Annotated in this window: 162 protein-coding genes, 2 pseudogenes and 1 riboswitch; of the genes and pseudogenes, 70 read left to right on the forward strand and 94 right to left on the reverse strand. The window is 72.0% G+C overall.

The features are described 5' to 3' along the window. The 4 genes from DIZ27_RS20685 to DIZ27_RS20700 all read right to left on the reverse strand — a co-directional run. The coding region (locus DIZ27_RS20685; RefSeq protein WP_181383628.1) for an IS3 family transposase at positions 1–659 on the reverse strand (659 nt) is incomplete at its 3' end. A 23-nt stretch (positions 660–682) separates the two neighbouring features. Further along, positions 683–988, reverse strand: a complete 306-nt coding sequence (locus DIZ27_RS20690) for a transposase (protein WP_109377500.1) — start codon at positions 986–988, stop codon at positions 683–685. An 86-nt stretch (positions 989–1,074) separates the two neighbouring features. After that, complete coding sequence (locus DIZ27_RS20695; protein WP_109379921.1) at positions 1,075–2,703, reverse strand: cation acetate symporter; 1,629 nt, start codon at positions 2,701–2,703, stop codon at positions 1,075–1,077. Then, a complete protein-coding gene (locus DIZ27_RS20700; protein ID WP_109379922.1) occupies positions 2,700–3,056 on the reverse strand; it encodes a DUF485 domain-containing protein in 357 nt (118 codons plus the stop codon). The genes DIZ27_RS20695 and DIZ27_RS20700 overlap by 4 nt, the downstream gene beginning before the upstream one ends. Before the next feature lie 284 nt (positions 3,057–3,340). Between DIZ27_RS20700 and DIZ27_RS20705 the strand changes: the two genes are divergently transcribed. From DIZ27_RS20705 to DIZ27_RS20740, 8 genes are all read left to right on the forward strand, one after another. After that, a complete protein-coding gene (locus DIZ27_RS20705) occupies positions 3,341–4,876 on the forward strand; it encodes a S8 family serine peptidase (protein ID WP_109379923.1) in 1,536 nt (511 codons plus the stop codon). Positions 4,877–5,079: 203 nt separating this feature from the next. Next, a complete protein-coding gene (locus tag DIZ27_RS20710) occupies positions 5,080–6,543 on the forward strand; it encodes a CoA transferase (RefSeq protein WP_109380061.1) in 1,464 nt (487 codons plus the stop codon). 160 nt (positions 6,544–6,703) lie between these two features. Then, a complete protein-coding gene (locus tag DIZ27_RS20715) occupies positions 6,704–7,711 on the forward strand; it encodes a CopD family protein (RefSeq protein ID WP_109379924.1) in 1,008 nt (335 codons plus the stop codon). A 71-nt stretch (positions 7,712–7,782) separates the two neighbouring features. After that, positions 7,783–8,769, forward strand: coding sequence for a DEDDh family exonuclease (locus tag DIZ27_RS20720; RefSeq protein WP_109379925.1), 987 nt, complete (start codon positions 7,783–7,785; stop codon positions 8,767–8,769). Between the two features lie 137 nt (positions 8,770–8,906). After that, positions 8,907–9,140, forward strand: a complete 234-nt coding sequence (locus tag DIZ27_RS20725) for a hypothetical protein (protein WP_109379926.1) — start codon at positions 8,907–8,909, stop codon at positions 9,138–9,140. A 50-nt stretch (positions 9,141–9,190) separates the two neighbouring features. Beyond that, positions 9,191–9,991 carry an SURF1 family protein gene (locus DIZ27_RS20730; protein ID WP_109379927.1) on the forward strand — a complete coding sequence of 267 codons (801 nt, stop codon included), beginning with the start codon at positions 9,191–9,193 and terminating at the stop codon, positions 9,989–9,991. A gap of 168 nt (positions 9,992–10,159) precedes the next feature. Continuing rightward, the gene (locus DIZ27_RS20735) at positions 10,160–11,941 is read left to right on the forward strand and encodes a glycoside hydrolase family 15 protein (protein WP_109379928.1); all 1,782 of its coding nucleotides are present in this window, start codon (positions 10,160–10,162) and stop codon (positions 11,939–11,941) included. Between the two features lie 4 nt (positions 11,942–11,945). Further along, entirely contained in the window at positions 11,946–12,701 is a 756-nt protein-coding gene (locus tag DIZ27_RS20740) for an SDR family oxidoreductase (protein WP_109379929.1), read from the forward strand. 48 nt (positions 12,702–12,749) lie between these two features. Here DIZ27_RS20740 and amaP read toward each other — a convergent pair whose 3' ends face one another. The 5 genes from amaP to DIZ27_RS20765 all read right to left on the reverse strand — a co-directional run bounded on the left by amaP (position 12,750) and on the right by DIZ27_RS20765 (position 15,084). After that, positions 12,750–13,328 carry an alkaline shock response membrane anchor protein AmaP gene (gene amaP, locus DIZ27_RS20745; RefSeq protein ID WP_375231989.1) on the reverse strand — a complete coding sequence of 193 codons (579 nt, stop codon included), beginning with the start codon at positions 13,326–13,328 and terminating at the stop codon, positions 12,750–12,752. A 5-nt stretch (positions 13,329–13,333) separates the two neighbouring features. Beyond that, a complete protein-coding gene (locus DIZ27_RS20750; RefSeq protein ID WP_109379931.1) occupies positions 13,334–13,963 on the reverse strand; it encodes a DUF6286 domain-containing protein in 630 nt (209 codons plus the stop codon). Beyond that, complete coding sequence (locus tag DIZ27_RS20755) at positions 13,960–14,337, reverse strand: hypothetical protein (RefSeq protein ID WP_375231990.1); 378 nt, start codon at positions 14,335–14,337, stop codon at positions 13,960–13,962. Before DIZ27_RS20755 ends, DIZ27_RS20750 begins: the two co-directional genes overlap by 4 nt. Then, a complete protein-coding gene (locus DIZ27_RS20760) occupies positions 14,334–14,519 on the reverse strand; it encodes a hypothetical protein (RefSeq protein ID WP_109379933.1) in 186 nt (61 codons plus the stop codon). The genes DIZ27_RS20755 and DIZ27_RS20760 overlap by 4 nt, the downstream gene beginning before the upstream one ends. Before the next feature lie 70 nt (positions 14,520–14,589). Beyond that, the gene (locus DIZ27_RS20765) at positions 14,590–15,084 is read right to left on the reverse strand and encodes an Asp23/Gls24 family envelope stress response protein (RefSeq protein WP_109380062.1); all 495 of its coding nucleotides are present in this window, start codon (positions 15,082–15,084) and stop codon (positions 14,590–14,592) included. Between the two features lie 88 nt (positions 15,085–15,172). Between DIZ27_RS20765 and DIZ27_RS20770 the strand changes: the two genes are divergently transcribed. Continuing rightward, on the forward strand, positions 15,173–15,937 hold the full coding sequence (locus tag DIZ27_RS20770; RefSeq protein WP_109379934.1) for a nucleopolyhedrovirus P10 family protein: 765 nt from the start codon (positions 15,173–15,175) through the stop codon (positions 15,935–15,937). 69 nt (positions 15,938–16,006) lie between these two features. Here the strand turns inward: DIZ27_RS20770 and DIZ27_RS20775 are convergent, their stop codons facing one another. The 3 genes from DIZ27_RS20775 to DIZ27_RS20785 form a co-directional block, all read right to left on the reverse strand. Beyond that, positions 16,007–16,810, reverse strand: a complete 804-nt coding sequence (locus DIZ27_RS20775; protein ID WP_109379935.1) for an enoyl-CoA hydratase/isomerase family protein — start codon at positions 16,808–16,810, stop codon at positions 16,007–16,009. A 150-nt stretch (positions 16,811–16,960) separates the two neighbouring features. Then, positions 16,961–17,182: a helix-turn-helix domain-containing protein gene (locus DIZ27_RS20780; protein ID WP_029385158.1), complete on the reverse strand. Its 222-nt coding sequence runs from the start codon at positions 17,180–17,182 to the stop codon at positions 16,961–16,963. A gap of 397 nt (positions 17,183–17,579) precedes the next feature. Further along, positions 17,580–19,178 (reverse strand): ABC-F family ATP-binding cassette domain-containing protein, encoded by a 1,599-nt coding sequence (locus DIZ27_RS20785; RefSeq protein WP_109379936.1) that lies wholly within the window; start codon positions 19,176–19,178, stop codon positions 17,580–17,582. Positions 19,179–19,463: 285 nt separating this feature from the next. Here DIZ27_RS20785 and DIZ27_RS20790 point away from each other — a divergent pair, with 285 nt between their 5' ends. Beyond that, a complete protein-coding gene (locus DIZ27_RS20790; protein WP_109379937.1) occupies positions 19,464–19,877 on the forward strand; it encodes a VOC family protein in 414 nt (137 codons plus the stop codon). Positions 19,878–19,962: 85 nt separating this feature from the next. Here the strand turns inward: DIZ27_RS20790 and DIZ27_RS20795 are convergent, their stop codons facing one another. From DIZ27_RS20795 to DIZ27_RS20810, 3 genes are all read right to left on the reverse strand, one after another. Further along, entirely contained in the window at positions 19,963–21,387 is a 1,425-nt protein-coding gene (locus DIZ27_RS20795; protein WP_181383624.1) for a hypothetical protein, read from the reverse strand. Positions 21,388–21,670: 283 nt separating this feature from the next. Then, positions 21,671–22,798 (reverse strand): alpha/beta hydrolase, encoded by a 1,128-nt coding sequence (locus tag DIZ27_RS20805; protein ID WP_109379939.1) that lies wholly within the window; start codon positions 22,796–22,798, stop codon positions 21,671–21,673. A gap of 61 nt (positions 22,799–22,859) precedes the next feature. Further along, positions 22,860–23,528 carry a class II aldolase/adducin family protein gene (locus DIZ27_RS20810; protein ID WP_109380063.1) on the reverse strand — a complete coding sequence of 223 codons (669 nt, stop codon included), beginning with the start codon at positions 23,526–23,528 and terminating at the stop codon, positions 22,860–22,862. Positions 23,529–23,769: 241 nt separating this feature from the next. On the opposite strand from DIZ27_RS20810, the gene DIZ27_RS20815 reads away from it, so the two are divergent. The 15 genes from DIZ27_RS20815 to cobC all read left to right on the forward strand — a co-directional run bounded on the left by DIZ27_RS20815 (position 23,770) and on the right by cobC (position 43,042). Beyond that, the gene (locus DIZ27_RS20815) at positions 23,770–25,032 is read left to right on the forward strand and encodes an inorganic phosphate transporter (protein WP_109379940.1); all 1,263 of its coding nucleotides are present in this window, start codon (positions 23,770–23,772) and stop codon (positions 25,030–25,032) included. A gap of 31 nt (positions 25,033–25,063) precedes the next feature. Further along, complete coding sequence (locus tag DIZ27_RS20820; protein ID WP_109379941.1) at positions 25,064–25,285, forward strand: hypothetical protein; 222 nt, start codon at positions 25,064–25,066, stop codon at positions 25,283–25,285. A 161-nt stretch (positions 25,286–25,446) separates the two neighbouring features. After that, a riboswitch (cobalamin riboswitch) is annotated at positions 25,447–25,587 on the forward strand. Between the two features lie 122 nt (positions 25,588–25,709). Then, positions 25,710–26,690: a cobalamin biosynthesis protein gene (locus DIZ27_RS20825; protein ID WP_109379942.1), complete on the forward strand. Its 981-nt coding sequence runs from the start codon at positions 25,710–25,712 to the stop codon at positions 26,688–26,690. Next, on the forward strand, positions 26,687–28,222 hold the full coding sequence (locus DIZ27_RS20830) for a cobyric acid synthase (RefSeq protein WP_109379943.1): 1,536 nt from the start codon (positions 26,687–26,689) through the stop codon (positions 28,220–28,222). The genes DIZ27_RS20825 and DIZ27_RS20830 overlap by 4 nt, the downstream gene beginning before the upstream one ends. Beyond that, on the forward strand, positions 28,219–31,890 hold the full coding sequence (gene cobN / locus DIZ27_RS20835) for a cobaltochelatase subunit CobN (protein ID WP_109379944.1): 3,672 nt from the start codon (positions 28,219–28,221) through the stop codon (positions 31,888–31,890). Before DIZ27_RS20830 ends, cobN begins: the two co-directional genes overlap by 4 nt. After that, positions 31,887–33,896, forward strand: coding sequence for a putative cobaltochelatase (locus tag DIZ27_RS20840; RefSeq protein WP_109379945.1), 2,010 nt, complete (start codon positions 31,887–31,889; stop codon positions 33,894–33,896). Before cobN ends, DIZ27_RS20840 begins: the two co-directional genes overlap by 4 nt. Further along, on the forward strand, positions 33,896–34,495 hold the full coding sequence (cobO, locus tag DIZ27_RS20845; RefSeq protein ID WP_109379946.1) for a cob(I)yrinic acid a,c-diamide adenosyltransferase: 600 nt from the start codon (positions 33,896–33,898) through the stop codon (positions 34,493–34,495). The genes DIZ27_RS20840 and cobO overlap by 1 nt, the downstream gene beginning before the upstream one ends. After that, entirely contained in the window at positions 34,489–35,865 is a 1,377-nt protein-coding gene (locus DIZ27_RS20850; protein ID WP_109379947.1) for a cobyrinate a,c-diamide synthase, read from the forward strand. The genes cobO and DIZ27_RS20850 overlap by 7 nt, the downstream gene beginning before the upstream one ends. Continuing rightward, positions 35,862–36,611, forward strand: coding sequence for a precorrin-2 C(20)-methyltransferase (gene cobI / locus DIZ27_RS20855; protein ID WP_109380064.1), 750 nt, complete (start codon positions 35,862–35,864; stop codon positions 36,609–36,611). The genes DIZ27_RS20850 and cobI overlap by 4 nt, the downstream gene beginning before the upstream one ends. 116 nt (positions 36,612–36,727) lie before the next feature. Next, positions 36,728–37,546 carry a precorrin-4 C(11)-methyltransferase gene (gene cobM, locus DIZ27_RS20860; protein ID WP_109379948.1) on the forward strand — a complete coding sequence of 273 codons (819 nt, stop codon included), beginning with the start codon at positions 36,728–36,730 and terminating at the stop codon, positions 37,544–37,546. After that, complete coding sequence (cbiE, locus tag DIZ27_RS20865) at positions 37,543–38,790, forward strand: precorrin-6y C5,15-methyltransferase (decarboxylating) subunit CbiE (RefSeq protein ID WP_109379949.1); 1,248 nt, start codon at positions 37,543–37,545, stop codon at positions 38,788–38,790. The genes cobM and cbiE overlap by 4 nt, the downstream gene beginning before the upstream one ends. Then, positions 38,787–40,478: a precorrin-3B C(17)-methyltransferase gene (cobJ, locus tag DIZ27_RS20870; RefSeq protein ID WP_109379950.1), complete on the forward strand. Its 1,692-nt coding sequence runs from the start codon at positions 38,787–38,789 to the stop codon at positions 40,476–40,478. Before cbiE ends, cobJ begins: the two co-directional genes overlap by 4 nt. Then, the gene (locus DIZ27_RS20875) at positions 40,475–41,062 is read left to right on the forward strand and encodes a precorrin-8X methylmutase (protein ID WP_109379951.1); all 588 of its coding nucleotides are present in this window, start codon (positions 40,475–40,477) and stop codon (positions 41,060–41,062) included. The genes cobJ and DIZ27_RS20875 overlap by 4 nt, the downstream gene beginning before the upstream one ends. Continuing rightward, positions 41,059–41,973, forward strand: a complete 915-nt coding sequence (locus DIZ27_RS20880; protein ID WP_109379952.1) for a sirohydrochlorin chelatase — start codon at positions 41,059–41,061, stop codon at positions 41,971–41,973. Before DIZ27_RS20875 ends, DIZ27_RS20880 begins: the two co-directional genes overlap by 4 nt. Then, positions 41,963–43,042 (forward strand): Rv2231c family pyridoxal phosphate-dependent protein CobC, encoded by a 1,080-nt coding sequence (gene cobC / locus DIZ27_RS20885; RefSeq protein WP_109379953.1) that lies wholly within the window; start codon positions 41,963–41,965, stop codon positions 43,040–43,042. The genes DIZ27_RS20880 and cobC overlap by 11 nt, the downstream gene beginning before the upstream one ends. 126 nt (positions 43,043–43,168) lie before the next feature. On the opposite strand, the gene DIZ27_RS20890 is transcribed toward cobC, so the two are convergent. Beyond that, on the reverse strand, positions 43,169–44,104 hold the full coding sequence (locus DIZ27_RS20890) for an SCO1860 family LAETG-anchored protein (protein ID WP_109379954.1): 936 nt from the start codon (positions 44,102–44,104) through the stop codon (positions 43,169–43,171). A gap of 196 nt (positions 44,105–44,300) precedes the next feature. Further along, positions 44,301–45,398, reverse strand: coding sequence for an amidohydrolase family protein (locus DIZ27_RS20895; RefSeq protein ID WP_109379955.1), 1,098 nt, complete (start codon positions 45,396–45,398; stop codon positions 44,301–44,303). Between the two features lie 174 nt (positions 45,399–45,572). Here DIZ27_RS20895 and DIZ27_RS20900 point away from each other — a divergent pair, with 174 nt between their 5' ends. The 5 genes from DIZ27_RS20900 (at position 45,573) to thpD (ending at position 50,420) form a co-directional block, all read left to right on the forward strand. Beyond that, entirely contained in the window at positions 45,573–46,676 is a 1,104-nt protein-coding gene (locus tag DIZ27_RS20900; protein WP_109379956.1) for an alanine--glyoxylate aminotransferase family protein, read from the forward strand. Positions 46,677–47,124: 448 nt separating this feature from the next. Next, positions 47,125–47,631 carry a diaminobutyrate acetyltransferase gene (gene ectA / locus DIZ27_RS20905; RefSeq protein ID WP_109379957.1) on the forward strand — a complete coding sequence of 169 codons (507 nt, stop codon included), beginning with the start codon at positions 47,125–47,127 and terminating at the stop codon, positions 47,629–47,631. Positions 47,632–47,720: 89 nt separating this feature from the next. Then, positions 47,721–48,992 (forward strand): diaminobutyrate--2-oxoglutarate transaminase, encoded by a 1,272-nt coding sequence (ectB, locus tag DIZ27_RS20910; RefSeq protein ID WP_109379958.1) that lies wholly within the window; start codon positions 47,721–47,723, stop codon positions 48,990–48,992. Positions 48,993–49,103: 111 nt separating this feature from the next. After that, the gene (locus DIZ27_RS20915) at positions 49,104–49,502 is read left to right on the forward strand and encodes an ectoine synthase (protein ID WP_055591917.1); all 399 of its coding nucleotides are present in this window, start codon (positions 49,104–49,106) and stop codon (positions 49,500–49,502) included. A 6-nt stretch (positions 49,503–49,508) separates the two neighbouring features. After that, positions 49,509–50,420 carry an ectoine hydroxylase gene (gene thpD / locus DIZ27_RS20920; RefSeq protein WP_109379959.1) on the forward strand — a complete coding sequence of 304 codons (912 nt, stop codon included), beginning with the start codon at positions 49,509–49,511 and terminating at the stop codon, positions 50,418–50,420. 137 nt (positions 50,421–50,557) lie between these two features. Here the strand turns inward: thpD and DIZ27_RS20925 are convergent, their stop codons facing one another. The 4 genes from DIZ27_RS20925 to DIZ27_RS20940 all read right to left on the reverse strand — a co-directional run bounded on the left by DIZ27_RS20925 (position 50,558) and on the right by DIZ27_RS20940 (position 54,622). Next, a complete protein-coding gene (locus DIZ27_RS20925) occupies positions 50,558–51,610 on the reverse strand; it encodes an aminotransferase class V-fold PLP-dependent enzyme (protein WP_109380065.1) in 1,053 nt (350 codons plus the stop codon). A gap of 61 nt (positions 51,611–51,671) precedes the next feature. Then, positions 51,672–52,382 (reverse strand): DsbA family oxidoreductase, encoded by a 711-nt coding sequence (locus tag DIZ27_RS20930; protein ID WP_109379960.1) that lies wholly within the window; start codon positions 52,380–52,382, stop codon positions 51,672–51,674. Between the two features lie 75 nt (positions 52,383–52,457). Then, entirely contained in the window at positions 52,458–52,964 is a 507-nt protein-coding gene (locus DIZ27_RS20935; protein ID WP_181383626.1) for a GNAT family N-acetyltransferase, read from the reverse strand. A gap of 128 nt (positions 52,965–53,092) precedes the next feature. Next, a complete protein-coding gene (locus DIZ27_RS20940; protein ID WP_109380066.1) occupies positions 53,093–54,622 on the reverse strand; it encodes an aldehyde dehydrogenase (NADP(+)) in 1,530 nt (509 codons plus the stop codon). 150 nt (positions 54,623–54,772) lie between these two features. Here DIZ27_RS20940 and DIZ27_RS20945 point away from each other — a divergent pair, with 150 nt between their 5' ends. Next, positions 54,773–55,546, forward strand: coding sequence for an IclR family transcriptional regulator (locus DIZ27_RS20945; RefSeq protein ID WP_109379962.1), 774 nt, complete (start codon positions 54,773–54,775; stop codon positions 55,544–55,546). Here the strand turns inward: DIZ27_RS20945 and DIZ27_RS20950 are convergent. From DIZ27_RS20950 to DIZ27_RS21010, 13 genes are all read right to left on the reverse strand, one after another. After that, positions 55,488–56,756 (reverse strand): pectinesterase family protein, encoded by a 1,269-nt coding sequence (locus DIZ27_RS20950; RefSeq protein ID WP_109379963.1) that lies wholly within the window; start codon positions 56,754–56,756, stop codon positions 55,488–55,490. The two genes, DIZ27_RS20945 and DIZ27_RS20950, sit on opposite strands and share 59 nt — an antisense overlap. 103 nt (positions 56,757–56,859) lie before the next feature. After that, positions 56,860–58,200, reverse strand: a complete 1,341-nt coding sequence (locus DIZ27_RS20955; protein WP_109379964.1) for a polysaccharide lyase family 1 protein — start codon at positions 58,198–58,200, stop codon at positions 56,860–56,862. A gap of 69 nt (positions 58,201–58,269) precedes the next feature. Beyond that, positions 58,270–59,076, reverse strand: a complete 807-nt coding sequence (locus DIZ27_RS20960) for a rhamnogalacturonan acetylesterase (RefSeq protein WP_109379965.1) — start codon at positions 59,074–59,076, stop codon at positions 58,270–58,272. 163 nt (positions 59,077–59,239) lie between these two features. Next, on the reverse strand, positions 59,240–60,601 hold the full coding sequence (locus DIZ27_RS20965) for a sugar ABC transporter substrate-binding protein (RefSeq protein WP_109379966.1): 1,362 nt from the start codon (positions 60,599–60,601) through the stop codon (positions 59,240–59,242). 157 nt (positions 60,602–60,758) lie between these two features. Next, positions 60,759–62,321 carry a glycoside hydrolase 43 family protein gene (locus DIZ27_RS20970; protein WP_109379967.1) on the reverse strand — a complete coding sequence of 521 codons (1,563 nt, stop codon included), beginning with the start codon at positions 62,319–62,321 and terminating at the stop codon, positions 60,759–60,761. Further along, positions 62,318–63,163 carry a PmoA family protein gene (locus DIZ27_RS20975; protein ID WP_109379968.1) on the reverse strand — a complete coding sequence of 282 codons (846 nt, stop codon included), beginning with the start codon at positions 63,161–63,163 and terminating at the stop codon, positions 62,318–62,320. Before DIZ27_RS20975 ends, DIZ27_RS20970 begins: the two co-directional genes overlap by 4 nt. Continuing rightward, positions 63,160–64,386: a Gfo/Idh/MocA family protein gene (locus DIZ27_RS20980; protein WP_181383627.1), complete on the reverse strand. Its 1,227-nt coding sequence runs from the start codon at positions 64,384–64,386 to the stop codon at positions 63,160–63,162. The genes DIZ27_RS20975 and DIZ27_RS20980 overlap by 4 nt, the downstream gene beginning before the upstream one ends. Further along, positions 64,383–65,285, reverse strand: coding sequence for a carbohydrate ABC transporter permease (locus tag DIZ27_RS20985; protein WP_109379969.1), 903 nt, complete (start codon positions 65,283–65,285; stop codon positions 64,383–64,385). The genes DIZ27_RS20980 and DIZ27_RS20985 overlap by 4 nt, the downstream gene beginning before the upstream one ends. Further along, positions 65,282–66,217 (reverse strand): carbohydrate ABC transporter permease, encoded by a 936-nt coding sequence (locus DIZ27_RS20990; protein WP_109379970.1) that lies wholly within the window; start codon positions 66,215–66,217, stop codon positions 65,282–65,284. The genes DIZ27_RS20985 and DIZ27_RS20990 overlap by 4 nt, the downstream gene beginning before the upstream one ends. A gap of 135 nt (positions 66,218–66,352) precedes the next feature. Continuing rightward, positions 66,353–68,110, reverse strand: a complete 1,758-nt coding sequence (gene araD, locus DIZ27_RS20995; protein ID WP_258308488.1) for an L-arabinonate dehydratase — start codon at positions 68,108–68,110, stop codon at positions 66,353–66,355. Continuing rightward, the gene (locus tag DIZ27_RS21000; protein WP_109379971.1) at positions 68,107–69,015 is read right to left on the reverse strand and encodes a dihydrodipicolinate synthase family protein; all 909 of its coding nucleotides are present in this window, start codon (positions 69,013–69,015) and stop codon (positions 68,107–68,109) included. Before DIZ27_RS21000 ends, araD begins: the two co-directional genes overlap by 4 nt. After that, on the reverse strand, positions 69,012–69,746 hold the full coding sequence (locus DIZ27_RS21005) for a GntR family transcriptional regulator (protein ID WP_109379972.1): 735 nt from the start codon (positions 69,744–69,746) through the stop codon (positions 69,012–69,014). Before DIZ27_RS21005 ends, DIZ27_RS21000 begins: the two co-directional genes overlap by 4 nt. Positions 69,747–70,035: 289 nt before the next feature. Then, on the reverse strand, positions 70,036–70,635 hold the full coding sequence (locus DIZ27_RS21010) for a TIGR03086 family metal-binding protein (protein ID WP_109379973.1): 600 nt from the start codon (positions 70,633–70,635) through the stop codon (positions 70,036–70,038). Between the two features lie 142 nt (positions 70,636–70,777). On the opposite strand from DIZ27_RS21010, the gene DIZ27_RS21015 reads away from it, so the two are divergent. After that, positions 70,778–72,043, forward strand: a complete 1,266-nt coding sequence (locus DIZ27_RS21015; protein ID WP_109379974.1) for an MFS transporter — start codon at positions 70,778–70,780, stop codon at positions 72,041–72,043. On the opposite strand, the gene DIZ27_RS21020 is transcribed toward DIZ27_RS21015, so the two are convergent. Further along, the gene (locus DIZ27_RS21020; protein WP_109379975.1) at positions 71,980–73,146 is read right to left on the reverse strand and encodes a hypothetical protein; all 1,167 of its coding nucleotides are present in this window, start codon (positions 73,144–73,146) and stop codon (positions 71,980–71,982) included. The genes DIZ27_RS21015 and DIZ27_RS21020 overlap by 64 nt on opposite strands. After that, positions 73,143–74,084: a 5-dehydro-4-deoxyglucarate dehydratase gene (locus tag DIZ27_RS21025; RefSeq protein WP_109380069.1), complete on the reverse strand. Its 942-nt coding sequence runs from the start codon at positions 74,082–74,084 to the stop codon at positions 73,143–73,145. Before DIZ27_RS21025 ends, DIZ27_RS21020 begins: the two co-directional genes overlap by 4 nt. Positions 74,085–74,316: 232 nt before the next feature. Here DIZ27_RS21025 and DIZ27_RS21030 point away from each other — a divergent pair, with 232 nt between their 5' ends. From DIZ27_RS21030 to DIZ27_RS21065, 8 genes and pseudogenes are all read left to right on the forward strand, one after another. After that, positions 74,317–75,126 carry an NAD(P)-dependent oxidoreductase gene (locus DIZ27_RS21030; protein ID WP_109379976.1) on the forward strand — a complete coding sequence of 270 codons (810 nt, stop codon included), beginning with the start codon at positions 74,317–74,319 and terminating at the stop codon, positions 75,124–75,126. A gap of 358 nt (positions 75,127–75,484) precedes the next feature. Next, a complete protein-coding gene (locus tag DIZ27_RS21035) occupies positions 75,485–76,255 on the forward strand; it encodes a DeoR/GlpR family DNA-binding transcription regulator (RefSeq protein ID WP_109379977.1) in 771 nt (256 codons plus the stop codon). A 172-nt stretch (positions 76,256–76,427) separates the two neighbouring features. After that, entirely contained in the window at positions 76,428–77,801 is a 1,374-nt protein-coding gene (locus DIZ27_RS21040; RefSeq protein WP_109379978.1) for a sugar ABC transporter substrate-binding protein, read from the forward strand. Next, complete coding sequence (locus DIZ27_RS21045; RefSeq protein WP_109379979.1) at positions 77,798–78,739, forward strand: carbohydrate ABC transporter permease; 942 nt, start codon at positions 77,798–77,800, stop codon at positions 78,737–78,739. Before DIZ27_RS21040 ends, DIZ27_RS21045 begins: the two co-directional genes overlap by 4 nt. Continuing rightward, complete coding sequence (locus DIZ27_RS21050) at positions 78,736–79,587, forward strand: carbohydrate ABC transporter permease (protein ID WP_109379980.1); 852 nt, start codon at positions 78,736–78,738, stop codon at positions 79,585–79,587. Before DIZ27_RS21045 ends, DIZ27_RS21050 begins: the two co-directional genes overlap by 4 nt. Next, positions 79,584–79,864, forward strand: a pseudogene (locus DIZ27_RS21055) (alcohol dehydrogenase catalytic domain-containing protein); the annotation flags it as partial. The gene DIZ27_RS21050 and the pseudogene DIZ27_RS21055, both read left to right, overlap by 4 nt. Positions 79,865–79,986: 122 nt before the next feature. After that, on the forward strand, positions 79,987–80,208 hold the full coding sequence (locus DIZ27_RS21060) for a hypothetical protein (protein WP_109379981.1): 222 nt from the start codon (positions 79,987–79,989) through the stop codon (positions 80,206–80,208). 74 nt (positions 80,209–80,282) lie between these two features. Next, a complete protein-coding gene (locus tag DIZ27_RS21065; protein WP_181383629.1) occupies positions 80,283–81,482 on the forward strand; it encodes a TerD family protein in 1,200 nt (399 codons plus the stop codon). Between the two features lie 69 nt (positions 81,483–81,551). On the opposite strand, the gene DIZ27_RS21070 is transcribed toward DIZ27_RS21065, so the two are convergent. From DIZ27_RS21070 to DIZ27_RS21085, 4 genes are all read right to left on the reverse strand, one after another. Next, on the reverse strand, positions 81,552–82,568 hold the full coding sequence (locus tag DIZ27_RS21070) for a 1-aminocyclopropane-1-carboxylate deaminase (protein ID WP_109379983.1): 1,017 nt from the start codon (positions 82,566–82,568) through the stop codon (positions 81,552–81,554). 14 nt (positions 82,569–82,582) lie between these two features. Beyond that, entirely contained in the window at positions 82,583–83,248 is a 666-nt protein-coding gene (locus DIZ27_RS21075; protein ID WP_109379984.1) for a GntR family transcriptional regulator, read from the reverse strand. A gap of 85 nt (positions 83,249–83,333) precedes the next feature. Next, positions 83,334–84,791 (reverse strand): alkaline phosphatase PhoX, encoded by a 1,458-nt coding sequence (locus tag DIZ27_RS21080; protein WP_109379985.1) that lies wholly within the window; start codon positions 84,789–84,791, stop codon positions 83,334–83,336. Between the two features lie 180 nt (positions 84,792–84,971). Further along, positions 84,972–86,420 carry a hypothetical protein gene (locus DIZ27_RS21085; protein ID WP_109379986.1) on the reverse strand — a complete coding sequence of 483 codons (1,449 nt, stop codon included), beginning with the start codon at positions 86,418–86,420 and terminating at the stop codon, positions 84,972–84,974. Between the two features lie 278 nt (positions 86,421–86,698). On the opposite strand from DIZ27_RS21085, the gene DIZ27_RS21090 reads away from it, so the two are divergent. After that, complete coding sequence (locus DIZ27_RS21090; protein WP_109379987.1) at positions 86,699–88,522, forward strand: endonuclease/exonuclease/phosphatase; 1,824 nt, start codon at positions 86,699–86,701, stop codon at positions 88,520–88,522. Positions 88,523–88,607: 85 nt separating this feature from the next. On the opposite strand, the gene DIZ27_RS48790 is transcribed toward DIZ27_RS21090, so the two are convergent. Both DIZ27_RS48790 and DIZ27_RS21100 read right to left on the reverse strand, forming a co-directional pair. After that, positions 88,608–89,009 (reverse strand): DUF3618 domain-containing protein, encoded by a 402-nt coding sequence (locus DIZ27_RS48790; protein ID WP_109379988.1) that lies wholly within the window; start codon positions 89,007–89,009, stop codon positions 88,608–88,610. After that, positions 89,006–89,437 carry a phage holin family protein gene (locus DIZ27_RS21100; RefSeq protein WP_109379989.1) on the reverse strand — a complete coding sequence of 144 codons (432 nt, stop codon included), beginning with the start codon at positions 89,435–89,437 and terminating at the stop codon, positions 89,006–89,008. The genes DIZ27_RS48790 and DIZ27_RS21100 overlap by 4 nt, the downstream gene beginning before the upstream one ends. Before the next feature lie 147 nt (positions 89,438–89,584). Between DIZ27_RS21100 and dapA the strand changes: the two genes are divergently transcribed. Then, positions 89,585–90,484 (forward strand): 4-hydroxy-tetrahydrodipicolinate synthase, encoded by a 900-nt coding sequence (gene dapA, locus DIZ27_RS21105; protein ID WP_109379990.1) that lies wholly within the window; start codon positions 89,585–89,587, stop codon positions 90,482–90,484. Between the two features lie 32 nt (positions 90,485–90,516). On the opposite strand, the gene DIZ27_RS21110 is transcribed toward dapA, so the two are convergent. Continuing rightward, on the reverse strand, positions 90,517–91,254 hold the full coding sequence (locus DIZ27_RS21110; RefSeq protein ID WP_109379991.1) for a cyclopropane-fatty-acyl-phospholipid synthase family protein: 738 nt from the start codon (positions 91,252–91,254) through the stop codon (positions 90,517–90,519). Between the two features lie 108 nt (positions 91,255–91,362). Beyond that, on the reverse strand, positions 91,363–92,079 hold the full coding sequence (locus DIZ27_RS21115) for a TetR/AcrR family transcriptional regulator C-terminal domain-containing protein (protein ID WP_109379992.1): 717 nt from the start codon (positions 92,077–92,079) through the stop codon (positions 91,363–91,365). A 176-nt stretch (positions 92,080–92,255) separates the two neighbouring features. Between DIZ27_RS21115 and DIZ27_RS21120 the strand changes: the two genes are divergently transcribed. Both DIZ27_RS21120 and DIZ27_RS21125 read left to right on the forward strand, forming a co-directional pair. Next, positions 92,256–93,866 (forward strand): CocE/NonD family hydrolase, encoded by a 1,611-nt coding sequence (locus tag DIZ27_RS21120; RefSeq protein WP_258308492.1) that lies wholly within the window; start codon positions 92,256–92,258, stop codon positions 93,864–93,866. A gap of 242 nt (positions 93,867–94,108) precedes the next feature. After that, positions 94,109–94,447: a YciI family protein gene (locus DIZ27_RS21125; RefSeq protein ID WP_109379994.1), complete on the forward strand. Its 339-nt coding sequence runs from the start codon at positions 94,109–94,111 to the stop codon at positions 94,445–94,447. Positions 94,448–94,507: 60 nt separating this feature from the next. On the opposite strand, the gene DIZ27_RS21130 is transcribed toward DIZ27_RS21125, so the two are convergent. Next, a complete protein-coding gene (locus DIZ27_RS21130) occupies positions 94,508–94,984 on the reverse strand; it encodes a hypothetical protein (protein WP_375231991.1) in 477 nt (158 codons plus the stop codon). 168 nt (positions 94,985–95,152) lie between these two features. Beyond that, positions 95,153–96,037 (reverse strand): septum formation family protein, encoded by an 885-nt coding sequence (locus DIZ27_RS21135; protein WP_109379996.1) that lies wholly within the window; start codon positions 96,035–96,037, stop codon positions 95,153–95,155. Positions 96,038–96,238: 201 nt separating this feature from the next. Here DIZ27_RS21135 and DIZ27_RS21140 point away from each other — a divergent pair, with 201 nt between their 5' ends. Continuing rightward, positions 96,239–96,661 (forward strand): hypothetical protein, encoded by a 423-nt coding sequence (locus DIZ27_RS21140; protein ID WP_146228976.1) that lies wholly within the window; start codon positions 96,239–96,241, stop codon positions 96,659–96,661. A gap of 167 nt (positions 96,662–96,828) precedes the next feature. Here DIZ27_RS21140 and dapD read toward each other — a convergent pair whose 3' ends face one another. The 11 genes from dapD to DIZ27_RS21195 form a co-directional block, all read right to left on the reverse strand. Beyond that, entirely contained in the window at positions 96,829–97,818 is a 990-nt protein-coding gene (dapD, locus tag DIZ27_RS21145) for a 2,3,4,5-tetrahydropyridine-2,6-dicarboxylate N-succinyltransferase (RefSeq protein WP_109379998.1), read from the reverse strand. A gap of 53 nt (positions 97,819–97,871) precedes the next feature. Beyond that, a complete protein-coding gene (locus tag DIZ27_RS21150; protein WP_109379999.1) occupies positions 97,872–98,414 on the reverse strand; it encodes a TetR/AcrR family transcriptional regulator in 543 nt (180 codons plus the stop codon). Further along, entirely contained in the window at positions 98,414–98,734 is a 321-nt protein-coding gene (locus tag DIZ27_RS21155; RefSeq protein ID WP_109380000.1) for a multidrug efflux SMR transporter, read from the reverse strand. The genes DIZ27_RS21150 and DIZ27_RS21155 overlap by 1 nt, the downstream gene beginning before the upstream one ends. A 129-nt stretch (positions 98,735–98,863) precedes the next feature. Then, positions 98,864–99,196 (reverse strand): metal-sulfur cluster assembly factor, encoded by a 333-nt coding sequence (locus tag DIZ27_RS21160; protein WP_109380001.1) that lies wholly within the window; start codon positions 99,194–99,196, stop codon positions 98,864–98,866. After that, positions 99,193–99,657: a Fe-S cluster assembly sulfur transfer protein SufU gene (gene sufU, locus DIZ27_RS21165; protein WP_109380002.1), complete on the reverse strand. Its 465-nt coding sequence runs from the start codon at positions 99,655–99,657 to the stop codon at positions 99,193–99,195. The genes DIZ27_RS21160 and sufU overlap by 4 nt, the downstream gene beginning before the upstream one ends. A 19-nt stretch (positions 99,658–99,676) precedes the next feature. Next, positions 99,677–100,933 (reverse strand): cysteine desulfurase, encoded by a 1,257-nt coding sequence (locus DIZ27_RS21170; RefSeq protein ID WP_109380003.1) that lies wholly within the window; start codon positions 100,931–100,933, stop codon positions 99,677–99,679. Continuing rightward, complete coding sequence (gene sufC, locus DIZ27_RS21175; RefSeq protein WP_109380004.1) at positions 100,930–101,694, reverse strand: Fe-S cluster assembly ATPase SufC; 765 nt, start codon at positions 101,692–101,694, stop codon at positions 100,930–100,932. Before sufC ends, DIZ27_RS21170 begins: the two co-directional genes overlap by 4 nt. 7 nt (positions 101,695–101,701) lie before the next feature. Next, positions 101,702–102,031, reverse strand: a complete 330-nt coding sequence (locus tag DIZ27_RS21180) for a non-heme iron oxygenase ferredoxin subunit (protein WP_109380005.1) — start codon at positions 102,029–102,031, stop codon at positions 101,702–101,704. After that, positions 102,028–103,212, reverse strand: coding sequence for a Fe-S cluster assembly protein SufD (sufD, locus tag DIZ27_RS21185; RefSeq protein ID WP_109380006.1), 1,185 nt, complete (start codon positions 103,210–103,212; stop codon positions 102,028–102,030). The genes DIZ27_RS21180 and sufD overlap by 4 nt, the downstream gene beginning before the upstream one ends. A 58-nt stretch (positions 103,213–103,270) precedes the next feature. Continuing rightward, a complete protein-coding gene (sufB, locus tag DIZ27_RS21190) occupies positions 103,271–104,692 on the reverse strand; it encodes a Fe-S cluster assembly protein SufB (protein ID WP_109380007.1) in 1,422 nt (473 codons plus the stop codon). Then, the gene (locus DIZ27_RS21195) at positions 104,689–105,501 is read right to left on the reverse strand and encodes a metalloregulator ArsR/SmtB family transcription factor (protein WP_109380008.1); all 813 of its coding nucleotides are present in this window, start codon (positions 105,499–105,501) and stop codon (positions 104,689–104,691) included. The genes sufB and DIZ27_RS21195 overlap by 4 nt, the downstream gene beginning before the upstream one ends. Before the next feature lie 217 nt (positions 105,502–105,718). On the opposite strand from DIZ27_RS21195, the gene DIZ27_RS21200 reads away from it, so the two are divergent. The 3 genes from DIZ27_RS21200 to DIZ27_RS21210 all read left to right on the forward strand — a co-directional run bounded on the left by DIZ27_RS21200 (position 105,719) and on the right by DIZ27_RS21210 (position 108,624). After that, the gene (locus tag DIZ27_RS21200; protein WP_109380009.1) at positions 105,719–106,642 is read left to right on the forward strand and encodes an ABC transporter ATP-binding protein; all 924 of its coding nucleotides are present in this window, start codon (positions 105,719–105,721) and stop codon (positions 106,640–106,642) included. A gap of 181 nt (positions 106,643–106,823) precedes the next feature. Further along, positions 106,824–107,540, forward strand: a complete 717-nt coding sequence (locus DIZ27_RS21205) for an ABC transporter permease (RefSeq protein WP_258308493.1) — start codon at positions 106,824–106,826, stop codon at positions 107,538–107,540. Positions 107,541–107,610: 70 nt separating this feature from the next. After that, a complete protein-coding gene (locus DIZ27_RS21210; RefSeq protein ID WP_109380010.1) occupies positions 107,611–108,624 on the forward strand; it encodes a heme A synthase in 1,014 nt (337 codons plus the stop codon). Positions 108,625–108,742: 118 nt separating this feature from the next. Here DIZ27_RS21210 and DIZ27_RS21215 read toward each other — a convergent pair whose 3' ends face one another. The 3 genes from DIZ27_RS21215 to DIZ27_RS21225 all read right to left on the reverse strand — a co-directional run bounded on the left by DIZ27_RS21215 (position 108,743) and on the right by DIZ27_RS21225 (position 111,424). After that, positions 108,743–109,855 carry an amidohydrolase family protein gene (locus tag DIZ27_RS21215; RefSeq protein ID WP_109380011.1) on the reverse strand — a complete coding sequence of 371 codons (1,113 nt, stop codon included), beginning with the start codon at positions 109,853–109,855 and terminating at the stop codon, positions 108,743–108,745. A 139-nt stretch (positions 109,856–109,994) separates the two neighbouring features. Beyond that, positions 109,995–110,375, reverse strand: coding sequence for a hypothetical protein (locus tag DIZ27_RS21220; RefSeq protein ID WP_258308489.1), 381 nt, complete (start codon positions 110,373–110,375; stop codon positions 109,995–109,997). A gap of 95 nt (positions 110,376–110,470) precedes the next feature. Beyond that, positions 110,471–111,424, reverse strand: coding sequence for a heme o synthase (locus tag DIZ27_RS21225; protein WP_109380012.1), 954 nt, complete (start codon positions 111,422–111,424; stop codon positions 110,471–110,473). 342 nt (positions 111,425–111,766) lie between these two features. Between DIZ27_RS21225 and tkt the strand changes: the two genes are divergently transcribed. Genes tkt through pgl form a run of 5 tightly spaced genes read left to right on the forward strand, consistent with a single transcriptional unit; the run spans position 111,767 to position 118,510 of the window. Beyond that, positions 111,767–113,869, forward strand: coding sequence for a transketolase (tkt, locus tag DIZ27_RS21230; RefSeq protein ID WP_109380013.1), 2,103 nt, complete (start codon positions 111,767–111,769; stop codon positions 113,867–113,869). 37 nt (positions 113,870–113,906) lie between these two features. Further along, complete coding sequence (gene tal, locus DIZ27_RS21235; protein ID WP_109380014.1) at positions 113,907–115,025, forward strand: transaldolase; 1,119 nt, start codon at positions 113,907–113,909, stop codon at positions 115,023–115,025. A gap of 4 nt (positions 115,026–115,029) precedes the next feature. Then, complete coding sequence (gene zwf, locus DIZ27_RS21240) at positions 115,030–116,553, forward strand: glucose-6-phosphate dehydrogenase (RefSeq protein WP_109380015.1); 1,524 nt, start codon at positions 115,030–115,032, stop codon at positions 116,551–116,553. Beyond that, the gene (gene opcA, locus DIZ27_RS21245; protein WP_109380016.1) at positions 116,550–117,728 is read left to right on the forward strand and encodes a glucose-6-phosphate dehydrogenase assembly protein OpcA; all 1,179 of its coding nucleotides are present in this window, start codon (positions 116,550–116,552) and stop codon (positions 117,726–117,728) included. The genes zwf and opcA overlap by 4 nt, the downstream gene beginning before the upstream one ends. Then, entirely contained in the window at positions 117,725–118,510 is a 786-nt protein-coding gene (pgl, locus tag DIZ27_RS21250) for a 6-phosphogluconolactonase (protein WP_109380017.1), read from the forward strand. Before opcA ends, pgl begins: the two co-directional genes overlap by 4 nt. A 74-nt stretch (positions 118,511–118,584) precedes the next feature. Here the strand turns inward: pgl and DIZ27_RS21255 are convergent, their stop codons facing one another. The 5 genes from DIZ27_RS21255 to DIZ27_RS21275 form a co-directional block, all read right to left on the reverse strand. Continuing rightward, positions 118,585–119,424 carry a carbohydrate ABC transporter permease gene (locus DIZ27_RS21255; RefSeq protein ID WP_065003010.1) on the reverse strand — a complete coding sequence of 280 codons (840 nt, stop codon included), beginning with the start codon at positions 119,422–119,424 and terminating at the stop codon, positions 118,585–118,587. Beyond that, the gene (locus DIZ27_RS21260) at positions 119,421–120,791 is read right to left on the reverse strand and encodes an ABC transporter permease subunit (RefSeq protein WP_109380018.1); all 1,371 of its coding nucleotides are present in this window, start codon (positions 120,789–120,791) and stop codon (positions 119,421–119,423) included. The genes DIZ27_RS21255 and DIZ27_RS21260 overlap by 4 nt, the downstream gene beginning before the upstream one ends. 5 nt (positions 120,792–120,796) lie before the next feature. Continuing rightward, positions 120,797–122,131: an ABC transporter substrate-binding protein gene (locus tag DIZ27_RS21265; protein WP_109380019.1), complete on the reverse strand. Its 1,335-nt coding sequence runs from the start codon at positions 122,129–122,131 to the stop codon at positions 120,797–120,799. An 86-nt stretch (positions 122,132–122,217) separates the two neighbouring features. Then, positions 122,218–123,840, reverse strand: coding sequence for a glycoside hydrolase family 13 protein (locus DIZ27_RS21270; protein ID WP_109380072.1), 1,623 nt, complete (start codon positions 123,838–123,840; stop codon positions 122,218–122,220). Between the two features lie 373 nt (positions 123,841–124,213). Beyond that, a complete protein-coding gene (locus tag DIZ27_RS21275) occupies positions 124,214–125,488 on the reverse strand; it encodes an ABC transporter substrate-binding protein (RefSeq protein ID WP_109380020.1) in 1,275 nt (424 codons plus the stop codon). A gap of 184 nt (positions 125,489–125,672) precedes the next feature. Here DIZ27_RS21275 and DIZ27_RS21280 point away from each other — a divergent pair, with 184 nt between their 5' ends. Genes DIZ27_RS21280 through DIZ27_RS21290 form a run of 3 tightly spaced genes read left to right on the forward strand, consistent with a single transcriptional unit; the run spans position 125,673 to position 129,271 of the window. Continuing rightward, positions 125,673–126,188, forward strand: a complete 516-nt coding sequence (locus tag DIZ27_RS21280) for a PadR family transcriptional regulator (protein ID WP_109380021.1) — start codon at positions 125,673–125,675, stop codon at positions 126,186–126,188. Beyond that, the gene (locus tag DIZ27_RS21285) at positions 126,185–126,934 is read left to right on the forward strand and encodes an ABC transporter ATP-binding protein (protein WP_109380022.1); all 750 of its coding nucleotides are present in this window, start codon (positions 126,185–126,187) and stop codon (positions 126,932–126,934) included. The genes DIZ27_RS21280 and DIZ27_RS21285 overlap by 4 nt, the downstream gene beginning before the upstream one ends. Before the next feature lie 54 nt (positions 126,935–126,988). Beyond that, entirely contained in the window at positions 126,989–129,271 is a 2,283-nt protein-coding gene (locus DIZ27_RS21290; RefSeq protein WP_109380023.1) for an ABC transporter permease, read from the forward strand. A gap of 26 nt (positions 129,272–129,297) precedes the next feature. Here the strand turns inward: DIZ27_RS21290 and DIZ27_RS21295 are convergent, their stop codons facing one another. From DIZ27_RS21295 to uvrC, 11 genes are all read right to left on the reverse strand, one after another. After that, positions 129,298–130,230, reverse strand: a complete 933-nt coding sequence (locus tag DIZ27_RS21295; protein WP_109380024.1) for a DUF3824 domain-containing protein — start codon at positions 130,228–130,230, stop codon at positions 129,298–129,300. A 91-nt stretch (positions 130,231–130,321) separates the two neighbouring features. Further along, entirely contained in the window at positions 130,322–131,977 is a 1,656-nt protein-coding gene (gene pgi / locus DIZ27_RS21300) for a glucose-6-phosphate isomerase (protein WP_109380025.1), read from the reverse strand. Positions 131,978–132,230: 253 nt separating this feature from the next. Further along, positions 132,231–132,566 (reverse strand): RNA polymerase-binding protein RbpA, encoded by a 336-nt coding sequence (locus DIZ27_RS21305; RefSeq protein WP_078649359.1) that lies wholly within the window; start codon positions 132,564–132,566, stop codon positions 132,231–132,233. 221 nt (positions 132,567–132,787) lie between these two features. Beyond that, positions 132,788–133,018, reverse strand: coding sequence for a preprotein translocase subunit SecG (gene secG, locus DIZ27_RS21310; RefSeq protein WP_181383631.1), 231 nt, complete (start codon positions 133,016–133,018; stop codon positions 132,788–132,790). Positions 133,019–133,131: 113 nt separating this feature from the next. Beyond that, positions 133,132–133,887, reverse strand: coding sequence for a triose-phosphate isomerase (gene tpiA / locus DIZ27_RS21315; RefSeq protein WP_219933638.1), 756 nt, complete (start codon positions 133,885–133,887; stop codon positions 133,132–133,134). A gap of 39 nt (positions 133,888–133,926) precedes the next feature. Beyond that, on the reverse strand, positions 133,927–135,138 hold the full coding sequence (locus DIZ27_RS21320; RefSeq protein ID WP_109380028.1) for a phosphoglycerate kinase: 1,212 nt from the start codon (positions 135,136–135,138) through the stop codon (positions 133,927–133,929). Between the two features lie 148 nt (positions 135,139–135,286). Continuing rightward, positions 135,287–136,294: a type I glyceraldehyde-3-phosphate dehydrogenase gene (gene gap, locus DIZ27_RS21325; RefSeq protein ID WP_109380029.1), complete on the reverse strand. Its 1,008-nt coding sequence runs from the start codon at positions 136,292–136,294 to the stop codon at positions 135,287–135,289. A gap of 307 nt (positions 136,295–136,601) precedes the next feature. After that, positions 136,602–137,591, reverse strand: a complete 990-nt coding sequence (gene whiA / locus DIZ27_RS21330; protein ID WP_109380030.1) for a DNA-binding protein WhiA — start codon at positions 137,589–137,591, stop codon at positions 136,602–136,604. Continuing rightward, positions 137,582–138,652 (reverse strand): uridine diphosphate-N-acetylglucosamine-binding protein YvcK, encoded by a 1,071-nt coding sequence (gene yvcK, locus DIZ27_RS21335; RefSeq protein ID WP_109380031.1) that lies wholly within the window; start codon positions 138,650–138,652, stop codon positions 137,582–137,584. The genes whiA and yvcK overlap by 10 nt, the downstream gene beginning before the upstream one ends. Next, positions 138,649–139,659 (reverse strand): RNase adapter RapZ, encoded by a 1,011-nt coding sequence (gene rapZ / locus DIZ27_RS21340; RefSeq protein ID WP_109380032.1) that lies wholly within the window; start codon positions 139,657–139,659, stop codon positions 138,649–138,651. Before rapZ ends, yvcK begins: the two co-directional genes overlap by 4 nt. Next, positions 139,656–141,812 (reverse strand): excinuclease ABC subunit UvrC, encoded by a 2,157-nt coding sequence (gene uvrC / locus DIZ27_RS21345; protein ID WP_109380033.1) that lies wholly within the window; start codon positions 141,810–141,812, stop codon positions 139,656–139,658. The genes rapZ and uvrC overlap by 4 nt, the downstream gene beginning before the upstream one ends. Positions 141,813–141,976: 164 nt before the next feature. Between uvrC and DIZ27_RS21350 the strand changes: the two genes are divergently transcribed. Then, positions 141,977–142,183 carry a hypothetical protein gene (locus tag DIZ27_RS21350; protein ID WP_109380034.1) on the forward strand — a complete coding sequence of 69 codons (207 nt, stop codon included), beginning with the start codon at positions 141,977–141,979 and terminating at the stop codon, positions 142,181–142,183. 285 nt (positions 142,184–142,468) lie between these two features. Further along, the gene (locus DIZ27_RS21355) at positions 142,469–143,416 is read left to right on the forward strand and encodes a hypothetical protein (protein WP_109380035.1); all 948 of its coding nucleotides are present in this window, start codon (positions 142,469–142,471) and stop codon (positions 143,414–143,416) included. Between the two features lie 37 nt (positions 143,417–143,453). Here the strand turns inward: DIZ27_RS21355 and DIZ27_RS21360 are convergent, their stop codons facing one another. Further along, the gene (locus DIZ27_RS21360; RefSeq protein WP_109380036.1) at positions 143,454–143,873 is read right to left on the reverse strand and encodes a Rieske (2Fe-2S) protein; all 420 of its coding nucleotides are present in this window, start codon (positions 143,871–143,873) and stop codon (positions 143,454–143,456) included. A gap of 222 nt (positions 143,874–144,095) precedes the next feature. On the opposite strand from DIZ27_RS21360, the gene DIZ27_RS21365 reads away from it, so the two are divergent. Together DIZ27_RS21365 and DIZ27_RS21370 are read left to right on the forward strand one after the other, a co-directional pair. Next, entirely contained in the window at positions 144,096–145,235 is a 1,140-nt protein-coding gene (locus tag DIZ27_RS21365) for a LacI family DNA-binding transcriptional regulator (protein ID WP_109380037.1), read from the forward strand. Continuing rightward, the gene (locus DIZ27_RS21370; protein ID WP_109380038.1) at positions 145,216–146,124 is read left to right on the forward strand and encodes a carbohydrate kinase; all 909 of its coding nucleotides are present in this window, start codon (positions 145,216–145,218) and stop codon (positions 146,122–146,124) included. Before DIZ27_RS21365 ends, DIZ27_RS21370 begins: the two co-directional genes overlap by 20 nt. 84 nt (positions 146,125–146,208) lie before the next feature. Here the strand turns inward: DIZ27_RS21370 and uvrA are convergent, their stop codons facing one another. After that, complete coding sequence (gene uvrA, locus DIZ27_RS21375) at positions 146,209–149,202, reverse strand: excinuclease ABC subunit UvrA (protein WP_109380073.1); 2,994 nt, start codon at positions 149,200–149,202, stop codon at positions 146,209–146,211. 223 nt (positions 149,203–149,425) lie between these two features. Between uvrA and DIZ27_RS21380 the strand changes: the two genes are divergently transcribed. Further along, positions 149,426–150,115, forward strand: a complete 690-nt coding sequence (locus tag DIZ27_RS21380; RefSeq protein ID WP_109380039.1) for a maleylpyruvate isomerase family mycothiol-dependent enzyme — start codon at positions 149,426–149,428, stop codon at positions 150,113–150,115. Between the two features lie 10 nt (positions 150,116–150,125). Next, on the forward strand, positions 150,126–150,782 hold the full coding sequence (locus DIZ27_RS21385) for an MBL fold metallo-hydrolase (protein WP_109380040.1): 657 nt from the start codon (positions 150,126–150,128) through the stop codon (positions 150,780–150,782). A gap of 82 nt (positions 150,783–150,864) precedes the next feature. Here DIZ27_RS21385 and aroQ read toward each other — a convergent pair whose 3' ends face one another. The 7 genes from aroQ to DIZ27_RS21420 all read right to left on the reverse strand — a co-directional run bounded on the left by aroQ (position 150,865) and on the right by DIZ27_RS21420 (position 160,311). Next, positions 150,865–151,338, reverse strand: a complete 474-nt coding sequence (gene aroQ / locus DIZ27_RS21390; RefSeq protein WP_109380041.1) for a type II 3-dehydroquinate dehydratase — start codon at positions 151,336–151,338, stop codon at positions 150,865–150,867. Between the two features lie 270 nt (positions 151,339–151,608). Continuing rightward, positions 151,609–152,730, reverse strand: coding sequence for a calcium:proton antiporter (locus DIZ27_RS21395; RefSeq protein WP_109380042.1), 1,122 nt, complete (start codon positions 152,728–152,730; stop codon positions 151,609–151,611). A 370-nt stretch (positions 152,731–153,100) separates the two neighbouring features. Then, positions 153,101–154,084: a TerC/Alx family metal homeostasis membrane protein gene (locus DIZ27_RS21400; RefSeq protein WP_109380043.1), complete on the reverse strand. Its 984-nt coding sequence runs from the start codon at positions 154,082–154,084 to the stop codon at positions 153,101–153,103. A 321-nt stretch (positions 154,085–154,405) separates the two neighbouring features. Beyond that, on the reverse strand, positions 154,406–156,424 hold the full coding sequence (locus tag DIZ27_RS21405; RefSeq protein WP_109380044.1) for a TerD family protein: 2,019 nt from the start codon (positions 156,422–156,424) through the stop codon (positions 154,406–154,408). Positions 156,425–156,476: 52 nt separating this feature from the next. Next, positions 156,477–157,055 (reverse strand): TerD family protein, encoded by a 579-nt coding sequence (locus tag DIZ27_RS21410; RefSeq protein ID WP_109380045.1) that lies wholly within the window; start codon positions 157,053–157,055, stop codon positions 156,477–156,479. A gap of 158 nt (positions 157,056–157,213) precedes the next feature. After that, the gene (uvrB, locus tag DIZ27_RS21415) at positions 157,214–159,358 is read right to left on the reverse strand and encodes an excinuclease ABC subunit UvrB (protein ID WP_109380046.1); all 2,145 of its coding nucleotides are present in this window, start codon (positions 159,356–159,358) and stop codon (positions 157,214–157,216) included. Between the two features lie 62 nt (positions 159,359–159,420). After that, a complete protein-coding gene (locus DIZ27_RS21420) occupies positions 159,421–160,311 on the reverse strand; it encodes an MHYT domain-containing protein (RefSeq protein WP_109380047.1) in 891 nt (296 codons plus the stop codon). 326 nt (positions 160,312–160,637) lie between these two features. Here DIZ27_RS21420 and DIZ27_RS21425 point away from each other — a divergent pair, with 326 nt between their 5' ends. Both DIZ27_RS21425 and DIZ27_RS21430 read left to right on the forward strand, forming a co-directional pair. Then, positions 160,638–161,510, forward strand: a complete 873-nt coding sequence (locus tag DIZ27_RS21425) for a glycerophosphodiester phosphodiesterase family protein (protein ID WP_109380048.1) — start codon at positions 160,638–160,640, stop codon at positions 161,508–161,510. Positions 161,511–161,607: 97 nt separating this feature from the next. After that, a complete protein-coding gene (locus tag DIZ27_RS21430) occupies positions 161,608–162,171 on the forward strand; it encodes a methylated-DNA--[protein]-cysteine S-methyltransferase (protein WP_109380049.1) in 564 nt (187 codons plus the stop codon). 28 nt (positions 162,172–162,199) lie between these two features. On the opposite strand, the gene DIZ27_RS21435 is transcribed toward DIZ27_RS21430, so the two are convergent. Next, positions 162,200–162,628 carry a VOC family protein gene (locus tag DIZ27_RS21435; RefSeq protein ID WP_109380050.1) on the reverse strand — a complete coding sequence of 143 codons (429 nt, stop codon included), beginning with the start codon at positions 162,626–162,628 and terminating at the stop codon, positions 162,200–162,202. Positions 162,629–162,728: 100 nt separating this feature from the next. Here DIZ27_RS21435 and DIZ27_RS21440 point away from each other — a divergent pair, with 100 nt between their 5' ends. Further along, positions 162,729–163,637 (forward strand): pseudouridine-5'-phosphate glycosidase, encoded by a 909-nt coding sequence (locus DIZ27_RS21440; protein WP_109380051.1) that lies wholly within the window; start codon positions 162,729–162,731, stop codon positions 163,635–163,637. 212 nt (positions 163,638–163,849) lie between these two features. On the opposite strand, the gene DIZ27_RS21445 is transcribed toward DIZ27_RS21440, so the two are convergent. The 3 genes from DIZ27_RS21445 to DIZ27_RS21455 form a co-directional block, all read right to left on the reverse strand. Continuing rightward, a complete protein-coding gene (locus DIZ27_RS21445; protein WP_109380074.1) occupies positions 163,850–164,644 on the reverse strand; it encodes a class I SAM-dependent methyltransferase in 795 nt (264 codons plus the stop codon). Positions 164,645–164,782: 138 nt separating this feature from the next. After that, on the reverse strand, positions 164,783–165,211 hold the full coding sequence (locus DIZ27_RS21450) for a CBS domain-containing protein (protein ID WP_109380052.1): 429 nt from the start codon (positions 165,209–165,211) through the stop codon (positions 164,783–164,785). 160 nt (positions 165,212–165,371) lie between these two features. Beyond that, positions 165,372–166,004 (reverse strand): uridine kinase, encoded by a 633-nt coding sequence (locus DIZ27_RS21455; protein ID WP_109380053.1) that lies wholly within the window; start codon positions 166,002–166,004, stop codon positions 165,372–165,374. Positions 166,005–166,195: 191 nt separating this feature from the next. On the opposite strand from DIZ27_RS21455, the gene DIZ27_RS21460 reads away from it, so the two are divergent. Further along, positions 166,196–166,693, forward strand: a complete 498-nt coding sequence (locus tag DIZ27_RS21460) for a DUF1772 domain-containing protein (RefSeq protein WP_258308490.1) — start codon at positions 166,196–166,198, stop codon at positions 166,691–166,693. A gap of 167 nt (positions 166,694–166,860) precedes the next feature. Continuing rightward, positions 166,861–168,357, forward strand: a complete 1,497-nt coding sequence (locus tag DIZ27_RS21465; RefSeq protein ID WP_109380055.1) for a glutamate synthase subunit beta — start codon at positions 166,861–166,863, stop codon at positions 168,355–168,357. 99 nt (positions 168,358–168,456) lie between these two features. Here the strand turns inward: DIZ27_RS21465 and DIZ27_RS21470 are convergent, their stop codons facing one another. From DIZ27_RS21470 to DIZ27_RS21480, 3 genes are all read right to left on the reverse strand, one after another. Then, positions 168,457–169,263 carry an SAM-dependent methyltransferase gene (locus tag DIZ27_RS21470; protein ID WP_109380056.1) on the reverse strand — a complete coding sequence of 269 codons (807 nt, stop codon included), beginning with the start codon at positions 169,261–169,263 and terminating at the stop codon, positions 168,457–168,459. A gap of 119 nt (positions 169,264–169,382) precedes the next feature. Further along, entirely contained in the window at positions 169,383–169,664 is a 282-nt protein-coding gene (locus tag DIZ27_RS21475; RefSeq protein ID WP_109380075.1) for a DUF397 domain-containing protein, read from the reverse strand. A 30-nt stretch (positions 169,665–169,694) separates the two neighbouring features. Next, positions 169,695–170,555: a helix-turn-helix transcriptional regulator gene (locus tag DIZ27_RS21480; RefSeq protein ID WP_109380057.1), complete on the reverse strand. Its 861-nt coding sequence runs from the start codon at positions 170,553–170,555 to the stop codon at positions 169,695–169,697. Positions 170,556–170,779: 224 nt separating this feature from the next. On the opposite strand from DIZ27_RS21480, the gene DIZ27_RS21485 reads away from it, so the two are divergent. Together DIZ27_RS21485 and DIZ27_RS21490 are read left to right on the forward strand one after the other, a co-directional pair. Continuing rightward, on the forward strand, positions 170,780–171,520 hold the full coding sequence (locus DIZ27_RS21485) for an ATP-binding protein (RefSeq protein ID WP_258308491.1): 741 nt from the start codon (positions 170,780–170,782) through the stop codon (positions 171,518–171,520). A 14-nt stretch (positions 171,521–171,534) separates the two neighbouring features. Then, a complete protein-coding gene (locus DIZ27_RS21490) occupies positions 171,535–171,945 on the forward strand; it encodes a hypothetical protein (protein WP_109380059.1) in 411 nt (136 codons plus the stop codon). Here DIZ27_RS21490 and DIZ27_RS21495 read toward each other — a convergent pair. Beyond that, the gene (locus DIZ27_RS21495; RefSeq protein ID WP_109380076.1) at positions 171,935–172,141 is read right to left on the reverse strand and encodes a hypothetical protein; all 207 of its coding nucleotides are present in this window, start codon (positions 172,139–172,141) and stop codon (positions 171,935–171,937) included. The two genes, DIZ27_RS21490 and DIZ27_RS21495, sit on opposite strands and share 11 nt — an antisense overlap. Before the next feature lie 129 nt (positions 172,142–172,270). Beyond that, complete coding sequence (locus DIZ27_RS21500) at positions 172,271–174,277, reverse strand: FUSC family protein (protein ID WP_109380060.1); 2,007 nt, start codon at positions 174,275–174,277, stop codon at positions 172,271–172,273. Between the two features lie 278 nt (positions 174,278–174,555). On the opposite strand from DIZ27_RS21500, the pseudogene DIZ27_RS21505 reads away from it, so the two are divergent. Continuing rightward, positions 174,556–174,824, forward strand: a pseudogene (locus DIZ27_RS21505) (serine/threonine protein kinase); the annotation flags it as partial.

Below are 174,824 nucleotides of genomic sequence, written 5' to 3' on the forward strand. Positions count from 1 at the left end.
GCGTTATCGTAACAGGAGCCCGTTCTTCCCATGCTCTGTCTCAGCTTCAACTCCCTTATGAGCTTGCGGTATTCACCGGACGTATATTCACTGCCGCGATCGGAGTGCGCGATGCAGCCCTCTTTCAGCGCGTCGACCACGAGCTCGGCCCGGTGGTGGGCGGCCATCGCGTACCCGACCACCTCGCGCGTGGCCAGGTCGATGACCGTGGCCAGGTACCACCAGCCGGCGAGCGTGGGCAGGTAGGTGATGTCGGAGACCAGCTTCGTGCCGGTCTCGGCGGCGGTGAAGTCCCGCCCGACGAGGTCCGGTGACGGTGCGGCCTTGGTGTCCGCTTTCGTCAGGCTGCGACGCTTGCGGCGGGTAATCCCGCGGATGTCGCGCTCCCGCATGATCCGCTCGACCTTCTTTCGGTTGATCCGTCGCCCCTTGCGCCGCAGTGTGGCCGTCACACGCGGGGCGCCGTAGGCACCCCGGGAACACGTGTGGATCTTCCGGATCTCGTCGGCCAGCTCGTCCTCCTCCGCCTGCCTCGCCTCGGCCGCAGGCTTCGCCGCGAGATAGGCGTAGTACGCCGAGCGCGTGACCTTCAGCACCCGGCACAAGAACGCGACCGGCCAGCCGCCGGGGTTGGCCTCGGACGCCTTCTCCGCATCGATGAACGCGYAGCGCGCGGCTACGTCTACTTCGTCTTGTGGTTCGCGAAGAAGGCGGTCGCTTTTCCCAGCACCTCGATCGTCTGCTCCTGCTCGCGCACCTTTCGGCGCAGCCGGACCAGCTCCTCGCGCTCGGCCGTGGTCAGCGCGCCGGCCGGGCCCTCACCCCGGTCGATCGCGGCCTGCTTCACCCAGCCCCGCAGGCCCTCGGCGCTGACCCCGAGCTCCCGGGCCACCTCCGTCACCGTCCGCCCGGAGGAACGGACCAACTCGACGGCATCCTTCTTGAACTCGGCCGTGTACCGCTTGCGCGTGTTGCTCTTCTTACTCACTACCTGGACTGCTTCCTCCGGGACCCATACGTCCCAGTATCAAGCTGTCCCGACCGCGGGGGGAACTTCACGGCCGCCGGTGCGGGTCAGTGGGCGCCGGTGCCGGTCAGCGACCGGACCTCCAGCTCCGCGTACTTCTTGGCGTCCGGTTCCTCCTTGGACAGGACGGTGCCCAGCCAGCCCATCAGGAAACCGAACGGGATGGAGATGAGTCCCGGGTTCTTCAGCGGGAACCAGGAGAAGTCGACGTCGGGGAACATCGCGGTCGGGTCGCCGGAGACGACGGGCGAGAACAGCACCAGGCCGACGGCGACGATGAGACCGCCGTAGATCGACCACAGGGCGCCCTGGGTGGTGAACCGCTTCCAGAACAGGCTGTAGAGGATCGTCGGCAGGTTGGCGGACGCGGCGACCGCGAAGGCCAGCGCGACCAGACCGGCCACGTTCAGGTCGCGGGCGAGGGCGCCGAGCGCGATGGAGACGACGCCGATGAGGACGGTCGCCCAGCGGGCCGCCCTCATCTCCTCCTTCTCCGTGGCCTTCCCCTTGCGGATGACGTTGGCGTAGATGTCGTGCGCGAAGGAGGAGGACGAGGCGAGGGTGAGACCGGCGACCACGGCGAGGATCGTGGCGAAGGCGACCGCCGAGATGGTGGCGAGCAGGATCGCGCCCCAGGTCGAGTCGGTGCCGCCCAGGTGCAGGGCGAGCAGCGGCGCGGCCGTGTTGCCGGACGGGTTGGAGGCGATGATCTCGTCCCGCGAGATCAGCGCGGCGGCGCCGAAGCCGAGGGCGATGGTCATCAGGTAGAAGCCGCCGATGATGCCGATGGCCCAGTTCACGGACTTACGGGCGGCCTTGGCGTTGGGCACCGTGTAGAAGCGGATCAGGATGTGCGGCAGGCCGGCGGTGCCGAGCACCAGGGCGATGCCGAGGGAGATGAAGTCCAGCTTGGTGGTGCCGCTGGCGCCGTACTGCAGGCCGGGCTCCAGGAAGGCCGCGCCCGCGCCGCTGTTGTCGGCGGCCTTGCCCAGCAGGTCGGAGATGTTGAAGTTGAACTTCAGCAGCACCAGGAAGGTGATCAGGATGGTGCCGCCGATGAGCAGCACGGCCTTGATCATCTGCACCCAGGTGGTGCCCTTCATGCCGCCGATGGAGACGTAGACGATCATCAGGACGCCGACCAGGGCGACGATGAGGACCTTGCCGGCGTCGGAGGTGATGCCGAGCAGCAGCGAGACGAGGACGCCGGCGCCCGCCATCTGGGCCAGCAGGTAGAAGATCGACACCACGATGGTGGAGGTACCGGCCGCGGTGCGCACGGGCCGCTGGCGCATGCGGTAGGCGAGGACGTCGCCCATCGTGTAGCGGCCGGAGTTCCGCAGTGGCTCGGCGACCAGCAGGAGGGCGACCAGCCAGGCGACCAGGAAGCCGATGGAGTAGAGGAAGCCGTCGTAGCCGAAGAGGGCGATGGCGCCCGCGATGCCGAGGAAGGACGCGGCCGACATGTAGTCACCGGAGACCGCGAGTCCGTTCTGGAAGGCGCTGAACTGCCGTCCGCCCGCGTAGAAGTCGGCGGCGTCCTTGGTCTGCCGGCCCGCCCAGACGGTGATGCCGAGCGTCGCGACGACGAACAGCGCGAACAGCGTGATGATCAGCGCGCGGTGCTCGCTCGCCTCGTTCGCGGCGAGGGTGACGTGGGTGATCGCGGGGCTCATGCGCCGCCCTCCATACGGGTCTTGATGGCCTCGGCCTTGGGGTCGAGGTTGGTGGCGGCGTGCCGGGAGTACCACCACGCGATGAGGAACGTGGTGACGAACTGCAGGACACCGAAGACGAGGGCGACGTTGATGTTGCCGAACAGCTCCGTGCCCATGAAGCCGCCCGCGTAGTTCGAGAGCAGCACGTACAGCAGGTACCAGAGGATGAAGCCGACGGTCAGGGGGAAGGCGAAGGAGCGGTGGGAGCGGCGCAGTTCACCGAACTCAGCGCTCTCCTGCACCGCGGTGAACTCCTCGGGTGTGGGGAGTTTGTGTTCCTCTGCTGAGGGGGATGGCGCTTCGGCGGCCACGGAGACTCCTCGCGTTGCGGGTGCGGTTACTACGGAACGACGGAACTACTGCGGGAACGGGGGCGAGTGTCCTCGCGCTCCCTGCACAACGTCACGGCGCCACGCGAGCACCGGTTCAACGGTCCGCGCTTTCTTTTCGGGGGACGTTTTCCGAAGTCGTTACGGCAAAACGTTGTTGCCCGGAGAGGGCACGGGATAACTTCACCCTGCACACCCCGTCATGTACCTGCCCGAACGTCACTTGTGCCTCGGGCAGGTTTGTTTCCGGATGATGTGGAGATCCCATGGCTCATCTGCGTTCCAGACGCCGCCTCGCCCTCGCCGTGCCTGTCGCGCTGTCCCTGACCGCCTCGCTCGGCTTCCTGCCGGCGGCGGCGTCGGCGGCTCCGCAGGCGGCGCCGACGGCGAAGCAGGCGACGGACGCGCCCGCCTTGGCGTATGTCGTCAACACCAAGGCGGACCACCGCACCATCGCGTCGGTGAAGAAGGCGATCGCCGCGGCCGACGGGACCGTCGTGGTCACGTACGACAAGATCGGTGTGATCGTCGTCCACTCGGCGAACCCGGACTTCGGCAAGGAGATCCGCGTCGCGCGGGATGTGCAGTCCGCCGGAGCCACCCGTACCGCGCCGCTGGCCCCGGCCGGGACGACCGACGTGGGCGCCGCCGACTACGTGACGGCCGCCGAGGCCGCGAAGACGAAGGCCGCCTCGGACAAGGTCCCCGGCAGCGAGCCCCTCGAGGCCGACCAGTGGGACCTGCGGGCGATCGGCGCCGACAAGGCCGCGCGGATCAACCCCGGCAGCCAGAAGGTGACCGTCGCCGTGATCGACACCGGCGTCGACGACACCCACGACGACCTCAGGGCGAACTTCTCCGCCGCCCAGTCGGCCAACTGCGTCGGCGGCAAGGCGGACACCAGCGAGGGCGCCTGGCGTCCGTACACGGCCGACGACTACCACGGCACCCACGTGGCCGGTGAGATCGCCGCGGCCCGCAACGGCATCGGCGTCGCCGGTGTGGCGCCCGGCGTGAAGGTGTCCAGCATCAAGGTGAGCGACCCGGACAACGGTCTCTTCTACCCGGAGAACGTCGTCTGCGCCTTCGTGTTCGCCGCCGACCACGGCGTCGAGATCACGAACAACAGCTACTACGTGGACCCGTGGCTGTACAACTGCAAGGACGACCCCGACCAGAAGGCGATCGTCGACGCGGTCAACCGGGCCCAGCTGTACGCCCAGAAGAAGGGCACCCTGCACGTCGCGGCGGCCGGCAACTCCAACCACGACCTGGCCTCGGACGCCATCGACGACGCCTCCAGCCCGAACGACACCACGCCGGTCGAGCGCACCATCGACCCGTCCGAGTGCCTGGACCTGCCGACCCAGCTGCCGGGTGTGGTCACGGTCAGCGCTACCGGTGTGCAGAACGTCAAGTCGTACTTCTCCACGTACGGCAATCACGTCGTCGATGTCGCGGCACCGGGCGGCGACCGCCGCTATCAGCTGCCGGACACGCCGTCGAAGGACGGCCGCATCCTGTCCACCATGCCGAACAACCAGTACGCCTTCCTCCAGGGCACCTCGATGGCCTCACCGCACGCCGCCGGTGTGGCCGCGTTGCTGAAGTCCAAGCACCCGCAGGCGACCCCGGCGATGCTGCAGGCGCTGCTGAAGGCGCAGGCGGACAACCCGGGCTGCCCGGCCTCCTACGACCAGGACGGCGACGGAGTGCAGGACGCGACCTGCGAGGGCGGCAAGCGGGTCAACGGCTTCTACGGCTTCGGCATCGTCGACGCGCTGGACGCGGTGAAGCGGTAAGCGAAGCAGTAGCAGTGCAGTAGCAGTGGCAGTACCGCGCGGCCGTACCGCGTGACTTGTGAGAGTGGAAGGGCCGGGCGATCGCCCGGCCCTTCCGGTGTCCCGGGGTCCCCACGGGTGGATCGTGGGCGGGGCGTCAACGGGTGCCTGAGTGTGATGATCGGCTCATGCCGCATGGGCGGCCGGTGCGGCACAGTGCCCCCATGACCGACACCGAATCCCGCGTCGGCCTCGCGGCCGCGTGGTCCTCGCTGGGCGGCGATCCCGCCCTCCTCACCCGCGTGTCGACCGTCGAGCGACCCGAAGTTCTTCCCGCGCGGCTGCCGGTACGGGAGCTGGCACGCGCCTGTGTGGGAGCGTGCGCGCTGGCCGCGGCCGAACTGGGCGCGCGGCGGGCGGCGCGTACGGCTTCGGGGCGCTCTCGCACGGGGCGTGTTCCCGCGGGGCGTCCCGAGGTCTCCGGGACGCCCGCGGTGCGGGTGGACGACGGAGCGGTGGCCGCGGCGTTCGTCAGCGAACGGCATCTGCTGGTCGACGGGCGGGCCCCGGTGGCCTTCGCGCCGCTGTCGCGTTTCTGGCGCACGGCCGACGGATGGGTGCGCACCCACGCCAACTACCCCCACCACCGGGCCCGGCTGCTCGCCGCGCTGGGGACGCCCGAGGACACGCGGGCGGTGGCGGCGGCGCTCGCCGAGCGGTCGGCCGTCGAGGTGGAGGAGGCCGTGTACGCCTCCGGCGGGCTCGCCGTCGCGCTGCGGACGCCCGCGCAGTGGGCGGCGCACGAGCAGGCCGCGGCGGTGGCGGAGCGTCCGCTGGTGGAGCGCGGGCGGCTGGACGTCGCACCCGTGCGCGTGCTCACCCCCGTGGACCGCGATCCGCTGCTGCCCGCGGCGGGGCTGCGGGTGCTGGACCTGACACGGGTCATCGCGGGGCCGGTCGCCACCCGCACGTTGGCCCTGCTCGGCGCGGACGTGCTGCGCCTGGACTCCCCGCGGCTGCCCGAACTCCCCGACCAGCACACCGACACGGGGTTCGGGAAGCGCTCGGCCCTGCTGGATCTGACGGCCGACCGGGATGCCTTCGAGGAACTGCTCGCGGCCGCGGACGTGGTGGTCACCGGGTACCGGCCGGGGTCCTTGGACCGACTCGGGCTGAGCCCCGGGGCACTGGCCGAGCGCCGGCCCGGGGTGGTCGTGGCGCAGTTGTCGGCGTGGGGTGCGTACGGGCCGTGGGGCGACCGGCGCGGCTTCGACAGCCTGGTGCAGGTGGCCACGGGGATCGCGGCGAGCGAGGGTTCACCGGAGCGGCCGGGGGCGCTCCCGGCGCAGGCCCTCGACCACGGCACGGGGTATCTGCTGGCGGCGGCGGTGCTGCGGGCGCTGACCGAGCAGGCGGACGAGGGGGGCAGCCGGTTCGTGCGGCTGGCGCTGGCGCGGACGGCGGGCTGGCTGCTGGAAGGAGCCGCGCACACGCGTGCGCCAGCCGAAGGGGAGGCGGCCGCTTCCGTCCCGGCCGCGGGCGGGTCCGCCGACGCCTGGCTCACGGAGGCGGACGGTGCGCAGGGGAGGCTGCGGTACGTCCGGCCCCCGGTGTCGTTCGCCGGAGGGCCCCGTGACTGGGCCCGCCCGCCCGGACCGTGGGGGGCGGACACCGCGCGGTGGGGGTGAGGGGGGACGGCGGGGACGGCGCCGGGAAGGACGGACCGCGGCCGGTGCCGGCAGGCCGCACGAGCACGGCCGGGGCGTCAAATCCGACCTTGGCGCGAACTGTCCCCTGCCTCCCCACCCCACGCTTGCCCGTTCTGTGAGCGCTTGTGAAGATCCTGGGGTGACTCTGACAAATCCCAGGCCCGGGGCGGCCGGTGCGCACAGGGGCGCACCGCGTTCCGGCACCGGCCCGGCCGTCGCCGTACTCGTGCTGGTGGCGCTGGCGGCACTGATACCCCTCCTCGGCCCGCCCCCCGCCCTGCGCGGCACCGGTGAGGCCCCGGCGCCCGGCACCGGCGGCATAGCCCTGCTGCGGACGGTGCTGTTCGCGGCTCTGGCGATACCCGTCGGCGAGCTTTTCGTGAAACGGCTCCTGCGTTCCGTGCCCGACGCGCCCCCGGCCGTGCCCCGCGGCTGGTCCACCGCCGCGAACGCCGTCGGCTTCGCGGCCGCCATCGGACTCGCCTCCGTCGTGGCCACCGGCAACCTGGTTCCCGAAAGCCTCGCCGCCATCGACGTGGGCGGCCTGTACGACTCCCGGGACGGCAAGCTGGCCCTCCTGGAGGTCAACGCGTTCCTCCTCGCGGCCCTGTGTGCCGCCTCCGGCCGTCCGGGCACCCAGGCCTGGCCGCTGGCCGCGATCATCGTCGCCGAAGCCCTGCGCGCGCACCCGAAGACCGAGTACACCCCGCTGCTCGGCTCCGGCCTGACGCTGATTCACCTGACCTGCGCCTCGCTCTGGGTGGGCGGCCTGCTGTACGCGCTGCGCACCATGCGTGCGTGGCGGGACTCGGAAGCGGGGGGCGTGCTGCTGGGGCTGTACGCGCGCGTGGCGGCCGTTCTGCTGGCCGCCATCACCGCGACCGGGGTGTGCAGTTCACTGCGCCGGATGCCGCCGGGGACGATCCTGGAGCAGTTGACGGACACCGCGTACGGGCGCGTCCTGCTCGCGAAGGTGATCCTGATGGCCGGTGTCGCGGCCCTCGCCCTGTGGGCCCGGGTCCGGCTGGCCCGCGCGGCCGATCCGCTGAGCGCCCGCGGCCCCGCGTGGGCGGAGGCGTACCTGCTGGCCCTGGTGGTGGCGGTGTCGGGCCTCCTGACGGCGCTTCCGGTACCGATCCGCTGGTGAGGCCGGGCGGCGGGGCCCGTACGGCACCTGACGGGCAGGGCTGTCAGTCGTGGCCCGTATCCTCATGAACCATGCTCGAAGACCTCACGACCGCAGCGTCCTCCGCCACCGCCTGGCCGGCCTCGTATCCGCGGGGGTACGCGGTCGTCGACGTGGAGACCACGGGGCTCGCCCGGGACGACCGCATCGTCTCCGCGGGCGTCTACCAGCTGGACGCGCGCGGCGAGGTCGAGGACCACTGGTACACGGTGGTCAATCCGGAGCGGGACCCCGGTCCGGTGTGGATCCACGGCCTGACGAGCGAGGTGCTCGAAGGGGCGCCCCTCTTCGGTGACATCGCCGGAGAGTTCGCCACCCGGCTGGAGGGGCGGGTGCTCGTCGCGCACAACGCCGTCTTCGACTGGCAGATGATCGCCCGCGAGTACGCCCGCGCCGGCGCGCAGGCTCCGGTGAGGCAGCGGTTGTGCACGATCGTCCTCTCCAAGGAGCTCCGGCTGCCGCTGCCCAACCACAAGCTGGAGTCGCTCGCCGCGCATTTCGGTGTGGTGCAGCGGCGCGCGCACCACGCGCTGGACGACGCGCGGGTGCTGGCGGAGGTGTTCCGGCCCAGCCTGCGGGCCGCGGCGGTGGGCGGGATGCGGCTGCCGCTGCACGAGTGCCTGCCACTGACGGAGTGGACCGACCGGCCCAGGGTCGCCCAGCAGGCCGGGTACGGCGGCGGCCACCGGTCCGCCGGTTGGCGCCCCTCCCGCAAGCGCCCCGCGTGCCCCTACCCCAACCCGGGACGGTACGAACCGGGCAAGCCGCTCAAGCAGGGCATGCGGGTCGCGTTCTCCGGTGACACCTCCGTGGAGCGGGACCTGCTGGAGGACCGGGCGACCGAGGCCGGGCTGCACGTCGCCACCAGCCTGTCCCGGCTGACCAGCCTCCTCGTCACCAATGATCCGGACTCGGGCACGTCCAAGGTGGTCAAGGCCCGGCAGTACGGCACCCCGGTCGTGGACGAGGCGGCCTTCGGCCAGCTGCTCGGTGACGTCGCACCCGCGTCGGAGGGCTGACCGCGCCGACGGCGAGCGGGGCGCCGACGGCACGGTCAGCCCGTCGGGGGTCCGAGGACCGTGCGGACGGGTGATTGCCGGGCGACTCGCCCGCCGCCCGCTCGCCCGCACCGGACCTACGGCCCACCCTGTGGCCCATGGCGACATGTGAAGTGTGCGGCAACAGTTACGGAATGACCTTCGAGGTGCACGCGCAGGGCGCGGTGCACGTCTTCGACTGCTTCTCCTGCGCGATCCACCGGATGGCCCCGATCTGCGAGCACTGCCGGGTGCAGATCATCGGCCAGGGCGTGGAGGCCGAGGGCCACTGGTACTGCGGCGCCCACTGCGCCCGCGCGGAGGGAAGGACGGGGATCGTCGACCGGGTGTGAGGACGCACCCGCCTGAACGCACCCCACGGTCCTGGTTGTACGGTCGTGGGGTGTACCGCTTCCTGTTGTCCCGCCAGTGGGTGATCCTCACCCTCCTGGCACTCGTGCTCATCCCGACGATGATCGAGCTGGGCTTCTGGCAGTTGCACCGTCATGAGCGCCGGGTCGCCCTGAACCAGGTGATCGCCAACTCCCTGGCGGCCGAGCCGGTGCCCGTCGAGTCCCTGACCTCGCCCGGAGCGAAGGTCGAGCACGAGCACCTGTACCGCAGGGTGACGGCGAAGGGGAGCTTCGACACCGCCGACGAGGTCGTCGTGCGCCGCCGTACCAACGCGGACGACGAGGTCGGCTACCACGTGCTGACCCCGTTCGTCCTCGAGGACGGCAGGATCCTGCTGGTCAACCGGGGCTGGGTTCCCGCGGACGGTCCGAGCCAGAGCGCGTTCCCCGAGATCCCGGCGCCGCCCGGGGGCGAGATCACCGTCACCGGGCGGCTGATGCAGGACCAGACGACCGAGGACAGCGGCATCAAGAACCTCGAGGGCCTGCCCGACCGGCAGATCATGCTGATCAACAGCGAGCTGGAGGCCGAGCGGCTCGGCAGGGAGGTCCTCGGCGGCTACGTCGATCTGACGGAGCCCGAGCCGAGCGGTGGCGCCCCGGAGCTGATCTCCGAGCCCGTGCACGACGAGATCGGCCCGCACATGGCGTACGCCGTCCAGTGGTGGCTGTTCGCCGCAGGCGTCCCCGTCGGCTGGGTGATCCTGGTCCGCCGCGAGGCACGGGAGCGGGCGGAGCAGGCGGCTGCCGGGACGGCGGACGCGGAGGAGACCGAACCCGCGGCGGTCTAGGGCCTGCCCGGCGGATCGTGCCGCAGACGCGGAGTCCGGCACGCCCGGTGACGGTACGGCCGTCCGCGCCGTCGCCGCCACCGCGACGGCCGTCGCTCCTTGTCGTTCCCCTCTCACTCCCCGGCGCCGCCCCTGATTGCCGCCCCGGCGGCCGGGCATCCGCACCTCGTGCACCGTATCGAGGACTACGCGCTCATCGGCGACGAACAGACCGCTGCCCTGGTGGGCGCGGACGGGTCCGTCGACTGGCTCTGCCTGCCCCGCTTCGACTCCGGCGCCTGCTTCGCCCGGCTGCTCGGCGATGAGGACAACGGTCACTGGCGCATCGCGCCGCTGGGCGCCGAGCGGTACACGCGCCGCTCCTACCGCCGGGACACCCTCGTCCTGGACACCGAGTGGGAGACCGACGAGGGCGCGGTGCGCGTCACCGACCTGATGCCGCAGCGCGACCGCGCCCCCGACCTGGTGCGCGTCGTCGAGGGCGTACGCGGCGAGGTGACCGTCCGCAGCACGCTGCGGCTGCGTTTCGACTACGGCTCGGTGGTGCCCTGGGTGCGCAAGACCGACGGCCACCGGGTGGCGGTCGCGGGGCCGGACTCGGCGTGGCTGCGCAGTGTGCCGGAGGTGCCCACCTGGGGCGAGGACCGCGGCACGCACTCCGAGTTCACGGTCGGGCCGGGCGAGCGGGTCGCGTTCGTCCTCACCTGGCACCCCTCCCACGAGCCGCGCCCGCCGCTGGTCGACCCGTACTCCTCGCTGCGGCAGAGCGTCGCCGACTGGCGCGCGTGGACGTCCCGGTGCCGTTACACCGGCCCGCACCGGGACGCGGTGGTGCGGTCCCTGATCACGCTCAAGGCGCTCACCTACTCCCCCACCGGTGGCATCGTCGCCGCGCCCACCACCTCGCTGCCGGAGGAGCCGGGCGGGGTGCGCAACTGGGACTACCGCTTCTGCTGGCTGCGCGACTCCACGCTGACCCTGAACGCGCTGCTGGCGGCCGGGTACCAGGAGGAGGCGGAGGCCTGGCGCAACTGGCTGCTGCGCGCGGTCGCGGGCGACCCGGCGGATCTGCAGATCATGTACGGGCTGGCGGGCGAGCGGCGGCTGCCCGAGTCCGAGCTGCCGTGGCTGTCCGGCTTCGGCGGCGCCACCCCGGTACGGGTCGGCAACGACGCCGTCAACCAGCTCCAGCTCGACGTGTACGGCGAGGTCGTGGACTCGCTGGCGCTGGCCCGGCGCTCGGGTCTGTCCCCGCACCCGGACGTGTGGGCCCTGCAGACCGTCCTGCTGGAATTCCTGCGCACGGCCTGGCGGCAGCCGGACGAGGGGCTGTGGGAGGTGCGTGGCGGACGCCGCCACTTCGTGCATTCCAAGGTGATGGTGTGGGTGGCCGCGGACCGTGCGGTGCGCCTCCTGGAGGAGAGCCCGGACCTCGAGGGCGACGTCGACGGCTGGCGCGCGTTGCGCGACGAGGTGCACCGTGACGTGTGCGAGAAGGGGTACGACCCCGAACGGAACACGTTCACGCAGTCCTACGGTTCGCGCGAACTGGACGCCGCGCTGCTGCTGATCCCCCGGGTGGGTTTCCTGCCGCCCGACGATCCCCGGGTGCTCGGCACGATCGACGCGATCCGCGCGGAGCTGGGCCAGGACGGGTTCGTACGCCGCTACACCCCGGACGCCGCACCCGTCGACGGCCTGCCCGGTGAGGAGGGCACGTTCCTGGTGTGCTCGTTCTGGCTCGCGGACGCCCTGCACATGGCGGGCCGGACGGATCAGGCACGCGAGCTGTTCGAGCGGCTGCTGGAGCTGGCCAACGACGTGGGTCTGCTGGCGGAGGAGTACGACGCGGTGGGCGGGCGGCTGCTGGGCAACTTCCCGCAGGCGTTCAGTCATATCGGCCTGGTGAACACCGCCCTCGCCCTGTTCGGGGGCGAGGAGGCAGGATAGGGCCATGGATCTTGGACTGAAGGACCGGGTGTACGTCGTCACCGGGGCGACCCGCGGGCTGGGCAACGCCACCGCGCGCGAGCTGGTCGCGGACGGTGCGAAGGTGGTCGTCACGGGCCGGGAGGAGCAGAGCGTCGCCGAGGCGGTCGCCGGTCTCGGGCCGAACGCGGTCGGCGTGGCGGTCGACAACGCCGACCCCCAGGCGCCGGCGCGGCTGATCGCGACCGCGCGGGAGCGGTTCCACCGTTTTGACGGCATCCTCGTCAGCGTGGGCGGACCGCCGCCCGGGTTCGTCGCCGACGCCACCGACGAACAGTGGCAGTCGGCGTTCGAGTCGGTGTTCCTGGGCGCGGTACGACTGGCCCGTGCCGCCGCCGCGGAGCTGGGTGAGGGCGGGGTCATCGGCTTCGTACTGTCCGGCTCGGTGTACGAGCCGCTCCCCGGCCTGACCATCTCCAACGGCCTGCGCCCCGGACTCGCCGGCTTCGCCAAGTCCCTCGCGGACGAGCTGGGCCCGCGCGGCATCCGCGTCGTGGGTGTGCTCCCCGGGCGGATCGACACGGACCGGGTCCGTGAACTCGACGCCCTCTCCGCCGACCCGGAGGCCACCCGCCAGGCGGCCCGATCCCGCATCCCCCTGCGCCGCTACGGCACCCCGGCCGAGTTCGGCCGCACCGCCGCCTTCCTCCTCTCCCCGGCCGCCTCCTACGTCACCGGCGTCATGGTCCCGGTGGACGGCGGGGTACGGCACGGGTTCTAGGGCCGCGTCCGGCACTGGGACCCGTCCGGTTCCGGGCCGGGGCCGGGGTCAGCTGACGCGTTCCGCGCGGTGTTTGACCGCTCGCAGGCGGACCTCGGCCGGGAGGGTGGCCAGGCCCGCCGCCTCGCGGGCATGGGTGAGGGCTCCGGTGGTGAGGGTGTCCAGCGCGGTGCCGGGGTCCACATGGGGCTCCAGGAGGAGGCGGACGCGGGTCCGCGGGGCACCGCGGCGGCCGGTCAGCCGGACGTGGGCCTGGTCGACGCCGTCCAGCCGGCCCGCCTCCTCGGTGAGTGCGGCCTCCAGGGCTCGGCCGCGCAGGATCGCTCCGTCGCCGTCGCCGGTGTCGACGAACACCTCGGCCGTCCGGTGCCGGCGCACGATCGCGACCAGCCACCAGAGCAGGAGCAGGACGAGGACCGCGAGTGCGGCGATCACGACGGGCCACCACCAGCCCTGGTCCCGCCACCGGGTCCGCTCGGCGTCGCTCAGCAGTACGTCGTGCCGTCCCCGGTGCAGCCACCAGGAGGGCATCGGCGCCCCCAGCCCGATGGCCAGCACGGACCCGCCGAGGGCCACCAGGAGCAGGCCCGTGAGCCCGAGCAGTACACGGTTGACACCCCTGATCACCGGCCTCACCCCTTCCGTCCGGGACGCCGCACCCGTACCGACAGGGCGGGCGGCCGGGACAGTCCCAGGCCCTCGACGGCGTCGGCCAGTACCGCGTCCAGGTCGGCCCGTACGTCGTCCAGTTCACGGAAGTGCGACACCGCGCGGACGTCGGCCCGCTTGCGGGCCACCCGTACCCGGACCGTCTGCACCCCGGCGATCTCCATGGCCCGGTCCCGCAGCACCATCGCCGCCGCGTTCCGGTCGAGTCCGGCGCGTACCTCGGGGTGGGTGCGGCGCATCGGGAGCAGGGCCCGCAGCCCGGGGGTGAGGGCCAGCAGGAGCAGCCAGAGTCCGAGGGCGGCGGCGATCCCGGCACCCAGCAGCACCCAGACGTCGTCCAGGGGCCGTTCGGCCAGTTGGCGGGCCAGCTCCCGGCGCCAGCTCATCGCGGGCCGGCCGGCGCGCACCGCGGCGATGTCGTACAGGAACGCCACCGCGACCACCAGGAGCAGCAGTGCGAGCAGGCCCGCGGGGACCTTGCGCGCCGACCAGAAGCGCCGGGGGCCCGGGGCCGCGGCGCCGTCCGGCGCGGGCGGCGGTGTCTTCTCCAGGACGGTGCCCGCGGGCTGCTCGACGGCTCCGGGTTCGCTCATCGGACCCTCCCCCGTGCCGCTGCCGCCAGGTGCAGCCGTTCCACCTGGACGACGACCTCCGGCACCTGCATGCCCGCCAGCACGGACACCCGTTCGACCACCTGGCGGCGTACCTGCCCGCACCGGCCGCCGATGTCGCCGGGGTAGCCGAGTTCGACGTGGACGCGGACCCGTGCGGTGTCGTCGCGGTGGACGACGACCGTGGCGTGCGGCGGCTCGGCGTCCGGGGGCAGCGGTCCGAGCGCCTCACGGGCCGCCTGGGAGGCGATCTTCGCGACCACCCGGTCGGCGATCCTGGTCGCACCGCGCTCGCTCGGCGGCACGACGACGCGGACTCCCTCGGACACGCTTTCCCCCGTGCTCACCGGTGTCACCTCCGACGATCGCTACGGGGGCGGAAGAAGTCACCGAGCTCCAGGTCCCCCTGGAGGAACCGCCCGGCGACGAAACCGATGGCCCCCAACGCGGCCACCAGCACGAAAGCCCCGAATCCGCCGAAGTATCCGGCGAAGCCCAGCGCCATGCCGGCGATCATGCCGGCCACGGCCATGTTCATGGTGCGCTCCTCAGCTGCTCAGCTCCGCGACTCCACGACTCCCCGACTCCTTGTTTCCTCAAGGGTTGCCTCACTGGAGACGGGTCTCCGACTCCTCTTCCTCCTCCTCCGGCAGCTTCACGTCGCTCACCGCGATGTTGACCTCTACCACCTCGAGGCCGGTCATCCGCTCGACCGCCGCGACGACGTTCTCCCGCACGTCCCTGGCGACATCGCTGATGGACACGCCGTATTCGACGACGATCTCCAGATCCAGCGCGGTCTGTACCTCGCCGACCTCGGCCTTCACTCCACGCGTCACCGATTTCGACCCGCCCGGTACCCGGTCGCGCACGGCCCCGAAGGTCCGGGACAGGCCGCTGCCCATGGTGTGCACGCCGAGCACGTCCCGCGCGGCGAGACCGGCGATCTTCTCCACGACGCCGTCGGCGATCGTGGTGCGGCCACGGGTGGCGGGTTCGCCTCCGCCGCGCCGGGTGCCCGGCCCCTTGCGCGTAGAGGTGTCCGGCACGGTCTTCTCGATGTCGGTGGCCCTCGTCGAGCCGCCCTCCGTCATGTCGGTCATCGGCGCACGCCCCTTCCGGTCGTCGTCCACGTGCCCACCGTATGCGCGGTTGCGTGATAGCGCGCCGTGGATGCGGCAGGCTGGAGGAATGACGGCGGACCGGTGGGCTCGGACAGTGCGACAGCAGTTGGGGCTGGGCAGACTTCTGCCCCTGGGCGGAGCGCGGGACGGCGCGTGGATTTCCGAAGCGGCCGCCGGGGACGCCCTGCGGCGCGCGGTGGAGCGGGACGAACCGGGCGTTCGTGTGGACGGACTGCGGATCGCGCTCGCCGACCCTCAGGAGACCGGTGAACCGGTGGTGCCGCCCCCGCCGAGCGCCCTGCCACCGGGCGCGCTGCGGGTGACGGCCCGGTTCGCGGCCACGGCGGCAGAGCCGCTGCCGGTGACGGCGGACCGTCTGCGGGCGGTGCTGTCGCGGGCCGCGGCGGAGCGGATCGGGCTGGTGGTGGCGGAGGTGGACCTGCGGGTGACCGAACTGCTGGACCCGCAGGCCGGGCCGCCTCCGGGTCCGGTGTCAGGTGCGGGGTCGGCGGGCGGGTCCGCGGACGGGTCGGCCGACGCCTCGCCGTTCGGCGCGCCGGAGCCCGATGACTCCGACGGGAGCCGGGTGGCCGCCGCGGCGCTCGCCGTCCCGGGGGTGTCCCGGCTGACGGGCACCCTGGGCCGCCCGGTGCACCTGACGGCTCACCAGCAACCCGGTGAAGCCTCCCTGGCCCGCCGCCACGCGCGCGTGGACCTCGCCGCCCTGGCGGACCACCGGACGGTGGACGTGGCCCGAGCGGTCCGCTCGGCGGTGTCGGCCGCCCTGCCGGATCATCCGACGGTGGCGGTACTGGTCACGGCGCTCGACTGACACTCCCCCGCGGCTCCCCCGCGCCCCACCGGCGCCTCACCGGTTCTTCATCGGTGAGGCGCCGGTTCCTCACTCGCCGAGACCGGCCAGATCCCGCAGCCTGCGGCCCTGGGCCGCGCGCTCGGCGATCCGCTGCTCCTCGTACGTACGCTCCTGAGCGCCGCTCAGGAGCGCCTTCGTCTCGATCACGGCGTCGCGGGGCGCGGCCAGCAGCGCCGCCGCGAGGTCGCGCACCGCCGAGTCCAGTTCGTCGCCCGGCACGGCGAGGTTGGCCAGTCCGGTGCTCACGGCCTCCTCGGCCGTGACGAACCGCCCGGTCACGCAGATCTCCAGTGCGCGGGCGTACCCGACGAGCCCGACCAGCGGATGCGTGCCGGTCAGGTCCGGTACCAGCCCCAGGCTGGTCTCGCGCATGGCGAACTGGACGTCGTCCGCGACGATCCGCAGGTCGCAGGCGAGGGCCAGCTGGAAACCGGCCCCGATGGCGTGCCCCTGCACGGCTGCGACGGACACGAGGTCGCTGCGCCGCCACCAGGTGAACGCCTCCTGGTACCCGGCGATGGTCGCGTCGAGCTCGGCCTCCCCGCCGCGCGCGAGGTCGACGAAGGAGGGCTCGCCCTCGATCCCCTCGGGCGTGAGCATCCGCCGGTCGAGCCCGGCGGAGAAGGACTTGCCCTCACCCCGGAGCACCACGACCCGGACGGAGCCCGGCAGCAGCCGGCCCGCCTCGGTCAGCGCGCGCCACAGAGCGGGGCTCTGCGCGTTGCGCTTGGCCGGGTTGGTCAGCGTCACCGTGGCGATCGCGCCGTCGACGGTGAGCCGTACGCCGTCCTTGTCGAGTACCGGACCTAGGTCCTGGGCGGACGAAGCCATGGGGCGCCTCCGATGGGTGCGGTCGTCTTCCGCGCCGCACGACGGCGTCGAGCCGTCCTGCGGCACAGCCAAGTGACTGCACAGTAACCACCCGGCCGGCCAGTCGGCCGACCGGGTGGCCACCATCGGGTCGAGGGGCGGCGCCCGGAATCAGGCCGAAGGGGCCTTCTTGCCTCGCGTCGCCCCGCCACGCCCTCGGAGCGTGACGCCCGACTCGCTGAGCATGCGGTGCACAAAGCCATACGAGCGGCCGGTTTCCTCGGCCAACGCCCGGATGCTCGCACCGGCGTCGTACTTCTTCTTCAGGTCTGCCGCGAGCTTGTCGCGCGCGGCGCCGGTCACCCGGCTGCCCTTCTTCAGAGTCTCGGCCACCCGTGCCTCCTCATGGGAAGTGCGCTCTGGTCTCCTCATGATCACCCCTCCCGGGCCCGATGGCCACCCATTCGGCAAGGTCCGTGCGACAAGGTTGTGACGACAGGAGCGCATCCCCACAAACGGAGTAGAAGATTCCATCGGATGCCGACGGCACCACCGAACGGGTTGCCCCGCGAATTCCCAGGTCAGAAAGGCGTCGCGGCCGAGCCCCGGTGGATCAGGGGCTCGGCCGCGAAACGCGTGGAGGACACACTTCGGTACGAGGAGATCTCACACGAATGATGGATCACCGATGGGCCGAATGATCCATGCGCGGTGGATCACGCCGCCGATCACGTCAGGAGTCACTCCCGCGGTCGCACCTGCCGTCACGCGCGCGGCGGCCCGAGGCCGCTCAGGCGAGGGCGACGAGGTCCGCGTAGTCGGCGCCCCACAGGTCCTCGACGCCGTCCGGCAGCAGGATGATCCGCTCCGGCTGGAGCGCCTCGACGGCACCCTCGTCGTGGGTGACCAGGACGACCGCGCCCTTGTAGGTGCGCAGCGCGCCGAGGATCTCCTCGCGGCTGGCCGGGTCGAGGTTGTTGGTGGGTTCGTCGAGGAGGAGCACGTTCGCCGAGGAGACCACGAGGGTCGCGAGCGCGAGCCGGGTCTTCTCGCCGCCGGAGAGGACGCCGGCGGGCTTGTCGACGTCGTCGCCGGAGAACAGGAACGAGCCGAGCACCTTGCGGACCTCGACGAGGTCCATGTCGGGCGCGGCGGAGCGCATGTTCTCCAGCACCGTGCGGTCCTGGTCGAGGGTCTCGTGCTCCTGGGCGTAGTAGCCGACCTTGAGCCCGTGGCCGGGCACGACCATGCCGGTGTCGGGCTGTTCCACTCCGGCGAGGAGGCGCAGCAGGGTGGTCTTGCCCGCACCGTTGAGGCCGAGGATGACGACCCGGGAGCCCTTGTCGATGGCCAGGCCGACGTCGGTGAAGATCTCCAGGGAGCCGTACGACTTCGACAGGCCCTCGGCGGTCAGCGGGGTCTTGCCGCAGGGCGCCGGGTCGGGGAAGCGCAGCTTGGCGACCTTGTCCGACTGGCGGACGTCCTCGAGGCCGGACAGCAGGCGCTCCGCGCGGCGGGCCATGTTCTGCGCGGCGACCGTCTTGGTGGCCTTGGCGCGCATCTTGTCGGCCTGGGCGTTGAGGGCCGCGGCCTTCTTCTCGGCGTTCTGCCGCTCGCGCCTGCGGCGCTTCTCGTCGGCCTCGCGCTGCTGCTGGTAGAGCTTCCAGCCCATGTTGTAGATGTCGATGGTGGAGCGGTTGGCGTCCAGGTAGAACACCTTGTTGACGACCGTCTCGACCAGGTCGACGTCGTGGGAGATGACGATGAAGCCGCCGCGGTAGGTCTTGAGGTAGTCGCGCAGCCAGACGATCGAGTCGGCGTCGAGGTGGTTGGTCGGCTCGTCGAGCAGCAGGGTGTCCGCGTCGGAGAACAGGATGCGGGCCAGTTCGACACGGCGGCGCTGACCGCCGGAGAGCGTGTGCAGCGGCTGGCCCAGGACCCGGTCGGGCAGGTTCAGCGCGGCGGCGATGGTGGCGGCCTCGGCCTCGGCGGCGTATCCGCCCTTGGTGAGGAACTCCGTCTCCTGGCGCTCGTACTGCCTGAGTGCCTTCTCGCGGGTGGCGCCCTGGCCGTTCGCGATGCGCTGCTCGTTCTCGCGCATCTTGCGGATCAGGACGTCCAGGCCGCGGGCGGAGAGGATGCGGTCGCGGGCGAACACGTCGAGGTCGCCGGTGCGGGGGTCCTGGGGGAGGTAGCCGACCTCGCCGGAGCGGGTGACGTTGCCGGCGGCGGGGATGCCCTGGCCGGCGAGGACCTTGGTGAGCGTGGTCTTGCCGGCGCCGTTGCGGCCGACCAGGCCGATGCGGTCGCCCTTGGTGACGCGGAAGGTGGCGCTTTCGATGAGGACACGGGCACCGGCGCGCAGCTCGATGCCGGAGGCGGAGATCACGGGTCAGACTCCAGGCGTTGGGATCCCCTGCTCGAACGGAGCCCGGGGAAGTCGGCGGTGGTCGGCTGAGGGCGTTCCCGCCGTCTAATGCACAAGGAGAATGGCCATGCGAGCCATTCTAACGGGGTCGCGCAACCACTTTTCCGGTGTGCGGGTGTGCGATGCCCCGCGCCCGGCCGGGTCACGGGGCGTTGTCAGTGGTCGGTGCCAGACTGGCGGCAGGTCGGGTTTCCGGTGATTTTCCCGTCGCGGGGCATCCGGCGCGGGAGGTGAGGAGTGGGGGCCATGGCGGGTGCGGGTGGCGGGCGTCCGAGCATCTTCCCGACGCTGCTGTACGCGGACGCGAAGGCGGCGATCCGGCAGCTCACGGAAGCCTTCGGCTTCACGGAGCTGTCGGTGTACGAGGGTGAGGACGGCTCGGTGACGCACGCCGAGCTGGTGCAGGGCAACGGCGCGGTGATGCTGGGGTCCCAGGGCCGCGGCGGCGTGTTCGACACGGCGATGAAGGGTGCGGGGCCGTCCGGGGTGTACGTCCTCGTGGACGACGTCGACGCACACCACCGGCGGGCGGTGGAACAGGGCGCGGAGATCCTGATGCCCCCGACGGACCAGGACCACGGCTCGCGGGACTACCTGGCCCGGGACCTCGAGGGCAACATCTGGAGCTTCGGTACGTACGCGCCCGAGACCGGGGCCTGAGCCCGGTCCCGGGCCGCGGAGCCGGGATGCCGCCCCCGCGGGCCGGTGGGATCTCGCGGGACCCTGCGGGACGGCGGCGGTGGTGTCAGCCTCCGGTGTGCACCTGGAAGGCCGCCCGCCGGACGGCCTTGGCCAGGGCCGGGTCGGGGTGCGCGGCGGCGAGCGCGACCAGTACCTGCACGGTGCGCGGGTGTCCGACCGCGCGCACCTCGTTCAGCAGCGCGGGGACGGTCGGCTGGACCGCGGACTCCAGGTGCCGCACCAGCAACGGGGCCTCACCGTGGTCGGCGACCGCGGCGGCGGTGTCCACCCACAGCCAGGTGGCCTCGTCCCGGGTGAGGACCTGGTGGGCGTCCTCGGGGTCGGCGCCGTCGTGCTCGGCGAGCCACAGCAGGGCGTAGGGCCGCAGCGTCGGCTCGTCGTGCACGGCGCGGACCTCGGGTTCGGCGGGGGCGCCGACCACGCGCAGCGCCTCGAAGGCGAGGCCGCGCAGCAGGGCGTCCTCGCCCCGGGCGGCGTCGAGCAGTTCGGTGACGGCGCCGGCGACCGGCCGGGCGGCGAGCCAGGCGCGGTACTCGGCGCGGGCCGCGTTGGGGCGCAGCTGGGCGCAGCCGCGGAGCATGTCCTCGGCACTCTGCTCGATGTTCCCGGCGGGGCTCTGCGCGGCGACGCAGATCTGCTCCAGCTTGACCCAGACCGCCCAGCTGCCGAGCGGGGTGAGCGTGGCCTGTCCCTCGCCGTAGGTGAGGGCGCCCACCGCGGCGAGGGCGCGCAGGGCCCATTCGAGGAGCGGGGCGAGCGGGGCGTCGGCGGCGCCCGGCTCGACGGGCGCGGGCGCGGGGCTGGGGCGGGCGGTGTCGGCGGAGTGGGGCGTGTACTCGACCTCGCAGCGCTCCGTGCGCAGTTCGGTGACCCGTTGCTGCAGGAGGTCGAGGAGCTGGGGCACGGGGACGGGCCCGGCCGAGAGCTGGAGGAAGGAGAGCACCTGCGGCATGGCCGAGACGACCTCGCCGACGGTGGCGGGTTCGTTGCCCTCGGGTTCCGGGTGGGCCAGCGACCAGGCGTCGAAGAGGGCGACCCAGCCCCGCAGCACGGCACTGTCGTCGCGGTCCCAGGCGCGCAGCCGCCAGCCGGGACGGGCCGTGTCGCCGTGCACCTCGACCAGACCGGCGAGCCGGGCCGTGTCCCAGTCGGCCCGGACCTGAGCCGGGGTCAGGCCCAGGTCCTCGGCCGCCCATTCGGCGGTCGCGGCGGAGAGGATCGCCTTGCCGGCAGCGGTGGCGCTGCCCCGGCCGGGGCCGAGGGCGGCATCGGCCCAGCGGGCGACGCGGGCCGCGCCGGCCAGACCGGAGCGTGCCATCCTGGCCAGCTCCGCGGGGGCCGGTGTGCCTTCCGGAGGGCGCGGCGCAGGGCGGCGCGAGCGCTGCTGGTTCATCGCCCTGGGGGCGGCGGCCAGGGGTCGCGGGCGGACAAGTCGAAGCCTGGAGTCGCGCGGGATACGGGACGTCACGGGTGCAGTCTTGCGGTTGACGGTCCGAAAACCCAAACGGAATGTCACGGGCGGCGACGGAGAGGGCCAACGCACCGGGTCGCGCGGGCGGTCACGGGGCGGGAACAAGCCGGTGCCACGCCCCCCGAGCGGAATCCCCGACGAGGCCCCGCGCCACCGGCCGCCCGGCCGCCCGGCGGGGCGTCCGGCGGGACGTCCGCCGGGACGTCCGCCGGGACGTCCGCCGGGACGTCCGCCGGGGCAGAGAAGGCGGGCGCAGCGGCCATACGGAGGGGTGCGGCGGTCACACGAGAGGGGTGAGGAAGCGGCGCAGGGCCTCTTCGTAGGCGTCCGGGTCGGCGTTCCACATGGCGCCGTGCGGAGCGTCCTCGACCGTGAGCAGGGTGATCATGTTGGGCTGGGCCGCGGCCAGGCGGCGGGAGAGCCCCCAGGGGGCCACCACGTCGCCGGGGCCGTGGATGATCAGGGTGGGGACGTCGACGCGTTCCGCCCCCGCGGTGCCGGGGCGGCGGTCACCGCGGCGGCCGGTGCGGCCCTGGGCGGCGCGGACCGCCAGCGGCAGCAGCGCGCCCGGGGTGTGGCGGGCGGCGGCGAGGGCGCGCAGGGTCGATTCCCAGCTGAGCACCGGGGAGTCGAGGACGAGCCCGGCGATGCGGTCGCGCAGGGTGGAACGGGCTGCGGCACGCAGCGCCATGGTCGCGCCGGTGGACCAGCCGAGCAGGACGACCTGCCGGGCGCCGGCGTCCAGCGCGTGGCGGATCGCCGCGTCGAGGTCGCGCCACTCGGTCTCGCCGAAGTGGTTGAGGCCGTCGAGCGAGCGCGGCGCGCCCGGATCGCCCCGATATGAGGGGGCGAGTACCGGGAAGTAGCGGCGGTGCAGGAACTCCATGACGTTCATGGGGTGTTCCCGGGTGGCGCCGAGGCCGTGCACCGCGAGTACCCAGGTGTCCCGGGCCCCCGGCAGGAACCAGGCGGGAAGGGGGCCGAGTTCGCCGGGGACGTCGACGTCGGTGTGGTCCAGGCCCAGTGCGGTGCCCGGGTCTCCCACGTACAGGTTCGGGGTGAGCCACGCCCGGTCGCCGGGCTTCAGGCTGCCCCGCACGACGCGTTCGAGACGGCGTACGACGGTGTCGGCGGAGTCCGACAGGCCTTCCAGCACGGGGCCGACGATCGCGTGGGAATCGTCACCGGTGAGGCCGTAGCGGCCGGGGCGCAGCGCGGCGAGGTCCCGGGTGAGGCTGACCTGGCCGGCGGCGGTGGCGTGCACGGTGAGCCGGGGCTCGGTGGGCAGCGGTCTGCCCGGCGGCGCCTTGAGGGCCGCGTCGCTGGCGAGCCGGCCGGCCGCCACCGCGGCGGCTCCGGCACCTATCACGGCGGTGACGGCAGCGGCCGTCGCTCTGACAGTGCGCACGGAACCCAGTGTCCCGGCGGAGCGGTCACCCGGCCAGTGGACGTCCCGCCCGAAGTGGGACTCAGTCGCGCTGCCCGTAGCCCCGCAGGCGGTCCGAGACCTCCGCCAGCTGGTCGGGCGACAGGAGGGCCGGGGAGCGGCCCGGGACGGACGAGGCGGTCAGCCAGAGCCTGCACATCCACTCCAGCTGGGCGGTGCGGTCGTAGGCCTGGTCGAGGGTGGTGCCGTGGGTGAGGGTGCCGTGGTTCCGAAGGAGGCAGCCGGTGCGGCCGTCGAGGGCGCGCAGCACGTGTTCGGCCAACTCCTCGGTGCCGTACGTCGCGTACGGGGCGACCCGGACGGGCCCGCCGAGCGCGGCGGCCATGTAGTGGACGAGCGGGAGTTCGTCGACGAGCGTGGAGACCGCCGTCGCGTGCACGGCGTGCGTGTGCACCACGGCGCGGGCGCCGGTCGCGCGGTACACCGCGAGGTGCATGGGCAGCTCGCTGGTCGGGACCAGGGTGCCGAGGACCTGCCGGCCGGTGAGGTCGACACCGGTCACGTCGTGCGGGGTCAGCCGGTCGTAGGGCACTCCCGACGGTGTGACCAGCACGGTCGAACCGACCCGCACCGAGACGTTTCCGGAGGTGCCGACGACGAGCCCCTCGGAGACGGTCCGGCGGGCGGCCTCGACGAGGCCGGTCCAGGCGCGCGTCTCCTCGTCACTCACGTCTCGTCGCTGCTCGGCCATGCCGTGATCCTGCCGGGTGACGAAGGTCTCTTCAACGGCTCCGCGGTCGGCCGCGAACGCCCGTCGACGGAGCACGGCCCTTCATCCGCACCGCCACGGGCGGGCCGTGGTGGACGTACGGCCGTCCGACGGAGCGGCCGCACCCATCACGGTCATCCTGACGCCCATCCCAGTTCATCTTCTGTTCACTCAGGTTACCTACGTTCAACGCGCCAATGACTTCGAACGATTGCCTGGGTAAATGGAAAGCTTCTCGCTGATCCTCGCGATTGTGGTGGTAACCGCACTCGCGTTCGATTTCACGAACGGTTTCCACGACACCGCGAACGCGATGGCGACAACCATTTCGACCGGTGCTCTCAAGCCCAAGGTCGCGGTGGCCATGTCCGCCGTGCTGAACCTGGTGGGCGCCTTCCTCTCCGTGGAGGTCGCCAACACGATCTCCAAAGGCCTCGTCGACGAGGCCGGCATCCGTCCCGAGGTCATCTTCGCCGCACTGGTCGGCGCGATCCTCTGGAACCTCCTGACCTGGCTGGTCGGTCTGCCGTCCAGCTCCTCGCACGCCCTGATGGGCGGCCTGATCGGCGCCACCGTCGCCTCGGCGGGCTTCGGCGCGGTGCACGGTGACGTCCTGGTCACCAAGGTGCTGATCCCCGCGATCGCCGCGCCGCTGGTCGCCGGCCTCGCCGCGATGTTCGCGACGCGGCTGACCTACCGTCTGGGCAAGAAGGCCGACGGCAAGGCGTCCGAGAAAGGCTACCGGGCGGGTCAGATCGCCTCCGCCGGCCTCGTCTCCGTGGCCCACGGCACCAACGACGCGCAGAAGACGATGGGCATCATCACCCTGGCCCTGGTCGCCGGCGGCGCCCTCGCCCCGGACTCCGACCCGCCCCTGTGGGTCATCGTCTCCGCGGGCGTCGCCATCGCGCTCGGCACCTACCTCGGCGGCTGGCGCATCATCCGCACGATGGGCAAGGGCCTGACGGACCTCCAGCCGCAGCAGGGCTTCGCCGCCCAGACCAGCGCCGCGACGGTCATCCTGGCCTCCTCCCACCTCGGTTTCTCCCTCTCCACCACGCACTCGGTCTCCGGTGCCGTGATGGGTGCGGGCCTGGGCCGCAAGGGCGGTGTCGTCCGCTGGTCGACGGCCACCCGGATGTTCGTCGCCTGGGGCCTGACGCTGCCGGCGGCGGCCCTGGTCGGGGCCATCGCCGAGCTGGTCTGCCGGGCCGGCAGCTGGGGCACCGCCGTCGTCGCCGTCTTCCTGGTCGCCTCCAGCGCGGCGATCTGGAAGATCTCCCGGCGTGAGGTCGTCGACCACACCAACGTCAACGACACCGACGGCACCGACGGCACCGACACCACCGCCGAGGAGCCCGCCGGTGTGGTGACTGCCGCCATGGCCGCGGTGACCCCGCCCCCGGCCGGCAGCCCGGTCGAGGAGCTCTCGGCCACCATCCCGGCTCCGGCCCCCACCGATCCGGCCGCCAAGACCACCGTCTGACCGCGCCCCGGTACGAAGGAAGAAGAGCACCATGCAGATCGACTGGGCGGCCCTCGGTTCCGTCTTCGGCGTCAGCCTCGTGGTCACCGTGGCCCTGGTGGCCCTGTTCACCCTCGGCATCGTCGGCCTGTCCCGCCATGAGCGGGCCGCTGCCCAGGGCGGGTCCGCGGCCCTGGCGGTCGCCGGCGCCTACGCCTGCTTCGCGGCCTGCACGGCGGCGGTGGCGTACGGGATCTATCTGATCATGGCCTGATCTGACCCGAGCTGACCTGATCACGGCCTGATCAGAGTCGTCTCCGTCCGACGGGCGGTGCGGGGCTTCGCGCCCCGCACCGCCCGTTCGCGTTCCCCCACCGGAACCCCTCTGTGGGCCTCAGCACACTTCAGCCTCGCAGGTCAAAGGCAGGTTGACGGTTCTTCCGGACCGTGGTGGACTGCCGGATGCCAATGCGGCGGCAGGAGAGGAAGCCGGTGGAAGTCCGGCGCGGTCCCGCCACTGTCACCGGGGTGAACACCCCGGGAGCCAGGAACTCTCACCGCCGGTCTCGTCGAACCAGGGCGTGGACACCCTGAGTGAGGACATATCGCCATGCCCGGCTGCCCGTCGAGGTCGACCAGCGACACCCCACCCCGGATCGGGGCGGTCCCTTCCACCGGATCCCCCACCGGCTGAACCCGTGGGTGCCGATCGCGAGTTCGCGTACGGCGCCGCCGCCGGCCTCCTCGGCGACCTGCTCCTCGGCGATCCCCGCCGGGGACATCCGGTCGCCGCTTTCGGGCGGGCCGCGGCTGCCGTGGAACGGATGCTGTGGCGGGACGACCGCGGCCGGGGCGCGTTGCACACCGCCGTCTGCGTCGGCGGGGCCGTCGCCCTGGGGAGCCTTGCCGCCCGGTGCGTACGGTCCTCCCCCGCCGCCTCGATCGCCCTGACCGGCGCCGCCACCTGGGCCGTCGTCGGCGGGACGTCGCTGGCCCGGGAGGCCCGTGCCATCGGACGGTCCCTGGAGACCGGGACCGCCGAGGGCATCGAGGCCGCGCGGGCACGGCTGCCGCACCTGTGCGGGCGGGACCCGCAGGCGCTGGACGCCGACGGGATCGCCCGCGCGGTGGTGGAGTCCGTCGCCGAGAACACCTCCGACGCCGTGGTGGGCGCCCTGGTGTGGGGTGCCGTCGCCGGAGTGCCGGGACTGCTCGGGTTCCGGGCCGTCAACACCCTGGACGCCATGGTCGGCCACAAGTCCCCCCGGTACCGGCGCTACGGCTGGGCCTCCGCCCGCCTCGACGACGTCGCCGGGTGGCCCGGGGCGCGGCTGACCGCCGTACTCGCCGCGGTCGCCGGGCCGGACCCGCGGGGCGCCGTCCGGGCGTGGCGCGCGGATGCCGCGAAGCACCCCAGTCCCAACGCCGGCCCCGTGGAGGCGTCCTTCGCGGGCGCGCTCGGCGTACGGCTCGGCGGAACGCTGTCCTACGCCGGGCGGGTCGAACACCGGCCCGTCCTCAACGGCACCGGCCGTTCCGTGGCCGTGGCGGACATCGACCGGGCGGTACGGCTCTCGCGGCGCGTCGGCTGGCTGGCGCTCGGCGCCGGTGCCGCCGCGCGGATCGTCGCCGCGCGGATCGTCGCCGCGCGGATCGTCGGGAAGGGACGTAGGTCATGAGCGGTGGGGGTCTGCTGGTCGCCGGTACCACCTCGGACGCCGGCAAGAGCGTCGTGACCGCCGGGATCTGCCGGTGGCTGGCACGGCAGGGCGTCAAGGTCGCGCCGTTCAAGGCGCAGAACATGTCGCTGAACTCGTTCGTGACGCGCGAGGGCGCCGAGATCGGGCGGGCGCAGGCCATGCAGGCCCAGGCCTGCCGGGTCGAGCCGACCGCACTGATGAACCCCGTGCTGCTCAAGCCGGGCGGCGAGCGGAGCAGCCAGGTGGTGCTGCTGGGCAAGCCGGTCGGCGAGCTGAGCGCGCGCGGCTACCACGGCGGACGGCAACAGCAGTTGCTGGGCACGGTGCTGGACTGCCTCGCACAGTTGCGGGACACGTATGACGCGGTGATCTGTGAGGGGGCCGGCAGCCCGGCCGAGATCAACCTGCGGCGCACCGACATCGTGAACATGGGGATCGCCAGGAACGCCGGGCTCCCCGTCCTCGTCGTCGGCGACATCGACCGCGGCGGGGTCTTCGCCTCCTTCTTCGGCACCGTCGCCCTGCTCTCCCCCGAGGACCAGGCGCTGGTCGCCGGGTTCCTGGTGAACAAGTTCCGGGGCGACGTGACGCTGCTGGAGCCGGGCCTCGACATGCTGCACGGCCTGACCGGGCGGCACACGTACGGCGTACTGCCCTTCCGGCACGGGCTCGGCATCGACGAGGAGGACGGGCTGGCCGTGTCCCTGCGCGGTGCCGTGCGGGAGTCGGCCGTCGCCCCGCCGGTCGGCGAGGACGTGCTGCGGGTCGCCGTGTGCGCGGTGCCGCTGATGTCCAACTTCACGGACGTGGACGCGCTGGCCGCCGAACCGGGCGTCGTCGTGCGGTTCGTGGACCGGCCCGAGGAACTGGCCGACGCCGACCTCGTCGTCCTGCCGGGGACCCGCGGGACCGTGCGGGCCCTTCAGTGGCTGCGCGAGCGGGGGCTGGCGGACGCCCTGAAGCGACGGGCCGCCGAGGGGCGGCCCGTGCTGGGGATCTGCGGGGGCTACCAGATCCTCGGCGAGCACATCGAGGACGAGGTCGAAAGCCGCGCCGGGCACGTCGACGGGCTCGGACTGCTGCCCGTGCGGGTGCGGTTCGCGCGGGAGAAGACGCTGACCCGTCCCGCCGGGGAAGCCCTCGGGGAGCCCGTCGAGGGGTACGAGATCCATCACGGGGTCGCCGACGTACGGGGAGGCGTGGCGTTCATCTTTGATGACAGTGGACACAGCCTGGACGGCTGCCGGGTCGGCCAGACCTGGGGCACGCACTGGCACGGCTCGCTGGAGTCCGACGGCTTCCGCCGGGCCTTCCTGCGGGAGGTGGCCGCCGCCGCGGGGCGCCGTTTCGTGCCGGCCCCCGACACCTCGTTCGCCGCGCTGCGCGAGGAGCAGCTCGACCGGCTCGGCGACCTGATCGAACAGCACGCGGACACGGACGCGCTCTGGCGGCTCATCGAGTCGGGCGCGCCGCAAGGACTGCCTTTCATTCCACCGGGAGCGCCCGCATGAGCACAGTGTTGTTGTTGTCGACCGCCGACACGGACCTGCTGGCGGCCCGTGCCGCCACCGGCGTCTCCTACCGGATCGGCAACCCGACCCGCGTGGACGTGGCGGCCGAACTGCCCGCGCTGCTCGACGGCGCGGACCTCGTCGTCGTACGGCTGCTGGGCGGCAAGCGTGCCTGGGAGGACGGGCTCGCGGCGCTCCGGGCGTCCGGCGTCCCGACGGTGCTGCTCGGCGGCGAGGCGGTGCCGGACGCGGAGCTGATGGCCGAGTCGTCGGTGCCCGCGGGTGTCGTGGCGGAGGCACTGAAGTACCTGGTGGAGGGCGGCCCGGACAACCTGGCCGAGCTGGCCCGGTTCCTGTCCGACACCGTGCTGCTCACCGGCGAGGGCTTCGAGGAGCCGCGCAGGATGCCGGAGTACGGGGTGCACGGCTCCCGTACCGTGTCGCCGGACCGTCCGACCGTCGGCGTGCTCTTCTACCGCGCCCACGAACTGAGCGGCAACACCGCCTTCGTGGACACGCTCTGCGAGGCGATCGAGGCACACGGCGCCAACGCCCTGCCGGTGTACTGCGGTTCGCTGCGCGGCGCCGACCCCGGACTGTACGAGATCCTCGGGCGGGCGGACACCCTGGTCGCCACCGTGCTCGCGGCCGGCGGCACGCACGCCTCCCCGGCGTCGGCGGGCGGGGAGGACGAGGCCTGGGACATCGGGGCGCTCGCCGACCTGGACGTCCCGGTGCTGCAGGGGCTGTGCCTGACCTCGTCACGCGCCACCTGGGAGGAGTCGGACGCCGCCCTCTCCCCCATGGACGCGGCGATGCAGGTCGCCATCCCGGAGTTCGACGGACGGCTGATCACGGTCCCGTTCTCCTTCAAGGAGCAGGGTCCCGACGACGTCCCGGTCTACGTCGCCGACCCGGGGCGGGCCGCGCGCGTCGCCGGGATCGCCGTACGGCACGCCCGGCTGAAGCACCTGGACAACGCGGAGAAGAAGCTCGCACTGGTCTTCACCGCCTACCCGACCAAGCACTCCCGCGTCGGCAACGCGGTGGGGCTCGACACCCCCGCCTCGGCGGTACGGGTACTGGACGCGCTGCGGGACGCGGGGTACGGGGTGCACGGGTACCCCGACAACGGCGACGAGTTGATCCACCGGCTCATCGAGGCGGGCGGCCACGACGTGGAGTGGCTGACGGAGGACCAGCTGGCCGCCGCGCCCGCACGGGTGCCGCTCGCGGACTACCGGGCCTGGTTCGAGAAGCTGGACCCGGCGCTGCGGGACGCGATGACCGAGGCGTGGGGCGAGCCGCCGGGCTCGCTGTACGTCGACGGCGACGACATCGTGCTGGCCTCCCTCCAGTTCGGGAACGTCGTGGTCATGATCCAGCCGCCGCGCGGCTTCGGCGAGAACCCCATCGCCATCTACCACGACCCCGACATGCCGCCGTCGCACCACTACATGGCCGCCTACCGGTGGCTGGAGGCTGCGACATCGGAGGGGGGTTTCGGCGCCGACGCGATCGTGCACATGGGCAAGCACGGCACCATGGAGTGGCTGCCGGGCAAGGGCCTCGGGCTGAGCGCGGGCTGCGCGCCGGACGCCGTCCTGGGCGACCTCCCGCTGATCTACCCGTTCATCGTCAACGACCCCGGTGAGGGCACCCAGGCCAAGCGGCGCGGGCACGCGACGGTGGTCGATCACCTCGTCCCGCCGATGGCCCGCGCCGACACGTACGGCGACCTGGCGAAGCTGGAGCAACTCCTCGACGAGTACGCGCTCGTCTCCGACCTGGACCCGGACAAGGCCCCGGCGGTACGGGCGCAGATCTGGACCCTCGTCAAGGCCGCCGAGCTCCACCACGACCTGCACGTGGACGACCAGCCGGACGACGACGACTTCGACTCGTTCGTCATGCACATCGACGGCTATCTGTGCGAGATCAAGGACGTGCAGATCCGCGACGGGCTGCACATCCTGGGCGGTGGCCCGGTCGGTGAGCCGCGCGTCAACCTGGTGCTCGCGGTGCTGCGCGCCTCGCAGGTGTGGGGCGGACAGGCGAACGCGCTGCCGGGCCTGCGGGCCTCGCTGGCCGAGCACTTCGGGCTGGTGGAGAAGGAACTGCTGGCCGAGCCCGGTGCCCCGCTGAAGGTGCCGGCGGAGCTGACGGACCTGGTGGACGGTCCGGCGCGGTCGGCCTCCGACGCGATCGACCTGCTGGAGCAGCTGTGCCGGCGGATCGCGGAAGGCATGGAGGAGCGCGGCTGGGCGGTCGAGCAGAGCGCGCCGCTGGTGCGCGAGGTGCTCGGCGCCGAACTCCCGGACGCGGTGGCCGTGGTGGAGTTCGCCTGCACCGAGGTCGTGCCCCGGCTGGCCCGGACCACGGACGAGATCGGGCACATCCTGCGGGCGCTGAACGGCGGTTACGTCCCGGCGGGGCCTTCGGGTTCACCGACACGCGGGCTGGTCAACGTGCTCCCGACCGGCCGGAACTTCTACTCCGTCGACCCCAAGGCGATCCCGTCCCGGCTGAGTTGGGAGGTCGGGCAGTCGCTGGCGGACTCGCTGGTGCAGCGGTACCTGCAGGACACGGGGGAGTACCCGAAGTCCGTCGGCCTGACGGTGTGGGGCACGTCCGCGATGCGTACCCAGGGCGACGACATCGCCGAGATCCTGGCGCTGCTGGGCTGCCGCCCGGTGTGGGACGACGCCTCGCGCCGGGTGACCGGCTTCGAGGTGGTCGGGCTGGAGGAGCTGGGCCGACCGCGCATCGACGTCACGGTGCGCATCTCCGGCTTCTTCCGGGACGCGTTCCCGCACGTGGTGGGGCTGATCGACGACGCGGTACGGGCGGTGGCGGAACTGGACGAGCCCGCCGAGCAGAACTACGTCCGTGCCCACGCCGACGAGGACACCGCCGAGCACGGCGACCGGCGCCGGGCCACGGCCCGCATCTTCGGCTCCAAGCCCGGCGCGTACGGCGCCGGTCTGCTGCCGCTGATCGACGCCCGCAACTGGCGCTCCGACGCCGACCTCGCCGAGGTGTACGCGGTCTGGGGCGGCTACGCCTACGGGCGCGGGCTCGACGGTCGGGCGGCGCGCGGCGACATGGAGACGGCGTTCCGGCGGATCGCGGTGGCGGCGAAAAATGTCGACACACGCGAGCACGACCTCGTCGACGCGGACGATTACTTCCAGTACCACGGCGGCATGGTCGCCATGGTGCGGCACCTGACGGGGGCCAGCCCGGAGGCATACGTCGGGGACTCGGCGACACCGGACCAGGTGAAGACGCGCACGCTGGGCGAGGAGACGCACCGCGTTTTCCGAGCGCGAGTGGTCAACCCCCGCTGGATGGCCGCGATGCGCAGGCACGGCTACAAGGGTGCCTTCGAGATGGCGGCCACCGTCGACTACCTGTTCGGCTACGACGCCACGGCCGGGGTCGTGGACGACTGGATGTACGAGAAGCTCAGCACCGAGTACGTCTTCGACGCCGAGAACCGGGACTTCATGCGGAAGTCGAATCCCTGGGCTTTGAGAGGCATCACCGAACGCTTGCTGGAGGCGGCGGACCGCGGTCTGTGGGCGGAGCCGGACGCAGAGACACTCGAGCGGCTGCGTGCCACCTATCTGGAGCTCGAAGGCGACCTGGAGGGCGACGACAAGTGACCACCCCGTTCCCGTTCACGGCCGTTGTCGGTCAGGACGACCTGCGGCTCGCGCTGCTGCTCAACGCGGTGTCACCGCAGGTCGGTGGCGTACTGGTCCGCGGGGAGAAAGGCACCGCCAAGTCCACGGCCGTGCGCGCCCTTTCGGCGCTCCTGCCGACGGTGGACGTCGTCTCCGGGTGCCGTTTCTCCTGCGACCCCGGCTCCCCCGACCCCGCATGCCCGGACAGGCCGCACGAACCAGGGGCGTTCGAGGCGCGGTCGGCGCGGATGGTCGAGCTGCCCGTCGGTGCCTCCGAGGACCGGCTGGTGGGTGCGCTCGACATCGAGCGGGCGCTCTCCGAGGGCGTCAAGGCTTTCGAACCGGGCCTGCTGGCCGACGCGCACCGCGGGATCCTGTACGTCGACGAGGTCAACCTGCTCCATGACCATCTGGTCGACCTGTTGTTGGACGCGGCTGCAATGGGTGCCTCGTACGTCGAGCGTGAGGGTGTCTCCGTGCGGCACGCGGCGCGCTTCCTGCTCGTCGGGACCATGAATCCCGAGGAGGGCGAGCTGAGGCCCCAGCTCCTCGACCGGTTCGGACTGACCGTCGAGGTCGCCGCCTCGCGGGAGCCGGACCAGCGGGTCGAGGTTGTCCGGCGGCGGCTGGCGTACGACGACGATCCGGCCGCCTTCGCCGCGCGCTGGGCCGACGAGGAGGCCGCCGTACGGGCGCGGATCGTGGCGGCGCGGGAGCTGTTGCCGTCGGTGCGCCTCGGTGACGGGGCGTTGCGGCAGATCGCGGCGACCTGCGCGGCTTTCGAGGTCGACGGCATGCGCGCCGACATCGTGATGGCGCGCACCGCGACCGCGCTGGCGGCCTGGGCCGGGCGCACCGACGTGCTCGCCGAGGACGTGCGGCAGGCCGCGCTGCTGGCACTGCCGCACCGCAGGCGTCGTTCGCCGTTCGACGCGCCCGGACTCGACGAGGACAAGCTCGACGAGACGCTGGAGGAGTTCGGCGGCCCTGGTGAGGACGGGGGCGAGGACGACCCCGACCCGGGACCCGGCGGTGGCCCGGGCGGGCAGCCGGCGCCCGATGAGGGTCCTCAGGGCGACGGTGACACCGCTGCCCGGCCCGAGGCCGGTGAGGGCGGGGAACCGCAGGCAGGCCCCGGTGCCGGGGAGCAGTCCGCCGTACGGGCCGGGGAGCCGTTCCGGACGAAGGTGCTGAACGTGCCGGGCATCGGCCAGGGAGCCGCCGGACGGCGTTCCCGCGCCCGGACCGAGCAGGGGCGGACCACCGGGGCCCGGCGGCCGCAGGGAGCGCTGACCAAGTTGCACCTCTCGGCGACCGTGCAGGCGGCGGCCCCGCATCAGCGGGCGCGGGGGCGCAGTGGCCCGGGGCTCGTGGTGCGGCGGGACGATCTGCGGCAGGCGACGCGGGAGGGGCGCGAGTCCAATCTCGTCCTTTTCGTCGTCGACGCCTCCGGGTCGATGGCAGCGCGGCAGCGGATGAGCGCCGTGAAGGGCGCCGTGCTGTCGCTGCTCCTGGACGCCTATCAGCGGCGGGACAAGGTGGGGCTGGTCACCTTCCGGGGGTCGGCCGCCGAGGTGGCGCTGCCTCCGACCTCGTCGGTGGACGCGGCGGCGGCCCGGCTGGAGTCGCTGCCGACGGGTGGGCGTACGCCGCTGGCGGCCGGGCTGCTCAAGGCGCACGACGTGCTGCGGGTGGAGCGGTTGCGGGACCCGGCGCGGCGGGCGCTGGTGGTCGTGGTGACGGACGGGCGGGCCACCGGCGGCCTCGAGCCGGTGGCCCTCGCCGGGCGGGCGGCGCGGCTGTTCGCCGCCGACGGGACCGCGTCCGTGGTCGTGGACTGCGAGTCGGGGCCGGTGCGGCTGGGGCTCGCCGGACAGCTCGCGGGTGAGCTGGGCGGTACGGCGGTGACGCTGGACGAACTGCGGGCGGACTCCATCGCCGGGCTGGTCAGGAACGTACAGGGGACTTCGAGGAGGGCCGCGTAATGCCGAAGGGGCAGCCGAGTGTCGTACCGGACGACGGACTGACGACGCGTCAGCGGCGCAACCGGCCGCTGGTCGTGGTGCACACGGGCATCGGCAAGGGCAAGTCGACCGCCGCGTTCGGGCTGGCGCTGCGGGCCTGGAACCAGGGGTGGCCGATCGGGGTGTTCCAGTTCGTCAAGTCGGCGAAGTGGAAGGTCGGCGAGGAGAACGCGCTGCGGGTGCTCGGCGCCTCCGGTGAGGGCGGCAGCGTCGACTGGCACAAGATGGGCGAGGGCTGGTCCTGGGTCCAGCGGGACGCGCAGATGGACAACGAGGAGAAGGCCCGCGAGGGCTGGGAACAGGTCAAGCGCGACCTGGCCGCCGAGACGTACAAGCTGTACGTGCTGGACGAGTTCGCGTACCCGATGCACTGGGGATGGATCGACACCGACGAGGTCGTGTCGGTGCTGCGGGACCGGCCGGGGACGCAGCACGTGGTGATCACCGGGCGGAACGCGCCCGACGAGCTCGTGGAGTTCGCCGACCTGGTGACCGACATGTCCAAGGTCAAGCACCCCATGGACGCCGGGCAGAAGGGGCAGAGGGGCATCGAGTGGTGACCTCCGTACCCCGGTTGGTGATTGCCGCGCCCGCTTCGGGCAGCGGCAAGACCACCGTCGCCACGGGGGTGATGGCCGCGCTCACCGCGCGGGGGCTCGCGGTGTCCCCGCACAAGGTCGGGCCGGACTACATCGACCCCGGGTACCACGCGCTGGCCACGGGACGGGTGGGGCGCAACCTCGACGCGTACCTGTGCGGTCCGGAGCTGGTCGGTTCCCTGTTCGCGCACGGTGCGCGCGGGTGTGACATCGCGGTCGCCGAGGGCGTGATGGGGCTGTACGACGGGGCTGCGGGGGAAGGAGAGTCGGCGTCCACGGCCCATGTGGCGAAGCTGCTGCGGGCGCCGGTGGTCCTGGTCGTCGACGCCTCGTCGCAGTCGCGGTCGGTGGCGGCGCTGGTGCACGGCTTCGTGACGTGGGATCCGGAGGTGCGGGTCGGGGGCGTGATCCTGAACAAGGTCGCGTCGGACCGGCACGAGGCGCTGCTGCGGGAGGCACTGGACTCCGTCGGCGTGCCCGTGCTGGGTGTGCTGCGGCGGGCCGCTCAGGCCGAGACGCCGTCGCGGCATCTGGGGCTGGTGCCGGTCGCCGAGCGGGGGGCCGCGGCGGTCGGGGCGGTTGCGGCCATGGCCGCGCAGGTGGAGGCGGGGTGCGATCTGGAGGGGCTGGTCGCGCTGGCGCGGGGTGCGGGTGCCTTGCCGTGTGCTGCGTGGGATGCGGCTGAGGTCTTGGGTTCCTCGCCCCAGGGGGCCGCCCCTGCGGACCCGCTGGTTCGGGTCGCCGTCGCCGGTGGGGCCGCGTTCACGTTTTCCTATGCCGAGCACTCCGAGTTGCTCGCCGCCGCCGGAGCCGAGGTCGTGGTCTTCGATCCCCTGCGGGACGAAAAACTGCCCGACGGGACCCGTGGGTTGGTGATCGGTGGCGGGTTTCCCGAGGTGTACGCCTCCGAGCTGTCCGCCAACGAGCCGCTGCGCGAGGCCGTTGCCGAACTGGCGTCGAGCGGTGCGCCGGTCGCCGCCGAGTGTGCGGGGCTGCTGTATCTGTGCCGGGAGTTGGACGGGCTGCCCATGTGCGGGGTGCTGGGCGCCTCCGCACGGATGGGCGAGCGGCTGACCCTGGGCTACCGGGACGCCGTGGCCGTGACCGACAGTGCGCTGGCCGCCGCCGGGACGCGGATGCGGGGGCACGAGTTCCACCGGACGCTCGTGGAACCGGGGGCGGGGGCCGCCCCCGCGTGGGGGATGCGTGCGCCCGAGCGGCGCGTCGAGGGTTTTGTACAGCGAGGTGTGCACGCGAGCTTCCTGCACACGCACTGGGCGTCCGAGCCCGGTGTCGCCCGTCGGTTCGTGGAGAGGTGCCGGACGTCATGAGCAGCAGGCTGATCGGAGTCGGGGTGGGTCCCGGGGACCCCGAGCTGGTGACCGTCAAGGGGGTCAACGCCCTGCGCGCCGCGGACGTCGTCGTCGTACCGGTGATGGCCGCACCCGATGGGAAGGACGGCGGGGAGCCGGGGCGGGCCGAGGCGACCGTGCTGCACTACGTGCCCGAGGAGAAGGTCGTCCGGGTGGTGTTCGCGCTGAACGAGCGCACCGACCGGGCGCGGCGCGAGGCGGCCTGGGACGCTGCCGGGGAGCGGGTGGCCGGGTTGCTGCGGGAGCGGGGCCATGTCGCGTTCGCGACCATCGGCGACCCCAACGTGTACTCGACGTTCACGTATCTCGCCCAGACCGTCGCGGAGTCGGTGCCGGGGACGGTGGTCGAGACCGTGCCGGGGATCACCGCGATGCAGGATCTGGCGGCGCGTTCCGGGGCCGTGCTCACCGAGGGGACCGAACCGCTCACCCTGGTGCCGGTGACCGCCGGGGCCGCCGTGCTCAAGGAGGCGCTGGCCGGGCCCGGAACGGTCGTCGCCTACAAGTTCGGGCGGCGGGCGGGCGAGGTGGCCGAGGCGCTGCGGGAGAGCGGGCGGCTCGGTGACGCCGTGTGGGGGTCGGCGCTCGGGCTGCCGGAGGAGTTCGTCCGGCCGGCCGCCGAGCTGGACGGGTCGCCCCTGCCCTATCTGTCGACGCTCATCGCGCCGCCCCGGCGTGACGGCGGGCGGGGCGGCAAGCTGTGAGCGGACAGCCGGGCGAGGGCGTCCGGCCACCCGGCCCCTCCGCAGACATCACACGAACCGCAGGAACCACAAGAACCGCAGGAACCGCAGGAACCGCAGGAGAGGATCGTTTCCCCATGGCCGATGCCCCCACCGGCAAGGTGACCTTCGTCGGTGCCGGCCCCGGCGCCGCCGATCTGCTGACGTTGCGCGCCGCACGCGCGATCGCCGAGGCCGACATCGTGATCTGGGCCGCCAGCCTGGTCCAGGCGGAGGTCCTCGAGCACGCGCGGGAGGGCGCCGAGGTCCTCGACTCGGCGACGATGTCGCTGGAGGACGTCGTGGCCGTGTACGAGCGGGCCCGCGCTCAGGGGCTGAGGGTGGCCAGGATCCATTCCGGGGACCCGGCGCTCTGGGGCGGCACGCAGGAGCAGCTCGACCGGTGCGTGGAGCTCGGCATCGCGACCGAGATCGTGCCGGGTGTGTCGTCCTTCTCCGCCGTCGCGGCGCTGGCACAGCGGGAGTTGACCATTCCCGAGGTGGCGCAGTCCGTGGTGCTGACCCGGCTCGGCGGCGGCAAGACGCCGATGCCGCCCGGGGAGGAGGTCCGCGAGTTCGCGCGGCACGGCACCACCATGGCGATCTTCCTGTCGGCCGCGCGCAGCGGGCAGCTGGTGCGGGAGCTGCTGGAGGGCGGCTATCCGACGGGCACGCCGGTGGTGGTCGCGTACCAGGCGACCTGGCCGGAGGAGCTGGTCGTGAAGTGCACGATCGGCACGCTGGAGGAGACGGTCAAGGAGCACAAGCTCTGGAAGCACACGCTGTTCCTGGTCGGCCCCGCCCTCGACGCGCGCGGCACCCGTTCGCACCTGTACCACCCGGGTCACTTCCACGGCTACCGCAAGGCCGACCCTGAGGCCCGCAGGGCGCTGCGCACCCGGGGTGCGAGCACGTGATCACGGTCGTCGGCACGGGGACCGGGGCGCCGGTCGAGGAGGCCGTGCTCGCCGGGGCGGAGCTCGTCGTGGGCGGGCGGCGGCACCTGGACGCCGTTCGGCTGCCCGAGGGAGCCGAGCGGGTCGTCCTCGGGGCGCTGGCTCCCGCGCTGGACACCGTCGGGAAGTACGTCGCCGAGGAGCGTCCGGTCGTCGTGCTGGCCTCCGGTGACCCGGGGTTCTTCGGGATCGTGCGGGCGCTGGCCGAGCGGTTCGGGTCCGAGCGGCTGGACGTGCGGCCGGGCGTCTCCTCCGTCGCCACCGCCTTCGCCCGGGTCGGGTTGCCCTGGGACGACGCCGTGGTGGTCAGCGCGCACGGCCGGGATCCGCGGACGGCCGTCAACCTGTGCCGGGCTCACCCGAAGGTCGCCGTGCTGACGGGACCGGGGGCCGGTCCGGCGGAGCTGGGGGCGGCGCTGGCCCGGCACTCCCCCGGCCGGGTCCTGGTCGTCGCCTCCGCGCTGGGCGATCCCGGGCGGGAGCGGGTGGAGCGGGTCACGCCCGCCGTCGCGGCGGCACGGGACTGGGGCCCGGCGGTCAGCGTCGTGCTGTGCCTGGACGAGTCGCGGGGTCTCGGCCCCGTACGGACCGTCGCGGGCTCCTGCGCGCCGCCCGCCGGTTGGGCGCTGGACGAGGCCGGGTTCGCCCACCGGGACTCGATGATCACCAAGTTCGAGGTGCGGGCGCTGGCCCTGGCCCGGCTCGGGCCGCGCCCCGGCGAACTGGTGTGGGACATCGGCGCGGGTTCGGGGTCCGTGGCCGTGGAGTGCGCCCGGCTGGGCGCCGCCGTCACCGCGGTGGAGAAGACCGCGGACGGGGTGGGGCGGATCCGCGCCAACGCCCTCGCGCACGGGGTGGACGTACGCGTGGTGCACGGGGCGGCGCCGACCGTGCTGTCCGATCTCGACGACCCCGACGCCGTGTTCGTCGGCGGGGGCGGGCGGGAGCTGCCCGCCATCGTCACCGCGTGCGCGCGGCGGGCGCGGCGCACGGTCGTCGTCGCCCTGGCCGCCCTGGACCGGGTGCCGGCCGTGCGCGAGGCGCTGGCCGGTGCAGGCTTCACCTGCGACGGGGTGCTGTTGCAGTCGTCGCGGCTGGCGCCGCTGCCCGGGGACGTGACCCGGCTGGCGGCGGCCAATCCCGTTTTCCTGCTGTGGGGTTCCAGACCCCCGGCACGTACCGACATCGAAGGAGCCGCCCTGTGATCGGCCTCATCTCCGCCACCGCGGCGGGAGCCGCCGCGCGGGACCGACTGGCCGCCGCGTGGCCGGACCGTACGCGGGTGTACGAGGGTCCCGTCGGGGACGCCGTGCGGACCGCGTTCGCGCAGTGCGAGCAGCTCGTGTGCTTTCTGGCCACGGGTGCCGTGGTGCGGCTGGTGGCACCGCTGCTGGACGACAAGGCGAGCGACCCGGGCGTGGTCTGCGTCGACGAGGGTGGCCGGTTCGCGGTCTCCCTGGCGGGCGGACACGGCGGCGGGGCGAACGATCTCGCACATGAGGTCGCCGAGGTGCTGGGCGCCGAACCGGTGGTGACCACGGCGACCGATGCGGCGGGGCTGCCCGGTCTGGACACGCTGGGCCTCCCGGTGGAGGGCGACGTGGCCGCCGTGTCGCGCGCCCTGCTGGACGGTGAGCCGGTGGCGCTGCGCACCGATGTGGCCTGGCCGTTGCCCCCGCTGCCGGTCGCGGACGAGGGCGCGTACACGATCCGTCTCACGGACCGGCTGGTCGAGGCGGGGCGGCGGGAGGCCGTCCTCCGGCCGCCCACCCTCGTGGTCGGGGTGGGTGCCTCGAAGGGCGCCCCCGTCGACGAGGTCCTCGCGCTGGTCGAGGGCACCCTGCGGGAGGCCGGGCTGTCGGCCGCGTCGCTCGCCGAACTGGCCACCGTGGACGCGAAGTCCGACGAGCCCGGCATCGTGGAGGCGGCCCGGCGCCTGGACGTGCCACTGGTGGCGTACACCGCCGGGGAGCTGGCGCGCATCGAGGTGCCGAACCCCTCCGAGGCGCCGCTCGCCGCCGTGGGCACCCCGTCGGTCGCGGAGGCCGCGGCGCTGGTGCGCGGGGGCGAACTCCTCGTGCCCAAGCGGAAGTCGGAACGTGCGGACGGGCAGCCGGCGATGGCGACCTGTGCCGTCGTGCGGCGGCCGGGGCGCGGACGGCTCGCGGTGGTCGGACTCGGGCCGGGTGCCCGGGACCTGCTCACCCCGCGGGCGAAGGCGGAACTGCGGCGCGCCTCCGTGCTGGTGGGGCTCGACCAGTACGTCGACCAGATCCGCGATCTGCTGCGGCCCGGTACCCGGATCCTGGAGTCCGGGCTCGGTGCGGAGGAGGAGCGGGCGCGCACGGCCGTCGAGGAGGCCCGCCGGGGGCAGGCGGTCGCGCTGATCGGAAGTGGGGACGCGGGCGTGTACGCCATGGCCTCCCCGGCGCTCGCCGAGGCGTCCGACGACATCGACGTGGTCGGGGTGCCCGGGGTGACGGCGGCGCTGGCGGCCGGGGCGATCCTGGGCGCGCCGCTGGGCCACGACCACGTGTCGATCAGTCTGTCCGACCTGCACACGCCGTGGGAGGTCATCGAGCGGCGGGTGCGGGCGGCGGCCGAGGCGGACATCGTGGTGACGTTCTACAACCCGCGCAGCCGGGGCCGTGACTGGCAGCTGCCGAAGGCGCTGGCGATCCTCGCCGAGCACCGGGAGCCGACGACGCCGGTGGGTGTCGTACGGAACGCGTCCCGCGCCGACGAGTCCAGTCGCCTGAGCACGCTCGCCGCGCTCGACCCGGCGACGGTCGACATGATGACGGTCGTGACCGTGGGCAACACGGCGACCCGTGAGATCGCGGGGCGCATGGTCACCCCGCGCGGCTACCGCTGGCAGGAGGAGTCCCGGTGAAGCGTGTGGTCCATCCCATCGAGCAGGAGTCCTTCCGCCGGTTGCGCGCCCGTCTGGACACCGGGCACTTCCCGCCGCTGACCCGGGCGGTCGTGGAGCGGGTCATCCACTCCTCGGCCGATCTGGCGTACGCGGACGATCTCGTCATGGACGAGGACGAGCTGGCGAAGGCGCACGCGGTGCTGCACGCCGGGGCGCCCGTGGTGGTGGACGTGGAGATGGTCGCGGCCGGGATCACCCGGCGCGGGACCGTCTGCCGTCTCAAGGACGCCGAGGCCGGGCCCGAACTCACGCGTTCGGCGCACGCGATGCGCCTGGCGTACGAGGAGGTCGGCCCCGGTGCCCTCTGGGTGATCGGCTGCGCGCCGACCGCCCTGGAGGAGCTGCTGACCCTGGACGCCTCCCCCGCGCTCGTCATCGGGCTGCCCGTCGGTTTCGTCGGAGCGGCCGAGTCCAAGGCCGCGTTGCGCGAGAGCGGGTTGCCCGCGGTGAGCAACGTGTCCGAGAAGGGCGGTTCGGCGGTCGCCGCGGCCGCGCTCAACGCCCTGCTGTACCACCCCACTTCGCTTGAGGAGACCTTGTGACCACCCCGCCCGCCCTGCTCATCGCCGGACACGGCACCCGGGACGACGCCGGAGCGCAGGCGTTCCGCGACTTCGTAGGGGAGTTGGGGCGCCGTCACCCCGAACTGCCCGTCGCGGGCGGTTTCATCGAGCTGTCCCCGCCGCCGCTGGGCGAGGCCGTCGCCGAGCTGGTCGGCCGGGGGGTGCGGCGGTTCGCCGCCGTGCCGCTGATGCTGGTGTCCGCCGGGCACGCCAAGGGCGACATCCCGGCGGCGCTGGCCCGTGAGAAGGAGCGCCACCCCGGGATCTCGTACACCTACGGCCGTCCGCTGGGCCCGCACCCCGCCCTGCTGAGCGTGCTGGAGCGGCGGCTTCGGCAGGCGGTGGACCCGTCCTGGGACCCCGCCGAGGTGACGGTGCTGCTGGTGGGGCGCGGTTCGACGGACCCGGACGCCAACGCCGAGGTGTGCAAGGCGGCGCGGCTGCTGTGGGAGGGGCGCGGCTACGGGGCCGTGGAGACGGCGTTCGTGTCGCTGGCGGCGCCGGACGTGCCGAGCGGGCTCGACCGGTGCGCGCGGCTCGGCGCCCGGCGGATCGTCGTCCTGCCGTACTTCCTGTTCACCGGCATCCTGCCGGACCGGGTGCGGCACCAGACCGAGCAGTGGGCGGCGGCGCACCCGGAGACGGAGGTGCGGTCGGCGGACGTCATCGGGCCGGAGCCGGAGCTGCTGGACCTGGTGATGGAGCGGTACGCGGAGGCCGTGCAGGGCGATCTGCGGATGAACTGCGACAGCTGCGTGTACCGGATCGCGCTGCCGGGCTTCGAGGACAAGGTCGGGGCGCCGCAGCAGCCGCACTTCCACCCGGACGACGACGGCCACCACCATCACGGCCACCACGGGCACGGTCACGCGCACTCCCATGCGCACTGAGCCGGAAGCCGCCGCAGCAATGGCGGTGCACGACCTGCGGCACCACGGGGACGCCGAGGTCCGTGACGACGGCGCCGCTCTGGTCGACCTCGCCGTGAACGTCCGCGCGGACACGCCCCCGGCGTGGCTGCGGGAGCACATCGCCGCGTCCCTCACCGGCCTCGCCGCCTACCCGGACGGGCGGGCGGCGCGGGCGGCGGTGGCGGCGCGGCACGGGCTGCCGGTGGAGCGGGTGCTGCTGACGGCGGGGGCGGCGGAGGCGTTCGTGCTGCTGGCGCGGGCGCTGACGGTGCGCCGGCCGGTGGTGGTGCATCCGCAGTTCACGGAGCCGGAGGCGGCGCTGCGGGACGCGGGGCACACCGTCGAACGGGTGCTGCTCCGCGCGGAGGACGGTTTCCGGCTGGACCCCGCGGCGGTCCCCGAGGACGCGGACCTGGTGGTGATCGGCAACCCGACGAATCCGACGTCGGTGCTGCACCCGGCCGCGGCGATCGCCCGACTGGCCCGTCCCGGGCGGACGTTGGTCGTGGACGAGGCGTTCCTGGACGCGGTGCCGGACGAGCGGGAGGCGCTGGCCGGCCGGACGGACGTACCGGGCCTGGTGGTCCTGCGCAGCCTCACCAAGACGTGGGGGCTGGCGGGGCTGCGCATCGGTTACGTCCTGGCCGCGCCGGAGACCGTCACGGTGCTGGAGCGGGCACAGCCCCTGTGGCCGGTGTCCACCCCCGCGCTGGCGGCGGCCGAGGCGTGCGTGGGGGGCAGGGCGCTGGCGGAGGCGGCCGGGGCGGCCCACCGCATCGCCGCGGACCGGGACCATCTGCTCGCGGGACTGGAGAAGTTCGCCGCGCGCGGTCTGAGCGTCGTGCGTCCCGCCGAGGCCCCGTTCGTCCTGCTCCGGCTGGAGCACGCGACCGCCGTACGCCGCCGGCTCCGCGACCTCGGCTTCGCGGTGCGCCGCGGAGACACCTTCCCGGGGCTGGACGAGCGGTGGCTGCGCCTCGCGGTACGCGACCGGCAGACGACGGACGCGTTCCTGGGGGCCCTGGAGTGGGCGCTGGACGCAGGCTGACCTGCCCTGCCTGCCCTGCACGCCTGCGGGGAGGGGCCGGCCGTCGGTGTCCCGGCGAGTACGGCGGGGACCGGCGGTGGGAGCGCCGGTCCCCGTCGATGTGGTCGATGTACCCGGTGTACGGCGTCAGTTGCGGCGGCCCCGGCGGGAGAGGGCGACTCCCGCGCCGCCCGCCGCGAGGAGCGCGACGGCGGCGCCCGCGATGTACGGGGTCCTCGAGTCGCCGCCCGTCTCGGCCAGGTCCGCCCCGGTCGGCTGCTCGGCCCGCGCGCCCTGGGGTTGCACGTCGGCGGTCCTGGACTCCTCGGACTCCGCCGGGGCCGCCTGCTCCTCGGCCGGGGCGACGGGGGCCTCGCACTTCGCTTCGGCCAGGGTGACGGTGCCGTTGACCTCGGCGACGTTCAGCTTCGACGGGTTGACGGCGACCTTGAGATGGAGCGCGGTGGCGGCGGCGGTGCGGGACGTGGTCTCCGTCCTGGACAGGTCCAGGCGGACCTCGCCGACGCCCGGCACCGTGACCTCGGTGGTGCCGTCGGAGGTCAGCGTGACGCGTTTGCCGAGCACGGTCACCGAGCCGGGCAGGGTGGCCGAGGCGAGCGGGGTCCGGCCGGTCTCGCAGACGGCCTTGGAGGTGACCTTCTCGAGCTCGATCAGCGACAGCAGCGGCAGTCCGGGCACATGGACCCGGGCCTTGGCGAGGGTGGTGGAGGACTCGGCCCGCTCCCCCTCCACCGTCGCCTTCGCGTCGGCCACCTCCGCGCGCAGCACGCTGAAGGGCCGGCCCTCGTCGACGCCCTCCAGGTCCGCGGTGAGGAGGGTCTTCTGCGCGCTCTGCGGCGCGTGGACCTCGTTGAGGGAGACGGTGAGCGGGGCGTTCACGCTCTTGTCGAGCAGGGCCACGTCGAGCCCGGTGCGCAGGACGGCCGCGCTCGCGCTGCCGTGCTCCCCGGTGGCCTGCGCGGAGCCCGCTCCGGCCAGCGCCGCGGGACCCGCGGCGAGGGCGGTGGCCGCGGCGACGACAGCCAGACGGCGTGCGGGCATGCGGAAGTTGGTGCTGTTCAAGGTGGTGGGACCCCCATGAGACTTGAGTGGGACCCGGAAAGAATGACCGCCCCGGGAGACGACCGTCAGCGATCCGAGGACACTTCACTCCTTCGTGGAAGGCCCGCCGACACATTCGAATCCCGGGGCACGACTGTTCCCCGCCGCCGCCCGCGCGTCACCCGGTGGGCGGGTTTCGCCCGCCGGGCAGCGGTTCCTAGCCGACCACGCGCCCGTTCAGTACCACCCGGCGCGGGTCGGTGAGCACCCGTACGTCCGCGCGCGGGTCGGACGCGTAGACCACGAGGTCGGCCGGGGCGCCCTCCTCCAGGCCGGGGCGGCCGAGCCAGGCCCGGGCGGCCCAGGTGCCGGCCGCGAGGGCGTCGACGGGCGGGATGCCGGCGGTGACCAGTTCGGCGACCTCGGCCGCCGCCAGGCCGTGCGGGAGGGTGCCGCCCGCGTCCGTACCGACGAAGACGGGGATGCCGGCGTCGTAGGCGGAGCGCACGGTGTCGTAGCGGCGCTCGTGGAGCCGGCGCATATGGGCCGACCAGCGCGGGAACCTGGACTCGCCGCCATCGGCCAGTTCGGGGAAGGTGGCGATGTTGACGAGGGTCGGGACGATCGCCACGCCCCGTTCGGCGAACAGCGGGATGGTGTCGTCGGTCAGGCCCGTCGCGTGCTCGACGCAGTCGATGCCGGCCTCGACCAGGTCCCGCAGGGAGTCCTCGGCGAAGCAGTGCGCGGTGACGCGGGCGCCCAGCCGGTGCGCCTCGGCGATCGCCGCCTCGACGGCGCCGCGCGGCCAGCAGGCCGACAGGTCGCCCAGGTCGCGGTCGATCCAGTCGCCGACGAGTTTGACCCAGCCGTCGCCGCGCCGGGCCTCCCGGGCGACAAGGGCGACGAGGTCGTCGGGTTCGACCTCCCAGGCGTAGTTGCGGATGTAGCGGCGGGTGCGGGCGATGTGCCGGCCGGCCCGGATGATCTTCGGGAGGTCGTCGCGGTCGTCGATCCAGCGGGTGTCGGAGGGTGAGCCCGCGTCCCGCAGCAGCAGGGCGCCGGCGTCGCGGTCGGTGAGCGCCTGCTTCTCCGCGACCTCGGCGGGGACCGCGCCGTGCCGGTCGAGGCCCACGTGGCAGTGGGCGTCGACCAGGCCGGGCAGCACCCAGCCCTCGACGGTCCGGACGTCACGGGCGGTGCCGGGGCGGTCGTAGGAGATCCGCCCGTCGACCACCCACAGCTCGTCGCGGACCTGGTCCTCGTCCGGTCCGACGAGGATCCGGCCCTTCACGTGCAGCACCGCGCGTTCGCTCATACACCGCACCCTAGTGAGCCGCCACCCGGGCGGGGCCACCCGGTCCGGGGTCTCCGCCTCCCCGTCCGGCCGGGGAATCCGGCGTCGGACAGGCTCCCGTACGCTCGCACCTGTACCCCCACGACCTCGTGCGGGCACGCCCTCGTGAAGCCGCGATCTGGAGAGAGCACCGCCGTGAGCACCCACCCCTTCCTCGGTCTGGCCCCGCTGAGCGCCACGCACTTCGCCTCGATCGAGGACCGCGTGGCACGGCTGCTGCGCACCACGCAGGACGTCGTGATCATGCAGGGTGAGGCGCTGCTGCCACTGGAGGGCGCGATCCGCGCGGTCGCGGATCCCGGCACGACCGCCCTGAACGTCGTCACGGGCCCCTACGGGCAGACCTTCGGGGACTGGCTGCGGGACTGCGGCGCCACAGTGATCGACCTGGCGGTGCCGTTCCACACGGCGGTGACGGCCGGGCAGATCCGCGAGGCCTTCGCCGGGCATCCGGAGATCGACTTCGTCTCCCTGGTGCACGCGGAGGCGGCCACCGGGAACACCAACCCGGTCGCGGAGATCGGCGAGGCGGTGCGGGAGCACGGGGCGCTGTTCTATCTGGACGCGGTGGCGTCGATCGGGGCGGAACCGGTGCTGCCGGACGCGTGGGGCGTGGACCTGTGCGTGATCGGGGCGCAGAAGGCGATGGGCGGTCCGGCGGGTGTGTCGGCGGTGTCGGTGAGCGAGCGGGCGTGGGCCCGGATGGCGGCGAACCCGCGGGCGCCGCGCCGCTCGTACCTGTCGCTGCTGGACTGGAAGGAGCGCTGGATCGACGGGGGCCGTACGGCGCTGCCGCACGCGCCGGCACAGCTGGAGATGCTGGCGCTTCAGGCGTGTGTGGAGCACATCGAGGCGGTGGGCCTGGACACGGTGACAGCGCGGCACGCGACGGCCGCCGCGGCGACGCGGGCTGGGGCGCTCGCGCTGGGCGGCGGCTTGGCGCCGTACGTCCACGAGGCGTCCGAGGCGGCTCCGGTCGCCACGACCCTGCGGGCCCCGTCGGGCACGGTGGCCGCGGAGCTGGTGGCCCACGCCCTGGCCGTGGACCCGGCGCTCCCGCTGGCCGCGGGGGGCGGGGCACTGGCCAAGGAGATGATCCGCGTCAACCACTACGGCTCCGACGCGACCCGGGGCGCGGTACGGGCGAGCCTGGCGGCCCTGGGCACCGCGCTGGCGGAGCAGGGCCTGACGGTGGACGTGCGGGGCGCCCTGAGCGCGGCCGACGACGCCTGGCGGTAAGCCCGCGCAAGACGGCTCCGAAGCCGGGCGGGAGTGTGTCGGCGGCACGGCGGGGGCATGAGGGGCCGACCGGCCACGGGCGACCGAAATCATGAATTCCATAGGATTACCAGAAGCAATCAGGGGCATTCTTACCCAGCATTCTCCCGCTTATTTCAATACAACCTTCTAGGGCAGCTTCCCACTTCCTTCTGCCCGCTTTCTTCGGACCTAAACGCAACGATTCAGCGGGGCGGGAAGCGACGCATCCGGGGCTCTCTCGCGGGAGTTATGCACTTGTGACCGGTCCCACAGCGCGACCGATTTGCGCCTTGTATTCACTGCAAAACTGGGCATCTCGCCTGCCTTCCGCTTGCGGCTTCACGCCCGCGCGATAACATAGTTCAAGCCACCAGGTAACCCCGGCAGCCGATGCAATTTTGCATTTACCTGGGTAAGTTCAATTCACATGAGTGCCGCTCAAGCAGACCCGCACATGGATCGCCCCGCCCCGGCGGACGGAGCCGCGCTGTGGCGGATAGCGAGGGACTCGAAAACCCTCGACCTGAACTCGTCGTACAGCTATCTCCTGTGGTGCCGGGACTTCGCCGCCACATCGGCCGTCGCACGCGACGCCGACGGGGAGCCGATCGGCTTCGTCACCGGCTACGTACGGCCGGACAGCCTGCACACCCTGCTCGTCTGGCAGGTCGCGGTGGACGAGGCGCACCGCGGCCGCGGTCTGGCCGCCGCTCTGCTCGACGGTCTGGTCGCACGGACCGCCGCGGAACACGGAGTGAACACCGTGGAGACCACCATCACCCCGGGGAACACCGCCTCCGAGCGCCTGTTCACCGCGTTCGCCGAGCGCCACGGCGCCCGGCTGGAGCGCGAGGTGCTGTTCGAGGCCGACCAGTTCCCCGACGGACCGCACGACCCCGAGGTCCTGTACCGCATCGGTCCCCTCGCCCCCTGACCTTCGGTCCCCCCCCGCACGAAGAAGTGCGTCACTCCGCCGATCCCCGACTCCCTCCGACCTCCCACGCCAACGAGGAGCGATTCGTCGTGACCATCACCCAGCCCGATCTGAGCGTCTTCGAGACCCTTGAGTCCGAGGTGCGCAGCTACTGCCGTGGCTGGCCCACCATCTTCGACCGCGCGCACGGCAGCCGCATGTACGACGAGGACGGCCACGAGTACCTCGACTTCTTCGCCGGAGCCGGTTCACTCAACTACGGCCACAACAACCCCGTACTGAAACGGGCGCTGATCGACTATCTGGAGCGGGACGGCGTCACCCACGGGCTCGACATGTCGACGACGGCCAAACGCGCGTTCCTGGAGTCCTTCCAGAACTGGATCCTGCGCCCGCGCGACCTGCCGTACAAGGTCATGTTCCCGGGCCCGACGGGCACCAACGCCGTCGAGTCGGCGCTGAAGCTGGCGCGGAAGGTGAAGGGGCGCGAGTCGATCGTGTCGTTCACCAACGCCTTCCACGGCATGTCGCTGGGCTCGCTCGCCGTGACCGGCAACGCCTTCAAGCGGGCCGGGGCCGGCATCCCGCTGGTGCACGGCACGCCCATGCCGTTCGACAACTACTTCGACGGCACGGTCGAGGACTTCCTGTGGTTCGAGCGGCTGCTGGAGGACCAGGGCTCCGGCCTCAACAAGCCGGCCGCCGTGATCGTCGAGACCGTGCAGGGCGAGGGCGGCATCAACGTCGCCCGGCCCCAGTGGCTGCGCGCCCTGTCCGAGCTGTGCGCACGCCAGGACATGCTGCTCATCGTCGACGACATCCAGATGGGCTGCGGCCGTACCGGCGCCTTCTTCTCCTTCGAGGAGGCGGGCATCACGCCGGACATCGTCACCGTGTCCAAGTCGATCAGCGGCTACGGCCTGCCCATGGCGCTGACCCTGTTCAAGCCCGAACTGGACGTCTGGGAGCCGGGGGAGCACAACGGCACCTTCCGCGGCAACAACCCGGCCTTCGTCACGGCGACCGCCACCCTGGAGGCCTACTGGGCCGACGGGTCGGCGATGGAGAAGCAGACCCGTTCGCGCGGCGAGCAGGTCGAGCAGTCGCTGATCGCCATCGCCGAGGAGAACCTCACCGACGTGAAGGAGTACCGCGGCCGCGGGCTGGTGTGGGGCCTGGAGTTCCACGACAAGGAGCGCGCGGGGCGGATCGCCGAACGCGCCTTCCAGCTCGGGCTGCTGATCGAGACCTCCGGCCCCGAGAGCGAGGTCGTCAAACTCCTCCCGGCCCTGACCATCACCCCGGACGAGCTGGACGAGGGGCTGCGGACGCTGGCCCGCGCCGTCCGCGAGACCGCCTGAACCACCTGAACCACCTGCTGAACCGTCCGGGCCCGGGGCCCGGACGGCCCGCAGGCACCATCACCACCATCACCACCATCACCACCATCACCAAGGAGGCGTCGCAGCACCGTGATTGTCCGTTCCTTCAAGGAGCTCGAGGGCACCGACCGGCATGTGAAGTCCGCGTCGGGCACCTGGGAGAGCAAGCGCATCGTCCTCGCCAAGGAGAACGTCGGGTTCTCCTTGCACGAGACCATCCTGTACACCGGTACGGAGACGTCGATGTGGTACGCCAACCACATCGAGGCCGTCGTCTGTGTGGAGGGAGAGGCAGAGCTCACCGACCACGATTCCGGGCTGACGCACACGATCACACCCGGGACCATGTACCTCCTCGACGGGCACGAGAAGCACACACTGCGGGTGAAGAAGGACTTCCGCTGCATCTGCGTCTTCAACCCGCCCGTGACCGGACGGGAGGACCACGACGAGAACGGCGTATACCCGCTGCTCACCGAGGAGGTGTGAGGTTCCATGACCACCGTGACCCCCAGCACCGAGACGCACGTCCCCGACCTCTATCCCACCCGCGGCTCCGCCGAGGTCATCACCCCGCGGCAGGACCCGGTCGTCTGGGGCGCCCCGGACGCGCCCGGCCCGATCTCTCCGGCCGACCTCGGGGCGTTCGAGCGTGACGGCTTCCTCGCCGTCGATCAGCTGATCACCGAGGACGAGGTCGCCGTCTACCGGGACGAACTGAACCGGCTGGTCGCCGACCCGGCGATCCGGGCCGACGAGCGGTCGATCGTCGAACCGCGGTCCAAGGAGATCCGCTCGGTCTTCGAGGTCCACCGGATCAGTGAGGTGTTCGCGCGGCTGGTGCGCGACGAGCGGGTGGTCGGCCGGGCCCGGCAGATCCTCGGCTCGGACGTGTACGTCCACCAGTCCCGGATCAACGTCAAGCCGGGCTTCGGGGCCAGTGGCTTCTACTGGCACTCGGACTTCGAGACCTGGCACGCCGAGGACGGTCTGCCGCGGATGCGGACGGTGTCCGTGTCGATCGCGCTGACCGAGAACTTCGACACCAACGGCGGACTCATGATCATGCCGGGGTCGCACAAGACGTTCCTCGGGTGTGCGGGGGCCACACCGAAGGACAACTACAAGAAGTCGCTGCAGATGCAGGACGCGGGCACGCCCTCCGACGAGGGGCTGACCGCGCTGGCGTCCGAGTACGGCATCAAGCTGTTCACCGGCGCGGCCGGCTCGGCGACGTGGTTCGACTGCAACGCCATGCACGGCTCCGGGGACAACATCACGCCGTTCCCGCGCAGCAACGTGTTCATCGTGTTCAACAGCGTCGACAACACGGCCGTCGAGCCGTTCGCGGCGCCGGTCCGGCGTCCCGAGTACATCGGGGCACGGGACTTCACACCGGTGACGTGAGCGCGGTACCCGGAACGGGTGTCGCGAACGCGTGACGTGCGCGCGACGGTGACTGCGGGCCGGGCCTCCTCGTGTGGGACGGGAGGCACCGGCCCGCTGCCGTGCGCGTGACCGGGCCGGCGTGGGCCCCGGCCTCCTCAGCCGGACAGGGCGTCCAGCAGCCGGTCCACGTCGGACGGTGTGTTGTAGAGGTGGAAGGACGCCCGCAGATGGCCGGCCCGGTTGGACAGAGCGAGGCCGGCCCGGTCCAACTCGGGCTGGAGACGGCCCAGTTCCGGCACGGAGACGATGGCCGAGCCGGGTGCGGGCACGGGCTCGTGGCCCAGCGTGGCGAGCCCCGCCCGGAAGCGGTCGGCGAGGGCGAGATCATGGGCGTGGATCGTCTCCACACCGATCTCCTCGACGAGTTCGAGGGAGGCGCGCAGTCCCGCGTAGGTGAACAGGGCAGGGCTCACATCGAACCGGCGCGCCGAGTGGGCGAGTTCGGTGACGGGTCCGTAGCAGCTGTCCCAGGGCCTCTCCCCCGCGACCCACCCCGCCTGCACCGGGGTCAGCCCACCGAAGTCCTCCGGCACCACGAGGAAGGCCGCCCCGTGCGGGCCGAGCAGCCACTTGTAGGTGATGGCGACGTAGTAGTCGTGGGCGTCGGCGTCGACCGGCAGCCAGCCGGCCGCCTGGGAGAAGTCGACGTAGGTGCGCGCGCCGTGCTCCCCGGCCGCTTCCCGCAGCGCGGGCAGATCGGCGATCCGGCCGTCGGCGGACTGCACGGCGCTCACGGCGACCAGGGCGGTGTCCGGACGGACGGACTCGGGGAGCCGCTCCAGGGGCACGGCCCGCACCTTGAGGTCACCGCGTACGTGGAACGGGTTGAGCACCGAGGTGAAGTCGCCCTCGACGGTGAGGACTTCGGCACCCGGCGGCAGTGCGGCCGCGATCAGGGCGGTGCAGAGAGCGGCGGTGGCGCCGGCCGCCACGCGCTCGACGGGGACGCCGGCCAGCCGGGCGTAGGCGGCCCGGCACGCCTCGACATCGTCGAACAGCGGATCCAGCGGGCCGCCCTCGGCCCTCAGCCGCACGGCCTCTTCGAGGGCGGTCACCGTACGCGCGGGCAGCAGGCCACTGCTCGCGGTGTTGAGGAAGGTGTTCTTCGGGGTGAACTCGGCACGGACGAGGTTCGCGAAGGTCTCCATGAGACCACTCTGCGGTCCCGGGATCTCCCCGTCCATCGGCTTTCAGGCCCGTACGGCGGAGTCAGCCCTGCGGGACCGCGCAGCCGTCGGGGCCGCAGGCCTCCGCGTCGCCGTCGACGATCTTCAGCGGCGACCGCTCGCCCCACGCCTGGGTCAGCGCCCGGGTGAACACCTCGGCGGGCTGGGCGCCGGAGACGCCGTACTTGCGGTCGAGGACGAAGAAGGGCACGCCCCGCGCGCCGAGTTCCGCGGCTTCCCGCTGGTCCTCGCGCACCTCGGCGGCGTACGCGTCCGGGTCGGCCAGGACCGCGTGGGCGGCGTCGGTGTCGAGGCCGGCGGCGGTGGCGAGTTCGAGGAGGCGTTCGTCGTCGCCGAAGACGGACCGCTCCTCGGCGAAGTTCGCCCGGTAGAGGAGGTCGAGCAGCTCCACCTGGCGGCCCTGGGTGCGGGCGAAGTGCAACAGGCGGTGCATGTCGAAGGTGGCGCCGTGGTCACGGCCCCGGGTGCGGTACGGCAGTCCCTCGGCCGCGGCCTGGGCGCCGAGGTTGTCCTCACCGGCCTCGGCCTGTGCCTGGCTCATGCCGTACTTCTTGGTCAGCATCGTGAGCACGGGCTGGATGTCGTCCTTGGCCCGGCCGGGGTCCAGCTCGAAGGAGCGGTGCACCACCTCGACGTCGTCACGGTGCGGGAACTCGCCGAGCGCCTTCTCGAACCGCGCCTTGCCGACATAGCACCAGGGGCACGCGATGTCCGACCAGATTTCGACACGCATCGTTGAGGCACTCTCCCAGGGGTGAGGACACGGAGACTCCCTCCGCTGCCTGCGTGAACGTTCAACCAGTGGGGTTCATTCCCCCGGCACGGCGAAGCACAGATGGAGGTGGTGGTCGTCCTCGGCGGGCGGATGTCCCGGGTCCGGGATCCAGCCGTGGCGGGCGTAGAAGGCCTGGGCCCGCCGGTTGCCGCTGTGCACCTCGAGCACGGCGGTCCGTCGGCCGTTCGCCCGCCACTCCTCGACGCAGGCGGTGTGCAGGGCCGTGCCGACGCCTGCGCGCCAGTGCCCCGGGTCGACGTGGAACTGGAACAGCTTGACCGTGTCGGCGAGGGCGCCCGGCGGGGTGCGGAACGAGGCGATGCCGACCAGGCGGCCGTCCCGCACCGCGCACAGCACCTGCACGTCGGGGTGCTCGACGGCCTCCTGCCAGCGCGCCCGCCAGTCGGTGCCGTCGTCGGGGAGGCCCTCCGGGTAGTACGTGGAGCGGGCGCGCAGGTGCAGCGCGGCGATGTCCGCGGCCTCGGCCGCCAGGGCGGTCCTGATCACTAAGGAGTCCATGGTCCGGTGCGATTCGATCATGCACTGCAGGACGTTCCCCGGCGGGCGGTGGTTCCCGGTGTGCCGGCCTCCGTCGCGTTCCGCCGCGCGGGGCCCGTCCGGCGGATCCTGCCGGACGGGCCCCGCGTGCCGTGCGGTGCCGGGCGCGCTCAGCGCTCCAGGCCGCCGTTGAAGCGGCGCGGCAGTTTCTGCGGATTGTCGTCGCGCAGTTCCGGCGGCAGGAGGGCGGCCGGGCTGTTCTGGTAGGCGACGGGACGCAGCCAGCGCTCGATGGCGGTGCCGCCGACCGAGGTGGAGGTGGAGGTCGTCGCCGGGTACGGGCCGCCGTGGTGCTGGGCCGGGGCGACCGCGACACCGGTCGGCCAGGCGTTGACGAGGACCCGGCCGGCGAGCGGGGTCAGTTCGGCGAGGATCTCCGCGCCCCGGCCCCGGCCGGCGCCCTCCTCCTCGGACAGGTGGACGGTGGCGGTGAGGTTGCCGGGCAGGCGGGAGAGGACGGAGCGGACCTCGGCGTCGTCCTCGTAGCGGGCCACGACGGTGACCGGGCCGAAGCACTCCTCCAGCAGCAGGTCGTGCTCGCCGTCCGTGGTGAGCCTGCTCGCCGGGACGGTGAGGAAGCCGGCGCTGACCGTGTGCTCGCCGCCCGGGCCCGGGGCCACCGGGGATTCCACATCGGGCAGTTGGGCGCGCTCGGCGACCCCGGCGACGAAGTTGTCGCGCATGCGGTGGTCGAGCAGGACACCGGCGTCGGTGTCGCTGACGGCGTCGGTCAGGGACTTGACGAGGCGGTCGCCGGCCGCGCCCGCCGGGGCGAGGACGAGGCCCGGCTTCACACAGAACTGGCCGACGCCCAGCGTCATCGAACCGGCGAGACCGGCACCGATCGCCTCGGCGCGCTCGGCGGCGGCGGCCTCGGTGACGAGGACCGGGTTCAGCGAGCCCAGCTCGCCGTGGAACGGGATCGGGACCGGGCGGGCGGCCGCCGCGTCGAAGAGGGCGCGTCCGCCGCGCACCGAGCCGGTGAAGCCGGCCGCCGCGACCAGCGGGTGCCGGACCAGTTCGACGCCGGCCTCGAAGCCGTGCACCAGGCCGAGCACGCCCTCGGGGATGTCGTGCCGGGCCGCCGCGCGGCGCAGCACCCTGGCGACCAGCTCGGACAGGCCCGGGTGGTCGGGGTGGGCCTTGACGACCACCGGGCAGCCGGCCGCCAGCGCGCTCGCGGTGTCGCCGCCGGGGACGGAGAAGGCGAAGGGGAAGTTGGAGGCCGAGTAGACGGCGACGACGCCCAGCGGGACCTTGTAGCGGCGCAGGTCCGGGACGGGCGGGGTGGCGGTGTCGTCGGGGTGGTTGATGACGACGTCGAGGAAGGCGCCCTCGTCGACGATGTCGGCGAAGGCCCGCAGCTGGTAGCAGGTGCGGGCGAGTTCGCCGGTCAGCCGGACCGGGCCGAGGGCGGTCTCGGCGTCGGCGGCCTCGACGAGCCGGTCCCGGGCCGCCTCGAGCTCGTCGGCGGCCGAACGCAGGAAGGCCGCACGGACGGTGCGGTCGGCCAGGGCGCCCCGCGCGTCGTGCGCGGCCCGGACGGCGGCGTCCACCTCCTGGGCCGTGGCCTCCACCGCGACCTGTTCCCGCTGCCTCCCGGTTCGGGGGTCGACGCTCCAGACTGGTGCTGCTGCCACCGCGAGTCCCTCCACTTGACTGCCGCCCTCAATGCCGCAGTATGTACGTCATCCATCGGCGGCGTTCGATATACTGAACGCTGTCTCTGATGATGAATGTGCTGCTGGAGACTATAACTTCAGCTTCTCGTCGAACGAAGGGTCAAGGGGATGTCAGCTGGCGAGACGGGCGGCGGCGCGCAGGTCAAGTCCGCGGTGCGGACCGTTGAACTGCTCGAGTACTTCGCCGGGCGCCCCGGTATGCACTCCCTGGCGGCGGTCCAGGAGGCCGTCGGCTACCCCAAGTCCAGTCTCTACATGCTGCTGCGCACCCTCGTCGACCTCGGCTGGGTGGAGACGGACGCGACGGGCACGCGGTACGGCATCGGCGTGCGGGCGCTGCTCGTGGGCACGTCCTACATCGACGGCGACGAGGTGGTGGCGGCGGCCCGTCCCACCCTGGACCGGCTCTCGGACGACACCACGGAGACCATCCACCTGGCCCGGCTCGACGGCACCAACGTCGTCTATCTGGCCACCCGGCAGTCGCAGCACTACCTGCGCCCCTTCACCCGGGTCGGCCGCCGGCTGCCCGCGCACTCGACGTCGCTCGGCAAGGCGCTGCTGAGCACGTACACGGACGAGCAGGTGCGCAAGATGCTCCCGCAGACCCTGCCCGCCCTCACCGAGCACACCATCACGGACCGGGAGAAGCTCATCGAGGAGCTGCACCAGGTGCGCGAGCAGGGCTTCGCCGTGGACCGCGAGGAGAACACGCTCGGGCTGCGCTGCTTCGGGGTGGCGATCCCCTACCGCACGCCCGCGCGGGACGCGATCAGCTGCTCGGTGCCGGTCGCCCGGCTCACCCCCGCGCACGAACAGATGGTCAAGGACGCCTTGTTCGACGCGCGCGACCGGCTGACCCTGGCCACCCGGAGGCTCTGACCGCGCGGACCGCCCGCGCGCGGTGCACCACGGCGACGCGGCGGTGCACGGGGACCGGGCGGACCGGGGACGGGGGCCACGTGCCGGTCCGGGGGTGCCAGTCGCCGAGGTGGCTCTCGCGGGTGTGGGCGGCGGCCTGGGCCCGGGTGAGCCGGGGCCGGTTCTCGGGGACGGTGACCACGGCGCCGGGACCGGAGTTGCGGTACTCGGCGAAGCGCTGGTCCTGCCAGGGGTGGCCGCTCGCCATGTCGGTGTACGGCGCGACGGCGTCGATGCCGGGGCCGAGGTGGGTGTCGCGGACGGTGAGCATCGGGCGGGCGGTGGGGTCGGAGCTGGGCACCCAGGGGCGGGCCAGTTTGTAGGAGCCGTCGGGTGCCTCGCTGCTGATCCTGCTCCTCGTGACGAGGTACCCGCGCGGGTTGGCGCCGGCCGTGGAGGGCGCGAAGACGAAGCCGTACGGGGCGCCGGTCAGATCCGGGCGGATCAGGGTGCGGAAGTGGCAGTGCTCGAAGACGGCGGTCGCCCGGCCGAACACGAAGTCGACGTCGCCCTCGGCGTAGCAGTGGGAGAAGTACTGGCGGGCGAAGGTGCCGAGCGCCGCGGAGTCGGCGTACAGGGTGTCCTGGTGGCCGAGGAACCGGCAGTGCGTGAAGGCGCTGCGGTCGCCCTGCACCTTGAGGGCGACGGCCTGGGTGCCGCTGGTGCCGGGGAGGTCGGTGCGCAGCCAGTCGTTGGCGAAGGTGATCCAGCGGGCGGTGAAGCCGTCGGGGCGCACGGTGGTGGTGGCGGAGCCGGAGGTGCCGTGGTTTCCGGAGCCGTCCGGCTTCGGGGTGCCCGCCGCGTTGTCGTACACGATCACGACGTCACGGGGGTTGCGCGAGGCGCCGATCCAGGTCATGTCGGTGCGGTCGGCGGCCACGGACACCGTCTCCCGGTAGGTGCCCGGGGCCGGGCCGCCGTGACCGACGCGTCCGGTGCCGGTCGCGGCGGTCACGGCCGCCTGGACGGAGGTGAAGTCACCGGCGCCGCCGGGGTGGACGTACAGGGTCCCGGGGGTCAGGCGGTCGGCCGGCGAACCGTACCGGCCGAACGGGCGGCGCGGGTGGTGGGCCGCCCGGGCGGGTGCCTCGGCCGCCCGGGCGAGCGCGGTGGCGGCCGAGGCGCCCGCCAGCAGCAGACTCCTTCCGGACACGGGCAGCGAGGAGGGCATGCGGGGCTCCTTCGGTACGGGGAGGACCGGGGCGGGCGCGCGCCACAGTGGGGGTGGAGCGCGCCCGCCCCGGCGAACGGGGGTGCGGGGGTGTCAGGGGGTGTCAGCGGACGCGGCCCGCTCCCGCGCCGTGCTCGACCAGTGCCGGGACCGCCTGCGCCGGGTGGACGGCGGTGCGCAGGGCGGGGGTCCAGCCGGCGCCGGAGCGGAGGGTCCCCTCGGGGTTCTCCGCGTTGTGCACGGCGATCAGGTCGACCCGCTTGCCGTTGACGCGGTTGTCCCGGGCGGTGAGCGGCGAGTCGTTCCACCGCTTGAGGATCTTCGCCGGGCTGACGCCCTTGGCCAGCGTGAACGCGTTGTGCTCGGCGACGAGCTGGGACTCCTTGCCGACGCCGAAGCTGTAGCCGTAGCCCTGGCCGGCCACGAAGTGGTTGTTGTAGACGTCGACCTGCCCGAAGCGGACGCGCGGCGCGCGCTCGACCAGCTTCGAGAACAGGTTGTGGTGGAAGGTCACCTTCAGTCTGCCCCGGTCGCCGACGGCCGTGGACTCGCCGTCGCTGTTGCCGATCAGGATCGTCTTGTCGTGCTCGGTGAAGACGTTCCAGGAGGCGGTGACGTAGTCGGCGCCCCGGACGATGTCCAGCTCGCCGTCGTGCTGCTGGTACAGCATCCCGAAGTGGGTGGGGGCCTCGCTGTCGGGGTGGTCGCCGTCGGTGAAGGTGTTGTGGTCCAGCCAGACATGGGTGGAGCCGTACACGACGGCGGTGTCGTACTCGGAGTTCCAGTTGCCCCGGTCGCCGTCGGTCGGGTCCCACTGCGGGAAGCAGTCCACCGGGCTCTCGAGGGTGAGGTTGCGGACGATGATGTTGTCCACACCCTTGATCTGCAGGCTGGCGCCCTTGAACCCGGCGTCGCGGCCGACGCCGATGATCGTGGTGTTGGCGGGGATGTTCACCTTGATGGCGGTGTCCTGGTTGGCGGCCGAGGCCCTGCGCAGGCCCTCGGGGCTGTCGTCGGGCTCGTCGGTCAGGTCCTGTTCCAGGCCCCAGGTCTCGGGCGCGTACGTCGCGAGGTAGTCGTCGAAGTCGTAGCCGGGGGCGGCGAGCGCGTCGCAGCCGTCGGAGACCGCGTCGATCGTCCCCCGCACCTTGATGATCTTCGGGGCGCTGCCGCCGTCCGCCAGGGCCGCCTTGAACCCGGCCCAGTCGCTGACGGTGCGGACGTGCTCGGCGGTGGCGTCGGCGCCTCCGGTGGTGCCGGTTCCGTGGGACGCCCAGCCGTCGTTCGCGCCGAGCGTCTGCCGGGCGACGTCGCGGGGGTGGCCGGGGTGAGGGCCGGAGTGGGCCTGGACGCCGGTGCCGGTCAGGACCAGCACGAGGGCGGTGCAGCCGGCCAGCGAGGCGGCTCTCGTTATGGCATGCCCCTGCCATGTCGGTCTGTTCATGATGCTGCTCTCCCTTGTTTCTTGCGCTTCTCGTGTTTCTCGCTCTTCTCGTTCTTCTCGTTCGACCGGTCAGCCGACCGTGACGGCGTCCGGCCAGGTGATCCAGGACTCGGGAATCGTCTCGTCCAGCCGGCGCACGTCCCGCGGCGCGAGCACCCGGGTGCGCAGCAGCTCCCGGGCGACCAGCCGGGCCACGGCGATCGCGCCGGGCAGGTTGAAGTGCGTGTTGTCCTGCTCGGTCGCCGTCCAGTTGAAGTACTTCTTGGTCTCCTCGACGCCCAGCTCCTGCCACAGCGCCAGCGACAGGGCCTGGATGTCGAGCAGCGCGACCCGCTCCTCGTCGGCCAGCGCCCGCATCGCCGCCGGGTACGCGCCGTGGCTCGGCACGGCGTCGCCGGCCGTGTCGAACCTCCGGCGCTCCACGGCGGTGGCCAGCACGGGCCGCGCCCCGCGGGCCCTGGCCCCGGCGACGTACAGCCGCAGGTACTCCCGGTACGTCGTCCAGGGCTCGGTGTAGCGGCTCGGGTCGGTGGCCTTCTCGTCGTTGTGCGCGAACTGGATCAGCAGGAGGTCATCGGGCCGGATGGCGTCGAGGACGGCGTCGAGCCGCCCCTCGTCGACGAAGCTCTTCGAACTCCGTCCGTTCACGGCGCGGTTGGCGACCACGAGGTCATGGCGGAGCAGGAAGGGAAGCGCCGTGCCCCACCCGGTCTCCGGGGCCGCGTCGGCGTACTTCTGGGCCGCGGTGGAGTCCCCGGCGATGTGGAGGGTGCGGGGCCGGGGCCGCCGGGGCGCGGCCCGGGCGGTGCCGGTCACCGTGAGGGCGAGGGGGAGGCCGAGACCGGCGGCGGAAACCTGTCTGCGCGTGAGCGACACAAGCCTGTGCCTTTCAGCAAGGGTCCGGGAAAGCGCCTCTCGGGGGCGCGGGACTGTACCTGTGTGCGGGCGGCCGCGGCGCGGGGGCGCGGCCGGGCGCGGGGACGGCCGCGGCCCGGAGCGAACGGGCCGGCGGCCACCCCGCGGTGACAGCGGGAACCGCTCAGGCCATCTGCTCCTGCCACTCGGCCTGGGCCTCGTTCAGCTGCTCGGCCAGGTTGTCGAGGAAGTCCTTCGCGCTCATGTCCCCGAGCAGCACCTTCTGGAAGTTCGGCTCGTTGTCGGCCTTGGAGACGGTGTTCCAGTCCGGCAGGTAGTACGGCAGCTGGACGATGGTCGTCGACCCGTCGCTCAGCGCGTCCGCGGCCAGCTTGGTCGGCTCCGCCTCGGCGATCCAGTCGTCCTTGGCGGCGTCCAGGTTCGAGGGCACCTGGCCGGCGGACTCGTTGAACTTCGAGTTCGCCTCGGCCGAGACGGCGTACTCGATGAACTTCCAGGCGGCGTCCTTGTTCTTGGAGCTCTGGAACACGCCGAGGCCGTCGACCGGGTTGGAGACCTGGACCCGGTTGCCGTCGGGGCCGGTGGGCTGCGGGATGCCCCGGAACTTGTCGGCGCCGAGCGCCTTCACGTGGTCCTGGTACGACCCGAGGTTGTGGTTGAGCATGCCGATCGTGCCGGAGTCCCACTGCGCGACCATCTTGGTGAAGTCGTTGTTCAGGTCGGCGGCGGGGGTGACCTTCTTGAACAGGCCCGCGTACTTCTCGAGGGCGTCGACGTTCTTCGGGTCGTTGACCGTGGTCTTCTCACCGGTGGAGTCCCAGAACGTGGTGATGCCGGACTGGCCGTACATCGCGTCCAGGGCCTGGGCGATGGAGCCGGCGCCACCGCGGATGGTGTAGCCGAACTCGTTCTTGCCCTTGTCGCTGAGCTTCTCCGCGGCCTTGAAGAAGCGCTCCCAGCTGGTCGGTTCCTCGAGACCCGCCTTCTCGAACAGGTCGGTGCGGTAGTAGAGGACGCCGTTGTTCGCGGAGGTCGGGACCGAGTACAGCCGGTCGTCACCGCCGCCGGCGGCGCGCAGCGACTCGATCATGTCCTTGTTGAGCTTGCCGTCGAGGGACGACTTGCCCAGCCGGTCGTCCAGCGGGGCGAGCGCCTTCTGGGCGGAGAAGCCCGCGAGCATCGAGGCGCTGATCCCGCCGACGTCCGGCAGGCCGCCGCCCTGGATGGCGGTGTCGACCTTGGACTGGTACTCGGTGGCGGCGATCCCGACGTACTCGACCTCGATCTCCGGGTTGGCCTTCTCGAAGTCGGCGATGATCTCCTTCCAGATCGCGGTGCGGACACCGCCGTTGTTGTCCCAGAAGGTGATCTTGCCCGTACCGCTGCCCTCGGCACCCTTGTCGCCGCCGGCTCCGCTGCCGTCGTCGCCGCAGGCGGTGACGGTCAGCGCGAGCACGGCGCCCAGGGCGACGGCGGCCGACGTCCGGCGCCTGCCTGTGCTGCTTCTGCGATTGCTGATCTTCATTGGTCGGCTCTCTTCTTCTGGTTCCGACGGGATGTGCGGGTGTGGGGGCGTCTCGCGGTCGTCCGGTGACGCTCAGCCACGTGGGGGCGGTGTCGGCAAGCGCTTGCCGTGGAGGTGCGTCATTGCGGCTCCCGACAGGCTTGACGGAGGAGGGGGGTTACGCGGCGCTGATCCTGAACTGCGTGAAGGTCGCCGCCCCGGCGTGCCCCCGGCCCGTCGGGGCGAGGGCGACCAGGCCGAGCAGGGCGCCGACCCAGCGCCACGGAGTGGCGGCGAAGACCTGCCCGGAGGAGCGGAAGCCGTCCCCGGTGTCGTACGAGAAGCGGCAGCGGGCTCCGGCACCGGCCTCGATCCGCAGCCTCGCCCGGCCCCCGGGGGCGAGCCGCGGGTGGTCGGCGTCCCGTTCCCTCTCGGCTGTCGTCTCGGCGAACCGGTGCACCAGATGCGCGGTGCCGTCCGGTCCCCGCTGGAGTCCGATCCAGCGGTAGGCGTCGCCGAGGACCGCGAGGCCGGCCCGTGCCCCGGGCTCCTGGCTGTCGAGCCGCAGTTCCACGTCGACGGTGCACGGGGTGCCGGGCAGCCGCTGGGTGAGCACGTTCGCCAGTCTGCGCAGGTCGTGCGCGTCGGCGGTGCGCACGCAGGTCAGCCGGAGCCCGTCGGTGGAGTGCTGGGTGGCCCAGCCCTCGTGGGGGTCCCCCCTGCTCGAGCAGAGCCGAGAGCTTGGGGGAGGGTTGGCGGTCCACTGCCACTGGCGGCCGTAGCGGCCTCCGGGGAAGTCGTCGTCGGTGGCGGGCGCGCCGGCCGGCTGCGCGGGCAGGTCCGGCCGGCGGTGCCCGGCGACCGGCGCGCCGGCGTCACCCAGCACCGGCCAGCCGCCCGCGGCCTCCCAGCGCATCGGCTGGAGATGCACGACCCTGCCGTACGCCCCGCGCTGCTGGAAGTGCAGGAACCAGTCCTCGCCGCTCGGGGTGCGCACCCAGCCGCCCTGGTGGGGGCCGTTGACGTCGGTGTCCCGCTGTTCCAGGACGACCTTCTCCTCGTACGGTCCGAAGAACTCACGCGACCGGAAGGCGCCCTGCCAGCCGGTCTCCACTCCCCCGGCGGGCGCCAGGATCCAGAACCAGCCGTCGTGCCGGTGGAGCTTGGGGCCCTCCAGGGTGAACCAGCCGGGTATGCGGTCGGCGTCGACGATCACCTTGCCCTCGTCGAGGAGTCCGGTGCCGTGGGGGTGCATGCGGTGACCGGTGAGCCGGTTGTTGACGCCGCTGCGGGACCTGGCCCAGGCGTGCACGAGATACGCCTCGCCGCTCTCCTCGTCCCACAGCGGGCACGGGTCGATCAGGCCCCTGCCGGCCTTCACCAGGTGGGGGCGGGTCCAGGGCCCCCGGATCTGCGGGGCGTTGACCTGGAAGATGCCCTGGTCGGGGTCGCCCCAGAAGATCCAGAACCGGTCGTCGTGGTGGCGCAGGGACGGCGCCCAGACCCCGCGGTCGTGCCGGGGGGCCGCGAACTCGCTCTCGGGTTCCAGTCGTTCGAGGGCATGGCCGACGAGCGTCCAGTTGACCAGGTCGCGGGAGTGCAGCAGCGGCAGTCCGGGGACGCGGCCGAAACTGGAGGCGGTCAGGTAGAAGTCGTCGCCGACGCGGATCACGTCGGGGTCGGACCAGTCGGCGTTCAGGACCGGGTTCCGGTAGGTGGTGTCCGTCGGCGCGGCGCTCATGGGCTCACCGCCTTGCGGACCAGGGCGGCGGCGTCGTCCCGGCCGAGCCGGCCGTCGGCGACGACGGTGACGACACGGCGGACCACCGTCTCCCCGGGCGGGATCGGCAGCCGTTCGTCGTGGGCGAGGGAGGAGCCGACGCCGGGGTACTCGGCGGTGCGCACGAACCAGGGGTCGCGGCGGGTCGGTCCGGTGGCCCCGGCGAAGACCAGCGTCCAGCGGGCGCCGGCCAGGGCGAGCCAGTCGGCCCGTCGGCCGTGCGCCGCGGCCTCGCCCTCGGTGGAGGCGGTGAAGACGTCCGGTGCCGTCGCCTCCTTGCGGGCCCGCCAGAAGAAGCCGCCGTAGGCCGCGCCGGGGCGGCCGTTGGTGGCCGGACTGCCGATGGAGAGCGGCAGCCCGGTGGCGTTGGTGAGGGAGAAGGTGAAGTCCAGCGCCCAGGCGGTGTCGGTGAGTTCGGTGGCGGTGACCGTACGGCGCTCCCGCAGCAGCTCGCCCGGAGCGGCGATCCAGCGCAGTTCCTCCACGAAGCCGTCGGGGTCCCGCAGCTGGAAGGAGGTGTGCCGCTGGGAGCCGTGGTTGTCCAGTTCGGTCGGGCCCCGGTCGCGGACGTAGGTGCGTCCGCCCCAGAAGTTGTGCCCCTCGACGTCGGGAACGGCGACACCGACGCCGAGGTGGTGGGTGTGGTCCGCGGGGGACAGTTCGGTGACCGCCGTGCCGGCCAGGGTGGTGACGGGGTGCAGATAGGGGCGCGGGGAGAGCCTGCGGGGCAGCTCGGGCCGGGAGACGTACCGGCCGACCGGCCGCCCGGCGACGCGCAGGACCGTGGAGTCGTCGCTGGTCATCGGGTGTTCACCTCTTTCGGCGGGTGCTGCGCGGAGCGCTGGGCGGGCGGCGCCCAGGGGGCGCCGAGTTCGGAGTAGAGGGACAGGGTGTCGGCGGCGGCCTCGACGAGCCGGTCGATGCCGGGTACGACACGGCGGTTCTCGCCGGGAACGCGGTGCCAGGCGCCGTCGGGCAGCGGGGCGGGGTCGGGCGCCTGCCGGATCGCCTCGACGACCTTCATGAAGGCGCCGGTCGCCTCCGGGGGGACCAGCAGGGGGGTGCGGGTGGTGAGGTGCGCGACGAGGTTCTCCAGCAGGTCGGTGCGGCCGAAGTGGAGTTCCTCGGGACCGTGGCCCGCGCGCTGGACCAGGACGCGGTCCTGCTTGTACCAGAAGGTGATCCGGCCGCTGGTGCCGTGCACCATGACGTACGGCTCGTCGGCCCGCTCCGCGCACAGGGTCGCGGCGACGGTGACCGGCCGGCCCTGTGCGGTGGTGACCCGGACGCAGGAGGTGTCGTCGGACTCGATGTCGTTGGCGCGCAGCAGTTCGGTCTCGATGCCGGTGACGTCCTCGGCGCGGGTGCTGCCGCCCAGCGCCAGCGCGGTGGCGACGGCGTGGGCGAGCGGGTTGGTCAGCGCCCCGTCGACCACGTCGACGCCGTTCAGCCGGCGCCGGCCCGCCCAGGGCGCCCGCCGGAAGTAGTCCTCGGCGCGCACCCAGGCCCCGGCGCCGCCGATCCCGGTGACCCGGCCGATCGCACCCTCGGCGACCAGTTCGCGGATCGCGGGCACGGCGTGCGAGCCCAGCGACTGGAAACCGATCTGGCAGGTGACACCGGCCGCGGCGACCCCGTCGGCCATCCGGCGGAACTCGGCGTAGGACGGCGCGGGCGGCTTCTCCAGCAGGAGGTGCGCGCCCCGTTCGGCGGCGGCGAGGGCGAGGTCGGTGTGGGTGGGGATCGGGGTGCAGACGACGGCGATCCGGGCTCCGGTGGACTCCAGCAGGGCACCGAAGTCGGCGGACTGCTCGGGCGGTTCGCCCCCGGACTCGCCCTCGAACTCGTCCTCGGTGAGCGGGGTGAGCTCGCAGACGCCGGCCAGCCGGACGAGTCCCGCCTCCTGGAGCCGGCGGATGTTCGCCAGGTGCCAGCGGCCGTGGCCGCGGGCACCGGCGAGCACGACGGGGATCGGCCGGGACACGGACCGGGGCGCGGACCGGGGCGCGGACTGGGGCGCGGTCATCCCTTCACCGCCCCCGCGCTGAAGCCGGTGATCAGCCACTTCTGGATGAAGGCGAACACGATCACGACGGGCACGGCCGCGATGATGCCGCCCGCGGCGAGGGCGCCGAGGTCGACGCTGTCCGCACTCATCAGGGTGTTGAGGCCGACCGGGATGGTCTGCTTCTCCTGGTTGTTGAGGAACATCAGGGCGAACAGGAAGTGGTTCCAGGAGTGGACGAAGGCGAACGAGCCGACGGCGATCAGACCGGGCCGCAGCAGCGGCAGGACGACCACCCGGAACGCCCGCATCCTGCTGCACCCGTCGACCCAGGCGGCCTCCTCCAGGGAGTACGGCACGTTCTTGATGAAGTTGCTGATGAGGATGATCGACAGCGGCAGCTGGAAGACCGTCTCGGCGATGATGACGCTGCCCAGCGAGTTGATCATCTGCAGCCCGGCGAAGATCTCGAACAGCGGGACCAGGAGCAGCGCGCCGGGCACGAACTGGGAGCACAGCAGGGCGAGCATGAAGACCCGCTTGACGCGGAAGTCGAACCGGGCGAGCGCGTAGCCGCCGGCCAGCGCGACGAGCGTCGTCGCGAGCAGGGTGGCGACTCCCACGAGCACGCTGTTCTGGAAGAAGGTGCCGAAGGCGCGGTCCGTCCAGACCTTCTCGAAGTGGACCGTGGTCATCGGCCAGGGCACCAGCGAGGTCGAGCCGGCCGGGCGCAGGGCGAAGAGCAGGATCCAGTAGAAGGGGATGAGCGTGAACAGCAGGTAGATGCCCAGCGGGAGGTAGATGTGCCAGCGGGGCACCTCGTCCCAGGCGCGGTGCTTCTTCCTCGCGGGGCGGCTCGGCGGCTCGGCGGCGGAGCGCGCGGGGGCGGGGGCGGCCGGGGCCGCCTCTTTGGTGATCACTTGCTTTCGCCTCCGAACTTGCTCAGCCGCAGGTAGACGATCGAGCAGAAGAGCAGAATCACGAACGCGACCGTGGTGAGCGCCGAGGCGTAACCGAAGTCGTGGGCGTCGACGCTGGTGTTGGCGATGTAGAGCGGGAGCGTCGTGGTCACGCCGGCCGGCCCGCCGCCGGTCAGGGTGTAGAGCAGGTCGACGTTGTTGAACTCCCACACCGCGCGCAGCAGCGTGGACAGGATGATGGCGTCCTTGAGGTGGGGCAGGGTGATGTGCGTGAACTGCTGGAAGCGGCTGGCCCCGTCGACCTCGGCGGCCTCGTACAGGTCCTTGGAGACGGACTGGAGGTCGGCCAGGATGAGGATGGCGAAGAAGGGGACCCCGCGCCACAGGTCGGCGACGACCACCGCCGAGAAGACGGTGGAGGTGTCCGACAGCCAGCTGGTGCCGTAGTCGCCGATGCCCATGTCGGCGAGGTAACGGGTGATGCCGGTCTGGGAGTTGTAGAGGAGCACCCAGATCGCCGAGGTCAGTACGCCGGAGACGGCCCACGGGGAGAAGACCAGGGCGCGGCCGATGCCCCGGCCGACGAAGGTCTGGTTGACGATGAGCGCCAGGGCGAGCCCGAACATCAGCTGCAGGCCGACCTCGACGAAGACCCACTTGGCGCTGAAGACCAGGGTGTCCCAGAACAGCGGGTCCTCGGTGAAGAGGTGGACGAAGTTGTCGAAGCCCGCGAAGCCGTTCCGCCACGGTTTGGTCGGGTTGTAGTGCTGCAGGCTGTAGTAGAAGACGCTGATGACGGGGTAGGCGATGAAGCCCAGCATGAGCAGCCCTGCCGGGGCGATCAGCAGGTACGGCAGTCTGCGCGGCGTGGCAGAGGCACGGCGCCGCCTCGGTGGCGTGGGCGGTTTCGCCACGGCTGCGGCTTGGGCCATGACTGTTCTCCGTTTCTCGGTACGTCGTGCTGTGCGGTGCGTTCCCGGTGCGGTGCGTTCTCGCTGCGGTGCGTTCCCGCTGCGGGGTGAAGCGCTTTCTACATGGGTGTGCGGACAGGCCCGCGTCCCGGCGGATCAGCCCGCGTAAGGGTCCTGCACCTCGCCCGGCCGGGCGAGGAACTCGAAGTCGCAGCCGGTGTCGGCCTGGGTGATCTGCTCGTTGTAGAGCGCGCCGTAACCGCGCTCGTAGCGCACGGGCGGCGGCGTCCACTCGGCCCTGCGCCGCTCCAACTCTTCTTCGTCCACGTTGAGTTGCAGCTTCCGCTGCTCGACGTCGAGGGTGATCGAGTCACCGGTGCGTACCAGCGCCAGCGGCCCGCCGACGTACGACTCGGGGGCGACGTGCAGCACGCAGGTGCCGTAACTCGTGCCGCTCATCCGGGCGTCGGAGATCCGCACCATGTCCCGCACCCCCTGCTCGAGCAGGTGGTCGGGGAGGGGCAGCATGCCGTACTCGGGCATCCCGGGCCCGCCCTTGGGGCCGGAGTTGCGCAGCACCAGCACATGGTCGGCGGTGATGTTCAGCGCCGGGTCGTTGATGGTGCGCTGCATGGTCCGGTAGTCGTCGAAGACGACCGCGGGTCCGGTGTGCCGCAGCAGGTGCGGCTCGGCGGCGATGTGCTTGATGACGGCGCCGTCCGGGCAGAGGTTGCCGCGCAGCACGGCGAGCCCGCCCTCCTCGGCGACCGGCTTGTCCCGGGGCCGGATGACGTCGTCGTGGTGCACCTGCGCGCCGGCGATCTGTTCGCGCAGGGTGTCGTGACAGACGGTGGGCCGGTCCAGGTGGAGCAGGTCCGGTATCCGGGAGAGGAAGCCGGGCAGGCCGCCCGCGAAGTGGAAGTCCTCCATCAGGTACGTCTGGCCGCCGGGCCGTACGTTGGCCAGCACCGGGACGGTGCGGGCGATGCGGTCGAAGTCGTCGAGGGTGAGCCCGACGCCCGCGCGGCCGGCCATCGCGATCAGATGGATCACGGCGTTGGTGGAGCCGCCCAGGCCCAGGACGGTCGTCACCGCGTCCTCGAAGGCCTCCGTGGTGAGGATGTCGCTCAGCTTCCGGTCCCGGTGGACCAGTTCGACGACGCGCAGGCCGGCCGCGGCGGCCATCCTGTCGTGCCCGGAGTCGACGGCGGGGATGCTGGAGGCGCCCGGGACCGTGACGCCGAGGGCCTCGGCGGCGGCGGTCAGCGTGGAGGCCGTCCCCATGGTCATGCAGTGACCGGGCGAGCGGGCCAGGCCGCTCTCGATCTCCTGCATCTCGCAGTCGCCGATGACGCCGGCCCGCTTGTCGTCCCAGTACTTCCACATGTCGGTGCCGGAACCGAGCGTCTTGCCGCGCCAGTGGCCCGGCAGCATGGGCCCGGCCGGGACGAAGACCGTCGGCAGGTCGGCGCTGGCCGCGCCCATGAGCAGGGCGGGCGTGGACTTGTCGCAGCCGCCCATCAGCACGGCGCCGTCGACCGGGTAGGACCGCAGCAGTTCCTCGGTCTCCAGGGCGAGGAGGTTGCGGTAGAGCATCGGGGTCGGCTTCTGGAAGGTCTCGCTGAGCGTGGAGACCGGGAACTCGAGCGGGAAGCCGCCGGCCTGCCAGACACCCCTTTTGACCGCCTGCGCGCGGTCGCGCAGGTGGCTGTGGCAGGGGTTGATGTCGGACCAGGTGTTGAGCACGGCGATGACGGGCTTGCCCAGGTGCTCCTCGGGCAGGTAGCCGAGCTGGCGGGTGCGGGCGCGGTGGCTGAAGGAGCGCAGCCCGTCCGTGCCGTACCACTGGTGGCTGCGCAGTTCCTCGGGCCGCTTCCTCGGGGCGTTCCTCGAGGTGTTCACCGGTGTGCTCACACGGACCACCCCGCGGCTATCGCGGCGACCTCGGCCCGCTCGTGCTCGGCCAGCTGCCTGCTCGGCGGGCGGACCTCGCGGCGGCACAGACCGAGGGAGGCGAGGGCCTCCTTGACGACGGTGACGTTGTCGGCGGAGCCGTTGGCGCCGCGCAGTTCCTCGAAACGGCGGATCTGCTCCCAGACCTTCATGGCGGTCGCGTAGTCACCCGACCGGAGCGCCCCGATCATGTTCAGCGACACCGACGGGGCGACGTTGACCAGGCCGGAGGTGAAGCCGGTGGCGCCCGCCGAGAAGTAGGAGGGGGCGTACGGCTCGGCCAGCCCGGCGACCCACACGAACCGCTCGATGCCCGCGTCCCGCGCGAAGGCGGCGAACTTCGCCGCGTCCGGCACGGAGTACTTCACGCCGATGACGTTGGGGCAGGTGTCGGCGAGTTCGGCGAGGCGGGCGCCGGTGAGCCGGGCGTTGCGGATGTAGGGGACGACGCCCAGTTCCGGCACGGCCTCGGCGACGGCACGGTGGTAGTCGACCCAGCCGCTCTGGGAGACGTAGGGGTGGACGGGTTGGTGCACCATCACCATCCGCGCACCGAGGTCACGGGCGTGCCGTGCGGAGGCGACCGCGGTCGGTACGTCGTGGCCCACGCCGACCAGGACGGACGAGCCGTCACCGGTCTCCTGCAGGGTCAGCTCGGCGACGGTGCGCCGCTCCTCGGGCGTCAGGGCGTAGAACTCGCCGGTGTTGCCGTTGGGGGTCAGGGTGGTGATGCCGGCGTCGAGGAGGCGGCGCAGCAGGGCCCGGTAGCCGGCCGGGTCGACGGAGCCGTCCTCGGCGAACGGGGTCACCGGGATCGCCACCACGTCGGCCAGGGCCGCCCGTTGGGTCTCGAACGTCGTCGTCATGCCTGGCCGTCCTCGCTTTTCTGGTTCTGGGCTTCCGGTACTTCCCGGGGTTCCTGGGCTGCCCGGGGCGCCCGGGTCTCGAGGTCCGCGTCGAGGCCCGCGTCGGGAAAGGCCCGGCGCACGAAGGACGCGATGTGCGCGTGCAGGGCGCGTGCCGCGCCGTCCGCGTCCTCGGCGAGGGCGAGCCGCAGGATCTCGCGGTGCTCGCTCGCCTCCCGCTCCCAGGAGGGGTCGGCGGCCCAGGCCACGGCGGAGACGAGTGCCGCCTGGTCGCGGACCTCGTCGAGCATCCGGCCGAGCAGCGGGTTGCCGCACGGCATGTACAGCGCGCGGTGGAACTCGCGGTTGCTCAGGGAGCGCTCGGCGGTGTCGGTGGCCTCGTCGGCCCGGGCCAGCGCGTCGCGCGCGGCGTCCAGGGAGGCACCGCGCCGGACGGTGCGCCGGAGCGCCTCGGGTTCGAGGAGGAGGCGCACGTCCTGGACCTCGCGCGCCATGTCCGCGTCGACCATGCGCACCGTGACGCCCTTGTACTGGCTCATCACGACCAGCCCGGTACCGGCCAGGGTCTTGAGGGCCTCGCGCACCGGGGTCTTGGACACCCCGAACTGCGCGGCGAGGTCGGTCTCGACCAGGGCCTGGCCCGGTGTCAGCCGACCGGTGAGGATGCGTCGTTTGATCTCCTCCAGCACGTACTGCGTGCGGGAGGGGATCGGCGTGGGCACAGAGGTCATGCGCGCCTCTCGGATCTCACATATCGCGTCTCATATATGACGTACGAAGTACGACGCGATGAAACTAGAAGCGGCCCGGGGTTTCGTCAATGCTTCTGACAAAGGAAGTTCTGGTGGCCGTTCCGCACTCCGGGATGGGCTGTCCACGCCACTCCCGGCCTCCCCCGTGGCCGGATTCGCGGCCGAACCAGTGTGCTTCCGCAACCTCGCGAACGCGGCGCGGCCGGGTGCCCGTCACTCGGAGGTGACGGGCACCCGGCCGCTCGGAGGGTCCCTGGGGCTTCCCTGATCAGGCCTTTCGCGTCCACCCCGGATCGCGGCCGCTCAGTCCCACGGTCCGGTCCAGCAGCGGGGCGTCGGACGGCACCGGCACCACGGGGCCGAAGACGCCCCCGCCGCCGTCCCGGCCGGGTTCCGCCGCGGCGGCGAGGAGGAAGGCGTGCGCGGCATCGAGGGCGGCGGGGTCGGGGGCGTAGTCCTGGCCGGTGGCGCGGGCCAGGTCCCAGCCGTGGATCACCAGTTCGTCGGCTGCCACCGCTCCAGCCACCTCGCCCGGCAGGTTCACTCCCCCGGCCCTGGTCAGGCCGGTCCAGGCCCCGGGGTCCCGCCAGGCGTCGGCGAGTTCGCCGAGCACCCGGGGCAGTTCCTCACGCCAGTCGGGCCCTAGGTGCGGCACGGCGGCGTCCGGGCTGGTGTCGGTGGTGGCGCCGAGGTCCTTGCGCCCGGCGTCGCGGAAGGCGACGGCCAGTCCCACGAGGTGGCCCAGGATGTCGCGCACCGCGTACCGCGGACAGGGCGTTCCGTCCGCGAGCTGCGCCTCGGCGACCCCCTCGGCGAGTCGCGCCACGACCCGCGCCTGCGGTCCGAGGTCGAGGATCGGGTCGGTCATGGGCTGCTCCTCCGTGGCCGTGGTGGATGTGCCTCCTGGGAAGGAGACCTATGCCGCACCCGGAACTCATCGCTCCTCCCTCCCCGTTCTACGGCACCTGCCCGATCCCCACGGCCGGTCCTCAGCCCCACGATGACCGGGTATGACGACGAACAGGACGACGGGCGGGCCGCCGAACGACACGACGTGGGCGCTGGTGCGCGTGCTCCGGGACCCCAATGCCGGGCTCCTTCTCGCCGGGGTCGTGGTCTCCGGCTTCGGCACCTCCGCGCTGTGGCTCGCCTCCGGGATCTGGGCCAAGGACCTCACCGGCTCGGACGGCCTCGCCGCCCTGTGCCTGCTGGCCATGTGGGCGCCCACCCTGGCCGGCCCGCTGCTGGGCACGCTCGCCGACCGGGTCCCCCGCAAGCCCCTGCTGATCGGCACGAGTCTGCTGATGGCCGCGCTCCTGCTCACCCTCGTCACCGTCGACTCGCCGCAGGCCCTGTGGCTCCTCTTCGCCGTCCTGTTCGTGTACGGCGCGGCAGGCGTCGTGAACGACGCGGCCGAGTCGGCGCTGGCCGCCACCGCCGTGGACCGGTCGCTCCTCGGTGACCTGGGCGGACTGCGCATGACCGCCACCGAGGGCATGAAACTGCTGGCCCCCCTGGCGGGCGCGGGCCTCTACACGGCCCACGGCGGACCGGCGGTCGCCTTTCTGGACGCGGTCACGTTCGCCCTCGCGGCGGTGCTGTACCTGTTTCTGCACGTCCGCGAGAGGCGTCCCGCGCCGCCGGCCGACGGCCGACGTGGCCGGACCGCCGAGGGCGTCCGCTTCCTCCGCGCGCACCCTGTCCTGTGGCCCCTGGTCCTGGCGGGTGGCGCCACGATGCTGTGCGCGGGGCTGAACGGTGCGCTGGTCTACGCCGTCGTCGACGGCCTCGGCCACTCCCCCGCGTACTCCGGTGTGCTGTACGCCGTCCAGGGCGCCGGGTCGGTGGCCCTCGGCCTGTGCGCGGGGCCCGCGCTGCGCCGTCTGGGCGAGCGGCGGTTCGCGGCGTACGGCATCGTCCTGCTGGCCGGTGGGGTGGCGCTGCGGGCGGTGCCGTCCGATCCGGTGGCGTGGGCGTGCAGCGCGGCGATCGGTGCGGGGCTGCCCGCCCTGCTGATCGCCGCGCTGACCGCCGTGCAGCGCGAGACCCCGGGCCCGCTGGTGGGCCGGGTCACCGCCACCGCCAACACCCTGGTGTTCACCCCGAACGTGATCGGGCTGGCGGCCGGCGCGGCGCTGGTGGAACTGTTCGACCACCGGCCCGTGCTGGCCGTCCTCGGACTCGTCCTGCTGGTGCCGGCGGCGGGGCTGTTTCAGAGCACGGCGAGCGCCGAGCGTACCGCCTCCAGGTCGCCGTCCGATGCCAACCCGGCGTGATAGAGCCGTAGTTCCGTCGCGCCGAGTCGGCGGGCCTCGGTCGCGTCCGCGGTGAGGGTGCCGGGGCTGCCGCCCATGCCGGAGACCACGGTGAAGTTGGCGGCGAGGACGCCGTCCGGGTGGTTCTCCTGTGCGAACGGCGTCAGCAGGCCGGGGCCCCCGGTGCAGGGGACGACCACGCCGTCGGCGACGGAGAGGATGTGCGCGGGGTCGACGCCGGCGTTGGCGCCGCAGTGGTACGACACCGGGTCCGCGTGCAGCAGGACCTGGAAGCCCTCGGGCGCCGCGTCACGTACCGCCCGGACCGCCGCCTCCTGGAGCGTGCGGGCCGTTTCCTCGCGCCACGCGCGCGTGGCGGCCGCCGTCTTCGCGCCGAGGAGCTTCTCGACGCCCGTCCAGCCTCCCCCGCCGGAGGCCGCCCCCCGCCACACCGGCTCCAGCGCGGTCCGCACGGACGCGGCCAGTTCACCGGCGTCCAGGCCCTGGGCCCCGTAGCCCTCGCGGCAGGACGGGCAGAAGCACAGGGACATCAGGTACTGCCCCGCGTCCCCGAGGCCGACCCCGGCGGTCTTGTCGTGGGCGTGCAGATGGGCCAGCCCGTACCAGCCGAGGGACTCCAGTTCGGTGCCGCACGCTCCGGGCCGCACCGCCGCCTCGGCGGCCAGGTCGGTCAGGTAAGCGCGCGTGGCGGGCTGCGCGATGCACGGTGCCCAGGGATAGCGGTCGCCGTAGGCGTTGACGACCGAGGTGTCGGGGTGTTCGGCGCCGAGCCGCGAGTTGTGCGCGAGCACGACCCAGGTGTGCACCTCCAGGCCCGCCTCCGCGAGCGCCGTCGCGGCCTCGCCGAAGGCGTCGCCGGGGGCCCAGTCCCCGGCCGGATGGGGACGCGGGACGCGGCCCGACCAGTGGGCGCCGGCCGGGTAGAGCACGGCCGCGTGCTCGGCGGTGACGACGCGGTGGCGCGGGTGGCGGGGGGTCAGCGCGCGGGTGGAGTGGTAGGCGGAGGCGAGCGTCACCTGCGCCACGCCGAGCGCGGCGATCCGCGCGGGGGCCTCCGGGTCCCCGTTGACGTCCCAGGGGTAGACGAACGCCGATGCCTTCATCGGGCCTCCTCGAGCAGCGCGAGCCCTCGCTCGATCAGCCGAGCGAGTTGTTCGACATGATCCCCGGACGGCTCGTGCAGCGGCGGCCGCACCTCGCCCACGTCGAGCCCGCGCAGCCGCACCCCGGCCTTGACCAGGGAGACGGCGTACCCGGGGCCCTGGTCGCGCAGTTCGACGAAGGGCCGGTAGAAGCCGTCCAGCAGGCGGTCCACGGTGGCCCGGTCGCCGGTGCGCAGGGCCTGGTGGCAGGCGAGGGCGACCTCGGGCAGGAAACAGAACACCGCGGACGAGTAGAGGGTGACGCCGATGCCCCGGTAGGCGAGCTGGGTCAGTTCGGCGGTGGGCAGCCCGTTGAAGTAGAGGAGGTCGCCGGGAGCCTCGGTGCGTACGGCGCTGACGGTCCGCTGCAGGAGGTCGAGGTCGCCGTGGCCGTCCTTGAGGCCGATGATCCCGTCGGTGCGGGCCAGTTCGACCACGCTCGCGGGGGTGAACACGGCGTTGTCGCGCTGGTAGACGATCACCGGCAGGGCGGTCGCCGCGGCGAGCTCCCGGTAGTGCCGCAGCAGCCCCTCCTGGCCGGCCCGGACCAGGTAGGGCGGCATGGCGAGCAGCCCGTCCGCCCCGGCGCGTCGGGCGAGTTCGGCCCAGTGCACCGCGAGCTTGGTGCCGTAGCCGGCGCCCGCGACGACCGGGACGCGTCCCTCGGCCGCTTCGACGGCGGCCCGCACACAGGCCTCGAACTCCTCGGGCGTCAGAGCGTGGAACTCCCCGGTCCCACAGCAGGCGAAGACGGCCGCGGCCCCGGCCTCGACCCCGCGCCGTACATGGAGCCGGTAGGTGTCGAGGTCGATGGTGCCGTCGGTTCCGTAGGCGGTGACCGGGAAGAACAGCGGTCCGCTGGGGTTGCCGAGTCGGGTGGCGAGAGGGGCTGGCGTCACAAACTCTCCCATGTCCATATCCATGATTGACGTCTACATCCCTGAATCGTGTCACGCTAAGGCGCCCCGGGGACGCCGGTCAAGCACGCCGCCCCGGCAGGCACCAGCCGATTCCCCGACCCACGGGAAGACGCGGGATACTTGACGGGTCACGGCCCATCTCCTTAGCGTGTCCACGAATATGAATACCGTGCGCACACATGCACGGCCGGTGATGCAAGGAGATCCCTGGATGCCCGCTCCCCGCACCGTTCTGCTCACCGGCGCCGCCGGCGGCCTCGGCACCCTGATGCGGGGCCTGCTCCCGGACTACGGCTACCGGTTGCGCCTGCTCGACCTGCACCCGGTCGAGGGCGAGCCGGACGCGATCGTCGCGGACCTGGCCGACAAGGAGGCCGTGCGCGAGGCGGTCCGCGGTGTCGACGCGATCATCCACCTCGCGGGCATCTCCCTCGAGGCCTCCTTCGAGAAGATCCTCGCGGCGAACATCGAGGGCACCTACCACCTGTACGAGGCCGCACGCGAGGAGGGCGTCGGGCGCATCGTCTTCGCCTCCTCCAACCACGCCGTCGGCTACACCCCCCGCCCTCCGGCCGGCGACCCGCTCGTCCCCGTCGACACCCCGCACCGCCCGGACACCTTCTACGGCCTGTCCAAGTGCTTCGGCGAGGACCTCGCCCAGCTCTACTGGGACAAGCACGGCCTGGAGACCGTCTCCGTACGCATCGGATCCTGTTTTCCCGAACCGACCAGTGTGCGGATGCTCTCGATCTGGATGAGCCCCGCCGACGGCGCCCGCCTCCTGCACGCGGCCCTGACCGCCGAGCACGTCGGGCACACGGTCGTCCACGGCTCGTCCGCCAACACACGCCTGTGGTGGGACCTCACCTCCGCGCGTGCGCTCGGTTACGACCCGCAGGACGACTCCGAGCCGTTCGCCGCGAAGCTCGTCGCCGAGCAGGGCGAGCTGGACCCGGACAACGAGGCGCACGCGCGCATCGGCGGCCACTTCGTGACCGACCCGCCGATCTGGCCGTACTGAGGCCACGGGCCCGACGCGCCGCCGAAGCCGCGGGCCCGGCGCCGGCACCGGCACCGGCACCGGCGCATCGACGGCACGCGCGGGCGTGGCCGCGGCGGAACTCCGACGCCCCCACCGGCGGGCGGGCACCGAACGGGCCCGCCCGCCGCCGCATTCGGGCACGCGCGACGCCCGTTTCCGCACCCCGGCCCGCCCCCATGCAGGTCCGAGCCGGGCACAGCCGGAGGTGAACGGGCGGAAGCGGGCAATACCGGTTCCACAACAGACCTGGTCAGCCGCGCGGACCACCTGTACAACTGCCTGCAAGGACCCCACCGGGCCCGAACGGGCAGCGAGATCAGGAAGCAGGTGTTCGGCCATGCGCGACAGGACGGCCGAAGAGCGCCAGCGGGAGATCGTGCGGGTGGCGCGCGCCACCGGCTCGGTCGACGTCACGGCGCTCGCCACCGATCTGGGCGTGGCCAAGGAGACCGTGCGACGGGACCTGCGCGCCCTGGAGGACCACGGCCTGGTGCGCCGCACCCACGGCGGCGCCTATCCCGTGGAGAGCGCCGCCTTCGAGACCACGCTCGCCTTCCGTGCCACCAGCCATGTGGCCGAGAAGCGCAGGGTCGCGAACGCCGCGGCCGAGTTGCTCGGCGACGCGGAGACGGTCTTCGTCGACGAGGGCTTCACCCCGCAGCTCATCGCCGAGGCACTGCCCCGGGACCGGCCGCTCACCGTGGTCACCGCCTCCCTCCCGGTCGCGGGCGCGCTCGCCGAGACCGGCACCGTGTCCGTGCTGCTGCTCGGCGGCCGGGTCCGCCCCGGCACCCTCGCCACCGTCGACCACTGGACGACGAAGATGCTCTCCGGCTTCGTCGTCGACCTGGCGTTCATCGGCGCCAATGGCATCTCCCGCGAGCACGGTCTGACCACGCCCGACCCGGCGGTCAGCGAGGTCAAGACGCAGGCGGTCCGGGCCGCGCGCCGGGTGGTGTTCGCGGGCGTCCACACCAAGTTCGGAGCGGTCAGCTTCTGCCGGTTCGCCGAGGTCGGCGCGTTGGAGGCGATCGTCACCAGCACGCTGCTCCCGGCGGCCGAGGCCCATCGCTACTCCCTGCTGGGGCCCCAGGTCATCCGGGTCTGACCCGGCAGAACCGCACCACGGCACACCCCGCGCGCCCCGCACCACGGCGCACCACGACGCGCGACGCACCGCGCGCCGTTTCCACCACACGCAGTTCCACTCCCCCGCGGGCCGAGCCGTCCAGGCGACGTCTATACCTCCCTGAACCTCCCTATACGTGCAGGAGCGATCCATGCGAACCCAGAGCCGACGGAGGCCGCCGCGAGCCGCACTCGCCGCGGCCGCCGCAGGGACGCTGCTCGCCCCGCTGCTCTCCGGCTGCTGGGTCGGGGCGGGCGGGGCCGGATCCGGCGGTGACGCCGTCAACGTCCTGATGGTCAACAACCCGCAGATGGTGGCGTTGCAGAAGCTGACCGCCGCGCACTTCACCAAGGACACCGGCATCAAGGTGAACTTCACCGTGCTGCCGGAGAACGACGTCCGCGACAAGATCAGCCAGGACTTCGCCAACCAGGCCGGCCAGTACGACGTCGCCACCCTGTCCAACTACGAGATCCCGATCTACGCCCGCAACGGCTGGCTCCGGGAGATGGACTCCTACGTCGACGAGGACACCGCCTACGACGAGCAGGACATCCTGGGGCCGATGCGCCAGTCCCTCAGCGGGGACGACGGCAAGCTCTACGGCCAGCCCTTCTACGGCGAGTCCTCGTTCTTGATGTACCGCAAGGACATCCTCGAGCGGGAGGGCCTGACGATGCCGGCCGCCCCCACCTGGGAGCAGGTGGCCGACATCGCCGCGGAACTCGACGGGGCCGAGCCCGGCATGAAGGGCATCTGCCTGCGCGGTCTGCCCGGCTGGGGCGAGGTCATGGCCCCGCTGACGACCGTGGTGAACACCTTCGGCGGCACCTGGTTCGACGAGGACTGGAACGCCCGCCTCGACTCCCCCGAGTGGCAGCGGGCGACGAAGTTCTACGTCGACCTGGTTCGCGAGCACGGCCAGGCCGGCGCCGCCCAGTCCGGCTTCGCCGAGTGCCTGAACAACACCACCCAGGGCAAGACCGCCATGTGGTACGACGCCACCTCCGCGGCCGGCTCCCTGGAGTCCGCCGACTCTCCCGTCAAGGGCAAGATGGGCTACGCCCCCGCCCCCGTCGAGAAGACGGAGTCGGCCGGCTGGCTCTACACCTGGGCCTGGGGCATCCAGGACGCCTCCCGGAACCCGGACAACGCCTGGAAGTTCGTCTCGTGGGCCTCCGGCAAGGAGTACGAGCAGCTGGTCGGCGACGAGATCGGCTGGTCCGACGTCCCGGCCGGCAAGCGCGCCTCCACTTATGCCGACCCGGACTACCGCGCACAGGCCGCGGCCTTCCAGGAGATGACCAGGAAGGCCATCGAGCAGGCCCGCCCGGACGACCCGGGTGTGCAGCCGCGGCCCGCGCCCGGCATCCAGTTCGTCGGCATCCCCGAGTTCACGGACCTCGGCACCCGGGTCTCCCAGGAGATCAGCGCGGCCATCGCCGGACGCCAGTCCGTCGAGTCGGCCCTGAAGAAGTCCCAGCAGCTCGCCGAAGAGATCTCCGAGGAGTACGAGGGACGATGACCGCCACGACGACGGCCCCCGCGGCCGCCCCGGACATCCGCCCGAGCGGTGGCCGGCGCTCCGACCGGCTGCGCGGCTGGGCCACCAGGGCCCCGCTGCTGCCCGCCCTGATCTTCATGATCGCGGTCACCCAGCTGCCCTTCGTGGCCACGCTGGTGATCTCCTTCTTCGACTGGAACTCCCTCTACCCCGACGCCCGGAAGTTCGCCGGCTTCGAGAACTACGGAGAGGTCCTCGGCGACCCCGACCTTCGCCGGTCGGTCTGGACGACGATCCTGCTGACGGTGGCGGTCGTCCTCACCAGCCTGGTCCTCGGGCTGCTGCTCGCCCTGCTGCTCGACCGGAGGTTCCGCGGCCGGGGCATCGTCCGCACCCTGCTCATCGCCCCGTTCCTGGTGGTTCCGGTGGCGGCGGCCCTGCTGTGGAAGCACGTCCTCTACAACCCCGAGTACGGCCTGCTCAACGGCCTGCTGCACTACGTCGGCGGGCCGCAGCCGGACTGGGTCTCGGGCGCCCCGCTCCTGGCGGTTCAGGCCGCGCTGGTGTGGCAGTGGACACCGTTCATGATGCTGATCCTGCTCGCCGGGCTGCAGAGCCGGGACCAGGAGCAGATCGAGGCGGCCCGGGTCGACGGCGCGAGCGACTGGCAGATCTTCCGCCACCTCACGCTGCCCCACCTGCGCCGCTACCTCGAACTGGGCGCCCTGCTCGGCTCGATCTACATCGTGCAGAACTTCGACGCGGTCTTCACGATCACGTCCGGCGGTCTGGGCACCGCCAACCTCCCCTACACCGTCTACCAGACCTTCTACCAGGCCCATGAGAACGGCCTGGCCTCGGCCGCCGGCGTCCTGGTCGTCATCGGCTCGATCATCATCGCGACCTTCGCCCTGCGCGTCGTGTCGTCCCTGTTCCGCGAGGAGGTGTCCCACGCATGAGCACCGTCGCCGTACGCACCCGCGGCCGGATCCGCAGGGGAGCGGGTCTTGGCCTGGTGGCCTGGCTGGCCGGGATCGTCTTCTTCCTGCCCATCGCCTGGATGGCGCTGACGTCCTTCCACTCCGAGCAGGACGCGGCCACCAACCCGCCGTCCTTCACCGCCGCCCTCACTCTGGACGGCTACCGCGAGTTCTTCGGCGTGGGCGGCGGCGCGAGCCCCTGGCCGTCCCTGATCAACTCGACGGTGGCGTCCGTGGCCTCGGTGGTCCTGGTCCTGCTGCTCGCACTCCCGGCGGCGTACGCCCTGTCCGTCCGTCCGGTGAAGCGGTGGACGGACGTCCTGTTCTTCTTCCTCTCCACCAAGATGCTGCCGGTCGTGGCCGGCCTGCTGCCGGTCTACCTGCTCGCCAAGAACGCCGGGATGCTCGACAACGTCTGGCTGCTGGTCCTGCTCTACACCTCCATGAACCTGCCGATCGCCGTGTGGATGATGCACTCCTTCCTCTCGGAGATCCCCGTCGCGGTGATCGAGGCCGCCCAGATCGACGGAGCCCGGCTGCCGACGGTGCTGGCGCGCGTGGTCGCCCCGATGGCGCTGCCCGGCATCGCGGCGACGGCCCTGATCTGCTTCATCTTCAGCTGGAACGAACTGCTGTTCGCCCGGGTGCTGACGGGCGTGGTCGCCGAGACCGCCCCCGTCTTCCTGACCGGCTTCATCACCAGCCAGGGCCTCTTCCTGGCCAAGGTGTGCGCCGCGTCGCTCGTCATCTCCCTGCCGGTGCTCGCCGCGGGGTTCGCCGCTCAGGACAAACTCGTCCAGGGCCTGTCGTTGGGAGCCGTGAAATGAAGGCCGCCGTCATCGAGTCCGTGGGCCGCGCAGTCGTCACCGAGGTCCCGGACCCGACGCCAGGGCCCCGCGAGGTCGTCGTCGAGGTCGCGCGGCCTGCGGGCTGTGCGGCACGGACCTGCACATCCTCCAGGGCGAGTTCGCGCCCACCCTGCCGATCGTGCCTGGGCACGATTTCGCGGGCGAGGTCGTCGGCGTCGGCTCCCAGGTCACCAAGGTGTCGCTCGGCGACCAGGTCGCCGTGGGCCCCTCCCTGTATTGCTACGAGCGCCGCCACCTGGAGGCGCTGGAGCGGTTCGCGCGGGGTGTGGGGAGGAAGACCGTGGTGGTGCCGTAGGCGCAGGGCGGCGGGGGCGAAATCCACTGGGCGAGCCGCCCCCGCCGTCGTAGCATCCGCGCATGCCCCGACCCCACGGCTTCGCCTACGAGGCCCACCCCAACGGCACCGTGCACATCACCCACCACAACCGCCCCGCGACCACCCTGAACGGTGACCCTGCGGCCCGTTTCCTCACCGAGGTCACCAGCAGCGACCCCCAGCTCGTCATGGCCCGCTGGACCGGCAACTACAAGCGCGGCAACGAGCGCACCGCTCGCAACCACCCCCGCAACCGGCGCTGAGAACCTCTGCCCCATTCGGGCCACAAGTAAGGGAACGGTAAATCGCCTCCGCTCGTTCACCCGGCATGACAGCTATGACCCCCGGCTCGAACATCCCCCTCCCCACCGCCCGTGTGACGGTGGACGTCGCCGCCCCGGTGCGGCTCGACGTATCGGGCCTGCTGCTCACCGCCGACGGCAAGGTGCGCTCCGACGACGACTTCATCTTCTACAACCAGCCCGCGGGTCCCGGTGTGACCTACCGTTCCGGCGGCGGCACGGCCCCCGACGCCATCACCGTCGACACCGCGGCGGTCCCGCCCGGCATCGAGAAGATCGTCGTCACCGCGAGCCCCGACGCCCAGGGCCAGACGTTCCAGGGCATCGAACCGACGGCCACCATCCGGAGCGCCGACGACAACGCGGTCCTGGCCACCTTCACGCCCCCGCGCCTCGGCACCGAGACCGCCCTGGTGGTCGTCGAGATCTACCTGCGCAACGGCGCCTGGAAGGCCCGCGCGGTCGGCCAGGGCTACGCCAACGGCCTGGCCGGCATCGCCACCGACTTCGGAGTCACGGTCGAGGAACCGGCCGCTCCCGCCCAGCCGGTCGCCCCCGCCCAGCCCGCCACTCCGCCCCCGCCCGCCATGCAGCCGCCGGTGAGCCCGCCGACGCCCGCCGCTCCCCCGGCGCCGCCCGCCGCCGCGCCCGGCACCGGGAAGATCAACCTGGACAAGGGCCGGGTCAGCCTCCAGAAGAACCAGACCGTCTCCCTGATGAAGGGCGGCCGCCCGCTGCTCTCGCGGGTTCGGATGGGCCTCGGCTGGGAGCCCGCGTACCGGGGCAAGGACATCGACCTCGACGCCTCGGTCATCGCCTACGGCCCGCAGCGCAACCACGTCGACAGCTGCTACTTCGGCAAGCTCCAGATCGTGGGAGGCGCGATCCAGCACTCCGGCGACAACCTCACGGGCGAGGGCGCCGGGGACGACGAGACGATCACGGTGGACCTCGGCCGCCTCCCCCAGGACGTCACCGGTCTGGTCTTCACGGTCAACTCGTTCTCCGGCCAGAAGTTCACCCAGGTGGCCAAGGCGTACTGCCGTCTCCTGGACGCCACCACCGGTGAGGAACTGGTCCGCTTCGACCTCACCTCCGCCGAGCCGCAGACGGGCGTGATGATGGCGAAGCTGATCCGCCAGTTCTCCGGCGAGTGGGAGATGACCGCGATGGGCGAGTTCGTGAAGTCCCGCACGGTGAGGGGCATGGTCAAGCCCGCCGCCCAGTCGCTGTAGCCACGCCCACGAGCCCGCGGGCGCCCCGGCCACGGGGCGCCCGCTCAGAACCGGCTGCTCACCGGCCGCTCAGAACAGCGCGCTGTATGCGTTCAGCGCGGGCTGCCCGCCCAGGTGGGCGTAGAGCACGGTGGACTCGCGGCCGATCTCGCCGCGGGACACCAGGTCGATCAGTCCGGCCATCGACTTGCCCTCGTACACAGGGTCGGTGACCATCCCCTCGGTGCGGGCCGCGAGCCGCATCGCGTCCAGCGTGGTGTCGTCGGGGATCCCGTAGGTGCCCGCGTGGTACCGCTCGTCCAGTTCGACGTCGTCCTCGGTCAACTCGGCCTTGACCCCGACGAGCCGGCCGGTGTTCCGCGCGATCCGCGTGATCTGCTCGCGGGTGCGGACGGGCGCCGCCGACGCGTCGATCCCGATCACCCGCCGGGTCCGCCCGCCCGCCTCCTCCAGGGCGCGGAACCCGGCGACCATCCCGGCCTGGGTGGACCCGGTGACCGAGCACACGATCACGGTGTCGAAGAAGACGCCCAGCTCCCGCTCCTGCTCGGCGACCTCCTGCGCCCAGTTGGCGAAGCCGAGCCCGCCGAGCGGATGGTCGGAGGCGCCGGCCGGGACGGCGTAGGGCTTGCCGCCCGCCTCCTCGACCTCCCTGAGCGCCTGCTCCCAGCTCTCCTTGAAGCCGATCCCGAAGCCGGCCCGCACCAGGCGCACATCGGCGCCGGCGAGCCGGCTGATCAGGATGTTGCCGACCTTGTCGTACACGGCGTCCGGCCACTCCACCCAGCTCTCCTGCACCAGTACGCACCCCAGCCCGGCGCGGGCGGCGACGGCGGCGACCTGGCGGGTGTGGTTGGACTGCACCCCGCCGATGGAGACCAGGGTGTCGCAGCCCTGCGCGAGCGCGTCGGCGACCAGGTACTCGAGCTTGCGGGTCTTGTTCCCGCCGTAGGCCACACCGGAGTTGCAGTCCTCGCGCTTGGCCCACAGGGCGGCACCCCCGAGGTGCGCGGTCAGCCGCTCCAGCGGATGCACGGGCGAGGGTCCGAAGAGCAGCGGGTAACGCTCGAAGTCAGAGAGGGACATGGGCGATCCTTCCGTCAGGGAACGTCGGAAACCTCGGGAACGTCGGCGAGCTCTTCCAGGCCCCGCCAGATCTCCGCCGTGACCCGGACCGCTTCGTCCGGGTCTCCGGCCGCGCAGGCCTCGATCAGCCGTTCGTGCAGCCCGGCGGAACGGCAGGTGCCGCCCTCGCCGAAGCGCTGCCGTTCCAGCCGGCGGATGAGGGGTGTGTAGCGGGCGGCGGTCGCGGCGGCGGCGCGGTTGCCGCTCACCCGTACGAGGACGTCGTGCAGCTCGTCGTCGGCGCGCAGCGCGCCGTCCACGTCACCGGCCCGTACGGCGGCGGCGAACCGCTCGTTGGCGGCGCGCATGAGGTCCACGTCGGCCTCGCGCAGCCGCGGTACGGCGACGCGGGTGACCAGTTCGTGCATGGCGCCGACGACGGCCGCCGCGTCCCGGACGTCACCGGCCACCAGGGGGGTCACCCGGGTGTAGCTCTGCGGCTTGCTCTCCAGCAGCCCCTCGTCGACCAGCCGCGAGAACGCCTCGCGCACCGGCGCGCGGGACAGCCCGAGCCGCTCGGCGAGCTCGGCGTCCCGCACCACCGCCCCGGGTTCGATCTCCCCGGCCACGATGGCATCCCTGATCGCTTCGTAGGCACGCTCCCTGAGCAGGGTGCGCCGTACGGGTCGTATGGCCTCCACGACTGAAATGTTAGATGTCAGTGACGGACGGAACAAGGCCGCGGTCATCCGCCACCGCGGTGGCGGATGACCGCGGGCGACGGGTTCAGCCGCGCTTCTGGCGCTTCCAGGGGCCGGTGACGGCGAGCATGATGCCCGGTTCCTGGATGTTGGCGTACAGGGTCTTTCCGTCGGGCGAGAAGGTGACGCCGGTGAACTCGCTGAACTCCGGCTCCTGTTCGGTGCCGATGTTCAGCTCGTTGCGGGCGATGGGGTAGGTGCGTCCGCTGTCGGTGGCGCCGAACAGGTGCTGCACGCCGTCGCCGTCCTCGGCGATGACCAGCCCGCCGTACGGGGAGACGGTGATGTTGTCGGGGCCGTCGAAGGCGCCGTCCCTGCCGGGGCGGGGGTTCACGCCGAGCAGGACCTTGAGGGTCATGGTGCGGCGCCTGGGGTCGTAGAACCAGACCTGGCCGTCGTGCTGAACGGGGCTCTCCTCACGGGCGTACGAGGAGACGAAGTACGCCCCGCCGTCGCCCCACCACATGCCCTCCAGCTTGCGGCCCCGGGTGATCTCGCCGGGCCCGAACTGCTCGCGCACGGAGACGGTCCGCGCGTCGCGGTCCGGTACGTCGACCCAGTCGACGCCGTACACCGTGCCGGTCCTCGTGGCGCGGGAGAGGTCGTCGACGAACCGGCCGCCGGAGTCGTAGCACTTGGGCGCCTGGAGGACGCCCGCGTCGTCGGCGAGGGCGCGGAACCTGCCGGGGCCGTGGCGGAAGTCCTCGGGCGGGGTCCAGCGGAAGAACAGGCCGTTGGGCTCGTCGGCGTCCTCGGTGAGGTAGGCGTGGCCGCGCTTGGGGTCGATGACGACGGCCTCGTGGTCGTAACGGCCGAAGAACTTCAGCGGCTTGGGGTCGCGGTTGGCGCGCCGGTCGGCCGGGTCGACCTCGAAGACGTAGCCGTGGTCCTTGGTCATGCCGTTCTCGCCGGCCCGGTCGGAGTTCTCCTCGCAGGTGAGCCAGGTGCCCCAGGGGGTGCTGCCGCCCGCGCAGTTGTCGGCGGTGCCGGCGATGCCGACCCACTCGGCGACGCTGCCGTCGGGGCGCACCTCGACGACCGTGCAGCCGCCGGGGGCGGCCGGGTCGTAGACGAGGCCCTCGGCGAGCGGGACCGGGTGCTCCACCTCGTCGCGCGGGCCGTCGATCTCGTGGTTGTTGACCAGGAGGGTGGTGCCGCGGGGGCCGTCGAAGGCGGCGGTGCCGTCGTGGTCGGACGGGGTGAACTCGCCGGACTCGAGCCTGGTCCTGCCCGTGTACGTGAGGATGCGGTACGAGAAGCCGGCGGGCAGGGCGAGGATGCCGTCGGGGTCGGGGACCAGGGGGCCGTAGCCGACCGCGGGGTGGCGGTGCCGGTCCTGTTCCCGCTCCTCCTCCGCGCTCTCGGCGTCGTGGGACGCGAGGGCGTTGGGTGCGGAGGCGAGGGCGCCGACACTGCCCACCAGTGCGACACCGGCACCGGCGACCGCGGATGTTCTGGCGAAGTCCCTGCGGGTGAGCGACATGGAGTCTCCTGTGGCGGTGAGTTGCCGTGGGGGCCGACCTCGTACGCCGCCACGCTTCCGCCCATGCCTGAACACCGGTTGAACGCCGCGGGGCACCCCGGCGGCCGCTTCGGTGAACCGCACGGGGTCACCCGGCCCCGTGCGTGGGGTTCAGGGCTTGCCCCGAGCGGAGAGGGCCCCTCAACCCCCGTGCTGCGACCGGGCCTTGAAGGCCGCCTTGCGGGCCTCCTTGGCGATCTTCTTGTCCGGGTGCAGCCGGCCCATCGCCTCCAGCACGTCCGCCGTGGCCGGGTGCTCCACCCGCCAGGCCGTGGCGAAGAAGCCGCTGTGCTGACGGGCCAGTCCCTCCACCAGGGCCCGCAGTTCCTCGGAGTTGCCCTCGGCGGCGAGCTGCGCGGCGACCGTGTCGACGGTCAGCCAGAAGATCATCGCCTCGGAGGGCGGCGGGACGTCGGTGGCCCCGTGCTCGGTCAGCCACACCCGGGCCAGCCCGCCGAGTTCCGCGTCGTCGAGCACCTCCCGCAGGGCGGGCTCGGCCGAGAGGCCGACCAGCGACAGCGCCTGCTGGCACTGCAGCCGCCGCAGCGGGGCGCTCTTGTCGCTCCCGCGCGCCGCGGCCAGCAACTCGCGTGCCGCAGCGAGGGGTTCACGCCGGGCGAGCCACTGTTCGGTCTCCGCGTGGGCCGCCGCCGGCGGGAACACGGCCGTGCCGTCGAGCAGCGCGTCGGCGCCCTTGTCCGTGAGGTCCCCGACCGCCGGCGCCTCGAACCCGGCCGCCAGCAGCCGGGCGCGCAGCCCGTACAGCCCGAGCGGGGTCAGCCGCACCACGCCGTAGCGGGAGACATCGGTCTCGTCCTGCGGCTCCGCGGGCTCCTCGTCGCTTTCGACGTCCCCTTCGACCAGCAGCGCCTCGTCGACCGGCTGGTACTCCACCAGTCCGACCGGCTCCAGCATGCGGAACTGGTCGTCCAGCCGCATCATCGCCTCGGACACCTGGTGCAGGACGTCGTCGGTGGGCTCCGGCATGTCGTCGGGGACGAGCACGGACGCGGCCAGCGCGGGCAGCGGTACCGGTGCCCCGGCGGGGCCTTCCTCGCCGGCGGTCAGCAGGTAGAGGTTGCGGAGCACGCCGTCCAGGAACTCCGCCTCGGCCTCGGGGTCCCAGTCGAGCGAGGAGAGGTCGAGTTCGCCGGATCCGTCCCCGGCGGCGATGGCGTCGACGAGCCCGTCCAGGTCGGGCACGCTCGCGTCGGCGAGCACCGTCTCCAGGGCGGCGAGCCAGATCGTGAGGACGTCCTGCGGCGAGCCTCCGGTGAGCAGCGCGAGGTCGGCACCAGCGGTGACGGTGCCCTCCTCCTCGTCGACCACGTCGACGAGTCCGGCGTCCACCGCGACGCGCCATGCCTCACCGGCGTCGGCGGCGGCCTCCTCCCCGCCCAGGCCGAGCGCCTCGGCCGCCGCGGGCAGCTGCTCGTCGACGAGCCCGCCCCCGGCGTCGACCCGGGTCGCGGGTCCGGCCCAGCGGGCGAGCCGGACGGCCCGGGACAGCAACGGCGTGGACAGTGCTTCACGCGCCAGCTCCGCGTCGGGGTGCAGCCGCGCCGGCGGCAGGGGGGAGCTGTCTGACATCGGCTGTTTCTCCTAGGTGCTGTCCTCGGCGCCTCTTGTGACTCAACCGCTCAGCCTAGACGGATTTCCACCCAAGCCGCCCGCTTCACCTCTCCTTCAGCCGCCGTACATGGCTGGAACCTTGACAAGTGGCCTGGCCAGGCTGGAGATTGACGCGCGTAGAAAACGGCGGACGGTTGTTCACCGGACCCGTACGGGCCCATCCCGTCCCGCACGCCCCGCACGTCGCACCTGCCACCCTCGCCCCGGCACTCATCACGTTTCCCGGAGGGAATCCGTTGCCGAGCAAGTCGTCCACGCGCCTCGCCGCGCTCACCGTCGCCGCCGTGTGCGCGGCGTCCACCGTCACCCTCGCTTCGCCCGCGCACGCGGAGTCCGTGCGCATCCATGACATCCAGGGCGACACCCGGATATCGCCGTACGCCGGACAGCAGGTCACCGACGTGACCGGAATCGTCACCGGCATCCGCACCTACGGCTCGTCCCGCGGCTTCTGGATCCAGGACCCCAACCCGGACGCCGACCCGGCCACCAGCGAAGGCGTCTTCGTCTTCACCGGTTCGACCCCCCAGGGGGTCGCCGTCGGCGACGCCGTCACGGTCTCCGGCACGGTCACGGAGTACGTCCCCGGCGGCACGTCCTCCGGCAACCAGTCACTGACGCAGATCACCCGCCCCGCGGTCACCGTCGTCTCCCGCGGCAATCCGGTCCCGGCCGCGACCAGGATCGACGCGCGGTCCGTCCCCGCCGCCTACGCCCCGGCCGGCGACCCCGCCGCGAACGGCTCGGTCAACGCGCTCCCGCTGCGCCCCGAGCGGTACGCCCTGGACCGCTACGAGTCCTTGGAGGGCATGAACGTCCAGGTCTCAAACGCCCGTGTGGTCGGCGCCACCGACCCGTACACCGAGCTCTGGGTCACCGTGAAGCCGTGGGAGAACCGCAACCTCCGCGGCGGCACGGTCTACGGCTCCTACGACGACCGGAACACCGGCCGGCTGCAGATCCAGTCCCTGGGCCGGGCCGCGGACTTCCCCGACGCGAACGTCGGCGACACCCTCACCGGCACCACCGCGGGCCCGCTGGACTTCAACCAGTTCGGCGGCTACACGCTCGTGGCGAGCGAACTCGGCACGCTGAAGGGCAAGGACCAGCAGCGCGAGTCCACCCGCCGGCAGCACACCGGTGAACTGGCGGTCGCCACCTACAACGTGGAGAACCTCGACCCGTCCGACGACACCTTCGCCGCGCACGCCGACGCGATCGTGCACAATCTGAAGTCGCCCGACATCGTGTCCCTGGAGGAGATCCAGGACAACAACGGCTCCACCGACGACGGCACGGTCGCCGCCGACGAGACGATGGCCGAGCTGATCGACGCGATCGAGGCGGCCGGCGGCCCGCGCTACGACTGGCGTTCCGTCGACCCGGTGGACAAGGCCGACGGCGGCGAACCGGGCGGCAACATCCGTCAGGTGTTCCTCTTCGACCCGCAGCGGGTCTCCTTCACCGACCGCGCGGGCGGCGACGCCACGACACCCGTCGACGTCGCCAAGGTGCGCGGCAAGGCGGCCCTGACACACTCCCCCGGCCGGATCGACCCCACGTCCAAGGCCTTCGAGAACAGCCGCAAGCCGCTGGCCGGCGAGTTCGTCTTCCGTGGCCGCACGGTCATCGTGATCGCCAACCACTTCGCCTCCAAGGGCGGCGACCAGAGCCTGACCTCGCAGTACCAGCCGCCGTCGCGCAGCTCCGAGACCCAGCGCCACCTCCAGGCGAAGGCGGTCCACGACTTCACCGCGAAGATCCTCAAGACGCAGAAGAACGCGGCCGTCGTCGCCCTGGGCGACATCAACGACTTCGAGTTCTCCCGGACGACGAAGATCCTCGAGGGCGACGGCACCCTCTGGTCGGCCGTCAAGTCCCTGCCGAGGAGCGAGCGTTACTCCTACGTCTACCAGGGCAACAGCCAGGTCCTCGACCAGATCCTGATCAGCCCGTCGATCCGCCGCGGCGCTTTCTCGTACGACAGCGTGCACATCAACGCCGAGTTCCACGACCAGATCAGCGACCACGACCCGCAGATCCTGCGCTTCCGCCCGTAGGGCGTACACCGCCGCACCGGGGGCCGGCCGGACATCCCGTCCGGCCGGCCCCCGGCCGCACCCACCCGGCCCGGTCGGTCGGCTCTCAGTGCGTCCCGCGCCGCCGCAGCACCTCCATCCCGGCTGTCGCCGCCAGCCCGGCCACCGCCCCGCCGGCGATCATCACCGGCCACGGCTTCCGCGTCCCCGCCCGTCGGGCCTGCGTGGCGCTGCTCCGCAGCTGTACGGTCATCGCCCCGGCCCGGTCGCGCAGGTCCTCCACGCGGGCCCTCGCCTGCCCCTTGACGTCCATCTTCCCGGCCAACTGCTCCACCGTGTCCCCGAGTTCGTGACGGGTCCGTTCGATCTCCTGCCGCAGCTCGTCCGGCCCCTTGACCCCGCGGGCGGCATCCTGACGGCCCCCGGGCTCGATGTGCGACCCGGAACCGATTGCTCCGGAACCCTCCACCTGCGCAGGCGCGTTCACGCCCTCCACGTCCCGCGTCATCGGTGTGCCCTTCCCTTGATCTCCTCCACGTCGGCCTTCACGCTGTCCAGCGTCCGCTCCGGCGTCGCGGGTACGGCCTTCCGCAGCTGTCCCCGGCCGAGCACGGCCAGCACGCCGGCGATCACGAACAGCACGGCCGTGATGATCAGCGCCGCCGCCCACACCGGCAGGACCAGCGCGAGCGCTGCCGCACCGGTGGCGGCCGCCCCGAGCAGTCCCGCGTACGCGAAGGCGCCCGCGGCGCCCAGCATGCCGCCGCCGCGCCCGGCACGGCGGCCCTTCTCGGCCAGCTCCACCTTGGCCAGGGCCACTTCCTGCCGTACCAGCCGGGAGACCTGCTCGGTGGCCTGCCCGACGAGCTCGCCCACGCTGTGCTCGTCACGGCTTTCCGTGGCGCGGACCGGCCGTCGCTCGATGGTTGCGGTCACGGTGCTCCGCCTCCTCTCGGTCGGGACCACCCAAGTACCCACCCCGCACGACAGCTATCAAGCCCGCCCATTCATCACCAATGCTTAACAGTGCTCTGTAGCAATTTTAAGTAGTGCTACACGATCGCTCGGGCGGACACTACCGCCATGACCCCACCGACACCCCCGCAGCCCTTCGGCCGCACCCTCTGCGCCATGATCACCCCCTTCACCCCCACGGGCGCCCTTGACCTGGGGGGCGCCGGACGGCTGGCCGACCACCTGGTGGCCCACGGCTGCGACGGCCTGGTGCTCTCCGGCACGACGGGCGAGTCCCCGACCACCACGGACGCGGAGAAGTCGGCCCTCATCGCGGCGGTACGGGAGGCCGTGGGCAACCGCGCCTCGATCGTCGCCGGCGTCGGCACCGCCGACACCGCGCACACCACCGAACTCGCCCGCGGGGCCGAGAAGGCCGGCGCGGACGGCCTCCTGGTCGCCGCCCCGTACTACAGCAGGCCCCCGCAGGATGCGATCGAGGAGCACTTCCGCATGATCGCGGACGCCACGGCCCTCCCCGTCGCCCTGTACGACATCCCGGTCCGGACCGGCACCCGCATCGAACCCGACACCATGCTCCGGCTCGCCGAGCACCCCGGGATCGTGGCGGTCAAGGACTGCTCGTACGACTTCCTGGCCGCCCAGAAGATCCTCGCCCGCACCGACCTCGCCTACTACGCGGGCTGCGACGAACACGTCCTGGCTCTCTACGCGGTCGGCGGCTCCGGCTACGTCAGTACGGTCGCGAACGTGGTCCCGGACCACCTGCGCGCCGTCCTGGACGCGTTCGACGCGGGCGACACGGCCCGCGCGGCCGACCTCCAGCAGCGGGCCACCGCCCTCATCGAGGCGATGACGGCGAACGGCCTCCCCGGCACGGTCACCGCCAAGGCCCTCCTCACCACCCTGAACCTCCCCGCAGGCCCGGTCCGCCCACCCCTGCGCCCCGCGCCCCCCGAGACGACCGCCACCCTCAGGTCCCTTTACGAGACCCTGACCACAGCCTGACCGCCACCACCGGCGCAGCTCCCGCCCAGAGTTCAGTCCCGCGTCGGACGCAGGATGAGGCAGACGAAGCCCAGCACGTCCCGGTAGACACGCAACCATTGGTCGCGGTGGGTGGTGGCCGCCTCGAGCGCCTGGGCGCTGTCCGGATCGTCGGGATGGTCCAGGGCCCATGAGGCCAGCGACCCCGTCCAGGCCCACTCGTAGTCGTCGAGCTCCTGGCGGGTGCTGATATGCCCCTGGACAGGCGTCCACCCGTCCGCGACGACCCGATCCAGCGTGGTCGGCAGGTCGGCGAGGTCCCCGAGCAGCTCGACAGCCTCGGGAGAGGGCCCCCGGTCCCAGAATCCGTCACCGACCAGAACGCACCCCCCAGGGGCCAGGTGCTCACGCGCCGCCGCAAGAGTGGGGAGCAGGCCGCCGAAAGCGTGCGTGGCCCCCACACAGAGCACCAGGTCGAAGGCGTGAGTGGCGGTGAAATGCGCAGCGTCCTGATGGTGGAGGACCAGGCGGTCCTCCACGCCGAGCCGACGCGCGGCCTGACGCGCGTGTGCCAACGAGCTCTTGGAGATATCGACGCCCTCGGCCCGCAGCTGCGACCGCGTGGTCAGGGCACGCAGGAGCCACTCCCCGCCGCCGCAGCCGAGGTCGAGTACGCGCTCGCCACCGCGCGAGAGACCGCGTTCCAGCAGTCGGCGCACCGAGCCGTCGTCGAGCGGGGCTGCGATCGGATGGTCCGCATGAGCACGCCTGGAGATCTGTTCCCGGTCCACGGGCGGAGCCTGACATGCCCGGCGATTCACACGCACCTGATTTCCGGTCGGCCACCCGGGCCGGAAACCGGATTCGACCCTTCTCACAGGCGAGGCGGGCGGCCGAGGTCAGTCGGTGGTGAGGCCGTCGATCAGGCGGTTGAGGAATCGGGTGAAGGTGGCTTCGGGGGCGAGTGGGCGGCCGGGGGAGGAGAGGGCTTCGGCGAGTTCCGGGTGGCGGCCGTCCGCGGCGACGGCGGCGAGGTAGCGGGCTTCGGCTGCCGCTCGGTCGGGCGACCGCGAGGCCGTGGCCTGCGCGATCTCGTGAGCGGTGTGCCCGGCCACGAATGCCGTGAGCTGGGCGAAGACCTCCAGCTTCGCCGCACCGTCCAGTCCGGTGGGCCGCAGGGCGGTGAGCGCCCGCTCCAGGAAGGCCAGGGTGTGGGGGCCGGGGGTGCGGTGGGTGGACAGGGCGGCGGGCAGCCAGGGGTGTCGCAGCATCAGGGCGCGCTGGAGGTGGGCGACGGCCTTCAGGTCGGCGCGCCAGTCGCCGGTGAGCGTGTCCGTGGTCGGCAGTTCGCCGCTGACGTGGTCGACCATCAGGTTCAGCAACGTCTCCTTGTCGGGGGCGTAGCTGTAAAGCGACATGACACCGGCTCCGACCTGCGCGGCGACCTTCCGCATGGTGACCGCTTCGAGCCCCTCCGCGTCCGCCAGGGCGACGGCCGCCGCGGTGATCGCCTCCCGGCTGTAGGCCGGCTTGCGGCCCCTGCGGGGCCGGTCAGAGCCGAGCCAGAACTGCTGGGGGTCGACGCCCGGAGCGTCGGCCTCTCCGTCACGGGGCATGACCCACGCTCCTTTCCCTGATCGCGGTTGCCCTTGCGGGCCTCAGTCAAGCATCCTCTATTCTCGTACAGCGTACGTAAATCGAGGAGGGGACGATGACAGCACGCACACACGGTCCTGTGCCGAGGCCCACCTGGGCTCCGCCTTCCGGGGAACCCCCGCTGGCCTCACGGATGATGAGGGCGACGTGGCGCCGGCTCCCGGCGAAACGGCACGATGCCGGGTGGGAGCCGGGGCTGGCGGTTCCGGCCGCCGACGGCAGCCCGCTGCTCACCGACCACTACTTCCCGCGCGCCGAGGGCGACTTCCCCACCCTCCTGGTCCGCTCGCCGTACGGCAGGGGCCTGCCGTGGTCCCCCATGTACGGCCTGCTCTTCGCCGAACAGGGCTTTCACGTGGTCCTGCAGAGCTGCCGCGGCACCGGCGGTTCGGGGGGCGCGTTCGACCTGTGGCGCAACGAGGCCGCCGACGGGCAGGCCACGGTGTCCTGGCTGCGCGAGCAGCCCTGGTTCAACGGCACACTCGGGACCGTCGGCCCCAGTTACCTGGGCTACGTGCAATGGGCCCTCGCCCTGGACCCGCCGCCGGAACTGAAGGCGATGGTGGTGCAGGTGGGCCTGCACGATCCCCACGCCCTGTTCCACACGCACGGCGCGCTGCGCCTGGAGAACGCCCTCGCCGTCGGGGTGGGCATGACCTACCAGCACCAGGGCATGGCACCGTTCCTGAGGGCGACCCTGCGCCTGCAGCGCCGTCTGCGCGACGTCACCACCGCGCAGCCCCTGCGCGGGGCGTACGCAACGGCCCTCGGGGGCGAGCTGCCCTGGCTGGACGACGTCATGACGCACCCGGACCCCGAGGACCCGTACTGGTGCGGCGCGTCGCTGACGCAGGCGGCGGAGCGGCTCGGCGTGCCCACGAGTCTGATCACCGGATGGCACGACGCGCTGGCCGACCAGACCTTCGAGCAGTACGACCGGCTGCGGCGGGCCGGCTGCGAGACTGCCCTGCTCGTCGGCCCCTGGACCCACACCTCCGCCCTGCAGCAGGGCTGGCCCGAGGTGTTCGCCGAGAGCCTCGCCTGGCTGCGCGCCCACCTGTACGCCGACCCCTCCGGCCTGCGCCCCACCGCCGTGCGCGTGCACATCGGCGGTGAAAACGCCTGGCGGGACCTCGACGACTGGCCGCCGGCCACGGCCGTCACCCCGTGGTTTCCCACTGCGCAGGGGCACCTCACCCGGCAGCCCCCCACGGACTCCGCACCACTGACGTCGTTCCGCTACGACCCGGCCGACCCCACCCCGTCCCTGGGCGGCCCTCTGCTCTCCCGTACCGCCGGCCCACGCGACAACCGCACCCTGGAAGCCCGGGACGACGTACTGACGTTCACCGGCCCCCCGCTGACCGAGCCCGTGGACCTCCTCGGTCCGGTCTCCGCCCGGTTGCGCCTCTCCACGAACACCGGCCACGCCGACGTCTTCACCCGCCTGTGCGACGTGGATCCACAAGGCCGCTCCGTCAACATCTGCGACGGACTGGGCCGGATCCGAACGACCGGGCATGTGCCCGCGCAGATCACCGTGGCGATGAGCTCCACCGCCCACCGCTTCGCCGTCGGCCACCGCATCCGCTGGCAGATCAGCGGCGGCGCCCACCCCCGCTATGCCCGCAACCCCGGCACCGGGCAATCACCGCTGGACGCCACCACCTTCACCCCGGTGCACATCACACTCCACACGGACTCGGCGCTCATGCTTGCGATGCAGGCCGATGGCCAGAAGGGCTGAACCGGTGCTCACCCGACCACGCACTCGCCGCCGAGCGGGGTGCCCCCGCCCGTCTCGGCGCCTACCAGGCAGCCATCTGCTCAACGAACGACGACGCCCCACCACCCGGTGAACGGTGGGCTGTTCATGCACCCGTGGAACGGGCCTGTTTCGGAAGCCGTGGAGAATGTCGGCTCTGAAGGGAGGCGTTCGTCGTAGGGTGAGAGGCGGCCGAAGGAGGCCACCGGCCGAGGGAGCCATGGATGACGCGGTACCTGATCTCGTTCGATGACGGCGCGATGACCTTCCCCGAGGAGGAGTTGCCCGAGGTGGCCGAGGCCTCGCACGAGGTGGTGCGTCAGGCTCGGGACGCCGGTGTGTGGGTCTTCGGCGGTGGACTGGAGAGGCAGCAGGCGAGCGTCGTGGCCACCGACGGGACCGTCACCGACGGCCCGTACCCGGAGACCAAGGCGGTCCTTGGGGGGTTCTCGATCATCGATGTGCCCTCACGCGAGGGCGCGCTGGAGTGGGCTGCCAAGATCGCCGCGGCGTGCCGCTGCGCGCAAGAGGTCCGGGAGATCATGCCCGACCCGACCGTCTGATCGAATACGAAGCCACCGCCCTCACCGCAGCCGTCAACGAGTGGCTGTGGCCCACGGCCGTCATGCGGCGGGATCCACGTTCCACACCTCAGGCAGCTCGCTGCCGCAGAAGACGCAGACGAAGTCCTCCTCGCGCACGATGTTGTGCTCCTGGCAGTCAGGGCACCGCCGGAACACCACCCCATGGGTGAAACCGGACGGACGCCCGAGCTCTACGTCGTCCAGAGCACGGGCGACCGCCGACCAGGAGCTGACGTCCGGGCAGTACCCGGTGGAGTGGTTGCTGACGTCGCCCACGGCCCACCGGCCTGCCTCGCGCAAGAAGCCGATCTCGCCGGCGCTCAGAACCATTGCTCCGCCGGCACAGGCCACGTGCTCGCTTCGCCGCGGCGCCAGCCGAAGCACACCGTCCGTTCCGACCACGAAGGTGAACGGTTCGGCCAGTTCCGCGGCCGATCGCTCAGCGACCCAGCTTCCGAAGTCAGCCGCCGAACTGATCCGGCATCCGCCGCTGCCAGGCAGAACCGCAGCCTTCAGCTCGACCGGTCCGACATACCGGTAACTCCGCCCCCACGCACTCACATGAGCCAACCTAGCGACCTGAGTCGGAGATTCGTCGCCCACTGTCGGCGAATCTCCGGCTCAGGTCACCAGGAAGCGGGGCCGGGTCCCCGACGGACACGGCCCCGCTGACCCGACGGAGCGTCAGCCCGCCCAGACCTCGGCCTCGTCGGCCGGGACGGTGGTGGCCAGGCCCAGCTCCTTGCGGGCGGTGACCGACTCGTTCGGGTCGATGTCGGTGAACGCCGGGTCGTAGGCGGTGTAGAACGCGTCGACGTCGGCGGCGTTCGCGGCCTTCTTCCAGTTCCCGGCCGCCTTCGTCAGCGTCGCGCGGAGCTTGCCGACCTCGGCGCCCTCGATGCCGCCCAGGCCCTCGACGTGTGCGTCGAGGGCGGCCGCGACGGCCTTGGCCTGCGCCTTGTAGCCGGCCAGGTCCTCCTCGACGTCCTCCTCGGGCTGGTTCGCCCACAGGGCCTCGTAGACCGCGTTCGACCCCTTCAGGTACGTGGTCTGCTCGGGCTTGAGGGACTTCGCGGTGTCCAGCGAGCCCTCGAACGTGCCCTTCTCCGCGGTGTAGGTGCAGCTCACCGCGCGGTCACCCGTCGCCCAGCTCTCCTTGGTCGGGGTGTAGTAGTAGAGGTCGACGCCCTTGGGGAGCGCCCAGCTGTCCGGGGCGTACTTCTGCGCCTCGACCGGGCAGCGGTCGTCCGCGATCGTGGCGACCTCGTCGTCGCCGGGGTACTCCTTGCCCTCGTCGATCGCGAACTCGCCGACGACCTGGCCCTCGTGCGCCTCGTCGCAGGGCACGATCTCGACGGCGTACGCCTCCCCCTCGGCCTTGCCGTTCGGGTTGTAGCAGTCGCCGAGGTCCAGCGAGAACACCGAGCGCTGGCGAGCCACCTTCTTCGCGCCGTCCTTGGCGCTGTCGACGGCGTCGGAGACGTCCGAGCATCCCACCGCGCCGATCGCGAGCAGGGCGACAACGGCGGATATGCCGCGAAGGGAACGATACGGAGCACGGATTGTCATGACGTGTACATCCTCTTATGTGATCTTCATGAGGGGAACGGGCATCGTATGCCATTCCTGTGGCCCGGCTACACGAAGGCCCTCACCTCATCGCAACGTCTCTGACTCGCGACGGGCCGCGAGGGTTGTATCCGGGCTGCTCACAGGCGGGAGTCGGGAGGACCCTGTGACACACTTCTGCGGAGCCGGACGCTGCTGGACGTGGAGCCGGTCGAGCCGGCGACGACCGGACTGAGGCGCCCGGGGGTGGGCATGGGGGACAGCGTGGCAATGGAAGTGCGCCGGGAGCGTGCGTGTGCCGAGCGGCTGACCGAAGGACTGGCCGTCGCCGTGGCGTCGGTCCTCTCGTTCGGTCTGCTGGCCTACCCGGCGGCCGTTCTCGGCGCAGCCGTCCGGCATCTGGTCACCGACACCGGCACCACCGTGTTCAGCCGGCTCTCGGCGCTGCTGGTCTTCCTCGCCCTCGTGGCGCTGCCGCTCGTCCTGGCCCGCGTGGCGTTCCGTTCGGGCCGGCGCAAGGGCTACGAGCGGCTGACGGCGGCGGTGCCGGCAGCGCTGACGCTGCTCGGCTCGTCCGTCGTGTCGCTCGCGGCTCTGCCCCTGATCATCGTGTACGCGGGCTGACCTCCGGCTCCCGCACCGGCGGGACGACGAGTGCCGGCACGGGCAGCGACGTCGGGAGAACCCCGTTCACGCACGAGCGCCCTCCCGGACCGTTCTGGGGCCGTGGAAGGGCGCTCGGTGCTGACCGGTGCCGACAGTCGCCGTCGGGTCAGGTGGCTTGCCGGTGATCAGTTGTGGCTGTGCAGGACGTCGTTGAGGCCGCCCCAGACCGCGTTGTTCGGGCGGGCCTCGACCGTGCCGGTGAGCGAGTTGCGGCGGAAGAGGATGTTGGAGGCGCCGGACAGCGCGCGGGCCTTGACGACCTCACCGTCGGGCATGGTCACGCGGGTGCCCGCGGTGACGTACAGGCCGGCCTCGACCACGCACTCGTCGCCGAGCGGGATGCCCACGCCCGCCTCGGCGCCGATCAGGCAGCGCTCTCCGATGGAGATGATCACGTTGCCGCCGCCGGACAGCGTGCCCATGGTGGAGGCGCCGCCGCCGATGTCCGAGCCGTCGCCGATGACGACGCCCGCGGAGATGCGGCCCTCGATCATCGAGGTGCCGAGGGTGCCCGCGTTGAAGTTGACGAAGCCCTCGTGCATGACCGTGGTGCCCTCGGCGAGGTGGGCGCCCAAGCGGACCCGGTCCGCGTCGGCGATGCGGACGCCCTTGGGAGTGACGTAGTCCGTCATCCGGGGGAACTTGTCGATGGACGTCACGGTCAGGTGCAGACCCTCGGCGCGGGCGTTCAGCCGCACCTTCTCGACGTCGTCGACGGCGACCGGGCCGAGCGAGGTCCAGGCGACGTTGGCGAGGAAGCCGAAGATGCCCTCCAGGTTCTGGCCGTGCGGCTTCACCAGGCGGTGCGAGAGCAGGTGGAGGCGCAGGTAGGCGTCGTGGGCGTCGACCGGCTTCTCGTCGAGCGAGGAGATGACCGTGCGGACCGCGACCACCTCGACGCCCCGGCGGGCGTCCGGCCCGATCGCCGCGGTCGCGCCGCCGCCGAGCAGCTCGGCGGCGCGCTCGGCGGACAGCCGCTCGGTGCCGGACGGGCCGGGCGCGTCGGAGAGTTCGGGGGCGGGGAACCAGGTGTCGAGGACGGTGCCGTCGGCGGCGAGGGTGGCGAGGCCGGCGGCCACCGCGCCGGTGGTGCTCTGAGCAGTCGTGTCGGTCATGAGGGCAACCTAACCAGGGGGGGCCCGGCGATGCGAACCGGCGTCGTGCCGTCTCAGGTACCGGAAATGACCCGGTCCAGCATCCCCCGCGCATACGCCTCGTCGTACGGCGTGTCGGTCAGCAGTACCTGGAGGCAGATGCCGTCCATCAGGGCGACCAGGGCGCGGGCCGTGACCGGGTCCGTGCGGCGCGACAGCAGTGCGGTGACGTCCTCGCACCATTCGGCCGCCACGGGGCGCAGCGCGGGTCGGCGCAGGGCGGCCAGATACAGCTCGTACTCCAGCTCGACGCCGGTGCGCTCGCCGGCGAGCCATTCGCCGAGCAGCCCGGCGAGCTCGGTCGCCAGGTCGGTGCGCGTGTCCTCCAGGCCGCCGCGTGAGGCGACGGCCTTGGCGAAGCCCTCGTTCGCCTGGCGCAGCGCGGCGACCATCAGCTCGTCGAGGGTCTTGAAGTGGTACGTCGTGGAGCCGAGCGGCACGTCGGCCTCGGCGGCGACGCTGCGGTGGCTGAGCCCAGCGATGCCGCTCCTGCCGATCACCCGGATCGCCGCGTCGATGATCCGCCGGCGCCGCTCGGGGTCGTACCGCCGGGCCATCAGTGCGCGCCGCCGAGGTTGAGCACGACCACGCCCACGATGATCAGCGCGATGCCGAGGGCCTTGACCGCGGTGAGCCCCTCCCCCATGAACATGACGCCGATCGCGGCGATGGCGGCGGTGCCCACCCCGGCCCAGATGGCGTACGCGGTGCCGATGGACAGGGTCCGCAGCGTCTGCGCGAGCAGGGTGAAGGAGATCACGTACCCGATCAACGTCAGCAGCGAGGGCCAGAGTCTGCTGAAGCCGTCGCTGTACTTCATTGCGGTGGTGGCGCCCACCTCTGCGGCGATCGCCCCGGCGAGCAGCAGGTATCCCATGTGTACGAGCGTACACAACGGACGGCCGCACAAGCACGGAGGAAGGAAAAGAGGAACGGCGGGTGATCCCCTGTGGGGATCACCCGCCGTTTCTCCGACGTGCGTGCGACCGACCGCCCGTGCCTCGTCTCAGACGTTGAAGCCGAGCGCCCTCAGCTGCTCGCGGCCGTCGTCCGTGATCTTGTCGGGGCCCCACGGGGGCATCCAGACCCAGTTGATGCGCAGCTCGTTGACCAGTCCGTCCGTCGCGGACTTGGCCTGGTCCTCGATGACGTCCGTCAGCGGGCAGGCCGCGGACGTGAGGGTCATGTCGACGGTCGCCACATTGCCGTCGTCGACGTGGACGCCGTAGATCAGGCCGAGATTGACGACGTCGATGCCCAGTTCGGGGTCGACGACGTCCATCAGTGCCTCGCGGACCTCCTCCTCGGAGGCCGGTTTCATCTCCACGGTCTCGCTCATGCCGTTGTCCTTTCGGCGTCGGTGCCCAGCGCCTGGGCCGTCGCGTCCTTCCACGCCATCCAGCTGAGGAGGGCGCACTTGACCCGGGCCGGGTACTTGGAGACCCCGGCGAACGCGACCGCGTCCTCCAGGATCTCCTCCATCGCGTCGTCGGGCTCGATCTTCCCCTTGGACTGCATCAGTTCCAGGAAGGTCTCCTGGATCGTCTGCGCCCTGGCGAGCTCTTCTCCGACCAGCAGCTCGTTCAGCACGGAGGCGGAGGCCTGGCTGATGGAGCAGCCCTGCCCCTCGTAGGAGACGTCTCTGATCGTCGTGCCGTCGTACTTCACGCGCAGCGTGATCTCGTCGCCGCACGTCGGGTTGACGTGGTGCACCTCGGCGTCGCCATCCCGCAAGCCCCGCCCGTGCGGGTTCTTGTAGTGGTCCAGGATGACTTCCTGGTACATCGAATCCAGCTTCATGCGATCGCTCGCCAGCCCCTCAGCCGAAGAAGTTCCGTACGTGCTCCAGTCCGTCGACCAGAGCGTCGATCTCGGCCGGCGTGGAGTACAGATAGAACGACGCTCGCGTGGTTGCTGGAATTCCGTACCGGAGGCAGACCGGCCGCGCGCAGTGGTGGCCGACCCGGACCGCGATGCCCTGCTCGTCGAGGACCTGGCCCACGTCGTGCGGGTGGATGTCCCCCAGCACGAAGGAGATCGCGGCGCCGCGCTCCTCGGCCGTGGCGGGGCCGATGATGCGCAGGTCCGGGACCTCGGACAGGCGCTTGACGGCGTACTCGGTGATGGCGTGCTCGTGGGCGAGGATCTTGTCCATGCCGATGGCGCTCAGGTAGTCGATCGCCGCGCCCATGCCGACCGCCTGCGCGACCGGCGGGGTGCCCGCCTCGAACTTGTGCGGGGCCGGGGCGTACGTCGAGGAGCTCATCGACACGGTCTCGATCATCTCGCCGCCGCCGAGGAACGGCGGCAGGTCCTCGAGCAGCTCCTGACGGCCCCACAGGACGCCGATGCCGGTCGGAGCGCACATCTTGTGGCCGGTGAAGGCCACGAAGTCGGCCTGGAGGGCCTGGACGTCCAGCGGCATGTGCGGCGCGGCCTGGGAGGCGTCGATGCACACCAGGGCGCCGACCTCCTGGGCGCGGCGCACGATCGCCTCGACCGGGTTGACCGTGCCCAGGATGTTGGACACCAGCACGAAGGAGACGACCTTCGTCCTCTCGGTGATGACCTCGTCGATGTTGGACAGGTCGAGCCGGCCGTCGTCGGTGAGGCCGAACCACTTCAGCTTGGCGCCGGTACGCTGCGCGAGCAGCTGCCACGGCACGATGTTGGAGTGGTGCTCCATCTCCGTGATGACGATCTCGGTCTCGTGGTCCACCCGGTAGGGCTCGTCGGCCCAGCCGAGCATGTTCGCCACGAGGTTGAGCGACTCGGAGGCGTTCTTGGTGAAGATCACCTCGTCGCGGCTGGGCGCGTTGATGAACGCGGCGACCTTGTCGCGCGCGCCCTCGTACAGCGCCGTGGCCTCCTCGGCGAGGACGTGCACGCCACGATGGACGTTGGCGTTGTGGCGCTCGTAGTACTCGCTGAGCGCGTCCAGTACCTGACGGGGTTTCTGGCTGGTCGCCGCGTTGTCCAGGTAGACCAGTTTCCGCCCGTCGTGGAGCTGGCGGTCCAGGATCGGGAAGTCCTTGCGGATCGCCTCGGTGTCGAGGAGGCCCGGCAGCTGTGTCACTCGGATGCGCCACCCTTCACGTAAGCCTCGTAGCCCTCGTTCTCCAGCTTGTCCGCGAGCTCGGCGCCGCCGGACTCGGCGATCCGGCCGTCGGCGAACACGTGGACGTAGTCGGGCTTGATGTAGCGCAGGATGCGCGTGTAGTGCGTGATCAGCAGGGTGCCGACCTCGCCGGACTCGCGGATCCGGTTGACGCCCTCGGAGACGATGCGCAGCGCGTCGACGTCCAGGCCGGAGTCGGTCTCGTCGAGGATCGCGACCTTGGGCTTGAGCAGCTCCAGCTGGAGGATCTCGTGGCGCTTCTTCTCACCGCCGGAGAAGCCCTCGTTGACGTTGCGCTCGGCGAAGGCGGGGTCCATGTGGAGGCGCTCCATGGTCTCCTTGACCTCCTTCACCCAGTGGCGCAGCTTGGGCGCCTCACCGCGGATGGCGGTGGCGGAGGTGCGCAGGAAGTTGGAGACGGAGACACCGGGGACCTCGACCGGGTACTGCATGGCGAGGAACAGTCCGGCGCGGGCGCGCTCGTCGACGGACATCTCCAGGACGTCCTCGCCGTCGAGGGTGACGCTGCCGCCGGAGACGGTGTACTTGGGGTGACCGGCCAGGGCGTAGGCGAGGGTCGACTTGCCGGAGCCGTTGGGGCCCATGATGGCGTGCGTCTCGCCCTGCTTCACGGTGAGGTCGACGCCCTTGAGGATCTCCTTCGTGGCGTTGTCGGCCTCGACGGTGACGTGCAGGTCTCGGATTTCAAGCGTTGCCATGGGTGCCTCAGGACTCCTGGGTGAGGGAGGCGCGTACGTCAACAAGGACGCTGCCCCCTTCGATCTTTACGGGGTATACGGGGACGGGGCGCGTGGCCGGAAGACTGTCGGGCTTGCCCGAGCGGAGGTCGAAGCGCGAGCCGTGCAGCCAGCACTCGATGTGGCAGTCGTCGACCTCGCCCTCCGAGAGGGAGACGTTGGCGTGCGAGCAGATGTCGTTGATCGCGAACACCTCGCCCTCGGTGTGCACGATGGAGACCGGCGTGCCGTCGAGCTCCACCCTTTTCGGGGTGTCCTCCTCCAGCTCGCTCAGCCCGCAGGCGCGTTGGAAGGTCATGCGACCGCCGCCTCCAGCTCCTCCTCGATCTTGGCGATCAGGCGCTCCTCGATGTCCGGGACGCCGATCTGCTGGACGAGCTCGGCGAAGAAGCCGCGGACCACCAAGCGGCGGGCGTCCTTCTCGTGGATGCCGCGGGCCATCAGGTAGAAGAGCTGCTCGTCGTCGAAGCGGCCGGTCGCGGAGGCGTGGCCGGCGCCGACGATCTCACCGGTCTCGATCTCCAGGTTGGGCACGGAGTCGACGCGGGCGCCGTCGGTCAGCACCAGGTTGCGGTTCATCTCGTAGGTGTCGGTGCCCTCGGCCTTGGCCTCGATGAGCACGTCACCGATCCACACGGCGTGCGCGTCGTCGCCCTGGAGCGCGCCCTTGTAGGCGACGTTCGACTTGCAGTGCGGAACGTTGTGGTCGACCAGGAGGCGGTGCTCCTGGTGCTGGCCGGCGTCGGTGAAGTACAGGCCGAACAGCTCGGCCTCACCGCCGGTGCCCGCGTAGGCCACCCGGGGGTGCAGCCGGACCAGGTCGCCGCCGAAGGTGACGACGACCGACTTGAAGGAGGCGTCGCGGCCGACGAGGGCGTTGTGCTGGGCGACGTGCACGGCCTTCTCGTCCCAGTCCTGGATGGAGACGACGGTGAGCTTGGCGCCGTCGCCGAGGACGTACTCGACGTTCGCGGCGAGCACCGCGTCACCGGTGTGGTCGATGACGACGACCGCCTCGGCGAAGGCGCCGAGCTCGATCACCTGGTGCCCGTAGGCGGCGCCGCCCTCGCCGTGCACCGCGATGCGGATCGGCTCGGTGAGGACGGCCTCCTTCGGCACGGTCACGACCGAGGCCTGCTCGAAGGCGGAGTACGCCTGGGCGGCGACGCGGTCGACCGGCTTGCCCGCCCGGCCGAGCCGCGCGTCGTCGCGGCCGACGGTCTCGACGCGGACGCCCTCGGGCACGTCGATGGCGACCTTGACGCCGTCACCGGTGGCGGCGGCGGTGCCGTCGTGCAGACCGCGCAGCCGCTCCAGCGGGGTGAACCGCCACTCCTCCTCACGGCCGTGGGGGACGGGGAAGTCCGCCACGTCGAAGGACGGGGGCGCGCTCATGCGGGTGGCGACGGTCGACTCGGCGGCCACCGCGATCGAGCCGGCGGTGGTGGAACCCACCGGGATGTTCTGAGCCTCAGCCATGGCTGTCGTAGTGCTCGCTTTCCTTTGCGTAAGGGGCTTGACGGAACGGCGTGGGGTGTTAGCCGACCGCGCCTTCCATCTGCAGCTCGATCAGCCGGTTGAGCTCGAGCGCGTACTCCATGGGCAGTTCCTTGGCGATCGGCTCGACGAAGCCGCGCACGATCATCGCCATCGCCTCGAACTCGGACAGACCGCGGCTCATCAGGTAGAAGAGCTGGTCCTCGGAGACCTTGGAGACGGTCGCCTCGTGGCCCATGGACACGTCGTCCTCGCGGACGTCGACGTAGGGGTAGGTGTCGGAGCGGGAGATGGTGTCCACGAGCAGCGCGTCGCACAGCACGTTGGACTTGGCGCCGGGAGCGCCCTCGCCGATCTCGATCAGACCGCGGTAGGAGGTACGGCCGCCGCCGCGCGCCACCGACTTGGAGACGATGTTCGACGAGGTGTTCGGGGCCATGTGGACCATCTTGGCGCCGGCGTCCTGGTGCTGGCCCTCGCCGGCGAAGGCGATGGACAGGGTCTCGCCCTTGGCGTGCTCGCCCATGAGGTAGACGGCCGGGTACTTCATCGTCACCTTGGAGCCGATGTTGCCGTCGACCCACTCCATGGTCGCGCCCTCGTAGGCCACGGCGCGCTTGGTGACCAGGTTGTAGACGTTGTTCGACCAGTTCTGGATCGTCGTGTAGCGGCAGCGGCCGCCCTTCTTGACGATGATCTCGACGACGGCGCTGTGCAGCGAGTCCGAGGTGTAGATCGGGGCGGTGCAGCCCTCGACGTAGTGGACGTAGGCGTCCTCGTCGACGATGATCAGCGTCCGCTCGAACTGGCCCATGTTCTCCGTGTTGATGCGGAAGTAGGCCTGCAGCGGGATGTCCACGTGGACGCCCTTGGGGACGTAGATGAACGACCCGCCGGACCACACGGCCGAGTTCAGCGACGCGAACTTGTTGTCGCCGACCGGGATGACGGTGCCGAAGTACTCCTGGAAGAGCTCCGGGTGCTCCTTCAGCGCGGTGTCGGTGTCGAGGAAGATGACGCCCTGCTCCTCCAGGTCCTCGCGGATCTGGTGGTAGACGACCTCGGACTCGTACTGCGCGGCGACACCGGCGACCAGGCGCTGCTTCTCCGCCTCGGGGATGCCGAGCCGGTCGTAGGTGTTCTTGATGTCCTCGGGCAGGTCCTCCCAGGAGGCCGCCTGCTGCTCGGTGGAGCGCACGAAGTACTTGATGTTGTCGAAGTCGATGCCCGACAGGTCCGAGCCCCAGTTCGGCATGGGCTTCTTGTCGAACAGCCGCAGACCCTTCAGCCGCAGCTTCAGCATCCACTCCGGCTCGTTCTTCTTCCCGGAGATGTCGCGGACGACGTCCTCGTTCAGACCGCGCTTGGCCGCGGCGCCTGCCTCGTCGGAGTCGGCCCAGCCGAATTCGTACGTACCCAGGCCCTCGAGTTCGGGGTGGGCAGTCTCCGTGGGGAGAGTCATGCGGGGTTCCTCCCGGCCGTGCTTGCAGATGCGTTGTGGGTGTGCGGCGAAGTCTTCTTCGCAGAAGTCTTCGAAGTCTCTGAGGTGTGTGCGGTCCTGGCGGACCGCGGCGCGGGCGTCGCCGCCTGCGCACCCTTCGGGATGAAGGTGGTGCAGACACCGTCACCGTGCGCGATGGTGGCCAGCCGCTGCACATGAGTACCGAGCAGCTCGGCGAAAAATTCCGTCTCCGCCTCGCACAGCTGCGGGAACCGCTCGGCCGCGTGGGCGACCGGGCAGTGGTGCTGGCACAGCTGCTCGCCCTGCTGCGGGTCGGGGGCGCTGCGCGCCGTGGCAGCGTACCCGTCCGCGCTGAGCGCCTTGGCCAGCGCCCGGGTCCGCTCCTCGGGGTCCGCGGCCTCGACCGCCTCCCGGTACGCGCCCGCCTGGGCGGCGATCCGGGCGCGGGCGAACGCCGCGATCGCCTCGTCGCCGCCCCCCTGCTCACCGATCCAGTGCAGGGCGTCCACGGCCAGCTTGTCGTACGACTGGTCGAAGGCGTCCCGCCCGCAGTCCGTGAGGGCGAAGACCTTGGCCGGGCGTCCGCGGGTGCGTGCCCCGTAGACCCGCCGTTCGCGCGCCTCCACGATTCCGTCGGTGGCCAGGGCGTCGAGGTGGCGGCGGACGGCCGCCTGGGTCAGCCCGAGCCGCTCGGCGAGTTCGGAGACGGTCGACGGGCCGTGGTCCAGCACGGACCGAGCGACCCGGTTGCGGGTGGACCGCTCACCGGTCGCAAGTTCCTCCTGGGGAGCCTCGCCAACCTTTTTCACAACGCCATTGTTGCGTAATTCATCGGGGGCGGGCAAGCCGTGCCCGATCACCCCCCGGGTGCGCTGCATCACTTAGGTAAACCTAATCCGACCTGCGGAAACGATCTTTGACCGATCGGATCAGCGGCTCCCGGCGCCGCTTCCGGAACCCTGCCCGGCATGCCCGCACCCGCCCCCGGCGTCCGGGGGCCCCGGCGCGTCCCTAGAATCGTGACCCATGCGAAGTGAGCCCGTGGTCCAGGTGCAGGCCCTGGTGAAGCGGTACGGCACGAAGACCGCGGTGGACGGCCTCGACCTGGTGGCACGGCAGGGCGTGACGGCCGTGCTCGGACCCAACGGGGCGGGCAAGACGACCACGGTCGAGACCTGCGAGGGATACCGGCGGCCGGACTCCGGCACGGTGCGCGTCCTGGGCCTGGACCCGGTCCGGCAGTCGGCCGCGCTCAGGCCCCGGGTCGGCGTGATGCTCCAGTCCGGCGGCGTCTACTCGGGCGCGCGGGCCGACGAGATGCTCCGCCACATGGCGAAACTGCACGCCCACCCCCTGGACGTGGACGCGCTGATCGAACGCCTCGGGCTCGGCTCCTGCGGCCGTACGACGTACCGGCGGCTCTCCGGCGGCCAGCAGCAGCGGCTCGCGCTGGCGATGGCCGTGGTCGGGCGCCCGGAGCTGGTGTTCCTGGACGAGCCGACCGCCGGACTCGACCCGCAGGCCCGCCGCGCCACCTGGGACCTCGTACGGGATCTGCGCGCCGACGGGGTCTCCGTCATCCTCACCACGCACCACATGGACGAGGCCGAGCAGCTCGCCGACGACGTCGCGATCATCGACGCCGGGCGGGTGGTGGTCCAGGGCAGCCCCGAGGAGCTGTGCCGGGGCGGCGCCGAGAACACCCTGCGCTTCTCGGGCCGGCCGGGGCTGGACGTGGCCTCCCTGCTCAAGGCCCTGCCGCCCGGCTCCCAGGCCGCCGAAACGACCCCCGGCTCGTACCGGGTCGTCGGCGAGGTGGACCCGCAGCTGCTCGCCACGGTCACGTCCTGGTGCGCACAGCACGGCGTGCTGCCGGACCGGATCTCGGTCGAACGGCACACCCTCGAGGACGTCTTCCTGGAGCTGACGGGCAAGGAGCTGCGTTCGTGAATCGGGCATACACCAGGACCGGCCGGGGGTCCGGGGGTCGCCCCCCGGGACGGCACAGCCTGGAGCTGACGGGCAAGGAGCTGCGTTCGTGAATCCGGTGAATCAGGCCGATCAGGTGACTCCGGCGGCCACGGGGACCGGCGCCCACGCGCCGCGGCCGGGCGCGGCGCCGCTCCCCCGCATGATCGCGGCGCAGGCCCTGCTCGAGACGAAGATGCTGCTGCGCAACGGTGAGCAGCTGCTGCTCACCGTGGTCATCCCCACCCTGCTGCTGGTGCTGTTCAGCACCGTGGACATCGTGGACACCGGCGAGGGCGAGGCCGTGGACTTCCTCGCCCCCGGGGTCCTCGCCCTGGCGGTGATGTCGACGGCGTTCACCGGGCAGGCCATCGCCACCGGCTTCGAGCGCCGGTACGGGGTGCTGAAGCGGCTGGCGTCCTCACCGCTGCCGCGGTGGGCGCTGATGACCGCGAAGACCTTGTCGGTGCTGGTCACCGAGGTGCTCCAGATCGTCCTGCTCACGGTGATCGCGTTCGCGCTGGGCTGGTCGCCGCAGGGCAACCCGCTCGCCGTGCTTCTGCTGCTGGTGCTGGGCACGGCCGCCTTCTCGGGGCTCGGCCTGCTGATGGCGGGCACCCTGAAGGCCGAGGCGACGCTCGCCGCCGCCAACCTGGTGTTCCTGCTGCTGCTCGTCGGCGGCGGGGTCGTCGTGCCGCTGGACACCTTCCCGGAGTCCGCGCAGAACGTCCTCGGCCTGCTGCCCATCGCGGCCCTGTCGGAGGGCCTGCGGGACGTGCTCCAGCACGGGGCGGGGCTGCCCTGGGGCGACCTGGGGATCCTCGCCGTGTGGGCAGGGGCGGGGCTCGCGGCGGCCGGTCGCTTCTTCCGCTGGGAGTGAGGAGGCTCCCCGGTACTGCCGGCCTGCCGACCGGGACCCTCGTGAAAGCGTGCACAAGCGGCGCCCTACGATGGGACGCGTGCCAAACGTGACCCGCGCCGACGCCCAGGCGGTCCTGCGCAACCCGCTCGCCTTCATCGCCGCACGCTGGACCCCGGACCCCCGGACGGTCCGGCGGGCGGCCCTCGCCGCGCTCGTCATGGCGGTGGTCATCGTGGTCACCGGTGGAGCCGTGCGGCTGACCGGCTCCGGTCTGGGCTGCCCCACCTGGCCCAAGTGCACCGACGACTCGCTCGTCTCCACCCGGGAGATGGGCCTGCACGGGGTCATCGAGTTCGGCAACCGCCTGCTGACGTACGTGCTGTGCGCCGCCGTCGGCTGGGCGATCGTCGCCGCGCGCTCCCAGAAGCCGTACCGGCGCAGCCTGACCCGGCTGGGCTGGGCGCAGTTCTGGATCGTGATGGGCAACGCGGTCCTCGGCGGCATCGTGGTCCTCGTCGGCCTCAACCCGTACACGGTCGCGGCGCACTTCCTGCTCTCCTCGGCGCTGATCGCGGTGGCCACGGTGATGTGGCAGCGCGTCCGCGAGGGCGACGGGGAGCCCCGGCCGCTGGTCGGCGCAGCCGTGCGGCAGCTGGTGTGGTTCCTGGTGGTGGCGTCCGTCCTGCTCATCGCGGTCGGCACGGTGGTGACCGGATCGGGACCGCACGCGGGTGACTCCAGTGAGGTCGCGCGGATGCCGCTGGACTCGGCGATGGTCAGCAAGGTGCACGCCGTGCTGGCGTGGATCGTGGCGACGCTGACGTTCGCCCTGTGGTTCGTGCTCAAGGCGGTCGACGCCCCCAAGAGCCCGCTGCACCGCACCCGCGAACTGTTCCTGATCATCCTCGCGCAGGGAGCGGTGGGTTACATCCAATACTTCACCGACCTCCCCGAGATCCTGGTCGGTCTGCACATGTTCGGTTCCTGCGTCATGTGGATCTGGGTGGTTCGGGTACTGCTGTCGCTGCGTGAACGCCCGATCGGGGATCCTTCCCTTCCGGCTCCGGGTCCCGCTGACCGGCTCGAGTCCGCTTCCGGCTGACCACGGCGTGCGCCGCACGGGGTGGGGAACGAACTCGCCCATGGCGTGATCGGGTACGTGCAGTACGGACCATCCCCACAGGCGGCGCACGCCGCCTGTTCAACGAGCCGCCCGTGCTTCAGTCACCCAGTCCGTACACCCGGCCCGCGTTCCCCGACGCGATCATCCCGGCCACCCGCTGCGCGTCCTCCGGGGACCAGGCCCCCTCGGCCACCCAGGTGCCGAGCACCCGGCCGAGCGCCTCCTGGAACAGCCGGGCGCCCACGACGTGCAGTTCGGGCAGTCCCCGGGCGCCGCTGGAGAAGAGGATCTTGCCGAAGGGGGCGAGTTCCAGGACCTCCTCGAGGACGGTCGCCGCGCGGGCGCCGGTGCGGGCCAGGGCGGCGCCGGAGTCGACGTAGACGTGCGGGTGGACGCCGGCCAGGTGGGCGGCGTGGCGGTGGTCCGGGTAGCCGTGCAGCAGGACGAGGTCGGTGCCGAGCCCGGCGGTGGCCCGGACGAACCCGTCGAGGAACCCCGGGTCGGTGCCCTGCGCCCGGGAGCTGCCGGCTGCGCCGAGCCCCGCGTGCAGTTGCAGGGGCCGGCCCGAGGCGACGGCGATCCACAGCAGGTGCCGCAGCAGCACCGGGTCGCTCGGCTCGTCCCCGACCCGGCGTGCGGCCAGCCACCGCGCGGCCGCGCCGCGCACCTCTCCGGGCCCCGGCGGCTCGGGCGCGAGCGCCGTCCCGTGCCGGGTGCCGGCGACGGAGGCGAAGGCGACGGTGTGCGCGGCGGCTCCGTGCACGGACTCGGCGAGGTTGGCGAGGAAGGACTCCACGGTGCCGGAGGTGTCGGCGACCTGCTGGGCCAGCTGTTCCAGGCGCACGATCTCGTGGGCCTCGGCGGCGCCGGCCGTGGCCAGCTCGGCCGTGCCGGTGAGGTCGCCGGGCAGTCCGGTGTCGACCAGGTAGGTGGTGATGCCGCTGGCCCGCAGCAGCCGGCGGGCCGTCTCGGCCACGCCCAGTTCGCGGCGCCGGGCGAGGTAGCGGGCGGGCGGGCAGTGCGGCTCCAGGCCGAGCAGGGGCGGGCACCAGCGGCGTACGGCGAAGCCGGTCTGGGTGTCGAACAGGGTGGTCCCCGGGGCGGGCGGGCCCTCGGTGCGGACCAGCTGGGCCTCGAAGGTGCCGAGGCCCAGCTCGGTGCGCAGGACGCCGTGGCAGTACTGGTCCACGAGGGACGGCGTGTCGATCATCCGGGCTCCCACGAAAGACGCTGTGTCTGCTCTCACAGGTCTCTAACGGGTGAACCGGGGTCGAGGTGTTGCGGCGCGTCCGACACGGTGCCTGCCGCGGACGGCCGGTGGGCCGATCGGTGGGCCGGCGGGCCCGGGGTCAGCCGTTGGCCGGGCCGCCGATCTGGCTGCCCGCCATCCGGGTCCACTCGTACGGGCCGGTCCTGACCTTGGCCGCGAACTCGCCGTCGAAGTCCTCGTGGAGGGTGATCCCCGCCCTCTCGGCCGCCTTCTCGGCGATCGCGTAGGAGTGGGCGACCAGGTCGCCCCAGTTGCCGTCCTCACCGACGAGCACGATCCGGGCGCCGCGCTGCCCCAGGTAGGCGATCTGCCCCTCGGCGCCGCCGTGGGCCGTGGCGAAGCCGTTGATCCGCTTGGTGAGCCGGGCCACCTTCCGCTCGGCCTTGCGTTCTGTCTTCTGTTCGGCCCGCTGCCCGCTGTTCTGCTCGGCCGCCGGGCCCGCCTGCTGCTTGTCTGCCATGAACAGGATGCTACCGACGGGTAGATCGAACGGCGAGGGGCGGGGTCCGTGGCCTGGGCCACGGACCCCGCCCCTCGGAACGTCTCTGAGGTCGCCTACCGCAGGAAGGGGTCCACCGCGACGGCCACGAAGAGCAGCGACACATAGGTGATGGACCAGTGGAACAGGCGCATCTCCTTGAGCTTGCTGCCGGTCACCTCGGACTTGGCACGGTTGAGGAGCGCGTGCGCCTCCCACAGCCACCAGCCGCCCGCGGCCAGCGCGACCGCGGTGTAGAACCAGCCGGTGTAGCCGAGCGGGGTGAGCAGCAGCGACACCGCGACCATGACCCAGCTGTAGAGCACGATCTGCTTGGCGACGGCCTTGTTGCCGGCGACCACCGGGAGCATCGGCACGCCCACGCGCGCGTAGTCCTCCTTCACCTTCATGGACAGCGGCCAGTAGTGCGGCGGCGTCCAGAAGAAGATGACGAGGAAGAGGATGACCGGTGCCCAGGACATCGAGTTGGTGACCGCGGACCAGCCGATCAGCACCGGCATGCAGCCGGCGATGCCGCCCCACACGATGTTCTGCGCCGTACGCCGTTTGAGGATCATCGTGTAGACGACGACGTAGAAGAGGAGCGCCCCGAGGGAGAGCCAGGCGGACAGCCAGTTGACGGTGAGGCCGAACAGCAGCGTCGAGACGACGGCCAGGGTGATGCCGAAGGCCAGGCACTCGCGCGGGCTGACCATGCCGGTGACCAGGGGGCGCTGCGAGGTGCGGTCCATCAGCGCGTCGATGTCGCGGTCGAGGTACATGTTGAGCGCGTTGGCGCCGCCCGCCGACAGGTAGCCGCCGACGCAGGTCAGCAGCACCAGTCCCAGGTCGGGCACACCCTGCTGCGCCAGGAACATCACCGGGACCGTGGTGATGAGCAGCAGTTCGATGATCCGCGGCTTGGTCAGCGCCACGAACGCCCCGACACGGGCCCCGAACGGCCGGTGACTCGGGCTCTGGCTGGTCCCGACAATCCCCGCAGGACGGGATTCAACGGCCGTCACTCGCACCCCTGACAGAGTTCCCAGCAAGCCCTCCCGTATGAGGTGTCGGTAAAGGCTCGCGCGTACCACGCCACCTTAGACGTTGCCCAGACCCGGACAATCGCGGGGGTCCGGTCGTGTTGGCGGCGACCGCTCACAACGGAGTTCCGAGCTCGATTGAGCAACCGGATGAGCGGCTCCGTATTCATCTGCCGAACAGGAAGACTTCCCGGTCAGGAGGCGGATCGCCGGGACTCCCGGCAGTCTGGAACGGCTCGGGGGATGCACGTCCTACGGGGGTAGGCTCGACCTCGCCGGTGAGTACTCATCCGGCATCCGAAAACATGTGGAGAGGAGCCCTGACTCAGGGTGAGCACCAAGCCGACCACCACAGACCTCGAGTGGACCGAACTGGACCAGCGGGCCGTGGACACCGCCCGCGTCCTGGCCGCCGATGCCGTACAGAGGGTCGGCAACGGCCATCCCGGTACGGCGATGAGCCTGGCGCCCGCCGCATACACCCTCTTCCAGAAGGTGATGCGGCACGACCCCTCGGACGCCGACTGGGTCGGGCGGGACCGTTTCGTCCTGTCCGCCGGCCATTCGTCCCTGACTCTCTACACCCAGCTGTACCTGGCCGGTTTCGGCCTGGAGCTGGACGACCTGAAGGCGTTCCGCACCTGGGGTTCGAAGACGCCGGGCCACCCGGAGTACGGGCACACCACCGGTGTGGAGACGACGACCGGGCCGCTGGGCCAGGGCGTCGCCAACGCGGTCGGCATGGCCATGGCCGCCCGCTACGAGCGCGGGCTGTTCGACCCGGAGGCCGCCCCGGGCGAGTCCCCGTTCGACCACTTCGTCTACTGCATCGCCGGTGACGGCTGCCTGCAGGAGGGCATCTCCGCGGAGGCGTCCTCGCTGGCCGGCCACCAGAAGCTCGGCAACCTGGTCCTGCTGTGGGACGACAACCACATCTCGATCGAGGGCGACACCGAGACGGCCGTCTCCGAGGACGTCACCAAGCGGTACGAGGCCTACGGCTGGCACGTGCAGCGGGTGGCCCCGAAGCCGGACGGCGACCTGGACCCGAACGCGATCTACGACGCCGTCCAGGAAGCCAAGAAGGTCACCGACCGGCCGTCGTTCATCGCGATGCGCTCGATCATCGCCTGGCCGGCCCCGAACGCGCAGAACACCGAGGCCTCCCACGGTTCGGCGCTCGGCGACGAGGAGGTGGCGGCCACCAAGCGGGTGCTGGGCTTCGACCCGGAGCAGACCTTCGAGGTGACCGACGAGGTCCTCGGCCACACCCGTGGCGCGCTGGAGCGCGGCAAGCAGGCGCGGGCCGAGTGGGAGAAGTCGTTCCAGGAGTGGCGGAGCAACAACGCGGAGCGCGCGGCCGAGTTCGACCGGATCGCGGCCGGTGAGCTGCCCAAGGGCTGGGAGGACACGCTTCCCGTCTTCGAGCCGGGCAAGGCGGTCGCCACCCGTGCCGCCTCCGGCAAGGTGCTCCAGGCGCTCGGCGCGGTCGTCCCGGAGCTGTGGGGCGGCTCGGCCGACCTGGCGGGCTCCAACAACACGACGATCGACAAGACGTCCTCGTTCCTCCCGGTCGGCAACCCGCTGCCCGAGGCGAACCCGTACGGCCGCACCATCCACTTCGGTATCCGCGAGCACGCCATGGCCGCGGAGATGAACGGCATCGCGCTGCACGGCAACACCCGGATCTACGGCGGCACCTTCCTGGTGTTCTCCGACTACATGCGCAACGCGGTGCGGCTGTCGGCCCTGATGCACCTGCCGGTGACGTACGTGTGGACGCACGACTCCATCGGTCTGGGCGAGGACGGCCCGACCCACCAGCCGGTCGAGCACCTGGCCTCGCTGCGCGCCATCCCCGGTCTGAACGTCGTCCGCCCGGCGGACGCCAACGAGACCGCGATCGCCTGGCGGGAGATCCTCAAGCGCTGGACCAAGGAGTTCGGCAAGGGCCAGCCGCACGGCCTGGCTCTCACCCGGCAGGGCGTGCCGACGTACGAGTCCAACGAGGACGCGGCGCGCGGCGGCTACGTGCTGTTCGAGGCGGAAGAGGCCTCCGGGCAGAGCACGGAGCCGCAGGTCGTGCTGATCGCCACCGGTTCCGAGGTGCACGTCGCCGTCGAGGCCCGTGAGCGGCTCCAGGCCGACGGGGTGCCGACGCGCGTGGTGTCCATGCCGTCGGTGGAGTGGTTCGAGGAGCAGGACCAGGGGTACCGGGACAGCGTCCTGCCGCCCTCCGTGAAGGCGCGCGTCGCGGTGGAGGCCGGTATCGGTCTGACGTGGCACAAGTACGTCGGGGACGCCGGGCGCATCGTGTCCCTGGAGCACTTCGGCGCGTCCGCCGACGGCAAGGTGCTGTTCAAGGAGTTCGGCTTCACCGCCGAGAACGTGGCGGCCGCGGCCCGGGACTCACTCGCCGCAGCCCAGCGCTGACGCTCACATACGACACGTAGTAGGAGATGGAATTTCCATGACAGACGCACTGAAGCGCCTTTCCGACGAGGGCGTCGCGATCTGGCTGGACGACCTGTCGCGCAAGCGGATCACGTCCGGCAACCTCGCCGAGCTGATCGACCAGCAGCACGTCGTGGGCGTCACCACCAACCCGTCGATCTTCCAGAAGGCGATCTCCGAGGGCGACGGCTACGAGCAGCAGCTCGCCGACCTCGCCGCCCGCAGGGTCACGGTCGAAGAGGCCATCCGGATGATCACCACGGCGGACGTCCGGGACGCCGCCGACATCCTGCGCCCGGTCTTCGACGCCACCGACGGCAAGGACGGCCGGGTCTCCATCGAGGTCGACCCGCGTCTGGCGCACGAGACGCGCGCCACCGTCGCCGAGGCCAAGCAGCTGGCCTGGCTGGTGGACCGGCCCAACACCCTGATCAAGATCCCGGCGACCGAGGCGGGCATCCCGGCGATCGCCGAGGTCATCGGCCTGGGCATCAGCGTCAACGTCACGCTGATCTTCTCCCTGGAGCGGTACCGCAAGGTCATGGACGCGTTCCTGACCGGCCTGGAGAAGGCCAAGGAGCGCGGCCTGGACCTGTCGAAGATCCACTCGGTGGCGTCGTTCTTCGTGTCCCGCGTGGACACCGAGATCGACAAGCGGATCGACGCGCTCGGCACCGACGAGGCGAAGGCGCTGCGCGGCAAGGCCGCCGTCGCCAACGCGCGCCTGGCCTACCAGGCGTACGAGGAGGTCTTCGCCACCGACCGCTGGAGCGCGCTGGAGCGTGAGGGCGCCAACAGGCAGCGTCCGCTGTGGGCCTCCACCGGTGTGAAGGACAAGGCGTACAAGACCACGATGTACGTCGACGACCTGGTGGCGCCGAACACGGTGAACACCATGCCGGAGGCGACGCTGTTCGCCACCGAGGAGCAGGGCGAGATCAAGGGCAACGCCGTCGCCGGCACCTACGAGCAGGCCCGCGCCGACCTCGACGCCGTGGAGCGGCTGGGGATCTCGTACGACGACGTGGTGCAGCTGCTGGAGGAGGAGGGCGTCGAGAAGTTCGAGGCGTCCTGGAACGACCTGCTGAAGTCGACCGAGGCGGAGCTCGCGCGCCTCGCCCCTTCGGAGGGCTGACACCTTGTCGAGCAGCAACCCGCTGCGTGACCCCGCGGACCGACGGCTCCCGCGTATCGCGGGGCCGTCGGGCCTGGTCATCTTCGGCGTCACGGGCGACCTCTCGCGCAAGAAGCTGATGCCGGCCGTGTACGACCTCGCCAACCGGGGTCTGCTGCCGCCGGGCTTCTCGCTGGTCGGGTTCGCCCGCCGCGAGTGGGCGAACGAGGACTTCGCGCAGGTGGTGCACGACGCGGTCAAGGAGCACGCCCGCACTCCGTTCCGCGAGGAGGTCTGGCAGCAGCTCATCCAGGGCATGCGCTTCGTCCAGGGCACCTTCGACGACGACGACGCCTTCGAGCGGCTGCGCGGCACCATCGAGGAACTGGACAAGGCACAGGGCACGGGCGGCAACTTCGCGTTCTACCTGTCGGTGCCGCCGCGGTCCTTCCCGGTGGTCATCCAGCAGCTGAAGAAGCACGGGCTGGCCGACCAGAGCAGCGGTTCCTGGCGGCGCGCGGTGATCGAGAAGCCCTTCGGCCACGACCTGAAGTCGGCCGAGGAGCTCAACGCGATCGTCCACGAGGTGTTCGCCCCGGACCAGGTCTTCCGGATCGACCACTACCTGGGCAAGGAGACCGTCCAGAACATCCTGGCGCTCCGCTTCGCCAACACGATGTTCGAGCCGATCTGGAACCGGTCCTTCGTGGACCACGTGCAGATCACCATGGCCGAGGACATCGGCATCGGCGGCCGGGCCGGCTACTACGACGGCATCGGCGCCGCCCGTGACGTCATCCAGAACCACCTGCTCCAGCTGATGGCGCTCACCGCCATGGAGGAGCCGGCCTCCTTCGACGCGGACGCGCTGGCCGCGGAGAAGACCAAGGTGCTCGGCGCCGTGCGGCTGCCGAAGGACCTGGGCCGGGACACCGTGCGCGGGCAGTACGCGGCGGGCTGGCAGGGCGGCGCGAAGGCGGTCGGGTACCTGGAGGAGGAGGGCATCGACGCCTCCTCGAGGACCGACACGTACGCCGCGATCAAGCTGGGGGTGGACAACCGCCGCTGGGCGGGTGTCCCCTTCTACCTGCGCACCGGAAAGCGGCTGGGCCGCCGGGTCACCGAGATCGCGGTGGTGTTCCAGCGGGCGCCGCACTCGCCGTTCGACACGACGGCCACCGAGGAACTGGGCTCCAACGCGATCGTGATCCGCGTCCAGCCGGACGAGGGTGTCACGGTGCGGTTCGGTTCCAAGGTGCCGGGCACGTCCATGGAGATCCGGGACGTGTCGATGGACTTCGCCTACGGCGAGTCGTTCACCGAGTCCAGCCCGGAGGCGTACGAGCGGCTCATCCTGGATGTCCTGCTCGGTGACTCCAATCTCTTCCCGCGCACCGAGGAGGTCGAGCTGTCCTGGAAGATCCTCGACCCGATCGAGGAGTACTGGGACAACCACGGACGGCCGGCCCAGTACCCGGCCGGCACCTGGGGGCCCGTGGAGGCGGACCACATGCTCGAGCGAGACGGACGGAGCTGGCGGCGGCCATGAAGATAGACCTCACGGACACCACGGCCGGCGAGATCAACAAGGCGCTGGTGCGGGCCCGCCGGGCCATCGGCACTCCGGCGGTCGGCATGGTGCTCACCCTGGTCATCGTGACCGACGAGGAGAACGCCTACGACGCCCTGAAGTCCGCCGGCGACGCCTCGCGTGAGCATCCCTCGCGCACCCTGGTCGTCATCAAGCGGGTGTCCCGCTCCCCCCGCGACCGTACGCAGTCCCGGCTGGACGCCGAGGTGCGGGTCGGCGCGGACGCGGGCACCGGTGAGACGGTGGTGCTCCGGCTGTACGGCGAGGTCGCCGACCACGCCCAGTCGGTGGTGCTGCCGCTGCTGCTGCCGGACGCCCCGGTGGTGGTCTGGTGGCCGGTCAACGCCCCGCTGGACCCGGCCGGCGACCCACTGGGCGCGCTGGCCCAGCGCCGGGTGACCGACACCTACGCCTGCGAGCAGCCGGTGCGGGAGCTCGCGGCCCGCGCCGAGGCCTACACCCCGGGCGACACGGACCTGTCCTGGACCCGGATCACGCCCTGGCGTTCGATGCTGGCCGCGGCTCTGGACCAGGTGTCCTGCGAGGTGCAGGGCGTGGAGGTCGAGGGCGAGGAGTTCAACCCGAGCTGCGAGCTGCTGGCCATGTGGCTCGCGGACCGGCTGGGCGTGCCCGTGAAGCGTTCGCTGTCGAGCGGCCCGGGGCTCACCGCGGTCCGGCTGTCGACCGACTGCGGCCCGATCGTGCTGGACCGTGCCGACGGTTCGCTCGCCACGCTGTCCATCCAGGGCCAGCCGAAGCGGGCGGTGGCGCTCAAGCGCCGGGACACCGCGGAGCTGATCGCGGAGGAGCTGCGCCGGCTGGACCCGGACGACACGTACGCGTCGGCCCTGCGGTACGGGGTCGAGCGGCTGAGGAGTCCGGCGACGGGGGCGGGCGCGACGAAGGCGTCGTCCGGTGCGCTGGACGAGGTGTCGCGCGGGCTGAGCGAGGCGACGACCGCGCTCGACGAGGTGTCGCGTGCGCTGGACGAGACGTCGGGTGGCTCCGGGAAGCCGGCGGGTGAGCCGCCGGCCAAAGGAGCGTCGGGCACCGCTGCCGGCGGACCGGCTGCGAAAGGTTCCGCGGTCGAGGCACCGGCGCAGGCACCGCTGAGGAAGGTGGAGGCGAAGTGAGTACGGCACCGCAGCTGGTCGTGCACCGCGACAAGGATCTGATGGCGCAGGCCGCGGCGGCCCGGCTGATCACCAGGGTCGTGGACGCGCAGGCCTCGCGGGGTTCGGCGTCCGTGGTGCTGACCGGCGGCCGCAACGGCAACGGTCTGCTGGCCGCGCTCGCGGCCGCGCCCGCCCGGGACGCGGTCGACTGGAGCCGGATCGACCTGTGGTGGGGCGACGAGCGGTTCCTGCCGGACGGCGACCCGGAGCGCAATGTCACCCAGGCCCGTGAGGCGCTGCTCGACACGGTGCCGCTGGACCCGAAGCGCGTGCACGCCATGCCCGCGTCCGACGGACCGCACGGCGCCGACGTGGACGCGGCGGCGGCCGCGTACGCCGAGGAGCTGGCCCGTGCCGCGGGTCCGGAGAACCACGGCGCGGTGCCGACGTTCGACGTGCTGATGCTGGGTGTCGGCCCGGACACGCATGTGGCGTCCCTCTTCCCGGAGTTGCCCGCGGTGCGGGAGACGGAGCGCACGGTGGTCGGCGTCCACGGGGCGCCCAAGCCGCCGCCGACCCGGGTGACGCTCACCCTCCCGGCGATCCGTGCGGCCCGGGAGGTGTGGCTGCTGGCGGCCGGCGAGGACAAGGCGGAGGCCGCGGCGATCGCCCTGTCGGGCGCGGGCGAGATCCAGGCCCCGGCGGCGGGCGCGTACGGCAGGGCCCGCACCCTGTGGCTCCTGGACGCGGCGGCGGCCTCGCAGCTGCCGCGGGCGCTGTATCCGCCTGCTTCCGCGTGACCGCGTGAACACGCACGGACCCCCGCCTGGTGAGGAGGCGGGGGTCCGTGCGTTTCCGGGTGGGACGGTGGCCGTCACTTCACCGATCCCGCCATCACCCCCTGCACGAAGTGCCGCTGGAAGGCGAAGAACACGGCCACCGGCACCACCAGCGACAGGAACGCCCCCGGCGCGAGCACATCGATGTTGCTGCCGAACTGGCGGATCTGCGACTGGAGTTCCACCGTCAGCGGCTGCGAGGAGCTGTCCGCGAACAACAGCGCCACCAGCATGTCGTTCCAGACCCACAGGAACTGGAAGATGGCCAGGCTGGCGATCGCCGGCCGCCCGACGGGCAGGATCAGCCGGGTGAAGATGCGCCACTCGCTGCCGCCGTCCATGCGGGCGGCCTCCAGCATCTCCTTGGGCATCTCGGCGAAGTAGTTCCGCAGCAGGAACACCGCGAACGGCAGTCCGTACGCCACGTGGAACAGCACGACCCCGGGGATGGTGCCGAACAGGCCCAGCTGGCCGAAGAGTTTGGCCACCGGCAGCAGCCCGATCTGCACGGGCACCACCAGCAGGGCGACCACGACGAGGAAGATCGTGTCCCGGCCGGGGAAGTCCAGCCAGGCGAAGGCGTATCCGGCGAGCGCCGCGACGATCACCACCAGCACCGTGGTCGGCACCGAGATCAGCACGGTGTTCCAGAACGCCTGGGTCATCCCCGAGTTCTTCAGCAGGGCCGCGTAGTTGTCGAAGGACAGCTGCCCGGGGCTGGTGAACACCGTCCACCAGCCGCCCTTGGCCGTGTCCTCGGCGGAGCGCATCGAGGACAGGAACAGGCCGGCCAGCGGGGTCATCCACACCAGCCCGATCACGACCAGGAAGGCCTGCACGACCGCGTTGCCCAGGCCGCGCCGGATCGCGTTCATCGCTGGCTCCTTCTGAAACGGCGGATGTTGAAGGCCATGGCGGGGACGACCAGCAGCAGGAGCAGCACACCGAGCGCGCTGCCCAGTCCCTGGTCGTTGCCGCCGCCGAACGACACCAGCCACATCTGGGTCGCGAGCACGGTCGCGTCCTCCTGCACGGGTCCGGGCGCGATGATGTAGACGAGGTCGAAGACCTTCATCACGTTGATCACCAGGGTCACGAAGACGACGGTGAGGACCGGTGCGAGCAGCGGGACGGTGATCCGGCGGAAGATCTGCCACTCGTTCGCGCCGTCCATCCGCGCCGCCTCCAGCGCGTCCCGCGGCAGGGCCGAGAGTCCCGCGCCGATCAGCACCATCGCGAACCCGGTCCAGATCCACAGGTAGGCCCCGATGATGGCCGGAGTGACGAGCGTCGGTCCGAGCCAGGAGACGCCCTGGTAGGGGGGCGCGAAGTTCTCGGCGGGCAGTTTCAGCGCGTAGGGGCCGTCGTCCAGGCCGGTGAAGCGGAACGAGCCGTCGGACCCGGTCGTCGTGCTCGCGACCGTGCGTCCGTCGCGGAGCGCCTCGACCTTCATCCCGGGCAGTCCGCTCTCCCCCTCGTCGACCCGGCCCGGCTCTCCTCCCCCACCGGGGGTGAAGTCCAGGTACACCACGCCGCCGACCTCGTCGGAGGCCGCCTCGCGGGAGGCCGCCGGGGAGGCGGGTGCCGCCTCGCCGGGCAGGTCCTTGGGTGCCACGCCGACCAGGCCCAGCGCCGCCGTGCCGCCCGGCGACACGTCTGCCCCGGTCACGTACGAGCCGTCCGCCTCCTTGGTCAGGCCCGCCCCGTCGCCCTCGCGGGCGCGGGCCGTCGGGTAGGAGGAGCTGCCCTTGAAGGTGTCGTGGACCGAGACGACGGCCGCGTTCAGCACGCCCTTGTCCGGGTCCTCGTCGTAGGCGAGCCGGAAGACGATGCCGGCCGCCAGGAAGGACACCGCCATCGGCATGAACAGCAGCAGTTTGAAGGCGGTGGCCCAGCGGATCTTCTCCACCAGCACGGCCAGGATCAGGCCCAGGCCGGTGAGCAGGGTGGGGGCGATGACGACCCAGATCGCGGTGTTCCGGACGGCCTTGAGGGTGACCGGGTCGCGGAACATCTCGAGGTAGTTCTCGCCGCCCACGAACCGGGTGCCGGAGGCGTCGAAGAGGCTGCGTCCGACGGAGAACAGCACCGGGTAGACGACCAGCGCGCCCAGCAGGAGCAGGGCGGGCAGCACGAACAGCACGGCGACGATCCGCCCCCGCCGGCGCAGGCGCCGGCGGGGGGCACGATCGGGGTGCGAAGGAGCCGGAGGGCTCGCCTCTTTCACCAGGGTGGCGGTCATGACCGTCAGTTCCCGTAGGCCTTGGCCGCCGCGTTCTCCAGCTCGGCCGCGGTCTTCTTCGGGTCGGACGGGTCACGCAGGAAGTCCTGGAGGATCTTCCACTCGCCCTTGCCCTGGGTGCCGCCGAAGGCCGCCGGGGCCTGGTCCGACATGTCGAAGCGGACCGAGTCGCCGGCCTCGATCAGGGACTCGGCGGTGGCGCGGGTGACGTCGTCGCCGTAGGAGGAGAGGTCCAGCTCCTTGTTCGGGGAGAGGAAGCCTCCGGCCTCGGCCCACACGGCGGCGGCCTCCGGCGTGGCGAGGTACTCGAGGAGCGCCATGCCGGCCTCGGCGTTCTTGCCGTCCTTGAGCACCACGGCCGCGTCGCCGCCGCTGACCACCGGGGCCTCGCCGTCGCCGACCGGCGGGAACGGGAAGAAGTTCGCGTCGGTGCCGATGTTCTTGCCGAACTGGTCCTTGGCGACGCCGGCCACGAAGTCGCCCTCGTAGACCATGGCGGCGTCCGGCTCGGGACCGAAGACCTTCTCCACCGAACCGGGGAAGTCGGTGTTCAGGGCTTCCTTCTGGCCGCCCGAGACGAGCTGCTTGTCCTTGAAGAGTTCGCCGAGCGTGGTGAGCGCCTCGACCACCGTCGGGTCGGTCCACTTGATCTCGTGCGCGGCGAGGGCGTCGTACTTCTCGGGCCCGGCCTGGGAGAGGTAGACGTTCTCGAACCAGTCGGTCAGCGTCCAGCCGTCCTGTCCGGCGACCGAGAAGGCGGCGAGGCCGGAGTCGGAGATCGTGCGTCCGTCCTTCAGCATGGCGTCGTAGGTCTTCGGCGGGGTGATGCCCGCCTGCTCCAGGGCCTCGGGGCTGTACCAGACGGTCGACTTGTGGGCGGCCTTGAAGTAGAGGCCGTACAGCGTGCCGTCGACGCTGCCGTAGTTCTGCCACACCTCGGCGAAGTTGTTCTTTACGGTGCCCTGGACCTTCTTGTCCAGCGGCTTGAGCCAGCCCGCCTCGGCGAACTGCTTCAACACGCCGACCTGGGGGACCATCACGACGTCGGGGGCGTTGCCGCCCTCGATCTTGCTGCCGACGACGGTGGAGACGTTGTCGCCGGTGGAGACGAATTCCGTCTTGGCGCCGGTCTTCTCGGTGAAGGCGTCGAGCACCTTCTGGAAGTTCTTCTGCTCGCTGCCGGACCAGACACCGGCGACGGAGACGGTCTGGCCGCCGAGCGCCTTGTCGCCGTCACCGCCGCCGGCCGAGACGGGCTCGCCGGAGCCGCAGGCGGTGGCGCCGAGGGCGAGCACGAGGGCGGTGCAGCCGGTGAGCAGGGTGGTACGTCGTCGCATCATCGTTGATGTCCCTTCAGAAGCGTTCGAGGTTGCGTTCGGAAGACTTTCGGGTGCGTGAAGTGTCGGGTGCGTGAAGTGAGCGGGTTTCAGGAGCCGTCGATCCACCAGGCGGCCGTGGAACCGGGGAGGACTCCGTCCGGGCACGGGCCGCTGGCCAGCAGCGGGGTGCCGGAGACCGGCGCGGGTACGGGGGTGGTGCCGAAGTTGACGGCGCACACCAGGTCGTCGGCGCGGGCGAAGGCCAGGACGTCCGGCTCGGTCTCCAGCCAGCGCAGTGTGCCCTCGCCCAACTGGGGCAGCGCGGCGCGCAGTTGCAGACCGTCGCGGTACAGGTGCCAGAAGGAGCGGGTGTCGGCGAGGGCACGGTCGGTGGCGTGTTCGGCGAACCAGTCGGGCTGCGGCAGCCAGGGTTCGGCCCCCTCGGCACCGGAGGTGAAGCCGAACGGGGAGGCCTGCCCCGACCAGGGCAGCGGCACCCGGCAGCCGTCGCGGATCCGGGCCCGGCTGCCGGTGCGGCGGAAGATCGGGTCGGTGAGCACGTCGTCGGGGAGGTCGACGACCTCGGGCAGGCCCAGCTCCTCGCCCTGGTAGACGTACGCGGCGCCGGGCAGCGCCAGCATCAGCAGCGCGGCGGCGCGGGCCCGGGCGGCGCCGAGGCCGCTGCCCTGGGGCGCGGGTTCGCCGTAGCGGGTGACGGTGCGGACCTGGTCGTGGTTGTTGAGGACCCAGGTGACGGTCGATCCGGTGCCGGCGATGTCCTGCATGGCCTCGGAGATGACCTTGCGGAAGGCGTCGGCGTCCCAGGGGGCGCCGAGCAGGTCGAAGAAGAAGGCCTGGTGGAGCTCGTCGGGGCGGACGTAGCGGGCGTGTTCGCGGGCTGTCGGCACGGAGACCTCGCCGACCAGGAGCCGTTCGCGGCCGTCGCGGGCGGTGTACTCCTCGCACACCGCGCGCCAGTGCCGCCACACGTCGTGCACCTCGGGCTGGTTCCAGGCCAGCGGGTTGACCGAGTCCCGGGTGCGGGCGTCGGCCTCCGGGTCCGGGGAGTCGGGCAGTTCCGGGTGCTTGAACAGGCCGGCGGCGACATCGATGCGGAAGCCGTCGACGCCCCGGTCCAGCCAGAACCGCAGGGTCCGGTCGAAGTCGGCGGCGATCTCGGGGTTGCGCCAGTTCCAGTCGGGCTGTTCGGGCGTGAACATGTGCAGGTACCACTGGCCGGGTCGGCCGTCCGGCTCGGTGACGCGGCTCCAGGCGGGCCCGCCGAACATGGCGTGCCAGTTGTTGGGCGGCTCGGCGCCGTCGGGGCCGCGGCCGTCGGTGAAGTGGAAGCGGGCGCGCTGCGGGCTGCCGGGGGCCGCGGCGAGTGCCTCGCGGAACCAGGGGTGTTCGCTGGAGCAGTGGTTGGGGACGACGTCCAGCAGCACCTTGATCCCGAGCCGCCGGGCGGCCCCGATGAGCAGGTCGAACTCGGCGAGGTCGCCGAAGACCGGGTCGACGTCGCGGTAGTCGGCCACGTCGTAGCCGTGGTCGTGCTGCGGCGAGGGGTAGAAGGGGCTCAGCCAGATCCCGTCCACGCCGAGCTTCTTCAGGTAGGGCAGGCCCGCCCTGACTCCGGCGAGATCGCCGATGCCGTCACCGGTGCTGTCCAGGAAGCTGCGGACGTACACCTGGTAGATCACTGCGTCGCGCCACCAGCGGTGGGTGTCGATGTGCTTGGAGCTCACCACGTCGACCTGTCTGTGCGTGCGGAGACCCGGGACTCCCGGGCCGACGGCGCCGTCGCCGTTATGCATGCATGTTAGGTAGACGTGTCGTGAGGGTGTCAATGAACGAACGCAATCTGCTGGGCACTTACCATCAACAAATGAGCTCTTACTTGCCCATACCGGGCACAGTTGAGACATCCGCGTTACTTAACATGTAACTAGAGGTGTCCGGTCGGGGTGCCCGGTCCGGAAAAGCCCCGACCGGGGAGAAGCCCCAAGCCGCCCTCCGGGGCACAGCCCGGAGGGCGTCCCGGACCCTGCGGTCCGAGGCCCCCCGGTCCCGAGGGGGGCCGGGGAGAGGGACCCCGGCCGCCGGCTAACGCGCGGAGACGGCGGCGAGTTCGCGCGCCAGCCGCCGCACCGCCGCACCGGGCGTCTGCCGCCCGGCCATCGCGTCGTGCACCACCGCCTGCACGACCAGGCTCACCTGGTCGTAGTGCGGGCTCTTGGGGCGCGGGGCGGCGGCGAGCACGCTCTCGCGCAGCGTCGGCAGATAGGGGAACCGCCGGATCAGTTCCGGATCGTCGTACAGCGCGGCCCGTACGGGCGGCAGCGCGCCCCGGGTGAGGACCTGGCGCTGGACGCCCTCGCTGGTGAGGTACGCGATCAGCCGTGCGGCGGAGTCGGGGTGCCGCGCATGGGTGGCGACGGCGAGGTTGGAGCCTCCCAGGACGCTCGTCCCCGGCCCGTCCGGTCCCGGCAGCGGTACGGCGCCGACCTTCCCGGCGACCGCGGAGTCCTCGGCGGACGCGGCGACGTAGGCGTAGGGCCAGTTGCGCAGGAAGAGCAGCCGGCCGTCCTGGAAGGCCTGCTTGGACTCCTCCTCCTTGTACGTCAGCGCTTCCTCCGGGATCCAGCCCTCGCGGACCCCGCGGGCGAGGAACCCGATGCCCTCGCGGGCCGCCCGGGAGTTCACCGTGACGCGCTCGCCCTCGTCGCCGAGGATGGTGCCGCCCGCCGAGTAGACGGCCTCGGCCGCGTTGACGGTCAGGCCCTCGTAGGGCAGGAACTGGCCCGCGTAGCCGTCGAGGCCGTGCCGCGGGGCGAGGGTCTTCGCGGCCCGCTCCAGTTCGGCCCAGGTGCGCGGAGGCGCCACGCCCTCCGCGTCGAGGACGTCCTCGCGGTACAGCAGCAGACCGGCGTTGGTCACGTACGGGACGGCGTACAGCCGGTCGTCGTAGGTCGCGGTGTCCACCACGCGCGGCAGGAACGTGTCCAGCGGGAAGCGGTCGCGCGGCAGCGGGCGGATCCAGCCGGCCGCGGCGAACTCCGAGGTCCAGCTGACGTCGATGTTGAGCACGTCGAAGCGGCCCCGGCCGGCGCCGCGCAGCTCGGTGATCATCTGCGCGCGGGTCTCGTCGGCCGAGTCGGGCAGTTCGACGAGGGTGACCTCCTCGCCGGGGTGGGTGCGGTTCCAGCCCTCGAGCAGCGGACCGAGATAACCGGTGAGGTCCCCGGCGGTGGCCAGGGTGAGCGGACCGCGACCGCCGGCGGGAGCGGCCTGCTCGGCCCGCGCACCGGAGGCCACGCCCACGGTCAGGAGCACGGCGAGGACGAGGAGGCCCCTACCCGCGGCATGGATCCACCGCATAGGTTCCTCCCTGTGCACCGGCACCCGGGCACCCTTGCCGGGGTCAGAGGCCATGTATACCTGTTAGGTATGGGCGATACTAGGGCCCGCGACACATTGCGCCGGGTGAGACCTCTCGCCGGGCGGGACGCCCGGCATCAGGCACGTGGCACACGGCACGAAGGACGCGGGGAGGAGAGCACGAGTGCGGCAGTCCCTCCTGGCCCTGCTCGCCCGCGGCCCGGCCCACGGCTACGAGCTCAAGCAGGACCTTGAGCAACTGCTGGGCTCCGCGTACCCTCAGCCGAACGTCGGCCAGATCTACGTCACCCTGGGCCGCCTCGAGAAGTCGGGGCTGATCGAGGGCGAGGACGTCGAGCAGTCCAGCCGGCCCAACAAGAAGGTCTACCACCTCACCGACGCCGGGCGGGAGGCGCTGCGCGCCTGGTTCGAGGAGACCGCGGACGAACCGCGGGTGCGGGACGAGTTCTTCATGAAGCTGGCCCTCGCACCGCAGAGCGGGCTCGCCGACCAGATCACCCTGATCAACCGGCAGCGGCGCCAGTACCTGAACACCATGCGGCAGTTGTCGAAGCTGGCCGCCGCCGAAGACCGGGACAACCGGGTCGCCCAACTGCTGATCGAGGGCGCGATGCTGCACCTGCAGGCCGACCTCGACTGGCTGGAGCGGTGCCAGGAAGAGCTGGAGGAGCTGGAGTGAGCGAGAGTACCGCTCCCGTGCTGCGCGCCGAAGGCCTCGTCAAGACGCACCACGGCGAGGGAGCCCCGGCGCACGCGGTGCGCGGGGTCGACCTGCGGGTGACGCGCGGCGAGTTCGTGGCGGTGACCGGGCCCTCCGGCGCCGGCAAGTCGACCCTGCTGCATCTGCTCGGCGGGCTCCAGCGGCCCGACTCCGGCAGCATCTGGCTGGACGGCGAGCGCACCGACGCCTACAGCGAGGCACGCTGGGCGGTGGAGCGCAGGAAGCGCATCGGGATCGTCTTCCAGTTCTTCAACCTCGTCTCCGACCTGTCGGTCGCCGACAACGTGGAACTGCCGGCCCTGCTCGCCGGGACGCCGCCGAAGAAGGCCCGCGCCGAGCGGGAGGAACTGCTGGCCGAGCTGGGCCTGACCGGCAAGGAGCGGAGCATGCCCGGCGAGCTGTCCGGCGGTGAGCAGCAGCGGGTCGCGCTGGCCCGTGCCCTGGTCAACCATCCGCCACTGCTGCTCGCCGACGAACCCGCGGGCAGCCTGGACAGCAAGGGCACCCGCGAGGTGATGCGGCTGCTGTCCCGCTTCCACCGGCGAGGCCAGACGATCCTGCTGGTCACCCATGACGCCCGGCTGGCGAGTGCCGCCGACCGGGTGATCAGTTTCTTCGACGGGCGGATCGCCGACGACGCGGAACTCGACGGAGCGCCCTCACGCGGCCGGGGCATCTCCGGGGTGCTGGAGCTCAAGGACTGACATGCGGGTGTACGACGGTCCGGGCGTCCGGCGTGAGCGAAGGGGCTGACACCAGTGCGAGCGACCCTGCGCTGGGCGCACTCCGATCTGCGCACGCACCGCGGTGAGGCGCTGTTCCTGGTCCTCGCCACCGCGGGCGTCGTCGCCTCCCTGCTGCTGGCCACGGCCCTGTTCGGGTACGCGACCAATCCCTGGCAGCGGCTCTTCACCCAGGCGCGCGGCGCCCACGTCACGCTGCACACCACCGCTCCGGCCGACGCCGCGAAGCTGGCCGGCCTGGACGGCGTGGAGTCCGTCGCCGGCCCCTACCCCACCGCCGCCGTCACCCTCGCCGCCCGCGGCAGCCGTGCCTCCGCCGAACTGCGCGGCACCGCCGAACAGCCCGGCACCGGCCGCCCGCTGATCACCTCGGGGCGCTGGCTGGACCCCGGCACCCCCGACGGCGTGGTCCTGGAGAGCAGTCTCGCCCGTGCCCTGCTCACCACGCCGGGTGACACCCTCACCGTGCCCGGCACCGCGCGGACCCTGACCGTGGTGGGCGTGGCCGACAGCGCCGAGCCGCGCTACCGGCCGGGGGAACAGCCCGGCCTGGTGTGGGCGCTGCCGTCGGCCGTGACCGACCCCGACGGGCAGGTGGCCGGGCTGCGGCTGACCGACCCCGCCGACACCGGGTACGCGGTGCAGCGGGCGGTGACGGTACTGGGCGCGGGCGCCATCGGCGAGGTCTCCACCTGGCAGCAGGCACGGGCCGAGGCGCAGGGCGACAACCGGCTGCTCGGCCAGGTGCTGGGGCTGTTCGGTCTGGGCGCGCTGGTCGCCGCCGGTTTCGCCGTGCACGGGGCGATCAGCACCCGGATCCGGGGGCACCTGCGGGACATCTCCGTCCTCAAGGCGATCGGCTTCACCCCGGGACAGGTCGTCCGCGTCTTCCTGCTCCAGCATCTCGGCTACGCCCTGCTGGGTGCCGTGGCCGCCGCCGCGCTGACCGAGGCGCTGGGCAGCGGCATACCCGGGCGGCTCGGGGAAGCGGTCGGCGTGTGGCAGGGGCTGCCCGGACACACCCTGGCGCTGTTCGTGGTGCCCGTGGGGGCGGTGCTGTTCATCGGCGCCACCACCGGGCTCGCGGCGTGGCGGGCGGGCCGGGTGCCGCCGGTACCGGTGCCGAGGCCGGCGGCGCCCGAGGCGGGCGGGCTGACGGGCGTGGCGCGACGGGCGCTCGGGGCGCGGGTGCCGCCCGCGCTGGTCCTCGGCTGGCACAAGGCGTTCACCCGCCGCCGGCGTGCGCTGGGCACGGTGGCCAGGCTGACCCTGCCGCTGCTGCTGATCGTGGTGGCGCTGAGCGCGTGGACCACCATCGACCGCTTCCAGGGCAGCCCGGAGCGGATGGGGCTGCCCACCGCGCTCAGTGTCCGTGCGGACGCCTCGCTCAGTGACGGGGAGGCCCGCGCCCTGCTGGAGCGCGATCCGCAGGTCGCCGCCGCCCACCCGGGCGTCGAGGTGGCCGCCCTGGTGCCCGGCCAGACCGCCACGATCGCCCTGCGCGGGTACGGCACCCACCAGGAGCCGTACCCGTTCGCCCTGGCCGAGGGCCGCGCGGCGCGCGGACCCGACGAGGCGGTGGCCGGGCAGGGGCTGCTCGACCTGTTGCACGTCCAGGTCGGCGACTGGGTGCGCATGACCGTCGGCGACCGGCCGCAGATCCTGCACATCGTCGGTCGCAGCATCGAACCGGAGAACGCCGGCCGGACCATCTCCACCTCGCTCGACACCCTCCGCGGCAACGACCCCGACCTGCGGCCGACCCTCTACCAGCTCCGGCTGGACCCCGGCGCGGACCCGCGGGCCGTCGCCGACCGGCTGACCGGGGCCGGGGACGGCCTGCTCGACGTGCACACCGTGACCAACCCGGCCGACGGGCTGTCCCCGTTGCGCGCGGTCGTCCTCGGTCTGATCGCCGTACTCGCCCTGATCGGGCTGATCGAACTGCTCACCGCGATCGGCGGCACGGTCCGCGAGGGCGAACGGGACCTGCTCGCGCTCAAGGCCATCGGCCTCTCCCCGCGGCAGATCACCGCGATCACGGTCACCGCCACCGCCGGTACGGCGCTGGCCGCCGTGCTCGTCGCCCTGGCCCTGGGGCTGCCGCTGGCGCACTGGCTGATCGACGAACAGGGGAGGTCGAGCGGCATCGGCGCCGGAATCGCCCAGGGGCCCTCCCCCGCGCTCCTGCTGCTGCTGGGCGCCGCCGCCGTGCTGGGCGCCGCCGCCCTGGCCGCCCTCCCCGCCGCCCGCGCGGCCCGCCGCCGCCTCGCGGACACGCTGAGCGCGGTCGCCTGACGCCGGTGCCGGGACGCCCCGGCCGGTCAGCCTCCGTGGGGGTGACGCCGCGGGGGGTACGGCGGCGGCGGGGCGTACGGGTGCCGCGGGCCGGGCGCGTACGGGTTGCCGCCCGGCGCGGGCGGGTGCGGGTGGCGGTAGGGGTTCCCCTGGGGCGGTACGTGCGGCAGCCCGGCCGGCGGCGGCGGCATCGGCGGGGTGGTGCCGGGGGCGGGCGGAAGGCCTGCCGGATGGGTGCCGAGCCGGATGCCGTAGCGCCGCCTGAGCCGGCTCGTCTCCAGCAGCGCGATGGCCGTGACGGTGACCGGGGCGCCCAGGATGAAGACGACGCCCATGGTGAGGCTGAGCCCGTGCAGATCACCGGTGACCAGGTCGGGGACGGCCATCAGCCAGCTGGTGACGGTGGCGAGCAGGGCCGGCAGCGAACGGTGCACGGCGGCCGTGCCGAAGAAGTTGCCGGAGACCCGCACGGCTCCCCAGACCACGAAGACGACCATCCACAGCAGCACCCCGGCGGTGACCAGGGACAGCAGCACGCCCCCCGACGTGCCCGACCTCTGCGTCAGCAGGACCAGCGCCATCACGCAGCCGATGAACAGCAGGAGCAGCTTGAGGGAGTTGAGCAGCGGGGCCCGCAACTGCCGTACGGTACCGGTGCGCCGCCAGACGAGGAGCATCACGCCGACCGTGAGCGGGGTGAGGACCAGCAGGACCGCGGAGGCGGTCATCGTGTTCTCCAGCAGCTCCGTGAAGTCGAAACCGCCCTGGACGAAGGTGTAGACACCGAGCGACGCGACCACCCCGGCGACGACCCGCATGCGTTTGAGCCGCTCGATGGACGGATCGAGCGAGTCCGGTATCCACGCGGGGTGGAACAGCACCCGGGCGATCTTGTGGGGCTTCAGGAAGGACCCGGCCGTCAGCCCGCCGCCCGTCCAACTACCGCTTGTCCGTGCCACTTCGTGTTCCCCCGCGAGTACCCGCCTGCATGATCGCCGGGGATTCTACGGGAAGCGGACGGCGCCCTGCCGTCCGCTTCCCGCACCGCGCTCACCGCCGTCCGCGCAGCTCCCGGTAGGTGGCGACCAAGGCCTGGGTGGAGGCATCCAGGCCCGGCACGTCGGCGCCCTCGGTGAGCGCGGGCTCGACGCGCTTGGCGAGCACCTTGCCCAGCTCGACGCCCCACTGGTCGAAGGAGTCGATGTTCCAGATCGCGCCCTGCACGAACACCTTGTGCTCGTAGAGGGCGACGAGCTGACCGAGGACGGACGGCGTCAGCTCACGCGCGAGGATGGTGGTCGTGGGGTGGTCGCCCTTGAAGGTCTTGTGCGGCACCAGTTCCTCGGGCACGCCCTCGCTCCGCACCTCGTCCGGGGTCTTGCCGAACGCCAGGGCCTGCGTCTGGGCGAAGAAGTTGGCCATCAGCAGGTCGTGCTGCGCCTTCAGGTCGTCGCTCAGCTCGGCGACCGGCTCGGCGAAGCCGATGAAGTCCGCCGGGATCAGCTTCGTGCCCTGGTGGATCAGCTGGTAGTAGGCGTGCTGCCCGTTGGTGCCGGGCGTGCCCCAGACGACGGGGCCGGTCTGCCACTGGACCTCGTGCCCGTCCCGGTCGACGTACTTGCCGTTGGACTCCATGTCGAGCTGCTGGAGGTAGGCGGTGAACTTCGACAGGTAGTGCGAGTACGGCAGCACCGCGTGCGACTGGGCACCCAGGAAGTTGCCGTACCAGACCCCCAACAGGCCCAGCAGGAGGGGCACGTTGGACTCCGCGGGAGCCGTCCGGAAGTGCTCGTCGACGAGCCGGAACCCGTCGAGCATCTCCCGGAAGCGGTCCGGTCCGATGGCGATCATCAGGGACAGGCCGATCGCCGAGTCGTACGAGTAGCGCCCGCCGACCCAGTCCCAGAACTCGAACATGTTGGCCGTGTCGATGCCGAAGTCGGCGACCTTCTCCGCGTTCGTCGACAGGGCGACGAAGTGCTTGGCGACGGCGGCCTCGTCCCCGCCCAGCGCGTTCAGCAGCCAGGTCCGGGCGGAGGTGGCGTTGGTGACCGTCTCGATGGTGGTGAAGGTCTTGGACGCGATGATGAACAGCGTCTCGGCCGGGTCCAGGTCGCGGGTGGCCTCGTGCAGGTCGGCGCCGTCCACGTTGGACACGAAGCGGACCGTGAGGTCGCGGTCGGTGTAGGCGCGCAGCGCCTCGTACGCCATCGCGGGGCCGAGGTCCGAGCCGCCGATGCCGATGTTGACCACGGTGCGGATGCGCTTGCCGGTGTGTCCGGTCCACTCCCCGGAGCGGACCCGGTCCGCGAAGTCGGCCATCTTGTCGAGGACCTCGTGCACACCCGGTACGACGTTCTCCCCGTCGACCTCTATCACCGCGTCCCGCGGCGCCCGGAGCGCGGTGTGCAGCACGGCCCGGTCCTCGGTGGTGTTGATCCGCTCACCGCGGAACATGGCGTCGCGCAGTCCGAACACATCGGTGGCCGAGGCCAGTTCGCGCAACAGCCGGAGGGTCTCGTCGGTGACGAGGTGTTTGGAGTAATCGATGTACAGGTCACCGACCCGGAGGGTGTACGCGGTGCCGCGGTCGGGACCGGCGGCGAACACCTCGCGCAACCGCACGTCCCCGAGCTGCTCCCGGTGCTTGGCCAGTGCGGTCCACTCGGGGGTCTGGTCGAGCCTGGTACGGCCGTCTGCGTTCATCTCGGACTCAGCCTTCTTCCTTGCTGCCTGTGCTGCGTATCCGCCCCGCTGCCGGTTCCAACCTAATGGAGCAGCGGTGGACGTGACCTGTCGTGCCGCCGTCGTGGGGCACGACAACAGATACGGCCGTCCGGCCTCCGGGTATCAGCACGGCGACGGGCGGGACGGCGGGCGGGGGTGCGGGCAGGAGGAAGAAGCCGGCCGTGAACGGCGCGACCGACCGTCGGTGCGACTGCGGTGACTACCGCAACTGTCAGATCTCGCCCCGCAGTTTGGCGAGCGCCTCGGCGAGGATCGCCTCGCCGTCCGCGTCGCTGCGCCGCTCGCGCACATAGGCGAGGTGCGTCTTGTACGGCTCGGTGCGGGGCGGGTCCGGGGGGTTCTCACGGTCCTGACCGGCCGGAAAGCCACAGCGGGGGCAGTCCCAGGTATCGGGCACCTGCGCGTCGCTCGCGAAGCTCGGCTGGGTCTCGTGCCCGTTGGAGCACCAGAAGGAGATGCGCAGCCGCGGCGCGGACTCGCCGCGCTCGGCCTCGCCCATCGGCCCCGCCCCGACCCGGCTTCCCCGGATCGCGTTGCCACTTGCCACGGTCGTAACTCCCTGCGTGATGGTGCGGCGAAACGAGTCGGCGTTCCGCTTCGCTGCGAGCGCCTCAGTCTACGTAAGGCCCAACGCGCGTCCAGTCATTGGAGTTACCGCTCCCCCATCCAGACGCAAGCCCCATGATAGGCCGCGCTGTGCTGCGCGTACCGGACATGGGGCCTTACGTATGGAATGCGTACCCGATGCGTACGGATTGTTCTCCCGGGTCAGCTGTTCGTCTTCATCATGATGCCCAGCACGATGATGCACGCGACCCAGAGCAGACCCACCACGAGGGTGATCCGGTCGAGGTTGCGCTCGGCGACCGAGGAGCCGCCGACGGAGGACTGCATGCCGCCACCGAACATGTCGGAGAGGCCGCCGCCCTTTCCCTTGTGCATCAGCACCAGCAGCATCAGCAACAGGCTGAAGACGATCAGGGCGATCGAGAACCCCAGAACCACGGCTGGACCAACTTCCTCGGATTCGGATGGACGACGCGGGGTCCAGTACAGGACTGGACCCCGCAAGGGTACGACGGATCGCCGCTAGCGCATACTCACTGCCCGGCTCACTGGTCGCGGAACCGGACGATCTTGACGAACTCGTCCGCGTCCAGCGAGGCACCGCCGACCAGGGCGCCGTCGATGTCGGCCTGCGCCATGATCTCGGCGACGTTGCCGGACTTGACCGAGCCGCCGTACTGGATGCGGACCTGGTCGGCGACGTCCTGCGAGTACAGCTCGGCGAGCTTGCCGCGGATGGCGGCGCAGACCTCCTGGGCGTCCCCGGCGCCGCAGACCTTGCCGGTTCCGATGGCCCAGACGGGCTCGTAGGCGATCACGACGGACTCGGCCTGCTCGGCGGGGAGGTCCTTCAGACCGCCCTCGACCTGGGCGAGGGTGTGGGCGACGTGGTTGCCGGCCTCGCGGACGGACAGTTCCTCGCCGACGCACAGGATCGGGGTGATGCCGTGCTTGAACGCGGCCTTGACCTTGGCGTTCACCAGTTCGTCGGTCTCGCCGTGGTACTGCCTGCGCTCGGAGTGCCCGACCGCCACGTACGTGCACTTCAGCTTGGACAGCATCGGGCCGGAGATCTCGCCGGTGTAGGCGCCGCCGTCGTGCGCCGAGATGTCCTGGGCGCCGTACTTGATCTTCAGCTTGTCGCCGTCGACGAGGGTCTGGACGGAGCGCAGGTCGGTGAAGGGCGGCAGGACGGCGACCTCGACGGCCTCGTAGTCCGTGTCGGCCAGGGCGAAGGCGAGCTTCTGGACGTGGGCGATGGCCTCGAGGTGGTTGAGGTTCATCTTCCAGTTGCCCGCCATCAGCGGCGTGCGGCCTTTTTCAGCAGCGGTCATTGAGGGTCAGTCCTCCAGTGCGGCGAGGCCGGGGAGCGTCTTGCCCTCGAGGTATTCGAGGGAGGCGCCGCCTCCGGTCGAGATGTGGCCGAATGCCTTTTCGTCGAAGCCCAGGATGCGTACGGCCGCGGCGGAGTCGCCGCCGCCGACCACGGTGAAGCCCGGGGAGTCGAGAAGGGCCTGGGCGACCGCCTTGGTGCCCTCGGCGTAGTCGGGGTGCTCGAAGACGCCCATGGGGCCGTTCCAGAAGACGGTGGCCGCGTCGGCGAGCTTCGAGGCGTACAGGGTGCGGGTCTCGGGGCCGATGTCCAGGCCCTCCTGGTCGGCCGGGATGGCGTCCGCGGCGACGGTGGTGGGGTGGGCCGGCGCCTTGGTCTTCAGGTCCGGGAACTCCCCGGCGACCAGCGTGTCGACCGGCAGGACCAGCTCGACGCCGGTCTTCTCGGCGCGCTCCAGGTACTCCCGGACGGCCGGGATCTGGTCCTCCTGCAGCAGCGACTTGCCGATCTCGTGGCCCTTGGCCTTGAGGAAGGTGTACGCCATGCCGCCGCCGATGAGGATGCGGTCGGCCTTGCCGAGCAGTTCGTCGATGACGGCGAGCTTGTCGGAGACCTTGGCACCGCCGAGGGCCACCACGTAGGGCCGCTCGACCTCGTCGGTGAGCTTCTTCAGGACGCCGACCTCGGTGGCGATGAGGAAGCCCGCGGCGTGCGGCAGGCGCGCCGGGAGGTCGTACACGGACGCGTGCTTGCGGTGCACCGCGCCGAAGCCGTCGCCCACGTAGAGGTCGGCGAGCGCGGCGAGCCGGTCGGCGAAGGCCCCGCGCTCGGCGTCGTCCTTGGCGGTCTCGCCGGCGTTGAAGCGCAGGTTCTCGAGGACCGCGACCTGTCCGTCGGCGAGGCCCGCGACGGTGGCGGTGGCGGAGTCGCCGACCGTGTCCGTCGCGAACGCCACGTCGGCGCCGAGGAGCTCACCGAGGCGCGCGGCGGCCGGGGCGAGCGAGAAGGCGGGATCCGGGGCGCCCTTGGGGCGGCCCAGGTGCGAGGCGACGACCACGCGGGCGCCCGCGTCGGCGAGTGCCTCGACGGTGGGCAGCACGGCGCGGATGCGGCCGTCGTCGGTGATGGTGGTGCCGTCCAGCGGCACGTTGAGGTCGGCGCGGACGAAGACCCGCCTGCCCGCGACCCCTTCGGAGAGGAGTTCGTCGATCGTCTTCATGAGGGGACTCCTGGAAGAGAGCTTGTGTTCGCTCGTGATCGCTCGTGTTCGGAAGAGGTCGACCCCTCCGATACGTGCGTCAGGGCTCGGACAGCGCTGTGGCGCGCCGGCCGAGCCCTGCACTCATATCAGGCGGTCTGCTCCACGATCAGAGCTGGTTGCCGACGAAGACCGTGAGGTCGACGAGGCGGTTGGAGTAGCCCCACTCGTTGTCGTACCAGCCGATGATCTTCACGCTCTTGCCGTCCTGGACCATGGTCAGGGACGAGTCGAACGTGCAGGACACCGGGGCGTTGACGATGTCGGAGGAGACGATCGGGTCCTCGGTGTACTCGAGGAGGCCCTTGAGCTCGCCCTCCGCGGCCTTCTGGAAGGCGGCGTTGACCTCTTCCTTGGTGACCTCGCGGCTGAGCTCGACGACCAGGTCGGTGACCGAGCCGGTCGGGACCGGGACGCGCATCGCGATGCCGTCCAGCTTGCCCTTGAGCTGCGGCAGCACCAGGGCGGTGGCCTTCGCGGCGCCGGTGGTCGTCGGGATGATGTTCTCGGCGGCGGCACGGGCGCGGCGCAGGTCCTTGTGCGGGAAGTCCAGGATGCGCTGGTCGTTCGTGTACGCGTGCACCGTCGTCATCAGGCCCTTGACGATGCCGAAGTTCTCGTCGAGCACCTTCGCCATCGGCGCCACGCAGTTGGTGGTGCAGGAGGCGTTGGAGATGACGTGGTGGTTCGCCGGGTCGTACTTGTCCTGGTTGACGCCCATCACGATGGTGACGTCCTCATCCTTGGCCGGAGCCGAGATGATGACCTTCTTGGCGCCGCCGGCGATGTGCTTCTCGGCGTCCGCCTTCTTGGTGAAGATGCCGGTCGACTCGATGACGACGTCGACGCCCAGCTCGCCCCACGGGATGTCCGCGGGGTTGCGCTCCGAGAGCACCTTGATCGTCTTGCCGTCCACGGTGATCGTGTCGGCGGTGTGGGAGACCTCCTGCTTGAGGCGCCCCAGGATGGTGTCGTACTTCAGCAGGTGGGCAGTGGTCGCGGTGTCACCCAGGTCATTGACCGCCACGATCTCGATGTCTGCGCCCTGCTCGAGCAATGCGCGGAAGTAGTTCCGACCGATGCGGCCAAACCCGTTGATGCCTACGCGGATCGTCACGAACCGATCTCCTCGTTGGTGCGCCGGCTCAAGTCGCCGGCGAGCTGTATGGGATGTCCCCGACCACCCCCGACCCTACCTCTCCGGGGCCCCGGCCGTGACATTGAGTCGACGCATACCCGGCACGACGCCCTTTACCCGTCAGTAGTGCACGGACCGCCCAGTCCGATGCGCCTCGTCGGACCCGCCACCGGGGGCCCCGCGGCCCCTTCCGGCTCGACCGGAAACCTCCGGGCCCCCTTGACGACCGCCGACCGGCCGTGCATATGTCCGGTGACCGGTCGGCCGATCGGTCGGGGGGAGGAGGTCAGCCGACGAGGTTGTCGGCGAGCTCCTCGCCGATGTTGGCCTCCGTGCCCGGGATGCCGAGGTCGGCGGCGCGCTTGTCGGCCATGGCGAGCAGCCGGCGGATCCGCCCGGCGACGGCGTCCTTGGTCAGCGGCGGGTCGGCGAGCGCGCCCAGTTCCTCCAGGGATGCCTGCTTGTGGTCCATGCGCAGCCGGCCGGCCGCGGCGAGGTGCTCCGGGACGTCGTCGGCGAGGATCTCCAGGGCGCGCTGCACCCGGGCACCGGCGGCGACGGCCGCGCGGGCCGAGCGGCGCAGGTTGGCGTCGTCGAAGTTGGCCAGCCGGTTCGCCGTGGCGCGCACCTCGCGGCGCATCCGGCGCTCCTCCCAGGCCAGCACCGAGTCGTGGGCGCCGAGCCGGGTGAGCAGGGCACCGATCGCGTCGCCGTCACGGACCACGACCCGGTCCACGCCGCGCACCTCGCGGGCCTTGGCCCCGATCGACAGCCGGCGGGCGGCGCCGACCAGGGCGAGCGCCGCCTCGGGGCCGGGGCAGGTCACCTCCAGGGAGGAGGAGCGGCCCGGCTCGGTGAGGGAGCCGTGCGCCAGGAAGGCCCCGCGCCAGGCCGCCTCGGCGTCGCAGGTGGCCCCCGAGACCACCTGCGGGGGCAGGCCGCGGATCGGGCGGCCCCGGCCGTCCACCAGACCGGTCTGGCGGGCCAGCTGGTCGCCGCCCGCGACCACCCGGACGACGTAGCGCGAACCGCGGCGCAGCCCGCCCGGTGCCATCACGATCAGTTCGGAGCTGTGCCCGAAGATCTCCAGCACGTCCCGCTTGAGGCGGCGGGCGGCCATCGCCGTGTCCAGCTCCGCCTCGATCACGATGCGCCCGCTCACCAGGTGAAGGCCGCCGGCGAACCGCAGCATGGCGGAGACCTCCGCCTTCCTGCAGCAGGTCCGGGTGACGGGGAGCCGGGAAACCTCGTCCTTCACCGCTGCCGTCATCGCCATGGGCCGATCCTTCCATGCATCCGAAAAATACGGTCGTACGCGGCGGCCAGCAGCTCCGGGTCGTGCCTGGGGCTTCCGTCGGGCCGGGCCACCGGTGCCAGCTCGACCGCTGCGCCGCCGAACCCCTTCGCGGCCTCGGTCAGCACATCGCGGTCGGGTACGGCGGCCTCGTCGGCCAGCACCACGTCCAGGGCGAGTTTAGGGGCGTGTCGCCCCAAAACCTCCAAATGACGCTGCGGGGAGAAGCCCTCGGTTTCTCCGGGCTGCGGGGCGAGGTTCAGGGAGAGCACCCGGCGCGCCTTCGTCTCGACGAGCGCCTCCAGCAGTTCGGGCACCAGGAGGTGCGGGATGACCGAGGAGAACCAGGAACCGGGGCCGAGCACCACCCAGTCGGCGTCGAGGACCGCCGCGACCGCCTCGGGGACGGCGGGCGGGTCGTTCGGCACGAGGTGCACGGACTGCACCTCGCCGGGGGTGAGGGCGACGGTCGCCTGGCCCCGGACGGTGTCCACGGCGTCCGGACGCTCGGGGTCGTGCCCCTTGACCAGCGCCTGGAGCTCCAGCGGCACGGCGGACATGGGCAGCACGCGCCCGTGCGCGCCGAGCAGCCGGCCGACCAGGTCCAGGGCCTGGACGTGGTCGCCGAGCTGCTCCCACAGGGCGACGATCAGCAGGTTGCCGACCGCGTGCTCGTGCAGGTCGCCCTTGGACTGGAAGCGGTGCTGGATGACCCGGGCCCAGGTCTGGCCCCAGTCGTCGTCGCCGCACAGCGCGGCCAGCGCCTTGCGCAGATCGCCGGGCGGCAGCACGCCCAGTTCGTCGCGCAGCCGCCCGCTGGATCCGCCGTCGTCGGCCACGGTGACGACGGCGGTGAGGTCGCCGGTGATCCGGCGCAGCGCGGCGAGCGAGGCGGACAGTCCCATGCCGCCGCCGAGGGCCACCACCTTGGGCTGGGTGCCACGGCGTCGCGGCTTGGCCCCACGCGCCTCGACCGGCCGGCCGGGGCGACCTTCGGGCTGCGCCCGGCGCAGCCGGTGCAGCCGCGGAGTACGTGCTGTCATTCCCGGCCCATGTCCCGGTGGACGACCACCGTCTCCACGCCCTCCGCGGCGAGGCGGGCGGCGAGCTTCTCCGACATGGCGACCGAACGGTGCTTGCCGCCGGTGCAGCCGACGGCGATGGTCACGTAGCGCTTGCCCTCACGGCGGTAGCCCGCGGCGATCAGCCGCAGCAGCTCGGCGTACCGGTCGAGGAACTCCTTGGCGCCGGGCTGGTTGAAGACGTACGCGGCCACCTCCTCGTTCCGGCCGGTGAAGGGGCGCAGCTCGGGGACCCAGTGCGGGTTGGGCAGGAACCGCATGTCCACCACCAGGTCGGCGTCGACCGGGAGGCCGTACTTGAAGCCGAAGGACATCACGGTGGCCCGCAGCTCGGGCTCCTCGTCACCGGCGAACTGGGCGTCCATCTTGGCGCGCAGCTCGTGCACGTTGAGGCTGGAGGTGTCGATCACCAGGTCGGCGTCGCCGCGCAGTTCGCGCAGCAGTTCCCGCTCGGCGGCGATGCCGTCGACGATGCGGCCGTCGCCCTGGAGGGGGTGCGGGCGGCGCACCGACTCGAAGCGGCGCACCAGGGCTTCCTCGGAGGACTCCAGGAACACGATCCGCCGGGTGACGCCCCGGGTGTCGAGGTCGGCGAGCGACTCGCGGAGGTTGTCGAAGAAGCGCCGGCCGCGGACGTCGACGACGACCGCGATCCGGGCCACATTGCCCTGGGAACGGGCGCCGAGCTCCACCATGGTGGGGATCAGCGCGGGCGGGAGGTTGTCGACGACGAACCAGCCCAGGTCCTCCAGACACTTCGCGGCCGTGGAACGGCCGGCCCCGGACATGCCGGAGATGATCACCAGCTCGGGGATCGCCGTCTCGGAGGCCCCGGCCTTTTCCTTGCCCGTACTCACCTGTGCTCCGTCGTCCTGACGCGTCTCGTCGTGTGTGCCCCGGCCCGCGTCCTGTGCGGCGTCACGGGGTGTGTCATGGCCTGTGTTCCGGCGTGTCTCGTGCTCGGTCATCTCTCCAGCCCCCGTCGGTCGTCCGGGGCGCCCGCGGGCACGGGCTCCCCGGGGGAACCCGGCGTCTTCCCGGGTTCTTCCACGTCATCCATGATCTCGCCCGTCGCAGTGTTCACGGCGGGGGCGGCCGGGGCCGCCCCGGCGAGGGCCGCGGCGATCACCTCGGCCGTTTTGCGACCTATACCCGGAACTTCACATATCTGCTCGATCGTCGCCGAGCGAAGCTTCTTCACCGACCCGAAGTGCTTGACCAGTGCCTGCTTGCGGGTGTCGCCGAGGCCCGGCACATCGTCCAGCGGACCGGACCGGAAGCGTTTGGCCCGCTTGACCCGCTGATAACCGATGGCGAAGCGGTGGGCCTCGTCACGGACGCGCTGGAGCAGGTAGAGGCCCTCACTGGTGCGGGGCAGCACCACCGGGTCGTCGTCGTCCGGCAGCCACACCTCCTCCAGCCGCTTGGCGAGGCCGCATACGGCGATGTCGTCGATGCCGAGCTCGTCCAGGGCCCTGCGGGCCGCCGCCACCTGGGGGGCGCCGCCGTCGACGACCACGAGCTGGGGCGGGTAGGCGAAGCGCTTGGGGCGGCCGTCGTCCTCGGTGAGCGTGCTCGCGGACGGTTCACCGGGGCCGGCGGCGGGGGTGCCGTCCGCTCCGTCGGTCACGCCGGTGGCCGCCCCGGTGCCGTCGGTGACCCCGGTGCCGTCGGCCATGCCGGCGGTCGCCTCGGTGCCGTCGGTCCACTCGCCGGTCCTCTCCTTGTCGGCGAGGTAGCGCCGGAAGCGGCGGGTGATCACCTCGTGCATGGAGCGGACGTCGTCCTGTCCGGCGAAGCTCTTGATCTGGAAGCGGCGGTACTCGCTCTTGCGGGCCAGCCCGTCCTCGAAGACGACCATGGAGGCCACGACGTCGTCGCCCTGGAGGTGCGAGATGTCGTAGCACTCGATCCGCAGCGGGGCACTGTCCAGGCCGAGGGCGTCGGCGATCTCCTCCAGCGCGCGCGAGCGCGTGGTGAGGTCGGAGGCGCGCCTGGTCTTGTGCAGGGCGAGGGCCTGCTGGGCGTTGCGCTGCACGGTCTCCATCAGGGCCCGCTTGTCCCCGCGCTGCGGGATCCGCAGGGAGACGCCCGACCCGCGCCGCCCGGTGAGCCACTCCTGGACCGGCTCCACCGGGTCGGGCAGCGCGGGGACCAGGACCTCCCGCGGCACGGCGTCGCCGGTCTCCTCGCCGTACAGCTGCTGCAGGGCGTGTTCCACGAGGGCGCCGGTGGTGATCTCCTCCACCTTGTCGGTGACCCAGCCGCGCTGGCCTCGCACGCGTCCGCCGCGGACGTGGAAGATCTGGACGGCCGCCTCCAGCTCGTCCTCGGCGACCGCGATCAGGTCGGCGTCGGTCGCGTCGGCGAGCACGACGGCGCTCTTCTCCATGGCCTTCTTCAGGGCGCCTATGTCGTCACGCAGCCGGGCGGCCCGCTCGTACTCCATGTCCTCGGCCGCCTCGGTCATCCGCTGCTCCAGACGGCGCAGATGGGTGCCGGTGCGGCCGGCCATGAAGTCGCAGAACTCCCCGGCGAGCTCGCGGTGCTCCTCGGCGGAGACCCGGCCCACGCAGGGCGCCGAGCACTTGCCGATGTAGCCGAGCAGGCAGGGGCGGCCGGTGCGGGCGGCGTTCCTGAACACACCGGCCGAGCAGGTGCGCACCGGGAAGACCCGCAGCAGCAGGTCCACGGTGTCACGGATCGCCCACGCGTGCCCGTACGGGCCGAAGTACCGGACGCCCTTCTTCTTGTGACCCCGCATCACCTGCACGCGCGGGAACTCCTCGTTCATCGTCACCGCGAGGTACGGGTAGCTCTTGTCGTCGCGGTACTTGACGTTGAACCGGGGGTCGTACTCCTTGATCCAGGAGTACTCCAGCTGGAGCGCCTCGACCTCCGTGGACACCACCGTCCACTCCACGGAGGCGGCCGTGGTGACCATGGTGCGGGTGCGCGGGTGGAGTCCGGCGAGGTCCTGGAAGTAGTTCGCCAGGCGTTGGCGCAGGCTCTTCGCCTTTCCGACGTAGATCACCCGGCGGTGCTCGTCGCGGAACCGGTAGACCCCCGGCGAGTCGGGGATCTCACCCGGTTTGGGGCGGTAGCTGGAGGGGTCGGCCATGTCTCACACCCTACTGGCGGAGACCGACACCGGGGCGGGGCCGCGGAACCACCGGCCGGGCGTCGCTCCGGAAGGTTACGCCCGCCGGGAAGCGGGAAGGGGGGAGGTCCGGCCTGATGACAGGCCGCAGGACGGGACGCGGTCACGAGTCGGAGGCTGGTCGAATGCGGCAGACGCGACGGACACAGATCGAGAAACGACGGTTGCCGGCCCGCGCGCGCCGGTACGCGGATGAGACGGCTCCATTTCTCGGTTCCTTCGACCCCTTCGACTCCCTCGGCCCCTTCGACCCGCGCGATCCCGCCATCGTGCGCGCCAAGCGCCTGCGCGCGCGCCTTGCGGACGACCACGGACGAACCGGCCGCTCCTAGGGGGCTCGGCCGCGGCAGAGCCGCAGCTCAGGGGCCGTACCGACCTTCGGGTCCGGTACGGCCCCTGAGCTGTGTGCTCCGCGCGTACATACCGTGCGAGTGCGCCTCTGTTGGGCATCAGGTGTTGTCGGGAATTGGTCAACACGCTTCAATGCGGGGGAACTCGGGGCCCTGAACGACGGCGTACGGATGTGCACGCTCCGCCGCGCCGACGGGGGCGGACCCGGGGTGCCCCGAGCGAACGGTCTGACCAGCCGTTGTGGACATTCAGAGAAAGGCCCCTGCATGCCGCACGCCACACCGCACACGGACACCACCACCGCGGAACTGGACTCGGTCCTGCGTGGCGGGCCCTTCCATGTCGCCCTGCGGGCCGCGATAGCCGCCCGCGGACTGCCACTGCAACGCGTGCAGCACCACCTGTCGCGCCACGGCGTGAAGGTGGGCGTCACCAGCCTCAGTTACTGGCAGCAGGGCGCCCGCCGCCCGCAGCGCCCCGAATCGCTGCGCGCCGTACGGGCCCTGGAGGAGATTCTGCAGTTGCCGGAGGAGTCGCTGATCCGCCTGCTCGCGGATTCCGGCGACCAGGCGGCGGACCGCAGCCCGGCGGGCCGCTCCTACCGCTCGCTGGTGGAGGCCTCGGGCGTCCTGGCGGGGCTGCTGGCCGAGCTCGGCGTCACGCGGGACAACGGGCTGCACACCCTGGCGCACCACGAGCGGGTCCTGATCGGGGCACACCGCGAGCTCGCGGAGCGCGAGTCGCACCACATCGTGCGCGCCCACCGGGACGGCGTCGACCGCTTCGTGGCCGTCCACCACGGCGACCCCGGTTCCGCGCCGGCCCGGATGACCGTGCACGCCCTGGAGAACTGCCGCACCGGCCGGATCCGCCTCCAGCAGGACACCGGCGTGCTCGCGGCCGAGCTGCTCTTCGACACCCGGCTGCGGGCCGGTGACACGTTCCTCTTCCGCTACGCCGTCGAGGACGGCACGGCCGGCGTCTCACGGGAGTACGTGCACGGGGCGGACTCCCCCGGCGGCCAGTACGCGCTCCAGGTGTGCTTCGACGCCGGGGTACTGCCCGCGCGCTGCCACCGGTTCACCCAGTACTCCGCGGCGGCACCGCGCGGCGGTCACCAGGAGCTGGCGGTGAGCGACCTGCACCGTTCGGTGCACCTGGTCGAACCGCGGCTGCGGTCGGGGTACGTGGGGATCGGCTGGGACTGGGACTGAGGCCGGGCGGGGGCCGGGACCGGGCCGGGCGGCTCGGTCAGGTCTGCGGGCCGGCGACGATCGTGCCGTTCCGCACGTCCACGGAGAGCGGTGTCAGCGGCGCCACCGCGGGCTCGCGCAGCACCTTGCCGGTGGTGGCGTCGAACTCGCTGCCGTGGCAGGGGCAGACCAGCTTCGTCCCCTCCAGCTTGCCGATGGCGCAACTCGCGTGCGTGCAGACGGTGCTGTAGGCCGTGAAGGAGTCGTCCGCGCCCCGGCTGACGACGATGTTGTGGTCCCGGAACAGCTTGGTGCTCCCCGGAGCGATCTCGCTCTCCGCGCCGAGCTCGACGGGCCCGGTCGGCGGTGCGGGCCTCTCCTCGGGGGCCCCGCAGGCGGTGAGGCCGAGTCCGGCGACTGAAGTGAGGGCCACGCCTCTGAGAACGGTACGACGGCTCGCGGCGGGTCGGCCGGGCATGGGAACTCCACTGGTCGGACGGTTGTACGAGGCCGACCATACCGGGGGCGGTCGTTCCGGTTTCCGGGCGGGAGCGGGTGAGCCGTCCGGCGAGCGGGCTCCCGCCGCCGGACGTAAACGCTTGCGCAAACGTTTACGTCCGCCGTCGGATGGGATACCTTCCTCGTCACGGCGCCGCGGGGACGGACGGCAGCCGGTACACGGAACGGAAAGGGGCGGGCGATGGCGACCATGACGGACGTGGCGCGGAGCGCCGGTGTCTCGGTCGCGACCGTCTCGCACGTCCTGAACGGCACCCGGCCGGTGCTCCCGCACACGCGACAGGCGGTCCTGGACGCCGTGGAGGAGCTCGGCTACACCCCGAACACCCTGGCCCGCTCGCTGGTCACCTCCCGCACCCGCTCGATCGGGCTCGCGGTGTCGGCGATCAGCAACCCGTACTTCACCGAGATCCTCCAGGGTGTCGAGGCGGCTGTCCTGGAGCGCGGCTACAGCCTGCTCATCGCCGACCCGCACGACGACCCGGAGCACGAGCGCAAGGTCGTCCAGCTGCTGCACGAGCGCCGGGTGGAAGGCATGATCGTCGCGCCTTCCGCGCATCCGCGCGAGCTCCTCGCCTACCTCGGGCGTCACCGGGTGCCGGCCGTGTTCCTCGACCGGGTGGTCGAGGACCCGGGGGACGGCGGTCCGCGCTTCGACCAGGTCTGCGCCGAGAGCGCGGAGCCCGTGGCCCGTCTGGTCACGCACCTCGCCGGGCTCGGTCACCGCCGGATCGCCCTGGTGGCGGGGCTGCCGGGGCTCAGCACCACGTCCGAGCGGATCAGCGGGTACCGGCACGGCCTCGAGGGCGCGGGGCTGCCGTTCGACGAACGGCTCCTGGTGCACGGCGACTCCGAGTCGGACGGCGCCGAACGGGCCACCGGTGCCCTGCTGTCCCTCGACGCTCCCCCGACCGCGCTGGTCACCGCCAACAACGCCATGACGATCGGCACGCTGCGCGCCCTGCGCGCCCACGGTCTCTCGGTGCCCGAGGACATCGCGCTGTGCTGCTTCGACGACTTCGCCTGGGCGGACCTGTTCTCGCCCCGGCTCACCGCGATCGCCCAGCCCAGCAGGGAGATCGGCGCCCGGGCCGTCCAGGTGCTCCTGGAGCGTCTCGCCGCGCCGGACCGACCCGCGCGGACGGTACGGCTGCCCTGCGCCTTCGTGCACCGCACCTCCTGCGGCTGCCCGGACCGGCCGGAGGAGCAGCGCGCACGGCCCCCGCAGCCGCCACGGGCACGGCGGCCCGAGCAGAAGACCCAGCAGTCCGAGAACCAGCGGCCCGAGAAAGGGAGCCCTCGTGATCGTCGTAGCCGGTGAGGCACTGATCGACCTGGTACCGCGGGGCGCGGGCGCGCTCGCGGCACTGACCCCGGCGCTCGGCGGCGGCCCCTTCAACACGGCGGTGGCGCTGGGCCGTCTCGGCTCGCCCGCCGCGTTCTGCTCCCGGGTGTCCCGCGACGCCTTCGGCGAGGCGCTGCTGGACCGGCTGCGCGGGACCGGCGTGGCGGTCTCGGCGGTGCAGCGGGGCGACGAACCGACGACGCTCGCCGTCGCCACGGTCGGCGCGGACGGCTCCGCGGTCTACTCCTTCTACGTGGAGGGGACCGCGGACCGGCTGTTCACGGCGCCCCGGGCGTTGCCGCCCGGTACCCGCGCGGTGTCCTTCGGCACCTGCTCGCTCGTGCTGGAGCCGGGGGCGAGCGCGTACGAGGAGCTGATGCGCGCCGCTCACGCGCGCGGCGTGTTCACGGCGCTGGATCCCAACATCCGGCCGGGGCTGGTTCCGGACGCCGACGCCTACCGGGCCCGGTTCAGGAGGTGGCTGCCGTCGGTGTCGCTGCTGAAGCTGTCGGAGGAGGACGCCCGGTGGCTCGGCGGCACTCCCGAGGAGTGGCTGGCGGCCGGTCCGGCGGCGGTCGTGGTCACCCGGGGCGGTGACGGGCTGACCGCCTTCACCCGGGACGGCGGCGAGCACTCCGTGCCGGGTGAGCCGGTCGAGGTGGTGGACACGATCGGCGCGGGCGACACGGTCAACGCGGCGCTGCTGCACGGCCTGGCGACCCGGGACGCGCTCAGCGAGCGGGGGACGTCCGCTCTGGGCGCGGACGGATGGGGGGACGTGCTCGGTTTCGCGGCCCGCGCGGCGGCGATCACCTGCTCACGCGCGGGCGCGGAACCCCCGTACGCCCACGAGCTGGCGGGCTGAGCGCACCGTCCGAGCCGTCGGTCCGAGCCGTCGCGCGGTGCCCGGCGGGAACGTCCCGCCGGGCACCGCGCGGGCACCACGGGGTCAGGCCTTGGCCGCCCGGGGCGTTCCCTTGGCGCCGGCTTTGGCGGTCGCCGCGGTCTTCCGGGTGGTGGCCTTGGCGGCGGCCGTCTTCTTCGCCGCGGTCTTCGCCGTCGTCTTGCGGGGGGCGGGCACCGAGGCGGCGTCGCTGGTCCTCTCCGGTCCCAGGACCTCGCGAAGGAACTTGCCGGTGTGGCTGGTCGAGACGGCCGCGACCTGCTCGGGGGTGCCCTCCGCGACGACCAGGCCGCCACCGGCACCGCCCTCGGGGCCCATGTCGACGACCCAGTCGGCGGTCTTGATCACGTCGAGGTTGTGCTCGATGACGATGACCGTGTTGCCCTTGTCGACCAGGCCGGAGAGGACCGCCAGCAGCTTGCTGATGTCCTCGAAGTGCAGGCCCGTGGTCGGCTCGTCCAGGACGTAGACCGTGCGGCCGGTGGAGCGCTTCTGCAGTTCGCTCGCGAGCTTCACCCGCTGCGCCTCACCGCCTGACAGGGTGGTGGCGGCCTGGCCCAGCCGGACGTACCCGAGTCCGACGTCGTGGAGCGTCTTCATGTGGCGGGAGATCGCCGGGACGGCCTCGAAGAAGTGCATGGCCTCTTCGATCGGCATGTTCAGGACGTCGGCGATGGACTTGCCCTTGTAGTGGACCTCCAGGGTCTCCCGGTTGTAGCGGGCGCCGTGGCAGACCTCGCACGGGACGTACACGTCCGGGAGGAAGTTCATCTCGATCTTGATGGTGCCGTCGCCCGCGCAGTTCTCGCAGCGTCCGCCCTTGACGTTGAAGGAGAAGCGGCCGGGCAGGTAGCCGCGGACCTTGGCCTCGGTCGTCTCGGCGAACAGCTTGCGGACGTGGTCGAAGACGCCGGTGTACGTCGCCGGGTTGGAACGCGGGGTGCGGCCGATGGGCGACTGGTCGACATGCACGACCTTGTCGACGAGATCGTCGCCGTCCACCCGCGTGTGCCGGCCGGGGACGCTGCGGGCGCCGTTCAGCTCGCGGGCCAGATGGGTGTACAGGATGTCGTTGACCAGGGTGGACTTGCCGGAGCCGGAGACTCCGGTGACCGCGGTGAACACCCCCAGCGGGAAGGACACGTCGATGTCCTGGAGGTTGTTCTCGCGGGCGCCGTGCACCGTGAGCCGGCGTGCCGGGTCGTGCGAGCGGCGGACGTCCGGCAGCGGGATGGCCTTCTTGCCGGACAGGTACTGGCCGGTCTGCGACTCCGCGTTGTCCAGCAGCTCCTTCAGGGCGCCGCTGTGCACGACCTTGCCGCCGTGCTCACCGGCGCCCGGACCGATGTCGACGATCCAGTCGGCGACCTTGATGGTGTCCTCGTCGTGCTCGACGACGATGAGCGTGTTGCCCATGTCGCGCAGCCTGACCAGGGTCTCGATCAGCCGGTGGTTGTCGCGCTGGTGCAGGCCGATGGACGGCTCGTCGAGGACGTACAGGACGCCCACCAGGCCGGAGCCGATCTGGGTGGCCAGGCGGATGCGCTGGGCCTCGCCACCGGAGAGCGTGCCCGCGGCGCGGTTCAGTGAGAGGTAGTCGAGGCCGACGTCGACCAGGAAGCGCAGCCGCTCGTTGACCTCCTTCAGCACGCGCTCGGCGATCTTCTTGTCGCGGGCGGTGAGCTTCAGGGCGCCGAGGAAGTTCGCGCACTCGCTGATCGACATGGCCGAGACCTCGGCGATCGACTTCTCCATGACGGTGACGGCGAGAACGATGGGCTTGAGGCGGGTGCCCGCGCAGGAGGGGCAGGCCACCTCGCGCATGTAGCCCTCGAAGCGCTCACGGCTGGAGTCGCTCTCGGCCTCGCTGTGCCGGCGCTTGACGAAGGGGATCGCGCCCTCGAAGGCCGTCGTGTACCGGCGCTCCCTCCCGTACCGGTTGCGGTAGCGGACCTCGACCTGGGTCTTGTGGCCGTTGAGCAGGGCCTTCTTCGCGCGCTGCGGCAGACCGGCGAAGGGGATGTCCGTGCGGAAGCCCAGCGCGTCGGCGAGGGCGCCGATCAGACGGGCGAAGTAGTCCTTGGTGTGGCCGTGCGACCAGGGGTGGATGGCGCCCTCGTCGAGGCTCTTCTCCTCGTCGGGGACGATCAGCTCCGGGTCGACCTCCATGCGCGTGCCGATGCCGGTGCACTCGGGGCAGGCGCCGAAGGGCGAGTTGAAGGAGAAGGAGCGGGGCTCCAGCTCCTCGAAGGACAGGTCGTCGTACGGGCAGTACAGGTGCTCGGAGAACATGCGCTCGCGCTCGGGGTCGTCCTCCGGGAGGTCGACGAAGTCGAGCACGACCATGCCGCCGGACAGGCCGAGCGCGGTCTCGACGGAGTCGGTGAGGCGGCGCTTGGCGCTGTCCTTCACCGTGAGGCGGTCGACGACCACCTCGATGGTGTGCTTCTCCTGCTTCTTCAGCGTGGGCGGGTGGGAGAGCTGGACGGTCTCGCCGTCCACCCGCGCGCGGGAGTAGCCCTTGGTCTGGAGGTCGGCGAAGAGGTCGGCGAACTCGCCCTTGCGCTCGCGCACCAGCGGGGAGAGCACCTGGAAGCGGCTGCCCTCCGGCAGCTCCAGCACCCGGTCGACGATGGCCTGCGGCGACTGGCGTGAGATGGGCCGGGCGCACTCGGGGCAGTGCGGCTTGCCGATGCGAGCGAAGAGCAGCCGCAGGTAGTCGTAGACCTCGGTGATGGTGCCGACCGTGGAGCGCGGGTTGCGCGAGGTCGACTTCTGGTCGATGGAGACCGCCGGGGACAGGCCCTCGATGAAGTCGACGTCCGGCTTGTCCATCTGGCCGAGGAACTGCCGGGCGTACGAGGAGAGCGACTCCACATAGCGCCGCTGGCCCTCGGCGAAGATCGTGTCGAAGGCCAGCGAGGACTTGCCCGACCCCGACAGACCCGTGAAGACGATGAGCGAGTCGCGGGGGAGGTCGAGCGAGACGTTCTTGAGGTTGTGCTCGCGCGCTCCACGGACGATGAGACGGTCGGCCACGCCGGTCCGCACCTTTCTTGAGAGAAGTGACAGGGGCGGGACCCCCGTGCTTTCTCACACTAGGGCGAGCCACTGACAACGCCGGTCGGATTCACGGGTTGACAACAATCCCCGGCTCTCCAGCATGCCCGACGCCGGACACGACCTTATAGCACGTGCATTCGATTTACGGTCCTTCTTCGCCACCTTCACCCGAAGGTGTGACGGGACTAGGGTCGACCCCATGACCGATCACGCTCATGACCTGGCGTCTGTACATGACGCGACCGAACGGCTGCTCAACGCGTTCGGCGCACTGGACAACGCCGCTGTGACCCAGTCGTCACGGCTTCCCGGCTGGACGCGTGGACATGTGCTGGCTCACCTGGCCCGCAACGCGGACGCCCTCGTGAACGTCCTGGAGGGGCGTCCGATGTACCCCTCCGCCGAAGCCCGGGAGGCCGACATCGAGCGGGACGCCCCGCGCCCCCTCGACGTCCAGCTGGCGGACCTGCGGGCCACCGGCGCCCGCTTCCAGGAGGTGGGTGCGGCGCCTGCGGACTGGTCCCGCACCGTGGCACTGCGCAACGGGGTCACGGACCGGGCGGCCCGGGTGCCGTTCCGGCGCCTGATCGAGGTGGAGCTGCACCACGTGGACCTCGGCATCGGCTACGAGCTGGAGGATCTTTCGGCGGAGTTCACCGAACGGGAGGTCCGCTTCCTGGTGGCGCGGTTCAAGGGCCACCGGGACGTGCCCACGACGCGGCTGACCACGAGTGACGGCCGGGCCTGGACCACCGGCGGCGGGGCGCCGGACGGCCCGGTCGAGGTGGAGGGCCCGGCCGCCGACCTGCTCGGCTGGCTCGCCGGACGCCGCGACGGCTCCGGCCTGACGGTGAAGAACGGCCCGCTGCCCGCCCTTCCTCCGATATAGGCTGGCCGCCATGACCTACAGCGGGCAGGTGACGGTCGGCGGACCGGCCGACGTGCACGAACTCAAGGACCTGATGATCACCAAGGTCGCGGTCGGGCCCATGGACAACAACGCCTATCTGCTGCGTTGCCGGGCCACCGACGAGCAGTTGCTGATCGACGCGGCCAACGACGCGGGCACCCTGCTGGGCTCGATCGGTGACGACGGCATCGCGTCCGTCGTCACCACCCACCGGCACGGCGACCACTGGCAGGCGCTCGCCCAGGTCGTGGCGGCCACCGGCGCGCGCACCCACGCGGGCCGGGACGACGCCGAGGGCATCCCGGTGCCGACGGACGTCCTGGTCGACGACGGCGACACGATCCGGGTGGGGCGAGTGGAGCTCACCGCGCGCCATCTCGTCGGCCACACGCCCGGCTCGATCGCCCTCGTCTACGACGATCCGCACGGGCACCCCCATGTGTTCACGGGGGACTGCCTGTTCCCGGGCGGTGTGGGCAACACCCACAAGGACCCGAAGGCGTTCGCCAGCCTGATCCACGACGTGGAGACCAAGATCTTCGACGTGCTCCCGGACGAGACCTGGGTCTACCCCGGACACGGCGACGACACCACGCTGGGCGCGGAACGTCCGCATCTGCCGGAGTGGCGCGCCCGGGGCTGGTGAGCGCCACCGGGCGACGCGGCGGACGGGCGGTACGGGTTGCGGGGCCGGCGCGGGTGAGGGACGCCCTCCGGGCGATCGGGGCCTACGCCGGTGCCCTGCCCGGGCCGGCCAGCGCGGCGATGCGCTCCACGGCGAACACATAGCCCTGCACCCCGCACCCCGCGATGACCCCGTCGGCCCGCAGCGAGACGTAGGAGTGGTGCCGGAAGGACTCGCGCCGGTGGATGTTGGAGACGTGGACCTCCACCACGGGCAGGCCGTCACAGGTGTTGAGGGCGTCGAGGATCGCGACGGAGGTGTGCGAGTAGGCACCGGGGTTGATCACGATGCCGCAGTGGTTCAGCCGCGCCTCGTGGATCCAGTCCACCAACTGGCCCTCGTGGTTGGACTGCCGCAGGTCCACCGCGCCCCCGTGCGCGCCCGCCGCCTCGACGCACAGCGCCTCGACGTCGGTGAGCGTCTCGGAGCCGTAGATCTCCGGCTGGCGCTGCCCGAGCAGGTTCAGATTGGGGCCGTTGAGAATCATGATCGGGGCATCGGCCAGGTTGCGGCGCACAGTTCCTCCGGTCCGGAAGGTTCGCGATGAAACGGGCATGAAATATTCATGAACCGGCGTGAAGCCGGTCGCAGCGGCCGGTCGTCGCCGGAACGCTGCTCGGACCGGTCTATCACGGTGCCCCTGGCGTATGCCGGGCCCCCGGGGTGCCGACGGAACCGCCTCCGGGTGGGGGTGCGCCCGCGCGTGTGCCGCGGGGCGCGCGCCCGCCCGGAGGCGGTTCTGCGATCGGTGTCACGGGTTGGATCGGTGTCACGGGTCGGATCGGTGTTACGGGTTGAGCGCCAGTTCGAGATAGGCGGCCAGGATCACCAGGTGCACCCCGCCCTGGAGCGGTGTGGCCCGGCCGGGGCGTACGGTCAGGACGCCGACCATCACGGTCAGGGCGAGCAGCACCATGTGGGTGTTGCCGAGGCCCAGAACGAGCGGACCGGAGAGCCAGAAGGACGCGATCGCGACCGCGGGGATGCTCAGTCCGATACTGGCCATCGCCGAACCGAGCGCCAGATTGACACTGGTCTGCACGCGATTGCGCCGCGCGGCCCGCACGGCCGCGATGGTCTCGGGAAGCAGGACCAGCAGCGCGATGATCACACCGACGACGGCATGGGGCAGCCCGGCAGCCGATACGCCGGACTCGATGGCGGGCGAGACTCCTTTGGCAAGGCCGACCACTCCGACCAGGGCCAGGCCGAGCAGACCGAGGCTGATCAGCGCGGTGCGGTTGGAGGGCGCGACGGCGTGCTCGTCCTCGTCCTCGACCTTCGTGACCGGCATGCCCTGCCTGCCCAGCTTCTGTACGGGCAGGAAGTAGTCACGATGTCGAACGGTCTGGGTGGCGACGAACAAGCCGTAGAGGATCAGTGAGGTGACCGCGGCGAAGGTGAGTTGCACCGCGGAGAACTCCGGCCCGGGCTTGCTGGTGGTGAACGTCGGCAGCACGAGGGTGAGCCCCGCCAGCGTCGCCACCGTGGCGAGCGCCGCGCTGGCGCCTTCCGGATTGAAGACGGCCGTGCCGTGACGCAGTGAGCCGACCAGAAGACTCAGGCCGAGAATGCCGTTACAGGTGATCATCACGGCTGCGAAGACGGTGTCCCTGGCCAGGGACGCGGTCTCGGGCCCCCCGTCGATCATCAAGGTGACGATCAGCGCGACCTCGATGATCGTGACGGCGACCGCGAGGACCAGCGAACCGAAGGGTTCACCGACCCGGTGGGCCACCACCTCCGCATGGTGCACGGCGGCCAGCACCGCTGCCGCCAGCACGACGACCGCCACGGCGACGACCGCTCCGGGCAGTTCGCGTCCCCAGGTGAACAGCAGGAGCACCCCGGCGAGCACCGGCACCACGGTCGTCCACCGGTCCGTCAGCCCTTTGACCCACCTGCTCATGAAGCAAGGCTCTCGGAGGTGGACGAGCGTCGCATTCCGGTCTCTCCGAGCTCTGACGGCCCGCTCGCCACACGGGCTGCTCCGACGTCCGTGCTGCCGGCGGGTCTCGGGCAGTACGGCCGGCCCCGCCGGTGTCCGGCGGGCCCCATCGCTTCCACGTTCCTCGTCGTTCTGGGGTGGTCGTTGTCGCGCATGATCTCCTCTACTGCTGGAGGGATGGTCGGTGACGGGCGGCAGCGAGTGTGGCCGCGATTCCTTCCGCTGAGGTCTTCTGTCGTGATCCGGCAGGAGACAGGCAGACACCGGGAGCGGTGCTCGGCTGTGGGCCGCGCCCCGCTCCCGGAGATGTCCTGTCCGGTTACGGACTGGGTCAGACGTCGATGCTGTTCTTGTCGGCGGAGTCCTCGGCCCGGGCCTGCTTCTTGGAGGCCCGCAGGCTGGTGATCGTGGTGACGATCAGGACGGAGCAGATCACGCCCAGCGACACCGGGATGCTGATCACGGGAACGTGCACCCCGGACTCGTGCAGCGCGTGCAGCACCAGCTTCACGCCGATGAAGCCGAGGATGATCGACAGGCCGTAGGCCAGGTGGACCAGCTTGCTCAGCAGGCCGCCGAGGAGGAAGTACAGCTGCCTGAGGCCCATCAGGGCGAACGCGTTCGCGGTGAACACGATGTACGGGTCCTGGGTCAGGCCGAAGATCGCGGGGATCGAGTCGAGCGCGAAGAGCACGTCGGTGGTGCCGATGGCGAGCATCACGACCAGCATCGGGGTCATGACCCGCTTGCCGTTCTGCTCGATCCACAGCTTGGTGCCGTGGTACCGGTCGGCCACGCCGAACCGGCGCTCGGCGGCCTTGAGGAGCTTGTTCTCCTCGAACTCCTCCTCCTCTTCGGGAGCGCGGGCCTCCTTGATGAGCTTCCACGCGGTCCAGATGAGGAAGGCGCCGAAGATGTAGAAGATCCACGAGAAGTTGGCGATGATCGCGGCGCCCGCGGCGATGAAGACGGCCCGCAGCACCAGGGCGATGAGCACACCGACGAGGAGCACCCGCTGCTGGTACTGCGAGGGCACCGCGAATTTCGTCATGATCAGGACGAAGACGAAGAGGTTGTCGACGCTCAGCGACTTCTCGGTGATGAAGCCGGCGAAGAACTCACCGGCGGGCTGGCCACCGCCGAAGACCAGCAGGCCGAGCCCGAAGAGTGCGGCCAGGACGATCCAGACGATGGTCCAGATCCCGGCTTCCTTGATCGATACGTCGTGGGGCTTGCGGCCGATGAAGAAGTCGATCGAGATGAGGGCGGCAAGGCCCACGATGGTCAGGACCCACAGGGTCAGGGAAACATCCACTACGCCTCCGGCAGATACGTCTCACGGCAAAAGTCAGCGTCGTCGCTGCCGGAGGTCTCTTCCACCCGGGTTCCGGCATTCGAAAGCAGCGCCGGACAACACCTCGGGCCGACGCCCCGGGATCAGGTCGGTCTGATCCGTATTGACGGGGTCGCCGCACAGGCAGGGAGTACTCCCCTCCGTGCGGAAAACTTTACCCCCAGGACCAAGGATTGGTAAAGAGGTAGGTAAAAGAAAGACCAAAGTGCCAGATGGGACGTGGTGCCATGGGCACTCGTTCCAAGGGGCGGGACACGCCCGCCCGGGCGGACCGGGGCGCGGTCAGGGCCCCCAGGTGCGGCGGGCCTCGGCGACCCGGGTGAGCACCTGCTGGAGGACCTGGCTGCCGGGCGGCACCAACGGGGGCTCGTACGTCCAGGCGTGCCCGACCCAGGGGTCGGCCAGATGGCTGTCGGCGACCGGTGTCAGCCGCAGCAGCGCACGCCACAGCGGGTCGAGCAGCGGGCCGTAGCCGGCGGACTCCTCACGGTCGGCGACCATCATCAGGTGGACGCCGACGGACGGGCCCTCGTCGGCGAGGTACCGCAGCTGGTTCACGGCACGGTCGTCGAAGCCGTGCGGGAAGTCGTTGACGATCAGCAGGTGCTGGGAGGTGTCGAAGCCGGGCGGCAGCGAGTCGGCCGCTCCGCCGCGCAGTGCCATCTGCACCAGGTCGACCCGCTGGGTGAGCCGGCCCAGGACCTCCGCGACGCCCCCGGCGCCCCGGGCGGGCGGGGCCGCCAGCACACCCGCCCGGGTCAGCGGTGCCAGCGGCTGCGCGCCCGATCCGGCCGGGTCGATGACGTGCACGGTGAACTCGCCCGCCGGATGGACGGCGAGCAGCCGGGCCGCGTGGGACACGGCCGTCTCCACGGCGAGGCGTCGCATCTCGTGGGGGTCGGTGAACGACTCGTCCGGCGCGTCGGCCCGTCCGCTGTCGATCCACAGACCGCGTTCCAGCGGCAGCCGGAGCAGCATCGGGATGCGGAGGCGGTCGGCCTCGGGCAGCCGGAGGTCGCCCAGGCGCAGCGCCATGGGGATCTCCATCGGCACCCGGTAGGCGTGCCAGACGGGGTTGTCCCAGCGCGCGTAGGCCGGCGGGAGGGCGGGCTCGACGACCTCGGCCTCGGCGACGAGCTGGGCGAGGTCCCGGTCGAAGACCTCCCTCGCCTGGTCGACGAGCCGGGCCTGCCGTGCCCTGGCCGCCTCGCGCGCGGCGTCGCCCTGGCTCCCGATCCGGCTGCGCGGGTCGGACAGGACCTGTTCCAGCTCCTTGTCCATGCGTGACTCGGCGAAGTCGACGGCGCTGCGGTAGGCGGCGGTGGTACGGGCCAGGTCCTCGAACATGCCCCAGACCTGGTTGTAGAGGCGCTCGTCCATGGACCAGCCGGTCGCGTCACCGGCGACGGGCCGGGCGGGCTGTCCCGGCTGGGCCGGGGGCGCGGCCGGCGGGGGCGGCGGGGGCGGCGGCGGTGCGGCGTTCCGCCGGCGGGGGTGGCTGTAGTCGATCGGGCCGCCGGTGGTCGCCGCGGACGGGTCGGCGGCTCCCCCGGGGTACGCCGGCTGCGGTCCGCCCTGTCCCGGCAGGTCGGCCGGCTGACCGCCGTACGCGGGCGGCACGGGGTCGGGGGTGCCCTGTGGTGTGGTGCCGGCGGCCTGGTCGGGGTGGCGGGCCGGGGCGGTCGTCTGCCGGGAACGGTCGCCGTCGGACGGGCGGGACGGGGGTGCCTGGACGGAGCGGGCGAGGCCCCGCGCGACCGCTTCGTCGATGTCGCCCGCGAGCTGCCGCGCCTGGGGCAGGCCCTGGTCGGTGAGGAGTTCGGTCAGGCCCCCGGCGTAGCCCTGGCCGACCGCACGGACCTTCCAGGCGCCCTGGCGCCGGTAGAGCTCCAGGGCGACGACGGCCGACTCGGTGTCCAGGCCGGTGACGGTGTAGCTGGCCACTTCGGTGCCGTCCGGTCCGGTGACCGCGACGAAGGGGGCGGCGACGGCGCCGAAGCGGGCGGGGCCCCGGCCGTCGGCCGCGGCGGGCAGGGCGAGCAGCACGCTGACGCGGTGGACCGCGTCCGCCAGCGCGTCCAGGTCCACCGCGAGCCGGTGGTCGGCCGCGGCCTGCCGCGACACCTCCAGGCCGGGCCGGGTGGGCGCGCCCGGGTGGGCCACCCACTCCACCCCGTGGATCCGGCCGCTCTCGTCGCCGAGCGCGGCCGCGGTCACGATCGGCGTACCGGCCGAGACCCGGATCTCGAGACGGGACCGGGAGAGCGGGTGGTTCTGCCCCCGCACCAGCTCAGCCGTCATTGCCCTCGTCCCCCTGGGTCGCGTGCGGTGCGGTGGTCGCGTGCGGTGCTGGTCAGAGCACCGGCAGGATCGCCGGCATCAGGTCCTGGAAGGTGCGGCCGTTGGCCGGGTTGCCGAGGGCCGTCATCGTCCAGCCCGTGCCCGAGCGGTGCACCTTGGCCATGAGCTGGGCCGTGTAGGCGCCGCCGCCGGCCAGCGTGTAGCGGGCCAGTTCCTGGCCGTTGGTCTCGTCGACGAGCCGGCAGAACGCGTTCTGCACCTCCTGGAAGGTCTGGCCCGTGAAGGAGTTCACGGTGAAGACGATCTGGTCGATGTGGACCGGGACACGGGACAGGTCGACGAGGATGGCCTCGTCGTCGCCGCCCTGGCCGACGCCGCCGACGAGGTTGTCGCCGGTGTGGCGCACGGAGCCGTCGTCGCTCACCAGGTGGCGGAAGAAGACGACGTCGACCGGCTGCTTGTCGGCGAACAGGACGGCGGAGGCGTCCAGGTCGATCTCCCGGGTACGCGAGCCGAACAGGCCGCGGCGGGGGGCCGCCTGCCAGCCGAGACCCATACGAACCGCGGTCAGGCTGCCGCCGTCGTTCTTCTGCAGACTGATGGCCTGGCCCTTGGTCATGTTGACGGTCACGCGCTGATTCCCCTCTCGGACTTCCCCTGTTGCCGCGAAACCGCGGTTGCCCAGAACCCTACGCAGGGGCACCGACGGCGACGCACCCCGGTCCGCACTTTGTGTCGGTCTTGCAACACAGTCCGTGCGGGGCGGAGAACCGCGCGTGCCCGGCGCCGTCAGGACAGGCCGGCCTCGCGCATCTGGCGCAGTTCCTTCTTCATCTCGGAGACCTCGTCGCGCAGCCGGGCCGCGATCTCGAACTGGAGGTCGGCGGCGGCTGCCCGCATCCGCGAGGTCAGCTCCTCGATCTGCTCGGCGAGTTCGGCCGCGGGGCGGTCGGTGGGCACCGGCTCGGCACCCTTGGCCCTGCCCTTCGCGCCCTTCGCGCCCTTGGCGCCCTTGCCGAGCGCGGGCACGGGGGCCTTGGCCGCGCCGCCGTCCTTCTTGGCCTTGCGGTAGCCGGAGTCGAGCAGCTGCTCGGTGTCGATGTCCTCGCGGGCGATCTGCGCGACGATGTCGTTGATCTTCTTGCGGAGCGGCTGGGGGTCGATGCCGTTGGCCTGGTTGTAGGCGACCTGCTTCTCCCGGCGGCGGTTGGTCTCGTCGATGGCCTTCTCCATCGCCGGGGTGATCTTGTCGGCGTACATGTGGACCTGGCCGGAGACGTTGCGCGCGGCCCGGCCGATGGTCTGGATCAGGGAGGTGCCGGAGCGCAGGAAGCCCTCCTTGTCGGCGTCGAGGATCGCCACCAGGGACACCTCGGGCAGGTCGAGGCCCTCCCGCAGCAGGTTGATGCCGACGAGGACGTCGTACTCGCCGCTGCGCAGCTCCCGCAGCAGCTCGACCCGGCGCAGGGTGTCGACGTCGCTGTGGAGATAGCGCACCTGGATGCCGAGTTCGAGGAAGTAGTCGGTGAGGTCCTCGGCCATCTTCTTGGTGAGCGTGGTGACCAGGACGCGTTCGTCCTTCTCCACGCGGGTGCGGATCTCGTGCACCAGGTCGTCGATCTGGCCCTCGGTGGGCTTGACGACGACCTCCGGGTCGACCAGGCCGGTGGGGCGGATGATCTGCTCGACGACCCCGTCCGAGCGGGAGAGCTCGTACGGGCCGGGGGTGGCCGACAGGTACACGGCCTGGCCGATGCGCTCCTGGAACTCCTCCCACTTCAGCGGGCGGTTGTCCAGGGCGGAGGGGAGCCGGAAGCCGTGGTCGACGAGGGTGCGCTTGCGCGAGGCGTCCCCCTCGTACATGGCGCCGATCTGCGGCACGGTGACATGCGACTCGTCGATGACCAGGAGGAAGTCCTCCGGGAAGTAGTCCATCAGGGTGTTCGGCGGGGAGCCGGGGAGGCGGCCGTCGAAGTGCATCGAGTAGTTCTCGACACCGGAACAGCTGCCGATCTGGCGGAGCATCTCGAGGTCGTAGGTGGTGCGCATCCGCAAACGCTGGGCCTCCAGGAGCTTGCCCTGCTTCTCCAGCTCGGCCAGGCGCTCGGTGAGCTCCTTCTCGATGTCGTTCACGGCCCGCTCCATGCGCTCGGGGCCGGCGACGTAGTGGGAGGCGGGGAAGACGTACAGCTGCTGGTCGTCGCTGATGATCTCGCCGGTGACCGGGTGGAGCGTGGAGAGCGCCTCGATCTCGTCGCCGAACATCTCGATGCGGACGGCGAGCTCCTCGTAGACCGGGAAGATCTCGATGGTGTCGCCGCGGACGCGGAAGGTGCCGCGGGTGAAGGCCAGGTCGTTGCGCGTGTACTGGATGTCCACGAAGCGGCGCAGCAGCTCGTCCCGGTCGAACTCCTCGCCGACGCGGAGCGGCACCATGCGGTCGACGTACTCCTGCGGGGTGCCGAGGCCGTAGATGCAGGAGACGGAGGCGACCACGACGACGTCGCGGCGGGTGAGCAGGGAGTTGGTCGCGGAGTGGCGCAGCCGCTCGACCTCCTCGTTGATCGAGGAGTCCTTCTCGATGTAGGTGTCCGACTGCGGGACGTACGCCTCGGGCTGATAGTAGTCGTAGTACGAGACGAAGTATTCGACCGCGTTGTTCGGGAGCAGTTCGCGGAACTCGTTGGCCAGCTGGGCGGCCAGCGTCTTGTTCGGCGCCATCACCAGGGTGGGGCGCTGGACCTTCTCGATCATCCACGCGGTGGTGGCGGACTTGCCGGTGCCGGTCGCGCCCAGGAGGACGACGTCCTTCTCACCGGCTTCGATGCGCCGGGCGAGGTCGGCGATGGCCGCCGGCTGGTCGCCGCTGGGCTGGTAGGGGCTGACGACCTCGAAGGGCGCCACCGTGCGTTCGATCTGGGAAACGGGCCGCATGTCACCCACCGTACGACCCGCCACTGACAACGGGTGCCGGTCAGCCCGGCAGAGGGCTGCGGTCAGCGCTTCTGCGAGGTGCGGGAGCGGTGCTCGACGGGGCCGCGGGTGCGCGGCCGAAGACGGGCCGGGAAGGAGGAGGAGGCGGCGGAGGCCGAGGAGGAGTGGTGCCGGTGGTGGGCGGGGACGCCGGGCTTGTGCTCGGTGGGGGCCGGGCTGCGCCGCCCCATGACCAGCAGCGGGTCGAAGATCACCACGACGCCGGCCAGGACGAGGAGGACGAGCGGGCCGAGCATCATGGGCGCGAGCAGGGAGGCCGCGGACTCCCCCTGGGCGGGGGCGGCCGTTCCGTGGACGTGGACCTCCAGGGCGGCCATGCCGGTGTAGTGCATGCCGGTGACCGCGAGGCCCATGACGAGACTCGCGCCCACGCTCCACAGGAAGCCTTTGGCCTGTCCGGCCGCCCACAGGGCGGCGGTGGCGGCGACCATGGCGATGGCGACGGAAGCGGCGACGGTGAGCGTGTCGTACTCCAGCGTTCCGTCGAGGCTCATGCTGGCCATGCCCAGGTAGTGCATGGAGGCGATGCCGAGGCCGGTGATGGTGCCCCCGGTGAACAGCGGCGTCCCGGTCGCGCCCCGGTAGCCGACGATGAAGATCCCGATGCCCACCATGACGAGGGCGACGCCCAGGCTGGCGAGCGTCATCACGCGGTCGTAGTGGATGGGCGTTCCCTCGATCGTGAAGCCCATCATCGCGATGAAGTGCATCGTCCATATGCCGGCGGCGATGGCCGCCGCGCCCAGGGCCAGCCAGCCGGGGCGCCAGGAGCGGGCCACGACGAGGGGCCTGGTGGCGCACCGCAAGCCCAGGGCACCGCCGAGGCAGGCCATGAGGAAGGCCACCATCGGTGTGACCATGCCGTAGCTGAATCCGTCGACCGTGCTCTGCATGCGCGGCTGCCCTTTCCCGCCGTTTGCGTCCCGGAATCGTGTGTCGTGAACCCCCCTCCCAGGACCGCTCGGCGGTCAGGGTTGACGCAGAGAGTATGACTGCCACCGGAACGGCCGAACGACTGTCCGGGCAAAGAAACACGCCCTTGCCTCACTTGTGCGGCTCCAGTGTGCGGAGTTGGGGCAAGGCCGTTCAATTCGTGGTCATCCTGCACCCGTCCCGCGTTGACCTTCTGCTGTCAGAGTTGAACTGTCCGTGTTGCTCGAGATGTTCGAAATCTCTGAAATGACCGGAACGACCTGACCGCTCGACGCGAGGAGTCCGCATGCACATGCGCGCCGTTGTCGCCTCGACCACCGCGCTCCTGGGAACCACCGCTCTCCTGCTTCCCCTCTCCCCCGCGCGTGCCGTCGGCAGCGGCACACCGCCCGTGGTGGTCGCCCACCGGGGCGCCTCCGGATACGCGCCCGAGAACACACTGGCAGCCGTCGACGAGGCCGCCGCACTCGACATCGAATGGGTGGAGAACGACGTCCAGCGCACCAAGGACGGTGAACTCGTCGTCCTGCACGACGACAGCCTGGCGCGCACCACGGACGTCGAGACGGTCTTCCCCGGCCGGTCGCCGTGGAAGGTGAAGGACTTCACCGCCGCGGAGATCGCCCGTCTCGACGCGGGCAGCTGGTTCGACCCCGTGTACGCGGGCACGCGCGTGCCGACGCTGGAGCAGTTCGTGCGGCGCGTGGAGCAGCACGACCAGAAGCTGCTGCTGGAGCTCAAGAGCCCGGAGCTGTATCCCGGCATCGAGCAGGAGACCTTGAAGGTCCTGAGCAACGAGGGGTGGCTCGACCGCGCGCACCTGAGCGACCGGCTGGTCGTGCAGAGCTTCAACGCGGACAGCGTGCGGACCGTCCATGAGCTGAAGCCCGGGGTGAAGACCGGTTTCATCGGTGCGCCCCCGATGAGCGACCTGCCCGCGTACGCGGACTTCGCCGACCAGATCAACCCCCCGCACACCTCGCTGTCCGGCGCCTACGTCGCGGCGGTCCAGGCCTTCCACGGGCCGCACGACGAGCCGCTGGAGGTCCTCACCTGGACCGTGAACGACGCGGCGGCGGCCCGGCGGGTCGCGGGATTCGGGGTCGACGGGATCATCAGCAACAAGCCCGACGTGGTGCGGGACGCGGTGGACGGCTGACGGCTGACGGCTGACGGCTGACCGCACGGTGTCCTTCGCGGTTCTTCGCGGTTCTTCGCGCCCGGCGTTGTCAGTGGCGGGTCGTACGGTGGGGCGCATGGACAGCCATGGGCAGTACGAGCAGCGGGTCGTGTGGGCGGTCGTCGGCACCGGCATCGGCCCGCTGCTGCTGGCCGCGACCCGTGAGGGCCTGGTCAACGTCGTGTTCCACGCCACCGACGAGGTGCGCGACGGCGCGCTGGAGCGGTTGGCGTCCCGGCTCGGCACCGAGCCCGTCGAGGACCCCGGCTCCCCGCTGCTGACCGAGGCGATACGCCAGGTCGAGTCGTACTTCGCGGGCGAGCTCCACGACTTCGACCTGCCGCTGGACTGGTCGCTGGTCTCGGGGAACTCGGGCTTCAACCGCGAGGTCCTGCGGGAGCTGGCCTCCGGTGTTCCGTACGGCACGGTCGTCGGGTACGGCGATCTGGCCGGGCGGGCCGGTCAGCCCGGCGGCGCCCAGGCCGTCGGCATGGCGATGGGCGCCAATCCGCTGCCGGTGGTCGTGCCCTGCCACCGGGTGGTGGAGAGCGACGGCGGCATCGGCGGGTTCGGGGGCGGGGTGGAGACCAAGCGCCGGCTGCTCGCGCTGGAGGGCGTGCTGCCCGAGCCGCTCTTCTGACGGACCCGTCGGTCCGCGTCGGTCCGCGTCAGTCGTAGTGGCGCGCTTCGAGCACGTTGCCGTCGGGGTCGCGGAAGTAGAAGCTGCGCCTGGCCGGGCCGCGCGCCCCGAAGGAGTCGTGCGAGAAGTCCGTCACCGGTACGGAGCGTTCCGCGAGGCGGCCGCGCAGTGCCTCGAAGTCGTCGGCGGGCAGGGACAGGCAGACGTGGTTGACGGGGTGGCCGGAGCTGTCGGCCGCGCCGGGGAGCATCGTCATCCGTTCCGCCATGGTGAGCGGCATGAGGTCGAGGAGGGTCTCCTCGTTGACCCGTACCGAGGGGAAGGGCACCTCGCCCGCGGCGAAGTCGGTGAGCCTGACCGGTTCCAGGCCGACCGCCTCCTCGTAGAAGCCGGTGGCGGCGATCGGGTCGCGCACCCAGAGGACGACGTGGTCGAGACGTGCCGTGCTGTCCGTCATGGGTCCCAGGCTCCGTGACGTCCGTGGCGGGGCGCAAGAGGTTTGTCCCGGCGCCCGGCCCGCCAGGGATGGGGGAGGAGCGACAGACGGGAGACGGCGCGTGACCCTGACGGTGTCCGAAGAGGTGCGGGAGGCCATCGCCGCGCGTCGGCCGGTGGTGGCCCTGGAGTCCACGATCATCGCGCACGGGCTGCCCCGGCCGCGCAACCTCCGGGTGGCGACGGAGCTGGAGGCGGCGGTGCGTCAGGAGGGTGCCGTACCCGCCACGATCGCGGTGCTGGACGGGCGGCCCCGGATCGGCCTGGACGAGGAGCAGCTGGAACGGGTCGCCCATGAGAACGGCATCCGCAAGCTCGGCCATCGTGATCTGCCGCTCGCGGTGGCCTCCGGGGCGAGCGGCGCCACCACGGTGTCGGCCACCGCCCTGCTCGCGGCGCTGGCGGGCGTACGGGTCTTCGCGACCGGCGGGCTCGGCGGGGTGCACCGCGAGTGGACCGTGACGCAGGACGAGTCGGCCGACCTGGGGCTCCTCGCGCGGACCCGGATCACCGTGGTGTGCGCGGGGGTGAAGTCGATCCTGGACGTACCGGCGACGCTGCAGCGACTGGAGACCCTGGGGGTCACGGTCGCCGGGTACGGCACGGACCGCTTCCCCGGCTTCTACCTGTCGGACTCGGGGCACCCCGTGGACTGGCGGCTGGACACCCCGGAGCAGGTGGCCGGGGTCATGCGGGCGCAGGACGCGCTCGGTGGGCCCGGGTCGGCGCTGATCGTGGCCAACCCGGTGCCCGAAAAGGAGCAGTTGGATCCCGGGTTGCACGCGCGCGTGCTGGACGAGGCGCTGCGCGCGTGCGAGGCGGAGGGGGTCACCGGCCAGGCCGTCACTCCGTTCCTGCTCGACCACTTGGTGCGCCACACCGACGGCGCCTCCCTCGCCGCCAACCTCGCGGCGGTCCGGGGCAACGTACGCCTGGCGGCACGCGTCGCGGCGGCCTGGACCGGGGCGTGACGAAGCCCTGGCCGGGCGACGGGACCGGTGCCGCGGGCCGCGCGGCGGGGCCGGCCGGCGGACGTTCCGGCGCGCTGCCGGTCGCCGGTGACGCCGCCACCGACGTGGTGGCCCGGCACCGGGGGCCGCTCGCCCCCGGTACGGACACAGCGGAGGGGTGCGGGGCGGGTGCGCCGGCGGTGCGACAGGCGGGCGCCCGGCGGCCCCGGGGCCTACGCCTTGCGTCCCCAGGCCGAGATCATCGGGGCCGTCGCCAGGTCCAGGGTGCCGGAGGCGACGTTGGCGAGGTGGCGGTCGATGTCCTGGGCCGTGGCGATGCCCGCGGTGACGAGTCGGTCGCGGACGAGGCGGATGGTGGCGGACTCCAACGCCTCACAGGCCGGTGCCGCGACCGGGAAGTACGCGTCGGCCCGCACCTCGGTCAGCCCGGTCTCCCGCAGCAGGCGCGGGAGTCTGCGGCCACGGGCGAGGTCGGCTCCCCGGTCGCTGAGGAGCTTGCGCAGACCCTGCCGGAGCCGGTTCGCGAGCCGCTGCTCGGGACCGTACTCGTCCGGGCAGGCCAGGGGCTGCAGGGCGGGGTCGGTGTCCTCGACCAGAAGACGCCCGCGGGGACGCAGGGCCCCGACCATCGACCGCATCGCACGCTCGTGATGCGCCGCGTCGATGAGCGGGAGCCGGACGTGCACCAGGTCGAAGCCGCCCGCCGGCGGCTCCTCCGTGCCGATGTCGTGGACGCGTACCTCCACCGGCGGGCGGGCGACCGGGGCGAGCCGGGCGGTGTCGGTGGAGGTGACCAGCACCCGTCCGGTCGGTCCGACCTTCTTGGCGAGCCAGGACACCACGGCGGTACCGTCGGCGCCGACCTCCCAGCAGCGCCAGCCGGGCCCGACGCCGACCGCTTCGAGATATCGGAACGTGCTGGGATCGAACATGTCGGCGAAGGCGTCGAGGCGCTCCGCCGCCTCGGCCTCCCGGTGATCGAGCGGGTACCCGTCGGTTCGCGTCATGCCGCGATCATCCCAGTTGCCCGGCTTGTCCGGCACGGGTGACGCTCCGGCCCGTGCGTGTCCACAGCCGGGAACCAGGCGGACGGGACGGGGAGACGGGGAGACGGAGGGACGAGGAGACGGAGGAGGGAGGAGGGATCAGCCGGTCGCGGTCCTGGCGTAGACGTTCTCGGCCCAGGTGGCGAGCTGGTCGTCCGTCAGGTGCCGGGCGAGGTCGGCTTCGCTGATCATGCCGACCAGGCGCTTGTCGTCGATGACGGGAAGCCGGCGGATCCGGTGCGTCTCCATCTCATGGAGGACCTCGCTGATGTCGGCGCCCGCCTCGATCCAGCGCGGTGTCCCCTTGGCCATCTCGCCCGCGGTGGTCCTGGCCGGGTCGTGGCCCATGGCGACGCAACCGACGACGATGTCGCGGTCGGTGAGAATGCCGCAGAGCCGCTCGTTCTCGTCGCTGATGGGCAGCGCGCCGACGTTCAGGTCGCGCATCAACTGGGCTGCGCGGTCGAGCGTCTCGTGGGCGGGGATCCACTGGGCGCCGCGGTGCATGATGTCTCCGGCGGTGGTCATGAGGTGCCTCCCGATACCGGACGGCCGGCGCGGCACGGGACGCACCGCGAGTACCGGCGCTCTCCATTGTCCGCCGCACCACCCGGGCCCCGCACTTCCGCCCGGCCCCGGCGCAGGTGCGCGCGACGCCCGACCCGCGACGTCCGGCCGCCGCCAAGTCTCAACCGTGCCAGGCCGGATGGCGGGGGTCGTCGGCGCGCACCAGGACGTCGGCGGTGCCGGCCGGGTCGGTCTCCTGCTCGTAGCGCTCGAAGGCGGGCAGGGTCCAGTACCCGGACTCGGGGGTGCGACGGCGCAGGGCGCCCGGGGAGAGCGAGACGTGGACGCTCAGGTCGAAGGGGAACCAGTGCCGCAGGAGGAGCGGGCCGTGCAGCAGCAGTACGCCGCCGGGCGGCAGCGGGACACGGGGGCTGCGGGTGGCGCGGTCGGTGACCGGGTCCCACAGGTCGGGCAGGACCCGTCCGCTCCCGTCCGGTTCGAGGGGTCCGAAGACCTCACGCCAGAGGGCGCCGGTGTCGTACCAGCCGTCGTAGTAGGACTCCGGGTCCTGACGGCCGTGCTCCAGCCGGACCGAGGCGGGACGCAGGAAACCGTCCGCGCTCACGACGAGGGAGGGGCGCCCGAGGACGCGCAGGGACGCGGCGACGCGTTCGGCGAGCTCTCCGGGGCGGCCGGCCGGGGCGCCGTCGAGGGCGACGCGCGGCCAGGGGCTGCCGTCGGCCGTCCGCAGCGTCGTCAGGCGCTCGGCGAGGAGGTCGCCGAGCCGGTCCCAGGTGATCGCTTCGAATCGCACACGGCCATGATGCGCCGTCCGCCGGCGACGACACCCACCTGCCCCGGGTTCTCCGCCGGAGGCGCGCTGGACGTCCGCGTATGGTCCCGCGACGCTCGGCCATGGGCACCGGGCCCGTGTCCGGCTTCACTGGGGGCGACGGTGGGCGGCGGGAGAGGATCCCGGCCGCCGGACGGGCGGGAGTCGACGACGTGATCGAGGGACCATCCTCCGGGCTGACGGTGCTGACCGTGCTGACGGTGCTGGGGGCGCTCGGAACCGGGCTGGTGGCGGGGGTCTTCTGCGCCTTCTCGACGTTCGTGATGAGAGGGCTCGCGGCGTTGCCGCCCGCGCGGGGCGTGGCCGCGATGCAGTCGGTCAACGCGGCCGCGGTGCGGGCGCCCTTCATGCTGGTGTTCCTCGGCTCGGCGCTGCTGTGCGCGGCGATCGCCGTGGTGACCTCGGTGAGGTGGCCGGACGAGGGCGCGGTCGGGCTGCTGGTCGGCAGCGCGCTGTATCTGTTCGGCGGGTTCGGGATCACCGTGGCCGCGAACGTGCCGCGCAACGACGTGCTGGCCGGGCTCGCCCCGGACACCGCCGAGGCCTCCGCGTACTGGACCGCCTATGTGCGCGAGTGGACGCTGTGGAACCACGTGCGCACGGCCGCCTCGGCGGGTGCCGCGCTGTCCTACGTGCTGGCCCTCACCTGACGGAGGCGAAAAGCGCTGTCCGCAGGCCTGCGTGCGCGCAGGAGCAGTCGTATCGTGGCCAAGGAGCAGAGCGCCGGGGAGAGCGCACCCGAGGGGTGCCGCCCCACCGCCGAGGAGCGCCGCCCCACGACGCCTGGCCCGTCACCGCGTACGCAAGGAAGACGGCCATGGCCGATCCCAAGGGTTTCCTGACCACGCCGCGCCAGGACCGGCCGCGCCGGCCCGTCGAGGAGCGGGTCCGCGACTGGGACGAGGTGTACGTCCCCGGCGCGCTGCTGCCCATCGTCAGCAAGCAGGCCGACCGCTGCATGGACTGTGGTGTCCCCTTCTGTCACGAGGCGTGCCCGCTGGGCAATCTGATCCCCGAGTGGAACGACCTGGTCTCGCGCGAGGACTGGCGGGCCGCGGCGGAGCGGCTGCACGCCACGAACAACTTCCCCGAGTTCACCGGCAGGCTCTGCCCGGCGCCCTGCGAGGCGGGATGCGTGCTGGCCATCAACCAGCCCGCCGTCACCATCAAGGACATCGAGTGCGCCATCGCCGACCGCGCCTGGGCGGAGGGCTTCGCCGCACCGGCCCCGCCGGACCGGCTCTCCGACCGGACGGTGGCGGTGATCGGCTCGGGTCCCACCGGTCTGGCCGCGGCCCAGCAGCTGACCCGGGCCGGTCACACGGTCGCCGTGTACGAGCGGGACGACCGGATCGGCGGGCTGATGCGGTACGGCATCCCCGAGTTCAAGATGGAGAAGCGTCATCTGGAGCGGCGCATCGAGCAGATGCGGGCCGAGGGGACGAAGTTCCGTACGTCCACGACAGTCGGGCGCGATGTCGACGCCGCCGAGCTGCGGGCGCGTTACGACGCCGTGGTGATCGCCACCGGGGCGACCGCGTGGCGTGAACTGGCCGTACCGGGACGGGAACTGACCGGTGTTCACCAGGCCATGGAGTACCTGCCGCTCGCCAACCGGGTCTGTGCGGGGGACCTGGAGACGTCCCCGCTGTCCGCCGCGGGCAGGGACGTCGTCATCGTCGGGGGCGGCGACACGGGCGCCGACTGTCTGGGCACGGCCGTGCGGGAGGGAGCGGCGTCCGTGACCCAGCTGGACATCTACGAGCGGCCGGGCACCGTCCGCGACGAGGACACCGAGCCCTGGCCGACGTACCCGAAGCTCTACCGGCTGTCCCCCGCGCACGAGGAGGCCCACGCCCTGCGGACGGCACCTGCAGCCGCCGAGAACTCCGACGTGCGGCTGTTCGCGGCGTCCACGCTGCGCCTCACCGGCGACGCGGAGGGGCGGGTCCGGGCGGTGCACCTGGTCGAGGTGGACGCGGAGCGCCGCCCCGTACCGGGCACCGAACGCGTCCTCCCAGCCGACCTCGTCCTCCTCGCGCTCGGCTTCTCCGGACCGGACCGGTCGGACGGGCTGGTCAGCGGGCTCGGTCTGGAGCTGGAGCCGCGCGGCACGATCGCGCGCGACGCCGGCTTCGCCACGAACGTGCCGGGCGTGTTCGCGGCGGGGGACGCTGCCCGTGGGCAGTCGCTGATCGTGTGGGCGATCGCCGAGGGCCGGGCGGTGGCGGCGGCCGTCGACCGTCACCTGACCGACGGCACCACCCGTCTCCCGGCTCCCATCGGCCCGTACGACCGCCCGATGAGGGCATGACGCGCCGACGGGAGCCGCCCCGGACGACCGACGACCGACGACCCGCGAGACCCGCGCGAGCTGCGCCCCACGGGCCCCACGGGCCCCGCGGCCCCCGGCCTACGCCTTGCGCCCCACCGCCCCGTACCCCGGGATCACCCCGTCGTCCTGGCCGGGCACGGGCTCGCCCAGCTCGGGGTGCCACAGGTGGGGCACCTGGACGCCGGGTTCGACCAGTTCGAGGCCGTCGAAGAAGCGGGTGAACTCCTCGCGGGAGCGCAGGGCCAGGGTGACGCCCGCGGCCTTGAGCTTCTCGGTGGCCGCCTTCGACTCCTCGGGGGTGAAGTCCGAGGTCGCGTGGGAGATCACCAGGTGGCTGCCGGAGGGCAGGTCGGCCAGGAGCCGGCCGACCAGCTCGTGGGCGCCGTCCTCGTCGGAGACGAAGTGCAGCAGCGCGATGAGGGAGAGCGCGACCGGCTGGTCGAAGTCGAGGATCTTCCGCGCACCCTCCAGGATGGATTCCGGCTCGCGCACGTCGGCCTGGATGTACTCGGTCACCCCCTCGTCGGTGCCGCGCAGCAGCGCCCCTGCGTGGGCCAGCACGATCGGGTCGTTGTCGCAGTAGACGACGCGCGCGTCGGGTGCGATCTCCTGGGCGACCTGGTGGAGGTTGGGCTCGGTGGGGATGCCGGTGCCGATGTCGAGGAACTGGCGTATGCCCTGGCCGGCCAGCCAGCGCGTGGCGCGCTGCATGAAGGCGCGGTTCACCCGGGCCATCACCGGCACTCTCGGGTCGAGGGCGAGCATCTGCCGGCCCATGGCCTCGTCGACCGGGTAGTTGTCCTTCCCGCCGAGGTACCAGTCGTACATCCGCGCGGTGTGCGGCTTGCTCGTGTCGATCTCGACGGGGGGCTGCTGCCCGGTCATGACGAACTCCGTAAGTGTCTGCAACCGTTAGTGATCAATTTCAGGGCCGAACCAGGGTGCGGGGGGACAAGCAACATCGGCTGTGCGCCGGGAGGCAACAGTAGAACGGTCAACAAGCGTCAGGACAGCAGGAAATCCGCCTCTCCCGCCTTCGCTCCCTCGATGAAGGCCGTCATCTCGGCCGAGGTGTAGATGAGCGCCGGTCCGTCCGGGTCGGTGGACTGCCGTACCGCGATCCGGCCGTCGTCGAGCTTCATCGCCTCCAGGCAGTTGCCGCCGTTGCCGCCGCTCCACGGCTTGTGCCAGCCCTCGCTGCCCAGCTCCCGCGCGGGCATGCCGTTGTAGATCCGCTCGGTGCGGACCCGCTGCCGGGGCAGCGGGAGGGAGGAGCCCAGTGCCATGGACAGGGACAGGGACGTGAGGTGGTTCATTCACAGCTCCTTGCGGAGATCCCTGAGGATCACCTTCGTGCGATGTGCTGAGGCGGCCTGCGCCGCCATGCGGTCCATGACCTCGAGGTGGGTCGCCACCTCGGTACGCGCGTCCAGGTAGACGGCGCCGGTCAGGTACTCGCTGTAGACCATGTCCGGCAGTTCCGGCACGCCGAACCGGAACAGCACGAACGGCCCGTACGTGCCGGGGTGCGGGCCGCCGGCGAACGGGGCGACCTGCAGCGTCACGTTGGACATCTTCGTGGCGTCGAGAAGTCTGTCGACCTGGGCACGCATCACCTCCGGGCCGCCGACCGGGCGGCGCAACGCCGTCTCGTCCATGACGACCCACAGCCGGGGCGCGTCGTCACGGGTGAGCAGTTCCTGCCGTCGCATGCGCAGGGCCACGTGGCCCTCGATGTCCTCGGGACTGGTCTGCCCGATGGCACCCGAGCGCAGCACGGCACGCGCGTAGTCCTCGGTCTGGAGCAGTCCGGGGACGAAGTGGGGCTCGTAGCTGCGGATGAGGGTGGCCGCGCCCTCCAGGCTGACGTACATCGAGAACCAGCCGGGCAGGATCTCGTGGAAGCGCTGCCACCAGCCGGGCCGGTTGGCGTCCTCGGCCAGTCGCACGAAGGCGTCGGTCTCCTCCTCGGAGACGCCGTACGCCTTCAGCAGCAGCTGGAGGTACGGGATCTTGAGCGCGACCTCGGCCGTCTCCATGCGGCGGATCGTGGCGGGGGCGACGTGCAGGACGCGGGCGGCCTCCTCGCGCTTGAGGCCGGCGCTTTCCCGCAGATCCAGCAGCCGCCGGCCGAGGACGACCTGACCGACCGTCGGCGCGGACCGCGGTTCACTCACGCTCCACCTCCACGAAAAGGATTCCTGACAGCCCGGCGGCGCCAATCCGAGAGCTCCTCGAAGATCCGCCCATCCATGGGAACGTTTCCTCGACAGCCTCAACTGGCGCCGCGCGGGGTGCTGTTGCGAGCAGTGTGCCATGGCCGTCCAGACCGTCACACAGCACTCTGGATTTTTCAGAGTGATGCTTGCCAAGTGTGCACGGCGGGGCGATAGTGGCAAGCGTGATTCCGCCCGCGCCCTTAGAAACAGACGCCGCTGCGAGCCCTTCCGGCCCCGGTCCCGCCCCGGGAGCCGCCGACGCCGCGGGGGCTGCCGCCCAGCGCCGGTTCCGTTTCGAACTGGCCGCCCATCCGGGTTCTCCCGCGCAGGCCAGGCGCCTGACGAGGGCCCGGCTGACCGGCTGGTCGGTCGGCGCGGACACCTGCGACACGGCGGCCCTGGTCGTCTCCGAGCTCGTCACCAACGCCATCGTGCACACGGCCGGCAGCCACATAGTCTGCGAGCTGCACGACGGCGACGACCTGGTGCGCATAGCCGTGCAGGACGAGGGCTGCGGTCCCGACCAGCCCCGGGCGAACACCCGGCGGCAGCCGGAGGACGAGCACGGCAGGGGCCTGCTCCTCGTCGACGCCATGTCCCACGCCTGGGGCGTCCGTGAACACGGTCCCGGTCTGCTGGTCTGGGCCGACCTGCCCCGCAAGGCGGACAGGGCGCGCCCTCCCGACGAACCGCACGACGACCTCGGCTGGGGCGAGCGGCCCAAGCCGGACCCCGCCGACGGTTCGGACGGCGGCCCGGACGGCCCGGACGTCGAGGAGTCCCACGAGGAGTCCCAGCAGCGGCACCACACCGCGGCGGCCCCGAGGCCCGCGGCATCCACGATGCCGGCGGCAGCCCCGCACGCACATCAGCGCGAGTACGTCCCCGCGCCCCGGCCCGGCCTTGACGGAGGACGGATGTGACGGGTGCTCGCACCATGGGCCTGGACACGCTGGTCCGCCTCCAGCGCGGACGGCACGCCCCGGCCGTACCGCCCCGGCGGCTGCCCGTCCCCGACGGGATGACGGCGCCGATGGGCTGCGACGCGGTGGCGGTACCGGCCCGCTTCGGACCACTGGTCATGCCCCGGCTGCCCCGGGTGGGGTGCGTCTACGCCGACGAGGCGCACTGGTGGTGGCTGGTTCCGTCCGATTCCGACTACGCCCTGGAGTGGCCCGCCCCCTCGCGCTACGACACCGGCGCCCTCGTGCCGGACGCCCCGCACCTCCCCGACCTGATCCACCGCCCCGACTGCACGCTCCCGTACACCCCGCCGATACCGCTCTACCTCGCGGTGTGCCGCCTGACGGACACCACCCCGAGCTGGTCCCGCCCGATCACGGCCTAGGCACCGGGCCCCACGCGGCCGCGTGGGCGCCGCCGTCGCCGCCGCGGACGATCACCAGGAACATGTCGGTCGCGAGGTCCATGACGACCTCGGCGGGCAGGCCCTCCAGACGCCGCGCCCGCGCGAACTCCTCCGCCGGCCAGGACCCCCGCGGCCCGCCCGCGGGAAAGCGTTCCAGCACCGTTCTCCCGTTCACCTGCTGCCTCCCGTTCGGCGTCGCACTCGTAGAGTCAAACGCCGACCACGGGGGGAACGCCTCGCCCTGTGACGCCACTGAGACCTACGCGTCACCCGTTCACCGTCAGAAGCGGGCCATCTCTCCGTCCTACTCGTCGTACTCGTCGTGACAGCGGACGCGCTCGCTGCCCGCCGGGGCGCCGAAAGCCGACGCCCGCCCACCGGGCTCCTCCCACTCCTCCTGCCGGCCGAGTGCCGTGAGATCCAGCAGGGTGGTGGTCGAGCCGAGCCCGTCGAGGCCGCGCCCGGCGCCGGGCAGCTCCGGCAGCCGGACCCCGACGCGCTCGCGGCGCCGGTCGAGGGCGTCCCGGAGTTCGGCGAGCTGCTCGGCGTGACGGGCGTCGAGCCGTCCCGTGTCGTCGAGGTGGACGGCGCAGGCGGTGGTGGTGTCGACGAGCTGTTCGAGGAGGGCGGCGAACTCGTCCGCGCCGTCGGCGTGCCGGGCGAGCGCGGGCAGCTCCGCGGAGGCGAGCGCGATGGCGCCGCGGGCCTCGGCGAGGGCGCGGTAGGCCTCACGGCGCAGGACCCAGCGGGCCGCGCGGTCGCCGGACCCGTCCAGCACATGGGCGAGGTACGCGTGCGCGGCCTCCCCCGCTTCCGTGAGCCGGACCCGGATGGCGCCGCCGCGCCGCACGGGCATCGGCAGGTGTCCGACGACGAGCACGATGACGCAGGCCAGCAGCGTCTCGCCGATCCGTGCCACGGAGGCCTGCGGTTCACCGCCCACCATCACCAGGGCGAGCACGAGCACGGTGATGACGGTGGTCTGCGCGGCGAAGTGCCGGGCGGCGACCGGGATGAGCGCCCCGCTGACCGCCACCAGCGCGACGAGCCCTTCCGGCCGGGGCAGCACGGCGGCGGCCCCGGCGAACAGGAGCGCCCCGAGCACGGTTCCGGCAGCCCGGTTCAGCACCCGCGAGGCGAGCGGTCCGAGGTCGGGCTTGACGAGGAAGACGGCGGTGACGGGCAGCCAGTACCAGTACTCGTGCTGCCCGTACCAGCGGGCGTGGTACAGGGCCTGGGCGACGGCGACGCTCACGCCGAAGCAGAGGGCGACCCGCAGGCCGTACTCCTGTCCCCGGGTGCCGAGGAGGGTGCGGGTGAGAGCGGCGCGGGACCGGCGGCGCGTGTGCAGGTCGCCGCCGTCGGCCCGGTCGAAGGCCACGGCGGCGCGCAGGAGGGCGTCGTCGAGGGCGCGCAGCGCGGGGACGGACCGGGAGGGTGCGGGCAGCGGCCCGCCGGGGACGCCGCCGCGTACGGCGGCGGCGAGCCGCCGGGGCCCTTCGGACGCGCGAGCCGGTACGGCCTCCCCCGCCCAGGCCAGCGCGGTCGCGGCCTCCGCCAGCGGCAGCGCGGCGGCGTACTGCGCGTGCAGTCGCCGTTCGGCCGCGGAACCGGCGTACCGCCGCAGCCGGGGTCCGGCGAGCGCGTCCTGCGCGTGGTCGAGGGCGGCGGTGAGTGCGGCGCGCCGCGCGGTGGCGGTGGGTGAGCCGGCGGCGTCGAGCAGCGCGGCGACGGCCTCGTACACGCCGGCCACGGCATGCCGCTCGCCGTCGAACCGGAAGTCTCCCGCGAGGGACCCCGGAGCGGGCAGCGCCAGCCGCAGCAGGAGCAGCCACGCGGCTCCGGCGAGGAAGGCGAGCGCCCGCTGCCCTCCGGGTTCGGGCAGGGGCATTCCGGCGCCGACGGCGGCCCCGACGAGCAACTGGATCCCGGCGGCGGAGCCGGTGGGACCCAGCGCGCTGACCGCGCCGGCGACCAGCCCGCACCCTGTCAGGGTCAGGGTCAGCGGCACGGCCGGGAGGTGGCCCCCCGCGTACGTCCCGACGAGGAGTCCGGCCGCCCCGGCGAGCGCGGGCACTCCGATCCGGCTGACGGAGGCGCGTCGGCTGCCCGGCAGGTCGTTGATCCCGGCGAACATGGCGCCGATGGCGGCGACGACGCCGAGGGCGGGACGCCCGGCGAGGACGGCGGCGACCAGCAGGGGCCCGCCGCCCAGCACTCCCCGCGTGACCGCGCTCCACGGGACCGGTCCGCGCTGGGCCCGCAGGGCGTGGGCGAGCCAGAGGGGTACGGCGGGCGTGGTGCGGGACACGGTGCTCCAGTCGTCTCGTCGGGGCGGGGTCGGGCTCGCGGGCGACGGTGACCGGGAGGGGCGCGGTGTCCACGGTAAGCGGGATCACCTGGGAGAAGGGAACGGTCGCGTTTCCGGGAGGTGACGATGCGAGCGAAGGGCGCTCTCCTGGGGGAACACGGTCCGCGATGCGCTTGTTCCGTCGGATTCCCGCAGGACCGGGGTCGGGCCCGCCTTCCGTGGACTACGGTTGCGTCTGCCGACATACACCGGCCGACCAGGGCGAAAGGACCATACGCGTGAACGTGGCTCCGCTGAGCCCCGAGGACCCGGCCGAACTCGGCGGGTTCGAGCTGCTCGGCCGCATCGGCCACGGTGGGATGGGCCTGGTCTACCTCGGGGAGTCGCCGGGCGGGGAGCCCGCGGCGGTGAAGGTGGTCAAGGCGTCGGTGGTCGACTCGGAGACCCGGCTGCGGTTCGCGCAGGAGATCGAGGTGCTGAAGACGGTCTCGGGTGCCCGCGTCGCCGCCTTCCTCGACGCCGACGCGGACGCCGGCCAGCCGTGGCT

Source organism: Streptomyces sp. NWU339 (assembly GCF_003143855.1).
GTDB lineage: Bacteria > Actinomycetota > Actinomycetes > Streptomycetales > Streptomycetaceae > Streptomyces.

Excerpts from the sequence above, each read along its gene's own strand:
- DIZ27_RS21385 (WP_109380040.1), top strand. The coding sequence starts at position 150,126 with ATGACCTACAGCGGGCAGGTGACGGTCGGCGGACCGGCCGACGTGCAC.
- DIZ27_RS20790 (WP_109379937.1), top strand. The coding sequence starts at position 19,464 with ATGGCGGGTGCGGGTGGCGGGCGTCCGAGCATCTTCCCGACGCTGCTG.
- DIZ27_RS21260 (WP_109380018.1), bottom strand. The coding sequence starts at position 120,791 with ATGACCGCCACCCTGGTGAAAGAGGCGAGCCCTCCGGCTCCTTCGCAC.
- DIZ27_RS21180 (WP_109380005.1), bottom strand. The coding sequence starts at position 102,031 with ATGACCTTCCAACGCGCCTGCGGGCTGAGCGAGCTGGAGGAGGACACC.
- DIZ27_RS20925 (WP_109380065.1), bottom strand. The coding sequence starts at position 51,610 with ATGGAGACCTTCGCGAACCTCGTCCGTGCCGAGTTCACCCCGAAGAAC.
- DIZ27_RS21005 (WP_109379972.1), bottom strand. The coding sequence starts at position 69,746 with ATGACCTCTGTGCCCACGCCGATCCCCTCCCGCACGCAGTACGTGCTG.
- DIZ27_RS20895 (WP_109379955.1), bottom strand. The coding sequence starts at position 45,398 with ATGAGCGAACGCGCGGTGCTGCACGTGAAGGGCCGGATCCTCGTCGGA.
- dapD (WP_109379998.1), bottom strand. The coding sequence starts at position 97,818 with ATGACCGACACGACTGCTCAGAGCACCACCGGCGCGGTGGCCGCCGGC.
- DIZ27_RS20930 (WP_109379960.1), bottom strand. The coding sequence starts at position 52,382 with ATGCGTGTCGAAATCTGGTCGGACATCGCGTGCCCCTGGTGCTATGTC.
- DIZ27_RS20705 (WP_109379923.1), top strand. The coding sequence starts at position 3,341 with ATGGCTCATCTGCGTTCCAGACGCCGCCTCGCCCTCGCCGTGCCTGTC.
- DIZ27_RS21435 (WP_109380050.1), bottom strand. The coding sequence starts at position 162,628 with ATGACGGACAGCACGGCACGTCTCGACCACGTCGTCCTCTGGGTGCGC.
- DIZ27_RS21020 (WP_109379975.1), bottom strand. The coding sequence starts at position 73,146 with ATGAAGGCATCGGCGTTCGTCTACCCCTGGGACGTCAACGGGGACCCG.
- DIZ27_RS21010 (WP_109379973.1), bottom strand. The coding sequence starts at position 70,635 with ATGACCGACCCGATCCTCGACCTCGGACCGCAGGCGCGGGTCGTGGCG.
- DIZ27_RS21320 (WP_109380028.1), bottom strand. The coding sequence starts at position 135,138 with ATGAAGACGATCGACGAACTCCTCTCCGAAGGGGTCGCGGGCAGGCGG.
- DIZ27_RS20815 (WP_109379940.1), top strand. The coding sequence starts at position 23,770 with ATGGAAAGCTTCTCGCTGATCCTCGCGATTGTGGTGGTAACCGCACTC.
- sufD (WP_109380006.1), bottom strand. The coding sequence starts at position 103,212 with ATGGCTGAGGCTCAGAACATCCCGGTGGGTTCCACCACCGCCGGCTCG.
- DIZ27_RS21420 (WP_109380047.1), bottom strand. The coding sequence starts at position 160,311 with ATGCAGAGCACGGTCGACGGATTCAGCTACGGCATGGTCACACCGATG.
- DIZ27_RS21060 (WP_109379981.1), top strand. The coding sequence starts at position 79,987 with ATGCCCCGACCCCACGGCTTCGCCTACGAGGCCCACCCCAACGGCACC.
- DIZ27_RS21490 (WP_109380059.1), top strand. The coding sequence starts at position 171,535 with ATGGGCCTGGACACGCTGGTCCGCCTCCAGCGCGGACGGCACGCCCCG.
- DIZ27_RS21450 (WP_109380052.1), bottom strand. The coding sequence starts at position 165,211 with ATGACCACCGCCGGAGACATCATGCACCGCGGCGCCCAGTGGATCCCC.
- DIZ27_RS21120 (WP_258308492.1), top strand. The coding sequence starts at position 92,256 with ATGAGGGCGACGTGGCGCCGGCTCCCGGCGAAACGGCACGATGCCGGG.
- rapZ (WP_109380032.1), bottom strand. The coding sequence starts at position 139,659 with ATGACCGAGCACGAGACACGCCGGAACACAGGCCATGACACACCCCGT.
- DIZ27_RS21000 (WP_109379971.1), bottom strand. The coding sequence starts at position 69,015 with ATGACGACGACGTTCGAGACCCAACGGGCGGCCCTGGCCGACGTGGTG.
- DIZ27_RS20750 (WP_109379931.1), bottom strand. The coding sequence starts at position 13,963 with ATGAGCGAACCCGGAGCCGTCGAGCAGCCCGCGGGCACCGTCCTGGAG.
- DIZ27_RS21150 (WP_109379999.1), bottom strand. The coding sequence starts at position 98,414 with ATGGCCCGGCGGTACGACCCCGAGCGGCGCCGGCGGATCATCGACGCG.
- sufU (WP_109380002.1), bottom strand. The coding sequence starts at position 99,657 with ATGAAGCTGGATTCGATGTACCAGGAAGTCATCCTGGACCACTACAAG.
- DIZ27_RS21425 (WP_109380048.1), top strand. The coding sequence starts at position 160,638 with ATGCACATGCGCGCCGTTGTCGCCTCGACCACCGCGCTCCTGGGAACC.
- DIZ27_RS20955 (WP_109379964.1), bottom strand. The coding sequence starts at position 58,200 with ATGAACAGACCGACATGGCAGGGGCATGCCATAACGAGAGCCGCCTCG.
- DIZ27_RS20980 (WP_181383627.1), bottom strand. The coding sequence starts at position 64,386 with ATGACCGCGCCCCAGTCCGCGCCCCGGTCCGCGCCCCGGTCCGTGTCC.
- DIZ27_RS21050 (WP_109379980.1), top strand. The coding sequence starts at position 78,736 with ATGAGCACCGTCGCCGTACGCACCCGCGGCCGGATCCGCAGGGGAGCG.
- DIZ27_RS20810 (WP_109380063.1), bottom strand. The coding sequence starts at position 23,528 with ATGGCCGAGCAGCGACGAGACGTGAGTGACGAGGAGACGCGCGCCTGG.
- DIZ27_RS21040 (WP_109379978.1), top strand. The coding sequence starts at position 76,428 with ATGCGAACCCAGAGCCGACGGAGGCCGCCGCGAGCCGCACTCGCCGCG.
- DIZ27_RS21405 (WP_109380044.1), bottom strand. The coding sequence starts at position 156,424 with ATGACGGCTGAGCTGGTGCGGGGGCAGAACCACCCGCTCTCCCGGTCC.
- cobM (WP_109379948.1), top strand. The coding sequence starts at position 36,728 with ATGGCCGATGCCCCCACCGGCAAGGTGACCTTCGTCGGTGCCGGCCCC.
- cobO (WP_109379946.1), top strand. The coding sequence starts at position 33,896 with ATGCCGAAGGGGCAGCCGAGTGTCGTACCGGACGACGGACTGACGACG.
- DIZ27_RS20975 (WP_109379968.1), bottom strand. The coding sequence starts at position 63,163 with ATGACCAGCGACGACTCCACGGTCCTGCGCGTCGCCGGGCGGCCGGTC.
- DIZ27_RS21210 (WP_109380010.1), top strand. The coding sequence starts at position 107,611 with ATGGGACGCGTGCCAAACGTGACCCGCGCCGACGCCCAGGCGGTCCTG.
- DIZ27_RS20695 (WP_109379921.1), bottom strand. The coding sequence starts at position 2,703 with ATGAGCCCCGCGATCACCCACGTCACCCTCGCCGCGAACGAGGCGAGC.
- opcA (WP_109380016.1), top strand. The coding sequence starts at position 116,550 with ATGAAGATAGACCTCACGGACACCACGGCCGGCGAGATCAACAAGGCG.
- uvrB (WP_109380046.1), bottom strand. The coding sequence starts at position 159,358 with ATGCGGCCCGTTTCCCAGATCGAACGCACGGTGGCGCCCTTCGAGGTC.
- DIZ27_RS20760 (WP_109379933.1), bottom strand. The coding sequence starts at position 14,519 with ATGAACATGGCCGTGGCCGGCATGATCGCCGGCATGGCGCTGGGCTTC.
- tal (WP_109380014.1), top strand. The coding sequence starts at position 113,907 with ATGACAGACGCACTGAAGCGCCTTTCCGACGAGGGCGTCGCGATCTGG.
- DIZ27_RS21030 (WP_109379976.1), top strand. The coding sequence starts at position 74,317 with ATGCCCGCTCCCCGCACCGTTCTGCTCACCGGCGCCGCCGGCGGCCTC.
- DIZ27_RS20945 (WP_109379962.1), top strand. The coding sequence starts at position 54,773 with ATGTCAGCTGGCGAGACGGGCGGCGGCGCGCAGGTCAAGTCCGCGGTG.
- DIZ27_RS21445 (WP_109380074.1), bottom strand. The coding sequence starts at position 164,644 with ATGACGCGAACCGACGGGTACCCGCTCGATCACCGGGAGGCCGAGGCG.
- pgi (WP_109380025.1), bottom strand. The coding sequence starts at position 131,977 with ATGAACGCAGACGGCCGTACCAGGCTCGACCAGACCCCCGAGTGGACC.
- DIZ27_RS21045 (WP_109379979.1), top strand. The coding sequence starts at position 77,798 with ATGACCGCCACGACGACGGCCCCCGCGGCCGCCCCGGACATCCGCCCG.
- DIZ27_RS21275 (WP_109380020.1), bottom strand. The coding sequence starts at position 125,488 with ATGCGGTGGATCCATGCCGCGGGTAGGGGCCTCCTCGTCCTCGCCGTG.
- DIZ27_RS21265 (WP_109380019.1), bottom strand. The coding sequence starts at position 122,131 with ATGATGCGACGACGTACCACCCTGCTCACCGGCTGCACCGCCCTCGTG.
- DIZ27_RS21355 (WP_109380035.1), top strand. The coding sequence starts at position 142,469 with ATGCCGCACGCCACACCGCACACGGACACCACCACCGCGGAACTGGAC.
- DIZ27_RS20935 (WP_181383626.1), bottom strand. The coding sequence starts at position 52,964 with ATGATCGAATCGCACCGGACCATGGACTCCTTAGTGATCAGGACCGCC.
- tpiA (WP_219933638.1), bottom strand. The coding sequence starts at position 133,887 with ATGGCGGGCAACTGGAAGATGAACCTCAACCACCTCGAGGCCATCGCC.
- DIZ27_RS20775 (WP_109379935.1), bottom strand. The coding sequence starts at position 16,810 with ATGGCTTCGTCCGCCCAGGACCTAGGTCCGGTACTCGACAAGGACGGC.
- DIZ27_RS21200 (WP_109380009.1), top strand. The coding sequence starts at position 105,719 with ATGCGAAGTGAGCCCGTGGTCCAGGTGCAGGCCCTGGTGAAGCGGTAC.
- whiA (WP_109380030.1), bottom strand. The coding sequence starts at position 137,591 with ATGGCGATGACGGCAGCGGTGAAGGACGAGGTTTCCCGGCTCCCCGTC.
- DIZ27_RS20740 (WP_109379929.1), top strand. The coding sequence starts at position 11,946 with ATGGATCTTGGACTGAAGGACCGGGTGTACGTCGTCACCGGGGCGACC.
- DIZ27_RS21465 (WP_109380055.1), top strand. The coding sequence starts at position 166,861 with ATGGCCGATCCCAAGGGTTTCCTGACCACGCCGCGCCAGGACCGGCCG.
- DIZ27_RS21475 (WP_109380075.1), bottom strand. The coding sequence starts at position 169,664 with ATGGCACTGGGCTCCTCCCTCCCGCTGCCCCGGCAGCGGGTCCGCACC.
- DIZ27_RS20820 (WP_109379941.1), top strand. The coding sequence starts at position 25,064 with ATGCAGATCGACTGGGCGGCCCTCGGTTCCGTCTTCGGCGTCAGCCTC.
- DIZ27_RS21155 (WP_109380000.1), bottom strand. The coding sequence starts at position 98,734 with ATGGGATACCTGCTGCTCGCCGGGGCGATCGCCGCAGAGGTGGGCGCC.
- ectA (WP_109379957.1), top strand. The coding sequence starts at position 47,125 with ATGAGTGCCGCTCAAGCAGACCCGCACATGGATCGCCCCGCCCCGGCG.
- DIZ27_RS21125 (WP_109379994.1), top strand. The coding sequence starts at position 94,109 with ATGACGCGGTACCTGATCTCGTTCGATGACGGCGCGATGACCTTCCCC.
- DIZ27_RS20990 (WP_109379970.1), bottom strand. The coding sequence starts at position 66,217 with ATGGCCCAAGCCGCAGCCGTGGCGAAACCGCCCACGCCACCGAGGCGG.
- DIZ27_RS21350 (WP_109380034.1), top strand. The coding sequence starts at position 141,977 with ATGCGGCAGACGCGACGGACACAGATCGAGAAACGACGGTTGCCGGCC.
- thpD (WP_109379959.1), top strand. The coding sequence starts at position 49,509 with ATGACCACCGTGACCCCCAGCACCGAGACGCACGTCCCCGACCTCTAT.
- DIZ27_RS21080 (WP_109379985.1), bottom strand. The coding sequence starts at position 84,791 with ATGTCGCTCACCCGCAGGGACTTCGCCAGAACATCCGCGGTCGCCGGT.
- DIZ27_RS21255 (WP_065003010.1), bottom strand. The coding sequence starts at position 119,424 with ATGAACGCGATCCGGCGCGGCCTGGGCAACGCGGTCGTGCAGGCCTTC.
- DIZ27_RS20720 (WP_109379925.1), top strand. The coding sequence starts at position 7,783 with ATGCTCGAAGACCTCACGACCGCAGCGTCCTCCGCCACCGCCTGGCCG.
- sufC (WP_109380004.1), bottom strand. The coding sequence starts at position 101,694 with ATGGCAACGCTTGAAATCCGAGACCTGCACGTCACCGTCGAGGCCGAC.
- cobC (WP_109379953.1), top strand. The coding sequence starts at position 41,963 with ATGCGCACTGAGCCGGAAGCCGCCGCAGCAATGGCGGTGCACGACCTG.
- DIZ27_RS21365 (WP_109380037.1), top strand. The coding sequence starts at position 144,096 with ATGGCGACCATGACGGACGTGGCGCGGAGCGCCGGTGTCTCGGTCGCG.
- DIZ27_RS21395 (WP_109380042.1), bottom strand. The coding sequence starts at position 152,730 with ATGAGCAGGTGGGTCAAAGGGCTGACGGACCGGTGGACGACCGTGGTG.
- DIZ27_RS21070 (WP_109379983.1), bottom strand. The coding sequence starts at position 82,568 with ATGTCCCTCTCTGACTTCGAGCGTTACCCGCTGCTCTTCGGACCCTCG.
- DIZ27_RS21205 (WP_258308493.1), top strand. The coding sequence starts at position 106,824 with ATGATCGCGGCGCAGGCCCTGCTCGAGACGAAGATGCTGCTGCGCAAC.
- DIZ27_RS21430 (WP_109380049.1), top strand. The coding sequence starts at position 161,608 with ATGGACAGCCATGGGCAGTACGAGCAGCGGGTCGTGTGGGCGGTCGTC.
- yvcK (WP_109380031.1), bottom strand. The coding sequence starts at position 138,652 with ATGACAGCACGTACTCCGCGGCTGCACCGGCTGCGCCGGGCGCAGCCC.
- uvrC (WP_109380033.1), bottom strand. The coding sequence starts at position 141,812 with ATGGCCGACCCCTCCAGCTACCGCCCCAAACCGGGTGAGATCCCCGAC.
- DIZ27_RS20965 (WP_109379966.1), bottom strand. The coding sequence starts at position 60,601 with ATGAAGATCAGCAATCGCAGAAGCAGCACAGGCAGGCGCCGGACGTCG.
- DIZ27_RS20950 (WP_109379963.1), bottom strand. The coding sequence starts at position 56,756 with ATGCCCTCCTCGCTGCCCGTGTCCGGAAGGAGTCTGCTGCTGGCGGGC.
- DIZ27_RS21135 (WP_109379996.1), bottom strand. The coding sequence starts at position 96,037 with ATGACAATCCGTGCTCCGTATCGTTCCCTTCGCGGCATATCCGCCGTT.
- DIZ27_RS21380 (WP_109380039.1), top strand. The coding sequence starts at position 149,426 with ATGACCGATCACGCTCATGACCTGGCGTCTGTACATGACGCGACCGAA.
- cobN (WP_109379944.1), top strand. The coding sequence starts at position 28,219 with ATGAGCACAGTGTTGTTGTTGTCGACCGCCGACACGGACCTGCTGGCG.
- DIZ27_RS21035 (WP_109379977.1), top strand. The coding sequence starts at position 75,485 with ATGCGCGACAGGACGGCCGAAGAGCGCCAGCGGGAGATCGTGCGGGTG.
- DIZ27_RS21065 (WP_181383629.1), top strand. The coding sequence starts at position 80,283 with ATGACCCCCGGCTCGAACATCCCCCTCCCCACCGCCCGTGTGACGGTG.
- DIZ27_RS21470 (WP_109380056.1), bottom strand. The coding sequence starts at position 169,263 with ATGACCGGGCAGCAGCCCCCCGTCGAGATCGACACGAGCAAGCCGCAC.
- DIZ27_RS21015 (WP_109379974.1), top strand. The coding sequence starts at position 70,778 with ATGACGACGAACAGGACGACGGGCGGGCCGCCGAACGACACGACGTGG.
- DIZ27_RS21115 (WP_109379992.1), bottom strand. The coding sequence starts at position 92,079 with ATGCCCCGTGACGGAGAGGCCGACGCTCCGGGCGTCGACCCCCAGCAG.
- DIZ27_RS20725 (WP_109379926.1), top strand. The coding sequence starts at position 8,907 with ATGGCGACATGTGAAGTGTGCGGCAACAGTTACGGAATGACCTTCGAG.
- DIZ27_RS20830 (WP_109379943.1), top strand. The coding sequence starts at position 26,687 with ATGAGCGGTGGGGGTCTGCTGGTCGCCGGTACCACCTCGGACGCCGGC.
- DIZ27_RS21220 (WP_258308489.1), bottom strand. The coding sequence starts at position 110,375 with ATGGCAGACAAGCAGCAGGCGGGCCCGGCGGCCGAGCAGAACAGCGGG.
- DIZ27_RS48790 (WP_109379988.1), bottom strand. The coding sequence starts at position 89,009 with ATGACGCGGGACGTGGAGGGCGTGAACGCGCCTGCGCAGGTGGAGGGT.
- DIZ27_RS21360 (WP_109380036.1), bottom strand. The coding sequence starts at position 143,873 with ATGCCCGGCCGACCCGCCGCGAGCCGTCGTACCGTTCTCAGAGGCGTG.
- DIZ27_RS20710 (WP_109380061.1), top strand. The coding sequence starts at position 5,080 with ATGACCGACACCGAATCCCGCGTCGGCCTCGCGGCCGCGTGGTCCTCG.
- DIZ27_RS20765 (WP_109380062.1), bottom strand. The coding sequence starts at position 15,084 with ATGACCGACATGACGGAGGGCGGCTCGACGAGGGCCACCGACATCGAG.
- dapA (WP_109379990.1), top strand. The coding sequence starts at position 89,585 with ATGACCCCACCGACACCCCCGCAGCCCTTCGGCCGCACCCTCTGCGCC.
- DIZ27_RS21215 (WP_109380011.1), bottom strand. The coding sequence starts at position 109,855 with ATGATCGACACGCCGTCCCTCGTGGACCAGTACTGCCACGGCGTCCTG.
- cobI (WP_109380064.1), top strand. The coding sequence starts at position 35,862 with ATGAGCAGCAGGCTGATCGGAGTCGGGGTGGGTCCCGGGGACCCCGAG.
- DIZ27_RS21160 (WP_109380001.1), bottom strand. The coding sequence starts at position 99,196 with ATGAGCGAGACCGTGGAGATGAAACCGGCCTCCGAGGAGGAGGTCCGC.
- DIZ27_RS21085 (WP_109379986.1), bottom strand. The coding sequence starts at position 86,420 with ATGTCAGACAGCTCCCCCCTGCCGCCGGCGCGGCTGCACCCCGACGCG.
- DIZ27_RS20770 (WP_109379934.1), top strand. The coding sequence starts at position 15,173 with ATGACGGCGGACCGGTGGGCTCGGACAGTGCGACAGCAGTTGGGGCTG.
- sufB (WP_109380007.1), bottom strand. The coding sequence starts at position 104,692 with ATGACTCTCCCCACGGAGACTGCCCACCCCGAACTCGAGGGCCTGGGT.
- DIZ27_RS20970 (WP_109379967.1), bottom strand. The coding sequence starts at position 62,321 with ATGAGCGCCGCGCCGACGGACACCACCTACCGGAACCCGGTCCTGAAC.